The organism is Arhodomonas aquaeolei DSM 8974 (genome assembly GCF_000374645.1).
GTDB lineage: Bacteria > Pseudomonadota > Gammaproteobacteria > Nitrococcales > Nitrococcaceae > Arhodomonas > Arhodomonas aquaeolei.
In genome coordinates, this window is sequence record NZ_KB894803.1 from 1 (window position 1) to 228,364 (window position 228,364).

Below are 228,364 nucleotides of genomic sequence, written 5' to 3' on the forward strand. Positions count from 1 at the left end.
CGAAACCACACACAACAAGGAAAGGTGTGGCCGTGGAATGCTGACGGGGGGCATAGCACTGCCTTTGATCGGTCTCAACATACTTATGATCTATGCCTTTTTCTTGCTAATTTCCCACCTTATTTCCGACCCGCAAAGGCTGTCTCTGTTTTTCCCGCTCGGGGTCATCGTGATCCTGGGAGGAGGAGTGGATCTTTTCGCTCTATATTCCCCCCTGATGTACGACTGGTTCAACTACCGCCACGCCCCCATCCGCTTCAACCGCCGCACCCGACAGGTGCACGTGTTCTACACCCCCCGCTTCGGCGGGCCCCGCAGCTACGACTGGGACGAAATAGCAGCACTGATCATCGAGGGTCGGGACAAGGGCCGTCAGGGGGGTCGGCCCGACTACCACGTGCTCACCCTGATCGCCGTCACCCCGGACCAGAAGCACTATTACGACAGCGTCGAGATCGGCGATCAGATCGTGCTCTATGAATACTGTCTCGCCTGGTGGGAGTACATCCGCCGCTTCATGGAGGAGGGGTCCGAGAGCATCCCCGAACCCGACTGGACCCTCTCCGAGCGGCTCTCGCTCAGGGAATCCTTCCTCCGCTGGTTCCCCCTACGCGAGATGCGCCGTGATCACGCCAGCGGCCTGAACATCCGCCCGGCAATCGTCCGCATGGTCCTGATGTCGCCTTTCCTCACCCTTTTCTCCATCGGCCACTTCATCTCCATGCTCACCAGCCGCCACGTGCAATGGCCACAGGAGATCCGCCAGGCCTGCGGCGAGGCGTGAGTTTCGAACAGCTCACGCCCGCGGCGGTAGTACCTTGCCCGGGTTCATCAGCCCGAGGGGGTCGAGGGCGTCCTTGACCGCCTGCATCACGGACACGCCCTCGCCGTGCTCGCGGCGCAGGTACGCGATCTTGCCCTGGCCGATGCCATGTTCGCCGGTGCAGGTGCCCTCCATGTCCTGGGCGCGGTAGACGATCCCCTCGTTGACGGCCTTGGCGCGGGCGAGCTCGTCCTCGCTGTCCGGGTCGCAGAGGATGATCACGTGGAAGTTGCCGTCGCCGACGTGGCCCAGGATGGTCGAGGGCATCGGCAGTGCCTCCAGGTCCCGCCGGGTCTCGCGGATGCACTCGGCGAGCCGCGAGATCGGCACGCACACGTCCGTGGTCAGCGGCCGGCAGCCGGGCCGCAGCTGCAGCGCCGCGGGGTAGGCGTCGTGACGCGCCTGCCACAGCCGGGAACGGTCCTCCTCGTAGACCGCCCAGGCGAAGTCGGCACCGCCGTTCTCCGCGGCGAGGGCCTGGACCAGCTCGGCCTGCTCGCGCACCCCGGACTCGCTGCCGTGGAACTCCAGGAAAAGGTGCGGGCGCTCGGGGTAGTCCAGGCCGCTGTAGGCGTTGGTCGCGCGCATCTGGAGCGCATCCATGAGCTCCATGCGCGCCATGTGCACGCCGCACTGGATGGTCTCGATCACGGTGCGCACCGCCGCGTCCTCGTCGGGGAAGGCGCAGATCGCCGCGGACGTGGCCTCGGGGAGCCCGTGCAGTCGCAGGGTGATCTCGGTGACCAGCCCGAGGGTGCCCTCGGCGCCGGTGAACAGGTGCGTGAGGTCGTAGCCGGCGGAGGACTTGCGCGCCCGCCCGCCGGTGCGCACGACCCGGCCGTCGACCAGCACCACGGTGAGCGAGAGCAGGTTGTCCGCCATGGTGCCGTAGCGCACGGCATTGGTGCCCGAGGCACGGGTGGAGACCATGCCGCCGATGGAGGCGTCCGCCCCCGGGTCCACGGGAAAGAACAGCCCGGTGTCGCGCAGCTCCGCGTTGAGCTGCTTGCGGGTCACGCCGGCCTCCACGGTGGCGTCCATGTCGTCCGTGGACACGCGCCGGACCCGGTTCATGCCGGAGAGGTCGACGGCGACGCCGCCGTGCAGGGCCTGCACATGGCCCTCCACCGCCGTGCCGGTGCCGTAGGGGATGATCGGCACACGGTGGGCGTGGCAGATGCGGGCCACCTCGGCGACCTCCTCGGTGCTCTGCGGAAAGGCCACGGCGTCCGGGGGCATCACCGGCCAGCCGGACTCGTCGTGACCGTGGTGCTCGCGCACGGCGGTGGCGGTGGACAGGCGCTCGCCGAGCAGCTCGCGCAGCGCGTCGACGGCGGGCTCGACCGGCCCGAAGCTCAGGGGTTCTACAGCGCTCATGACGGGGACACTCTCGTTGTCTCGGATCGTTTATTCCCCGCCAGCATAGCCGAGTTGGCGCCACGCCTCGAAGACCGTGACCGCCACGGCGTTGGACAGGTTGAGGCTGCGGTTGCCCGGCACCATGGGCAGGCGCAGGCGCTGCGACGGCGGCAGCCCGGCGAGGACGTCGTCGGGCAGACCGCGGGTCTCCGGGCCGAACAGCAGCGCGTCGCCGGCGGCGAACGCCGGGGTGTCGAAGCGCGTCCCGGCCCGGCTGGACAGGGCGTAGACGCGGGGCGAGCCCAGCGCCTCGAGGCAGGCGCCGAGATCGGCATGGACGCGCACGCTCGCCCACTCGCGGTAGTCCAGGCCCGCACGGCGGAGCTTGGCGTCCTCCAGGGTGAAGCCCAGGGGCTCGATCAGGTGGAGCCGGGCCCCGGTGTTGGCGCACAGCCGGATGACATTGCCGGTGTTGGGCGGGATCTCCGGCTGGTAGAGGATCACGTGGATCATCGGGGTTCCGTAACGGCGAAGGTCGGGTGAGGCGGGTGCCCCACGCGGATCAGGGCAATAGCGGCACTCAGAAGAAGCGCCGCGCGAATACCACCCGCACGCCGTTCCAGGGGCCGGTAACCGCCTCGACGCCGACCCGGCCGCCCCCGCCGGTGTCCAGCGATATCCCGGCGTAGGCGCCGGCGGCGTGGTCGGTATCGAAGCCCTGGGTGTCGACGTCCTCGATCTCGCGCTCGCCATCGGTGAGCGTGTAGAGGAGGCCGCCAGAGAGGGTGCCGGCATCGAGGTCCGCGGCGAGCCCGGCACGCAGATCGCCCTCGTGACGGCTGAGGGTGATGTCGCCGGTATCACGGCTCGCGCTCGCGCGGTAGTAGCGCCAGCCCGCCTCGCCGGTAACCGCCAGCGTCCGCGTCAGCGGCCACTCGCCACGGACCGCCAGGCCGCCGTAGCCGCCGGTGAGGTCCTCGCCCTCGGTGGCCGGATCGCCGTCCTGGGTGACCAGGTTCACGCCCAGGATCAGGCCACCGTCCACGTGGGCGCTCAGCGGCTCCCACAGGGAGACGCCGACGCGGGTCTCGCGGGTCTCTATCTCGCGGCCGTCATCGTAGTCGAGGTCGCTGCGCTGGTGGGCCACGTCCATGGAGAAGGACAGCGGGTCCGCGGCCACCGCGGGGGTGGTGCCGAGCACCGCGGCCAGGCCCGCGGCGGCGGCCAGGTGCCGGCGGGCGCGCACGGCCGTCATGCCTCCTCCCCGGTGGCGACCGGCCGGTTCGGATCGCGGATCCACTCGCTCCAGGAGCCCGGATTGAGGGCGGCCTCCGCGAGGCCCGCGTGAGCTAGGGCGAGCACGTGATGGCAGGCGCTGACACCGGAGCCGCAGATCGCCACCACCGGCCGGCCGCTCGCCCGGTCGAGGATCTGGCTCCACTGACCGCGCAGCTCGGAGACCGGCAGGAACCGGCCGTCGTCGCCGAGATTGGCGCTGACCGGACGGGACAGGGCCCCGGGCACGTGCCCGGCCACCGGGTCGATGGGCTCGGCGTCACCGCGATAACGCTCGCGGCTGCGCGCGTCGACCACGCAGAACCCGTCCAGGGTGCCGGCCAGCGTCTCGGTACCGACCACGGGCATGGAGCCCGGGTGCGCGCGGTAGCGGCTGCGGTGGGACGGCTCTGGGGTCTCGTCGGTAAGCGCGCCGCCGGCGTCGCGCCAGGCGGCGAGGCCGCCGTCGAGCACGGCTACCGCCTCGTGGCCGAGCCAGCGCATCAGCCACCAGAACCGGGCCGCCATGGCGCCGGGACCGTCGTCATAGACGACGATCTGGGTCTCGTTGCCGATACCGTGACGCTCGAGCCAGGCGACCAGCGCATCCGGGTCCGGCAGCGGATGACGCCCGGTACTCCCGGTCACGGGCCCCGAGAGGTCGTGGTCGAGGTCGGCGTGGAAGGCACCGGGAATGTGCGCCCGCTGCCAGGCCCGCCGTCCGGCCTCCGGATCGGCGAGATCGAAGCGGCAGTCCACCACGGCCCAGTCGCCCCGCGCCGGGGCGGCGAGGAGTTCGTCAGTGTCGATGAGGGTCGTCCAGCGCATGGCACCTTCCCGCAAAAAGCCCGGATTCAGCGATCCATTCAGGATATGCGCCCCCCGCCACGGTGCAAGAGGGCGTCGTCTTGACTTATGACAATTGTTTGCCAAGCTTCCAGTCAACGGTGCGATGCCCAACGGCGGGCAGCAATGCACCGAAGACACAGCATCCGGAGCAATGCAGCTCCTCGTCTGCTACGGCCGTTCACTGCGACGGTCGATGACGGGGAGCTTTTTTTTTGGGAGGCACCACGAGGGAATGAGCAGGGATATCCAGTCCGGGAAGCCCTGGCGGCTCGGGGTCCTGTTTTCGCAGACAGGCACGACTGCCGTCATTGAGCGAACCCAGCTCCGGGCGACGTTACTGGCGATCGAAGAGGTCAACGAGGCCGGCGGTGTCGACGGCCGCGAAATCGAGCCGGTCGTCTACGATCCGGGCTCCGTGATGGAGCGCTACGGCGAGCTGGCCGAGCGCCTGTTCACCGAGGACGACGTCGAGGTGATCATCGGCTGCTACACCTCGTCATCGCGCAAGGAGGTCCTGCCGGTCGTCGAGCGCCGCAACGCCCTGTTCTTCTACCCGACGCTCTACGAGGGATTCGAGTACTCCCCCAACGTCATCTACGGAGGCGCCGCCCCCAACCAGAACAGCGTGCCCCTGGCCCGCTATCTGATGGAGAATTTCGGTGAGCGTTTCTGCTTCGTGGGCTCGGACTACATCTACCCCAGGGAGTCCAACCGGGTGATGCGCAACATCGTCCGGCAGGCCGGGGGGGAGGTGGTCGGCGAGTTCTACACCGAGCTCGACGCGGGCGCGGACGACTTCCAGCCGATCCTCGCCGAGATCGAACGCCTCCGCCCCGACGTGATCTTCTCCACGGTGGTCGGCGACGCCACGGTACGCTTCTACCAGTCCTATCTCGCCTACGCGGGCGACGGGACCAGCGTGCCTATCGGCAGCCTGACCACCAGCGAGTCCGAGGTCGCGGCGATGGGGGCGGAGGCGGCGGCGGGCCACATTACCGCAGCACCGTACTTCCAGAACCTGGAAACCGAGGCCAACCGTGCCTTCCTCAAGCGCTTCCGCGCACGCTACGGCGACGACACGGTCGTGACCAGCTGCGGTGAGGCGAGCTACTTCCAGGTCCACATGTTCGCCAATGCGCTGCGCATGGCCGGGAGTACCGATACCGACCGGCTCCGCGACGTGCTGCGGGGCTCGGAATTCGAGGCGCCGCAGGGCCGCGTGAAGATCGATCCCGACAACAACCACACCTACCTGCACTCCCGCATCGCCCGCGTGGACCGGACGGGCCAGTACGTCGTCGAGCGGGAGCTCCCGCGCGCGATCAAGCCAGACCCTTACCTCGTGGTCCCCGCGCTCAACGACTGGAGCGTGGACATCACCCATCCGGGCCGTCGCCGACGCTCATGACAGCAACGAAGATGCGGAGTTGATGGCAACGAGCAACATCATAAAGAGCATCCGTAATCTGCGCGTACTCGTACTCCACCCACGGGACAGTCACGCGGAGCAGCTGCTGCAGCAGGTACGGCGGATCGGGTGCCAGGCCGAGGCGATATGGCCGTTGCCCGAGCGGTTGCCGGAGCACGCGGATCTCGTGTTCATCGAGGTGACCGAATCCCCGTCACGGGCCCTGCGCCAGCTGGTGGACAAGGATGTTGAACACCGCCCCACCGTGATCGGGGTGGTGAGCTACGAGAACCCCTCGGTCCTCGAGGCCCTGCTGGAGATGCGCGCTGACGCGGTACTGACAAAGCCATTACGGCCCTCGGGCGTGCTTAGCAGCATGGTGCTCGCGCGCCGGATCTGGGACGACTTCCGGCGCTCACAACGCGCGCTGAGCAAGCTCAAGGCGAAGGTCAAGAACACCCAAACCGTGAGCCAGGCAAAATTCATCCTGATGCGGCTTCACCAGATCCCGGAGGACGAGGCGTACTCGATCATCCGGAGCCAGGCGATGGCCAAGCGTGCGACCACGGTGGAGATCGCCCAGGCGATCATCAACGCGGACGGCATCCTGGGCAATATCAGCGCCAAGACGGTGGACCTGGACAAGACCCGCTGACCGCTTACCGGCGGCACCGGAACAAAATGGTCACCGGAAAACGGATATGGAATGCGTATGAAACGGTCACGGTTTCCATGAACGTCACGGCCATTCGCCGGGGAGGGTCGATTATTGCGGAAATTCGCAATACACGATCTAAAAACTGATTAAACGATATATCCCTGTACGGCCTGGGGAGCGGACCACCGGGCAATGACATCGAACCGCGGGTGATCAATTCGCAAGTCTTGATCATGCGGGGACGGCAACGGCGCCGTCCAGATGTCGGCCAGAGAAGGCCTTTTTCATGGAATCGGGAATCGGTTGATTTTTTCACGGGGCGAAATCCCCGGCGGTATCCTATTGCCATAATTTCTCCAAAAAAGAAATTTAATTCATACACAACAAGGGGTTGCGAAACCACACTCCTTGTGCTTTAAGTAACTGTAACCGACCCATCAATGCAGATGGGACGGCCTCCAGACGGGCAACGCGGCCCCTTGATACCGGCATTCGTTAATTGCCGATCAAGGGGCTTTTTTTGTGCCCGCCATTCCCGCTGGATCGGGATACGCGCAGGACGAAAAACCGGGAGTACCGAAATGAAACGACGAAATTTCCTAAAGGGCGTGGCCGCCGCCGGTGCGGCCGGCGCCGCCGGCTTCCCCGGGATCTGGATCAAGGGCGAAGGCATGGCACACGCGGCCAACGGTGAGATCCCCGTAGGCGTGCTCTTCTCCCTGACCGGTCCGGTCGCCGTGGTCGAGAGCACGCTGCACGACGCGTGCATGCTCGCGATCGAGGAGATCAACGCCAACGGCGGCGTCAACGGCATGAAACTGCGGCCCTACGTGGAGGATCCCGCCTCCGACCCGGCCACATTCGCCGACCGCGTACGGCGCCTGGTGATACGGGACAAGTGCGTGAGTGTGTTCGGCTCCTACACCTCGGCGAGCCGCCAGGCGGTACTCCCGGTGGTCGAGCAACGCAACAACCTCTACTGGTACCCGACCCTCTACGAGGGCCGAGAATGCTCGCGCAACGTCATGTACGGCGGCGCCGTGCCCAACCAGCAGCAGCAGGAATTCGTGCCCTGGCTCGCCGAGAAATTCGGCAAGCGCTTCTATCTCATCGGTAACAACTACGTCTATCCCCGGGAGGAGAACAACGTCTGCAAGATCCTCCTGGACCGCCTCGGCGGCGAGGTCGCCAACGAGGAGTACGTGCCGCTGGGCCATTCGGACTTCGGATCCGCGATCAACCGGATCCGGCGCGAAGAGCCGGACGTGATCTTCTGCACCCTGGTCGGCGATTCCGACGTGGCCTTCCAGCGCCAGCTCCACGCCGCGGGCTTCGACCCGGGGGAGATGCCGGTGGCGAGCCTCACGCGCTCGGAGATCGAGGTCAAGGCGATGGGCGGCGAGGCGGCCGCAGGGAATTTCTCCTCGGCACCGTACTTCATGGCCCACCAGTCCGCCGCGAACGAGCGTTTCGTCGAGGCCTATCTCAAACGCTACGGCAGCGACCAGGTCACGCACTTCGTCAGCGAGGCCGCCTACTTCCAGGTCTACCAGTTCAAGGCGGCGGTCGAGCAGCTCGCCAGGAGCGACATCGACCCGATCAGTATCCGCGACGCGGCGGTGGGCCTGCGAACCACGGCCCCCCAGGGCGAGATCGAGATTGATCCCAATCTCCACACCCACCTGTGGCCGAAGATCGGGCAGTGGCAGAGCGACGGTCAGGCCCGGGTCCTGGTCGAATCGGACAAGCGTGTGGCCCCGGAGCCGTACTGGGCCTACGACGGCCAGTCGTGCACCGCGGAGGGCCTCGTCAAGGGCTAATGGCCGGACGGGCGGGCGCCGGTGGCGCCCGCCTCCCGACCGGGGAATCGGACTATGGACGTATTCTTCAATCAGGCCTTCACCGGTTTGAGCACCGCCTCCATTCTGCTGCTGGTCGCCCTGGGCCTGGCGATCATCTACGGCGCGATGGGGGTCATCAATCTCGCCCACGGCGAGTTCGTGATGCTCGGCGCCTATGCCGCCTGGTTCCTGCAGAGCTTTCTGGGTATTGGGCTGTTTCTCGGGCTGCCCCTGGTATTCGTATTCGTCGCACTGCTGGGGCTGGCCATCGAACGCGGCCTGGTCCGCTGGCTGTATCACCGGCCGCTGGACACCATCCTCGCCACCTGGGGCGTCGGTATCGTGCTCCAGCAGCTCGTGCGCATGATCGCGGGTCCCGACTCCCGCTACGTCGAGCGCCCCGCGATGCTGGACGGCAATCTGCGGATCGCCGACGTATACATGTCCAACTACCGGATTTTTCTTCTTTTCTTCTCGGTAGCCGTGCTCGTTGCCACCTGGTATCTGATGACGCGCACCGAGTTCGGGACCAAGCTGCGCGCGGTCATCCAGAACCGCGAGATCTCCGAGTGCTACGGCATACGGACCGAGCGCGTGTATGCGCTGACGTTCGCATACGGCGCCGGACTCGCGGGCATCGCCGGCGCCCTCATCACACCGCTCGCCAGTGTCACCCCCGGCATGGGCACCAATCTCGTGGTGGACGCCTTCCTGGTGGTGATCGTCGGCGGGGTGGGCAGCCTGCTGGGCACGGCGGCGGCCTCCGGGCTCGTGGGCGAGGCGACCGCGCTGTTCTCGTTCCTGCTCAACGACACCATCGGCCGGGTCGCCGTGCTGATGGCCATCATCGTTCTTATCCGGTTCTGGCCCCAGGGCCTGTTCGCCGACCGGATCCGGCGATAGGGGAGCCACGCTATGAACCAGAATTTCCGCTTCGACTGCGTCGGATACGCACTGTTCGCCGCACTGGTGCTGCTCGCCGTGCCCTGGTACCTGTCCTTCGACGGATTCGAGCTCAACACCTTTGCGCGCTACCTCGCTCTCGGCATGGTGGCCATGGCGCTGGCGCTGTCCTGGGGCTACGCGGGGATCCTCAACCTCGGGCAGGCGGCGACCTTCGGCATCGGCGCCTACATCATGGCGATGCATCTCAAGCTCGGGGCGAGCGCGGCGAACCCGGGCGGCCTTCCCGACTTCATGGGCTGGACCAACGTCGAGACACTGCCGTGGTTCTGGGTCCCCTTCCACTCCCTGACGGTAACGTTGCTCGCCGGCGTTCTGCTCCCGGCGGCGGTCGCGGGCGTGATCGGCACGTTCATGTTCCGCGGCCGCATCACCGGGGTGTTCGTGGCGATCATCACCCTCGCACTGCTGGTCGCCATCCAGCTCGTGTTCGTCGAGTACCAGATGTACACGGGCGGCCAGAACGGCCTGACGGGGCTGGCGCCGCTGGTGCTCGCGGGCTGGACCGCGGACCCCTACAGCACCGCCTTCTACTACTTCGTGGCCGGGTGCCTGCTCGTCGCGACGGCGGCGTGTGTGGCACTGACGCGCAGCAAGGTCGGACTCATCCTGCGCGCGATCAAAGAGAACCCGGACCGGGTGCGGTTCTTCGGCTACCACGTCTCGAGCTTCGAGACGGTGGTGTTCTGCATTTCCGCGATGATCGCCGGCTGGGCGGGAATGCTCTACGTCCTGGTGCTGGAGTTCGCCTCACCAACCTACATGGGGGTGCCGTTCAGCCTCGCGATCGTCATCTGGTGTGCGGTCGGCGGCCGTAACTCCCTGGTCGCGGCGGCGCTCGGCGGGATAGTGGTCAACATCCTCGAGGGACGGCTCTCGGACCTCTTCGTCGAGGGCTGGACGCTGTTCCTCGGCGTCACGTTCATTCTCGTCGTGCTGTTCATGCCCGACGGCCTGTTCGGCGTATTCCGCAGAATTGCCACCAGGCTCCACGAGCGGCTGCGCCGTCACCGCAACAGCACGGGCAAGGCGCTCCCGACAGGCGCCGGCGCCGTGCCGGCCCGGGCCGGCGAGCAGGGGGGGCAGTAGTCATGGCGCATCTCGAACTTAAGGAACTGGGCGTGCATTTCGGCGGGCTTCGCGCCGTGGACGGCCTGAACCTGTCCCTGAAGTTCGGCGAGCTGCGCTGCCTGCTCGGCCCGAACGGCGCGGGGAAGTCGACCACGCTCGATCTGATCTGCGGCAAGACACTGCCAACCGCGGGCCGGGTAGTCTTCGATGACCGCGACATCACCGGCCTGAAGGAATACCAGCGTGCCCGCTGCGGCATCGGCCGCAAGTTCCAGACACCGGCAGTCTTCAGGGATCTAACGGTCTGCGAAAACCTCGAGGTGGCCCGGTCCCAGCACCCCGGCGTACTCAGCGCACTGGGTGTGTTCCGCTCACGGGTGCGCGGCCGCATGGCGGAGGTCCTCGAACTCGTGGAGCTGACCGGCGAGCTGCACACGCGCGCCGGCAACCTATCCCACGGCCAGACCCAGTGGCTAGAGATCGCCATGCTGCTGATGCAGGACAGCCGGCTGATCCTCTTCGACGAGCCCACTGCCGGGATGACCATACAGGAGACCCACAAGACCGCGGGCATATTCAACGCCCTGAAGGGCAGTCACACGATGATCGTCGTCGAGCACGACATGGGGTTCGTGCGCGAGATCGCCGAGACGGTGACGGTCATGGACATGGGGACGCTGCTCGCCGAGGGCAGCATCGCCGATGTGGAGAACGACCCCGCCGTGCGCGAGGCGTACCTGGCAAACGGAGGCGACGATGCTTGAGGCGCAGGCCCTGTATTCCTATTACGGCAAGAGTCCGATCGTCCAGGACGTGAGCTTCACGGTTCCCGAGGGGAGCTTCGTGAGCGTGCTCGGCCGCAACGGCGTGGGCAAGACCACGCTGTTGCGCACCGTCATGGGGCTGACCGACGGCATCTCCGGGCGGCTGTCGTTCCGCGGCGAGGACCTTGGCCGGCTGCCCACTCACGAACGGGCGCGCCGCGGCATCGGCTATATCCCCCAGGGCCGCGAGGTGATCCCGCGCTTCAGCGTGCGCGAGAACATCGTCATGGGGACCTACACCCGCAGGGACGGGCGCCGGGACCTCCCCGGACACATCCTGGAGCTGTTCCCCGTGCTCCGCGAATTCCTCGACCGCCGCGGCGGCGACCTGTCCGGCGGGCAGCAACAGCAGCTCGCGATCGCGCGGGCACTGGCCATGGACCCCAGGGTCCTCCTCCTCGACGAGCCCACCGAGGGTATCCAGCCGAACATCGTCCATGAGATCGAGCAGGTACTGCTGCGGCTCAACCGGGAGTTCGGCATCACCGTCGTGCTGGTCGATCAGAACATCCCCTTCGCACGCAGGGCCTCGGACCACTTCATCGTCCTCGACAAGGGCCGTGTGGCCGTGGCGGGCCACGGCGAGGAGCTCACCGACGAGGTCGCGGAACGGTATCTCACCTTCTGAACCGCCCGGACACGGCGGAAAACGAACGGGCCGACGTGCCCAATCGCCTCCAAGCGCACCAAGAGAGAGGAGTGACAACATGCGTCACGGTGACATTTCCAGCAGCAAGGACACGGTCGGGGTCGCGGTCGTCAACTACAAGATGCCGCGGCTGCACACCCGGGCCGAGGTCCTGGAGAACGCCGAGAAGATCGCCGATATGGTCGTCGGCATGAAGCAGGGCCTGCCCGGCATGGACCTGGTGATCTTCCCGGAATACAGCACCCACGGGATCATGTACGACCCGAAGGAGATGATGGACACGGCGAGCAGCGTCCCCGGCGAGGAGACCGAGATCTTCGCCAGGGCCTGCCGCAAGGCCAATACCTGGGGGGTGTTCTCGCTCACCGGCGAGCGCCATGAGGAGCATCCGAAGAAGAACCCGTACAACACCCTGATCCTCATGGACAACAAGGGCGAGATTGTCCAGAAGTACCGCAAGGTCATCCCCTGGTGCCCGATCGAGGGCTGGTACCCCGGCGGCCAGACCTTCGTCAGCGAGGGTCCCAAGGGCCTGAAGGTCAGCCTGATCATCTGCGACGACGGCAACTACCCGGAGATCTGGCGCGACTGCGCCATGAAGGGCGCCGAGCTCATCGTCCGCTGCCAGGGCTACATGTACCCGGCGAAGGAGCAGCAGGTGATGATGTCCAAGACCATGGCCTGGGCCAACAACTCCTACGTCGCGGTGTCCAACGCCAGCGGCTTCGACGGGGTCTACAGCTACTTCGGCCATTCCGCGATCATCGGTTTCGACGGCCGTTCACTCGGCGAATGCGGCGAGGAGGAGATGGGCATCCAGTACGCCCAGCTCTCGGTGTCCGAGATCCGCGATGCGCGCGCGAACGACCAGTCCCAGAACCACCTGTTCAAGATCCTGCACCGCGGCTACACCGGGATGCACGCCTCGGGTGACGGGGACAGGGGCGTCGCGGACTGTCCCTTCGAGTTCTACCGGACCTGGGTTAAGGACGCCGAGAAGGCCCGCGAGGACGTCGAGGCGATCACCCGGCGCAAGGCCGGCGTCGCCCAGTGCCCGGTCGGCAGTATCCCCTACGACGCCGAGGAAAAGGAGGCCTGACGAGGCCACCCCCGCGTGTTCCCGGCCTGCGGGCCGGGAACCGTAATCCCGCAGGCACCAGGAGCCCCGCGCATGCCGTTCATCAATGACATGCTGGAGAACAGCCACCGGGAACAGGCCCAGCGCAGCGCGCTGAAAGCGGAGAACGCCGCCGGCGAGGACGTCGTACAGGCGCACCTGGCGAGTCAGTCCACGCTGGAGAGCCGCTTCCGTTTCGACGTCGACACGGTCATGGGCACCCTCCGGAACGAGATCATCGGCCAGGACGACGCCCTGCGCGCGGTGGAGGACATCCTAAAGGTGGTACGCGCCGACATAACCGACCCCCGCCGGCCGCTGTTCACCGCGCTGTTCCTCGGCCCGACCGGGGTGGGCAAGACGGAGGTGGTCCGGTCGCTGGCGCGCTCCCTGCACGGCGATGCCGACGCGTTCTGCCGGGTCGACATGAACACGCTCTCCCAGGAGCACTACGCGGCGGCCCTCACCGGCGCCCCTCCCGGTTACGTCGGGGCCAAGGAGGGCAACACGCTGCTGGATCAGGACCGTCTCGAGGGCGACCACGGCCGCCCGGGGATCGTGCTTTTCGACGAGCTGGAGAAGGCCAGCCCCGAGGTGCTCCAGGCGTTGCTCAACGTATTCGACAACGGCCTGCTCACGGTCGCCTCCGGCGAGCGGACCTACAGCTTCCGTAACGCCCTGGTATTCATGACCAGCAACCTGGGGGCCCGGGAGATACAGCGCGACGAGCAGCGCCGGCAGAGTGGATTGCGGCGCTGGCTGCCTTCGAGCACACGGCGCCGGCATCGTCGGGTGGAGGAGATCGTCCGCGACAAGCTCCTGCGGGCCTTCACCCCGGAGTTCGTCAACCGGATCGACAACATCACGGTGTTCAACTGGATCGAACCGGAGCTGGTGGAACGGCTGGTGGCACTCGAGGTCGAGCGACTCAACCGCCGGCTGCTCAAGCATCGCTGCCGTCTGGAGGCACGGCCGGCAGTACTGAGCCATGTCGCCCGCGCGGGATTCGACCGCCAGTTCGGCGCCCGTTCCCTGCGGCGGGCTGTCCGCCATCAGATCGAGGTGCCCTTCGCGGAATACCTGCTCAATCATCACCGGCCGGACGAGGACGCCCGGACACTGACCACCTACGTGGCCGAGCACGGCGACGGGGGCGTGCGTTTCCGGATGCCGTAGGCCCCGTTGGCGAAACGCCGCGCAGACGCCGGGACCCGGCCGCGGGAAGGGGCTCAGCGTTTCCCTAGAGTTCCAGGCCGTGCTCCTTGATCTTGCGGGTCAGGGTATTGCGGCCCCAGCCCAGCAGCCGTGCGGCCTCCTGGCGGTGGCCGGCGGTGTGCTCCAGCGCGGCGCGGATCATGACCTGCTCGAAGCGGTCGTGGGCCTGGGCGAGCGCCTCCGGCTCGGGGCCGGTGGCCACCGTCCGGGCCCAGGCGGTGAGCGCCTCCTCCCAGCTGCCGTACTGGCCGCCGGCGGTCTCGGCCACGCTCTCCTCGTTGAGGTCGCGGGGCAGGTCCTCTTCATGGATCTCGCGGCCGCTGGCCATCACGGTCAGCCAGCGGCAGGTGTTCTCCAGCTCGCGCACGTTGCCGGGCCAGGGCAGAGCGGCGAGCCGCCGCTCGACGGCGGGGGTCAGGACCTTGGGCTCGACGTTGAGCTCGCGCGCGCTGCGGGCGAGGAAATGACGCGCGAGAGAGGGGACGTCGGCGGCGCGCTCGCGCAGCGCCGGCACGTGCAGCCGGATCACGTTGAGGCGATGGAAGAGGTCTTCGCGGAATCGCCCCTGTTCGACCAGGCGCTCCAGGTTCTGGTGGGTCGCGGCGATGATGCGCACGTCCACGTGCATGGGGGTGTGGGCACCCACACGGTAGAACTCGCCGTCGGCGAGGACCCGCAGCAGCCGCGTCTGCAGCTCGGCGGGCATGTCGCCGATCTCGTCGAGGAACAGCGTGCCCCCGTCCGCCTGCTCGAAGCGCCCGCGGCGCTGCTGGTGGGCACCGGTGAAGGCGCCGCGCTCGTGACCGAAGAGCTCGGACTCCATGAGGTCGCGGGGGATGGCGGCCATGTTCAGGGCGATAAAGGGCTTGTCCGCGCGCGGGCTGTGCCGGTGCAGGGCGCGGGCGACCAGCTCCTTGCCGGTCCCGGACTCGCCGTTGATGAGGACCGTGATATGCGAGCGCGACAGCCGGCCGATGGCGCGAAAGACCTCCTGCATCGCCGGCGCCTCGCCGATGATCTCCGGCACCGGCCCGGCGTCGTCCGCCCTCGGGGCACGTTCGCGGGCGGCGGCGAGGGCGCGGCGGACGAGCTCCACCGCCTCCTCGACGTCGAAGGGCTTGGGCAGGTACTCGAAGGCCCCGCCCTCGTACGAGGAGACCGCGGCGTCCAGGTCGCTGTGCGCGGTGATCACGATCACGGGCACCTCGGGGGCGACGCCGCGCAGGCGCTCCAGCAGTGCCAGGCCATCCATGCCGGGCATCCGGATGTCGGTGACGATCACGTCCGGGCGACGGTGCTCGAGCGCGGCGAGGACCTCCTCGGCGCTGGCATAGCCCTCCGCCGCGAGGCCGTCGGCCTCCAGCGCGCGGGCGAGGACCCAGCGGATGGAGCGATCGTCGTCGGCGATCCAGATGCGTTCGGCGGCACTCATTCGGCGTCCTCCAGGGGCAGCCACACGGTGAACTCGGTGCGCCCGGGCACGCTGGAGCACTCGATGAGCCCGCCGTGCTGGGCCACCAGGTTCTGGGCGATGGGCAGACCGATCCCGGTCCCCTCGGGCCGGGAGGTGATCATGGGGTAGAAGATGCGCTCGATGAGGTCCGGGGGGATGCCCGGGCCGTTATCGATAATGTCCACACGTACCACCAGCCGATGGGGGACATCACCGATGGTGAAGCGCCGCTGGGTGCGGGTGCGCAGGGTGATCTGGCCGTGGTCGCCGACCGCCTGGAGCGCGTTGCGCACGAGGTTGAGCAGCGCCTGCAGGAGCTGGTCGCGGGCGGCGTCCAGCGGCGGGATCGACGGGTCGTAGTCGCGCACGAAGGTCACGCCCTCCGGCGCCTCGGCACTGGCGAGGTGACGCACGCGCTCGAGGATCTCGTGGATGTTCACCGGGCTGCGCTGGGCCTGGGTATTGGGTCCGAGCAGGCCGTCGACCAGGCCGCGCAGGCGATCGGCCTCACTGATGATGACGTCCGTGTACTCGCGCAGTGCGTCGTCGTCGAGCTGGCGCCGGAGCAGCTGGGCGGCGCCGCGCAGGCCGCCGAGCGGGTTCTTGATCTCGTGGGCGAGACCGCGGATCAGCTCGCGGATCGCCCGGTTCTGGGAGATCAGCTGATGCTCGCGGCTGATGCGCAGGTGGCGGTCGAGCTGGGCGAGCTCCAGCAGCAGGCCGCCGTCGGGCAGCGGGGTCACGGAACAGTCCAGGGTCACCAGCTCACCGGCAAGCGCGATCTGGTGCTCGCGGTCGGTGAAGCTGGTGCCGCGCTCACGGGCCCGGGAGAGGGCCTCGGCGATGCCGTTCAGTCCCGGCAGCGCCTCGTCCACCCCCATCCCGCGGATCTGGCGTGCACTGATACGCAGCAGGCTTTCAGCCGCCGGGTTGATGTCGACGATGCGGTTACCGGCATCGAGCACCACGATGGCCGTGGTGAGGTACTCGACGATGGGCTCCTGCGCCACTTTGGTCTCCATGCATGTCCCTGTCTGCCCCGATACGGGTCCATCAAAGGGGGTAGCAAAAAACGCGCCGACCGGCGCAATCCCTTGCACGGCGGGGATTGGGCACCTGCGCGGCAGGCATATGCACCATAATTGTGCACACCGATGCGGGATTCAAGGGCCGTGCCCCCGAATAAGGCGTGCGGGTCAGGTCAGCGGTTACGGAACAGCCGGGACGCCTGGTGCAGGTAGACGGTCACCGTCGAGCTGCGTGCGAGCACGCGCCCGTCGTCGTTCCGGAGCAGGACCTGGAGCTCGTGGGCGCCCCGATCGAGGTCGGTGAGGGTGATGTCGCTGGCGGTGAACGGCCCCTGCTTGGAGGGGCTGCCGTCGACCAGGACCAGTACGTGCTGATCGTCGGCCAGGCGGGGACGCACGTCCAGCACGAGCTGGATCCGGCCCCGGTTGTCCCGCACGGTGGCCTCGTCCGACGGCGCAGCGATGGCGATGTGCCACTGCGTCTGCGCCGCCGCGTCGCCGTCGCCGCCCGCATCGTCGTCATCGCCGGCATCCGCGCCGTCCTCCGAGGTCGCCGCCCCTTTGGGCGTCGGCAGCGACTCCACCACCGTGGGCTCGCCGACATCGACCGGATCGGCCCCCTCGTGGGGCTCGTCGCTGAAGTGGACCTGGCCCTGATCATCCACCCAGCGGTAGACGTCGGCTGCGGCGGGCGCCGCGACCGCCGCCATCAGGATGGCGGACAGGCAGAGAACGGACAGGCGGGAGACGGTTGGTACGCTCATGGCGCCAATGTAGCGGCTTTGAACCCCGATGCGCCACCCGGGGGCACCCGGCGTAACGGCGACGGGCCGCCGGAGCGGCCCGTCGCACAGGCAGACGCGGTTTACACGCTGTAGTAGAGATCGAACTCCACCGGGTGCGTGGTCATGCGCAGCTGCTGGACCTCCTCGCCCTTGAGCTCGAGGTAGCCGTCGATGGCGTCGTCGGTGAACACGCCGCCCTTGGTGAGGAACGCGCGGTCCTTGTCGAGCGCCTCCAGCGCCTCCTCGAAGGAGAACGCCACCTTCGGGATCTCGGCCTCCTCCTCGGGGGGCAGGTCGTAGAGGTCCTTGTCCATGGCGTCGCCGGGGTGGATCTTGTTCTCGATCCCGTCCAGGCCGGCCATGAGCATCGCCGCGAAGGCGAGGTACGGATTCGCGGTGCTGTCCGGGAAACGGACCTCGATGCGCCGCGCCTTCGGGTTGGACACCCAGGGGATACGCACGGACGCCGAGCGGTTACGCGCGGAGTAGGCCAGCAGCACCGGCGCCTCGAAGCCCGGGACCAGACGCTTGTAGCTGTTGGTCGAGGCGTTGGCGAAGGCGTTGATCGCCTTGGCGTGCTTGATGATGCCGCCGATGTAGTACAGCGCGGTCTCGGAGAGGCCGCCGTACTGGTCGCCGGCGAACAGCGCGTCACCGGTCTTGCCGATGGACTGGTGGACGTGCATGCCGTTGCCGTTGTCACCGACCAGCGGCTTGGGCATGAAGGTCGCGGTCTTGCCGAAGGCGTGGGCGACGTTGTGCACCACGTACTTCAGGGTCTGGACCTCGTCGGCCTTCTTCACCAGGGTGTTGAACTTGCTGCCGATCTCGCACTGGCCGGCGGTCGCCACCTCGTGGTGGTGAACCTCGGTGGTCTGGCCCATCTCCTCGAGGGCGAGACACATGGCCGAGCGCATGTCATGAAGGCTGTCCACCGGCGGCACCGGGAAGTAGCCGCCCTTCACGCCCGGACGATGGCCCATGTTGCCATCGGTGTAGACGCGCTCGGAGTTCCACTGGGCCTCCATGGAGTCGACCTTGTAGAAGTTGCCGCTCATGTCGGCGCCCCAGCGCACGTCGTCGAAGACGAAGAACTCGTTCTCCGGGCCGAACATCGCCACGTCGCCGACGCCGGTGGACTGGAGGTAGGCCTCGGCGCGGCGGGCGATGGAGCGCGGGTCGCGCTCGTAGCCCTGCATGGTGCTGGGCTCGATAATGTCGCAGACCAGGTTGACGGTCGGCTCCTCGTAGAAGGGGTCGATGACCGCGGTCTCCGGGTCCGGCAGCATGATCATGTCGGACTCGTTGATGCCCTTCCAGCCGGAGATGGACGAACCGTCGAACATCTTGCCGGACTCGAAGGTATCCTCCTCGATGGTGTGCGCGGGCACGGTGACGTGCTGCTGCTTGCCCTTCGAGTCGGTGAAGCGGAAGTCAACGAACTTGATGTCGTTGTCTTCGATCAGCTTGAGGACGTCCTCGGCGGTGCGGGACATAGTCTTGCCTCCATGGTGCATACGTTTACCCGCGGTGAAGTTAGCAGAAATCGTGCCAGAGGGCTTCACCACGGTGTCAGGGCATTCCAGCGCGGTTCACGGGCCGGTAGCGTGCATCACCACCAACCCGATTGCACCAAAACGATACACGCACCTATGAGGTGCGCCCAATAACAGTGCATAACCGGTCACGGGGCGCCCGTCCCGGCAATCGTACGCCACTGTCCCGCCCGTCGCAGCCCGCGGTATACTCTGCGATTTTCTCCCGGCCCCCGCCGGGGCCATCCACGGTACGGAGTCGGACGGCAACGCAATGATCACCTTTCAGCAGCTCATCCTGGAACTCCAGCGCTACTGGGCCGAGCGCGGCTGCGTCGTGCTCCAGCCGCTGGACATGGAGGTGGGCGCGGGTACCTTCCACCCGGCGACCTTCCTGCGCTCGATCGGCCCCGAGCCCTGGAACGCCGCCTATGTCCAGCCCTCCCGCCGGCCGACCGACGGACGCTACGGCGAGAACCCGAACCGGCTGCAGCACTACTACCAGTTCCAGGTGGTGCTCAAGCCCTCGCCGGCGGACATCCAGGAGCAGTACCTGGGTTCGCTGAAGGCCCTCGGCGTCGATCCGCTGGTGCACGACATCCGCTTCGTCGAGGACAACTGGGAGTCGCCGACTCTCGGCGCCTGGGGTCTGGGCTGGGAGGTCTGGCTCAACGGCATGGAGATCACCCAGTTCACCTACTTCCAGCAGGCAGGGGGACTGGACTGCCGGCCGGTGACCGGGGAGATCACCTACGGACTGGAGCGCATTGCCATGTACCTCCAGGACAAGGCGAGCGTCTACGACCTGATCTGGACCGAGGGCCCGGCGGGCACGGTGACCTACGGTGACGTGTTCCTGCAGAACGAGCGCGAGCAGTCGACTTACAACTTCGAGCACGCGGACGTCGCGAGCCTGTTCCGCTGGTTCGACACCTGCGAGCACGAGAGCCAGCGCCTGGCCGAGGCGGGGCTGCCGCTGCCGGCCTACGAGCAGGCACTGAAGGCGTCGCACACCTTCAACCTGCTGGACGCACGCCATGCCATCTCGGTGACCGAGCGCCAGGCCTACATCCTGCGCGTACGCGCACTTGCCCGCGCCGTTGCCGAGGGCTACTACGCCACCCGGGAGGCGCTGGGCTTCCCGCTGTCGAACACCGCAGAGGATCGTTCCGCATGACTGACGCGCGAGAGGACCTGCTCGTCGAGCTCGGCACCGAGGAGCTCCCGCCGGCGGCACTGCACGAGCTGATGACCCGCTTCGCCGACGAGGTCGCGGCGGGACTGGACCAGGCCGGCGTCGAGCGCGGCGCCCACCGCGCCTACGGCACCCCGCGCCGGCTCGCGGTGACGATCGCCTCGGTGGCGGCCCGCCAGCCGGACCGCGCCATTGAGCGCGCCGGGCCCGCGATCGCCGCGGCCTTCGATGCCGAGGGCAATCCCACGAAGGCCGCGGAAGGGTTCGCACGCTCCTGCGGCGTGGCGGTGGAGGCACTCGAACGCATGGATACCGACAAGGGTGAGCGCCTGGGCTACCGCGGTGTCGAACCCGGCCGCGAGACCGCGGCGCTGCTGCCGGGGATCATCGATCAGGCCCTCGTGCGGCTGCCCATCCCCAAGCGCATGCGCTGGGGCGACAGCGACGCGGCCTTCGTGCGGCCGGTGCACTGGCTGGTGGTCCGGCTCGGCGACGCGGTGGTGCCGATGGAGGTGCTGGAGCTCGCCAGCGGCGGTGAGAGCCGTGGCCACCGCTTCCACCACCCGGACACGATACCGGTGACGGCGGCGGACTACGCCGAGCGCCTGCGCGATCCGGGCTACGTGATCGCGGACTTCGAGGCGCGGCGAGACTACATCCGCGAGCAGGTGGAGGCCGCGGCTCGGGCGATCGGGGGCAGCGCGGAGGTGCGCGAGGACCTGCTCGAGGAGGTCGCAGCCCTCGTGGAGTGGCCGGTCGCCCTGGCGGGCAGCTTCGACGAGGCGTTCCTGCGGGTGCCCGAGGAGGCCCTGGTCTCCAGCATGGAGGGGCATCAGAAGTACTTCCCGGTCCGCGGCGAGAATGGCCGGCTGCTGCCGCGCTTCATCGCCGTGGCGAACATCGAAAGCCGCGATCCGTCGGCGGTGGTGGCGGGCAACGAGCGCGTGATCCGGCCGCGGCTCGCCGATGCGGCGTTCTTCTGGGACCAGGACCGGCGCACGCCGCTGGCGGACCGGGTGGACGACCTCGGCGCGGTGGTCTTCCAGAAGGCACTGGGCACGCTCTACGACAAGAGCGCCCGGGTCGCCGCCCTGGCACGGCGTTTCGCCCCGGCCTTCGGTGCCGACGCGGCGCAGGCGGAGCGCGCCGCCTGGCTGGCGAAGACGGATCTGCTCACGGAGATGGTCGATGAGTTCCCGGAGCTCCAGGGCGTCATGGGCCGCTACTACGCCCGGGAGGACGGTGAAGCGGCGGCGGTCGCGGAGGCCCTGGACGAGGTCTATCAGCCCCGCGCGGCCGGCGACACGGTGGCCGCCTCCGCGCTGGGGCGACTGCTCGCGGTGTGCGAACGCGCGGACACGCTGGTCGGGATCTTCGCGGTGGGCAAGGCGCCCACCGGCGCCAAGGACCCGTTCGGGCTGCGCCGCGCGGCCCTGGGCCTGGTGCGCTCGCTGCTGGAGGGCGGACACGACGTTCCCCTGCACGCGCTCTTCGAGGCCGCCGCGGACAACCTCCCCGGGGGGCTCGACGGTGACGCCCAGGTCGCCCCGGTGGTCGATTTCTGTCTGGAACGCCTGCGGGCGCATTACCTCGACGACGGCGTGCCCGCGGAGGTCTTCGCCGCCGTGCGCACGGTCACCGGAGGCGCGGAGGCGACCGCCGGGATACCGGACTTCGACCGCCGGCTGCGCGCGTGCCAGGCGTTCCTGGCCCGGCCGGAGGCCGCGAGCCTGGCCGAGGCGAACAAGCGGATCCGCAATATCCTGCGCAAGTCCGGCGAGGCGGCGGGTGCCCTGCCGGCACCGGATCCGGCGCGTTTCGAGCAGGCGGAGGAACGGGCACTCGACGAGGCGGTGGCCGAGGCGGAGACCGTCGTGGCCGGCCAGGTGGCGGCGGGGGACTATGCCGCCGCCCTGGCGCACCTGGCGGGGCTGAACGAGCCGGTCAACCGGTTCTTCGAGCACGTCATGGTGATGGCGGACGACGAGGCGGTACGCCGCAACCGCCTTGCGCTGCTGGACCGGCTGTCCGGTTCGTTCCTCCGCGTCGCCGACGTCTCGCAGCTGCCGGGGAGCGCCTGACGGTGACCAACCTCGTGATCCTCGACCGGGACGGCGTGATCAACGCCGACTCCGAGGCCTTCATCCGCACGGCGGCGCAGTGGCGGCCGCTCCCCGGCAGCCTGGAGGCGATCGCCCGGCTCAACCGCTGTGGCTTCGATGTGGTGGTCTGCACGAACCAGTCCGGGGTGGCGCGGGGACTGATCACGCCGGCGGACCTGGACGCGATACACGCGCGCATGCTGGAGGCGATCCGTGCCGCCGGCGGGGACCTTCGCGGCATCTTCGTCTGCCCCCACGGCCCGGATGACGGCTGCGACTGCCGCAAGCCCGCCCCGGGGCTGCTCCACCAGGTTGCACGCCGCCTCGGCCGGCCGGTGGCGGGTGCCCACCTCGTCGGCGACAGCGCGCGCGATCTGGACGCGGCGCGCGCGGCGGACGCCCGGCCGATACTGGTCCGTACCGGCAAGGGTGAGACGACGGTCGCCGCGGGCGCGGCCGGTGACGCCCCGGTGTTCGACGACCTGGCATCGGCTGCGGAGGCGATCATCGCCTCGGGTGACGGCACATGACGGATAAAACGGCCACTCCCAAGCTCCTGCGGGGGATCATCTTCCGCAGTGGCGTGGTGATCTCGGTGGTGCTCTGGGGTCTGCTCAGCCTGTTCACGGCGGTGCTCCCGTTCCGCTGGCGCTACTGGTTCATCAGCCGGTGGTGCTGGTGGGTGCGCGTGTGGCTGCGCGTCAGCGCGGGTATTACCGAGGAGATCGAAGGGCGGGAAAACATCCCGTCGGAGCCCGGCGTGGTCATGGCCAAGCATCAGAGCGCCTGGGAGACGGTAGCGCTGGTACGGCTATTCTATCCGCAAACCTGGGTGGTCAAGCGCGAGCTCCTGTGGCTGCCGGTGTTCGGCTGGGCCTTCGGCCTGCTGCGGCCCATCGGTATAGACCGCGGGGCCGGGCGTGACGCCGTACGCCAGGTGGTCCGCAAGGGCAGTGCACGCCTCGCCGACGGCCAGTGGGTCATCGTCTATCCGGAGGGGACACGGGTGCCCGCCGGACACAAGGCACGCTACCGCGCGGGCGGCGCCATCCTCGCCTGCGAGACCGGCAGCACGATCACACCGGTGGCCCACAACGCCGGCGAACACTGGCCCCGGGACGGCTGGCACATCCGTCCGGGCACGGTGCGCGTGCGTATCGGCCCGCCGATCGAGAGCGCGGGGCGAAAGCCGGACGAGGTCATGACGGAGGTGGAGGCGTGGATCGAGCGGGAGACCGCCGCGCTGTCCGCGCTGGGGTATCCCGGCACGCCCTACGAACGGCGCACGAAGGGCGCGACTGACACGGGTAAACAGAGTAAATAATTGATTTAAAACGAAAACCCCGGCGCCAGCGCCGGGGTTTTTTGATGTCTCCCGATCCGCGATAGGCGGACGGGACAGACGATGGCCGCGACGGCCGGGGGAAGGCCGCCCCCATTAACGCCGGTATCAGATATCCAGGTTGCTCACCTGAAGGGCATTGCGCTCGATGAAGTCGCGCCGCGGCTCGACATGGTCCCCCATCAGGGTGGTGAAAATGCCGTCCGCGCCCACGACATCCTCGATACGCACCTGCAGCAGCCGGCGGGTATGGGGATCCATGGTGGTCTCCCAGAGCTGATCCGGGTTCATCTCGCCCAGACCCTTGTAGCGCTGGACGGACAGGCCGCGTTTGGCCTCGTCCAGCAGCCACTGGACCGCCTGCTGGAAGCTCGCGACGCCGCTCTGGCGTTCGCCCCGATGCACCGTGGCGTCGGCCTGCAGCAGGCCCTGCAGGGCGTCACTGAGGTTGCGCAGCGTCTCGTACTCCTGGGACAGGAAGAACTGCGCCGGGAACGTGTACGGGTAGAAGATCCCGTGCATGCGCTTGGTCACGACCGCGTCCTGGAAGCCGCCCTCGGTGCCCGTGCGTACCTGCACACGGTAGTCCGTGCCGGTCGGCTGGTCCTGATTGAGACGCTCCACGAGCTGATCGAACCAGGCCGCCATCGACTGTCCCGCGGTCAGGTCGTCCTCCCACAGCGGCGGCAACGCCGTCATCGCGCGGAGGATCGCCGGATCGCTGCGCCGGCCGAGATGATCGATCATCTCCATCGTGCGCAGGTACTGGCGGATGAGACGACCCAGCGGCTCGCCGGTGATCGCCGCGGCATCGGCCCCCGGTGAGAGGCTCGCCTTGTCCAGGGCCAGGGTCAGGAGGTATTCCGTAAGTTCTTGATCATCCTTGACGTAATGCTCCTGCTTGCCGCGCTTGACCTTGTACAGAGGCGGCTGCGCGATGTAGATGTGACCGCGCTCCACCAGCTCCGGCATCTGCCGGTAGAAGAACGTCAGCAGCAGGGTCCGGATGTGAGAGCCGTCCACGTCCGCATCGGTCATGATGATGATGCGGTGATAGCGGAGCTTGTCCGGGTCGAACTCGTCCTTGCCGATACCGCAGCCGAGCGCCGTGATCAGCGTGCCCACCTCGGCGGAGGACAGCATCTTGTCGAAGCGGGCCTTCTCGACGTTGAGGATCTTGCCCTTGAGCGGGAGGATCGCCTGGGTCCGGCGATCACGCCCCTGTTTCGCCGACCCGCCGGCGGAGTCGCCCTCCACGAGGTAGATCTCCGAGTTGGCCGGATCCCGCTCCTGACAGTCGGCGAGCTTGCCGGGCAGACCCGCGATGTCCAGGGCGCCCTTGCGCCGGGTCATCTCCCGGGCGCGGCGCGCGGCATCCCGCGCCCGGGCGGCATCGATGACCTTCTCGATGATGGCCTTGGCGTCCTGCGGATGCTCGTAGAGGAAATCGTGCAGGGCCTCGGCGAGCGCGCTCTCGACCGGCCCCTTCACCTCGGAGGAGACCAGCTTGTCCTTGGTCTGCGAGGAAAACTTGGGATCCGGCACCTTGACGGAGACAACGGCCGTCAGACCCTCGCGGATGTCGTCGCCGGAGGGGTTCACCTTGAGCTTCTTGGTGTAGCCCTCGGCCTCCATATAGGCGTTGAGCGTGCGCGTCAGCGCCGCGCGGAACCCCGCCATGTGGGTGCCGCCGTCCCGCTGGGGGATGTTGTTGGTGAAGCAGAATATGGACTCCTGGTAGGAGTCGTTCCACTGCATCGCCACCTCCACCTGGACCTCTTCGCGCTGCGTCGACAGGTGAAAGACCGCGGGATGGAGGGGGCGCTTGTTCTTGTTGAGGTGCTCGACGAACGCCCGGATACCGCCGGCGTACTCGAACACGTCTTCCTTGTCGCTGCGCTCGTCCTTGAGCACGATCCTCACCCCGGGGTTGAGGAACGATAGCTCACGGAAACGCTTGGCGAGGATATCGTAATTGAAGTCGATGTTCGTGAAGGTCTCGGAGCTCGGGTGGAACGTGATCTGCGTCCCCTGCTCGTCCGTCTCGCCGACGACCTTCAGCGGGGATACCGGCTCGCCATCGCGGTATTCCTGGACGTGAATCTGACCGTGTTTCTTGATAACCAGCCGCAGGCGCTCGGACAGGGCATTCACGACGGAGACGCCCACGCCGTGAAGGCCGCCGGAGACCTTGTAGGAGTTGTTGTCGAACTTCCCCCCGGCGTGCAGGACCGTCATGATCACCTCGGCGGCGGACCGGCCCTCCTCGGTGTGGATATCCACCGGGATACCGCGCCCGTTGTCCGTGACCGTTACGGAGTTATCACCGTGGATGACGATGGCGACCTCGGTACAGTAACCGGCGAGGGCCTCGTCGATGGAGTTATCGGCCACCTCGAAGACCATGTGATGAAGGCCGGTGCCATCGTCGGTATCGCCGATGTACATCCCGGGCCGTTTCCGCACGGCGTCGAGGCCACGCAACACCTTGATCTGATTCGAGTCGTATTCGGTCTGAGTCGTCATAGGGCGTTTCCTGCGGTTAACTGGGATATTGTACCACTTCGGTCACATTGCCCTGTTCCACGTGGAACATGCGCGTGTCGGAGCTGTCGCCGGCCACTGTCGCCGGCAATGACGCGGGGTCGATCGCCGTTAATACGGCCTGGATATCCATCGCCGCTAGACGTTCCAGCACCGCACCTCGGTGTCTGGCGTCCAGCTCGGCGACGAGGTCGTCGACCAGCACCAGTGGGCGTTGTGGGCCTTCGCCGCCCTGCAGCTGAAGCTGCGCAAGCTTGAGCGCAATGACGGCAAGCTTCTGCTGCCCGCGCGATAGGACGTATTGGGCGTCATGCCCTTCGGCGCGGAGACGGAAGTCGGCGCGGTGGGGGCCGGCCAGCGTATAGCCGAGCCGCTCTTCCTGTTCAGACTGGCGTGTCAGGCTCCCGGCTAGCGTCTCGTCACGACGCCAGCCGGGATGGTAGCGCCATTCGAGGCGAATGTCCGGGAGGAACTCCGTGGCGATCGCGTCCCAGTAAGGGAGGAGCCGTTCAAGATACGTCTGATGATGTTCGCGGACCTGCTGGCCGAGGTCGGTGAGACTGGGCGCCCACGCACGAACCGTGCGGCCGTCACCGCGGCGAAGCGCGAGATTCCGCTGGCGGAGCACGCGCCGGTACTGTTGCCAGAGCCCGGCGAACCGATGTTCCACGTGGAACACGCCCCAGTTCACCAGCGCGCGTCGCCCGCCAGGGCCATCCGTCAGCAGCCTCTGCCCTTCGGTAGTGATTACCAGGACCGGAAGGTGGCGGGCGAATGTCGCGATCGAGCGTTCATCCTCCCCATTCACCCGTAACCGCAATCCTGAACGGCCCCGAACAATCGCGAGCCGTCCCACCACGGTATCGTCGCTTGCGATGACGCCACGGACGAGGAAATTCGCTTCTCCGTGGCGAACGAGTTGGGTGACGTTTCCGGGACGAAAGCCCTCACCGCGGGACAGGCAGTAAATTGCCTCCAGCAACGCGGACTTGCCGGCGCCGTTGTCACCGGAGATGATCGTCCAGCGACTGCCAAGACGCAGATCCGCCTCAACGAGGTTACGAAACTTTTCGACATGGACATCGCGCAGGCGGCGTTCCGCCGTGCGCTGCGCGGTCACGCCGGCATCAGGCATTGGCCTCAATCGCCCAGTCTACAGACGCATGGGCATGACGACGTAGCGGACCTGCGATTCACCCTCACCGCGAATCAACGCACTCGCGTTCGCATCGGTGACGAACATCTCGATGCTCGGCTGCTCGATTGCCCCGACGGCGTCGAGCATATAGCCAGCGTTGAAACCGATTTCGAGGTCGTCCCCGCCGTATTCGGCACTCAACTCTTCCTCGGCCTGCTCCTGCTCCGGGTTTTCCGACCGGATGGTGACCGAATCCCCGCTGAGTACGACGCGGACGCCGCGGTATTTCTCGTTCGACAGGATCGATGCACGGACCAGGCCCTGGCGCAGTGACTCCCTGTCGATATGTACGCAGTTGCCGTCCGCCTCCGGGATAACCCGCTGATAGTCCGGGAAACGTCCATCGATAAGCTTCGACGTGAACCGCAGGTGCGGGAGCCGTGCCCGGATGTGGTTGTTACCGAGCTCGACACGTACCGGCTCATCGGAGTGCTCGAGCAGCCGGAGGATCTCCTGGATACCCTTGCGCGGCACTATGACCTGGCGCGGCTGTTCGAGGGCGATCTGCGCATTGAATTCGGCGAGGGCCAATCGGTGACCATCGGTCGCCACTGCCCGTAGGTGATCGGGTTCCAGTTCGAGGAGCAGGCCATTGAGGTAGTAGCGCACGTCCTGCAGGGCCATCGCAAAGTGGGTCTTGTCGATCAGCCAGCGGAGGTTGGCCTGACTCAGTTCGATCTCCTCGACATCCCCGATGTCCTCCACGCTGGGGAAGTCCCCGGCGGGAAGCGTCATAAGCCGGAACTGGCTGCGTCCGGACTGGATGATTGCGCGGTCCTGTTCCACCCGAACGGTAAGACGGCTCTCATCCGGCAGGTTGCGCACGATGTCCAGGAGCTTGCGGGCCGGTACCGTGATCTGCCCGGGTTCCTCCACGGGCAGTGACAGATGCGCCTGTAGCTCGACCTCCAGGTCCGTACTCGTCAGGGACAGGCTGTTGCTGTCCGCTACGATCAGGATGTTGCTCAGAATCGGCAGTGTCTGCCGTCGCTCGACGACGCCGATAATCGACTGGAGGGGCTTGAGGAACGTTTCGCGGTCGATCTCGAAGTGCATGGTCCCGGCGACTCCCAATAGGATTCTGTGTATAAACCTTAAAGCCTGTTGTTGTTACTGCGGCCCGGCAATACCGTGGAAAACCCTGTTTTTCCTTTTTAAGTCAGTAGCCTGCTTCCAGGAAAATCTGTGGATAGAGCTTTCCCTGCGTGTGTCCACCGCTGTGTGGAAATTGTGGATAACTTTCGCCGCCGAGTTACCCCGTGCTTCCACACAGGTTATCCACATCATGTCGTCAGTGTTCTCAACAGGTTGCCATAGTCCTCTTCCAGACGGTGGTCGCCTTCCCGCAGCTCAACGACCTTCCGGCAGGCATGGAGCACCGTGGTGTGGTCGCGCCCCCCGAAGGCGTCGCCGATCTCCGGTAGCGAGTGGCTGGTGAGCTCCTTCGCCAGCGCCATCGCGACCTGACGCGGCCGGGTGATCGAGCGGCTCCGGCGCTTGGAGAGCAGGTCAGCGACGCGGATCTTGTAATAGTCCGCCACCGTTTTCTGTATGTTCTCTATAGTGACCAGCTTGTCCTGGAGTGCGAGCAGGTCCCGCAGCGCGCCCTTGGTGAAGTCCACGGTGATTGGCTGGCCGGTGAACTGGGCGTTTGCCAGCACGCGCCGCAGCGCCCCCTCGAGCTCGCGGATGTTCGAGCGGATACGCTTGGCGATGAAGAAGGCGACCTCGTCCGGCAGCTCGACGCCCTCCTGGGCGGCCTTGCTCATGAGGATCGCCACCCGCGTCTCGAGCTCTGGTGGCTCGATGGCGATGGTCAGGCCCCAGCCGAAGCGGGACTTCAGTCGCTCTTCGAGACCGTTAACCTCTTTCGGGTAGCGGTCGCAGGTCATTACGATCTGCTGCTGGCCCTCAAGCAACGCGTTGAAGGTGTGGAAGAACTCCTCCTGGGAGCGTTCCTTGCCGGCGAAGAACTGGATGTCGTCGATGAGCAGGGCGTCGACGCTGCGGTAGTGGCGCTTGAACTCGTTGATCGCATTGTGCTGCAGCGCCTTGACCATGTCCGCGACGAAGCGCTCGGAGTGCAGGTACAGCACCTCGCCGCCGCTGCCGTTGGCGAGCAGGCGATTGCCGATGGCGTGCATCAGGTGGGTCTTGCCGAGGCCTACGCCCCCGTAGATGAACAGCGGGTTGTAGGCACCGCCGGGGTTCTCGACCACCTGCACGCTCGCGGCACGGGCGAGCTGATTGGACTTGCCTTCAACGAAGGTGTCGAAGGTGAAATTAGGGTTGAGGCTGGACGCCGAGGGCTTCACCCCGCCACTCGCGGCCGGCGCCTGTGCCGGGGGGGCCTCGTTCTCCGCCGCCTCCGCTACCGCGGACGCCGCGGCGGCATTGGTCCCGATCTCCAGGCGCAGCGCCGGCGGTGCCTCCGGCTGTTGGCTGGCGAGCAGTTCCTCGATCCGCCCGGCGAAGTGTTCGCGGACCCAGTCGAGCACGAAGCGGTTGGGGGCATACAGCCAGAGCTGGTTCTCGTGCTCCCGGGCCTGAAGCGGCCTGATCCAGGTGTTGAGCTGCTGATCGGGGATCTCCCGCTCCAGCCGCCGCAGGCACCCCTTCCATAGCGATTCGGCCACGGACGTCCTACCTCTCGTGCATCGGGGATGGCGTGTAATGGTGACCGGGAAGTCTAATGGCTCATCCCCAGGTTATCCACAGCGCGCCGGCATTGACATGCCGGGGGGTTGCGGTTAACTTCGCCGGCTCAGCAAATCCGCGGTGGACCCTGTCCGCCGTCATCCCGGACATCAGGACAAGAGTGGGATCACGTCATGAAGCGGACGTTCCAACCCAGTGTCATTCGCCGCAAGCGCACCCACGGTTTCCGGGCGCGCATGGCGACCCGTAACGGCCGCAAGGTGCTGGCCCGCCGCCGTGCCAAGGGGCGCGCGCGCCTGACGCCGTAAATTGCGCCGGGACGCAGGGGCCGGGCGGGCAGCGTTTCCGCGTCACGCCCGGCTCACCGACTCCCGGGCGTTCTCCCGTGTTTTCGCCGATGCGACCCGGGTCGCGGACGCGCATTTCACCGTCCTCTTCCGGACGCAGCCGGAACCCGGCGAGGCCCGAGTCGGGCTGGCCGTCTCCCGGCGGGCCGCTCCCCGGGCGGTGGACCGAAACCGCATCAAGCGTATCGTCCGTGAATGTTTTCGCCGCGAACGTCACCACCTGCCCAATGTGGATATCGTGGTCATCGCCCGACCGAAGGCGCGCCACGTGAGCCGGGCCGTGCTGCACCGCTCGGTCTCGGCGCTGTTCGCGCGGGTTCAGCGGCGATGCGCCGGGTCCTGATCCTCTGTCTGCGCGGCTACCAGTACCTGGTGAGCCCGGTACTCGGGCCGCGCTGCCGTTTCCTGCCCAGCTGCTCCAGCTACGCCGTCGAGGCGATCGAGCGCCACGGCCCCTGGCGGGGCACCATGCTCGCGCTGCGCCGGCTCGGCCGCTGCCACCCGGGTTGTCCCGGTGGGCTCGACCCGGTACCCGAACCCCAGGATAACCGCCCATGGAAAACGTAAGGCTGTTTCTATTCGCCGCGCTCGGTGCGCTGCTGCTGCTGCTCTGGAACGCCTGGCAGCAGGAAAACGCACCACAGCAGCCCCAGCCGACCGCCACCGCGAGTGGTGAGCAGCAGGCATCGTCACCGTCGGGCGCCAGGCCTGCCGGCGCGGCCGGTTCGGAGCAGGCATCCACGGGCGGCGGCACCGGTGACGAGGTGCCCGCGGACTCGCCGCGGACGGCAGACTCCGGGGACGGCGCGGACACCGCCGGACAGACGGTCCGTGTGCTTACCGACCTGCTTGACGTGCGCATCGACACCGCCGGCGGCCGCGTCGTGTCCGCAGCGCTGCGCAAGCACTCGGTCACCCAGGGGGGCGACCAGCCCTTTCCGGTACTGAAGCCGGAGGATCCGTACTTCGTTGCCGAGGCGGGACTGATCGGCGACGACGCCCCGGCACCGGGTCGTGACGCCCGCTGGCAGGTGGGGCGTACGGAGTACCGCCTCGCCGAGGGGGACGACCGTATCGTTGTGCCCATGACCTGGACCGGGCCCAACGGGGTGAGCGTTACCCGCCGGTTCGTGTTCAGCCGCGACAGCTACGTCGTCGACGTCGAGCAGGCCGTCGACAACGGTGGCGACGCCCCCTACCGCGCCTATCAGTACGTTCAGCTGCGCCGCGACCGGCCCGAGAACGGCAGCTCATTCCTCGGTGGCCGCAGCTATACTGGTGCGGCGTTCTTCACGCCGGAGAACCGCTACCAGAAGTACGGTTTCGACGACATGGACGAGAAGCCGTTGTCCCAGGAGGTCACCAACGGCTGGGTGTCCTTCGTCCAGCACTACTTCCTCGCCGCCTGGGTGCCGAGTCGGGACGTCACCGAGCGCTTCTATTCGCGGGTCCACAATAACCGTTACGCCATCGGCATGAGCTCGCCGTGGCAGACGGTGGCGCCGGGCGAGTCGACCACCTTCAGCAGCCGGCTGTTCGTCGGCCCGAAGGACCAGGACCGTCTCGCCGCGGTGGCCGACGGCCTGGAGCTCACCGTCGATTACGGCTGGCTGACCATCCTCTCCAAGCCGCTTTTCATCGCCCTGAGCTGGATCCACGGCGTGATCGGCAACTGGGGCTGGGCGATCATCATCCTGACCCTCGGCATCAAGGCCGCGTTCTACAAGCTCTCGGAGACGAGCTACCGCTCGATGGCGCGCATGCGCAAGCTCCAGCCCCGCATGCAGCAGCTCAAGGAGCGTTTCGGCGATGATCGCCAGGGCATGAACCAGGAGCTGATGAAGCTCTACAAGGAGGAGAAGGTCAATCCGCTGGGCGGCTGCCTGCCCATCGTGATCCAGATCCCCGTGTTCATCGCGCTCTACTGGGTCCTGCTCGGCAGCGTCGAGCTGCGTCACGCGCCATGGATCCTGTGGATCCACGACCTCTCCGCGCCGGATCCGTACTACATCATGCCGCTGATCATGGGGGCGACCATGCTCCTGCAGCAACGGCTGAACCCGGCGCCCATGGACCCGGTGCAGAAGCGCGTCATGAGCTTCCTGCCGGTGGTGTTCACGGTCTTCTTCGTGTTCTTCCCGGCGGGCCTGGTGCTTTACTGGGTGACTAACAACAGCCTCTCGATCCTGCAGCAGTGGCTGATCACCCGGCGCATCGAGGCGGCCGACGGGCAGTCCCGCGGCGGCTGACGGTGCACACACCGTGACCGCGGCGACGGAGACGATCTGCGCGGTGGCGACACCGCCGGGACACGGTGGTATCGGCATCGTGCGCGTCTCCGGGCCCGCGGTACCGCACCTCGCCGAGGCGGTGCTCGGGCGCCTGCCGGCGCCCCGCCATGCCCGCCTCGGTGTCTTCCGCGACGCCGCCGGCGAGGTGCTCGACGAGGGCATCGCGCTGTACTTCCCCGCCCCGAACTCGTTCACCGGCGAGGACGTCCTCGAGCTCCAGGGCCATGGCGGTCCAGTGGTGCTCGAGCGGGTGGTGCGCGCCCTCTGCGCCCTCGGCGCCCGCCGCGCCGAGCCTGGCGAGTTCTCCCGGCGCGCCTATCTCAACGACCGCATGGACCTCACCCGTGCCGAGGCCATCGCCGATCTCATCAACGCCCGCACCGAGGCCGGCGCGGGCGCCGCCATGCGCTCGCTCTCCGGCGCGTTCGCCGGACGCGTCGACGAGCTGGTGGAGGGCGTCACCGGCCTGCGTGCTTACGTGGAGGCGGCGATCGACTTCGCCGACGAGGAGATCGACTTCCTCGACGATCCAGCACTCTCCCGGCGGCTCGCCGCGCTGCGCGACACCCTCGCGGCGACCCTGACCGAGGCCCGCCGCGGGCGCACCCTCAACGAGGGCCTGGCGGTGGCCATCGTCGGCCGCCCGAACGCGGGCAAGTCGAGCCTCCTGAACCGCCTCGCCGGAAGCGACGCCGCTATCGTCACCGATATCCCCGGGACCACCCGCGATGTCCTCCGCGAGCGGGTCGCGATCGACGGGCTGCCGTTGCAGATCATGGACACGGCGGGCCTGCGCGACAGTGACGACCCGGTGGAGCAGGAGGGGGTGCGCCGTGCCCGCCGCGCCGTGAGCGAGGCAGAGCACGTGCTGCTAGTGGTCGACGATCGCGAGGGCATCACCGAGGCCGAACGCGCGCTCGCCGGCGAGCTGACCGCCGGCACCGCGCTCACCATCATCCGCAACAAGATCGACCTGAGCGGTGCGGTGCCGGGCGTCGAGCCCGCCGGCGAGCTGGGTCCCGAGGTGCGGCTGTCCGCGCGTACCGGTGCGGGCATGGACGTGCTCGCCACGCACCTCCATGCCGCAGCGGGCCACGACGCGGCGCCCGCCTCCGCCTTTGCCGCCCGGGCCCGTCACGTGGACGCGCTGGAACGGGCAGACGCCGCCCTGGCCGCCGCCGCGGAACAGCTCGATGCCCACGCCGCCGGCGAGCTGGTGGCGGAGGAGCTGCGCGCGGTGCAGGAGGCCCTGGGCGGGATTACCGGCCGGGTGAGCAGCGAGGCGCTGCTCGGGCGAATCTTCGCGACCTTCTGCATCGGCAAGTAGGCCCGGGGCCGTCCGGGACCGTGGGATTTTCACCTTGAGCGCACGACGCGGCGCGGACTATTGTGTACGGTTACGCATCCGGTCGATCACGCCCGCATCATCATCGAGGTAGCAGCCGCCGTGGAATACGACCAGGCCTATGACGTCATCGTCGTCGGTGGCGGTCACGCCGGCACCGAGGCCGCCGCGGCCGCCGCCCGCGGCGGCGCGCGCACGTTGCTTCTGACCCACAATGTCGAGACCGTCGGCCAGATGAGCTGCAACCCGGCCATCGGCGGTATCGGCAAGGGCCACCTGGTGCGCGAGATCGACGCCCTCGGCGGGATCATGGCGCAGGCCATTGACCGCGGCGGCATCCAGTTCCGCACCCTGAACAGCCGCAAGGGCCCGGCGGTGCGCGCGACCCGCGCGCAGGCGGACCGCACGCTCTACCGCCGCGCCGTGCGTGGGGCGCTGGAGGCGGTGCCGGGACTCGAGCTGTTCCAGCAGGGGGTCGACGACCTCCTCGTCGAGGGTGACCGCGTCGCCGGTGTGGTCACCCAGATGGGGCTCACGATCCGCGCCCCGCGGGTGGTGCTGACCGTGGGCACCTTCCTCGGCGGGCGCATCCACGTGGGCGAGCGCAGCCACGAGGGCGGCCGTGCGGGCGATCCGCCGGCGAACGCCCTGGCCCGGCGGCTGCGCGCGCTGCCGACCACCGTGGAGCGCCTGAAGACCGGCACGCCGCCGCGCCTCGACGGCCGCTCCATCGACTTCGATCGCCTCGCCGAGCAGCCCGGCGACAGCCCGGCGCCTTACTTCTCGCTGTGGAGCCGCGGCGACGAGCACCCGCGCCAGGTGCCGTGCCACATCACCCACACCAGCGCGGACACCCACGAGCTGATTCGCGGCGCGCTGGACCGATCGCCCATGTTCTCCGGCGAGATCGAGGGGGTCGGGCCGCGCTACTGCCCGTCCATCGAGGACAAGGTCGTGCGCTTCCCGGACCGGGACGGCCACCAGATCTTCCTGGAGCCGGAGGGGCTGGACACCCACGAGGTCTATCCCAACGGCATCTCCACGAGCCTGCCCTTCGACGTGCAGGTCGCCCTGGTGCGCACCATCCCCGGGCTCGAGCGCGCCCACGTGACCCGTCCGGGCTATGCGATCGAGTACGACTTCCTCGACCCGCGGGACCTGCTGCCGCACCTGGAGACGCGCTACCTGCCGGGGCTCTACCTCGCCGGCCAGATCAACGGCACCACCGGCTACGAGGAGGCCGCCGCCCAGGGGCTGGTCGCCGGGATGAACGCCGCCGCGGACGCCGCCGGGCGCGAGCCCTGGTGCCCGCGCCGCGAGGAGGCCTACATCGGGGTGCTGATAGACGACCTGGTCACCCGCGGCACCCGGGAGCCCTATCGCATGTTCACCTCCCGCGCGGAGTACCGGCTGCACCTGCGCGAGGACAACGCGGACCTCCGCCTCGCCGGCATCGCCCGTGCCCACGGCCTCATCGACGAGGCCCGCTGGGCGGCCGTGGAACGCCATCGCGAGGCGGTGGAGCGCGAGCTCGAGCGCCTGCGCACGACCGTGCTCACCCCGGCGCGGGTGCCCGCGGCAACGGCCGGGCGCGTGCTCGGCGGCGAGCTCCGCCGGGATCAGACCCTGCTCGACCTGCTGCGCCGCCCGGAGGTGGATTACGACGCCCTGCGCGCGCTCCCGGGCATGGAGGAGGCCCTGCCCGCCGGGCGCAGCGCCGCCCAGGTGGCGGTGCAGGCCAAGTACGCCGGCTACCTCGAACGCCAGCGCCGCCAGATCGACCGCGCCGCCGACCACGAGTCCGTCGCCCTGCCGGCGGACATGGACTATGCGGCGGTCGTCGGCCTGTCCAGCGAGGTCCGGGAGAAGCTCCAGCGCCACCGTCCGGCGACGCTCGGTCAGGCCGGACGCATCGAGGGCATCACCCCGGCGGCGGTGTCGCTGCTGCTGGTCCACCTCAAGCGCCAGGGGGCGTTGCGGCGCAGTGCCTGAGCCGGACAGCCGCGATCTCCGGCGCCGTCTCGATGCCGGCCTCGAGGGCCTCGACCTCGATCTGCCCGAGTCCGCGCGCGACGGACTGATCGGCTACCTCGTGCTGCTGGCGCGCTGGAACCGGGCGTTCAACCTCTCCGCCGTGCGCGAGCCGCGGGAAATGGTTGTGCGCCACCTCCTCGACAGCCTTGCCGTATTACCCCGGGTCGAGGGCGAGCGGCTGCTCGACCTCGGCACCGGCGCGGGGCTGCCGGGCATCCCGCTCGCCGTCGCGCGGCCGTCGCTGGCGGTGACGCTGCTGGACAGCAACGGCAAGAAGGCCCGCTTCCTGCGCCAGGCGGTGATGACCCTCGGCCTGGACAACTGCGAGGTGGTCCACGGCCGGGGCGAGCAGGCGGGGGGTACGTTCGACGCGGTGACCGCGCGGGCGTTCACCAGCACCGCCGCCTTCTGGCGGCTTGCCGCACCCCGCCTCGCCGCCGGCGGGCACGCCTACGCCATGAAGGGCCGCTATCCCGCGGACGAGTTGTCGGAACTCGCGGCGTTGGGGGTATCATGGGCCGTCCGCGCGCTACGGGTGCCCGGCCTGGACGCCGAGCGCCACCTCATCGAGCTCACCGCCACCCCGGCGCAGGCGTCACAACGCGACAGGGCTGAGACATGACACGCATCATCGCCGTCACCAACCAGAAGGGCGGGGTGGGCAAGACGACCACCTGCGTCAATCTCGCGGCCTCGCTGGCCGCCAACCGCAAGCGGGTCCTGCTCGTCGACCTCGACCCGCAGGGCAACGCCACCGTCGGCGCCGGCATCGACAAGGATGCGCTGACGAGCACGAACTACGAGCTGCTGATGGGCGAGGCCGAGGCACCGGAGGTGCGTGTCACCCTCGAGGACGGCGGCTTCGACGTCCTGCCCGCCAACGGCGACCTCACCGCCGCAGAGGTGGCGCTGCTGGACAGCGAGGCCCGCGAGCGTCGGCTCGCCGCCGCGCTGGAGGGCGTGAGCGCGGATTACGATCACATCATCATCGACTGCCCGCCGTCGCTGAACATCCTCACGGTGAACGCGCTGGTGGCCGCGAGCTGCGTGCTCATCCCCATCCAGTGCGAGTACTACGCCCTGGAGGGGTTGACCGCCCTGCTCAACACCATCCGCCGGGTACAGCAGACCGCCAACCCGGCACTCGAGATCGAGGGACTGCTGCGGACCATGTTCGACCCGCGCAACAACCTGGCCAACCAGGTGGGCGCCCAGCTGATCACCCACTTCAACGAACAGGTCTACCGGACCCAGATCCCGCGCAATGTCCGCCTCGCCGAGGCCCCCAGCCATGGCCGACCCGCGCTACAGTACGATCGCGCCTCCCGCGGTGCGATCGCCTATATGGCCCTGGCCTCCGAGCTGCTGCGCCGCGAACGCCGCGCCGCAGCGAGTGCCTGATGTCGGAGGACGAGCCCATGAGCCAGAAACGTCGGGGACTGGGACGGGGGCTGGACGCCCTGCTCGGCGGCATGCCGGAGAACGCCGCCGAGGCGCAGGCCGCCCGCGGCGAACTGCGCCAGCTGCCCGTCGACCTGATCCAGCGCGGGCGCTACCAGCCGCGTACCGAGTTCGACCCCGCCGCGCTGCAGGAGCTCGCCGACTCCATCCGCGCCCAGGGCGTGGTCCAGCCGGTGGTGGTGCGTCCGTTGCCGGAGGAGCGCTTCGAGCTGATCGCCGGCGAGCGCCGCTGGCGCGCCGCCCAGCTTGCCGGCCTCACCGAGATCCCGGCGCTGGTGCGCGATGTCCCCGACGACACCGCCATCGCGGTGGCGCTGATCGAGAACATCCAGCGCGAGGACCTCAATCCGCTGGAGGAGGCCTCCGCGCTCAAGCGCCTGACCGAGGAGTTCGGCATGACCCACCAGGGCGTCGCCGATGCCGTCGGACGCTCCCGGGCCAGCGTCTCCAACCTGCTGCGCCTGCTCGAGCTCGCCCCGGAGGTGAAGGCGCTGATCGGCGACCGGCGCCTGGAGATGGGCCATGCCCGGGCCCTGCTCGGCCTGCCCATGGCGGACCAGGCACGGATCGCGCAGCAGGTCGCGGAGAAGGGGCTCAGCGTGCGCGAGACCGAGGCAATGGTGCGGCGCTACACCGAGGGGACGCCCCGGCGGGAGACACCGGCTCCGGACCCGGACATCCGCCGCCTCCAGGACGACCTAAGCGGCCGCCTGGGCGCGAGCGTGGCGATCCGCCACGCTCGCAGCGGCAAGGGTCGCGTGGTCATCGAGTACAACAGCCTCGACGAGCTGGACGGCATTCTCGAGCACATCCGGTAGGTGTGCGTCGGCGAGCGGGAACCGGCGTTGAACCCTGTCGATCAGTTCTTTATACTTCGCACGCCTTGCCACGGTCGGGGGCATGAAGGGAGCTGCGTGCTTTAAATGCGGGTCGCCATGAGAGTCGTCCTGATGCAGCTCGCCATCACCCTGGCCGCGGCATCGGTCTGGCTGTTTGCAGCAGGCGCCCGCGCCGGGCTCGCGGCAGCGGCGGGTGGAGGCATAAGCACTGTGCTGAGCCTGTACGTGGCCGTGAAGGTCTTCTTGCGCGAGCCGAGGGACAACCCCGGCGCAGCGCTGGCGGCCTTCTATCGCGCCCAGGCGATGAAGCTGCTGCTCGCGGTCGTGCTGATCTCACTGGCGATCCTGGGGTTCCGGGACCACCCGATTCCCCTGGTCACGACGCTGGCGGCCACGCTGGGTGCGTACTGGCTGGCCCTGCTCGGCGACACGGACAAAACGACGTAACGACGGGAAGATCAAGGTATGGCCGAATCTGCGACGGGATACGTCCAGCACCATCTGCAGCATCTGCAGATCGGCGACGGCTTCTGGACCCTCAACGTGGACACCCTCATCTTCTCCTGGATCACGGGGCTGATCTACCTCGGTCTGTTCTATGCCGTCGCACGCCGAGTGACGAGCGGCCCGCCGGGCAAGCTGCAGAACGCGATCGAGATCGTCGTCGAGTTCGTCGACAAGACCGTCAAGGAGAGCTTCCACGGGCCGCGTGAGTTCGTCACCCCGCTGGCGCTCACGATCTTCGTGTGGGTGCTGTTCTGGAACCTCCTCGACCTCATCCCCGTCGACCTCCTGCCGGACCTGGCGGCGGCGATGGGCGTGCCGTACTTGCGCATCGTGCCCTCGGCGGACATGAACGCCACCTTCGGCCTGTCACTGACGGTGTTCGTGCTGATCATCGTCTACGGCATGAAGGGCAAGGGCGTTGGCGGCTTCGGTAAGGAGATGCTGACGCACCCGTTCGGCAGCTTCCCGCTGCTGGTGCCCGCAAACCTGATCCTGAATATCGTCGAGATGGTCGCCAAGCCCGTCTCGCTGGCCCTTCGACTGTTCGGCAATCTGTATGCCGCGGAGCTGATCTTCATCCTCATCGCGCTGCTGCCGGCCTGGATCCAGTGGATCCCCGGCACCGCCTGGGCGATCTTCCATATTCTGGTGATCCCGCTCCAGGCCTTCATCTTTATGGTGCTGACCATAGTCTATCTGAGTCTCGCCTACGAAAAGCACTGACTCCGTAACGCCACACTTCTAACGCCTCATCATCTAGTCGGGAGGAACCCATGGAAGAAATCATCGCTCAGGTTCAGGCTTACACCGCCATCGGCGTCGGCCTGATCTTCGCTTTCGCCGCCCTCGGTACCGGCATCGGCTTCGGCCTGCTCGGCGGCAAGTTCCTCGAGGGCGCTGCGCGCCAGCCCGAGCTCACCGGAGACCTCCAGGTCCGGATGTTCATCGTCGCTGGCCTCCTCGACGCCCTCGCGATCATCGGTGTTGCCTTCGCGGCCCTGCTGATGTTCGCCAACCCGCTGCTTGGCGCGCTCGGCGGCTGACCCGGGAAGCGCTCTTCGAACGCTAAACCAAGCAGCAACCGGGAGTTTCAGCCGTGGGCATCAATGCAACCCTGATCGGACAGATGATCACGTTCCTCGTGTTCATCCTGTTCACGATGAAGTTCGTCTGGCCGCCGATCCGGCAGGCCATGCATGACCGTGAAAAACGGATTGCCGACGGGTTGGCTTCCGCGGAGCGCGGCCAGCACGAGCTCGAGCTGGCGCAGAAGCGGGCGGCCGAGCAGATTCGTGAGGCCAAGCAGCAGGCCAGCGACATCATCGAGCAGGCCAACCGGCGTGCCAGCGAGATCGTCGACGAATCCCGCGAGGAAGCGCGGGAGGCGGCCCGGCGTGAGCACGCTGCAGCCGAGGCACGCATCGAGCAGGAGGTCGCCCAGGCCCGCTCGGAGCTGCGCAAGCAGGTGTCCGACCTGGCGATCCGGGGCGCCTCCCGCATCCTCGAGCGCGAGGTGGACGCCAAGGCTCACAACGCCATGCTCGAAGAGCTGGCCGACCAACTCTGAGGCAAAGCCAACATGGCGGAGAGCACTACCGTCGCCCGGCCGTACGCCAAGGGCCTGTTCGACCTTGCCCGCGAGCAGGATGCGCTCGCGGCCTGGTCGGAGCAGCTTGAGCTGCTTGCCGGCGTCGTGGGCCATCCCGAGATGGCCCAGCTGCTCGGCAGTCCCAAACTGACCATCGAGCAGCGCGCCGACCTGGTCATCGGGGTGTGCGGCGAGGGGCTTACCGAACAGGGGCGCAACCTCGTCCATCTGCTCATCGACAACTCGCGCCTGCAGGTGCTGCCCGAGATCGCGGCACAGTATCGCGACCTGCGCGCCGACGCGGAGCGAACCGTCGAGGCACGGCTGGTTGCGGCACAGGCGGTGGACGAGGATGTCCGGGCCCGGCTCGAGTCGGCCCTGTCCAAGCGTCTCGACCGTACGGTGACGCTGACCGCCGAGATCGACGAGTCGCTTCTCGGCGGCGCGGTGATCCGCGCGGGCGATCTGGTCATCGACGGTTCCGTGCAGGGCAGGCTCAAGCGTCTCGCCGGCGCAGTGAGCCGCTAAGGGGAAGATTCAACGATGCAACTCAATCCGAGCGAAATTAGCGACCTCATCAAGCAGCGTATCGAGAACTTCGAGGCGGTTGCCGAGGCGCGCAACGAGGGTACCGTGGTCGGCGTGACCGACGGTATCGTGCGCATCCATGGCCTCGCCGATGCGATGCAGGGCGAGATGCTCGAGTTCCCTAACGACACCTTCGGCATGGCGCTCAACCTCGAGCGCGACTCCGTCGGTGCCGTCATCCTGGGTGACTACTCGCATCTCAGCGAGGGCGATTCGGTGCGTGCCACCGGGCGCATCCTCGAGGTGCCGGTGGGCGAGGGCCTGCTCGGCCGCGTGGTCGACCCGCTGGGCAGCCCCGTCGACGGCAAGGGCGCGATCGACGCCGCCGGCTCCGAGCCGGTGGAGAAGGTGGCTCCCGGCGTCATCACCCGCCAGGGCGTGGACCAGCCGGTGCAGACCGGCCTCAAGTCCATCGACTCGATGGTCCCGGTCGGCCGCGGTCAGCGCGAGCTGATCATCGGCGACCGCCAGACCGGCAAGACCGCGATCGCCATCGACACGATCATCAACCAGAAGGGCTCCGGCATTAAGTGCATCTACGTGGCGGTGGGCCAGAAGGCCTCTTCCATCGCCAACGTGGTGCGCAAGCTCGAGGAGCACGGCGCGATGGATCACACCATCGTCGTGTCCGCCTCGGCCGCCGAGTCCGCCGCGCTGCAGTACATCGCGCCCTACGCCGGCTGTGCCATGGGCGAGTACTTCCGCGACCGCGGCGAGGATGCCCTGATCATCTACGACGACCTCACCAAGCAGGCGTGGGCGTACCGCCAGGTCTCGCTGCTGCTGCGCCGCCCACCGGGCCGTGAGGCCTACCCGGGTGACGTGTTCTACCTCCACTCCCGGCTGCTGGAGCGCGCCGCGCGCATCAACGCCGAGGAGGTCGAGCGCCGCACCAACGGCGAGGTCAAGGGCAAGACCGGCTCGCTCACCGCGCTGCCGATCATCGAGACCCAGGCGGGCGACGTCTCCGCGTTCGTGCCGACCAACGTGATCTCGATCACCGACGGTCAGATCTACCTGGAGTCGGACCTGTTCAACGCGGGTGTCCGCCCGGCGATCAACGCCGGCCTGTCGGTCTCCCGTGTCGGCGGCTCCGCGCAGACGAAGATCATCAAGAAGCTCGGCAGCGGCATCCGCCTGGCACTGGCGCAGTACCGCGAGCTCGCGGCCTTCGCGCAGTTCGCCTCGGATCTCGACGAGGCCACGCGCAAGCAGCTCGAGCGCGGCCAGCGCGCCATGGAGCTGCTCAAGCAGCCGCAGTACTCGCCGCTGTCCGTGGCACACATGGCCGTGTCCCTCTACGCGCTCGACCAGGGCTATCTCGACGAGCTGGAGCTCGATCAGATCGGCGCCTTCGAGCACGAGCTGCACCGGCACTTCGATTCCAGCTACGCCGACCTGCTCAAGCAGATCGACGAGTCGGGTGATTACGGCGACGAGGTCGCCGAGTCGATCCGCAAGGGCATCGAAGACTTCAAGGCCCACGGCACCTGGTAAACCGACGGCGGGGATCGTATGTCCGGCGCTAAAGAGATCCGCACAAAGATCAAGAGCGTCCAGAACACGCAGAAGATCACGACCGCCATGGAGATGGTGGCGGCCTCGAAGATGCGCAATGCCCAGCATCGCATGCAGGCCGCCCGCCCCTATGCGGACAAGATCCGGCGCGTGATCCGGCACCTCGCACAGGCCAACCCGGAGTACACCCACCCGTTCCTTCAGGAGCGGGAGGTGAACCGGGTCGGCTACATCATCGTCTCCAGCGACCGCGGGCTGTGCGGCGGGTTGAACAACAACCTGTTCCGCTCCGTGGTGCGCTCGATGAAGGCGAGCGAGGACGCCGGCCGCGAGGTCTCGGTGGTGACCATCGGCTCGAAGGCCATCCAGTTCTTCGGCCGCCTGGGCGCCAACGTCGTCGCGGAGACGTCCCAGATCGGCGACCGGCCGCACCTCGACGACCTCGTGGGCGCGGTCAAGGTCATGCTCGACCGCTACGAGGCGGGCGAGATCGACGAGCTCCACCTCTGCTACAACGAGTTCGTCAACACCATGACCCAGCGGCCCACCATCGAGCGCGTGCTGCCGCTGCCGGCCGCCGAGGAGGACGAGGAGCCGCGCCACAACTGGGACTACATCTACGAGCCCAATGCGGTCGAGGCGCTGGACCTGCTGTTGACGCGCTACGCCGAGGCGCTTGTCTACCAGTCGGTGGTTGAGAACATTGCCTGCGAGCAGGCGGCACGGATGGTGGCGATGAAGGCGGCGTCGGACAACGCCGGCAACCTCATCGATGACCTCCAGCTCGCCTACAACAAGGCGCGCCAGGCCGCGATCACCAAGGAGCTCTCCGAGATCGTCTCCGGGGCGGAGGCGGTCTAGCGCCGGCGCGTCGGCCGGGCAGCCGGATCGAAAGAATTCGCGAAGAGGAACTGGGTTATGAGTTCAGGAAAGATCGTCCAGATCATCGGTGCCGTCGTGGAGGTGGAGTTCCCCCGCGACCAGGTGCCGAAGGTCTATGATGCCCTGTACGTGGCGGACTACGACCTCACCCTCGAGGTCCAGCAGCAGATCGGCGACGGTGTCGTGCGCTGCATCGCCATGGGCACCACCGACGGCGTCAAGCGCAACGTCGAGGTCACCAACACCGGCGCGGCCATCTCCGTGCCCGTTGGCCAGAAGACGCTTGGGCGCATCATGGACGTCCTCGGCCGGCCCGTGGACCAGGCCGGCGACATCGGCGAGGAGCAGCGCTGGGAGATCCACCGCAAGGCGCCCTCCTACGAGGAGCAGGCCGCGAGTCAGGAGCTGCTGGAGACGGGCATCAAGGTCATCGACCTGCTCTGCCCCTTCGCCAAGGGCGGCAAGGTCGGCCTGTTCGGCGGTGCCGGCGTGGGCAAGACCGTCAACATGATGGAGCTCATCCGCAACATCGCCATCGAGCACAGCGGCTACTCCGTGTTCGCCGGCGTGGGCGAGCGCACCCGTGAGGGCAACGACTTCTACCACGAGATGAAGGAGTCGGACGTCCTCGACAAGGTCGCGCTGGTCTACGGCCAGATGAACGAGCCGCCGGGCAACCGCCTGCGCGTGGCGCTCACCGGCCTGACCATGGCGGAGTTCTTCCGCGACGAGGGCCGTGACGTGCTGATGTTCATCGACAACATCTACCGTTACACCCTCGCGGGCCAGGAGGTCTCGGCGCTGCTCGGCCGCATGCCCTCCGCGGTGGGCTACCAGCCGACCCTGGCCGAGGAGATGGGTGTGCTCCAGGAGCGCATCACTTCCACCAACACCGGCTCCATCACCTCGGTGCAGGCCGTGTACGTCCCTGCCGACGACCTCACGGACCCGTCCCCGGCGACCACGTTTGCCCATCTGGACGCGACCGTCGTGCTGGCGCGCTCCATCGCGGAGCTCGGCATCTACCCGGCCGTGGACCCGCTGGATTCCACCTCCCGCCAGCTCGACCCGCTGGTGATCGGCGAGGAGCACTACAACACCGCCCGTGCGGTGCAGACCGTGCTCCAGCGCTACAAGGAGCTCAAGGACATCATCGCCATCCTCGGCATGGACGAGCTCTCCGAGGACGACAAGCTCACGGTGTCTCGGGCGCGCAAGATCCAGCGCTTCCTCTCGCAGCCGTTCTTCGTCGCGGAGGTGTTCACCAACACCCCCGGCAAGTTCGTGTCGCTCAAGGAGACCATCCGCGGCTTCCGTGCCATTGTCGACGGCGAGTGCGACGACCTGCCGGAGCAGGCCTTCTACATGGTGGGCACCATCGACGAGGCCCGCGAGAAGGCGCAGTCTCTCTAAACAAAGGTTGCAGGTGAGCATATGGCCATGACCATGCACGTGGACATCGTAAGCGCGGAGGAATCGATCTTCTCGGGTACGGCGACCTTCGTGCTTGCCCGCGCCACGGATGGCGAGGTAGGCATCATGCCGCGGCACGTGCCGATGCTGGCCCAGCTCAAGCCGGGCGAGGTCATGGTGCGGGCCCAGGGCGGCGAGGAGACGCTGTACTACTGCTCCGGCGGGATGCTGGAGGTGCAGCCCCACGTGGTCACCGTGCTTGCCGACACGGCGGTACGGGCCCGCGACCTCGACGAGGCCGCCGCCAAGGAGGCCAAGCGCCGTGCCGAGGAGGCGATCTCCGAGCGCAGTGCCGAGATGGACTACGCCCGAGCCCAGGCTGAGCTTGCCGAGGCGGTGGCGAAGCTGCGGACCCTCGACAAGATTCGGCGGGGCCGCGGCAGCAACGCCTGACCGGTTGCCCGGACGGGCCATGGCGCGCGGTCACCCGCTCCGGGTGCCGCGCGTTTTTCGTTGTGCGGGAGGGACGAGACGATGACCGCGCCGCTGTCGATTGTGATCCTCGCCGCGGGGGCTGGCACCCGCATGCGTTCCGCATTGCCCAAGGTGCTCCATCCGGTCGCCGGCCGGCCGATGCTGGCCCGGGTGATCGATGCCGCCGTCGCGCTGGGCCCGGACGATATCCATGTCATCTACGGACACGGCGGCGAGCGCGTGCGTAACGCCCTCGCGAACGCCGACGTGCACTGGGTGGAGCAGGCGCAACGCCTCGGCACCGGGCACGCCGTGGGCCAGGCGATGCCGGATATCGACGACCGTCACCGCGTCCTGGTGCTGTGCGGCGACACGCCGCTGATCACCACGACCACCCTGCAGCGGCTCTGCGAGGCCGCGGGCGATGGTGCCGCGCTGCTCACCGCCCACCCGGCCGACCCGACCGGTTACGGGCGCATCCTCCGCGATGCGGACGGTGCCGTCGCCGGCATCGTCGAGGAGAAGGACGCGGACGCCGCCCAGCGGGCCATCGCCGAGGTGAATACCGGCGTCATGTGCCTGCCTGCCGGGCATCTGCGCGGCTGGCTCGACCGTCTCACCGCTGACAATGCCCAGGGCGAGTACTACCTCACCGACGTGATCGCCCTCGCCCGCGCCGACGGTGTGCCCGTCGCGGGGACCGCAACTGCCGACGACGGCGAGGTCCTGGGCGTGAACAGCCGCGCCCAGCTCGCCACGGTGGAGCGGCTGTGGCAGCGCCGCGAGGCCGACCGCCTGATGGCCGCGGGCGTGACCCTCCTCGACCCGGCACGCTTCGACGTGCGCGGCGAGCTGCGGTGCGGGCAGGACGTCACCATCGACGTGAACTGCCAGTTCATCGGCGAGGTGAGCCTCGGCAACGGCACGGTCATAGGCCCCAACTGCACCATCACCGACAGCCAAATCGGCGAGGGCGTGGAGATCGCGGCGAACAGCGTGATCGAGGGCGCCGTGATCGCCGGTTCCGCCCATGTCGGCCCGTTCGCCCGCCTTCGCCCGGGCACGGTGCTGGCACGGGGGGCGAAGGTCGGCAACTTCGTCGAGACGAAGAACGCCGGGGTCGGCGAGGGCGCCAAGATCAATCACCTGTCGTATGTTGGCGACGCCGAGGTCGGCGCCGACGCCAACATCGGCGCCGGCACTATCACGTGCAACTACGACGGCGCCAACAAGCACCGCACGGTCATCGGCGAGGATGCCTTCATCGGCTCGAACACGGCGCTGGTCGCCCCGGTGCGCATCGGTCGCGGCGCGACTATTGGCGCCGGCTCCGTGATCCGCGACGATGCACCCGAGGACAGCCTCACGCTCACCGGGATTCCCCAGAAGAGCGTGCCGGGCTGGCGCCGGCCGCGGCGGGACGACGACTAGCGCCGCGCCGGCCACTGTGCCACTTCACCGCGGGAGCCCGCGGCCACGGTCGAGGATCAGCAGCGCATGTGTGGAATCGTAGGAGCGGTCGCCGAGCGTGACGTCACCCCCATCCTGATCGAGGGCCTGCGGCGGCTGGAGTACCGCGGCTACGATTCCGCCGGGCTTGCCGTGGTCGACGCCGGCGGGACGCTCCTGCGTCACCGGGTGGTGGGCAAGGTCGCGGCGCTGGATCAGCGCCAGGCGGCCGAGCCCATCAACGGCACACTGGGCATCGCCCACACCCGGTGGGCCACCCACGGCGCGCCTACCGAGGCCAACGCCCATCCCCACGCCTCCTGCGGCCGAATCGCCCTGGTGCACAACGGCATCATCGAGAACCACGAGTCCATGCGCCGGTCGCTGACCGAGCAGGGCTACACGTTCGGTTCCGAGACGGACACCGAGGTGGTGGTCAACGCCGTGCACGCCGCCACCGCCCGCGGCGAGGACCTCCTCGGCGCGGTGCGCACCGCCGTGCGCACCCTGGACGGCGCCTACGCCCTGGGCGTGATCGACGCCGACGAGCCGGACCGCCTGATCGCCGCGCGCCAGGGCAGCCCGCTGGTGATCGGCGTCGGCATCGGCGAGCACTTCATCGCCTCGGACGTGGCTGCGCTGCTGCCCGTCACCCAGCAGTTCATCTTCCTCGAGGAGGGCGACGTCGCCGTGCTCACCCGTGAGGCGGTGACCGTCTACGACCGCGACGGCCGCGAGGTCCAGCGCCCGGTGCGCACCTCCGAGCTCTCCGCGGAGGCCGTGGAGCGCGGCAACTACCGCCACTTCATGGCCAAGGAGATCCACGAGCAGCCCCGTGCCATCGGCGACACCCTGGAGGGCCGGCTGACCGCCGAGCGGCTGCTGGTCGAGTCCCTGGGGCCGGAGGCCGGGCCGGTGCTCGCCGACGTCGAGCGCGTGCAGATCGTCGCCTGCGGCACGAGCTACCATGCCGGTCTGGTGGCACGGTACTGGTTCGAGAGCATTGCCGGCATCCCCTGCGAGGTGGAGGTCGCCAGCGAGTTCCGCTACCGCCGCCACGTGGTCGCGCCGGGGACGCTGTTCCTCACCATCTCCCAGTCCGGCGAGACCGCCGACACGCTTGCCGCCCTGCGCGAGGCGCGCAACCTCGGCTACATGGCGTCGCTGGCGATCTGCAACGTCCCCGAGAGCTCGCTGGTGCGCGAGTCCGACCTCGTGCTCATGACCCACGCGGGCCCGGAGATTGGTGTCGCCTCCACCAAGGCCTTCACCACCCAGCTCACCGCCCTCGCGCTGACCGTCATCGCCGCCGGCCGCCGCCATGGCCTCGACGCGGCGGCGGAGGCGGAGATGGTCGCCTCGCTGCGCCGGCTACCGGGGCAGGTGGAGTCCGCCCTGGCACTGGAGCCCGAGATCCGGCGCATCGCCGAGCAGTTCATCGACAAGCGCCACAGCCTCTTCCTTGGCCGCGGCGAGCACTACCCGATCGCCCTCGAAGGCGCGCTCAAGCTCAAGGAGATCTCCTACATCCACGCCGAGGCGTACCCGGCCGGCGAGCTCAAGCACGGGCCGCTGGCCCTGGTGGACGGCGAGATGCCGGTGGTCACCATCGCCCCCAACGACAGCCTGGTGGAGAAGCTGAAGTCCAACCTCCAGGAGGTTCGCGCCCGCGGCGGGCGGCTGTTCGTGTTCGCCGACGCCGCCGCCGCGCCGGAGCGTAGCGACGGCTGCGAGGTCATCACCCTGCCGGCCACCGACACCATCACCGCGCCGGTGGTCTACACCGTGCCGCTGCAGCTCCTCGCCTACCACGTCGCCGTGCTCAAGGGCACGGACGTCGACCAGCCCCGCAACCTGGCGAAGTCGGTGACCGTCGAGTAGGTACCGGGTCCGGCACGATTCGATGGAGTAACGCCGCCTGGCTATGAAGCCGGTCCGGAAATGGGCGCCCCGGATAGCCGGGGCGCAACCTGGCCACGCGCCACGCCGGATTAAATGGGCGGGCGCCGCGACATGGGCGAAATCGACGTGGCGGCACGATCGGGATCGGTTTTGGCTTCCCTGTCCCGGGCCTCACCCCTGACCGATCATCAGTCCCGCCCCGACGACCACCAGTGCCACGCCGGTCAGCCGCCCGGCGAGCCGCCCGTGGCGGGCCAGCTTTTCGATGAATACGAAGGCGGCGATCAGGGCTACCCAGAGCAGGTTCATGACCCCCGCCGTGAAAAGCAACAGCATCAGCGCCCAGCAGCAGCCCAGGCAGATCACCCCGTGCTCTGCGCCCATGCGGAATGCGCCGGCGACGCCGGGATGCCAGTGGAAGAGGAAGAACTGCAGGGGCGAACGGCAATTGCGAAGGCATGCCTCCTTAACCGGGAGCCACTGGTAAACACCGGCGACTATCAGCAGGCTGCCGCTCATGACCGCGCTGGCCGATGCCATGACCGGTGTCAGCAGTCGGAGGGCCTCCAGCAGACCATGGAGGATGGTGGCTGCCAGGCTGAACGCCGTCCACACCGCCAGATACCCGGTAGCGAACACCCAGGTCACGGGTACCACCGAGCCGTCCGCCCCGTCCTTTCGGGCCATGGACGCGTAAAGAAGTATCGCCGGCGTGGCGCTGGGCAGCATCATGCCCACCATCATCACCGACCACATGACGAAGGTGAGCAGGAAAGTGCCGACCGACCAAGGGGGCGGAGTCGCCATGCCGGCCATGGCCATGCCGCCGTCGGACATGGACACCATCCGGCCTGCGTCGATCCAGAGATAGATCCACGCCAGCAGACTGACGCCGACGAGACCCGCCGCAGCGGCGAACCGCCCGTGACGCGGGTTAACGGGATCGACGCCGCCGGTCATCCGACCGCCCCGCCCTCCGCCGTCAGGCCGCCCAGCTAAACGGTGCGAAGTGGCCGTTCCGTGTGCCGCTGGTGTCGTCCCAATCCACGCCGAAGGCATGGAAATGGCTCACCTGGGCATTGGCGAGGGCCAGGCGCGGGGTCACGGGGTGAGCGGTGTTTTCCAGGTAGATCGGCTCGCCCTCCTTCGAGGCGCTCGGTACGCCGACCGCGGACTGCTCGACGAGCTCACCGGCGGAGACCTTCCACGCCATGCCCTCGTTCTCGAAGCTGATCGGGCGCCGCTCGATGCCCGCGTTCTCGCTGATCAGTGGTGTGATCGCCGCCAGGGGCCCGCCAAACCTGCCGGATGTGATGTCCGCGATGGCCCGGGCCTGGCGCTCGTCGGCCCGCTCGTCCACGATCAGGCCCACCTTGATGCCGCCGTCGGCCATCGGCCCCGGGGAGTGCATCAAGATGATGAAGCTCAGTCCGTCGAGAGACACGCCGTCCTTCTCCCCGTTGCCGATCCGCATGGCAACGGCCGCCTTGCAATCGCCTTCGGTAGGCCTCGCGGTGAGATTGGAGCCGATGCAGGGACAAATGAAGTCGCAGTTGCAGGTCTCCATGTACTGCCCGTCGATATGCCAGCCCGCCATGTTCGCTACCTCCAAGAGGCAGAGCGCGCGATCAAGTCGATCGCCCGGCCACCCCTGGTCCGTCCATCCACACGAAAAATGCGCTGCGTCGGGAATACGCCGCGTTTGGCGAGAACCGCATCGAGCGCCCACGGAACAGGCCTTATCCAATGCCCCGATTATAGTCGACGGTGGCAGAACGTCCGGGCAGCCGGTAAAGCAAATGAATGAACGGTCCAGCGCGGTCGCGCCAGCGGAGATTCAGGAGATGAACGCGCTGGGTGACGTGCCGCGGGCGGAGAACCTGTAAGGCAATGACCTGGGGGTGAAATACGCCCCAAGGGGTGCCTTGCGATGTCAGATGGCCGGGACGGCCGCTTTCCGCCCGAATTCGCGTTTCCGGGAAGGAGCAGAGACCCTCGTGACCATGTTTGACATTCCGGCATTGCCGGTCGAAGGGGTTCACTGATCCTGGCGGGGCCAGGTCTTCAGCCGTCTTCCACGTTCCGATCGCCCTCCTCCAGCCAGGCGCCCGCCAGCGCGCGGGCGAGCAGTCCGGAGATGACGGCCAGGGCGACGCTCGGGTGTTCATCCTCCTGCACGGCGAGCCGACGGCGCGGGTCCTCGGGCAGCTCGACGTGGCCGCGGGCGTGCGGAGTGAGGAAGAACTGCTGCTCGGTGCGGCGGGTGCGCTCGATCTGGCGGGCGACCTCGCCGGCCAGGCGGTCGATGCGGGCGCCGTTCTCCGGATCGGCGGCGTCGCTCCGTGACACCCCGCGGGCGAGCGCCCTCGCCCAGTGGGTGCAGCCGGCGAGCAGGAGCAGCTTCTCGCGAACCTCGCCGAACCGGCGCACCACGGTCCAGGGACCGCTGAGCGGGCGGGCGGCGCCGGCGAGGTCGGCGTAGAGGCGGTCCAGTGTGCGCGAGAGCGCGAGCAGGTCCGCCTCCCGCTGGCGGCCGTGGGCGCGTTCCCGCGCGACCCCGACCAGCTCGTCGAGGGCGTTCAGGTAGGCGTCCAGCGCCGACGCCACCTGCGTTCGCGCCCGCCGCGGGAAGATCAGGAACGCCGCGAACACCCCGGATGCCGCGCCGATGACGGTCTCCTCCAGCCGCACGACCAGCAGGTGCGGGCTGAACATGCCCATCAGCCCGTAGAGCAGGGCGATCGCGATGGTGATGAAGAAGATCATCAGCCCGTAGGAGGTCTGCAGGAAGTAGAAGGCGAGGAAGAACAGCACCAGGATGCCGCCGATCGAGGCGGCGACGTTGCCGTGCACGAGTGTCGCGACCACGGTGCCGGCGATGATGCCGCCGAACGTCCCCGCAGAGCGGCTGAACGCGCGCATGGCGGTGTCGGCGCGGGACTGGGTGTTGTTGAAGACGATGAACGCCGCGATCGCCGCCCAGTACCAGCGCGAGGAGGACAGCAGCAGCCCGCCGTAGATGGCGAGCCCGGAGGCGACGGTGACCTGGATCGGCACGTGCAGCGATGCCGGCACGAGCCCGCCCGCGGGCGGCGCGTCCGTCGACCCGCCGGTACTGTCGGCCTCCTCCGGCAGCGGCGTGGTGAAGGCCGGATGCGGCCGCTGCTCGAGGGTGGCCGCCAGCCGCTCCCGCGCCCGGTGGGCCCGTACGAGGACCTGCTGGACGGCGGTCTCGTTGTCCTCCGGGGCGTCACGCAACGCGCTGACCGCGCGCCGGATAGCCGGTTCGTCGGCATACAGCACCGCGCGGACCAGCGATACCGGCGGCAGGGCACGGAAGCTCGCGGCGACCAGCCGCTCCACCGCGAGCTGCAGGTCGAATACCGCCAGGGCGAGGTCCGACGCCGGCCCGCTGCCCGCGAGCGCACCGCCCCGGCCCTGGGGGATGAAGCCCTCTGCCATGAGTACGATGTCCCGCAGCCGGGCGAGATGGCGCTGCAGCTCCCGGCGCCGCGCGTCCGTGGGCGCGTCGTCACGGGCGGCATCGCGCAGCTCGCGCAGGATGAGGTTCATCCGGCGGTCGATGGTGACGGCGGCCCGGCGAAAGTCCTGCTCGGGGTCGCCGGGGAGGACGACGGTGCACACGATCTGCGTCACCACCAGGGCCACCGTGGCCGCCAGCGCCACGCCGCCGCCATCGGCCAGCGTGGGGTGGAGGTAGTCGCCGATGAAGTAGGCCATGAAGGCCACCATCCCCACCATGAACCAGCGAGGGCCGAAGCGCCGGATATAGACGGCGGCGAATATCACCGCGAGGAAGACGAGCTCGGCCACCGGTGTCGGCGACAGCGCGCCCGCCCCCAGGATCACGCCCACCGCGGTCACGCCCGCCGCGGCTCGGCTCCGCGCCTGGGCGGCGGGCGAGCGCTCGCGCACCGCGAGGGTGCCGAGGAAGGTGAGGATCATGGCGATGCCGTAGGCGGCGAACGGCAGTGGCACCAGCGCGGCGGTCACGGCGGCCAGCACGGCGCCGGTGATCATCATCGACAGGATAGCCCGGGAGGCCAGCCGCAGCCGGGAGAACGCCGGGTCCGAGGCGGCGACGCGGTCGCGCACGCGGGCGAGTAACCGGCGCCGCCGGTCCGAGGCGGGCGGTGCTGTCGGGGTCCCGTCGAGTTCACTCATCCGGTGGCCTGCATGGGCGTATGCACCTCCCGCCGTTGGCATCCCCGCCGGCTATCCCGCGATCCGCACCACCCCGGCACTCTACCCCCGGGATGGCGGGACCGTGTAGGGGGGCTCGCGCGAGCGCCGGGGCGGCGCGGCAAACGGGAAAGGCGCCCCGCCGGCCAGCGCCGGCGGGCCACGGGAGCACCGGCGCTCAGTCCGCCGAGTAGTTAATGGGGTACCACTCGTAGCCGGGGTCATCCGCGCGGATGTGACCGATGCCCGGGAATGGCAGGTGTGCCCCTGCCACCAGTACGCCGGACTCCGCCGCCTCCTCGTAGGCCGCCTCGCGGCTCGCGATGGCCTGCTCCGGGTCGGAATCGAAGTCGATCGCCACGTCCGGGTGATCGAACTGCACGGCGGCCGCGTGCATCAGGTCCCCCCACAGCACCATCGTCTCGCCGTCGCTCTCCAGGCGGTAGGTGGTGTGGCCCGGCGTGTGGCCGGGGGCGGGCTGGGCGCGGATGCCGGGGGCGAGCTCGGTGCCGTCGTCGAACGGCTCGAAGGCGTCCGCTTCGCGGTACGGCTTGAGCGAGGCCATGGCGCCCTTGAACATGCCCTTCTTGCCCTCCGGGGCCTTTTCCATGTTCGCCGGGTCGAGCCAGTACGCGCTGTCGTCCCGGTCGGCGTGCACCACGGCGTTCGGGAACACACGCTCGCCGTCCCGGGTGAGGCCGCCGAGATGGTCCGGGTGCATGTGCGTCAGGTAGACCTCGTCCACCTGTGCCGGGCGATAGCCCGCGGCCTCCAGGCTGTCCACCAGGTTCCCGAGGGTCGGTCCGAACAGGCTGCCGGCCCCGGTGTCGACCAGCACCAGCTCATCGCCGGTGTTGATCAGGTAGCCGTTCACCGAGGTCTCCGTCGGTGCGCTGAGGAAATGCGCCTTCAGGGCCGCGCGGACCTCGTCCTCCGGGGCGTGGAGCAGCTTGTCCATCGGCAGCTCGACGGTGCCATCGGACAGGGCGGTGACCTGGAAGGCGCCCACCTGCACGTGATAGTACCCCGGGTTGCGCGTGTCCGGTGTCGGTGTCGCGGCGGGCGCCGCCTGGGCGAAGGCCAGCGGAATGATGGCGGCCAGGGCGAATGCCGTGGTCCGCAACAGATAGCCATGTCTCATGACAGCCCTCCTGATCGTCCAGAATGGTCGTGTTGTGCCGGGGCGGAGGCTAGTGTGCCCGGGGCGCCCCGGGAAAGCGGCCCCCCGAAATTCTGTGTTTCGTGCGCGGCCACTTGGCCGCGCTGGGCATCGCTGCAAGTGTAGACGGTGGGGCGCTACAGCCAGCCGAGCAGCGACCACCACAGGTAGGTCAGCGGTAGCAGCACCACCACCGTGATCGCAGCCATCGTCAGCGTCAGGCGGGTCGCCTTGCCAACGGGTTCGCCCGCGAGCAGGCAGCCCGCCATCAGCGGCGGGACCTGGTAGGGCAGCAGCATGGTCGAGAAACCGACCACCTGGGTCATCAGCACGGTCTCCAGCGGCAACCCGGAGGCGTGGGCGATGTCCCCCGCCAGCGGCGTGATCACCGCCACGAGGCCCGCCGCCGTGGTGAACGGGGCGATGGCGATGAAGCCCAGGGCGAGGACGACGAAGCTCTGCAGCGGGTTGCCGGGGTCCAGGGGCAGCAGCGGCAGGAGCGATTCGGCGGCGATGCGTCCGGCGCCGGAGTGGGCGAGCACCCCGCCGAGGCCGAGGACACCGGCGAGGTAGAAGAGGATCTCGTAGTTCACCCGGCCGTTGAGGGTGTCCTTCGGCGTGAGCCCGGCCCCCGGTATCAGGCAGACCAGCCCCGCGGTGAGGGCCACCCACGCCGCCGATATGCCGTGCAGCCAGTCCGTCGCCCAGAGTGCCACCGCCGCGGCCAGGATTACGCCGACGGCCCGTTCCGGCCGGGACAGTGGTGCCTCGGCCACGGCGTCCCTGACGGACTCGCTGCGCGGCCGAGGCCGGTCCGGGAAGAGCAGCAGGATCACCGCCACCAGCAGCGCAGCGCGCCCCAGCCCGAGCACGGGGAAGTGCAGCAGCAGGTACTCGCCGTAGGTGAACGCCACGCCGTGGACGTGCTCGGCGAGGCCCATGAGGACGACGTTCGGCACGTTCGCGGTGAGGATCGAGAAGGCGGGCTGGTTGCTGCCGAGGATCACCGCTAGGATCATGCCGGTGCGCCCGCGCGTGCCCGGGGCGAATCCGAAGCGCGCCGCGATCTCGGTGGTGAGCGGCACCAGCAGCATGACCCGGGCCATGGACGACGGGATCACGAACGACAGCGCCACGGCGATCCCCACCAGCCCGCCGATGATGAGCCCGTAGCCGCCGTGCAGGCGCTCACCCACCCGCCGTGCCAGGCGGGTCCCGAGGCCGGTGTGGTGCACGGCGATGCCGAGGATCAGTCCGCCGAAGACCAGCCAGAACGCCCTGGCCTCGAAGCCGCTGAACACGACGGAGGCGGGCGCGGCGTCGAGCAGCATCGCCAGGGCGAAGAATGCCAGGCTCGCCAGTCCGGCGGGCACCGCCGAGCTCGCCCACAGCCCGATGGCGAAGAGCGCCAGTCCCGCCGCCAGCGCCGCCTCGCGGGGCAGCCACAGCGGCCCTGCGACCACCAGTCCGGCGGCCAGTGCGGTGGTGGCGAGCGCGGCGATCGTCGGTGGTCTCGGCGAAAACGTTGTCATGAGCCCTTCCAGGTTCGGACGTGTCGTGGGGCGTTGCCGCGCCCGGAACGCGTGATGGTACCGCGATCGCACCCCGGCGCCGGGGATGCCATTGCGCCGCCGCGCCGGAACGGCCGGGCGTCATCCCGGACAACGGGGTCATCGCACCTCGCCCGGAAAGGATCGCGGACGGTGAGCAGGGACGGTCGTGGCGCCGTCAGCCATGGACTGGTTCAGGGCCGCGATCACACCGGCATCGGGGGAATGTTGCACGCCTGCGGCGCACAACCTACGCGAGGCCCGGCGAGTCTGCGGTAGGTCGGGCACGGCCGTCAGGCCGTGTGCGACAGCCGTGGGGGCCGTCGCATCCAGTGCGGGCGTCGCTCCCACTGCTGTGTGAAAAATGCAGGGAAAGACCCTCGGGGGAGGGGTTTTGCGTTCGGCACCCGGGCCGGGACCGGCCCGGGTGCCCTTACCGTTACCGCACCCGGGGCGTCAGCCCTTGTGCCAGTAGTGGTCGACGATGACCGCGAAGACCAGCAGGGCGCCGGTGATGATCATCTGCAGGTAGGAGCTCACGCCCACCAGGTCCAGGCCGTTCTGCAGCAGTACGAGGAAGATCGCACCGAGGATGGCACCCCACAGCGAGCCCTGGCCGCCGCGCAGGGATATGCCACCCAGCACCGCCGCGGCGATGGACTGCAGCGCGAACGTCCCGCCCAGGTTGGGTTCGCCGGAGCCCACGCGGGCGGTGAGCATGACGCCGGCGATGCCCACCAGCACGCCTGCCGAGAGGTAGGCCAGAAACAGCGCGCGTTTCACCGGTACCCCGGCGATGTGGGCCGAGACGGGGTTGCCGCCGACGGCGTACCAGTTGCGCCCGAGACGGTGCCAGTACAGGGCGATATAGGCGATACCGACCACCAGCAGAACCACCAGCCACGGCACCGGGACGCCGGCGAGATCCCCGGTGTAGAGGGTCTCCTTGAACAGCTGCGGCAGGTTGAAGATCGGCACACCGCCGGTGATGATCAGCGCCAGGCCGCTGACCACCGAGGCCATGCCCAGGGTGACGATCAGCGGTGAGACCCGGAACTGGGATATCAGCAGGCCGTTGGCGGCGCCCACCGAGGCCCCGGTAAGCATGCCGGCACCGGTGGCCAGCACGATCCCGCCCGCGCCGGGCACGGCGACGATCACCGAGCTGGTGGTGATACTGGTCAGTGCCAGCGCGGCCCCCACCGACAGGTCGAAGCCGCCGGTGATCATGACGATGGCCTGGGCGATGACGACCAGGGTGAAGTACACCGACTGGGTGGCGATGGTCGACATGTTGCGGCCGCTGAGGAAGTGTTCGGAGGCCACCGAGAAGTAGATGGCCATGATCACGAACAGCGGCAGCAGCGCCCCGGTCTTGGTGAAGATGATCCGTGCGGCGTCGAGCACGGCATTGCCGCCCCCGTCGCCGGTCTCGCGCCCGCGTGTCTCTGCCATGGTGTTCATACTGCCTCTCTGCTGTCCTGGGATCCGAAGTAGGCGCTGACCAGCTGCTCTTCGTCCGCCTCGCCCTGGGTGAACTCCCGGGACATCCGCCCCTGGCTTATGGCGATGATGCGGTGGCACACGGTCAGCAGCTCGCGTGTGTCGGTGGAGATGACGATCACCGCCGCGCCGGCCTCGGCGAGCTCGCGGGTGACGGCGTAGATGTCCGCCTTGGAGCCGACGTCGACGCCCTGGGTGGGCTCCTCGAGGATGAACAGCTGCGGCTCGGTGAGCATGCCGCGGGCGAACAGCACCTTCTGCTGGTTGCCCCCCGAGAGCAGCTTGATGGGCTGGGCCGCGGAGGGTGTGCTCACGCGCAGGCGCTGCACGTAGTCCGCCACGGTGCGGCGTTCGTTGAGGCGGTGGAGGAAGCCCATCCGGCCGAGTGCGTCCAGTGAGGACAGGGTCGCGTTCTCCGAGACCGGGCGCACGTCGACGATGCCCTCGGACTGGCGGTCGCCGGGCAGGTAGAAGATGCCCTGGCGTGCGAGGCGGTGCGGACGCAGGTCCCGGGGCCGGAACGGGCGGCCGAGCAGCTCGATCTCGCCGCGGGTGACCGGGTGCAGGCCGTAGAGCGCCCGGCCGATCTCCTCGACCCCGGAACCGGCGAGCCCGCCGAGGCCGACCACCTCACCGGCGCGCACGGCCATGGACAGGCCCTTGAGGCCGCCGGCGGTGTGCAGGTCGCTGATGACCAGGCGGTTCTCGCTGCCGATGTGTGCCGGGTCCGGGGCCTCGGAATCCGCGATCTGGCGGCCGGTCATCAGCCGGATGATCTCGTCACGCTCCAGCGACGCGGTCGGCCGGCTCTCCACGAAACGCCCGTCGCGCATCACCGTGACCTGGTCGGTGATCTGGTAGAGCTCCTCCAGCCGGTGGGTGATCCAGATCACCCCGCTGCCGGCGTCCTTCAGCGAGGCCACCAGGTCGAAGAGCACCGAGGTCTCGGCGGCGTTCAGTGCCGCAGTGGGCTCGTCGAGGATGATCAGCTTCGGGCGCTCCAGCATCGCCTTGGCGACCTCGACGAGGTACTTCTGGGAGGTGCTGAGCGTGTCCACCCGGGCCGAGGCCGGGATGTGCGCGAAGCCGAGCTCCTCGAGCAGGGTGCGGGCGCGCACGCCCATGTCCCGCCGGCGGATGAAGCCGAGGGCGCCGGCCATCTCGCGGCCGAGGAAGAGGTTGTCCGTGACCGACAGGTTGGGGATCAGGCTGAGGTGCTGGAAGACCACGCGGATGCCGCTCTGGTATGCCTCCTGGGGCGAGCGCGGGTGGTAGTCCTCGCCGAGGAAGCGCATCCGCCCGGTATCCGGCTGCACGGCCCCGCAGATGACGCCGACCAGCGTGGATTTGCCGGCACCGTTCTCGCCCACGAGGGCGTGAACCTCGCCGGCGCGGACCATCAGGTGGGCGTCCGCCAGCGCGGTCACGCCGGGGAAGCGCTTGCGCACGCCGGAAACGTCGAGAATCGTGTCCATGAGCTGCTGCCGTCTGCGCCCGCTCTCGGGCATGTCGGGGTGGGTGACGGCGGTGAGGGCGGGGACCGGCGGCCCCCGCCCGACCGCGTTACTCCTTCGGCTCGACGGAGAACACCGGGCGCCAGTCGCGGGCGCCCAGCATGTCCTCGTAGTCGTACTGGTCGATGGTCTCCGGGGTCAGCGGCTGGATCTTCGGGCCGGCGCGGAAGGGGAAGTCCTCGCCGGGTTTCTCGCCGTTGAGGATGCGCACCATCGCGTCCACCGCCATGCGGCCCTGCAGCGCGGTGAAGTCCGTCGGCGCCACCGCGACCTCGCCGTTCTTGATCTTCTCGTAGAGCGGCGGGATCAGGAACGTGGAGACGATCTTGGGCTTGTTGTCGCGGTCGCGGAGCACGTCCGGGGCGGCGTCCGCGGCGACGGCGTTGCCGGCGAGGTAGTCGAGGTCCGGGTTGGCGTTCATGACGTTCTCGATGATCGAGGTCTGAACGCTCTTGCCGGTGTCACCCCACTTCACGGTGATGATGTCCACGCGCTCCTCGGCGTCGTGGTCGGCCAGCGCCTGCTTGAAGCCGTCCAGGGTGTCGGGCGCCCAGCCGGATCCCGCCGGGCCCGGCAGGAAGGCGACGCTGACCCGGTCCTTGCCCTCGGAGTCCTTGGCCACGTACTCGCCGGCGACGTAGCCCATGGTGTAGAACGACACCAGGGTCTTGGCCGCGATGGCCGGGGCCTGGATGTCGTTGATCACCTCGATCACCGGGATGTCGGCGCTCAGCGACTTCACCAGCCCGTCCTGGGCGGTGTAGCTGATCGCCGCCAGGATCAGGCCGTCGACGCCGCGGTTGCGCAGGTTCTCGACCTGGGAGATCTGGCCGGTGATGTCCTCGTAGCCCTGGGCGGCGACCAGGTCGATGCCGACGCCGAGCTTGCGGGCCTCGTCGATGATGCCGTAGTTCACGGCGAGCCAGTACGGGTCCTTGAGGTGGGGGAAGGACACGCCGATGCGGTACGGCTTGTCCGGGGTCGGGGCCTTCCACTCCTCGCTCCGGGCCTCGCCGAGCGAGGTGGCGGGCCGGCCCGCCTTCTTGCCGGAGACGTCGTAGTTGCCGTAGTAGGCCTCCACGTCGAAGGCCTGCGCCGTGCTGGCGGCGAGCAGCAGGCCGCCGAACACGGCGGCGGAGCCGGCGCGCATGATCTGTCGTGCGTTCATCGTTGGGTACTCCTGGGCAGTGGCGTCAGTTGGACTCGATGACGACGAGACCCTGGCCCGGGTCCACGTCGCCCTCGTTGTCCACCAGAAAGGACTTCACCGTGCCGGCCACGCCGGCCTTGATCTCGTGGTAGGACTTCATCAGCTCGATGAGCCCCACCGTGTCGTCGGCGGTGACGGTGTCCCCTTCGGCGACGAAGGGCTCGGCCTCCGGGCTGGGGCGGCGGTAGAAGACGCCCGGCAGCTGGGCTTCGACGGTGTGTTCGGCCATTCCTGTCCTCCTTGCGGGACGTGTCGTTCGGGTTGCGGTCGGCGCCGGTCAGGCCGGGCGCAGGGATTCTCTGGAGCAGATACGGGTCATCTCGCGGGCCAGGCGCTGGGCCTCGTCCACGGAGATTGCGCGGAAGCGGATCACCTCGCCGGGCCGGACCTGGCCCAGCTTCCAGAAGCCGCTGGTGGGCACGGTGAAGGGGTTGATGAAACCCCCCATGCTCGGGCCGTCCTTGACCAGGATGATGGGCGTCAGCCCCGCCAGGTTGATGGCCCCGTTGGGGTAGCCCTGATCGATGATGTTGGACGGCTCGGAGCCGTGCTCCGGGCGCTTGTTGATCGCCTTGTCGGCGAAGGTGAGCCGGTCGCCGGGGCCCTCCAGGCGGTAGCCGGTACGGTCCGACTTGGCGGAGAGCTTCCAGTCCGCCTCCAGGAAGGTGCGGACCCCGGCTTCGTCGAGCCAGTCGTCGTTGGGGCCGGCGACGACCTCGATCTCCCAGCGCTTGTCGGAGGGGAGCTCGGGCCGTGCCTCGGGGATCACCACCATGTCCGGCGTGCCGCCGGAGGCGTCGCCGGTGGGGATCTGCTGGCCGGCCTGGATCGCGCGGCCCTCGAAGCCGCCGACCCCGGCCTTGTGGAAGGTCGCGCGGGAGCCGAGCCAGGGCTCGGTGCGGATGGCCCCGGCGACGGCGATGTAGCCGCGGGCGCCGGTCTTCGCGTAGCTCAGCTTCAGCGTCTGGCCGGCCTTTACCGCGTAGCTGCGCCACAGCTCGATGGGCTCGCCGTCGATGTGCGGCTGCATGTCGCCGCCGGTGACCGCGACCACGGTGTCCTCGTGGAAACGCAGCTCCGGGCCGGTGAACTGGCACTCGAGCGCGGCGTCTCCGGGCTCGTTGCCCACCAGCACGTTGGCCAGGCGGAACGACCAGTGGTCCATCGGCCCGGAGGGCGGGAAGCCCTGGTTCCAGTAGCCGACGCGGCCGGGGTAGTCCTGGATGGCCGTCTCCAGCCCGGCGTTCATGACTTCGAACATGTCCTCACCCCCTTCAGAACCGCTGGGTCTCGTCGATACCCGCCACCCACTCCTTGTACTGGGCGACCGAGAACTTCTGGTATTCGACGAGGTTGTACTGGTAGCTGCCGTCGGCGACCTGGGCCTCGACGTGCTCGAACTCCTCGATGGAGCAGGGCACGAAGCGGATGCGGTCGCCGGGGCGGAACAGGCAGATGCTGTTCTCGAACACGGGGAAGCGCTTCTCCGTGTCCCAGATCGGCACGGGGGTGCGGCCGAAGACCTGGTAGCCGCCCGGCAGGTGCTCGGGGTAGATGGCGGTGGACATGCCGCCCATGCCCACCGAGCCCTTGGGCGTCCAGGTGCGCGGCGGGTTGTACTTCGGCGCCACCAGCCGGCAGCGCGGGTCCAGCGGCATGGTGAACGGCAGGCCGGGCCAGAATCCCAGGGAGGCCACCCAGTACTCCGTGCCCGAGTGCACGCGCACGAGCTGGTCCACGCCGGAGAGGCCGTTGAGCTCGGCGACATACTCCGGGTCCGGCGTCTTCTTCGCGATCTTGGCGATGTAGTCCTCGACGCACTCCTTCGTCCACGGGTCCAGGTAGACCGTGGGGAAGTAGAACAGCCGGCTCGGCAGCTCGATGTCGTCGGCGGGCCGCAGGCCCTCGATCAGCGAGGCCATCTCCTTTTTCAGATCGGCGAAGCTGATCAGCTCCGGGTCGTAGTGGATCAGCGTGGACGCGAAGCAGGGTGCGGTCTCCAACACCCCCTTTGTCTTCTGCTCGGCGACGACGTTGGCCAGGTCCTGCCCCCGGAAGTTCAGCTCGAGATTCATCTCGTCGCCGAACTCGATGAGCATGTAGCGGTCGCCGCCCGGCAGGAAGCGGGGTTCCTCATAGATCATTGCGTTCCTCCCCAGCGCTGGTTACTCGGTGTTGAGCAGCTCGGACTCGTAGTCCGCGATGAAAGACGTCAGGGTCTCGCCCCGCCGGAAGGCGTCGGTGCGCAGGACGTTGACCAGGAAAGGCAGGTTCGTTCGGATGCCCTCGATGCGGCTGTTGCGCAGCACCTCCAGTGCCCGCTCGCGGGTCTCGTCGCGGTCCGCACCGCGGACGATGACCTTCGCGATCAGCGGGTCGTAGTAGGGGTGAACCCGGCTGCCGTCGTCGTAGCCGGTGTCCACGCGCACGTGCTCGCCCGCGGGCACGTGCAACGTCTCGATCACGCCGGGCTGGGGCAGGAAGTTGTTGAATGGGTCCTCGGCGTAGAGTCGGAACTCCATGGCGTGGCCCCGGCTCTCGATCCCGGCCTGGCTGAGCCCGGACTCCTTGCCCGCGGCGATGCGGATCTGGTGGGCGACGATGTCCTCGCCGGTGATCATCTCCGTGACCGGGTGCTCCACCTGCACGCGGGTGTTCATCTCCAGGAAGTAGAACTCCCCGGTTTCGTCGTCGAGCACGAACTCCACCGTCCCGGCGCCGTGATAATCCTGGGCCTCGGCGAGGGACACCGCGGCGTGGGTCATGCGCTCCCGTACGGCCGCGTCCACCGCCGGCGAAGGGGCCTCCTCGATGATCTTCTGATAGCGCCGCTGGATGGAGCACTCGCGCTCGAACAGGTGCGCCGCCCGGCCGCCGCCGAGCCCGAGCACCTGCACCTCCACGTGGCGGGCACGCGGGACGAACTTCTCCAGGAACACCGCCTCGTCGCCGAAGTTGGACTTCGCGAGCCCCTGGGTGGACTGCACCACCTTGCGCAGGGCGGCGAGATCGTCGACCCGCTGCATGCCGATGCCGCCGCCGCCGGCGGAGGCCTTCACGAGCACGGGCAGGCCGATCCGGCGTGCCTCCGTCTCCAGGTCGTCGAGGTCGTCGCTGGTGAAGCGCCGGCTGCCGGGCAGCACGGGCACGCCGGCCCGCTCGGCGATGTGGCGGGCCCGTGCCTTGTCCCCCATGTCGCGGATGCTGTCCGTGCGCGGGCCGATCCAGGTCATGCCGGCGCCGGTGACCGCATCGGCGAGCCGGGTGCTCTCCGCGAGGAAGCCGTAGCCCGGGTGGACCGCGTCCGCCCCGGTCTCCGACGCCGCCTGCATCAGCCGCTCGATGTTGAGGTAGCTGTGCTGGGCGCGGGCGGGGCCGACCACGCGGTGCTCGTCGGCGAGGCGCACGTGCAGGGCGTCCTCGTCCGCCTCGGAGCAGACCGCGACGCTGGCGATGCCCAGCGAGCGGCAGCTGCGCGCGATGCGGCAGGCGATCTCGCCACGGTTGGCGATCAGGACCTTGCTGATATCTCCCATCGTCACTCCCCGGCTCAGGCGGCGGTGGCGCCGAGGGCGTCGCGTACGGCGCGGGCCACGTCGAGCGCGTTGGGCGTGTCGGAGTGCACGCAGACGGTGTCGGCGCGGACCTTCAGGGTGTGGCCGTTCACCGACTCGGTCTCGCCCTGCTCCACCGCGCGGACGACCCGCTCGGCCGCCCTGGCCGGATCCACCGCGGCGTGCTCGCGGGTGATGATCAGCTTGCCGTCGTCGTCGTAGTCGAGGTCGGCGAAGTACTCCGCGAGGAAGGTGTGGCCGCGCCGGGTGTAGACCGTCTCGTGGCAGGTCCCGGACAGGCCCATGAGCGGTACGCCGAAGACATCGGCGGCATCGCAGACGGCGTCGGCCACCGCCTCGTCACGGGCGGCCATGCCGTAGAGCGCGCCGTGGGGCTTGATGTGGTTCAGTGCCATGCCGGCGCCGTCCAGGAAGCCCTTCAGCGCGCCCACCTGGTAGATGAGGATGTTGGCCAGCTCCTCGCGGGGGATCTTCATCTCGCGCCGGCCGAAGCCCTGGAGGTCCGGCAGCGAGGGGTGGGCGCCGACACGCACGCCGTGGGACCGGGCGAGCTCCACGGTCTTGCGCATGTGGTTGGGATCGGAGCCGTGAAAGCCGCAGGCCACGTTCGCGGCCGAGATGAAAGGCATCATCCCGGCGTCGTCACCCATGCGATACAGGGAGAAGCTCTCCCCCATGTCGCAGTTGATCGTCGTTTGCATTGCGCTACTCCACTTGGTTCTGGAAGGCGGACAGCATCAAGCGTGCCAACGGCGAGTCGGCGGTCCGCACGGTGGGTTGGCGTGAGGGCCGGAAAGCGGGCTGCGCAGCGCTGGAAGGGGAGATCGACAACGGTTTCCTCTCCTCGGCGGTACCGCCCCGGCGGCCTCCATGCTGCGTTTTCCGGCGGGCTAGGTGGTTATTTTATTAACCACTAGTCCACGGGGGTTTCCGTGTCAAGGCGGCCTGGCAGGGGCGCACGCAAAGGGGGCCGCGGGCGGTTCAGGCTGGAGCGCGCAACCTTAAACATGCACCAAAAAGTCGCTATTTGCCCTTTTTGTGCACCATTTTGTTCCGTTTCAGCAGGTTGGCATCAGCCTGAAAACGTGATCGGCGTCACGTGCGCCGGTCGGGGGGTAGCTGGACTTTCCTACAGGGTGTGTTTAATTGATAGATACAAACGACAGGGATGCAGGGGTGCCGTGGACACCGTCAATGGTGGTCGCCCAGGGGAGGGGCTTTTGCGGTGTCCGGCTGAAAGCAGTAATTTGCGGCGCCACCAGGCACCTAAGGAACGGGAGGTATGTCGAGTCGTGAACACATCGACAGGGCAGTCACAGGAGCGGTCACCGGAAGAGGCCGACCCCGTATTCGATCTCGGTGAGCGTCTGCGCCAGGTTCGCCTGGACCGCGGCCTGTCCCAGCGCGAGCTCGCCCGCCGCGCGGGTGTGACCAACGGGACCATCTCACTCATCGAGCAGAACAAGAACAGCCCCTCCGTGGCCTCCCTGAAGAAGGTCCTGGACGGCGTGCCGATGTCGCTGGCGGAGTTCTTCGCCGTGGGTGCGCAGGCGGCGGACCGGGTGTTCTTCCGCCGCGACGAGCTCTCGCTCATCACCAGCGGGCCGCTGGAGTTCCGCCAGGTCGGCAACGTCCAGGGCAAGAGCCTGCAGGTGCTGCGCGAGTACTACCCGCCGGGCGGCGACACCGGCCGCGCGATGCTGCGCCACGACTCCGAGGAGGCGGGTATCGTCATCTCGGGGCGCGTGGAGCTCACGGTGGGCAGCCGGCGGCGGGTGCTCGGGCCGGGGGACGCGTACCACTTCGATAGCCGTATCCCCCACCGTTTCCGCAACCTCGACGACGAGGACTGCGAGCTCATCAGCGCGTGCACGCCGCCCTATCTCTGATCCATCCCGGCAGGAGGTGCCATGAACGACGAACGGCCCATGGCCACGGCCACGGTGCAGGAGGACAACGAGCGCGTCATCGTGACCGAGTGGTGCTTCGCCCCCGGGGCACAGACGGGCTGGCACCGCCATGAGCATGACTACGTCGTCGTGCCCCTCACCGCCGGGCGGCTGCTGCTGGAGTCCGAGTCCGGTACCGCCAGCAGCGAGCTGACCCCCGGGGTCTCGTATTTCCGCACCGCCGGGGCGGAGCACAACGTGGTCAACGACGGTGACGCCGAGCTCGCGTTCGTCGAGGTGGAGCTCAAGGGGACCACCGCGGGCGGGGGCTGACCCGCCCCGGCCCGTCATCGCGGACCGGGGCGGGCGGCACGCCCGCGGCCGGCGGTCAGCCGGCCGCACGCTGCGGGGCACTGCCCGCGGCCTCGCGGATGGCGGCGCCGAGCCGTTCCACCGCGCCTTCCACGTCCGCGTCCGTGGCCGTGAGCGGGGGCAGGAGCCGGACCACGTTGCCGTGGATACCGCAGGTGAGCACCAGCAGGCCGTGGGCGCGGGCCCGGGCCATGACGTCCGCGGCCATCGCGGGCGAGGGCTGGTCGCCGTCGAAGAACTCCACCGCGACCATCGCGCCGAGGCCGCGAACGTCGCGCACCGCGCCGACCTCACTGGCGATCTCGCCGATACCCGTGGTCAGGCGCTCGCCGATGATCGCCGCACGCTGGATCAGGCCCTCGTCGTCGATCACCTCCTGCACCGCCAGGGCCGCCGCGGCGGACAGCGGGTTGCCGCCGTAGGTGCCGCCGAGGCCGCCCGCCGGACCGGCGTCCATGATCTCCGCGCGACCGGTGACCGCGGCCAGCGGCATGCCGCCGGCCAGGCCCTTGGCCATGGTGATGATGTCCGGGGTGACGCCGCTGTGCTCGACGGCGAAGCGCCGGCCGGTGCGGGCGAAGCCGGTCTGGACCTCGTCGACGATCAGGCAGATGCCGTGCTCGTCGGCGATCCGGCGCAGCGCCTGCATGAATGCCGGCGGCGCGGCGTAGAAGCCACCCTCGCCGAGCACCGGCTCGATGATCAGGGCGGCGACGCGCTGCGGGTCGACGTCGAAGCGCAGCAGCTCCTCGAGCGAGCGGACCGCGTCGTCGACACTGACGCCGTGCACCTCGTTGGGGAAGCGGGCATGGAAGATGTCCGCAGGCATCGGCCCGAAGCCGGCCTTGTACGGGCGGACCTTGCCGGTCAGGCCCATGGTCAGCAGGGTGCGGCCGTGGAAGCCGCCGCCGAAGCCGATCACCGCCGAGCGGCCGGTGTAGGCCTTGGCGATCTTCACGGCGTTCTCCACCGCCTCCGCGCCGGAGTTCACCAACACGGTCTTCTTGGCGAAGTCGCCGGGGGTGATGGCGTTGAGCCGTTCGGCCAGGGCGACGTAGGGCTCGTAGGCGGAGACATTGAAGTTGGTGTGGGTGAAGCGCCCGAGCTGCTCCTCCACCGCCGCCATCACCCGCGGGTGGCGGTGGCCGGTGTTGAGCACCGCGATGCCGGCGGCGAAGTCGATGTACTCGTTGCCCTCGACGTCCCACAGGCGGGCGTTCTCCGCGCGCTCGGTGGCAATGGGGTGGATGATGCCGACACCGGCGGCGACGGCGTCGCTGCGGCGCTCGAAGAGTTCGCGATTGGTGGTCATCGTCCCGATCCTCGTTCCGGGTGGATGTGTGGCCTCAGGCGATGCCGCCGAGGCAGAGGTACTTGGTCTCCAGGTACTCCTCCAGGCCCTGGCGGGCGCCCTCGCGCCCGAGGCCGGAGGCCTTCATGCCGCCGAACGGCGCCTCGGCCGCGGACAGCAGGCCGGTGTTGATGCCGACCATGCCGTATTCCAGGGCCTCGGAGACGCGCCAGGTGCGGGCCGCGTCGCGGCTGTAGAAGTAGGCGGCGAGGCCGTACTCGGTGTCGTTCGCCATCGCCACCGCCTGGTCCTCGGTGGTGAAGCGGAATACCGGGGCCACGGGTCCGAAGATCTCCTCGCGGGCGAGGCGCATGCCGGTGTTCACGTCGGCGAGCAGGGTCGGCTGGAAGAAGCGGCCGCCGCCGGCGTGGCGCGCGCCCCCGGTGAGCGTCCGTGCACCCTGGGCGGTGGCGTCGGCCACCAGGGCGGTCACCTTCTCCACCGCGGCGTCGTTGATCAGCGGCCCCTGGTTGATGCCGTCGGTGAGGCCGTTGCCCACGCTCAGCTCCGATTCCATCACCTCGGCGAGGCGCTCGACGAAGGCGTCGTGGATGCCGGACTGCACCAGTATGCGGTTCGCGCACACGCAGGTCTGGCCGGCGTTGCGGAACTTGGAGTCCATCGCGCCGCGGACCGCGGCCTCCAGGTCGGCGTCGTCGAAGACGATGAAGGGTGCATTGCCGCCGAGCTCCAGCGAGACCTTCTTCACGGTGTCCGCGCACTGGGCCATGAGGTGGCGGCCGACGGCGGTGGAGCCCGTAAACGAGAGCTTGCGTACGGTGGGGTTGGCGCAGAGCTCGCCGCCGATCGCCTGGGGCTCGCCGGTGACCACATTGAACACCCCGGCCGGGATGCCCGCGCGGTCGGCCAGCTCTGCCAGCGCCAGCGCGGTGAACGGCGTGACCTCGGCGGGCTTGACCACCGCTGGGCAGCCCGCGGCCAGTGCCGGCGCGACCTTGCGCGTGATCATCGCCGCCGGGAAGTTCCAGGGCGTGATCGCCGCGGAGACACCCACCGGCTCCCGGGTCGCGGCGATGCGCCGGTCTGCGGCGGGGGATGGGATCAGCTCGCCGTAGGCGCGGCGGCCCTCCTCGGCGAACCATTCGATGAACGACGCGGCGTAGGCGACCTCGCCGCGGGCCTCGCCCAGCGGCTTGCCGCACTCGCGGGTCATGATCCGGGCGAGATCGTCGCGGTGGGCGAGCACCAGACGGTGCCACTCCCGCAGGCGCGCCGCGCGCTCGCTGGCGGTGAGCGCCCGCCAGGCGGGCCATGCCCGGTCCGCCGCCTCGATGGCCCGGCGGGTTTCGGCGGCGCCCATGAGCGGCACGTTCCCCAGGGTCTCGCCGGTGGCAGGGTCGTCCACCGCCAGGGTCGCGGCGGCATCGGCGTCCACCCAGACGCCGTCGATGTAGGCCTGCTCCCGGAACAGCGCCGGGTCGCCGAGCTCTCGCATGGTCCTTGGTCCTCCGTGTGCGTGGACCGTCAGGGCCCACGTCTGCCTGTATCCCCACGATTAGAACCGATTTTTGGTCCCCGTATAGGAGCCAATCGGGTACGATGCAGGGAGCCAATCTGCGACGGCGGTGCCCATGCTCCTCAGCGACCTCCTCCTGCAGTACATGCAGCAGCGCACCGAGTGGACCCGGCTGCCGGTGCGCCGGCGGGTCTACGCCGCCCTGCGCCAGGCGATCCTGGAGGAACGTCTGGCCCCCGGCGCCAAGCTGCCGGCGACCCGGACGCTCGCCCGGGAACTCGGGCTGGCGCGCAATACCGTGATGCGGGCCTACGAGCAGCTGGAGGCGGAAGGCTATGTGCGTGGACACACCGGGGCGGGCACCTTCGTCACCGATACCCTGCCGCGGGATGCGCCCAGCGTGCCGGCCCCGCCACGCCGCGAGGCGGGGCATGCCCCGGGGTTATCCCGGCGGGGTGCCGATATCGCCGCGCATCCGGCGAGCAGCACACTCCAGTCCGGGGCCTTCGTGCCCGGCATCCCCGATGTCGCCGCGTTCCCTTTCCGGGTCTGGCGGCGGCTGCTCGGCCGCTACATGAACAGTGATCACTCCCGGCTGATGCAGTACGCCTCCGGTGGCTACGGGCCGCTCAAGGCGGTGCTCGCCGAGCACCTGAAGGTCTCGCGGATGATCAGCTGCGACCCGCGCCAGATCCTCATCGTCGGCGGTGCCCACCAGGGGCTCGACCTGTGCGCGCGCATGCTCGCCGACCCCGGCGACGAGGCGTGGATGGAGGACCCGGGCTACTGGGGCGCGCGCAACGTGCTGCGCGCCGCCGGCCTGCGCCTGCGGGCGATCCCGGTGGACGCGGACGGCATCGCCCCGCAGCCATCGGACTGGCGGCGTCCGCCGCGGCTGATCTTCACCTCACCGTCCTACCAGCTCCCCACCGGCGCGGTGCTGAGCCTCGGTCGTCGCCGGCTGCTGCTGGAGCAGGCCTCGGCGGCGGACGCCTGGATCATCGAGGACGACTACGATAACGAGCTGCGCTACCACCGCGAGCCCATCGCCTCGCTGTACGGGCTCTCCTCGACGAACCGGGTGATCTATGTCGGGACCTTCAGCAAGGTGATGTATCCGGGGCTGCGGCTGGCGTACCTGGTGGTGCCGCCGGCGCTGGTGGAGCCGTTGTCCACGGCCAATGCGGAGCTCTTCCGCGAGGGCAGGCTGGTGGAGCAGGCGGCGCTCGCCGAGTTCATCGACAGCGGCCGCTTCTCCGCACATATACGGCGCATGCGCCAGGTCTACGCCGAGCGCCAGGAGGCGCTGCGGACGTCGCTGGAGACGCGCCTCGGTGACGCGGTGAGCGTGAGCGGTGGCCAGGGCGGCATCCACCTGACCTATCACTTCCGCGAGGCGCTCGACGATGAACGGGTTTCCCGGGACGCCCTCTCCGAGGGCATCGTCGCGCGGCCGCTGTCGCTGTACTACCACGATCCGGCCGCGGCGCGGCCCGGGCTCGTGCTCGGCTATGCCACCGTTACGCCGGAGCGTATCGCCGATGCCTCGGCGGCGCTGGCCCGGGTAGTGGAGCGCCGGCTGGAGGCGAAGGGGCGGTAGACGCGCTCAGGTGCGGATCTCGCTGACCCGGCCGGTGGCGTCGACCACCGATTCCGCGTAGCGGTTGACCTCCGCCATGGTCTCGCCGGTCTCCCGGGTCAGCGCGACCCCCTGGCGGACGTGCTCGAGCAGGCCCTCCATCTGCGCGACGAAGTCGCGGGTGCGCCGTTGCACGTCCGCGACCATCCCGGAGATCTCCGTGGTCTCGCTCGCCGTGCGCTCGGCGAGCTTGCGCACCTCGTCGGCGACCACGGAGAAGCCGCGACCGGCGTCGCCCGCGCGCGCCGCCTCGATGGCGGCATTCAGCGCCAGCAGGTTGGTCTGGTCGGCCACACCGCGCACCGCGGCCACGATCGCCGAGATGCGCTCGGCGTTATCGTCGAGCCCCTCGGCCTCCGTGGTGGCCTGCTCGATGCGCTCCGACATCCGCTGGATCTCCTCCAGCGAGCGGTTCACCGTGTCCACCCCGGCCCGGGAGCGTTCCGCGCTCTGGCGGGAGACGTCCAGGGCGTAGGCCGCGCTCTCGCGCTCGGTTTCCTGGCGATGGACCTCGTCGGTGATGTCGGTGGCGAACTTGATGACCCCGACCACGCGGCCGTCGTCGTCGAAGACCGGGTTGTAGCTCGCCTGCAGCCAGCGTGCACTGCCGTCACGGGCGCGCCGCTGCACCCGGTCGGCATAGTATTCACCGGCGCGGAGCCGCTTCCAGAACGCTGCATAGTCGTCACTGCCGGCGAACTCCGGGGGGCAGAACTCGCGGTGATGGACGCCCTCGATGCTGCCGGCGTCATACCCCATGAGCCGGCGGAAGTTCTCGTTGGCCTTGCGCAGGGTGCCGTCGACGGTGAACTCCGCGACCGCCATCACCCGGTCCAGGGCGCCGATGATCGCGCGGTCCCGAATGCCCTTGTTGACCCGTTCGGTGATGTCGCTGGCGATCTTGATCACGCTCGCCGTCTGTCCGTCGTCGTCCATCACCGGGTTGTACGACGCCTCCAGCCATACCGTCCGGCCTTGCGCATCGAGGCGTCGTACCCGCCCCTGCTGGGGATCGCCGCGGCGCAGGGCCGCCCAGAATGCCTCGTAGTCGGCGCTCGCCGCGTACTGCGCGTCGCAGAAACGCTGGTGGGGCACGCCCTGGAGCGAATCCGGGTCGGCATAGCCGAGGATTTCCGCAAAGCGCTGGTTGGCGTGGGTGATCCGGCCGCGGAGGTCGAAGTGCACGACACCCATGGCGGTCTCCATCGCCCGGCGTTCTGCACGCAGGCGCCGGGATTCTTCCTCGAGGCTCGCGACGTATTCACGATACGCGGCGGTGGTGATACCGGGGAGGCGGGCGCTGATAGGCATAGACGCATTTCCACGGTGACCGGGGCCGCAACGCTGCCGAAAGCGGGTGCGCCACCGGACGGCCGGTGTTCTCTTACTGTGGTTGTAAAATTCTTGTACAGCATTATGAGTTATTTGTACATTTAGTTCAATCCCGGACTATTCGGGTGGGCCGACGGGGTGGGGCCATCGGGCGCCGCCCGGGAGACCGCGTCGGCCCGGCGGACGAGGCCCGTCACGCCAGGGCCGCAGGGCGATCCGGCGGGTCATTGCATCCGTGGACCGGAGGGCGGATGTGTCGGTGCGCCGGGGCGGGCGGTGGTCGCGTTTACCGCGCCGCGGCCGGAAGACGCTGGCAGCCGGTGCGCGGGGCCCGTCCTTTCAAGCGCTACCGTCGGCGAAACGGTAGGTGTTGCCGCCGCTGCCCTTGGCGGCGTACATCGCCTGGTCCGCCTGCTGCATCAGCGCCTCGGGCGAGGCGTCGATCTCGGGAAAGATCGCGATGCCGATGCTGCAGCCCACGGCGTGAGTGACCTCGTCGACGGTCACCGGGTGCGCGGCGAGCTCGATGACCCGCTCGGCGAGCACCTCCCCGGCGTGACGCCACTGGCGATGGGTGTTCACCCGGGCGACCACGACGAACTCGTCGCCGCCGACCCGGCCCACGGAGTCGGATCCGCGCAGGGTCCCGGCGAGGCGTTCGGCCAGGATCTTCAGCACCTCGTCGCCGACGCCGTGGCCGTAGGCGTCGTTCACCGGCTTGAAGCCGTCCAGATCGATGAACAGGCACAGCACCGCGGTGCCGTCGCGTTGCGCCTCGTCGGTGGCCTTGTGCAGCCGGTCCATCACCAGCGTGCGGTTGGGCAGTTCGGTGAGGTCGTCGTGGGTAGCCATGCGTCGCAGGGTGCGCTCGCGGATGCGCGCGGCGCGGTATTCGCTGGCGAGCTGCATGCGCAGCAGCTCGCGGAGGCGGTACGCGGCCCGCCGCTGGGGGATGCGCCAGGTCTCGCTGGTGCCCCGCACCTCCTCCAGCCACAGCTCGAAGGAGCCGCGGGGGGTCAGGCGTGTGGCCCCGTCCGTGTCGTCCGCGCCGGGTTTCTCGGGGTTGCCGGCCCACGGGATGGAGAAGGGGTTCTCGCCGCGCAGCCACAGGCAGTAGTCCTCGCCGTCCCGGGAGATCGGCAGGTACATGTAGCCGGCGATCCAGGCGTCCGCCCTGTCTTCCGGGCGGATATCCGCGGCGAGGCGGTCGCTGTGGACGAGCCGGTCGTTGGCCGGCGTCGCGGCGTGGGCCACGATCCGATCCTCGGTCGTCGTGGCGATCCGCTCGCCCAGCACGGTCCGGTTGTCCGCGATGTGGAGGACCAGCGAACGGCTGCGGAAGGCCCCGAGCAGCCGTTCGCTGTGCGAATGCATGGCCTCGGCGAGTTCGTTCCCGGACTGCAGCAGGCCGCGCAGGCTGTCGATCTCCTCGACCGCGGCGGCGGTCTCAGCGTCGATCTCGCGGCGCAGGTGCGACTCGATCTGCAGCCCGAGCATGCGCGCGACGGTGTCGCAGAACTGGCGCAGCGGCTGTGGCATGGCCTTGGGCGTGTCGGACTGGCACACGATCATGCCCCAGAGCTCGCCCTCCACCAGCAGCGACATCACCAGCGTTGCCGTCACGCCCATGTTGCGCAGGTACTCCAGGTGCACCGGGGAGACCGAGCGCAGCAGACAGTCGCTCATGTCCAGCGGCCGATCCGTGCCGGAGATCAGGGCGGTGGGCGTGTACTCGATGTCCGGGATCACGCGGATGCGGTTGCGCCGGTAGAGGGCCCGGGCCTGGGCCGGGATATCCGTGTGGGGGAAGTGATGGCCCTCGAAGCGCGGCGGCACACCGTTGGTGGTCTCGGCCACCACGTCGCCGTTCCAGGCATCGTCGAAACGGTAGGCGAGCACGCGCATGTAGCCGGTGGCCGCGGCGATCTCCTCCACCGCCAGGGTCAGGAGCTCCTCCGAGCCCGTTGCCTTGCCGGTGCGTGAGATGGCCGAGACCTGGTGCTGCAGCAGCGTCCGGGAGAGCTCGATGGGGCTGTCCGGCTCCAGCTCGGCGACCAGCTCGCTGCCGACCCGGTGGACGGTCACCGAGACCGCCCGTTCCCCTGCTCTTCCCGCCTTCAGCGTGCCGCTGGTCACGCGGTGACCGTTGTCGAGGCCCCTTGCCGCCTCGCGGATGACGCTGGCCAGCCCGTCGCCGGTGAGTCCGGCCAGCGGGCGGTTCAGGCAGGCCTCCGGCGGGGTGTCGGCCGCTGTCGCCGTCACTGACGAGCATCAGGCCGAACGGCTGGATCTGTCCGGGTACGTGGATGGGTTCGCGGTCGCAGTGGCTGAGGTCGATATCGGTGATTCCGCCCTCCTGGCTCATGCCGGGGTGTCGGTGATGTCGGCGTCGTCGGTGTCGAGTATGTGGCGCTTCGGCCAGCCCTCGCGCATCAGCGCCTCGGCCTGCGCCGCTTCCACCGGCCGGGCGATGTAGAAGCCCTGGGCGGCGTCGCAGTCGAGGCGGCGCAGCTGTATCAGGGTCCTGGCGTCCTCCACGCCCTCGCCCACCACCTCCAGTCCGAGGTCGTGGGCCATCTGGATGATGCGGCGCACGAGCGCGAAGTCGTAGGGCTGGTTGGGCATGCCCGTGATGAACGAGCGGTCCAGCTTGAGGGTGGTGATGGGCAGAGAGCGGAGGTAGGCCAGCGAGGCATAGCCGGTGCCGAAGTCGTCCACCGCGATGCCGACGCCGGCCTCGCGCAGCGCTTCCAGCTGCCTGAGGCGGGAGCCCTTCACGTTGAGCAGCGAGCGCTCGGTGATCTCCAGCTCCAGGCCGCACGGGTCGATCCCCAGGCCCACGAGGCGGTCGTTGATGAAACGCAGCAGGTGGTCGCTGTTGAGGTTGCGCGCCGAGAGGTTCACCGCCACCGAGGCACTCGTGCCGTTGGCGTGCCACTCCGCGAGCTGGGTGAGTGCCTGCTCGACGGTCCAGCGCGTGAAGGTGTCCACCATCCGGGTCTGCTCGATCATCGGGATGAAGGTCCCCGGGCTCACGAGTCCGCGTTCCGGGTGCTGCCAGCGTGCCAGGGCCTCCGCGCCGCGCAGTCGCCGGGTGCGCAGGTCGAGGCTCGGCTGGAAGACCAGCCGGAACTCGTTGTCCGCGATCGCCCGCTCGACTTCGCCGAGGAGCTTGAGGCTGTGCTGGAAGTCCGATTCCTTGCGGTAATTGTAGACCGCGACCTCGGAGCCTTCCGCCACCGCGCGATTGGCGGCGACATCCGCCTTGGAGACCAGCTCGGCCGGGTCGGTCTCCTCGGCGCGCTCCCGGGCGATGCCCGTGGCGATGTCGAGGAATACCGGTACCCCGTCGAGCTCCACCGGCGAGCCCGCGAGGCGGTCGATCTCCGCCATCAGCTCGCGGCGGGTCACGCCGCCGGCGCCGTCGTGGACGATCGTCATCCGGTCCGGGCCGCTGCGTCCCACGAACAGTCCCGCGCCGAAACGCTTGCGCAGCGAGTCCGCGAAGGTCCGGAACACCAGTGCCGTGTTGCGGTGGCCGAAGGTCTCCACCAGCTTGTCGTGGTTCTGGACCCGCAGCGCGATCACGGTCACGCGGTCGCGTTCGCCCGCGTCGCGGCGGCGGCTCAGGCGGTTGAGGTGGCGGCGTATCGCGGTGAGGTTGGGCAGCGACGAGAGCGGGTCGCGGAAGCGCAGGTCCGTGAGCCGCTCCGCCTGGACCCGGCTCTGGTGCACGGCATAGCCGACCAGCCCGCCGACGGCGGCAAACCACAGCGTGCGCACGCCCCAGTGGAGTGCCAGCTCCCCGGCGGAGCGCTGGATTTCACCGGTCCCGACCCCGAGCACCGGCCCGACCAGGATGCCCGCTGCCATTCCCGTGAGCAGGCCCGCGCGGGCGCCGTGGGCGTAGGCCGCCAGCAGGATGGGGGCGTACATGAAGTGGGTCACCACGCTTGGCGGGCCGCCGTCCAGGACGATGAACAGCGACGCACAGGCGGCCAGCAGCACGATGGCGAGGGTGGTACGGGTACCCCTGCGGGGAAGCGCGCGCAGGAGGTGGGGCAGCGAGTCCGTGGACGCGGCTGGTGAGGTCTGCGACATGTCCCGGTGGTTCCCCGCGGTGTCCTGGGTGGCATTCAGCCGGATCGTGGTACGTCCGCGAACCCGTTCCCGGGGCTCCGGCGGACGCTGCGCCGGGCGATTGCCCGGGGGCCGGTCACCATGTGCGCCCTCCTGCGATCGTGACAGGTTTCATTCTATAGAAGGTGGGGGGAGGTTCAAGGAATCTTCCGACAGGAAGGCTACAAAAACGACGTTAACAGTATTATCGCGACAAAAACGCACACGATCGCGCGCTTTTCCCGCACGGAGCAGGTCTGTCGCCATAGCGCCATTGCGGCCATCCCGTATTGGCCGCCCCGGGGGCGCTGACTAGACTTCGGGGATGACCCTGCATCGCATGCCACTGCCGGACGTCGCTCCCGTCTCCGCACGGGCGCTGCTGCGCGGCGCCGCGGCCGTGCTGATGCCGGCCCTGGCCTACTGGCTGGCCGCCCGCGTGGGCATGGTCTTCCTCATCGAACGGGCCGGCGTGAGCCTGCTCTGGCCCGCCGCCGGGGTCGCACTCGCCCTCGCCTGCCGGTTCGGTCCCCTCGCCGCCGCCGGTGCCGCGCTGGGGGCGCTGGGGGCCCACCTGGAGTCCGGCCACGACCTCCCGGCGTCGGTGGCCGTGGCCATCGGCATGGGGCTGGCCCCGTGGCTCGGCGCGGAGCTGATCGCCCGGGCACGGGTCCGTTTCGCCCTCGACCGGCCCTCGGACGTACTGGGCTTCCTGCTCGCCGGCGCACTGCCCTCCAGCGTCGCGAGCTCGCTGTTCGGGGCCGGTGTGCTCTGGCTCGCGGGCATCGCACGCTGGCCGGGCTTTCCGTCCCTGTGGTGGCTCTGCTGGATTGCGGACCTAATGGGAATCCTCCTGCTCGCACCGGCGCTGCTGGTCTCGCGGCCGCGGGGGCTCGGCCGGCGGGGCTGGCTGGAGGCGGGGGTGATCGCCGTGCTGACGCTGCTTGCGGCGGTGGTGGTCTACGGCGAGTGGCTGCCGCCGGACGCCATGCTCGGGCGGCCGCTGTCCTACCTGATCTTCCCGCTGGTGATCTGGGCGGCGATGCGCCTGGGGCCGGCGCTCACGGTGTGGCTGCTGCTGTTCCACGCCGCCATCGCCGCGGGTTTCACCGCCATGGATTCGGGGCCCTTCGCCCACGGGGCACTGAGCCAGGAGCTGCTGGCCCTGCACGCCCATCTCGCCATGGTCAGCCTCACCGGGCTGCTGCTCGCCGCCTCCATCGCCGGACGCCGCCAGGCCGAGGAGCGCGCCCGCGCCTATCTCGACGAGCTCGCCCACGCCGGGCGGGTCAGCGCGATGGGGGAGATGGCGGCGGGGCTGGCCCACGAGCTCAACCAGCCGCTGTGCGCCATCGCCACCTACGCCCAGGCCGCCCGCCGGCTGGCCGGTGACGACACCGATCCGACCCTGGTCCGGGCGCTGGAGCGGCTGGACGACAACGCCCGCCGTGCCGGCGGGATCATCCGCCAGATGCGCAATTTCGTGCGCGGCGGCGAGCCCGAGAGCGAGCGCGTCGCCACCAACACGCTGGTCCGCGAGGGCCTGGCGCTCACCGCGGCGGCCGTGCGCCAGGGCGGCGTGGCCCTGCGTCTGCACCTCGATCCGGACGTGCCCGACGTGCGCGTGGCGACGGTCCAGATCCACCAGGTGCTGGTGAACCTCGTGCGCAATGCCGTGGAGGCCCTCGCCGCCGTGCCGGAGGCGCGGCGGCGCCTGGAGGTGATCACCGCGCGGCGCGCGGACGCACGGGTGGAGGTCACGGTGACGGATACCGGCCCGGGGATCCCGGCCCGCCTGCGCGATGCCCTGTTCGAGCCCTTCGTCAGCGGCGGCGGCGAGGGCATGGGCCTGGGGCTGTCGGTCTCGCGCTCGATCATCCGGCATCATGGCGGCGAGCTTCGCTTCGAGGATCGGCCCGGCGGCGGCTGCCGCTTCAGTTTCGACCTGCCGGCGGCAGGGGGGAGGGAGTCGGATGGCTGAGGAAAACGCGGTGCCGACGGTGTTCGTGGTCGACGACGACCCGGACGTGCGCGATGCGCTGGCGATGCTGCTTACCGCCGCCGGGCGGCCGGTGGAGACGTGGCCCAGCGCCGACGACTTCCTCGCCGGCTGCGCCCCGGAGCGGCGGGGCTGCCTCATCCTGGATGTCCGCCTGCCCGGGATGAACGGCCTCACCGCCCAGCAGGCGCTCGCCAGCCGTGGCTATACGCTGCCGGTGATCTTCATCTCCGGCCACGGCGACATCCCCATGGCCGTGCGCGCGGTCAGCGCCGGGGCGCTGGACTTCCTGGAGAAGCCGTTCAGCGATACGGCGGTGCTCGACTGCGTCGACCGGGCCCTCGCCGAGGACGAGCACCGGCGCGGCGAGCGCGAGCGCATCCTCGGCATCGAGCGCCGGCTGGCCCGGCTCACCCCGCGGGAGCGCGAGGTCATGGACCGGCTCGTCGAGGGCAAGGTCAACAAGATCGTCGCCCGCGAGCTCGACTGCTCCACCCGCACGGTGGAGATCCATCGCGCCCGGGTGCTGCACAAGATGGGTGTGGCCAATGTCTCCCAGCTCGTGCGCTACGTCCTCGGTCACCCGGACTATCCCGGTGCCGCCGCCCCGGCGGAGGAAGAGGAGAGCGGCGGCTAGCCGGGGCGTTCGGGTAACGTTTCCGCGGCCGTCATGGGCGTCTCCCGGCCCGTCCGGCGGCGCGGGCGACAGGCGGGGATGCGCCATTGCACGTATGCCTAGGCAGCCCCGTCTCCAGGGGGTATAATTGCTTCTGTCAATTGTATAAATGGGTTTTGATTGACGGGAGTGAGATGGTCCATATCAATTTCCGCGACCTGCGCTACCTGGTGGCCGTTGCCGACCATCGACACTTCGGCCGGGCCGCCGCCGCCTGCTACGTGAGTCAGCCGACGCTGAGTACCCAGATCAAGAAGCTGGAGCAGTACCTCGGCGTCCAGCTCGTGGAGCGGACCAACAAGCAGGTCATGCTCACCCCGATCGGCAAGATGATCGCCGAGCGGGCCCGTCACGTGCTCAACGAGGTCTCGGACATCGTCGACAGTGCCCGCGCCGCTGGTGATCCGATGGTCGGGGACCTGCGCCTGGGACTGATACCGACCATCGGTCCGTACCTGCTGCCCCACCTCATCCCGGCCCTGCGCAGTACCTATCCGAACCTGCGCCCGCTGCTCTACGAGCAGCAGACGGCGGATCTGCTGGAGCGCCTGCGTCGCGGCGAGCTCGACGCGGCGGTGATGGCGGTGCCGGTCCCCGGCGAGGGGCTCCTGCACGCGAGCCTGTTCCACGAGCCGTTCTATCTGGCGATGCCCCACGATCATCCACTGGCGCGCAAGCCGGAGGTCTCGCTGGGTGACATCGAGTCCGAGCACATCCTCCTGCTGGAGGAGGGGCACTGCCTGCGCGACCAGGCGCTGGATGTCTGCAACATGGTCGGCGCCCGCGAGGACGCCGGGTTCCGCGCCACGAGCATGGAGACCCTGCGGCAGATGGTCGCCGCCGGTGCCGGCATCACCCTGCTCCCGGCCCTGGCGGCCAAGGCCGCCGTCGGCCAGCCGGACAGCAACGCGGTGGTGCTGCGCTCGTTCGTCGACGCCCGCCCGACGCGGGAGATGGCGCTGTACTGGCGCAAGGGCTCGGCCCGCGAGCCCACCATCCGCGCCATCGCCGAGGTGATCCACGGCCTGGAGGCGGTCCACGAGCTTTCCGGGGAAGCGGTTGAGCTTGCCGGGTGAGCCGACGCGGGTCCCCGCTCTGATACAATCCGCGGGCATGGACGCCCTCGACGACGACATCTCGGATCTGCTCGCCCCCCTCAACGACGCCCAGCGCGAGGCGGTGGGTGCCCCCCTCGGCCACGCCCTGGTGCTCGCCGGCGCCGGCAGCGGCAAGACCCGCGTGCTCACCCACCGCGCGGCGTGGCTGGTGCGGGTCCACGGGGCTTCGCCCTGGTCCATCCTGGCGGTGACCTTCACCAACAAGGCGGCCGCGGAGATGCGCGGGCGCATCGAGTCGCTGCTCGGCATCAGCGGCGGTGGCATGTGGGTAGGCACCTTCCATGGCATCGCTCACCGGCTGCTGCGGCTGCACGCCGAGGAGGCCGGCCTGCCCAAGGGCTTCCAGATCCTCGACAGCGAGGACCAGCGCCGGCTGGTCAAGCGCGTGATGCGCGACGCCGGCGTCGACGACAAGCGCTATCCGGTGCGCCAGGTCCAGGGCTACATCAACGCCCGCAAGGACGAGGGCCGGCGTGCCGGTGAGCTCGACACCGACGACGCCTACACCGCGACCCTGGTCGAGCTTTATGGCGCCTACGACTCGGCCTGCCGGTCCGCCGGCGTGGTGGACTTTCCGGAGCTGCTGCTGCGCTGCTGCGAGATGTGGCGTGCCCACCCGGAGCTGCTCGATCACTACCGGCGCCGCTTCCGCCATGTGCTCATCGATGAGTTCCAGGACACCAACGGCATCCAGTACGACTGGCTGCGCCTGATCGCCGCCGAGGACGCGGACGTGTTCGTCGTCGGCGACGACGACCAGTCCATCTACGGCTGGCGCGGCGCGCGGGTGGAGAACCTGCAGCGCTACCAGCGCGACTACCCGGACACGCAGGTGCTGCGCCTGGAGCAGAACTACCGCTCCACGCGCACGATCCTGGACGCCGCCAACCACCTCATCGCCCACAACAGCGACCGCCTGGGCAAGTCGCTGTGGACGGACGGCGGCCAGGGCCATCCGATCAGCGTGTATGCCGCGTTCAACGAGCAGGACGAGGCGCGCTTCGTGGTCGAGCGCATCCGCGCTATGACCGAGGAAGAGGGCTACTCACGCAGCGACTTCGCCATCCTCTACCGCTCCAACGCCCAGTCCCGCACCTTCGAGGAGGCGCTGATCGGCAACCGCGTGACCTACCGCGTCTATGGCGGGCTGCGGTTCTTCGAGCGCGCCGAGATCAAGGATGCGCTGGCCTACCTGCGGCTGGTGGACAACCGCCACGACGACGCCTCGCTGGAGCGGGTGATCAACACCCCGGCGCGGGGCATCGGCGCGCGCACCGTCGAGGCCATCCGCACGGCCGCACGCACCCAGGGGATCAGCCTGTGGGAGGCGGCCCGCGGGGTCACCGGGCCCGGTGGGCTGTCGGCCCGCGCGGCACGGTCCGTGTCCTCGTTCATCGAGCTGGTGGACGATCTCGCTGCGCGCACCGCCGGGCAGTCCCTGCCGGACCAGGTGGAGACGGTGCTCGAGGTCAGCGGCCTGCGCGGCGCGCTGGAGAAGGAGGGCTCCGAGCGCGCCCGGGACCGGCTGGAGAACCTGGACGAGCTGATCAGCGCGGCGCGCACCTTCGAGCAGGAGGGCGAGATCGCCGAGGACATGCCGCCGATCACCGCGTTCCTGGCCCACGCCGCCCTCGAGGCCGGCGAGGGGCAGGGCGACGACGGCGAGGCCTGCGTCCAGCTCATGACCCTGCACTCCGCCAAGGGCCTGGAGTTCCGGGTGGTCTTCCTCGCCGGCATGGAGGAGGGGCTGTTCCCCCACCGCATGTCCATGGACGAGCCCGGGCGGCTGGAGGAGGAACGGCGCCTCGCCTACGTGGGCGTGACCCGCGCCCGCGAGCGGCTGTTCCTCAGCCACGCCGAACGCCGCCGCCTGCACGGGCGCGACGAGTACACCCTGCCGTCGCGTTTCGTCGGCGAGCTGCCCCCGGAACTCACCGAGATGGTCCGCGCGCGTTTCTCCGTGACCGGCCCCGGTGCCGTGCAGCGCCCGGTTGCCGCCTCGGCCGACGACGACGCGGATGGGGGGTTCGACCTCGGCCAGCGCGTGAGTCACCGCAAGTTCGGCGAGGGCACCGTGCTCAGCTACGAGGGCAGCGGCCCCGGCGCGCGGGTGCAGGTGCACTTCGACACCGCCGGCACCAAGTGGCTGGTGGCCTCCTTCGCCAACCTCCAGGCCTGCTGAGCGCGGCGGGCGGCTTTTCCCGGCGGTGGGCTACTGCCCTTGTCCCGACCGGATTTCCGATGAGGGATTGCCTGGAGCCTGGGCCTGACCTTCTCAAGGCGGTGCCGTGCCCGGTCGCCGGATGCGGGGGCACGGCGGGTACGGAAGGGACAGCGGGGACGGGGGTAGACCCCGTCCCCGTGGGGGCTACTTCTTGGGCAGCTTGGAGGCGACGCCCTCGACGTAGTAGTCCATCTTCAGCAGTGCCTCGTCGGAGAGGGTTTCGCCCTCCTTCGCCTTGACGCTGCCGTCCTTCGCGACCACCGGGCCGCCGAAGGGCTGGAGCTCGCCGTTGACGATCGCCTCCCGGGCCTTCATCACCTCCTGGCGTACGTCATCCGGGACGTCGCTGCTGAGCTCGGCGAGGTCGACCATGCCCGAGGCGATGCCGCCCCAGACGTCGCGGGAGGTCCAGGTGCCGTTGAGCACCTCGCGGGCGCGCTTGGTGTAGAAATCGCCCCACTGGTGGACCACCGCGGTGAGCTGGCTGTCGCCGCCGTACTTGGACATGTCCGAGTGGTAGGCGATGGCGTACTTGTCCCGCTCCGCGGCGGCCTGCACCACCGCATGGGAGTCGGTGTGGTGGGTCACCACGTCCGCGCCCTGATCCATCAGGGTCTCCGCCGCCTGGCGGGCCTTGGCCGGGTCGTACCAGGCGTTGATCCAGATGACGTTGACCGTCGCGTCCGGGTTCACCGAACGGGCGCCGCGGGTGAAGGCGTTGATCGCGCGGACGACCTCCGGGATCGGGAAGGCGGCGACGAAGCCGAGTTTGTTCGTCTCGGTCATCTCGCCGGCGATCATGCCCGCGAGGTAGCGGCCCTCGTAGAGCCGGGGCATGTAGGTGCCGACGTTCTTGGCCCGCTTGTAGCCGGTGGCGTGCTCGAAGACCGTGTTCGGGAACCGCTTGGCGACCTTGATCGTCGGGTTCATGTAGCCGAACGAGGTGGTGAAGATGAGGTCCGCGCCGCCGGAGGCGAGCTGGCGGATCACGCGCTCGGCGTCCGCGCCCTCGGGCACGTTCTCCACGAACTGGGTGGTGACCTTGTCGCCCAGCCGCTCCTCCATGGCCTTGCGGCCCTGGTCGTGCTGGTACGACCAGCCCGCGTCACCGATGGGGCTGACGTAGACGAAGCCCACCTTGATGTGGTCCTTGGGTTTCAGGTCGATGCCGTCCGAGGCGGCCAGCGTGGCTGTGGAGAATGCCGCCGCGGTCAGCCCGGTGGTGAGCGCGAGCAGCGCCCGTTTGAGTCTGCCGTGTCGCATGGATTGCCCTCCTGATGATGCGTCGTCGGCCGCGGCACCGCCGTCAGCCGGTGGCGAAGAACGGTTTGGTGAGCGAGGCCGGGCGGTTGAGCCGCAGCTTCGTCCGGTCCCGCGAGAGTATGACCAGTACCACGATGGTCGCGATATAGGGCAGGCTGGAGAGCGCCTGCGAGGGGATGGGCACGCCCAGCCCCTGCAGCTCGAAGCCCAGCCGCGTGATGCCGCCGAACAGGTAGGCCCCCGCCATCACGCGCCCCGGGCGCCAGGAGGCGAAGACCACCAGCGCCACCGCGATCCAGCCGCGCCCGGCGACCAGCCCCTCCACCCAGAGGTGGGGCTCGACCAGCGACATGTACGCCCCGCCGAGCCCGGCCAGGGCACCGCCGGAGAGCACCGCCAGGTAGCGGATGCCGATCACCCGGTAGCCCATCGCGTGTGCCGATTCCGGTGACTCGCCCACCGCGCGCATCACCAGCCCTGCCCGGGTATGGTAGGTGAAATAGATCACCGCCGCGCCGATCGCGATGCTGAGGTAGACCATCGGGTCCTGCTGAAAGAGGATCGGCCCGAGCACCGGGATGTCGGAGAGCAGCGGGATGTGCAGCTTGGCCAGGCCCTGGATGCCTTCGCCCTCGTAGGGCCGGCCCATGAACGCCGACAGGCCGACGCCGAAGATGGTCAGCGCGAGTCCGGAGGCGACCTGGTTGGCGCGGAAGGTCTGGGTGAGCAGCGCGAACAGCGATGCCATCGCCGCCCCGGCGAGCATGGACACGGCGAAGCCGGCAATCTGGCTGTCGGTCTCGACGAAGGCGATGAAGCCGCTCACCGCCCCCACCAGCATCATGCCCTCGGTGCCGAGGTTGAGCACCCCGGTCTTCTCGGCGAGGAACTCGCCGAGGCCGGCGAGCACCAGCGGCGTGCCCATGACCAGCGTCGCCGCAAGCCAGGTGACGATGTTGAAGCCCGCGATCTCCATCAGTTCGTCCCCTCCTGACTGCGCCGGGCCATGCGTAGGCGGAAATTCACGAAAAAGTCCACGGCGAGGATGAAGAACAGCAGCATCCCCTGGAACACACCGGTAACGGAATCCGGCACCTGCAGTGCGATCTGCGCACTCTCGCCGCCGAGGTAGATCAGTGCCATGAGCAGCCCGGCGAACAGGATGCCCACCGGGTGCAGCCGCCCGAGGTAGGCGACGATGATGGCGGCGAAGCCGTACTCCGGCGAGATGTCCGGCAGCAGCTGGCCGATAGGGCCGGCGACCTCGTTGACGCCGGCGAGCCCGGCGGCGCCGCCACCGATGAGCAGGCTCAGCCAGGTCATGCGCGAGGCGTTGATGCCGGCGTAGTGGGCGGCGTCCGGCGCCAGCCCGGCGGTGCGGATCTGGAAGCCCAGATACAGCCGCGAGAGCAGGAAGTACAGGCCCACAAGCGCACCCAGGGCGATCAGGAACGAGGGGTTCATGCGGATGCCCTCGATCAGTGGCGACCAGGTGGCGGACTCGCTGAACAGCCGGGACTCGGGGAAGCCGAAGCCCTCCGGGTTCTGAAGCGGCCCGTTGACCAGGTAGACCAGCAGCAGCTCGGCGACGTAGACCAGCATCAGGCTGACCAGGATCTCGCTGGTGTTGAAGCGCGTGCGCAGCAGCGCGGGGATCGCCGCCCAGGCCATGCCGCCGAGGGTGCCGGCGAGGAGCATCAGCGGCAGCACCCACCAGGCGTCGACGCCGTGGAAGACCAGCGCCACGGTACCGCCGCAGATGCCGCCGAGCACCAGCTGGCCCTCGGCGCCGATATTCCACACACCGGCGCGGAAGCCCACGGTCAGGCCCGCGGCGATCAGGATCAGCGGTGCGGCCTTGATGGTGAGCTCACCGAGCCCGTAGAGGCTGTTCACGGGCTGGATGAAGAACACGTAGAAGGCGTTGAGCGGGGCCTTGCCGAGGGCGGCGAAGATCACCAGCCCGAAGGCGAGGGTCAGCGCGCCGGCGATCAGCGGCGCCGCGTAGAGCATGGCCCGGGAGGGCTCGGGGCGTTTCTCGAACTTAAGCGACATCATGCGCGCCCTCCCGCGTCGAGCCGCCGTCCGCGCCCGGGAACAGTCCGCCCATCCAGCGGCCGACCTCCTCGTAGGACGTCTCCGCCACCGGTTTCGCCGGCGACAGGTGGCCGTTGAAGATCACCGCCACCCGGTCGCTGATCTCGAAGAGCTCGTCCAGGTCCTCGGAGAAGACCAGCAGGGCGCAGCCCTGCGCGCGCAGGTCCACCAGCGCCTGGTGGATGGCCGCGGCGGCGCCCACGTCCACGCCCCAGGTGGGCTGGCCCGCGATCAGTACCCGCGGGTGCTGCTCGATCTCGCGGCCGACGATGAACTTCTGCAGGTTGCCGCCGGAGAGGCTGCGCGCCTGGGCATCCACGCTCGGCGTGCGCACGTCGAAGCGCTCGCGGATGCGTTCGGCCAGCTGCCGGGCACGGGCGAAACGGATGAAGCCTCGTCCCACAAGACCCTGGTAGGCGCCGGTGAGCAGGGTGTTCTCCACCAGGTCCATGTCCGGCACGGAGCCTCGGCCGAGACGTTCCTCCGGCACGAAGGCGATACCGCGGCGGCGGCGCTCGGCGGGGTCGAGGCCGCCCACGGCCTCGTCGCCGAGGCGGATGCGGGTGGGATCCCCGCTGGTGTCCTCGCCGGAGAGCAGCCGCATCAGCTCCGCCTGGCCGTTGCCGGACACCCCGGCGATACCCATGACCTCGCCGCCGTGCACGTCCAGGTTCATGTCCACCAGGCTCACGCCGAAGGGGTCGTCGGTGGGTCGTGAGAGCCCGTCGAGGCGGAGCACCGGCGCCGGTGTGGGGGTACTCGCCGGACGCTCGGCGCGGGGGATTTCGCTGCCGATCATCATCTCCGCGAGTGAGTGCGGCGTCTCCTCGCGGGGGTCGCAGTGGGCGGAGACGCGCCCGTGGCGGAGTACCGTCGCCGACTCGCAGAGCTGCTGGATCTCGGCGAGCTTGTGACTGATGTAGAGGATGCTGATGCCCTCGTCACGGAGCTGGCGCAGGGTCGTGAACAGCCGCTCGATCTCGGTCGGCGTGAGCACCGAGGTGGGCTCGTCCATGATCAGCAGTCCGGGGTGCTGGAGCAGGCAGCGCACGATCTCCACGCGCTGGCGCTCGCCCACGGAGAGCTTGAGCACGGTGCGTCGCGGGTCCAGCGGCAGGCCATACAGCTCGGAGACCTCTACGATGCGGTCGTCGAGGTTGCGCGGATCATCGTTCACGTCCTCGAGGCCCAGGGCGATGTTCTCGGCGATGGTCAGGGTCTCGAACAGCGAGAAGTGCTGGAAGACCATGCCGATGCCCAGGTGGCGCGCCTGCGCCGGGGTGGCGATGGTAACCGGGTCGCCCTCCCAGTGGATGCGGCCTTCGTCGGGCTGGTGAACGCCGTACATGCACTTCACCAGCGTGCTCTTGCCGGCGCCGTTCTCGCCCAGCAGTGCGTGGATCTCCCCGGGCATCACCCGGAGGTCGACGTCCTCGTTGGCCACCACGCCCGGGAAGCGCTTGGTCACGCCCTCCAGCTCCAGACGCGGTATCACGGGCCGGTCCGCGGCGTCATGCGCCGTTGCATTCATGATCGAGTGTGCTCCCCGTTTCGTGCCCCGTTATGCCCCGCACTGGTGATACGGGTGCCCACGGCTGGTGCAGCCATCCGTTAGTGTGCCCGTTTCAGTGCGTTCGTCCAGTTGTCTACGAGGTCTGCCCGTAAAAGTAAGCATGATGCATGCCATGTTGTCCCCAGTTGTGGTCCGGGAATGGTTCGGAACATGGCGAACAGGGAGTGGTAATCCCGTTGCGGGGTACGCGGGCGTTCATGGCTCTCCTCCGGTGGCCGCGGGTGCGGCGCACAATTGTTGTCTCTCTGGGTGACAGGTTGTCTCTATTATTCTTTCAATCTGGTCGACAATTAGTCGCCGTGATTGGTTACACATAAAACTGGCCGCGTGTGCAGCCAAAGTCAACCATCAATGGGAGGGGGTGCCGGAGTGAGGGGCGGGAAGGCAGGCGGCGGGGCCCGCAAGGGGCCCCGCCGGGGGCGTGGCTCAGGAGTCGTCGGTCTCCAGGCCGAGCTTGGAGGTGTCGACACGGCGCAGTGCGAAGTCCGTGTAGGCGAGCTCGTTGGTGCCGTGCCAGGCGTACTGGCTGTCGCGGAAGTCCTTCCAGTGCTTGTAGACCTTGGCCCAGGTCTTGTTCTCCGCGGCCATGCCCTCGTACATCTCGAAGGCGTTCTTCTGCGCCGCCGCCATGATCTCGTCGCTGAACTTGCGCAGCTTCACGCCCCGCTCGACGAGCTTGTTGAGCGCGATGGGGTTGAGATAGTCGTAGTGGGCGACCATGCGCACGTTGGAGTCGGCCGCCGCGATCCGGATCGCCTCCTTGTAGGAGTCCGGGAGCTTGTCGTAGGCGTCCTTGTTCACGTAGATCGAGAACATGGCGCTCGGCTCCCACCAGGACGGATAGTAGTAGTTCTTGGCGACCTGCCAGAAGCCCAGACGCTCGTCGTCGTAGGGGCCGACGAACTCGGTGGCGTCGATCACGCCGCGCTCCAGCGCCGGATAGATCTCCGCGGCCGCGAGGGTCTGCACGTTGACCCCGAGGCTGGACATGATCTTGCCGCCGAAGCCGGGGATGCGCATCTTCAGGCCCTTGAGGTCGGCCAGGCCGTCGACACGCTTGCGGAACCAGCCGCCCATCTGCGTGGTGGTGTTGCCGCCGGGGAAGGCCTTGATGTTGAAGTTCGAGAAGACCTCGTTGTTCAGCAGCTCGCTGCCGCCGCCGTAGTACATCCACGCGTTCTGCATGCGGGTGGTCATGCCGAAGGGAATGGCGGTGTCCAGCGCCAGGGTCGGCTCCTTGCCTACGTAGTAGTAGGACGCCGTGTGGCCCATCTCCGCGGTGCCGGACTGGCAGGCGTCGAGGACCTGGAGGCCGCCGACGAGCTCGCCCGCGGCGTAGGTGCGTACGTCGAAGCGGCCCTCGGTGAGCATGGACAGGCGCTTGCAGAAGTCCTCGGCGCCGCCGTAGAGGGTCTCGAGGCTGGTCGGCCAGCTCGTGGCCATGCGCCAGCGGATGCGCGGGCCCTGGGCGTGGACGTACGGGGCGCCGACGGCGGCGGCGCCGGCCACCGCGCCGGCACCGGCGGACTTGACGAAGTCACGACGTTTCATGAGAGCTCTCCTCGTCGGGTTGTTGTGCGGCCACCCCCCTCGGATGGCCGCGTCAGTAGCCTGAGTACGGCACCAGCCACGTCACCAGTGACGGGAACACGATGACCAGCGTCAGGGCGATGATCTGTATCGCGATAAACGGCACCACGCCGCGGTAGATCTCGGTGGTGCGCACGTTCGCCGGGGTGACGCCGCGCAGGTAGAACAGCGAGAACCCGAACGGCGGCGTGAGGAACGAGGTCTGCAGGTTCATGGCGATGATCACGCCGAACCAGACCAGATTGATGTCCAGCCGGGCGGCTGCCGGCACCAGCAGCGGCAGCACGATGAAAGCGATCTCGAAGAAGTCGATGAAGAAGCCCAGGCCGAAGACCACCAGGTTGGCGATGATCAGGAAGCCGATCTCGCCGCCGGGCAGGTTGGTGAGCAGGTCCTCGATCCACATGTCGCCGTAGAAGCCCCGGAACACCAGGCTGAACGCCCGCGAGCCCACCAGGATGAAGATCACCATGGAGGTGAGCTTGGCCGTGGACTGCATGGTGCCGTTGAGCGCGGTCAGGGTCAGGCGGCGGTTGAGCGCGGCCAGCACCATCGCGCCGACCGCACCGAACGCGCCCGCCTCGGTGGGCGTGGCGATGCCCGCGAAGATGGTCCCGAGCACCACCACGATCAGCACCAGCGGCGGGATCATCACGAACCCGACCCGCAGCAGCAGCGCGGGGATATTGTCGGGGCGGTCCTCCGGCGGCAGCGCCGGCGCCGCCGCCGGCCGCAGGGTGGCGACCGCGCCGGCGTAGATCGCGTACATGCACGCCAGTGCCACGCCGGGCAGCAGCGAGCCGCGGAACATGTCGCCCACGGACACGCCGATCTGGTCGGCGAGCACGATCAGCACGATGCTCGGCGGGATCACCTGCCCGAGTGTGCCCGACGCGGCGATCACGCCGGTGGAGAGGCTGCGCGAGTAGCCGTAGCGCAGCATCACCGGCAGCGAGATCAGGCCCATGGCGACTACCGTCGCGCCGACCACGCCGGTGGCCGCGGCGAGCAGCGTGCCTACGACGATCACCGACAGTGCGAGTCCGCCGCGAACCGGGCCGAAAAGCTGACCCATGGTCTTGAGCAGGTCCTCGGCCAGGCCGGAGCGCTCCAGCATGGTGCCCATGAAGATGAAGTACGGCACCGCCAGCAGGGTGTAGTTCTCCATGATGGAGAAGATCCCCTGGGGCAGGGCGGTGAGCAGGTTGGGTCCGAAGGCGTCGGCCCAGAAACCGACGGGGACGAAGGCCATGGCCGCGCCGGCCAGCGCGAAGGCCACCGGGTAGCCGGAGAAGATGAACACCAGCGCGACGAGGAACAGGAACCCGGCGTAATACTCAATGATCATGGCACGTCCGTCCCGTGGGTCGCCTCGTCCTCACCCTCGGCCGCTTCGCTGTCGTCGAACAGCCGTTTGCGGTGGCCGGTGAGCACTGCCCCCGACTTGACCGCCTGCGAGAACCCCTGGAGGAGGAGGAGCACGAAGGCCACGGGTACCACCGTCTTGATCGGGTAGCGGGCCAGTCCGCCGGGGTTGCCCGAGCTCTCCCAGGTCTGCCAGGACAGTGCCGCCCACTTGGTGGACAGCCAGATCACGAGCATGCAGAAGGGGATCAGGAAGAGCACGCTGCCGAGGAAGTCCACCCATGCCTTGCCGCGCTCGGAGAGCCGGCCGTAGAGGACGTCCACGCGGACGTGGCCGTCGCTGGAGAGCGTGTGCCCGGCGCCGAGGAGGAAGACGATCCCGAACAGGTACCACTGCGCCTCGAGGTAGGCGTTCGAGGCGAGGTTCTCGCCGATGTAAGAACCGAGGTAGCGTACCGAGGCGTTGTATACGCCGATGAGGATCATCGCCAGGGCGAGCCAGTAGACCGCACGGCCTATCCAGCGGTTGAGGCAGTCGATCCCCCCGGCGATTCTGAGCAGAAACCGCATTCAGGCTCCCTTGCTGGCGGGTGGACCGGGTGGGTACGCCCCGCCGATTGTCGTTATCCCGCTGCCAGCAGCCGTGCCCGTCGTGGATCGGCACGCGGGCGCACGCGCGCTGGTCGGACCAATCGAGCGGCCAACGCTAGCGAGCGGTCCGCAAGGCGTCAAGCTGCAACGCAGCAGTCTACCAGCGCAGCAGCTCCCAGCGGTGGATGTCCGGGGCGTCCAGGTTTTCCGGCGGGCGGTCGTTGAGGCGGCCGTCGCCGTTGCTGTCGTAGAGGTAGTAGGCGGGGCCCGTGCGCGGATCGATACGCACCGCGTAGACGCGCCCGTTGACGCTGTACTCGCGGATCTCCGCCCAGGGGCGGGAGATGATCTGCACGCCCGGTTCGATTTCCTCGCCCTTGGTCAGCGCCTCCGGCGGCGGCGGGGCGACGATGTTCGGCTTGGATTTGCCCTGCTCGTCAGCGGCGTGGGCCGCGCCGGCGAACACGGCGGCGGCGATCAGCAGGGCGGGCCAGAATGCACGCATGCGCGCTCCTTGTTTACAGGTCGAGGAGGATGTCCGTCTCCGCCTGGGACGGCTCGAAGCCGCGATTCTCGTAGTGGTCGAAGATGGCGTCCACCACGGCCTGCGGCTCGTCGATGATCTGGAACAGATCCATGTCGTCCGGGTTGATGGTGCCCTCGGCGATCAGGCTGTCCCGGAACCAGTCCACCAGGCCGCGCCAGTAATCGGCACAGACCAGGATGATCGGGATCCGCCGGGTCTTGCCGGTCTGCACCAGCGTGAGGATCTCGGCGAGCTCGTCCAGGGTGCCAAAGCCGCCGGGCAGGACCACGTACGCAGAGGCGTACTTGACGAACATCACCTTCCGCGAGAAGAAGTGGCGGAAGTTCAGCGCGATGTCCTGGTAGGGGTTGCCTACCTGCTCCTGCGGCAGCTGGATGTTGAGGCCGATGCTCGGTGACTTGCCGGCGAACGCCCCCTTGTTGGCGGCCTCCATGATCCCGGGGCCGCCGCCGCTGACCACCGAGAAGCCGGCGTCCGAGAGGGCGCGGGCGATGTCCTCGGCGAGGCGGTAACGCGGGTTGTCCGGCGGGGTGCGCGCCGAGCCGAACATGCTCACCGACGGCTTGATGCGGGCCAGCCGCTCGAAGCCCTCCACGAACTCCGCCATGATCTGGAAGATCTTCCACGACTCCCGGGTCATCACGGAGTCGTTGACCTGGGAGCGTTCACGCTGCTCGAGGGATTCCCATCGCTTGTGCGTCAAGATCGCCTCTCCCCGCATCCGGGCCCATGGGTGTCCGGCCATCGGCGGCCGGCAGCGGCGCCGGCCGGCGCCGCGCCTTCACTGTAACCCCGGGTGCGCTCTTGTACCATATGGCCTCCATGATACGACCGCCGAACGGGAACGCGCATGAGTGACCACCCTCCCCTCATCCTGGTGGACGGCTCGTCCTACCTCTACCGCGCCTACCATGCGCTGCCGCCCCTCTCCACCGCGGACGGCACCCCGACCGGGGCCATCTACGGCGTGGTGAACATGCTGCGCAAGCTCCTCGCGGAGTATCCGGACAGCCCGGTGGGGGTGGTCTTCGACGCGCCGGGGCGGACCTTCCGCGACGAGCTCTTCGAGGAATACAAGGCCAACCGCCCGCCCATGCCCGACGACCTGCGCAGCCAGCGCCAGCCCCTCGCGGAGATCGTCGAGGCCATGGGGCTGCCGCACATCGAGATCGCCGGCGTGGAGGCGGACGACGTCATCGGCACGCTGGCGGCCCAGGCCCACGCGGCGGGCCGGGGCCTGCTGGTCTCCACCGGCGACAAGGACATGGCGCAGCTGGTCAGCGAGCACGTGACCCTGCTCAACACCATGTCCGGCACGGTGCTGGACGTCGCCGGCGTGGAGGAGAAGTTCGGCGTCACCCCCGGGCAGATCATCGACTACCTCGCCCTGGTCGGCGATACCTCGGACAACATCCCCGGTGTCCCCGGCGTGGGCCCGAAGACCGCGGTGGCCCTGCTCGCCCACTTCGGCGACCTGGACGCCCTTTACGCCCGCCTCGACGAGGTCGCCGAGGTGAAGGTCCGCGGGGCCAAGGGCCTCGGCGCCAAGCTGGAGGCCAACCGTGAGCAGGCGTTCCTCTCACGGGATCTCGCGACCATCCGCTGTGACCTGACGCTGGATGTCCGCCCGGAGACCATCGGCCGCGGCGAGCCGGACACCGCCCGGCTTGCCGAGCTGTACCGCCGCTACGAGTTCGGCCGCTGGCTCGACGAGCTGCTCGCCGACGCCCCGGAGGCGGAGGACGGGGATGCGCGCGGCGCGGACAAGGCCGATTACCAGTGCGTGCGCGACGAGCCCGCGCTTGACGCGTGGCTGCGGCGGCTGGAGGCGGCGGAGTGCTTCGCCTTCGACCTGGAGACCGACAGCCTCGCCTACATGGATGCCGCCATCGTCGGCCTGTCCTTCGCCGTTACCCCGGGGGGGGCCGCCTACGTGCCGGTGGCCCACAGCACGGACGACGCCGACGGCCAGCTCGCCCGCGAGACGGTGCTGGAGCGCCTGCGCCCGCTGCTCGAGGACGACAGCCACGCCAAGGTGGGCCAGAACCTCAAGTACGACATGTCCGTGCTCGCCCGCTACGGCATCACCCTGCGGGGCGTGCGCTTCGACACCATGCTGGAGTCCTATTGCCTCGACTCCACGGCGACCCGCCACGACATGGACTCGCTGGCGCAGAAATACCTCGGCCACCGGACCATCAAGTTCGAGGAGGTCGCCGGCAAGGGCGCCAAGCAGCTGACCTTCGACCAGGTCGAGGTGGCCACCGCCACCGACTACGCCGCCGAGGATGCGGACATCACCCTGCGCCTGCACGAGACCCTGTGGCCGCGCCTGGAGGCGCTGCCCGGTCCGGCCGCGGTGTTCCGCGACATCGAGATGCCGTTGCTACCGGTGCTCTCGCGCATGGAGCGCACCGGCGTGCGCGTCGACCGCGAGCTGCTCGCGCGCCAGAGCGGCGAGCTCGCCGAGCAGATGGCCACCATCGAGGGCCAGGCCTTCGATGCCGCGGACGGCGAGTTCAACCTCTCCTCGCCGAAGCAGATCCAGGAGATCCTCTTCGAGCGCCAGGGCCTGCCGGTGCTGCAGAAGACCCCCAAGGGCCAGCCCTCCACCGCGGAGTCGGTGCTCGAGGAGCTCGCCGCCCGCGGCCACGAGCTCCCGCGGCTGATCCTCGAGCACCGGGGCCTGGCCAAGCTCAAGTCGACCTACACCGACAAGCTGCCGCGACTGATCCACCCGCGCACCGGCCGGGTGCACACCTCCTTCCACCAGGCGGTGGCCGCCACCGGGCGGCTGTCCTCCTCGGACCCGAACCTCCAGAACATCCCGGTGCGCACGCCGGAGGGCCGGCGCATCCGCCGGGCGTTCATACCCCGGGAGGGCTGCCGGCTGATGGCCGCGGACTACTCCCAGGTGGAGCTGCGCATCATGGCCCACCTCTCCGGCGACGAGGGGCTCACCCGGGCGTTCGCCGAGGGCGCGGACATCCACCGCGCCACCGCCGCCGAGGTCTTCGGTGCCGAGCCCGCGGCGGTGACCGACGAGCAGCGCCGCGCCGCCAAAGCGATCAACTTCGGGCTGATCTACGGGATGTCCGCCTTTGGCCTGGCCCGCCAGCTCGGCATCGAGCGCGCCGACGCCCAGACCTACGTGGACCGCTACTTCGAGCGCTACCCCGGTGTGCGCGCGTTCATGGAGCGCACCCGGGAGCAGGCCCGGGAGCAGGGCTACGTCGAGACCGTCTTCGGCCGGCGGCTCTACCTCCCGGAGATCAACAGCCGCAACGGCCAGCGCCGCCAGTACGCCGAGCGCACCGCCATCAACGCGCCCATGCAGGGCACCGCCGCGGACATCATCAAACGCGCCATGATCGTGGTGGACGACTGGCTCGGCCGCGAGCACGACGACGTGTACATGGTCATGCAGGTGCACGACGAGCTGGTCTTCGAGGTGCCCGAGGCCAAGACCGACGCGGTGGCGGAGCGGGTCAGCGAGGCGATGCGCCAGGCGGCGGCGCTGAACGTGCCCCTGGAGGTGGATGTCGGCGTGGGCGAGAGCTGGGAGGCGGCGCACTGACGGCATCCGCTCCGGGCGGTCGCGCGATTCCGACAAGTGGCGTGAAAAACCGTCGCGGCGCGCTGGAACCCCGGCGTGGATGTGCTGTCATTACAAGTGCGCCAGTGCCCGGCGCGGCTCACGTCTCACCCATTCCCACGGGTGCGTGAGCCTCTACCGGCCCGGTCCTGCCCCCAAGCCCGGGTCGCTTGCCCCGAGCCGCCATCCCCCATGGTGCTCGGGGTCTTTTATTTTCGGGCATTTATGTACGGGGCCGGGGAGCTCCTCCATGCCGCCGGCGTCGCCGGACAACCCCGATCCCGGATCGGTCGACTACGCGCGGCAACCGACGGTCGCGGTGGTGTGTCGCCCCGCATGCCGGGGCCCGTCGCTGGGGCGGGGGTGTCGCGCGCCTGTGGCGTCCGGTCCGCACGAACGCTCGACCGCTCTCCCCTTCCGTGGGCCGGCGGGTTCCCCTGTAACCGCTATTTTTGTACCCGTGATTGTCGATTGCCTTCGAGCAACCGGTCGATGGCAGATTCGGCGCGACGTCGGCTGCCGGGAGCAGCCGACCCAAGGGAGGGGCCGAACCGCCGCGATCCCGGGTACGTCGGTCGTTCCCGGCAACCGACAGCCACGGCGGTGTCGCCCGGCATGCACGGGCAGGGGGCGCCGGGTGCCCGTCGGTAGGCCCCCGCGTAGGTTGTGCGCCGCAGGCGTGCAACGTCCCGCACGGATGTCGGGCACCACCTGCGGCCATGCGGAACGTGCCGGATGCCGGTGTCATCGCGGCCATGAACAGGCCTGTGGTCGATGGAGGCCGGCGACAGTGCCTGCTTCCCGCTCACCACCGGCGAGCTCTTCCCGGCAAAGTGCGGTGACCCCTTTATCCGGGTTCCGGCACTTCCGCGTCACCGGCGTCCGTGAGCCATTCGTCCAGTCGGGCGTGCAGCTCGTCCACGCCGGTGGCCTTCGCCGCCGAGAACAGCTGTGCGCTGGTCTCGGGGTAGTCGCGGTCGAGCGCGGCGCGCACCCGTTGCAGGGTGTTCATCGCCGGGCCGCGCTTGAGCTTGTCCGCCTTGGTGAGCAGCACGTGCGCCGGCAGTCCCGCCTGGATGCACCACTCGAGCATCTGCCGGTCGTAGTCGGTCAGCGGGTGGCGCACATCCATGATCACCACCAGCCCGCGCAGGCTCACGCGCTCGGCAAAGTAGCGCGGCAGTGCCTCCTGCCAGTGCACGCGCACGCGCTGGGGAACCTTGGCGTAGCCGTAGCCGGGGAGGTCTATGAGCCGCAGTGTGCCCTCGTCGTTCAGCGGGAAGACATTGATCGCCTGGGTCCGCCCCGGCGTCTTGCTGGTGCGTGCCAGTGACTTCTGCCCGGTGAGGGTGTTGATGGCGCTGGACTTGCCGGCGTTGGAGCGTCCGGCGAAGGCGACCTCGGCCCCGGAGTCCGGTGGCAGGTGCGTGACGTCCGGCGCGCTCAGCAGGAAGCGGGCCTTGCGGTAGAGCGGATTCATGCCAGGTTCCACGGTTGCCGGCGACGGCGTGACGGGGCGGGATTGTCGCAGATGCGCAGCACGGGCGCCACGGCGCCAAATTGACCCCTCGGGGGGCGGCTGGTATAACGTCCCGTGCCTTTTCCCGGGGGCCCGGAGCGCCATATCGTGCAGGTGAACCGGTCGACTACCCGCACCCCCGGACGAGTCCAGCCGGTATAGGAGAAAGCTGCATCATGATCAACAGCCGGTTGCTAGCCGTGTTCGCCTCGCTCCTACTGCTCGCGGGCGGCCTCGCGCACGCGGAGGGCGATCCCCAGGCGGGCAAGTCCAAGGCCGGGGCCTGTGCGGCCTGCCACGGTCCGGACGGTAACAGCAACAGCCCGCAGTTCCCGAACCTGGCGGGTCAGCATGCCGATTACGTCTACGCCCAGCTCAAGCACTTCAAGAGCGGCGAGCGGCAGAACGCCATCATGGCCGGGCAGGTGGCGAACCTCTCCGATCAGGACATGCAGGATCTCGCGGCGTACTTCTCCTCCCTCTCCATGGAGGTCAACGCCGCCGACAAGTCCCTGGCCGATCAGGGCGAGCACATCTGGCGTGGTGGCGTGCCGGAGCGTAACGTGCCGGCCTGCAGCGGCTGCCACGGGCCCACCGGCGCCGGCATGGAGGGCGCGGGCTATCCCAAGATCGGCGGTCAGAAGGCGACCTACCTGGTGACCCAGCTTCAGGCATACAGTGCCGGCAAGCGCAGTGGCTACCCCAAGGCGGAGATCATGACCGCCGTTGCCTCGCGTCTTAGTGACGACCAGATCAAGGCCGTGGCGTCGTTCGCCTCGGGGCTGTACCGCAAGACGGACGGTGAGTCCGCCTCCGGCGAGTGATCCGGAGGCCGCGTTCGGTGAACGTGACGAAAGGGGGCGGTCCGGTGGCCGCCCCCTTTTGCGTCCGAGGCTCCCGTCGCGGCTGGACGGGAACTGTCGGCGGATGACACGGTCTCCTGCATGAACCGCGCTTGTGAGACGACAACAAGGGGGACGCTCTTGATGGCACGGTGGATGATGACGATGCTTGCGGCGCTGGTGCTGGGCACCGGCAGCGCGATGGCCGCGCCCCAGGCGGGCAATGAGTACCGGGTGCTGGATCAGCCACAGCCCGTCGAGACCGAGGGCGGTGTGCAGGTCCGCGAGTTCTTCTCCTATGGCTGCCCGCACTGCAACGACTTCCATCCGCTGCTCGCCGACTGGCAGGAGCGCATGGGTGACAGGATCGCGCTGGAGCACGTGCCGGTGAGCTTCGGCCGCGACTCCTGGAAGCTGCTCGCCAAGGCGTTTTACGTGGCCCAGGTGCTCGGCGTGCTCGACACGACCCACGACGCCGTGTTCAAGGCCATCCACGAGGACGGCCGGCGCTTCTCCAGCCCGGAGGACATCGCTGACTTCTACGGCGAGCTCGGTGTGGACCGGGACAAGGCGCTGGACGCGTTCGACTCCTTCGCGGTGACCATGAAGATGCGCCGCGCCGAGCGCCTGGCCCGAGAGTACCGGATCCAGGGCACTCCGACGCTGACCGTGGCCGGGCAGTACGTGATCGACGTGCGCGCCGCCGGCGGCCAGGCGGGTATGCTCGACGTCGCCAGCTACCTCGTGGAGCGCGAGCGCTCCGGCGATTGAGCGTGGATGCCGCAGAGCCTGCAGCACGCGTCCCCCCGCCCGCCGGGACGGCCGGGGGGAGCGTGTTGCGGCTGATGAGTTACAACATCCAGACCGGCATCGAGACGCGTTTCTACCATCACTACCTCACCCGCGGGTGGCGCCACGTGCTGCCCCACGATTCCCGCGCCGGGAATCTCGAGCGCATCGGCGAGATCGTGCGCGGCTTCGACATCGTCGGCCTCCAGGAGATTGACGCCGGCAGCCTGCGCAGTGGTTTCGTCAACCAGACCGGTTTCCTCGCCGAAGCCGCGGGCTTTCCCTACTGGCATTTCCAGACCAACCGCCGCATCGGCCGCATCGCCAGGCACAGCAACGGGGTGCTCTCGCGTTTCCGGCCCCTGGAGGTGCGCGCACACAAGCTCCCGGGCATGATCCCGGGCCGGGGGGCGCTGATCCTGCGCTTCGGCGGTCCGGGAGAAAGCCTGGACGTGGTGCTGCTGCACCTGGCCCTGGGTCGGCGTGCGCGGCTGCGTCAGCTCGCCTACATCGCCGAGCTGGTCAACCGCAACCGGCACACCATCGTCATGGGCGATCTCAACTGCCTGTCGGACAGCCCGGAGCTGCAGTTGCTATGCGGGCACACGGACCTGCGCGAGCCGCTTCACGACCTGCCCACCTACCCGAGCTGGCGCCCGCGGCGCAATATCGACCACATCCTCGTGTCCTCCTCGTTGAAGGTCCGTTCGGCGGAGGTGCTGGACTATCCGCTGTCAGACCACCTCCCCATCACCATGGAAGTGGTGCTGCCGCCGGAGATCGTGCTGGTGGGCTGAGTCGCGGGAGACGGGCAAAAAAAAGCCGACCTGTAGAAGGTCGGCCAAGAGGAGGAGAGACAGATGTAACGGCCGCGCCGTTACGATGGGATGCATCATAATCGTCCCCACCCGGACTGAAAACCGGGGTTGAAGGCATAGGTATTGTGCCTCTCGGTTGAAAATCTCCGTCTTTGCCGACCAGAGGGAACCTCGCGGCCCTCCGGGTGGTCCCTCCGTAAGACGGGCGGGTGTTCATCGACACACCCGGCGAGGCGATGCAAAATAGCGGGCTTGACAGCGCGCGGCGCAGGGTGGGGCATTTCCCGGGCCGCGCCGGCCGTACGGACAGTGAACTACCCGACTGTGACAATGACGCGGCGGCTCGCCGAATCTCCGGAGGAATAAACCATGTGGACGTGGTTCCATCGCTTGGGATCGCCGCCGTATTTCTACGAGTGGGCTGGGCGATGGGCGCCGCGTATCGGCGTGCTTGCCGCGTTGCTGTTTGCCTGGGGGCTTTACGACGGGCTCGTGCTCGCGCCGACGGACTACAAGCAGGGCGAGAGCTACCGGATCATCTTCATCCACGTCCCGGCGGCGTGGATGTCCATGATGGTTTACGTGACCATGGCGGTAAGCGCGGCCATCGGGCTCATCTGGCGGATGAAGGTCGCGGAGGTCATGGCGCGGGCCGCGGCGCCTCTGGGGGCATGGTTCACCGTCCTCGCGCTGGTCACTGGTTCCCTGTGGGGCAAGCCCATGTGGGGGACCTGGTGGGTCTGGGACGCGCGTCTGACCTCCGAGCTGCTGCTGCTCTTCCTCTATCTCGGCTATATCGCGCTCAACGCCGCCATCGAGGAGCCGCGTCAGGCGGCCCGGGCCTCGGCAGTGCTGGCGGTGGTCGGCGTGGTGAACATCCCGATCATCCATTTTTCGGTGGAGTGGTGGAACACCCTGCATCAGGGGCCGACGGTCACCCGTCTCGACGCCCCGGCCATAAATATCGCCATGTTCTTGCCCTTGATCACCATGGCGCTGGCCTTCATGGCGTATTTTGCCGCGGTCTGGTTGATGCGCGCCCGGGGTGAGCTGCTCGAACGCGAGCGGCGCAGCCGCTGGGTGCAGCGTGTCGTCGCGGAGGAGTCCGGATGAACGAGTTCCTGGAAATGGGCGGCTACGCCGCCTACGTCTGGCCGTCCTACGGCCTGGCGCTGGTGGTCCTGGTGGGCAACTGGCTGGTGGCGCTGCGCCGCCGCCGGGCGGTGGTCCGCCGGCTGGCGAGGAGGCAGCAGCGATGAAACCGGCACGCCGCAATCGCCTGATCCTCGTGCTGCTGCTGGTAGGCGGCGTGGGCGTGGCCGTCGCGCTCATGCTCTCGGCGTTCCGCGAGAACATGCTCTATTTCTATCCGCCGAGCCAGGTGGTCTCCGGCGAGGCACCCACGGGCTACCCCTTCCGCATGGGCGGCATGGTGGCCGATGGCAGCGTGCGCCACGGGGAGGGCGTCAACGTCCACTTCCAGGTCACCGACGGCGGCGCCTCGGTGCCGGTGCGCTACGAAGGCGTGCTGCCCGACCTCTTCGGCGAAGGCCAGGGCGTGGTCGTGCGCGGCCGGCTCTCCGCCGACGGCACGTTCACTGCCGAGGAGGTGCTCGCCAAGCACGACGAGAACTACATGCCGCCGGAGGTGGCCGACGCCATGAAGGACGGCAAGGCCGCGCAGACCGTCAGCGAGGGGGGTGAATGATTCCCGAGTTCGGACAGTTCGCGCTCGCACTGGCGCTGGCGCTGGCGCTGGTGCAGGCGGTCGTGCCCATGGCCGGTGCCGCCCGCGGCCGCGTTGCCTGGATGGCGGCGTCGCGCTCCATCGCCGCCGGTCAGTTCGTGTTTCTCCTCGCCGCCTTCGTCTGCCTGGCGTGGTCGTTCTATGCCAACGACTTCTCCGTGCTCTACGTGGCGAACAATTCCAACACCGCCCTGCCGTGGTACTACCGCCTGTCCGCGGTATGGGGCTCCCACGAGGGCTCGCTGCTGCTGTGGGCGCTGATCCTGGCCGCATGGACCCTGGCGGTGGCCGCGTTCAGCCGCGAGCTGCCGCTGGCGTTCACGGCACGGGTGATCGGCGTGCTCGGGGCGGTGAGCTTCGGCTTCCTGCTGTTCACCATCCTCACCTCCAACCCCTTCACCCGGCTGGCACCGGCGGCTGCCGAGGGGCGGGACCTCAATCCGCTGCTCCAGGATCCGGGACTGATTTTCCACCCGCCGATGCTCTACATGGGATACGTCGGGTTCTCCGTCGCGTTTGCCTTCGCCATCGCGGCGCTGATCGGCGGTCGCCTGGATGCCGCGTGGGCGCGCTGGGCCCGGCCGTGGACCACCACCGCGTGGATCTTCCTGACCCTGGGCATCACCCTCGGGAGCTGGTGGGCGTACTACGAGCTCGGCTGGGGCGGCTGGTGGTTCTGGGACCCGGTGGAGAATGCCTCGTTCATGCCCTGGCTGGTGGGCACGGCGCTGATCCACTCCCTGGCGGTTACCGAGAAGCGCGGGGCGTTCCGGAGCTGGACGGTGCTGCTCGCGATCTTCGCGTTCTCGCTGTCACTGCTGGGCACGTTCCTGGTGCGTTCCGGGGTGCTCAACTCCGTGCACGCCTTCGCCACCGATCCGCAGCGGGGCATGTTCATCCTCGCGCTGCTGGTGATCGTGGTCGGCACCTCGCTGGCGATCTATGCGTGGCGGGCGCCGCGGCTCGCCGGCGGCGGGCGCTTCGAGCTGCTCTCCCGGGAGACGCTGCTGCTGCTCAACAACGCGGTGCTCACCGTGGCCGCGGCCACGGTGCTCGCCGGCACGCTCTACCCCATGGCGACGGACGCCCTCGGGCTTGGCAAGATCTCGGTGGGTCCGCCGTACTTCAACACCGTGTTCATCCCCCTGATGCTCCCGCTGCTGGCGCTGCTCGGGGTCGGCGTGCTGGTCCGCTGGAAGCGCCACGATGCCCGCGGGCTGCTGCACACCCTGCGCTGGGCGGCGCTGGCCGCGGTGATCGCGGCGGTGGTGACCGCGTGGTGGTTCACGGGCATGCATCCGATGGGCGTGCTGGGCGTGGCGCTCGCGATCTGGATGCTGTGGGCCAGCGTGCAGGCGGTGATCGAGCGCGTGCGTGGCCGCCGGGACCGGGTGCGCGCCCTGCGCGGGATCCCCCGCGGGTTCTGGGGCATGACCCTGGCGCATACCGGCCTTGCGGTGTTCGTCCTCGGTGTCAGCGCGGTGGGCAACTTCGACTGGCACAGCACGCTCCGCCTCGCCCCCGGGGAGTCCTACCAGGCCGCGGGCTACACCTGGCGGCTGGAGGACGTCTCCACGGTGGAGGGGCCGAACTATACGGCCAAGCAGGGTACGGTGGTGATCTCGCGTGACGGTGAGGTGGTTACCACCCTGTACCCGCAGAAGCGTCGCTACCCGTCCTCCGGGATGCGCGTGATGACCGAGGCGGGGATCGACGGCGGCCTTGTCCGGGATCTCTTCGTCGCCCTCGGCAAGCCCCGCGAGGACGGCAGCTGGACACTGCGCGTGCAGTACAAGCCCATGCTCCGCTGGGTCTGGTACGGGGCGCTGATCATGGCCGTCGGTGGTCTTCTCGGTGCCACCGATCCGCGTTACCGCCGTCTGCTCGATCGCGAGCGCCGGGCGGCGCTGGCCCGCGGCGAGGTGGCGGCATGAAGCGATACCTCCTGCCGCTGGCGATCTTCGTCGCGCTCGCCGCGGTGCTTGCGGTCGCTTTGCACCTCAACGACCGCGAGATCGTGCCCTCGCCCCTCGTGGGCAAGGCGGCGCCTGAGCTGGGCGCCTCCCGGCTGCTGGCGCCGGACGAGCGGCTGACCCTCGCGGACATTCGCGGCGAGGTGGCGCTGGTGAACGTCTGGGCGAGCTGGTGCGTGGCCTGCCGCGAGGAGCATGCCTACATTTCCGCGCTCGCCGAGCAGGGGGTGCCCATCTACGGCCTCAACTACAAGGATACGCGGGCCGAGGCGCGGCAGTGGCTGTCCGAGTTCGGCAATCCCTACGACGCGATCGTGTTCGACAAGGAGGGCGACATCGGCATGGACTGGGGTGTCTACGGTGTGCCGGAGACCTTCCTCCTCGATGCCGACGGGCGGATCCGGTACAAGCACATCGGCGCCATTACCCGGGAGTCGATGGAGGAGGAGATCCTTCCGCGGGTGCAGCGGCTGCGTGAGGAGGCGGACGCATGAGGGGGGCCGTTCTCGCCATCGTCCTGATACTGGTCACCGGCGCGGCGTCAGCCGCCGGCACCGTCTACGAATTCGATACCCCCGCCCAGCGCGAGCGCTACACGGAAATCATCGGCCAGCTGCGCTGCCTGGTCTGTCAGGGCCAGAGTATCGCCGAGTCTAACGCTGATCTCGCCCAGGACATGCGCGACAAGGTCCACGAGCTCATCCTCGAGGGCCGCGACCGGGGGGCCATCATCGGCTACATGACCGACCGCTACGGCGACTTCGTCCTCTACCGTCCGCCGGTGGATCCACGGACCTGGCTGCTGTGGTTCGGGCCGCTGGGGCTGCTGGTGATCGCGGTGGCCGTGCTGGCCGTCGCCGTGCGCCGGCACCGCGCCGCCGCCGGGTCGCCGGCCCTGTCTGCCGGCGACCACGAGCGGGCACGGCGACTGCTCAGCGAAGGCCTTGACGACGATGACGACGACACCCAGGGAGGGCGCCCGTGACCCCGGTGATCTACACGCTGGTGCTGCTTGCCGGCGCCCTGGCCGGCGTCGCCTTCGTCGTCGTGCCGCTGCTGCGCCGTCGCCGTGCGGAGGCCGTCAGTGAGCGCCAGGCCCTCCTGTCCGCGCATCGTGAGCGTTTCGTCGAGCTCGACGCCGAACGCGAGGCGGGCAACCTCTCCGAAGACGAGTACCGCGAGGCCTACGAGGAGCTGGAGCGTCAGCTGCTCGAGGGCGTGAGCGGTCCCGCCGAGCAGGGCAGCGGTGGCGGACGCTGGATGTCGGTTGCCGCCGGCCTGGCCGTACCGGTGGTTGCCCTGGGTGTCTACCTCGTGGTCGGCTCGCCGCAGACCGTGCTGCCGACGACGGGGACGCAGGCCGAGCGTATCGCCCAGAGCGGCAGCCTCGAGGAGCAGCGAAAGTTCATCCGTGACAACCTCGGCGAGCTCCAGCAGCGCTTCGAGGACGACCCCGGCGACGTTGAGTCCGGGCGCATGCTCGCCCGGGCCTACCTCGCCGTGGACCGCCCCGCCGACGCCGCCCGGGTGCTCGCCCGGCTGATGGAGACCGCCGGGCGCCAGCCCGACCTCCTCGTCGACCGGGCCCGGGCGCTTGCCATGGCGAACGGTGAGACGGGGCTTACCGGTGAGCCCCGCAAGCTCCTGGAGCAGGCCCTGAAGCAGGCCCCGGCCCATCCGGACGCCCTCTGGTTCGCCGGGCTCGCCGCGGTCCAGGCCGGGGAGGCCGGCCGGGCGCGTTCGCTGTGGCAGCGCCTGCTGAGCGAGCTGCCGCCGGGTAGCGACTCGGCCAAGCGCCTGACCGCCGCGATCGAGCGTCTGGGCGGCGGAAGCGCCGGCGGTGATGCCGCCGCCTCCTCGGGCGCCGGCGTTACCGTGCGGATCCGGGTCGCCGACGATCTCGCCGCGGACCTGCCCGCCGGGACCACGGTGTTCGTCTACGCCCGCTCCCCCGAAGGGCCGGAGATACCACTGGCCGCGCGCCGCCTGACCCTGGGGGATCTCCCTGCGGAGGTCCGGCTGGATAGCTCCATGGCGATGGCGGGGCGTTCCATGGCGGAGGGTGACCGTGTCGAGCTGATCGCCCGCGTCTCCCGCAGCGGCCGTCCGATGGCCAGTGCCGGCGACCTCCAGGGTAGCGCCGGGCCGGTCCCGGTCTCCGGCGAGGATGGCGGCGATCCGGTGGCCGTGGTGATCGACCGCCGCGTGGAGGGCGGCGACGCCGCCGGCGGCTAGCTGAGACCTCCCGGTAGGCCGTTCACTCGGCGTGTGCCGGACGACTCCGCCAGGAGGCCCGGGTGAGCAACCGTGTCTGTTGATCCTGCCCCCGGGGTAGCGGATGGGAGTTCCGGTAGGTCGTGCGCCACAGGCGTGCGACATTCCGTATGGTCCCGGCAGTGCGTCGCACACGGCCTGCGGCCGTGCACGACCTACCCGCCTGTACCGGCGGGCAGGGCGGCATTCGGCGGTGCGCCGGTCACCGCGGCCGCCTGAATCCGCTCGCCGACCGTCTGCACCGCCGCCGCGTTGGTGCCCAACCCGGGCGGCCCCTCGACGAGGCAGGCAAAGCAGGCCGGCAGTGCCGGTAGCCCTTCGCCGGGACCGGCCTCCCGCATGCCGCTATGGCCGTTCTCGACCCGCGCCCGGTCGAGCACGCTGATCGCCAGTCCGGCGGCGACCGCCGACTCCACTGCCGTGACGCTCGCGCTCGAGAACACCGTCTCCCAGTCACGTCCCGCCGCCTCCAGCGCCGTCAGGGCGATGGCGCGATAGGGGCATTCGGCGGGATGCAACGCCAGCGGCACGAGCGCCGGTATCGCCTCCCGTTCACCGGCCGCCATGGCCCAGACCGGCCGCGTCCGCCACAGTCGATGCCGCGACGGCGCCTGCGCCTCCGGCACCACGACGAGGGCCAGGTCCAGCGTGCCGGTGTCCACCAGATGCCGCAGGGTGCCGCTGGTGTCCGTGCGCACATGCAGGTGGAGGTCCGGATGGGACCGCGCCAGGTCCGGCAGGACGCTGCCCAGCAGGGCGGGGACGTATTCCTCTGGCACGCCGAGCCGGACCACGCCGGCGGCGGGCCGGTCGATGAGGCGGTGGATCAGGGTGTCGTGCTCGTCGAGCAGGGTCGCGGACTGGGCCCGCAGCCGGGCGCCCTCGGCGGTAAGCGATACCCCGCTGCGCGAGCGCACCAGCAGCGTGCGGCCAAGCTGGTGCTCCAGGCGCTTGATCTGCTGGCTGACCGCCCCGAGCGTGAAATGCCGCCGCTCGGCGACCGCCCGCAGCGTGCCCAGTGCGCAGGCCAGATGAAACGTGCGCAGCAGGTCGATATCGAGGGTACGGTCATGGGTTAGGTTTATGGTCATTAAACTGTCGGTTAATACAATATAGATTTTATAGTGTATCAGGACCGGGCAGCATGACGGACCTCATCCGAAACGAGGGGGCTGTCATGGGAATGACGCTCGCACCGGTGCTGATCGCCGTCGGCCTGGTGGTGTGCTGGAGTTCGGGGTTCATCGGTACACGGATGGCGACGGTGGTCGACCTGCCGCCGACCGCCATCTTCTTCTGGCGTTTCGTGATCGCGGTCGCCCTGTGTGCGCTGATCCTGCTCGCCCGCCGCATGGCCACTGCCCGGCGCGCGGCGCTGACGCCCCGGGCGGTGGCGGCCGAGCTCGTGGCCGGCAGCTTCAGCGTCGGCGGCTTCCTGCTCGGCGTCGTGTTCGCGACGGCGCTCGGGGTCAGCCCCGGGGTAGTCGCGCTGATTACCGCGTTGCAGCCCCTGATGACCGCGCTCGTTACCAGCCTGCGCGTCGGCGAGCGCATCGGCGCCGCCGGGTGGGCGGGGGTCCTGGTCGCCGTGGCCGGCGTGGCGATCAGTGTCGGCGGGGACATGCATGGGGTCGGAAGTGCCCCGGTCTGGGCCTACAGCCTGCCGTTTGGCTCCGCGGTATGCCTGACCGCCGGCGGGCTGCTGTCCGCGTACCGCCCGGCGGTGGGATTCGGTCTCGTCGACCGGCTGCTATGGCAGCTCGCTGCGGCGGCGGCGCTGTTCCTGCTGGCACACCTCGTCTGTCAGGGTGGCCTGCCGGCACTGCCCGGAGCGGAAGCGGGCGACTGGCGCGCCATCGTCTGGCTGGTGGTGCTGTCCAGCTTCGGCGGCTACGGTTTCTTTATCGCCAGCCTTCGGTGCCACGGGGCCAGCCTCACGGCGGTGCTGTTCTATCTCACTCCGCCGGTGACCATGGTCTGGACGGTCCTGCAGTTCGGTGACCCGGTCCGGCCGCGGGAGTGGCTCGGTGGTGTGCTCGCGGTGGCGGGGGTCGGCGTGTCCCTGTGGGGGATGCGGCGTATGCGCACCGTTGTGCCCCGGCCGTCCGGGGTGGCAGCGTGACGGGCGTCTGCGCTCAGTCCAGGCTGATCCGCAGGCCCGCGGCCGCGGCCAGCGGTGCCAGGGTCAGGGCGAGGGCGGCCATCGCGCCGAGCAGCTCGAGCTGGCCGGTCACGCCGAGCCCGGAGGCCGCGGCGTCCGCTGAGCCCGCGCCGAAGATCAGCACCGGCACGTACAGCGGCAGCACCAGCAGCGCCAGCAGCAGCCCGCCACGGCGCACCCCCACGGTCAGCGACAGGCCGACGGCACCCAGGGCGCCGAGCACCGGTGTGCCCAGGGCGAGCCCCGCCATCAGCTGCGGCAGTGCCTGCCAGGGGTAGTGCATGAACAGCGCCAGCAGCGGCGAGACGATCACCAGCGGCAGGCCGGTGATCAGCCAGTGGGCGCAGAGCTTGGCGAGCACGAGTACGGCGAGGGGCTGGGGCGCGAGGGCGAACTGCTCCAGGGTGCCGTCCTCGAAGTCCCCGCGGAAGAGCTGCTCCATGGAGATCAGCGACGCCAGCAGCGCCGCGACCCAGATCACCCCGGGGGAGATCTGGCGCAGGGTCTCCGAGGCCGCGCTCACCGCGAGGGGGAAGAGGCTCGCGATCATCACGAAGAAGATCACCGGATTGGCGAGCTCCCCGGGGGCGCGCAGGGCCAGGGAGAGGTCCCGGCGCAGTACCGCCAGGAAGGCCGGCACGAGGCGGATCTCATCCATGGCCGAGCTCCAGGTGGCGCAGGTTCACGCCCTCGAGCATGACCGGCTGGTGGGAGGTCATCACGGTGATGCCCCCCGCGGCGGCGTGCTCGGCGAGCCGCGCCTCGAGCGCCTCCACCGCGTGGCGGTCGAGGGCGGTGTAGGGCTCGTCCAGGATCCAGGCGCTGGCCGGCTCGATGAGCAGCCGTGCCAGCATGACCCGGCGGCGCTGGCCGGCGGAGAGGTGGCGGCAGGGCGTGTCCAGGCGCTCGCCAAGACCCATGCGGGTGAGCGCGGCATCGCGGTCACCCTCGCCGCCGTGGAGGCTGGCGAACACCCGCAGGTTCTCCCGAGGGGTGAGCTCCAGCTTGATTCCGGGCTGGTGGCCGATCCAGATCAGTGCCTGACGGTAAGTGCCGCCGTCGCGGCGGACGTTCCCGCCGGCCCAGTGCACGCTGCCCTCCTCGGGCAGGGTGAGACCGGCGAGGGTGCGCAGCAACGTGGTCTTGCCGCTGCCGTTGGGGCCGGCGACCAGCAGCACCTCCCCCGGCGCCACCGTGAGGTCGAGTCCGTCGATGAGCACGGTCTCCCCGCGGGAGACCACGAGTTCCCTGGCTTCCAGCACCGTTTCCGCCTGTGCCCCTGATCCGGTCGCAAGGTTACCACCTGGTGTCCGGATTCATAAGTCCTCGCCCGTCCGGCGAGGGCGTGGTGGCCTCGCGACGAGCCGGGTCGATGCGCCGGGGCGTCGTCGTGTGACGGGTCATTCCGGGGCCCGTCCCCCCGTCGCGGTCGCCGATCACGGGAACGGGCACGCTGCTACCAGAGCAGGGTCAGACCGCCCTGGACACGCCCGGCGACGGCATCGCCGCTGGCGGCGACACGTGAGCCGAAATAGGCGGTCAGGTTCTCGCCGAGCTGCAGCCGGGCCTGCAGTGCCGCGCTGCCGGTGTGCTCACCGGCATCGGGGGCGCGTACGCTCCAGCTGGCACCGTGGAGCGTGTTGGTCATCGGCGCGAGCCGGTCGTCGTCCGGCGTGTAGTGCCAGTCCGCGCTGGCGCGCAGGGCCATGGGGTGGCCGAAGGCCTGGACGTCGGCCTCCGCGGCCATGCCGACGCGCAGCTGTGTGACCACCTCGCTGTAGCCGTCCTGGCTGACCGTCACCGCGGGATCGCCGTCCTCGGTGAAGCCGTCGCGTCGGGCGCGTTCCGCCGAGAATCCCACCCGGGGGGTGAGGGTGACGCTGTCCAGGTGCACGCTGTGGCCGGCCTCGAGGTCGAGGGACAGGGTATGGCCGTCCACGTCCGAGCGCGCTTTCGCGCGGCCGGCGGCGAGGTCCACGTGGCGGCTGGTCTCGTATCGGTCGTCCGAGCCGCCGGCGGTGAAGGCCAGGTAGTTGTTGTCGGCGGCGATGCGGCCGTAGGCGAGCAGCTGGTAGGAGCGCAGATCGGCGCTGCCGGTGTCGTCCCGCCAGACGTCGGTATCGGCGACGCCGACGCCGATGCCGAATCGGGCGGTGTCGCTGCGGTGCAGATCGAGGCCGCCGTAGATCGCGCCCGTGCGGCTGCCGTAGCCCTCGGTGGCGTTATCGTCGTCCACGTGGGTCCACTCTCCGGCCACGTCGACCCACAGGCCTGACGGCGAGACCAGTCCCTCCGGCGTGGTGGCGGCGTCTTCCGTGCCGTGGGTGAGGGCCCCGGTCGCCCCTCGCGTGGCGCTCGTGGCATGGGCGATCATGCCGTCGCGCACCAGCTCGCGGGCCCTGCGGGACGCGGTCATCGCGACGGGATGGATGTCGGCGGCGGTCTGCTCGAAGGCCTGCGTGATCCCTTCCGAGGACAGCCCGGCGAGCCGTGTGAACAGCGCCCCGGTGACGCCGTCGTCCGCGTTGGCGCCGTCCACGGGACGGATCCCGTCGAGCGCGCGTGCCGCGGCGACCGCGTTGTTCCGCCCGTTGGTGGCCACGGTGTCGGCGTAGCGCTGGGGGGTCACCGCCAGGGTCACGTCGTTCGGGTTGTAGAGCACCACGAAGCGGGTGTCGGCGGGCAGGCCGGCCGCGGGCTGGACCAGGGTGTCGTAGGTCCCGGTCACGCCGCCCTCGGCCTCCACGACCCGGAACAGGTCGCCGACCGCCGGGGAGAAGGTGTTGTCGGCGTCGCCGGGGATGCCGCGGAGCTGTGCGGTGATGGTGCCGTCCGCGGTGTAGACGCTGTTCGCACCGGTGAGCAGCACGCGGTCGTAGTTGCCGGCGCCCGTGCCGGTCCCGTAGCCGTCGATCTCGACGACGTAGTTGCTGCCGTCCATCTGGGTGACGCTGCCCGTGACCGTGAGGGTGCCGGGGGAGTTGCCCGGGGCGAGCGTGCCCGTCACCGAGATGTCGCCGCGCACGTGGCCGGAGCCGCCCATCGTGCCGTCGCCGTCCACCCACACGTTGCCATCGAAGCCGGCGTTGAACGCCAGCTCGCCCTCGTGCACGCAGGCCCCGACGTCGTTGGCGCCGTCGCTGCGCAGGTCGAGCCGGCCGCTGCCGTTCTTGGTCAGGCAGCTGGACCCGCCGACCGCGCCGGAGAGGGTGACGTCGTTGGCGCCGGTGTCGAACACGGATGTCCCGTCGGTGGCCGCGAATCGGATGTCGTGGGTCAGTGTCCCGCCGCCGAGCGCCTCCGCCGTGGCATCGCCGATGACGAGGGAGGCCGAGGCGCCGCCGAGGGCGTCGTCGCCCGAAAAGGCAAGGGTTCCGGCGTGCACCACGGTATCGCCGGTCAGGCCCGAGTTGTCTCCCGTAAGGGTGAGCGTGCCGTTGCCGCGCTTGTTGAGGGTGCCGTTGCCGCTCATGGCCCCGGAGAATGTCGAGTCGTGGCCATTGGTGTCGATGGTGCCGCCGTTGCCGGTGACGGTGAAGTCGTTGGTCACGCCGGCATCGGTGGTCACCTGCAGGGTGCCGCCGTCGAACGTCGGGTTGACCGCGTCGTTGGAGAGCTCGTCGGTGGTGTAGCTACCCTGCGAGGTATCGATGTCCGGCGTGGCGCCCCCGACGCTGACCAATCCGCCGTCGGCCCCGATCGCGAACGAGCCGTTGTTGATTGCCGGGTCCGAGGGTTCCCAGTCCTGGGAGAGACTGGAGCTCGCGTCGTAGCCGAAGGTGTAGGCGCCGGCGAGGATGTCCGAGAAGAGCACCGACTGGAACGCAAAGATGCCGTCGCCCTGGCAGCTCGCATCACCGCTGAGATCGCCTGTTTCGGGGGTGCACTCGTCGGGCCAGAAGTAGTTCTCGCCGGCCACCAGTCCATCGGGTACGGTGCCGTCGGCTACGCCGTTGAAGCCGGGGACCAGGGTGAACGCCTGGTTGTCGACGAGGTTGCTGTCCGCGTCGTAGAGGTCCAGCGAGCCTTCCGCCTGGCCCACCGTCGGATGCCAGCTACCGTAGTAAACGGTGACGTCGAACCGGTCCGCGCCGGATCCGTCCGATATGATGAACCCCAGTGAATCGGTGTGTGCGAGGCCGTAGCCCGGTGTCAGCAACGTGCCCGCGAACAGGGCATACGTGGCCAGTCTTGTCCTGTGCAGTCGGAATGCCATCCCCTTGGCCCCCCCTCCGTCTCGTAGTAATCAATTGGCGTTCGCCGGCGAGTGCCCGCGGCAAACGCGCAATTATTGCCGGCCCCGGGGGAGGGGGGTATCAGGGATTCCCTGAAATAGAATCAATTAATGGAGGTCCGGGGTGCCGGGGGCTACAGCCCCCGGACCATGCCGCCGTCGACGAGCATCGACTGGCTGGTGACGTAGCTGTTCCCAGGCGAGGCGAGGTAGGTGACCGTGCGGGCGAACTCCGCGGGCTCGGCGTAGCGGCCCAGGGGGATGCGCCCGGCGCTCTCGGCGCGGATCTCGGCCTCGTCGCGGCCCTGCTTGCGGGCCTGGGCCGCGTCCAGGGTGCGCACGCGCTCCGTGTCCACCCGGCCGGGGCCGACGATGTTGACCAGCACGCCGTCACCGGCGAGCTCTGCGGCGAGGCTCTTGGCGAGCCCGAGCAGCCCGGCACGGAAGACGTTGGAGAGCAGCAGGCCGTCGATGGGCTCGTGGATCGAGGAGCTGGCGATGAATACCACCCGCGGGGCGTCGCTCGCGCGCAGGTGGGGCAGTGCGGCGCGGATGGTGCGCACGGCGCTCAGCAGGTTGAGCTCGAAGGCGCCCTGCCAGTCCGCGTCGGTGAAGTCGTCGAACCGTCCCGGCGGCGGCCCGCCGGCATTGGTGACCAGGCTGTCGATGGCGCCGAAGCGCGCCACGGCGGCGTCGATCAGCGCCTCGATGTCGCCGCTGCGGGTGATGTCGGCGGCGACGCCCAGGGTCTCGGCGCCGGTCTCGGCCTCGATGCGTTCGGCGGCCTCGCGCACGGCCTCGGCGTCGCGGCTGGCGAGGACCACGCGGGCACCCTCGCTGGCGAGCGCGTGGGCGGTGGCGTAGCCCAGGCCGCGGCTGGCGGCGAGGACGACGGCGGTGCGTCCGGTGAGCTGAAGGTCCATCGGTATCTCCTCGTGGGGTGGGTGTTCCTACTCCGCGTAGATCATCCGCCGGGTCATGCCGCCGTCGACGATCATCTCCTGTGCGGTGACGAAGCCCGCCTCCGCGGAGAGGAGGTACGCCACCATCGCGGCGACGTCCTCCGGGCGGCCGACGTGGCCCGCCGGGTGCTGGGCGTGGTCCTCCGCGGTGAGGTCCTCGTGTTCCGCCGCCGCGGCGATCCAGCCCGGGCTTACCGCGTTGACCCGCACGTCCGGGCCCAGGCTCACGGCGAGGGCATGGGTCAGGGCGAGGATCCCGCCCTTGCTTGCTGCATAGGCCTCGGTGTGCGGCTCGGACTGGCGGGCGCGGGTGGAGGCGATATTGACGATGGCGCCGCTGCCCGCGCGGAGCAGGGGTGCGGCGGCGCGGCTGCACAGGTAGGTGCCGGTGAGGTTGGTGGCGATGACCCGGTGCCAGTCCGCCACCGCCTGTGCCTCGAGGGGCCGGGCGGGGGCGCCGTGGCCGGCGTTGTTCACCAGGGCGTCGAGCCGGCCGTGGCGTGCCGAGACCGCCTCGATCAGGGCCGTGACCGCCGCCTCGTCGCCGACGTCGACGGTGATGCCGTGCGCCGCGCCGCCGAGGGCGTCCGCGGTCTCCGCCGCGCCGTCACGGTCGGCGACGATCACCGCCATGCCGTCGGCGAGCAGCCGCGCGGCGATGGCCCGGCCGATGCCGCGGGCGGCGCCGGTGACGAGGGCGACGCGCCGATCCTGCCCGCTCATGCCTGCCTCCCGGATGATCCGTGTGCGGTGTCAGCCGAAACCGTACAGCCTTGCCGGGTTGTCCACCAGTATCGCCCGCCGCCCGGCCTCGTCCGGGACCAGGCGCAGGAACTCGTCGACCAGGTCGCCGTCGTTGGGCATGGGCCCGGGGAGCTGCACGTGGGGCCAGTCCGTGCCGAACACGCAGCGCGACGGGCCGGCCTCGCGCAGGGCATGGAAGAACGGCTCGACGTCCGTGAACGGCGCGCGCTCCTGCGCGCTGATGCGGTTCGGCCCGGTGAGCTTGGCCCAGGTATTGCCGTCGGCGACCAGGTCCACCAGTGCCCGGAAGCCCGGATCGCCGGTGCCGCGGCCGGCGGGGACGTGACCCATGTGGTCCACCACGCTCGGCACGGGCAGGGCGCTCAGCCGCTCCGCCAGGCGCTCGAAGCGCGAGACGTCGACGAGGAACTGGATGTGCCAGCCCAGCCCGGCGATGCGCCCGGCCAGCGTCTGGACGTCGTCGAAGGTGATCCCGCCGGGGAAGACCAGGTTGATGCGGATGCCGCGGACCCCGAGCGTGTGCATGCGCTCCAGGCTCGCATCGTCCACGTCCCGGTCGACCACCGCGATGCCGCGCCACTCGATGGGGTCGCCGGCGCCACCGGCCGCCGCCAGGGTGTCGAGCATGCGGCGGTTGTCGGTGCCATAGACACTCGGCTGCACGAGCACCGCCCGCTGGAAGCCGAGGGTGGTCAGCAGCCGGCGGTAGGCGGTCTCGTCCGCGTCCGGCGGGGTGTAGCCCCGCGGGGTCTGGTAGGGGTAGTCCGCCTGGGGCCCGAAGAGGTGCGCGTGGGTGTCGCAGGCCCCCGCCGGCAGCGGCGTGGCCGGTGCATGCGGGGCCGGGTCCGGTCCGGGGATGTCGGGGGGTGTGGTCATATCTGCGTCTCCCTGGCGTCGGTGCGGGCGAGGCCCAGCCGGCGCATGGCGTTGGTCAGGTGTACGCGCATCGCCGCCCGTGCCTCCTCCGGTTCGCGGGCGAGAATGGCGTCGAGGATCGCACGGTGCTCGGCCTGCACCGCCTGGGCCCGGCCGGAGATACGGGCGGTGTTGGAGCGGGCGGCGGTGATGGACTCCATCACCCGCGGGTAAAAGAACGAGAGGAACTCGGGGAAAAAGCGGTTGCCCGTGGCCTCCGCGATGGCCCGGTGAAAGGCCAGGTCGTGACGGGCGCCGGGGCGGTCCTCGTGCACCGAGCGCTCCAGTGCCGCGAACGCCTCGCGCATGGCGGCGATGGCCGCCTCGTCAGCGTTGCCCGCCGCCAAAGCCGCCGCGCCGGCCTCCACCTCGCGGCGGATCTCATAGACGTGGCGCAGCTCCACCGGGTCGAGGCTGTCGCTGGACAGCGAGAATACCGGTTTCTCCGGCAGGGTCTCGGCGACGAAGGTCCCGCGGCCCTGGTGGGTCTTCACCAGCCGGGCGCGGCGAAGCTCCGCGATGGCCTCGCGCACGGCCGCGCGGCTCACCTCGAAGCGCGTCGCCAGCGCCGCCTCCGTGGGCATCCGCCCGCCGGGCTGGTGGCGGCCGTCGCGGATCTCGCGCTCGAGCACGCTGGCCACCTCGCCGGGAAGCCGGCGGTTCGCTCGGGTCATGTCTCCCTCCTGGATATCCGTACCGGGTCCCGGCGCGTTCGGGCGCCGGGACCCGGGCATCCTAGCCGAGCAGGCCCGGCAGCCACAGGGTGACCGCCGGGACGTAGGCGATCAGGCCCACGACGGTGATGAGCACCAGCAGGAACGGCCAGAGGTAGCGTGCCACCGTCTCGATGCGCAGGCCGCTGATGCTGGAGGCGACGAAGATCGAGTAGCCCACCGGCGGGGTGACCATGCCGACGGCGAAGTTGATCACCACCATCGCGCCCAGCTGAATCGGGTCGAGCCCGATCTGCTGGCCCACCCCGATGAGCACGCCGCTGAGGATCACCATCGCGGAGACGTTGTCCATCACCGCGCCGAGCACCAGCAGCATGACGTTGAGCATCAGCAGCAGTAGGATCGGGTTGGAGGTGATCGCCAGCAGCCCCTCGGTGACATGGGCCGGGATCTGCTCGCTGGCCACGACCCAGGCGAAGCCATAGGCGACGGCGATGATGAACATGATCACCGCGGTGGTGCGCATGGAGCGCATCAGGATCGCCGGGACGCTGCGCCAGTGGAGGTCGCGGTAGAGGAACAGGCCCACCACCGCGCTGTAGAGCGCCCCCACCATGGCGGCCTCGGTGGGCGTGAACACGCCGCCGTAGATGCCGCCGAGGATGACCACCGGCGCCATCAGTGCCCAGAAGCCCTCGCGCAGCGCGGTGAGGATCTCCCGGCCGGTGGCGCGCCGCTCCAGGGTGATGCCGCGGCGGCGGGCGTAGATCACGCTCACCAGGCAGAAGCCCCCGGCGGCGAGGAGCCCGGGGATGACGCCCGCGAGGAAGAGCTTGGCGATGGACTCCTCGGCGAGTACGCCCCAGATCACCATGGGGATGGAGGGCGGAATCATCTGCCCGAGGGGACCGACGGCGGTGGCGAGCGCCGCGGCGTAGCCGCGCTGGTAGCCGCGCTCCTCCAGCTCGTCGACCATGATCGAGCCCACCGCGGCGGTGGTCGCCGGCGCCGAGCCGGAGATCGCGCCGAAGAAGGTGCCGGCCGCCACCGTGGACATCGACAGCCCGCCGGGGAGGTGGCCGAACAGCGTCGCCGCGACCCGTACGAGCCGCCGCGAGAGCCCGCCGGCGCTCATCAGCTCGCCGGCGAGGATGAATCCGGGAATGGCCAGGAGACTGGTGACGGTGCTCCCGGCGATGAGCCGCTGGGCGAGGATCAGCGGATTGAGGTCCGCCATCCAGATGCCCACCGCGGTGAGCAGCCCGAGCGTGAATGCGATGGGGACGCCGAGCAGCAGCAGTACGAACAGCCCGACGATCAGTACCATACCGATCTCACCCATTGCCGTTACCCTCCATGCTGCGAATGGGTGTCGGGCGCAGCAGCAGTACCGCCGCGTGGAAGGCGATCAGCGCCCCGCCGACGGGCATCGCCGCGTTGCGCAGCCACAGCGGGTAGCGCATGGCCGGCGAGACCTGGTTCGCGGTGAAAAGCGCGAAGTTCCATCCCGTCCAGAGCATGATCAGCCCGAAGGTGAGCACGAGCAGCACGATCAGCCGCTCCAGCACCTCCGAGGCGGGCCCGGGCAGGGACTCGACCAGCAGGGTCACGCGCACGTGGGCCATGTCGCGGACCAGTGCGCTTGCGAACAGGAACACCGTCCAGGTGAACGCCAGCAGCGCGACCTCGCCGCTCCAGACCAGCGAGTCGCCGAGCACGTAGCGGTAGAAGACGCCGAGCAGGAGGCTGCCGATCATCACCAGCGCCGTCGCCGCCCCCAGTGCGGAGGAGGCGGCGGCCAGCCACCGGCCCAGGCCATCCAGATAACGGTACATGGGGATGCCTTTCCGGACAGGGCGGCCCCGGCGCGCGGCCGGGGCCGTCGTGGACTACTCCGAGACCTGATCCAGCGCCTTGTCGAGCAGCGCCGGGCCGATCTTCTCGCGGTACTCGTCGTACACGCCAGTGACCTTCTCGCGGAAGGCGGCGACGTCGTCGACCTCGTTCACCTTCATGCCCGCCTCGCGGATCTTGGCCAGGATCTCGTCGTTGTTGGAGGCCACGGTCTCGCGCTGGCGCTCGATGGCGCGCCGGGCGGCCTTGCGCACCGTCTTCTGCTGCGTCGCGGAGAGGCTGTCGAAGGTCTGCTTGGACATCAGCAGCGCCAGGGCGTTGTAGGTGTGACGGGTCAGCGACAGGTACTCGGTGACTTCCGGGTACTTGTTGGCGTAGATCACCGCCAGCGGGATCTCGAGACCGTCGACGGTGCCCTGCTGTACCGCGGTGAACACGTCGCTCCAGGCCATCGGCACCGGGTTGGCCCCGATCGCGCGGAAGCTCGCGATGAACAGGTCGCTGGGCTGCACGCGCAGCTTCACGCCCTTGAAGTCCGAGGGCTTGCGGATCGGGCGCACGTTGTTGATCGCGTTACGGAAGCCCGCCTCCGGGAAGCCCAGACCGACGATGCCCTGGGATTCGAGGCGCGAGAGCATCTCCTGGCCGACCTCGCCGTCGAGCACCTTGTGGGCCTGGCCGGCGTTGGCGTAGAGGAAGGGCAGGTCGTTGAGCTGGAAGGCCGGCTCCAGCGTGCCCACCTGGGTGCCGGTGATCACGCCGGCGTCCAGGGTGCCGAGCTGCATGCCCTGGAGCATTTCGGTGTCGTTGCCGAGCTGGTGGTTGGGGAAGAACTTGACGTCGAACTCGCCCGGTGCCGCGGACTCCAGCTCCTCGGCGAAGTAGTGGGCGGCGATGGCGTAGGGGTCGACCTCGCTGTCCGCGGTGGTCCAGCCCAGGCGGATGGTGGTAGCGGCGTGACCGATGCCGGAGACGCCGATCACGGCGGCGGCGACGAGGCCGCTCAGCAGGCGGCGGGTGCGTTGGGATCGGGTAGTCATGGAGGCTCTCCTCTTCGCTGGTTAACCGCGGCCCGGTCTAGGATAACCGGGCCGCCATGATCTCCACCGGGTGGGGCGGGCGGGTGCCGGCGAGCCGCTGCGTCTGACAGCGGCAGGAATAGCCCGTGGCGAGCAGCGCCCGCGGGTCGTCCGCCGCCAGGTGGGGCCGCCAGCTTTCCTCGAACAGCCACCGGCTGGTGTCCGCGTGCTCGGCGAGGTGGCCGTAGGTCCCGGCCATGCCGCAGCAGCCGGTGGCCACCGGTTCCACCGCGATGCCCATGGCCTCGAAGGCCTGGCGCCAGTGGCCCGCACTCGCCGGCTCCGCGGTCTGCTCGGTGCAGTGCAGGGCCAGGCGGTAGCCTGGCTCGCTGCTGGCGCCGCCCGGCGGCGCGTGCCCGGCGAGCCAGGCCGCGAGCTGGTGTACGCGGGGGCCGCCGGCGGGGTAGTCCTCGTTCACCGCCACGACCACGCTCGGCTCGATGCCGACGAGGGTCGCGCCGGTCTCCGCCGCCCGGGCCAGGAGCTGCTGATTGTGCCGGGCGCGGTCCCGGAAGCGCTTCATGAAGCCCTGCACGTGCAGGGCCTTGCCCGACGGCACGTAGGGCAGGACGACGACGCGGTGGCCGCTTGCCGCGATGACCCGGACCGCCGCTTCCAGCACCCGGGGGTCCAGGTAGCGCGAGAAGGCGTCCGCCAGCAGCGCCACCGCGGGCCCGCCGGCGGCGAGCGCAGCCAGCGCCTCGCCCTGGCGCCGCGGCCAGTGGACGCCCTCGATCCGCGGCCGGGACCGGCGCCCGGGCAGGCGGGGCAGTGCCTGCAGGCCGAGGCGGCCGGCCAGGGCGCGGCCGGCGGCGCCGTGGAGCACGCCGTTGGTAAGTCGCGGCACGGCGGCCATCAACGGCATCAGGTGCTCCATGGCGCCGAGGAGGTAATCCCGCGCCGGGCGGCGGTGATCCCGGTGATACGCCTCCAGGAAGCGTGAGCGCATCTCGGGGATGTTCACGTGGATGGGGCACTGGGTGGCGCAGGCGCGGCAGCCGAGGCACCCGTTCATGGCCTCGTAGGTGGCCTCGGCGATCTCGTCGGTACCGCCGTCGCCGGTCTCGCGGCGGCGCAGCCATTCCCGCAGCAGCGTCGCCCGGCCCTTGGGCGAGTGCACGCGCTCGCGCGTGGCCTTGTAGCTGGGGCAGATGACCTGGGCGACGTCCCAGTCGAAGCACACGCCGTTGCCGTTGCACTCGAACGCCTTGGTCCACTCGTCGCGGACCGCGGTCGGGACGCTGCGCTCGTGTTCGCCGCGCATGGGCACGCCGTCGATGCGCCACACGCCCTCCGGGGCCGCGTCGGGGGCGACGATCTTGCCTGGATTCATGCGGTTGTCCGGGTCGAAGAAGCGCTTCACGGCGGCGAGCACGCCGTAGAGCTCGTCGCCGAAGAAGGTGCGGGTGTACTCGCCGCGCACGCCCTTGCCGTGCTCGCCCCAGAGCAGACCGTGGTAGCGGCCCACCAGCTCGACGACCTCGTCGCTGATCGCGCGCAGGCGCTTCGCGTCCTCCGGGTCGGTCATGTCCAGCGCCGGGCGCACGTGCAGGCAGCCGACGTCGACGTGGCCGAACATGCCGTAGTCCACGCCGTGACGGTCGAGCAACGCGCGGAACTCGCGGATGTAGTCCGCCAGGTGCTCCGGCGGGACCACGGTGTCCTCGACGAAGGGCACCGGCTTGCGCCGGCCCGGCGTGCGCCCGAGCAGCCCGACGCCCTTGGCGCGGACCCCCCAGAGCCGGGCGATCAGGCCGCCGTCGTCGGTGACGTGGAAGCCCGCGTGGTCGTCGCGCCGTTGCAGCGCCGTGCGCAGACGCTCGACCGCGGCCTCCACCCCGGCCGGGTCGCTGTCGCGGAACTCGATGAAATTGGTCACCAGCGGCGGCGCGTCGTCGGCGCGGTCACCGGCGAGCGCCTCCCGCACCGCCGGCCAGTCGCCGTCCGCGCGGGCCAGCTCGAAGATGCGCTGGTCCAGGGTCTCCACCGCCGAGGGCTCGGCCTCGAGCAGCCGGTGGGCGTCGGCGAGGGCGTCGTCGAAATCGTGGTAGCGCACCACCACCAGCGCCTGGTGCCGGGGTGCGGGGATCACCCGCAGGCTCAGCTCGGTCACCAGCCCGAGGGTGCCCTCCGCGCCGGCGATCAGCCGGGCCGGGTCCACCGTACCGTCCTCCGGGAAGGCGTCGCGGAGGTTGTAGCCGGTGAGCGAGCGGCTCATCGCCGGGAACCGGTCGCGGATCGCCTCCCGGTGCGGGCAGACAATGGCGCGCAGCGCGCTCGCCGCGCGGGTGCCGGCGTTCTCGGCAGCGCTGGCCTCGGCGGCGGTGTAGCGCTGGAACTCGTAGCGCCGGCCGTCGGGCAGCGCCAGCGAGGCGCCGAGGACGTAGTCCCCGGTACGGCCGTAGCGCCGCGAGCCCTTGCCGCAGGCGTCGGTACCAACCATGCCGCCGACCGTGGCGCGGCTGGCGGTCGAGGTGTGCGGGGGGAAGAACAGCCCGTAGGGCGCGAGGGCGCGGTTGAGCTGGCCGAGGACCACGCCGGGCTCGACGCGCACGCGCCCGGCCTCCGGGTCGATCTCCAGGATCCGGTTCATGTACCGGCTGGTGTCCACGAGCACCTGGTCGCTCAGGGACTGGCCGTTGGTCCCCGTGCCGCCGCCGCGGGGGGCGAAGCGCACCGTGGCGAAGCGTTCCTCCGCGGCCAGCGCCATCAGGCGTTCGCAGTCGCCCCGGTGACGTGGCGCGATCACCAGCGACGGCATCACCTGGTAGACGCTGTTGTCCGTCGACAGTGCGATCCGGTCGGCGATGTCGTCGCTGACATCCCCTTCGAAGCCGCCGTCGGTAAGCGCCGATGCAAATGCCTTGAGGGTCGGGGGAATCACGGCCCGCTCTCGCTCCACGGAGATAGTTGTCAGATTATTGATGGCGTAAAGCCTATTTAAATTGATGTTGTCTGACAAGTTATCAGGCTACCGCCCATCGCGTGCGCCGTGCACCCGCGCCCTTCCGCATCGCCGCACGCAGCGGCTGACGCACGGCATCACCTCTGAGAAGATGAGTGGACCGCCCAAACGCGGGAAACGGGGCCGGCCGCGCCGGCGGGCGATATCGTGCGAGCAGGAGAAGCACAGTGCACGTACTGGTTATCGGTGGCGGTTTGATGGGGGTGTCCACGGCGTATTACCTGGTCGAGGCCGGGCACCGGGTGACGCTGGTGGAGCGCCAGCCCGAGCTGGCGGCCGAGGGCAGCCATTCCAACGGCGGCATGCTCCACGCCAGCCACACGGAGCCCTGGAACACCCCGGAGGCCATCCGCCAGTTCCTGCAGTGGATCGGCCGCGAGGAGTCCCCGCTGCTGCTGCGCCCCGGCCAGATACCCAACCTCATCGGCTGGGGCCTCGGCTTCCTGCGCTACAGCCGTACCCATCACCACGAGCGCAACACCCGGGTGAACACGCGGCTCGCCGTCTACAGCCAGCGGCTCATGGCCGGCATCCGCGAGGCCACGGGGCTGGAGTACGACGCCGACCACCGCGGGATCCTCAAGATCTTCCGCGACCGGCGCGAGTACGAGCACGCCCTGGCCGGTTCCGCGCTCACCGAGTCGCTGGGCGTGCGCTTCGAGCGTCTCGGCACCGACGAGGTGATCGGTGTGGAGCCGACGCTGGCCGACGTGGCCGGCGATATCGTCGGCGGCATCCACTATCCCGACGACGAGTCCGGCGACGCCCGGCGCTTCGTCGAGGGCCTCGGCGAGTGGCTGCGAGGGCAGGGCGCGGAGCTGCGCCTCGGTGAATCGGTGCAGCGCATCGACGGCGGTGCCGACGGTATCGCCGGGGTGGTTACCGACCGGGACACCCTTACCGCGGATGCCTACGTCCTCGCCTCCGGCGTGGACGCGCCGGCACACGTCCGGCCGCTGGGCGTCAACCTGCCCATCCGCCCGGTCAAGGGCTACTCCGCCACCCTGCCGGTGGACGGCGACGCCGGCGCGCCGCGGGTACCGATCATCGACGAGGGCAACAAGGTGGTGATCACCCGCCTCGGCGAGCGCCTGCGCGTGGCCGGCACCGCGGAGTTCGCGGGCATGGACCGCTCGGTGCGCGAGCGCCGGGTGGAGATCGTGGTGCGCCAGGCGCTGTCGAACTTCCCCGCCTACGCCTCGCGGGTCGAGCGCAGCGCCGCCGAGCCGTGGGCGTGCCTGCGCCCGATGACCAAGGACGGCCCGCCGATCCTCGGTGACAGCGGCGTGCCGGGGCTGTTCCTCAACGTCGGTCCGGGGCATCTCGGCTGGACCTTCGCCGCCGGCGCCGGCCGGGTGGTGGCGGACTGCGTCATCGGCCGGGACCCGGAGATCGACATGCAGGGGCTGACCCTGGCGCGTTACCGACGCCAGCCGAGGGGCTAACGTCCGCGGCGGGCGGTGCCGGCGTCGCCGTCAGCGGTTCATGCGGTAATAGGCGGTGACGACGGTGACCTGGTCCTCGTCCTCCGCAGTCGCGGTGCTGTCGCCGTAGGCCATGCGGTCATCGACGCTCCACGCCACGCCCGTTGTGCCCGTCGAGTCCGCCTCGCTGTCCTCGCGGAACCGGCCGAAGCGGGCATCCGCCTTGCCGTCGATCCCGGCGTCGAGATGCCGCGCGAGGGAGGGGGTGAGGTCGCGGATCACCATCACGTTGCGCTCCCGGGTCACGTAGTTGTCCACGGAGGAGCCGGGCACGGCCCACTCCACCGTCCGGAAGCAGACCTGCACCTCCTGGGGATTGCCGTTGCTGTCCTGGTAGACGTAGCGGTCGTTCTGTCCCTCCGCACGGCCTTCCGGCAGCTCCACGCCGGCGGCGAGGAAGGTGTTGAGCAGGGCATCGTCCGTGCCGTTGCACAGTGCCGAGCCGTCGCCGTTGATCTCGCCGCCGGGGTCGGAGGGGGCGTCGCCCGGGACCACGCCGGTATTGGCCGTGTAGGTGTCGTAGGCGATCTGCCAGCCCTGCACGAACGTGCTGGAGATGCGCTGGTACTGCGCGTTGCGATACAGATCGCGACCCACGGTCACCGCGCTGATGATCAGCCCGATCACCGCGAGCACGATCGCGAGCTCGAGCAGCGTGAAGCCGGCGGCGGTACCGCCAGGGGCGGCTGCGCCGGGCGTCCGGGTCCGGTGGTTGGCTGTGTTCACGGTGCTTGCCTCGGTGCCTGGGTAAGAGGGCATGACGGTGGCCATCGCTCAGAAGCCGCGCGCGTCGGCGTCAAGGGCGTTGTCGCGGATGGACTCGGCCAGGTCGACGGCGTCCGGGACCAGCTTCTCCGCGCGCTCGACCCGCCTCTCGGCCTCGACGACACCGGCAATCGCCGCGCCGAGCCCGGCGGCGGCGGTAACGGTCGCCGACGTGTTGGTGACCACCGACGCCACACCCGCCGCGATGATCGGCGACAGGGTGCCGTATGACCCGATCGTCTGGGCGATGGCCAGCGCGGTGTCCGCGGTGCCGCTCGCGAGCCCCCCGGCCGCGGCCGCGACCCCGGCGGAGGCGGAGACCGTGGAGGCCTCGGCCTGGCGCAGCTGCAGGCGCAGCAGCTCGAGGTATTCGGCGGAGGTGATTGCCATCATCCGGGCGCTGTTGGCCGCGTTGAAATGCGTGTGCCCGATGGCTGCGAGGGCCTCGGCGCAGTCGAAGTAACCGGCGAGACCGTCGAACGACGCGGTGGCCACGCGGTCGTCGTTGACCGCCGAGGCGCCGCGACTCGGCGCGTCGAAGACCGGCTCGCCGCTCGCCTGACGGCCGTCGAAGCGGCTGCCGTCGCCGTCGTCGTCGGACAGCCCGGGAGCGGCGATGGCGTAGGCGGCATTGGTGTCCGTCCCCCCGGTGCTGGTGTGCAGCAGCGCGGGGTCCGTGTCGCCGGCGGCGGCGCGGTCGAGGGCGAAGCACAGATCGAGCATGTTCGCGTTGCCGAGGGGCGGCTCGCTGGGGGTGCCTTCCGCGTCCGTGAGCAGCGGATTGAACCGGTCGGCGGCGCGCGCCAGATCCAGGTCCTGGTCGGGGTTGCGGTAGACCCCGTAGCGCAGCTCGCCGGCGGCGCGCGTCGGCAGGCCCAGGGTCCGCCACGGCAGCAGGCCCTTCTGGGCCGGGTCGCCACAGGCCTCGCGGCCGTCATGGTCCGGGGCGGGGCACGGCAGCCGCCCGGTCTCGTAGATGAAGCCCACCAGGGCCCGCTCGGCGCGGACCATGAGCTGTTGCTGGGCCCGGGCCACCGAGGCGCGCTCAGCTGACGCCCAGTATGCGGTGAAGCCCACCGCGAGAAGACCGAGCACGGCCAGGACCACGCTGACCTCGAGCAGCGAGAAGCCGGCGATTCGGCGTCGTGCGCTCATGGCAGCAGACCTCCGCTGTCCTCGTTGACTGCGGATTCGAAGCGGTGCCGGGCGTCACCGGCATCGTCGAAGCCGATCCCGTTGCAGCTGGCCACGCCGCCGAGGCCGATCCGCGCGATCAGCTCCCGGCCCCGGCGCGGGTCGTCCGGGTCGGCCGCGGCGTCCTCGAACTTGACCTGCTCGGCGAAGCGGATGGCGTTGCAGATGTTCTCCTCCGCGGTGGCCACCTTGTCCACGGCTAGGCCCACCTGGACGGAGGCGGCCGCGACCTGGGCGGCGGCCGCACCGATGCCGACCACCGCGGCGGCGATGGGTGCCGACAGCGAGCCCTTGCTGGTGGCGGCCAGGGCGATGGCGCTGGCGGAGGTGCCGATGGCGTTGGCGAGACTGACGCCGGCGATGGCGACCCGCACACCGGCCATGATCTCGTTGCCCCGGCGTACGTGCAGGGCGAGGTCGCGGAAACGCAGGTACATGCCGGCGTCGATGCGTACCGGCGCGCTGCCGGCCTTGTTGTGTCCCTCGTATCCCGCCACCCGGTCGAGATCGTAGGCGGCAAAGGCCGCCCGGGCGGCGATGTTCGAGCGCGCGAGCCGCCGCGTGCAGCCGAGCTTTCCGGCCAGCTCCGCGGGTCCCACGGCGATCACACGGTCGTCGTTGTCGCCGTCGCGGCGCTGTCCGGGCAGCTCGAAGCCGGCGGCGGCGTTGAGTCCCTGGTACCGGCCGTCGTCCCCCGGGTGTGCGAGGGCATAGGCGGCGACCGTGTCGTGGGCGCCGATGGTCAGGCCGCTGTCCGGGGCCCGGTCGAGCAGGTTGCGGCAGAAGTCGAGCCCGTTGACCGGGTCATCGTGGGTGCGGGGCAGCTCCGGGGTGTAAGCGGTGGCGGCGGGCAGCGCCGTGAGGTCGCTGCCCCCGGTGTCGGCGCCGTAGCGCACCGGTGCGTCCGGTGGGTCGACGCCCAGGCTCTGCCACGGGACGCGGCCGATGGCGTCCCCGCCGCAGTCCTCGGCGCCGTCGCCGTCGCTGTCCGGGCACGGCAGGCGGTGACGGCGCAGGACGAACCCTTCCACGGCGCTCTGCAGCCCCGCGAGCCGGGAGGCGGCGCGGTCGCCGCCGGTGCTGGCCTCGAGCGCCAGCGGCACCAGCCGCCAGGCGGCGACGGCGATCGTGCCGAGCACTACCAGCACGACCGCGAGCTCGATCAGGGAGAAGCCGCGCGCCGGTGTCACGCGTGTCATAGGCTGCCCCCCTTCTCGTCGGAGCGCTCGAGGATCTCCCCGGTCCGGTCCCAGAGTACCGGCGGCTCGCCGGACGGCTCCTCGGTCGAGGGGTCGCTGAACTCGTCCAGTGCGCGCTGGGCCTGGTCCCGCGATTCGCGGGCGTTCTCCACGCCGTCGCGGGCGAGGCGCCATTCGCGGTCGGCGATGAAGCACGCCTCGAAATCGGAGTCGGCATCGTCCGGCTGGTCTCCGGGTCGCTCGGCCTTGGCCTGGAAATAGTCGTCGATCGCGTCCTCCATCTCGTCAGTCCTGTCGACGGTGCGCGTCTTCGTCTCCGTGTGGCATTCCTGCTCGCCGTCCGCGTTGGTCTCGCAGACCTCGACCTCTTCCTCGTAGGTGCCCTGTGCCGCGTCGATCACCTCCTGGCGCTGGTCCTCGAACGCCTCCTTCGTGCGCTCGGTTTCGGACTCCGCCTGGTCGATGCGCGCCTCGAGCTCGTCGATGTCCGGGTCGATCCTTATCTTCTGCTCGAACAGCGAGCGCCGGCTCTCCTCGAGCTCGTCGAGGCGGTTGTTGAGCTGCTGGCGCCGGTCCGGGTCGTCGACCGTTTCCCCGTTCGTGCAGCTTGCGTCGTCGCGCTCGCCGAGCAGGCACTCGACATTCGCGATCTCGGCGTCGATGTCGTCGATGGAGCTCTCTATGCTCTCCAGCTGCTCGTCGCTGGACTGCCCGGAGGTGGTGCTGCCGAGGTCGTCGAGGGTCTCCTGCAGCGTCTGCCGCTCCTCGAGCAGGCGCTGGCCCTCCTCGGTGTCCGCCGGGTCCCCGGGGAGCCCGTCGATCCGCTCGTTGACCTCGTCGATGCGGCTCTCCAGCTCGGCTTCGACCTCGTCGCGCGCCGAGCCGAGGGCGTCGTCGGCCCCGCCGGCGTCGTCGCCGAAGTCCTCGTCGCGTTCGGCACGGTCGCGGTCGTCGATCGCCTGCTCGAGTGCCTGCTGCGCCTCGAGGTTGTCCGCGGCATCGCCGCGCAGCTCGTCGACCAGGTCGACGTCCGCATCGGTGTCGTCGGCCTTGTTGCTGACCTCGTTCATGATCGAGCGCATCTCGTCGTCGAGGAACGCGTCCAGGCCCCAGCCCCAGTTGTCGTAGTAATTGCGGCACTGCCCGGCGTCGCCGCAGCGGCAGGCGTCCTGGCGCTCGTCGAAGGCCTCGTCGAGCTCCTCCTCGCGTTCGTCGAGCTCGTCCTGGGCCTGGTCACGGGCCTCGATCAGCTGGTCGTTCACCTCGTCCAGGCCGACCAGGCTGTCAATGTCGATGCCGCCACCGTTGCCGAGACCGGTGTCCACTTCGTCGAGTTCCACGCCCATCTGCACGGCGACGGTCAGGTTCGTGATCAGAGCCCCGAGGTTGAGGCCGTAGGCGGCGACGTTGGCGATGATCGCCGCCGAGCTCGCGCCCACCGCCACCCCGGCCGCAGCGGTCCACGCCGCCGCGTGCGGTATCTCGGCGCAGCCGACGATGACCACGCAGGTGCTGATGGCGGCGCTCAGCGCGGCCGATGCCGCGGACAGCTCGGTGATGGATGTGCCGAGGGTGCCGCCGGCGATCACCGCCTTGGTCCCGGCGATGGCCATCTTCACCGCGTTCACTGCGGCGGCGACGCTGGAGCTCCCGATGAGCCATTCCTGTTGGGAATGGACCTCGTCCACGGCGGAGACGCCCAGCGACAGCCCCTCTAGGGAGAGGATCAGGCTGCTGCAGTTCAGCGCCTCCGAGAGGCGGCCGTGGCTGCGCTGCACGACCCGGTCGTCGTAGCCGCTGCCGGCGGCGCGCCCGGGGTCGGCCATGACCGGGCCGGCGGCGGCGTTCTCCCCGTCGAACAGCCCGCCGCTGCCGTCCATGTCCCGGCTGCCAGGGTGGGCGATGGCATAGGCCACGGGCGAGCCGCCGGCGCCGCCGACCGTCGGTGCGGACGCGTTGGCGGCCCGGCTGATCCCCAGGCAGAGGTCCGGGGTGCCGACGTTGTCGAACACGCGGAACTCGTTGTCGCCGCCGTCGTGGCCGACGAGGCCGTCGTCGTCCACGGTCCGGAACTCCGCGGTCCCGACGGAGCCGGGATCGAAACGGTTCGCGGCGCTGGCCAGGTCCGCGCCGGTGCGGTCGACCATGTACGCCAGCTGGCGGATGCGCGCGCGCAGGGCCGGATCCTCGACCCCGAGGTCGCGCCAGGGCAGCGCACCCTTGATGGCGCCGCCGCTGCAGTCCTCGAGGCCGTCGCCGTCGGTGTCGGGACAGGGCAGGCGGTAGTGGGCCGTGGCGAAGCCGAGCAGCGCCCGGTCGGCCTGCCGGAGGATATCGGCCTGCTCCCGGGCCTGCCCGCTCGCGGTGTGGATCTGCAGCCACAGCGTGCCGGCCACGAGGGCGCCGCCCACCAGCAGGGTGATGAGCAGGGTCTCGACGAGCCCGAGCCCGTGCTGGCGTTTCATGTCGGGGAGCGCACGGGGGAACACGGTCACACGCCTCCCGCGGAGATCTGCATGGCCTGGCGGATGAGGTCGTAGATCGGGATGAGCAGCGCCAGCACCAGTACGAAGAACAGCGCGCCGGCGACCAGGATGATCGCGGGCTTGATGATCTCGGAGAGCGAGGCGATGACCACGTCCAGGCGCTTGCGGTACTCCGCCGAGAGGTGGTCGAGCTGCTCGTCGATCGAGCCGCTGTCCTCGCCGACGGCGATCATGCGGACCGCCATCGCGGGGAAGCCGCCCACCGCGCGCATGGAGGACGCCACGCCCTCGCCGCGGGTGACCGCCTCACGCACCCGGGCGAGTCGCCGGCGGTAGTAGAGGTCGCCGGTCGCGCGGGTGAGCACGTCCAGGCTGGTGACGATGTCCAGCCCCGAGCGCACCAGGATCGCCAGGTGCTCGCTGATCGCCGCCATCCCGGAGGAGGTCGCCAGCACGCGGGTCACCGGCAGCCGGTGCGCGAGGGTGTGCATCGCATGGCGTGTGGGCTCGTGGTTGCGCACCGCCCAGGTGATGCCCGCTATCAGCGCCGCCAGTACCAGGATCACCGCGAGGGCGTTACCGGCGACCAGGTCCGAGAAGGCGATGAGGTTTCTGGTGATCGCCGGCATCTCGGCGTTCAGCTGCTCGAAGAGGTCGCCCATGGTGGGGACGACGTAGGTGATCCAGAACGCCGCGACGGCGATGATCGAGGCGAATACGAAGATCGGGTAGATGAGCGCGGTGCGGACGTCGCGCCGGATGTTCACCATCCGCTCGGTGTGTTCCGCGCCCTCGATGAGCATGCGGTCGAGGTTGCCCGACTGGTCGCCGATGGCGACGAGGTTCCGGACGGTCTCCGGGAAGACGTCCGGGCGCCGGGCGAACGCCTCGCTGACCGACACGCCCGCGTCCAGGTCGTCGTGCATCTGCCGCGCGATGCGGGTGATCCCCCTGGTGCCGGTGGTCTCGCCCTCGCCGATGATGGTGCGCAGGGCGTCCAGCGCCGGCACGCCGGCGCGGAGCATGATGCCCATGTCGCGGAGGAAGCCGGCGAGGTCCTCGGCGCGGATCCCGCGGTGGATCATGCGCCGGAGACCGTCACAGGCGGCGGTGACGGGGCGGGGCAGCGGCCACAGGCTGACCACCGTGCCGTCGAACTCCTGCTCGAGGCGCAACCGTGCGGAGAAGTCCTGCTCCACCGCGATCCGGTAGAAGCCCGTCCGGAGCGCCCCGTGGGGCATGAGCACGCGATAGTAATAGGTCCTGAGCGCCGTCAAGACAGGTTCCTCCCGATGGCGCGGTTGATCTCGTCGACGGTGGTCTCGCCGTCGGTGACCCGCTGGCGCGCGAGCACGCCGATGGGCCGCATGCCGCTGGCCTGGGAGATGTGCCGGAGCTCGCCGCGGGAGCTGTCCACGGCGATGGCGTCGGCGACGTCCCGGTCCGGGAGCAGCATCTCGTAGACCGGTACCCGCCCGAGGTAGCCGGTCCCGCGGCAGTGACGGCAGCCGGCGCCCTCGTACACGGGCTGGTCCGTCTCCAGCCCGAGCCACTCGCGCTGGGCCGTCGTGGGTCCGATCGCGACCCGGCACATGGGGCAGATCCGGCGCACGAGGCGCTGGTTGATCACGCCGACCAGGTTCTCGGCGATGGTCTCCACGTCGACCCCGAGGAGCTTCAGGCGCGGGACGACGCCGAAGATGCTGCCGACGTGCAGCGTGGAGAGCACCAGGTGTCCGGTGGAGGAGGCGTCGATGGCGGCGCGCGCGGTCTCGTCGTCGCGGATCTCGCCCACCAGGATCACGTCGGGGTCGTGACGGAGGAAGTAGCGCAGTGCGTTGGAGAAGCCGTAGCCGGAGCGCTGGTTGACCTCCGTCTGGCACACGGCGGGGACGCGGTATTCCACCGGGTCCTCCACGGTGAGGACGTTGCGCTCGATCAGTGGCTGCATGCGCAGGGCCGCGTGCAGCGTGGTGCTCTTGCCCGAGCCCGTGGGCCCGGTGAGCAGCACCAGGCCGTGGGGCCGGGAGAACAGCTCGGAGAGCTCGTCCACGTCCTCGCCGATGAAGCCCAGGTCCTGGAGCTTGTCGAGGTCGCTGCGCTCCGGGAGCAGGCGCAGCACCATGCGCTCGCCGTGTTCGGTGATGAGCGTGGACACGCGCAGGGTGAAGGGCTGGTCCAGCACCACGCGGTTGAAGCTGCCGTCCTGCGGCAGGCGCTGTTCGGCGACGTCCATCTCCGCGCACAGCTTGATGTAGCTGTTCAGCCGGTCGAGCACCACCGACAGGCCGAACATGGGCCGCAGGACGCCGTCCACGCGAAAAAGGACGTGGCGGCTGTTCTCCGCGGGGGTGATGTGCACGTCGGTGGCACGCTCCCGCACCGCCAGGGTGAGGATGTATTCGAGCAGGCGCTCCGGGCTGTAGACCCGGTCCACATCGCGCTCGAGCATCCGGATCTCGCGCTGGATCACGTGCTCGGGCGGATTGTCGGCAAAGTAGAAGTGCTGCCGCACCGCGCGGGCCACCCGGGCGAACTCCCCCTGGAGGAAGCGTACCCGCCAGCCGGTACGCCGGCGTACGAGATCGGCGATCTCTTCGGGGCTGCCGTCGCCGAGCACCACCGTCAGCGTCTCGCCCTCCAGGGCCAGCGGCAGGAACCCCCGGGAGAGGCACAGCGCCTGGTTGAAGGGCTGGGTTGCCTCCGGGTGGGGCTCCGGCAGCGTGTCCATGTCGGCGAACTCCGCCGGATGGCTCTGCTGTTCGGCGAGCACGCGCGCGATGTCCTTCTGGGTCGCGAGCCCGTGGGCGACCAGGAGGTTGCCGAGGCGCCCGTTCTCGACGCCCTGCTTCTGCAGCACGAATTCGAGCTCGGCTTCGGTGATCAGGCCCTTGCGGACCACCAGCTCGCCGAGCCGGACCGGGGCAGTGCCCTCCGGGGGCCCGTCGGTGTCGGGCTGCTGACTCTCCTGCGGATCGTGGTCGAGCATGATGAAGCGGTCCTCAATCGCTCCGGGTGAGTCGCTGGCGGCGGTCACCGCCGAGCACCCGCAGCGCAAGAATGGTCAACGAGTCGATCTCCCCGGTGCCGGGGATGCCGGTGGTGCGCTGAAACCGCTGCAGCGCGTCCTGGGTGACCGGGCCCATGAGGCCATCCACCCCGTCCGGCTCGAGCAGGCCCCGGTCGACGAGCTGCTTCTGCACGTGGCGGACCAGTGCGCCCTCACGCAACGGCGGCATCACGGGCATCGCGATCCAGCGCCGGTCGTGCACGCTCAGCGTGCACAGCTGGCGCGAGGCGTCGCCCGCGATGGCCCGACCCAGCCGGCGCGGCAGCGGCCGCAGGCTTACGCCGTCCGGGCCGTGGCGGGCGCGCAGCGTGTCCATGCACGTCGCCCCGGCGGTACCGCGGGTGGCCGGGCGCCGCTCACGCACAGCGGTGGCCAGGTCGTCGATACCGCCGCCGGCCGCGTGCGCCGGCTGCGGTGAGGGAACGGGGAGGAGCCGGATCTTTCCGTCCCCGGGGCCGCCCGGTGGTGGTCCGCTGTCATCGAAGGGGGTGTGCACCGCCGCGAGGACCGGGGATATCCAGTCGCCCGCCGCCCCCGGTCCGTCGATGGACTGGTGTACGCCAAGCGAGGTGAGGGCCGCGGCGACGGCGAACGTGGCTGCCGCCGCGGCCGCGAACCGCAGGGGTCTGCGGCGAGCGGGGCGGTAACCCAGCTCGCGGGCCGCCTCGCGCACGAGGCCGGCGTCGATGGCGGTGCCCTGCCGGCCGACGAGGCCGTACAGGCAACGGTCGAGGATCAGGTGCAGGCTGCGGAGATTCCCCCCGGTGGCCTGGAACAGGGCGCGGGCGGCGCCGGGTCCGAGACCCAGGCGGCCGCCGTCACCGGCGGCATTGACGCGGAATTCCACGTACCGGGGGATCTCCGCGGCGGTGAGCGGGGCCAGCCGCAGGCGCTTGACGATGCGGCTGCGGAGCTGGCGCAGCGAGTCCGCCTCCAGGGTCTGCTCAAGCTCCGGCTGGCCGCACAGGATGATCTGCAGGAGCTTGTCCTGCCCGGTCTCGAGATTGCTCAGCAGGCGCACCAGCTCGAGGCTGGTGATGCTCAGGTTCTGGGCGTCGTCGACGAGCAGTACACAGTTGCGTCCCGCCCGCCGTTCGGCGATGAGGAAGTCGTTGAGCCGCTGCAGGTTCACGGAGACGCTGTCGGCGGGTTCCAGGCCGAAATCCGCACAGATCGCCGCCAGCAGTTCCGGCCCCTGCAGGAAGGTGTTGAACACCAGTGCGAAGGCCATGTCGCCGCCGGAGTGCGCGTCGAGGAGCCGCCGCAGGAGCGTGCTCTTGCCCAGGCCCACCTCGCCGGTGACCAGCATGATGCCCTTGCGGGTGTCGATACAGTGCGCCAGTTCGGCGAGCTCCTGCTCCATGCCGTGCGTGTAGTAGTACGCTGCCGGATCCGGTGTCGGTGGAAACGGATGCCGGCTGAGTCCCAGATATGCGTGTGCGGTGAACGCCTGTGCCATCGCGTCACATCCCAAGCCGGCGTACGGCCCGCTCCAGGGCGTCCGAGTCGGGTGAGTGCCGGCGCGCCGATTTCAGTACCTCGCGGGCGCGCTCCCTGTCGCCCTCGCGCAGGTGGATGTAGGCGAGGTTGATGCCCGCCTCCTCGTCCCCGGGGAAGCGCTCGAGGATCTGCCGGTACCGGTCCCGGGCCCGGTCGTAGTCCTCGTGCCTGAACGCGAACCAGCCCTCCATGCGCAGGCGCAGCACGTGTCCGGCCGGCAGCAGCGTGGCCACCTCGTCGAGGGTGTCCCCGGCGGCCGTCCAGTCACCCGCGGCGATCTGGCGCATCATCCGGGCATACAGTTCACGGGCGTGCTCGAGCGCCCCGCCCGTGAGCGTGCTGCTCGCCCGGTTCGCGGTGGTGCCGTCCGGTGTACGCGTCTCCCGGGCCCCGGCTGCCGGGGAGGGCGGTGAGGCGGTCCGGCCGGTGTCGCCGGTGTCAGGGGAAACCGGCTCCGTGCCGTGTTTTTGCCCGCCCGTCGCCGGCGTGTCATTCGCTGCCGCGGCGACGCCGGACGGTGTGTCGTCGCCGTCATTCGATGCCCTGTCCGTACCCTCGTCCCGGGCGCCGTTGTCCGCCGGCGGCGGGCCACTGTCGGCGTTGGCCGCGGTGCCCGCCGTGTCTGCCGGCGCCCCGTGCCGGTCCGTCTCCTGCACCTCTCCGCGATCCGCGTCCGGATCGGTGCGCCCGTGTTCCGCCGGCTCGCGCGTGTCCGCCACCGTGATGGCCGCCGGGGCGTCCCCCGGCCGCTCCGGTGCCGCCGTTACGGGGGACGGGGCTGGATCCCGGACGTCCGCCGCCGATGACGCCGCTCCCGTGGCCCCCTCGTTCACGCCCGTCTCCGGGGCGGACGGTATGACGACCGCCTCGGCGGCGGCCGGCCGCGGGGGTTCAGGCGCCGGGGCCAGCAGCCGCATCGCCAGCAGCGGGCTCACTGCACCGAGAACGGCGACGGTCGCCAGCCCCGCGAGCCGGCGCGGCCAGCGCCGCGGCCCGGCCGTCGAACCCGCCGGGGGCAGGGGGCCGCGGGCCGTCTCCCCCTCGACCTCCTTGAGCGCGCGGTGGATCAGGCTCATAGCACGTGCACGCGGAGGGCGACCACCAGCTCGCGGGTCTCCGTCAGGCGCTCGCGGGTGCCGAAGAGCCGGCCCACGAGGGGCACTGACGACACGCCGGGCACGCCCTCGTCGCTCTTGCTGCTGGTCTGGTCGATGAGTCCGCCGATCAGGGCGACGTCGCCGTCGTTCAGCCGCAGCGTGGTGGTCAGGCCCTTGAGGTTGACCTCCGGCAGGGAGACCCGGGTCTCGCCGCCGACGTCGACCAGCTGCAGGCTCTGCTCGTCCACCTCCGTCTGCATCGGGCGGACCAGCAGCTCGACGGAGCCGTTATCCCGGACGTAGGGGACCACGCCCACCATGACGCCGGAGAACACCGAATCGGTCTCAACGTCCGAGGTGGTGGTGGTGGCGCCGCCGCCCGGTGCGGTCTCGGTCACCGAGCTGCTGGAGACGAAACGCGAGGTGGTGCCCACGCTCAGCATCGCCGGCGTGCCGTTGCGGGCGAGGATATTCGGGTTCGAGAGCACGGAGACGCTGCCGAAGGAGTCGAGCGCCTGGAGGATCGCGCCGAAATTGCCGTCCCGGTAGGCGACGCCCAGGGACTTGCCGTTACCGTCGGTCACGTTCCGCTGCGGGATGGTCAGCGAGGTCCCCGGCAGGGCCCCGCCGGCGTTGGGGAGGTTGGCCGTGGTGCCGCCGAGCTGAGTCGCGGCGCCGGTGATCACGCCCCCGAAGTTGTCCCGCAGCACGGTCCAGTCGATGCCGAACTTGAAGCCGTCGCTGAGGCGCACGTCGATGAGCTGGGCCTCGATGAAGACCTGCCGCCCTACCGTGTCCTTGAGCTGTGTGATGTAGCGGTCGACGGCGTGGATCTTCTCTGGGCGTCCCTTGACGTAGAGGGACCCGGAGACCTCGTCCACCGAGACTGTCGAGCGCTGGCTACCGGTACGCTGACGCTGCTCCTCGTCGTCGCCGCCGCTGCCCTGTTCGTTGCCGAGGATGTTGCGCACGCTGCCCTCGACCACCTGGTAGGGGCTCTCCGTCACGCCGCCGCTCGCCTTCAGCGTGAGGTGCCCCTGTAGCGCCCCGGAGCCGCCTCCGCCGTCGCCGGTGGCACTGGCCCCGGCGCCGAAGACATTACCGCCGTCGCTCATCTGCAGGCTGCTCGCGGTGTCGAGGAAGTCGAGCGAGTAGAGCTTCTCCTGCATCAGCGATACGCGCAGGGTCTTGCCCTGGACCTCGCCGTGCACGTTGTAGATATCGAGGATGTTCTCGATGGCCTCGCGGACGCTGACCTCGCGCAGGGAGAGCGTGGCGCGCTGGTCGAGCTCGACGACCCGGGGGTCGATGATCAGGTTCAGCGACGAGTTCGCGCTCAGTGCCCGCAGTGCCTCGCCGATGCGGGCGCCCGACAGGCTCAGGGAGACGGTCTCCGCCTCCAGCGGGTCGAACTTGGGCTCCACCGGCTCGATCGCCGGCTCTTCGGAGCGTTTTTCGACCTTCTCCCGCAGCCGGTCCATCGCTTCCTGGAGCTTGCGGGACTGCTTGGCGGTGCGCGAGGCGACCTTCCTGGTGGTCTTGGTATCCACCTTGTCCATGTTCTGCAGGCTGCGTGTGGGCTGCTGGGCACACCCGGCCAGCAACACGGCGGCCGCGGCCGCTAGCAGGACACTCCTCGTTGCGCTTTTGCCGGCGATGCTCATCCCATTGACTCTCACTTTTCGGGGAAAGGAATTTTCGGGCCCGTGCCGGGGCCGTTACCGTGCGTTCAACCAGCCGGCGAGCGACGCGAACCCCTCCGCGGCGACGACGTCGTCCCGGTTACGGGTGGCGCCGGTGCCCGGTGCATAGGCGCACGGCCCGGTATGGACGGAGTCGAAGCGCCCGCCGTCACCGTCGCGGTCCGTCAGCGGCACGACCAGGAAGAACGCCACGTTGCGCACGGCGTTGCCGGCGCAGTCGATCGTCCCCTGGGTGCCGTCGTCGCCCGTCAGAAAGATCTCGTCGGTGCTCACCGGCGTGTCGGCCGCGTTGCCCAGGCCGATGATCAGGTCCGTCGTGTCGAGGCGCCCGTTCCCGCTGCGGTCCCCGGCAACTGCCAGATCGGCGTCCGCATCGCCGTTGCGGTAGACCCCGTAGAACGCGCGGCGGGCGTCTTCGGGTACCCCCATGTGCAGCGTCTCGTAGGGGACGCGACCGGTCTGCGTCCGGTTGCCGGAGCAGTCTCCCGCCCGGCCGTCGCCGGAGGTGTCCGGGCATGGCAGACGGGCGTTCGCCAGCGCGAAGGCCCGTATCGCGTCGCGAACCTCGGCCCCGTGGCGCACCGCCGCCTGGCGGTCGCGGACGCTGCCGAGATTCAGGTAGCTGCTGCTCACGGTCCACACCAGCAGGCCCACCACCGCCAGCACCACGGCCAGCTCGATGAGCGTGAAGCCCGCCACCGTTGCCAAGGGCCGCTTCCCCATGGCTATTCGCCACCCTTCAGCTCCCGGGCTTCCTCGGGAAGCTGTCCCTGGAGCCGGCGCATTTCGGCGAGGATTCCCCGGATGCGTTGCCGGTCCTGCTTGCCGGGGTCGTCGGCAATGGACTTCATTTCGTTGGCGAGCGACTGGATTCGCCCCGCGTTCTTTACCGTCTCCTCCAGCCGCCTCAGGTCGACGCCGGCCACCTCGCTGGTGCCCAGCGTGCTGCGGAGCTGGCCCAGCAGCTCCCCGACCCGCTGGGGCGATCCCTGTCCCGGGGACTGGGCGATGCTGGCGAGCTCCCGCTGAATGCGGCGGACCCTGCCTCCCTCTCCGAGGGCCGACCCGTTGGTGTGTTGGTTGCCGTCCTGCCCGGATGGGGCCGGCTTGCGCTCCTGCTGGAACAGGGGAGGCGCCTCGTCGGTAGCCACTTCGGGCCGGGGTTCGGCCGTCTCCGCCGGCTCGCGGTCCCGGGGCTCCGGCGCCGCGGCGCGCTCCGTTGTGTCCTGCGTGCTCGGCAGGTTCGCGGCGGGCGGCTCGGGTACGCCACCCGGCATTACGAAGGCGTAGAACCAGATCACCACCGCCGCGAGGGTGGCGATGCCGATGAGGAAACCGTAGAGCGCTTGGCGATTCACCTGGACACCCAATTCCGTCAGTCTGCGGTCAGTTCACGTTGCCGTCGCCGGCGCCGGGGCGGAGCGTCCCCAGCTGCAGCTGCTCCGGGGGCAGCGTGAGCTTCTGCCGCCGCCCGCGACGTTCCCGTACCACGACGCTGCGTGTCCCGATCCGGGTCACCGTGCCGCCCCCGGGGAGCGCATCGCCGGTCTGGACGAGCCTGCCGTCCACCATGGCCATCCGCCGCTGGCCGTCGAGCAGCAGTGTCAGGTTGCGCTCGGGCAGCGGTGCCCGGGCGACACGCTCGGTGCCGTCCTCCGGCGGTGCCGGCTCCGGTTCGGGCTCGGGGCGGCGCGCGGTGGCGAGCAGCGTGTCCGTTTCCACGCGGCGGCGCTGGGCCATGAGGCGTGCCAGCGAGTCCAGCGAGCGCTCGGTGGCGGTAAGGCGCTCGCGACGGGTTTCGTCGACCCGGGAGATCTGCGGAAGGCCGGCCTCCGGGCGCGCAAGACCGCGGTCCCCGCCGTCGCGCACCTGTGGCAGGTCGGCGACGACCCACCCGACGATGATCACGGCGGCGGCGTTGAACACGACGAACAGGTATTTCATGTGTCCTGGCTCCCGGGGGCCAACCGGTAGGAGAAGCTGCCGGGGGCATCCGATGCGGGCTTCAGGGGGACGGGGTGCCAGCCGTCCCGGCGTAGCGTTGCCAGGAATCGCCGTATGGCGCCGCCGTCCTCGTTGCCGGCGGTGCCGTCCACACGCAGCCGGTAGCCGTCGCGCGGGCTGGACTCCAGCCGGACGCGGTAGACGGTCAGTCCCGGCCCCGCGGCCTCGCGGATGCTGGCGAGCACCTGGACCGGGGTATAGGGGGCGCCCCGGTCGAGGCGGCCGACGAAGGCCGAGAGTTCCGCGACGGTGCCGGAGCGGTCGGGGAAGTCTGCCTCCCGGATCCTCGCGCTTCTGTCCTGCACCGCTGCCTTCAGCGTCCGCGCGCTTTCGCGTTCCTGTGCCGCGAGACCGTGGGTGTACTGCCCGGCGGCGCCGAGACCGACGGCGAGCGCGCCGACCGCGGTGAGCACCGCCGGGGCCATTGACTCGGACCACCACGCCGTCTTTTCGCGGACGGGGTTGCTGCTGGCAGCGGCACCGAGGCGGTTGACGGCCCGGGGCAGGGCGCTGAGGACCTCTCCGTCCCCGTCGCGGAAGCGCTGCGAGCGTGTGCGGCGGACCGGTACGCCCGCGGCATCCTGGACGCGCTCGATCAACGAGGTCTCCAGCTCGTCGTCCGGGGCCGCCAGGGCGGTGAGCCACTCCGGGCGCAGCGGCCCGGCGTGGCCGGACTGAGCGGCGAACGCGGCGATGTTGGCCCCGAGGGTCCGTGCCGCGAGCTGTTGGTCCTCGGCCTCGCCGGTGGCGCTGTAGACGTCCTCGAACGACAGGTCATCCCGTCCCCGCGCGAACACCAGCAGACGCCGGTCCAGGTGCAGGATCCGGCCCTCGCCCTCGCGGACGTCGGCGAGCAGGGCGCCCGCCGGGTAGACGAGGCAGTGGTCGTTCTCGCCGCGGATCCACTGGAGCAGGCGTTGCCATGCCTCGAGGGGGACGGCGGTGTAGAACGCCTGGCCGCCGTCGCGTGCCCTGGAAAGGTGATGTATGACGATGTGGTTCGGGCCGTCGACCCAGCCCTCCCGCCGGACCTCCCGGTCGATCAGGGCGCGGGCGAACTGCGTCTTGCCCTCGAACCGGAGCACGCCCGTGAACGCGCCGGAGAAGTTGACCAGCACCCTCGCGGGGCGGTGCAGGCGGGGGTAGGGATCCACCACCGCGGTCTCGCCGCGGTGGCCGAACCACCGCCACCGCTCGCCGTCGACCAGGATCACGTCGGTCTTCATCGGGGCGATTCCTCCAGCAGCAGATGCAGCGTGCCCGAGAGCGCCAGGTTCACCTCCCGGTCGTCCCACGCCGGGCGCCGGAACAGGCCCTGCCCGGCCTCGAGGACGCTGAACTCGAAGGCATCGGGGATGAAGATCGAGCGACTGCCGCTGACCGTGGTCCCGAGGAGGTCCAGGGCCCGGTCACGGGGAACCTGGTCACGGGTGAAGCGTATCCGGCGCTCGCTCCAGCGCCCGCCGTCCAGCTCGAGCCGGTCCGCACGGGCGAGGAGCGCGTCCACGCGCTTTGCGTAGGCGCGCCGGTCCTCGAGCGCGGCGAGCCGCTGGTCCAGCACCTGGAGACGGCGCTGGGCGGTCGCCGTGGACTGGCGGGCATCGGCGAGCGCCTTCACCCCCGAACGGGCGTGATAGGCAGCGGCGGCGAGCGCCGTCAGCAGCACGACGAACAGCACCACTCGAAGACCGCGCACCATGGCCTACTGCCCCATCGTCCAGTGGGCGGTCAGCAGCGCGACGCGGTCCTCGTCGAGGGCATCGTCGGTCTCGTCGGCGGTCTCGCCGGTGAAGCTCTGCGAGTCGGGACCGCCGCCGCCGACCGTGGGGTTGTTCGCCTGGGAGTAGGTATTGTTGGCCTCCCACTCGTAGCCCGGGGCGTTCGCGCCGCCGGCGTCGTCCGCCTGGTCGGCGGCCTGGATGCGGAACCGCCCCTCGCGGGCGTCGGCGCTGCCGTCGATCAGCTGGTCGATGAAGCGCGCCAGGTCGGGGGTGAGCCCGCGCACGACCATGACGTTGCCCGCCCCCGAGGGGGTGCCTTCCGGGTTCCACTGGAAGCAGACCTGGACCTCCGCGGAGTTGCCGTTGGTGTCCTCGTAGAGGTAACGGTCCTCGAAGCCCTCGCCCCGGCCGGGGGGCATCCCGATACCGGCGCGCAGCATCAGATCACGCAGATTCTGCTCGGCGAGACCGGCGCCACCGGTGTTGTCGCTGCCCGCGCCGCTGCCGTAGCCGGCGCCGTTGCACACGCGCAGCCCGGTATTGTCGAAGTTGGCCGGGATGCCCGCGGCACCGCTGCCGCCGGCCCAGGCGCTCTGGCGCTCGCAGACGTCGCCGTCGCTGCCGGTGAACGTGGTCTCGGCGCCGTTGACCATGTACGTGGGCGCCTGCTGGCAGTCCCCGAGGACCACGCCGGTGCGCTGGTAGTACTGGTCGTAGGCCTCCTTCCACTGATAGAGGAACTTGTTCGCGATCTTGGTGTACTCGGCGTTGCGCTGCACGTCCTCGGCGATGGCGATCGCGCCCAGGATCAGGCCGATGACCGCGAGCACGATCGCCATCTCCACGAGGGTGAAGCCGGCCGCCCGGGACGGGCGCTGCTTGAGGTTCTGCATGACGGCTCTCCGAATCACTGGTTCATCTTGTAGTGGGCGGTGACGGTAACGACCTGGTCCTCGTCCCGGCTGCGCCCCTCGCCATCGGCGGTAACGTCGTCGGCGCCCGTCCGGAAGGTGTTATTGGCCGTCCACTGCGCGCCGGGCTCGTTGTCGGTGCCGTCGCCGATGCCCTCCTGGCGGAACACGCCCTCCCTGGCGTCGGCCTGGCCGTCGGTGGCCTGATCGAGGTAGCGCGCGAGGTCGGGGGTCAGCCCGGAGATGGTCATGACGTTGCCCGAGCCGGAATCCGTGCCCGGCGGGTTCCACTGGAAGCAGACCTGGATTTCCTGGGGATTGCCGTTGCTGTCGAGATAGACGTAACGATCCTCGAAGCCCTCGCCGCGTCCCGGGGGCAGCTCCACGCCGGCCTGCAGCATCAGGTCGCGGAGGCCCGCGGTGTCGCCGTTGCCGACGCACAGCGCCCCGGGGCCGGTCTCGTCGGACATGTCGCCGTCGGCGCCCGAGCGGTTGTCGTCGTCCACGAAGACCTGGCCGTTGACCATCAGCTGCGGCTCGGTCTGGCTGTCCCCCACGGGCACGCCCATGCGCTGGTAGTACGCGTTATAGGCAACGGCCCACTGGTCGATGAACGTCCGCTTGATCTTGGTGTACTCGGCATTGCGCTGTACGTCCTGGCCGATCATCACCGCGCCCAGGATCAAGCCGATTACCGCGAGCACGATGGCCATCTCGACCAGCGTGAAACCGCCGTTACGACGCGACCCGACAGCTGTGTTCGCCTTCATCCGTTCGGTCTCCGTCACCACGTTGTGCGGCGTGGCCTCGGCGGCCACGAGCGATTGGGGATTGACGTTGTCCGCCGGCATCCCGGTGTGCCACGCGTCACTGACGGGGTGCCCGGCGACGGTTCATGCAATCTGGGTTGCGGTTTATAACGCCCGCCGCGTTAGGGCCGCGTTATACCGGCCCGCCATGGCCGTGAGACGGATCGCTCAGGGGCCCTGACGAGGGGGCGTCGCGGCGCAATCCCCCGTTTTCATGCGCCGCCCGCGGTTCCGGTTGCCGCGGTGACGGCGTCGCCGGGTTTCTGGCCAGGCCGTGATCCGTGCGTTAGTTTGTTTACGGACAAAACCAATGATCGAACCGATAACGCCGGCATAACGGGGCGCGCGCCGGCGTACCGGCCCGTGGCCACGGGCGCAGGGATCAGGCCGGAAAGGGGGTGGCGCGGATGCGCGCGAATGGGGCAAGTCAGGCCGGCAGCGTTCATGCAGCGCCGCCGTCGGAAACCGTGTCCGACGGGGTGGTGGTCCGTTGCCTCGGCCCCATGGAAGTATCGATCCGTGGTGTGCCGGTCGATGGGCTCGACGACACCAAGACCGGCGCGCTGCTCGCCTATCTGGTGCAGGAGGCGCGGGAGCCGTTGTCCCGAACCCGCCTGGCGGGCCTGTTCTGGCCTGAGGTGGGCGAGAGGACCGCGCGTAACAATCTCCGGCAGACGCTCCACCACCTGCGCCAGCGTCTGCCCGCGGACCCCGGTGGCGAGGGGCCGTTGCTGGTCAGCCGTGAAGCGGTCGGGTTGGACAGCCGCCTGCCGTGCTGGCTGGACACGGGCGTTATCGGCGCCGGCCCGGAATGCTGCGGCGGACACGTGAGGACCGCCGGATGCCGCGCTGCCCTGGACCTCATGCAGCAGTCGGTGTCGGTGTACCGCGGTCCTTTCCTGCAGGGGTTCACCGCGAGCGAGCTGCCGCAGCCGGTGATGGAGTGGCTGCTCCAGCGGCGCACGACGCTCCGGGACCGGGCCCGGAGCATCCTCGAGCAGGTCGCGCACTGCCTCGCCCGCGCCGAGGCCCCGGACCGGGCCCTCGACCCCCTGCGCCGGTTCCTGCAGGTCGAGCCCCTCGACGAGACGGTACACCGGCTGCTGCTGTGGACGCTGTATAACGCCGACCGGTGTGACGAGGCCGTCGAGCATTACGAACGCCTGGCGCGAACCCTCGCCAGCGAGCTTGACGTGGCGCCGGATGCGGCGACCGCCGCCCTCCGGGATCGGGCGGTCGCCCGGCGCCGGGAGATCCGGCAGTCGATGCAGGCGGCCGGGGAGCCGGAGCTCCAGCGGCGTCTGGTCACGGTGGTGGCCGTGTGCCTGCAGCTGCCCGCGGACTGGGACAGCGAGGAGCGCGTGCGCGGGATCGCGGAGATGACCCGGCAGGCCGGGGTCATCGCCGACGAGCACGGCGGTCTCGCCGGCCGCTCTCACGGCGGCCGCCTGGTCCTGTACTTCGGTTATCCGGTGGCGAGCGGTTCGGCCACGATCCAGGCGGTGCGTGCCGGCCTGCGGATCACCCGGGAGACCCTGTCGGGATCGCCGGGCAGCGCCCGCGTTGCCGTGCACTCCGGGCGGATGCTCACCGCCGGCAGCACGGCGCTGCCGGACCCCAGCGGCGAGCTATCGGATGCCGCGCTCCGTCTCGCCGAGGCGGCACCCGCGGGTGAGTGCGTGGTCACCGATACCGTGCACGAGCGGGTACGTGTGTACTTCGATACGGTGCGTGTGGGCAACGGCGAGCAGACCATCGGGCTCCACCGGGTCACCGGCGACCGGGGGATCGAGGACCGTGTCGCGCTCTCGGGCCGCGAGGGCGGCATGTCACCGCTGATCGGCCGTGAAGACGAGCTCCGGCGTCTGCGGCAAGCCTGGGAGGGCGTGCGCGGGGGACGGTTCGCCCTGGTGGCGATGGAGGGCGAGCCCGGCATCGGCAAGTCGCGCCTGGTGCAGAGGCTGGTCTCGGAGGTTCGTGCCCGCGAGGAGGGCCTGGCCGTGGTGATGCGCTGCAACGCGGAAACGCTGCGACAGCCGCTCCTGCCGGTGATCCGCGCGCTCCGGGAGCACCTGCCCGGCACGGACGCCGACGGGAGCGATGACCAGTGGGTCGCCCGGGTGAATGCCTTCGTCGAGGCGTTTCCGGGCATGCCGCCGGGCAGTGCCGGGGTGCTGGGGCGGCTTATCGAGGCCGATGGGGCGTGGCCGAACGCACTGATCAGCGAGTACGCCGATCCCGCCCAGGGTCGTGACAGCGTGCTCGGGCTGCTGGTCGGGGTGGCTGCAGCCATGGCCGCCCGGATGCCGTTGCTGCTGGTCGTGGAGGACCTGCACTGGAGCGACTCGACCACGGCGATGCTCCTGCGCCGTTTCGTCCAGGAGCTCGCGGACTGCCCGGTGATGGTGCTGGTCACCGCGCGGTCCGGTACCACCTATCCCTGGCGCGTCGACGACCCGGTGGAGCGGCTCCTGCTCCGGCGCCTCGATGCCCGCGAGAGCGCGGAACTGTTCGCGGTGCTGGAGGGCAGCGACCGCCTGTCCGCGGCGGTACGCGAGCGTATCCTCTATCACGGTGACGGCATACCGCTGTTCATCGAGGAGCTGGTCCGTCACTACCGGCTCAGGGCGCCGTCGGAGAACGTGCCCGCCACGCTCCAGGACCTGCTCGCCGGGCGGATGGAGGCCCTGGCCGAGGCCCGGGGGCTCGCCCAGCTCGCGGCGACCCTCGGCCGCGAGTTCGACGGCGAGCGCCTCGCCGCCATCTCGACCCTCGACGGTGACGACCTCGAGCGGGGCATCGCTCACCTGATCGGAATCGGTTTCCTGGAGCGGCTCAACGCCACGGCCCGGACCCCCGGCCGGTACCGTTTCCGTCACTCGCTCATCCGCGAGGCGGTGTACGAGAGCCAGGTCGACAGCGAGCGGCGCAGGGCGCATGCCCGGATTGCCGAGGTGCTGCGGGAGCGGTACCCGGACAGCGGGCGGGAGTCCCCGGAGGTGCTGGCACGGCACCTCGCGGCGGCGGGGAACGCGGAGGAGGCGTTGCCGTATTTCGTGCGTGCCGGCTACCGGATGCTCGCCCGCGCGGCGCACATGGAGGCGTTGAGCCAGTTCAGCGAGGCGCATGACATCGTGGACGGCCTGCCCGAGAACGGGACGCGCCGGGAGTGGATGGTCGACGTGCTCCTGGGGCTCGGCCTCTCGCGCATGGCCTGTTCCGGCTACGGGGCCGCCGAGGTCTACGCCACGTTCCGGCGCGCCGCCGAGCTCCACGACGGGGCATCGGACCCGCAGCGCCATTTCCTGATTCTCTGGGCGCAGTGGGAATCGTCCAGCTCCCACGACGGTTTCGCCGAGTCCCAGCGTCTCGCCGACGAGATGGAGCGTATCGCAACCGCCTCCGGGGGTCGGCACATGCGCATCGCCTCGGACTACGCGCAGGTGAACACGCGGTTCTACCGTGGCGATCTGCCGGCGTCGCGGGCGTACCTGGAGAGCGTGCTGGCGGCCTACGACAACACGGACCACCTCGAGCTCGTCAGCCGCTTCGGGGACAACCCGGCGTTTACCGCGCGTTCACTCGGTGCCATGACCCTGTGGAACGTGGGGGCGCCGGGGCGTGCCCGGTGCCTGATCGACGAGACCGTCGCCCTGGTCGACATCACCGGGCATCCGCCGAGCCGGGCGTTCTGCTATACCTTCCGGGCGCTGCTGGCGCAGTGTCGCGACGATCCGGCCATGGTCCGCCAGGACGCGGAGCACGTGCTGGCCATCGCCCAGGCCCGTGACTATGCCCTGTGGCAGCGGGCCGGGCAGGGGCTGCTCGGCTGGGCCATGGCGCGGGACGGCGACCACGAGGGCGTGGAGCTCTGCGAGCGGGCGGCGGCCGATGTGCGACACGTGATGTACGGGGCGAGCACCAGCCTGCTGCGGCTGCACATCGCCGGGCTGATGCAGCTGTCGCGTTACCGCCGGGCCCGCGAGGTGCTCGGCGGGGCCCTGAGCGATGTCGCCCGTATCGGGAACCGCTGCTTTCTCCCGGAGCTCTATCGCTGGCGCGCCGAGCTCGCGATGCATCTCTCCGGCGACCGCGGTGCGGCGGCGCGCGACCTCGAAGACGCCGAGGCAGTTGCCGAACGTCAGGGCGCCGCGCTCGAGCAGCTGCGTGTTCACATCGCGCAACGCGACCTGGGCGTGGTTCCGCACCGCACGGCGGACCGGGATCATGCCCTGGAGGCGGTGCTCGCCCGCTTCGAGGACGGACAGGATCTCGCGGATGTCCGCCGTGCCCGCGAGATGCTCGGGCGCGCCGGCGCCTAGTCTCCGGCCCGTTGTCCGTGAGCGCCATCCGGCGTCAGCCGGTGTGCGTGCTCAGCGCCCGGCCGTCTCGCGCCGGAGGAAATCGAGCAGCCGCTCGTCCGCGGCGTGGGCGACGTTGATGCGCAGTGCCGGCGGCCGGTGCTCCTCCGACTGGTGGAAGATCGATGACGGTGCCAGGAAGATCCCCTCCGCCGAGGCCCGTCGGGCGACCGCGACATCGTCCAGCCCCTCCGGCAGCGGGCACCAGAGGTAATAGCCGCCGGTGGGCGGCTCGATCCCGGTGATGCCGATGGACTCCAGCGCCGTGACCCCGGCGGCGCTGGCGCGGGCGACGCGGTCGCGCAGCCGGGTGAGATGGCGGCGGTAGCGCCCACGCACGATCATGTCGTGGATGAGCCGCTCGATGGCCCCCGAGCTGGTCACCACGGTGAGCATCTTGATGTCGGTGAGCGAGGCGATCAGCCGCGGGTCCGCGGCGATGAAGCCGCTGCGCAGCGCCGCCGACAGGGTCTTGGAGAAGGTGCCCAGGTAGATCACCCGTTGCAGCGCATCCAGTGCCGCCAGTCGCGGGGTGCTGCGGGGCAGGATGTCGGCGAAGGCGTCGTCCTCGATGAGGATCAGGTCGTGGCGTTCGGCGATCTGCAGCAGCCGGTGCATGGCCGCCAGCGACATGTCCGTGCCGGTGGGGTTGTGGGCCATGGGCTGGACGAACATCAGCCGTGGGCGGTACTCGCGGATACGCTGCTCCAGCTCGGCGAGGTCGGGCCCGTCCGGGCCGCGGCGCACACCGGCGATACGGGCCTTGTTCAGCCGGAGCTTGCCGAACAGCGGATAATAGCCCGGCGTCTCCACCAGCACGGTGTCGCCGGGCTCGACGAAGTGGCGGACCAGCAGGTCCAGGGCGTGGTTCGCGCCGAAGGTGAGCAGCACCTGCTCCGGGCCGGCGGAGATCCCGCGCTCGCCCAGGGTGCGCGCGACGGTCTCGCGCAGGGGCGGGAAGCCCTGGGGATGACCGTACTCGAAGTCGTCCTCCGCCTCGCCCTGGCGGCCGGTGCGTTTGAGGTAGCGGCCGAGCTCCGAGGTCTCCATCCAGCTCGTGGGCGGGCGGCCGTCGCCGGCGCGCACGGTATAGTGGCGGTTGAGCTGCTCGCGCAGCAGCGAGACCAGGTCGATGGCCTCGGTGAAGTGTTCCGGCGGTGCGCTCGGCTCGCTGCGCCGGCGGTAGGCGACGTAGAAGCCGGAGCCGCGCCGCGGCGAGAGATAGCCGGTGGCGACGAGGCGGTCGTAGGCCTCCACCACCGTGTTCTTGGATACGCCGTATTCCCGTGCCGCCGCCCGGATGGAGGGCAGCCGCGCACCGGTGTTGAGCTGGCCCTCGTCGATGCTGCGGGCGATGCGGTCCGCGATCCGCCCCGCCCGGGAGTCCGCCTCGGTCATGGTGTCTCCCCTGCAAGGTGTTCCGGGGATCCGCTGCCGCCGCGTCCCCGGAATCCCGGTACGGTGCCCGCCGGATAGGCCGTCGCCGGCCCTGCCGTGCGAATTGTACCTCTGTTTTCGTGGGTACAGTACAGGGTACAAAGGCGGGAACTGTACCTTGTTCAATCCATGTCAGTGTCCGAGTCTAGCGCAAAAACGTGAACACCCAATCCGCGCGGTCCCCGCGCGAACCGGAGGAGAGAGAAAAATGACCGATCGCAAGTTCAACCGCCGTTCCTTCCTCAAGGCGGGCGTCGCCACCGGCGCCGCCGCGTCCACCCTCGGGCTGCCCGCGCTGAGCGTGGCCCAGGACGAGCCGAAGGTGTCGTGGCGCATGCAGGCGCTGTGGGATGCCGGCACCACGCCCTACGAGTTCGAGAAGCGGTTCGTCGAGCGTGTCTCCGAGCTCACCGGCGGGCGGTTCTCCATCAAGCTGTACTCCGGCGGCCAGCTCGTGCCCTCCGCCCAGGCCTTCGAGGCCGTGCGCGGCGGCGCCTTCGAGATGATGAAGACCTTCGACGGCTACGAGGCGGGCTCCATCCCCGCGTTCGCGTTCACCAGCACCATCCCGTTCGGCTTCGAGCAGCCGGACCAGTACGAGGCCTGGTTCTACGAGCGCGGCGGCCTGGACATGGCCCGCGAGGCTTACGCCCAGGCGGGGCTGCACTACATCGCGCCCACGGTCTACGGCCAGGAGCCGATCCACTCGAAGTTCCCGCTGCACGAACTCGACGACATGAAGGGCAAGAAGGGCCGGTTCGTCGGCCTCGCCAGCGCGGTGATGGGGGCGTTCGACGTCGCGGTCACGCCGATGCCCACCGCCGAGGTGTACCAGGCGCTGGAGAAGGGCGTCATCGACTTCGCCGACCGCGGCGACCTCACCGCCAACCTGGAGGCGGGCCTCGACGAGGTGGCGAAGTACGTGATCGTGCCCGGCTTCCACCAGCCGACCACCGCGACCAGCTACGTCGCCAACAAGTCCGCCCACGACAAGCTCCCGGAGCGCTACCGGGTCGCGCTCGCCGTGGCCGCCCGGGAGACCTCGGCGGCGCTGCGCCAGCACATCCTCGCCCAGGACGTGATCGCCCTGCGCAAGTTCGAGGAGCGCGGCTGCGAGATCATCCGTCTCGGCCCGGACGTCGTGAAGCAGGGCCGGCCCACGGCGATGGAGGTCTGGCGCGACACCGCCGGCGACGACGAGCTCGCCACGCGCATCCTCGACAGCCAGGTCGAGTTCATGAAGCAGCTCGGCCTGATCGGCTGAGCGATCGCCCATGCCCCGGGCCGCCGCCCGGGGCGTCCAGTCCCCCATAGGTGCAACCGGAACGCTCGGGTATGCCTGTCCTCGACGGTTTCTGCACGCTGGTGACGACGGTCAACCGCTGGCTGGCCGGCCTCGTCTCCGTGCTCGTGTTCGTGATGGTGGCGGTGATCTCCTACGAGGTGGTCATGCGCTACTTCTTCGACAGCCCCACGGTGTGGGCGCTGGAGCTCTCGACGCTGCTGCTCGGCCCCTACTTCATGCTCGCCGGGCCGTACCTGCTCCACGTCGGCGGCCACGTCAACGTGGACGTGCTCTACACGCGGCTGCCGCGCCGGGTGGCGGCGGCGCTCGACTGCCTGACCTTCCCGGTGATCATCGCGCTGTGCGTGATCGTGGTCCACGAGAGCTGGCCGGTGGCGACGGACGCCTACGCCAACGGCGAGACCTCCTTCTCCGCGTGGAACCCGCCGGTGTGGCCGATCAAGCTGCTGGTGCCGGTGGCGTTCTCGCTGCTGCTCGCGCAGGCGCTCGTCGAGACCGTGCACGCCGGCCAGCGTGCCCTGGGGTATCGCGTCGACGATGACGCCGGGCGCGGCGGGGAGGTGGGCCCATGAGCTCCAGCCTCGTGCTCGGCATGATGTTCCTCGGCCTGCTGGTGCTGCTGCTCTCCGGCATGCCCCTGGCCTTCGTGCTCGCCTCGCTGGCGGTGTTCTTCACCCTGGCGCTGTGGGGTACCCAGGCGCTGGTCATCACGGTGCTCCAGACCGTGGACGTGATGACCTCGGAGATACTGCTCGCGATCCCGCTGTACGTGCTCATGGCGAGCGTGCTCCAGCGATCCGGGCTGATCGACGACCTCTACCGCGCCATGGAGCTGTGGTTCCGGCGCCTGCCCGGCGGGCTCGCCGTGGGCACGGTGGCGATCTGCACGCTGATGGCGGCGATGACCGGCATCGTCGGCGCCGCGGTCGCGGCGATGGGCATCCTCGCGCTGCCCTCCATGCTCCGGCGCGGCTACGACGAGCGCCTGGCGCTCGGCACCATCTGTGCCGGCGGCACCCTGGGCATCCTGATCCCGCCGTCGGTGATCACCATCGTCTACGCCGCCACCGCCCAGGTGTCGGTGGGCAAGATGTTCGCCGCCGGCATCGTCCCGGGGCTGATCCTGGCCGCGCTGTACATGGGTTACGCGGTGCTGCGCGCGACCCTGCGCCCGGACATGGCCCCGCGCCCGGACGAGGACCCGCCGAGCATGCGCGAGCGGGTGCTGTCGCTGCGCTCGCTGGTGCTGCCGACGGTGATCGTGATCGGCGTGCTGGGCAGCATCTACGGCGGCATCGCCACGCCCACGGAGGCGGCGGCGGTGGGCGTGGTCGGTGCCCTGATCTCGGCGGCGCTGCAGCGCGAGCTCAACCTCGCCAATCTCCGCGGCGCGGCCTGGGACACCCTGCGCGTCACCGCGATGATCATGTGGATCACCATCGGCGCGAAGGCGTTCGTGTCCATCTTCACCGGCACCGGCGGTGCCGACTTCCTGCTGACCTTCATCCAGGATCTCGAGGTCAATCGCTGGCTGGTGCTGCTGGCGATGATTGGCGTGCTGGTCTTCCTGGGACTGTTTCTCGACGAGATCGGCATCATCCTGCTGTGCGTGCCGGTGTTCCTGCCGGTGATCAACGCCATGGACTTCGATGCGCTGTGGTTCGGCGTGCTGTTCCTGATCACCGCGCAGATGGCCTACATCACGCCGCCGTTCGGCTACACGCTGTTCTACCTCAAGGGCGTGCTGCCGCCGGGCATCGGCATGGAGACGGTCTACCGCGCGATCATCCCGTTCCTGCTCCTGCAGGCGGCCGCGCTGGTCCTGTTCATGATCTTCCCCGACATCGTGACGTGGCTGCCCGACCATCTCGCGCAGTCCATGCGCTCCTGAACCACGAGGAGAGACGGCAATGGCCGAGAAGACTTCCCGCATCCCCGGTTTCTTCAAGCTTCCGCCGCAGGAGCGGCTCAAGCGCGTGGCTGAGATCGCCGGCCTCGACGAGGCCGCGGTCAGCCACATGTCCAACACCGGCAATCTCTCCGCCGAGTCGGCGGACGCGATGATTGAGAACGTCATCGGCACCATGAACGTGCCGGTGGGTGTGGCCACCAACCTGATCGTCGACGGCGAGGAGACCCTGGTGCCCATGGCCACCGAGGAGTCCTCCGTGGTCGCGGCGGTGAGCAACGCGGCCCGCCAGTGCCGCGACAGCGGCGGCTTCCACACCGCCATGTCCGGTGCGCTGATGATCGCCCAGGTGCAGCTCGTCGACGTGCCCAACCCGGAGTTCGCGCGGCTGCAGATCCTCGAGCACCGCGATGACATCCGCGCGATCTGCGACGAGACCGACCCGGTGCTGAGCCAGCACGGCGGCGGCTTCCGCGACGTGGAGGTGCGCGTGCTGGAGGGTCGCAGCGGGGCGATGGTGGTCACCCACCTGATCGTCGACACCCGCGACGCGATGGGCGCGAACGCCGTGAACTCCATGGCCGAGGCCGTCGCCCCGGCGATCGCGCAGTGGACCGGCGGGCGCACCTACCTGCGCATCCTCTCCAACCTGGCGGACCGCCGCCTCGCCCGGGCCCGCGCGACGTGGACGCCGGAGGCCATCGGCGGCGCGTCGGTGCGCGACGGCATGATCGCCGCCTATGACTTCGCCGAGGTGGATCCCTACCGCGCCGCCACCCACAACAAGGGCATCATGAACGGCGTCAGCGCCGTGGTGCTCGCCACCGGCAACGACACCCGCGCGGTGGAGGCGGGTGCCCATGCCTACGCGGCGCAGACCGGCAGCTACCGCTCGCTCACCCGCTGGGAGGTGGACGCCGAGGGCAACCTCACCGGTACCCTGGAGATGCCGCTGGCGGTTGGCCTTATCGGTGGCGCGACCCGCTCGCACCCCACCGCGCGCGTCTGCCTGGACATCATGGGGGTGACCACCGCGGAGCGTCTCGCCCGGAACATCGCCGCCGTGGGTCTCGCCCAGAACTTCGCCGCACTCAAGGCGCTGGCGACCACCGGCATCCAGAAGGGGCACATGGCCCTGCACGCCAAGAACATCGCGGTGATGGCCGGGGCCACCGGTGACGAGGTCGACGCCGTGGCCCAGGAGCTGGTCGCCGGCGGCACCGTGCGGGTGGACATCGCCGAGGCGGTCCTCGCCCGGCTGCGCGGCCAGGGCTAGCCCGCCCCGTGCCGCGATAGACAAGAAATGCACCGCCGGTGACCCGGGGCGGATCCGCCCCGGGGCCGGCAGGGCATCGCCGGCCATCCCGGCCGGCACCAACGAGGAGGAAAGAGCAATGATCGGCACGTTCCCGAGAGCGGCAGCAGCCGCTGCGGTGGCCCTTGCCGCCGCGCTCACGGCGACACCGGCGGTATCGTCCGCCGCGGACGACGGCGTGCAGGCCCTCGCCTATACCGCGGATATCCGTTCCCCGATCCCGATACCGCCGGCGGAGCAGGACCTGCAGACCATCGTCGCCAAGCGCTGGTTCAAGGTCTCCGACGAGCCGCTGCAGCTGGAGGGGCCGGTCTTCGACGCCGACGGCAACCTCCTGTTCGTGGAGGTCTTCGGCGGTCGCGTCTTCCGCCTGAGCCCCGACCGCGAGCTGGAGACGCTGGTCGGGAAGAACGACCTCGGCTCCGCCGGACTCGCCGTGGGCGATGACGGGCGTATCTACATCGCGGGCCTGGGTAACTTCAAGGACACCGGGCGCATCGTCTCTGTCGCCCCGGACGGCAGCGACATGCAGACCGTGGTGCCCGCCTCCGCCGGCTACCTGCCGGACGACCTGGTCTTCGACGACGACGGTGGCTTCTACTTCACCGACTTCCAGGGCACTTCGACCGAGCCCGTGGGCGGTGTCTACTACGTCTCCCCGGACGGCGGCGATATCACCCCGGTGCTGCCGAACATGGCCATTGCCAACGGTGTCGCCCTCGGGCCGGACGGCGAGAAGCTCTGGGCCACCGAGTTCAGCGCCGGCCGGCTGCACCGCCTGGAGATGAAGGGGCCGACCACCGTGGCGCCGTTCGGCACCGCCGTGCCCTACCACTTCACCGGCTGCTGTCCGGATTCCATGCGCACCGACACGGACGGCAACGTCTACGTCTCCATGTACGGACAGGCGCGGGTGCTGGTGTTCAACGACGTCGGTATCCCGATCGGCCAGATCCTGCTCCCGGGGCACGACGAGGGCCGGTTCCTGCACTCCACCAGCCTCGCGATCAGCCCGGACGGCAGGGACGTCTACATCGTCTCCAACGACCGCGGCGGCGAGGGCGGTGCCTGGATCTTCAAGGCCCGCGGATTCGCCAGTGGCACCCGCCAGCCCGGCGGCGGCTGAGCGGCGACGCCCCCCGGTGCCGGCCCCCGGGCCGGCACTGTTACCCGCGCGATATCTCCCCTGTCCCTCCGCGGGACCACCCAGCGGCGGCAGCCGCGTCCGGGTCCACCGTCGCGACCGCATCGTGGGCATGCAGGCTCTCCAGGTGGCGCACCTTGATCGCCACTCCGGGATACCGGGGCGAGAGTGTCCGGGCGAGAAGGCGGCCGGCGTCCTCCACGTACATCGGCTGATCGCCATTGCGACGGGCGAACGCCTGTTCGTCCCGGCGTTTCACCATGGTCTGCACAGGGGTGTGAAGTGTTCGTTCCACGGCGTCGATCAGTGCCACGAGGCCCAGGGCGTGTGCCGCCGGGTCGGGGTGCACGGTGACACACGCGAGGCTGCGCTGGCTGTGGGGGACCGCCAGGGTACCGTGCTTCTCCAGCCATTTCGTTACCGTGTCGACCGATACCGCATCCGTACTGCGGAATCCGTCGGCGAATGCCTCGGCCAGGGCGCGGCGTGACAGCGCGGCCGAGCAGGGGCATGTCGACGAGTAGGTCACCTCCACGGCCAGTGTCAGCTCGGTGTGGCCGGCCCCGGCGGCCCGCCGGGCCCGGATCCGGACCGGGTAGCTGTGCCAGCCCCCCGGGCCTTCGCTGACCAGGGCCGGGCGTCGCAGCATGAACGGAAACCGGAGCGTACATTCCGCCGAACGGGTCTCGCAGTCCCGGTGACTCGCCACGGCCTCCGTCAGCACGGCGGTCAGCGAGTCCGGCGTCAGCGGCGAGGCGCTGAACCGCTCGAGCATCCGGTAGAGACGCGACATGTGGATGCCCTTGACCGCGCCCTCGCCGCCCGGGAGGTCCACGCCGATATCGACACGGCAGGGGCTGGTGGCGAGGCCGTCGGGCTCCTGCAGGGTGATCGGTAGGGCGATATTCTCCATGCCGACCCAGTCCAGGGGCTGGGCGTGCTCGTCGGCGGCTTGTGTGGCGACGTCCGGAAGGTTGCCCGTCATTGGTTGCTCTCGTCCCTCGTCAGGTTACTGCCCACACCCGGTTCCGGGGCGGACATGCTTGCGGAATTTTAGTTAGTATATAACATAACAATTGTGTCATTCACTCTCCTGCGGCGGCAGCCCCGCACCCGCCGTGCCGGGGCCGGCCACCGCGGGCCGGGAACGGAAGAAAATCATGACAGCCATCGATCCCCCCGCTGACGGCCGCCTGCCGGTTACCGTGCTCTCGGGGTTCCTGGGAGCGGGCAAGACCACACTGCTCAGCCACCTCCTGCACAACCGCGACGGCCGGCGTGTGGCCGTGATCGTCAACGACATGTCCGAGATCAACATCGACGCCGCGCTCACCAGCCGGGAGGTCCAGCTCAACCGCACGGATGCGCGCATGGTCGAGATGACGAACGGGTGCATCTGCTGCACGTTGCGCGAGGATCTGCTCGTCGAGGTCGGCCGGTTTGCCCGGGCCGGGCATTTCGACTATCTCGTCATCGAGTCGACCGGCATCTCCGAGCCGATGCCGGTGGCCGAGACCTTCACCTTCGCGGATGAGCACGGCGCGAGCCTCTCGGACGTCGCCCGTCTCGACACCATGGTGACGGTGGTGGATGCGGCGGCCTTCCCCGTGGACCTGGAACGGGCCCAGGGCCTGGAGGAGCGCGGCGAGTCGATGGGCGAAGGGGACGATCGCACGGTCTCCGACCTGCTCATCGACCAGGTCGAGTTCGCCGATGTGCTGGTGATCAACAAGGTCGACCTGATAGCCACGGAGGAGAGGCGCCGGCTGGAGCACGTACTGGGACAGCTCAACCGCCACGCCGAGATCGTCCACGCCGTCCATGGCCGTGTCCCCGTCGACCGGGTCCTGGGAACCGGGCGTTTCGATTTCGAGCGTGCGGCCACGGCCCCAGGCTGGCTTGCGGAGATGCGCGGCGAGCACGTTCCGGAGACGGAGGAATACGGCATCGCCAGCTTCACCTACCGCCGCCGCCGGCCCTTCCATCCACACCGCCTGGCGCAGGTACTGAGCGACGGCTGGCCGGGTGACGTGTTGCGGGTGAAAGGGTTCTTCTGGCTCGGCTCGCGTTGGGACATGGCCGGCCTGTGGTCCCAGGCCGGCGGCATCATGCGCCACGGTCCTGCCGGGTACTGGTGGTCCGCGACGCCGCAGGCGTACTGGCCCCGGGACCCGGAGTCCCGGCTCGCGATCCACGAGGGCTTCGCCGGGGACTACGGCGACCGCCGTCAGGAGCTGGTGTTCATCGGCCAGAACCTCGACCCCGCGGCGATCGAGTCCCGCCTCGACGAGGCGCTTATGAGCGACCGTGAGATCGGTGACCTCGACCGGCGGGCCCCGGACCTGTACGACCCTTTTCCGGAGTGGTTCGCCGGCCTTTCCCCGGCGGATGGGGAGGACGGCGAAACGGCGGACTCCGCGCCATGAGCGGGCCGGGCGATACCCGCATCCCCGTGACGATACTGAGCGGGTTCCTCGGCAGCGGCAAGACGACGGTGTTGAACCACCTCGTCCGCCAGGCGGCGATGCAGCGCGCACTCGTCCTCATCAACGAGTTCGGGGAGATCGGTATCGACCACCAGCTGGTGGCGTACAGCGACACGGGCGTGACCGTGGAGATGTCGAGTGGCTGCCTGTGCTGCACCATACGGGGCGATCTCGTCAGGACACTGCGTGAGGCGGTTTGGCGTTACGCCCGGGCCGGGCGGACCTGGTTCGATCGTGTCGTGATCGAGACCACCGGCCTCGCCGACCCCGCCCCCATCATCCATACACTGCTCAACGACGGCGGCCTGGCACGGCTGTTCTATCCCGCCGGGGTCGTTACCGCGGTGGACGCCGTCAACGGCGATGCCACGCTGGACCGACAGGACGAGGCGCTGAACCAGGTCGCGGTCGCCGATCGTGTTCTCCTCACCAAGCGGGACATCGCCGATGGGGGCGTCGTGGGGCGCCTGGAGGCACGTGTGCGCCGGTTGAACCCGACCGCGCGGCTGTTACCGGTGGAACACGGCGAGGTGGCCGCGGAAAGGCTGCTTCCGAACGCACCCGGCGCCCCGGGTCGTGACGGCGCCGATATCCGGGCGTGGCTGGGGAACGCCTGTGACGACGGACTCGGACACGAGAATCATCACCACGACGTCAACCGCCATGACCACGCCATCAGGGCCGCCTGCCTGACCCTGGACGAGCCGGTACGGCGGGAGGTGCTGTTCTCCTGGCTCGGGGCGCTGGTCTCCTTCCGGGGAACGGATCTGCTGCGCCTCAAGGGTGTCGTCAACGTCACCGGCGAGGATGGACCGCTGGTGGTGCACACGGTCCAGCACACCTTTCACCCGGTCGTATCGCTCCCGGCCTGGCCGGATGATGACCGGCGCAGCCGGTTCGTCGTGATCGCACGCCACATGGACGAAGGCATGCTGCGCGACAGCCTCGATACGTTTATCGCGAGCATGCCGTAGGCTATCCGGACGTGCCGGATCGGCGCCGTTCGGCGCGGTGGCCGGCGGCGAGGAGCGCCATGCTCACGGTCACCGACGCGGCGAATGCCAGCGCGAAGGCGCCCATGCCGCCGGCCACTGGCGCCGTTGCGGCCTCCACCGAGGCGAAGGCGACCAGGCTGAGCATCCCGCCCTGGGCGGTGGCGAGGGTCGCGCGCGCGACCGCCGGGCCGAAACGCTGGTGCAGGGTCAGCGAGATCATCGTGAACCCCACCGGGAAGCCGGTGAGCGTGCCGGCCACCCGCGGCCCGGCCTCCGCCGCCACCGTCGTGACCACGCCCACCAGAACGCCGCCGGCGAGCCCGCGTACCAGGAGGTCGAGCCGTCGCGTGGGTGCGCGGACCCGGGGGCGCGGCAGATCCAGGCGCCGGCGGATGGCCGCGGCGAGGGCGAACAGCGCGGCGTACGCCGCCAGCCCCACGACCCAGCCCCCGGGGATCGTCGCGAACGCCGCCGCGGCGGCCACCCAGGCCGCCACCGCCGTCGCCAGGCTGGCCACCGGGCCGAGCCGGGCGGCGGCGAGGACGTAGGCGACCAGGAACACCAGCGTGGCGGTGAGCGCGTGCAGGGTCGCGACGGCGGCGTCGGCGAGGAAGGACGGCGGCCGTTCCAGGCCGAGGAAGAAGAACGCCGGGCCGAGCACGATGGGGGTGCCGGCGATCACCCCGCCGAGGCGCGGCCCCAGCCGGGCGACGGACAGCGTCACGGCGATGATCACCACCGCGGTGGTGATCATCTTCACCAGTCCGGTCAGCAGCATTGCGGTGCCTCGCCGGCGGTGTCGCGTCCACCCGGCGCCACTCCCGGTACCCTGGTGCTCATCGGCGGACGTCGTCCAGCACCGCCTCCACGCCGGCGGCCCGGGCGAGCAGGCGGCGGTCGTCGCCGTTGCGCCCGAGCAGCATCAGCCCCACCGGCAGCTCGCCGGCCGCGTGGCACGGCAGGCTGATCCCGCAGAGGTCCAGCAGGTTGCCCACCGTGGGGTTGCGCAGCACGAGCAGGTTGGTGCGGGCGTAGGCGTCGTCGTCCTCCAGCGCGTCGAAGCGTGGCGGCACCACCGGCACCGTGGGCGCGAGCACCGCGTCGAAGGCGGCGATGCGGGCGTCCATGCGCGCGACCTGGCGCCGGCGGGCGGTGAGGAGGTCGAGGTAGTCCGCCGCGGAGATGTCGGCACCCCGCCGGATGCGGCTGCTCACGCGGGGGTCGTAGGCGTCGCCGGCCTCCGCGAGCAGGTCGCGGTGGAACCAGTAACTCTCCGCCGCGGTGAAGCCGCCGCCGGCGAGGAGCTCGCCGAGCTCGTCGAGCTCCGGCATGGCGACGGTGGTCACCCGGGCGCCGGCCCCTTCCAGCGCCGCCACGGCGCGCTCGAACGCCGCGGTCACGGTGGCGTCCATGTCTGCGGTGAGGTAGCGGTCCGGCACCGCCAGGCGCAGGCCCGCGACCGCCTCCGGGGTGAAGGCCGTCTCCGTCTCTCCGGCGAGCACCGCGTCCAGGAGCGCGCAGTCCGCGACCCGGGGCGCGATCGGGCCGACCGAGTCGAGGCTGTGGGACAGCGGCAGCGCCCCGGTCAGGGGCACGCGGTGCTGAGAGGGCTTGAACCCCGTGAGCCCGCAGAACGCCGCGGGGATGCGCACCGAGCCGCCGGTGTCCGAGCCCAGCGCCGCGGCGGCCATGCCACGGGCGACGGAGACCGCGCCGCCGGAGCTGGAGCCGCCGGGGATACGCGCCGGGTCCGCCGGGTTGGCCGGGGTCTCGTAGTGCGGGCTGAGGCCGAGCCCGGAATAGGCGAACTCGGTCATGTTGGTGTGGCCGGTGAGCACCGCGCCCGCGGCCCGCAGCCGGGCCACGGCGGTGGCGTCCGCGGTGGCCGGGACGGCGTCGGCGAGCACCCGCGAGCCGGCATGGGTGACGGCGCCGGCGACGTCGAACAGCGCCTTCACCGACACCGGCAGACCGGCCAGGGTGCCGGCGGGCAGGCCGGCGTCGAGCAGGCAGTCGCAGGCGGCGGCCTGGGCGCGCGCGGTCTCGGTGAACACCGTGGTGTAGGCGCGTGCGTCGTCGCCGACGCGCTCCAGGCAGCTCTCCAGCAGGGTTCCGGCGCGGGTCTCGCGGCGCCGCAGCGCGGCGAGGGTCTCTTCCACGGGGCGGGTCTGGTCGCTCACGGCGTCATCTCCTCAGGCCATAACCGGCAGGGTGTGGATGCTGTAGGCGTGCTCGATGCGCCGGCCGAGCACCGGGTCGATCAGCGCCATCTCGAAGCGTGCGGCCGGCCGCGGGCCGCCCGCCACCGGCAGGGTACCGCAGAGCATGGCCGTGCCCACCGGCAGGCTGGCCTCCGGCCGGCCGAAGCGCTCCAGCAGCGCCGAGGGCGTGAGCAGCCCGGCCACCGGGCCCTCCTGGTAACTCACGCGGTCGCCGTCCATCACCGCGTGGGAGGCCAGCCGCAGCTGGTCCCAGTGGGGCAGGACGTCGCTCAGGCGCCACAGCCGCGGGGCCACCGGCTTGGGGCAGACCTGCTTGGAATGGGCCACCGACCAGGTCTCGGCCTCGCGGTCAGTGTGGTCCGAGCCGACACCCACGCAGGTGCCCTCGGGGGTGCCGATGAGCAGCACCTCGATCTCGCCGCTGGTGTGCTCGCCGAGCATCTGCACCTCGGTGTCGGTGGTGGCGAGGTTGGCCCCGACCCGGTAGAACAGCGGCGTGCTCGACGGCGGCGTGACGCCGATGGCGCGGAGCTCTTCGATGTGCTCCTGGATGGCGTCGGCGTCGCGGCCGGCCCAGCCGGCGATGACGAACTGGTTGATCCCGACGTCGACGGCGCTGCCGTCGTCGAGGGTGAAGCTCAGCATGGTGGTCTCCGTTGTCAGTTGAGCACAGCGGGGAGGAAGAGGGCGAGCTGCGGCACGAGGATGAGCACCGCGGCCATGATCAGCATGAACGCCACGTAGGGGATGGCCCCGAGCATGACCTCGTTGAGCGAGCCGCGCCCGCGCACGCCCTGCACGACGTAGAGGTTCAGGCCCACCGGCGGCGTGATCAGCGCCATCTCGATGAGCAGGATCAGCAGCACGCCGAACCACACCGGGTCGAAGCCCTGGGCGACGATGATCGGCGCGACGATGGGGATGGTGATCACCATCAGCGACAGCGTCTCGACGAAGAAGCCGAGCACCAGGTACAGCCCGATCACCAGCAGCAGCGTGCCGTAGGGGCCCAGGCCGGCGGTGGCGATCAGTGACTTGATATCGTCGGTGACGCCCGCAGAGGCGAGCACGAAGTTGAGGAAGTACGACGAGATGATGATCAGCATGATCATGCCGGTCGTCCGCATGGTCCCGTCGATGGCCTCGACGATCACGCCCACGCTCAGCCGCCGCATCAGTGCGGCGATGACCAGCGCGCCGACCACACCCAGCGCGGCCGCCTCGGTGGGCGTCGCCCAGCCGGCGTAGATCGAGCCCACCACCAGCGCGAACAGCGTGAGCACCGGCACCAGGTGGCGCAGGCCGGTGAAGCGCTGGCGCCAGCTGTGATGGCGCCTCGGCCCGCCGAGGCCCGGGCGCAGCGTGCACAGGATCGCGGTGCCAGCGATGAACAGGGTCGCCAGCGCGAGACCGGGCAGCAGGCCCGCGGCGAACAGCCGCGGAATGGAGGTCTCGGTGAGGAAGCCGTAGACGATGAGGTTGATCGACGGCGGGATCATGATCCCGAGGGTCCCGCCGGCGGCGATGGAGCCGGCGAACAGCCGCTCGTCGTAGCCGAGCCGCGGGGCCTGGGGCATGGCCACGGTGCCGATGGTCGCGGCGGTGGCGACGCTGGAGCCGGAGGTCGCCGAGAACAGCGTGGCGGTGCCGATATTGGCGTGCAGCAGCCCGCCGGGCAGCCACGACAGCCACGCCTCCAGCGCCTCGTAGGTCTTGCGTGCCACGCCGGTGCGCACCAGCACCTCGCCGAGGAGGATGAACAGCGGGATGGCGATGAGCAGGAAGCTGTCCGACGCCGACCACAGCACCTCGCCCATGGCGCGGTGCAGCGGGAAGGCCGAGAAGAATTCGTCCAGGAACAGCGCCAGCGCGATCAGCGTCGCCGCGACCGGGATGCTGAGCACCAGCAGCGTGAGCAGCACGAGCAGGGCGATACCGATCATGCCTCACCTCCCTCGGCCTCGATCTGCTCGTCCAGAGTCGCGCTGCCGGCCACGCGCTGGGCGCCGGCCGGGTCGCGGGCGATCAGGGCGACGAGCACGCGCAGCAGCAGCACTGCCACCACCAGGCTGAACCAGATAAGTCCGCCGGCCCACAGGCCCTGGGGGACCCACAGCGGGGTCTGCAGCGGGGTGTTGGCCAGCGCGTTGTCCGCGAAGGAATTGCCGGCGACGCCGGTGACCGCCCCGACGACGAACACGCAGAACAGCGCCAGCATCGCCAGCGCCAGCAGGTCGAGCACGGCGCGCACCGGGCGCGGCATGAGCACGTAGAGCACGTCGATGCGGATGTGCGCCTTGCGCAGCAGCGAGTGCGCGAACGACCAGCTCGCCGAGATGGCGAGCACGTAGCCGGACAGCTCGGTGGAGGCGCCGAGCGACTCGCCGAGCAGCCCGCGTGAGAGGATCTCGAGGGTCACCATCGCCACCGTGGCGAGGATCAGCAACCCGCCGAGCCGCGCCAGCCACAGCGACACGACGTCCATGCCGGTGATCAGGCAGTCCAGGGTTCGGGCAATGCGCTCCATCGGGGCGGCCTCTGTCCGGCCGGGCCGCGCGTCGGCGGCCCGGCCTGCGGGGGTGGGTTACTCGGCCTTGGCGGTCAGCCCGGTGACCTTGCCGATGGTCTCGTTCCAGCGCTTCACTGCCTCGGCGTCCACGCTGCCGGCCCACGCGGGGAGGACATCCTCCTCGAGCTTGCGGCGGGCGAAGTCGAAGTCCTCCTGGGTGGCCTCGACCAGCACCATGTCCCCGGGCTCGCCGCGGCTGCACTCGCCGTGTCCGGTCAGGCAGGCGACGCCCTCCTTGGTCTCGTCCACGGCGGAGTCCCACACCGGCTGCTCGTAGTTCCGGTGCACCTCGTCCATCAGCCAGTCCTGCACCTCGGGGGAGAGGCTGTCCCACTTGTCGCCGTTCATGGCGGTGATCACGTAGTCCCAGCCGCCCACGGGCAGGGGATAGAGGTGGGTGGCGACCTCGTACCAGCCGGCGCTGTAGCCGGACAGCGAGCCGGTGACGGCGCAGTCGATCACGCCGCGCTCCAGCGCCCCGGGCACCTCGCTGAAGGCCAGGGTCACGCCCTCGGCGCCGATGGCGTCGAGGAACTGCGCGGTGGTCCGGCCGCTGGCCCGGATCTTCTTGCCCTTGAGGTCCGCGAGGCCGCTGATGTCGGCATTACAGAACACGACCTGGGAGGGATAGGGCACCGCCGCGATGAGCTTGGCGCCGCCGAAGCTGTCCGAGAGGATGTCGTCGAGCACCGGCTTGTAGGCGTCGACGATCTTCTTCGCGGTAGCCACGTCCGGGGCCATCATGGGGATGTCCATGCCGGCGAGCTCCGGGGCATTGGAGACGGTGTAATCGCCCACCGTCGAGCCCACGTCGAACACGCCCTGGGAGAGCAGCTTGAAGACCTCGCCGCCCTTGAGCCCCATCTGGTCGAAGGTCGTGACCTCGGCGGTCACCTGGCCGTCGGAGGCCTCGGAGAGGTGTTCGCCCCAGAACGGCTTCTCGAAGTTCTGGTACAGCGACAGGCTCGACCAGCTGCCGACGTAGGCGAACTCGGTGGCGGGCAGGTCCTGGGCCTGGGCAGCGCCGGCGAGCAGCGCGGCGGCCGCGGCCGTGCCGATGAGTCGTTTCTTCATGTCGTTGCTCCTCGTCATGGCTCGTTATTCCCGGCCTACATGAGGGCCAGTTCGTGATCCCGGATGTCGGTGACCAGCATGTGGCCGGGGCTGTGGGTGATCGCGAAGGGCAGTCCGGCGCGCTCGAGGGCGCGTTGCGGGGTGACGCCGCAGGCCCAGAACACCGGCAGCTCGCCGTCGGCGACGGTGACCGCCTCGCCGTAGTCGGGGCGGGCCAGGTCGTCGATGCCGATGGCCGCCGGGTCGCCGAGGTGCAGCGGCGCGCCGTGGACCTGGGGGTAGCGGGTGCAGATCTGTACCGCACGGATCGCGTGCGCCGGGGCGAGCGGCCGCATGGACACCACCATGGCGCCGCCGAACGGGCCGGCCGGGGCGAGCTCGATGCTGCTGCGGTACATGGCCACGTTACGGCCCTCGGCCACGTGGCGCAGCGGGATGCCGTCAGCGAGCAGGGCGTGCTCGAAGGTGAACGAGCAGCCCAGGGCGAAGGTGACCAGGTCGTCGCGCCAGAGCCCGGCCACGTCGGTGGGCTCGTCGCTCAGTGCGCCGTCGCGGAAGACCCGGTAGCGCGGGACGTCCCGGGCGATGTCCAGGTCCGCACCGAGGCGGGCACAGCCGCGCTCGCCGGGCTCGGAGACGGCGAGCAGCGGACACGGGCGCGGGTTAGCGGTGCAGAAGCGCAGGAACGCCGCCGCATCCGCCTCCGGGAGGATCACCAGGTTCACCTGCACGAAGCCCGGGGCGAGGCCGGCGGTCTGCCCGGCCAGGGTGCCTGCCCGTGCCGCCTGGCGCACCGCAAGGGCGCTCCCGCCGGCGGGGGTGCCGTGTTCGTTCATGTCGTCGCCGATGTGTCGCGGGTGTTACCCAATACAGTTAGGTGACATCGGCTATCAGGTCCAATCGATATTTCGGATCAAGATTGATCAGGATTCTCGATCAGGGGCGGGATCCGCGGCGATCCGCACCGCCAGATCGGCCACCGCACGGGCCACGGTGAACTCCGGCGTGTTGGCATGGCAGACGTGGAAGAGCAGCGGCGGGGGTTGGACCTCGGCCCGGAAGCGGCGCAGGGCACCGCGCTCGATCTCCGCGGCGATGATCTCCGGGGGCAGGGCGCTCACTCCGATACCGTCCACGGTCATGCGGATGATCGTCGCCAGCGACGAGCTCGCGTGGATGCGCATGCGTGCGCCGGCCTGGCCGAGGAGACGCTGCAGCGCCAGGTGGGGCTGGCTCAGACGGGGGTAGGTGATGATCGGCCAGCGGGCCAGCTCCTCCAGCGAGACCGGCTCGTCCGGCAGCGCCAGCGCCGGGCTCGCGACCCACTCCAGGGGGTAGCGCGAGAGCGTGCGGCTGGTGATATCCGGCTGGTTCACCGGGCCCATGAGGAAGGCGATGTCCAGGTCGTGGGCGGTGAGCTTCTCGGCCAGGTTCACCGAGGTGTCCACGTCCAGCTCCAGGCTGAGGGCGGGATAGGCCTCGTTGACGCGCTCGATGAGCCGCGGCAGCCAGGTGTAGACGATGGTCTCCACCACCCCGAGGCGGATGCTGCCCTGGATCGCGCTGGGGTCGGCGACGGCGTTGAGCATCTCGCTGCGCAGCGCGAGCAGCTGCTCGGCATAGGCGAGCATGTCCCGCCCGCGGGCGGTCAGCGTGACCCGGCGGCCGGCACGGTCGAACAGGCTCACGCCGAGGGTGCGCTCCAGGTTGGCGATCCGCGAGGAGACCGAGGGCTGGGAGGCGTAGAGTCGCTGGGCCGCGGCCCGGAAGCTGCCCAGCCGGGCGATCCAAACGAAGGTCTCGAGCGTGCGGAAGTCCATGCCATCCCCGTCGCAGGTCGCGGGCGCCCAGAATAGCGCACCGCGGCGGGCGTGCGCGCGGCGTTGCCTCTGCTAGGATAAACGGTTGATCCGTCACGGGGCCCGGAACGGGCAGCGTGCGGCAAAGGGGGCAGATGCGGCAGTGACAGGGGGCGAGGCGGGCACCGGCCCATGGCCGGTACGCAATGGGCACTGACATGCCAGAAGAACGTAAGAACAATGCCATGACCGGGCTGTCGCTGCGGCTGCTCGGGCCGATGGAGGTGCGCGTCGCCGACACCGTCGTGACCGGGCTCGAGGGCACCAAGGCCGGCGCGCTGCTCGCCTATCTGGCGATGGCGGGTGACGAGGCGGTGCCGCGTGGCCGGCTGGCCGCCCTGTTCTGGCCGGATCTGGGCGATACCGCCGCTCGCAACAACCTGCGCCAGACACTCTATCAGCTGCGCCGCCGCCTCGCCGTTCCGGCGCTCGGCGACGCCCACGTGCTGCACCTCGGCCGTGACGCGGTGCGGATCGACTCCGATACGGCGTTGCAGGTGGACGCCCTGGCGCTGCATCCGCCGCCGTCATGTTGCGGGGTAACGCCCCGCAGTCACGCCTGCCGTGCCGCGCTGGGTGCCATGCAGGCGGCGGTGACGGGCTATCGCGGTCCGTTCCTGGCCGGATTCTCCGCGGAGGCGCTGCCCGCGCCGGTGCTGGACTGGCTGGTCGGCTGGCGGGAGGCGGCGAGGGAGACCGCCGCGGCCACCCTCGACCGGCTGGTGGCCTGCCTTACCGGCGCCGGCGCGCCGGAGCGGGCCGCCGAGCCGGTGCGCGCCTACCTGGCCGCCGAGCCCCTCGACGAGCGGGCCCACCGCCTGCTCATGGGCATACTCCTGCGCGCCGAGCGTTTCGATGAGGCGATCGCGCAGTACGATCACCTCGCCGGGCTGCTGCGCCGGGAGCTGGACGTGGACCCGGCCGCGGAGACCGTGGCGCTGTGCGAGCGCGCCCGGGCCCGGCGCGAGCAGCACCGTCTCGCCGCCGAGGACGCCCCCGAGAACACGCTGGAGCGCCGCCCGGTGACCGCAGTGGGCGTGCATTTCCGCCCCGGCGGGGACGGTGACCCGGAGGCCCGGGCGGCTCATGTCGCCGCGGCGAGCCGTGCGGTCAAGGCCATCGCCGGCCACTACGGTGGCCTGGCGGTGCATACCCACGGCGGGCGGATGATGATCTACTTCGGCGTTCCCGCAGCGAAGGACGCCACCACCCTGCAGGCCGTACGCGCTGCCTGGCGCGTCGCCGGCGAGTCATTCGAGGGCGGCGGCGTCCGCGTCGCCGTCGATGCCCGGCAGCTGATCACGGACGCCAGCCCGGAGCTGCCCGACCCCTGCGGCGAGCTCTCCGACGCCGTGCTCGACCTCGCCAGCCGCGCCCCGGAGGGGGGATGCCTGGTCACCGACGACGTGCGCACCCGCATCGAGCCGTACTTCGACCTCAGCGTCGTGGAGTCGGCGCCGGATGCCTCCGGCCTGCACCGGCTGGTCCGCGACCGCCAGCTCATGGACCGGGTCTCGGTGGACCGCTGGTTCGGCCGTCTCTCGCCCCTGGTCGGCCGCGAGGAGGAGCTGGAGGCCCTGCGCGGGGCCTGGAGCAGCGCGTGCGAGGGCGGGGGCGGCAGCGTTGCCGTCGAGGCGGAGCCCGGACTTGGCAAGACCCGCCTGGCCGGGGCGCTGGCGGGTGAGGTCCACGCCGGCGGCGGTGTCGTGCTGTGGCTCCGCAGCCATCCCGAGACCCGGCGCCAGCCGCTGGCGCCGGTGACGGCGGCCCTGCGCGGCCAGCTCGCGGCACACGCCGAGGGCGAGCCCGAGCCGGACTGGCGCGAGGAGATGCGCGCGTTCCTCGCCGAGAGCCCCGGACTGTATGCCGACAGCGAGGCCGCCCCCGCGGGCGCGGCCGGCGTGGCCAGCGCGACCCGCCGCCGCGACCGGCTGATCGGGCGGTTCATGGCGGTGATCCGCGGCATCGCCGCCCGCACCCCGGTGCTGGTCGTGCTGGAGGACCTCCACTGGAGCGACGCGACCACCGTGATCCTGATCCGGCGCCTGCGCCGGGAGTTCGCGCAGGGCCGGGTGATGCTGCTGATCACCGCGCGGCCGGGCACGGTCTATCCGTGGCGGCAGGAGGACCCGGTGGCGCGCGTGGAGCTCGGGCACCTGTCGCCGGCGGCGGGGGAGCGACTGATCGAGAGCCTGGCACCGCCGCAGATGCCCGGCGGCGTGCGCCGGCGCATCCGCCAGCTCGGCAACGGGGTGCCGCTGTTCATCGAGGAGCTCGTACGCCACTACGTGGCGACCGGTGAGGACGGCGCCGTGCCCGCCACGCTACAGGACCTGCTCGCCGCCCGCCTGGAGGCGCTGGGCCCGGCCCGCGGCCTCGCCCGGCTGGCGGCCACCCTCGGCCGGGTGTTCGAGCGCGAGGTGCTGGCCGCCGTGTCCACCCTGGACGGCGACGAGCTCGACGACGGACTGCTTCATCTCAGCGAGTGCGGCCTGATCGAGCCGGATGTGGACGAGGTGGCGGGGCGCCACCGCTTCCGCCATCCGCTGATCCGCGAGGCGGTGTACGCCAGCCAGCCGGACGGCGAGCGCCGCGCCGCGCACGCCGCCATCGCCGAGGTTCTGGCGGAGCGCTTCCCCGGGGTCGGCGAGACCGACCCGGGCGTCATGGCGCACCACCTCGCGGAGTCCGGGCAGGCCGGGGCATCGCTGCCCTGGCGCATCGACGCGGGCTACCGCATGCTCGCCCGCGCGGCCCATCGCGAGGCGGAGGACCACTTCAACGACGCCCTCGCCGTGGCCGAGGCGCTGCCGGAGGGCGAGGAGCGGCGCGACCGTCTGGTCAACATCCTCCTCGGCCTGGGACTGGCGCGGCTGGCACGGGAGGGCAACGGCTCCCGGGACGTCCACGCGATCCTCCAGCGCGCCCGCGGGCTGCACGGCTCCGGCAGCGATCCGCGGCGGCATTTCCTCGTCCTCTGGGCCGAGTGGCAGACCAGCGGCTCCCAGAGTGGTTTCAGCGAGGCCCAGTACCTCGCCGGCGAGATGCTGCGCCTCGCCGACGCCTGCGACGATCGCTGCATGCGCATCGCAGGCTATAACGCACTAATCAGCGGTCACTTTTCCCTGGGCGAGCTGGAGACGGCGCTGGAGTGCATCGAGCATATCCGCGCCCTGTACCGCGACGAGGACCATCCCCGGCTGATGGAGATGCTGGGCGATAATCCGGCCTTCTCCGGGCTGTCCTTCGGGCCGGTGATCCTCTGGCATCTGGGTGAGCCCGATCGGGGCCTGGCACTGGCCGACGAGATGGTCGGCCTCGCCGAGCGGGCGGACCACCTGCCCGGGCAGGCCTACGCGCTGACGGCCCGCGCCCTGCTGGCGCAGTGCCGCGACGACCCGGAGGCAGTACAGGCGGATGCCGAGCGTATCCTCGCCATCGCGAACGCCCAGGAGTACGCGCTGTGGCAGCGGGCGGGCTGGGCGCTCTCGGGCTGGGTGCAGGCGCGCACCGGCGATGCCGCGGGCATCGACCTGATCGAGCGCACCGCCGGGGAGATCCGCCAGGTGGCCTACTCGGTGAGCACCACTGTCTACCGGCTGCTGCTCGACGCCCTGCGGCGCTGTGACCGCCTGGAGCGGGCGGGCGAGGTACTGGAGCAGGCGCTGGCGGATGTCGAGTATCTGGGCAACGTGCGTTTCCTGCCCGAGCTCTATGCCCAGCGTGCCGAGATCGCCTACCGCCGTGACGGCGACCGCCACGCCCTGGCGGAGGACCTCGCCCTGAGCGAGGCCACCGCGGAGACCCAGGGCGCGATCATGGCGGTGCTCGCCGTGCACGTGCGGCGGGTGGAGCTCGACCTGCCGGTGGTGCCGGGCACGGACCCGCGCGCCGGCCTTGCCGCGGTGCTGGAGCGCGTCCCCGGCCGCGGCGACTACGGCCTGCTGCACCGCGCCGAGGCGCTGGCGCAGGGTGTGGAGCCCGCCCGCGGCTACGGGGCCGGGCGCTGAGCGTCGTACCGTCCGGTGCGGCCCGTGGACGTGGGTCCGCTCACGCCGGCCGCGGTGGGGCGTGTCCGGGCCTTTGCCGGCGGGGCCGGTCAGGCCCCGCCGGCATGCAGTAGCGGGTGAGGGCGCTCAGGCCCAGGGGCCGACGCCGGCGTCCGCCTGCAACCCGGTGTCGCTGATGCGCCCGGCGCCCCAGCTCCGCTGGATGTAGCCGATCACCGCGTCCAGCTCCGAGGGCGGGACGTCCGCGGGGGCGCCGCCCTCCAGCGGGTCGTAGTGGAAGATGTAGACCCGGGAGGCGAATTGGTCGAAGGGCAGGGACGCCTCGCCGAAGAACTCGCCGTTGCCCGAGGTGCTGACCCGCACGCCGTCGCCCCAGTCCTGGCCGCTGTCGTTGTTGGGGTTGAAGAAGTACATGCGCATGACCCCGCCCGGGTCGAGGGCGGCGCGCAGCAGCGAGATGGCGTGCCAGCCGATGAAGCGCGCCGCGCTGTCGGTCACGGCGATGCCCGCGGGCTGCGGGTGGATGATCGGCTGGTTGCCGTTGTAGTAGGGGTGGTAGCAGGCGTAGAAGTAGCGCAGGAACTCCTCCAGCCCCACCAGACCGCCGGTGGCGACGTCCACGTTGATACGGAAGCCGCGCCCGGCCCACCAGCCGTGGAACTCCGGGTTCACCCAGCGGTGCGGATCCCCCTCGCGTCCGGCGCAGCGCCGGCCCATCTCGGCGTAGATGTGATCGAGGTGCGGCACCACCAGCAGCGAGACCGGATCCAGGTCCATGGGCAGGGCGGTGGCGACGCCGGAGGCGCTTTCCCGCGAGGAGATCGGCTGGCCCTCGAAGTGCATGACGATCTCGTCGTCCCGCGCCGCCCAGGCCACCATCTGCAGGAGGTAGTCCGGGTCATTGTAGGCCCACATGGACAGCGCCCGCGCCGACTGGCAGGTGGGGTTGTTGCCCTGGCCCACACCCAGCGGCAGCCCCAGCACGCACAGCACGCCCTCCAGCAGCCGCGCCTCGGGTGTCACGGCCTCGCCGAACGACAGGTTCAGCCGCTCGCGGGACCACGGCGACAGCGGCAGCGCGAGCTGGCGCCACAGCGCCGGGGCCACCGGCGGCTGGTAGAAGATGCCGCGCTCCAGTGCCAGGGCCAGGCCGTAGACCGCCTGGGGCGTGGCCGGGTGCACCGCCGCGTCGATCAGGTCGTGGACCAGCTCGCGGTAGCACAGCAGGCAGTCCCGTCCGGTGGCGGACAGCCCCAGGGCCTCGGCGATGATGTAGTCGCCCTCGCCGACGATCTGGCGCAGCAGCACCGCGTGATACGGCGAGACCAGCCCGGTGTCGTGCATGGCCCGGGCGCAGGCCGTGGCCTCGACCTGCAGGGACTTCGGGTCCATGGCCGCGAGGCGCTCGCGGTAGACCTCGACGCCCGGGTCCTCGCGGCAGGCCTGGGTCGGCCCGAAGAGGCTGCTCACCAGCCGGTCCGCGCCCTGACCGCTGGCGCCGAGCTCGATGTTGGGGTCGACCTGGCAGATGGCGATCTGGGTGATCATCTGCTTGGCGGCGTCCACCTGGATGGGCCGCTGCTGGAGGATGCGCCAGATCTCCTCGATGAGCCGGTCGACGATGTGCTCGTAGCCGATGCCGGCGGCGAGGTGCTGGAGCAGGTTGCGCGGCAGCTGTGCGAGCCGCCCCTGGGTGGTGCGCTCGGCCTCGCTCGGCGGGGTGAACAGCATCTCCAGGTTGAGCGCGAGCACCTGGGTGAGGTAGTGATGCGCCTGCTCCGCGGAGACCAGCGGATGGAGGTATTCGCCGCGGGCGACGGCGAGCAGGCGCAGCTCGCTCAGTGATTCGACCACCACCGCATTGGCGTCCGCGCTCTTGAGCGAGTGCGCGGCGAGTGACGGCACGAGGATCTGCGGGTCCGCCCAGTCGGAGCCGGCGAACACGCCGGCCTCCTCCAGCGCCTGCGCCCGTGCCTGGATGGCGGCGCAGCCGCCGGGCTGGAGCATCACGCGCCGGGCGGTATCGAACACCCGCGGGAGCTTCCCGGGCCGGGCGAACGAGCGGGCCCCGGCGAGGCGCTCTATGGCCTCGTCGAGGTCCGCGAGCAGCGCGGCGAGCCGGTCGTCGTCGGCCGGCGTGTCACCGGAGCCGTTCGTCACTCGTCCTCCTTGCCATGCGCGTGCATGGTCGTCCTGTAGTGATGCGCACGCGTTGTCAGACGTAGAAGTCCAGCTCTTCCTGGTGCTTGAGCAGGTCGCGCATGACGTAGGGGTCGTCGCCCTTGAAGTACACGAGCCCCCAGTGCGTGCCGAACGCGGTGCGCTTGGTCACCGTCTCCTCGAGCGGCGGCGTGAGCTCGTGGGACTCGAAGTACGGATGGTTCTCCGTCTCCTCGGGGATCTCCAGGCGCGAGACCACGCGCCGGCGCGGGTACACGCCGAAGCAGCCGGCGTAGCACTTGGCGTCCACCACCTCCTTCGGGAAGAACGCCTTGACCTCCTCGTCGGTGGTCTTGGGGTCGAACACCAGGATCGAGGCCTGGTAGGCGTTGAAGCCGTAGGCCCGCTCCAGCAGCTCGAAGACCTTGAAGCCCGGCGGCCGGTAGGCCACCTCGCCGAAGTACATGGTGCCGTCGGAGGTGACGAAGTATTCCGGGTGGATCTGACCGAACTCGATGTCGAAGGTCTTGATCAGCTTCTCGATCTCCTTGGTGATCAGCGCCCGCCAGCTCTCCAGCTCCGGGGTGGCGGGCACGAACACCGAGTAACCCAGGGTCACGTACTCGGAGATGTTGAGGAAGGCGATCTTGCCGTTGTGGATCCACGCCTCGACGGCGAACTCCCAGCCGTCCAGGTGGGACTCCATCAGCACCGGGAATTCCTCTTCCGGGATGGTGTCGACCTCGTCCGGCGTGCGGATCACGCGGTGGCCGAGGCAGCCCGCCTTGTCGAAGGCCTTGAGGTGGATCGGGTCGTTGGGGTCGCCGTCCAGCTTGAGCAGGGTCTGGTTGACCCGGCGCAGGAAGCGGATGACGTCCTCCTTGTCGTGGGCCTCCTCGAAGATGCCCACGCGAATGCCGCCGAGCTGCGCGCGGCGCTTCATCAGCGCCTTGTCGCGCATGAGCACGGCCTGGCCGTGCAGCCGGGGGCTGTCCATGAGCACGGCATTGATCGCGCCGGCCCACTCCACCGTCTCCTCGAACAGCGGGATCGCCACGTCCACGCCCATCTCCTGGAGCGTCTGGGCGATCTCCATGGAGCGGTCGTTGAGGCGCTCGAAGTTCCACGGCACGTAGGGGATCCCGTGTTCCTCGCAGTAGTCCGTGGCCCAGTCGGGGGCGACCACGACGTAACGGCGGTCGAAATCCTCCGCAGCCTCGATGGCGTTGAGGCTCCAGCCGAGGAGCGCGACATAGCCCTTGTCCGGATTCTTTTCCATAAGTAACTACCGTAGGTTTCGGCGGGAAGGGTGTGAGGACTTTTCCGGCAGTATAGCAGGGGGCATCGGTGGGCCGGTCCACCGTGTCCGGCCTCGATTGCCCGCAGTCCGTGCCCCGGTTTGGGGCATTAACGCGACGTCGGCACTGTCGTGGTGCGGTGTGCGCGGCATTTTCGGTGCGGCCGTCTATAAGTCTCTGATTAACAATGCGCACACAATTGGTGCGACCCTTGCATCCCTAGGGCGCCAAATTGGTTCAGAGAGGAAACCCCGTGGAACAATCCGCCGCCAACGACGTGTTCTTTGTCCTGATCGGCGCCGTGATGGTGCTCGCCATGCACGCTGGCTTTGCCTTTCTGGAGGTGGGCACGGTGCGCCGCAAGAACCAGGTCAACGCCCTGGTGAAGATCATCGCCGACTTCGCCGTCTCCACCGTGGCCTACTTTTTCATTGGCTATAGCGTGGCCTACGGCGTCGGCTTCTTCCAGGGGGCCGAGGCGCTGACCGCGATGGACGGCTACGCGCTGGTGAAGTTCTTCTTCCTGCTCACCTTCGCCGCGGCCATCCCGGCGATCGTCTCCGGCGGCATCGCCGAGCGCGCGAAGTTCAACCCGCAGCTCGCCGCGACCTTCGTGCTCGTGGCCCTGGTCTATCCGTTCTTCGAGGGCATCGTCTGGAACGGGCGCTTCGGCATCCAGGACGCGCTCGCCTCCGGCTTCGGTTTCGCCTTCCACGACTTCGCCGGCTCCGTGGTGGTGCACGCCGTCGGCGGCTGGATCGCCCTGGGCGCGGTGCTGCTGCTCGGCCACCGGCGCGGGCGCTACGGCAGGAACGGCGCGATATACGCCCATCCGCCCTCCAGCATCCCCTTCCTCGCCCTCGGCGCGTGGGTGCTGACCGTGGGCTGGTTCGGTTTCAACGTCATGTCCGCGCAGACCCTGGACGCCGTCAGCGGACTGGTGGCGGTGAACTCGCTCATGGCCATGGTCGGCGGCGTGCTCGCCGCACTCGCCTTCGGCCGCTACGACCCGGGCTTCATCCACAACGGCCCCCTCGCCGGGCTCGTGGCCGTGTGCGCCGGCTCCGACCTCATGCACCCGCTGGGCGCGCTGGTCACCGGCATCATCGCCGGCGGCCTGTTCATCTGGACCTTCACCCAGGCGCAGAACCGCTGGCGCATCGACGACGTCCTCGGCGTCTGGCCCCTGCACGGCCTGTGCGGCGCCTGGGGCGGCATCGCGGCCGGCATCTTCGGCCAGCAGCTCCTCGGCGGGCTGGGCGGCGTGAGCCTTGTCTCCCAGATCATCGGTACCGTCCTCGGCGTGGCCATCGCCGCCGCCGGCGGCTTCATCGTCTACGGCACGCTCAAGGCGACCGTCGGCATCCGCCTGGACCCCGAGGCCGAGTTCGAGGGCGCCGACCTCGCCATCCACCGGATCTCGGCGGAGCCGGAGTCGGAGTAGTGGCCGACTCGGAACGGGCTGGCCGCAACTCTGCCGCGTATTATGCCGGGACTGTACCGGCCTGCGGTATCGCAGGCCGGGGCGGCTCGTCATCCTGCCTTCCGCAGGCAAATCACCGCCATGGTCGCCTATCGAACTCTCTCCTTGTACATAGGCGGTCTGACACTTGCGGCCGGAGCGGCCGCTATCGCAGCGGGCAATAAGGAGAAGGGAGAAATGAAGCGAGCGTTGCGAGTATTGGTCCGCGCGTTGCAGTTGCTGTTCGCGGTGTTCGGGCTAGGCCAGATTGGGCTTTTGCTGCCCGAACTGTATTGGCTGGCGGTACCACCAATTGCTCCTATAGGGTCTTGGTTCCTACTTGGGATCAAGGCGGTTGCGGCGGCGGTTGCACTGCTCATGGCGTGGAGCCTTGGCCGGCTTCATTACAGCCTCGGCGGCGGATCGGTCAGCGGCGTCCAGGTGCGGAGCTAGTCCATCCCACGCCGGCCACGCGGTAGCCGAGCGCCTGCATTAGCACTGAGCTCGTTGAGGCGGCGAATGGCGTCACGCTTATCCTGACGTAGCGTTTCCACCTCAGCCTGGGTAAGGTCGCGGACCTCGTGTCCGCCACGGCGTTCTGCCGCCATCCGACGGAACACCTTTGTCGCTTCATTCATATCGCGCCGCAAGTCATCAATCTCGGCCTGACTGAGGTCACGCACGTCAGGGTCGTGTCCGTCCCGCTTGGTCATCCTCTAGACCTCAGGCTAATTCCGTTCGGGAGAACTACTGCCGCAACCGCGAGGACTTTCCGTGTCTGCGGTGCATCGGCGCCTTGATTGGTGGCTTGGGGCAGGAACGCCTTCCGTAGGTAGTACGCCACGTCCCTCTCCCCCGGGCCTCAGGCGTGGCCTCCAGTAACTCGCGCGTCCGAGTGCCGGACGCTTCAGCCGTTCTTGGATGAGTTAAGCCATCGATCAATCCAGCGTTCGACGTCGGGTATGTCGAGCTTTCGGCCCAGTAGGATTAGTAGGAGAACCTCCAGTATCAAAATCGCTATCGGTCCGCCCCACGTTGGCATTGAGGAAAAAACGTGGATATCAATTAGTATGATGGCAACGAGAACCGTTGCGAACCGTTCTTGCCTACGCGCGGCCTTTTCCCCTTCCAAGGCTTCCTCAAGTTGAGCGACTTGATTGTCCTCGGCGTCGGCTGCGGCGGATTGTTCGACCCAATCAAACTCGTTACCCATTCCACTCGGTTTCGTACTCAGTCCGGATGGCGTCATTGGGAATGGTGTTACTGGGTAACCCAGGTTGGTAATACCGGGCCCACGCCCCACCATCGCGATGCGTCGCAGCAACGAGTGTTCCTGGCGAGAGGTCACCGAGTTTCCTAACAGCCTCGTTGATGATATCTGCTTCCTCTGTGTTTTCGATATCCGTTACCGAATGGAACACGTTCTGTATCGGTCCACTGCCGAATGCCTTCGCTCGCCGGTAGACTTGGGGTAGTACCGGGCCGTAGTCCCATGCTTCGAACCGATCACTGATCAATGGGCTGCCGTGGCGCCCCAGATAGATCATATGGGCGAGATAGAGGATCTTCTGTAGGGCCAAGTTGGATAGCGTCCAGCCCGAGGCTTCGCAGGCTCTTTTGGCAGCCTCCATCCCTGATACGGTCATGGCCCCCTCCCTACAGCGCAGTCGCTTCTGCGCCAACGATTGATGTTGAACAGTAACAAGATGGGAGGTGGATAGGAAGGTTCAAGTTGGTGACACCGCCGTGACCGCCTGACTTCCCTGTCCGGTGCATCGGCGCCTTAAAGGTAACAGGGATCGTTCAACGGTGGTGATGCCGAGGCAGAGCCTCAATACTTTGAGAAATGGGTTGGGTGACCCTGAGAGGGCTTTCTTTGAAGCTGATCGTCGCAAACAAGGTTGTAGGACGCTGATTTTTATGGTGGGCCCGGCTGGATTCGAACCAGCGACCAAGGGATTATGAGTCCCCTGCTCTAACCACTGAGCTACAGGCCCTTCGGCGCGGGATTATAGCCGTTCGGGTGTGTCGGGGGACAGGGGCGGACCGCACACTATGTGTCACTGGAATGTGGTGGGAAGCGCCTGTCAGGTCTGATTCCGGGTGGGGGCCGGCGACCGGCGCCTGCCGGTGTGGGTTGAACCCGGGTGGTGGCGGCGTCAGATCGGGGGTATCCACCATTCCCGTCCGGTCTGTGCCGGGCGTTGTCGCGGAGGCGTTGCCATGACCTATCAGCTCTATTACTGGCCGACGATCCAGGGGCGCGGGGAGTTCGTGCGCCTGGCGCTGGAGGAGGCCGGGGCGGCCTACGAGGACGTCGGCCGGCGTGGTGACGGGGCGGATTTCGGTGCCGTCGCCGAGGTGCTGGAGCGTGCGGGGGTGGCGGAGGTGCCGTTCGCGCCGCCAGTGCTGGAGGCGGACGGGCGGCTGATCTCGCAGACGGCGAATATCCTGCTGTATCTCGGCCGGCGGCATGGGCTGGCGCCCTCGGACGAGGCGGGGGAGCTGTGGGCGAACCAGCTCCAGCTCTGTGTGACGGACTGGGTGGTGGAGATCCACGACACCCACCATCCCCTGGGGCCGTCGCTCTACTACGAGGAGCAGACGGCGGAGGCCGCGCGGCGGGCGGCGGTGTTCCGGCAGGACCGGCTGCCCAAGTGGCTGGGCTATTTCGAGCAGGTGCTGGCGGCGAACCCGGCGGGGGATGCGTACCTGGTGGGTGACGCCCTGAGCCACGTGGATCTCTCGGTGTTCCAGGTGGTGGCCGGGCTGCGCTATGCCTTCCCCCGGGCGATGGTGGCGCTGGAGCCGGACTACCCGCGGGTGGTCGCGCTGCACGACCGGGTGGCGGCGCGGCCGGCGATCGCGGCCTACCTGGACTCGTCGCGGCGGATCCCGTTCACGGAGGAGGGCATCTTCCGGCACTACCCGGCGCTGGACGGCGAGCCCTGAGCGCCGTCCGGTGGAGGCGGTCGTTGGCCTGCGTGAAATGGTCGGGACGTCGCACGCCTGCGGCGCACGACCTACCCGTGCTGAGCGCCGTCCGGTGGAGGCGGTCGTTGGCCTGCGTGAAATGGTCGGGACGTCGCACGCCTGCGGCGCACGACCTACCCGTGCTGAGCGCCGTCCGGTGGAGCCGGTCGTTGGCCTGCGTGAAATGGCCGGGACGTCGCACGCCTGCGGCGCACGACCTACCCGTGCTGAGCGCCGTCCGGTGGAGCCGGTCATTGGCCTGCGTGAAATGGCCGGGACGTCGCACGCCTGCGGCGCACGACCTACCCGCGCTGAGCGCCGTCCGGTGCAGGCGGTCGCTGGCCCGCGTGAAATGGCCGGGACGTCGCACGCCTGCGCCGCACGACCTACCTGCGCTGAGCGCCGTCCGGTGGAGGCGGTCGTGGGCCTGCGTGGAATGGTCGGGACGTCGCACGCCTTTGGCGCACGACCTACCTGCGCTGAGCGCCGTCCGGTGGACGCGGTCGTTGGCCTGCGTGGAATGGCCGGGACGTCGCACGCCTTTGGCGCACGACCTACGCGCGTGCGGCCGGAGGTAGGTCGTGCACGGCCGTGAGGCCGTGTGCGACATCGCTGCTGGTGCGCGCGGTGAAAGGTGGCGTACCGGTGACCGCCTTAGTACGATCCGGTGCCGGTACAGCCTTCGGGGGCGCTCATGACGGTCCGCATCACCACGGCCAATCTCAACGGCATCCGCGCGGCGGCGCGCAAGGGCTTCTTCGACTGGTTCACGGAGGAGGCGCCGGACGTGCTCTGCGTGCAGGAGACCAAGGCGCAGTACGACCAGCTCGCCGGCGATGCCACGTACTTCCCCGAGGGCTGGCACGCCTACTTCGAAGACGCGGAGAAGAAGGGCTACAGCGGCGTGGCGCTCTACAGCCGGGTGGAGCCGGATGACGTGATCCGCGGCGTGGGCTTCCCGGAGATCGACCGCGAGGGCCGCTGGATCGAGGCGCGCTACGGCAACCTCTCGGTGGTGTCGTTCTACATGCCCTCGGGCACGTCCGGCGACCACCGCCAGGGCTTCAAGTACGCCTTCATGGACCCGTTCATGGCGTACCTCGCCGAGCTGCGCAAGGGCCCGCGCAGCTACATCATCTGCGGCGACTGGAACATCGCGCACACGAAGCTCGACCTGCGCAACTGGCGCTCGAACCAGAAGAACTCCGGCTTCCTGCCCGAGGAGCGCGCCTGGCTGGACCGGCTGTTCGACGAGGTGGGGCTGGTGGACGCCTTCCGCGTGGTGGAGCCGGAGACGGAGCAGTACACCTGGTGGTCGTACCGCGGGCAGGCCTGGGCGAACAACACGGGCTGGCGCATCGACTACGAGGTGATCACCCCGGACCTTCGCGAGGCGGTGCGCTCGGCGAGCATCTACGAGGGCGCGCGGTTCTCCGACCACGCGCCCATGACCCTCGCCTACGACCTCACGCTGGGCTGAGCCCCGGGCTCAGCCGCGGGCGGCCTCGCCGGCCTTGCCGAAGCGCTCCACGAGGTAGGCGATGATGTCCGAGGACTCGTAGAGCCAGGTCTGCGTGCCGTCCGGGCTGGTGATGAGCAGGCACGGCACCATCCCCCGGCCCCCGCCCTCGATCAGGGCCTGGCGGTGCCCGGGCTCGCGGCGGATGTCGCGCATCTCCATGGTCAGGCCGAGGCGCTCCATCACCGAGCGCACGCGCATGCAGAAGCCGCAGAGCTCGTGGTGATAGAGCGCCAGGTCGTCGGCGTGGACCGTCATGCCAGGGACTCCGAGGCCGCGTCCGCGTCGGAGGCCGCGCTCGCCGGGTCGCCGCGCTCGAGTTCCAGCGCGTCCAGGTACTTCTCGGCGTCCAGCGCCGCCATGCAGCCGGTGCCCGCGGAGGTCACCGCCTGGCGGTAGACGTGGTCCATGACGTCGCCGGCCGCGAACACGCCGGCCACGCTGGTCGCCGTGGCGTTGCCGTCGAGGCCGCTCTTCACCCGGATGTAGCCGTTCTCCATGGTGAGCTGGCCCTCGAAGATGTCGGTGTTCGGCTTGTGGCCGATGGCGATGAACACGCCGGTGACGTCGAGTTCGTCGGTGCTGCCGTCGGTCGTGCTCTTCAGCCGCGCCCCGGTGACGCCGGTCTGGTCGCCCAGGACCTCGTCCAGGGTCGCGTTCCAGCGGATCTCGATGCGGCCTTCCTCCACCTTCTTCGCGACCTGCTCCTGCAGGATCTTCTCGCCGCGGAACCGGTCGCGCCGGTGCACGATGGTGACCTTGCGCGCGATGTTGGAGAGGTACAGCGCCTCTTCCATCGCGGTGTTGCCGCCGCCGATCACGGCGACATCCTGCTGCTTGTAGAAGAAGCCGTCGCAGGTGGCGCAGGCGGACACGCCCTTGCCCATGAAGGCGGACTCGCTCTCCAGGCCGAGGTACTTGGCCGTCGCGCCGGTGGCGATGATCACCGCGTCCGCGGTGTACTCGCCGTTGTCGCCGGTCAGGCGGACCGGGCGCTGGCGGAAGTCGACCTCATTGATGTGGTCGAAGACGATCTCGGTGCCGAAGCGCTCGGCGTGCGCCTTCATCCGTTCCATGAGCTGCGGGCCCTGGAGCCCTTCCACGTCGCCCGGCCAGTTGTCCACGTCGGTGGTGGTGGTGAGCTGGCCGCCCATCTCCATGCCGGTGACCATCACCGGGTCGAGGTTGGCCCGGGCGGCATAGACCGCGGCAGTGTAGCCGGCGGGGCCGGAGCCCAGGATCAGAAGCTTGCAGTGCTTAGCGTCGCTCATAGTCACGCGCCTCGTAGAACGGATTCGGTTCGGGCCGCCGCGGCCCCGTGGGGTGCCGCGGCGGGTCACGCCCGCGGCCTTACAGGCGGCTGGCGTTGTCCTTGAGGTACTCGGCCACGCCCTCGGCGTCGGGCTTCATGCCGGACTGGCCCTTCTGCCAGCCGGCGGGGCAGACCTCGCCGTGCTCCTCGGTGAACTGCAGCGCGTCGACCAGGCGCAGCATCTCGTCCACGGAGCGACCGAGGGGCAGGTTGTTCACGATCTGGTGCTGGACCACGCCGTCCCGGTCGATGAGGAACGACGCGCGCAGCGCGACGCCCGCCTCCGGGTGCTCGATGCCGTAGGCCCGGCAGATCTCGTGGGTCTTGTCCGAGACGATCGGGAACCGCACCTCGCCGATGCCGCCCTTGTCCACCGGGGTGTTCCGCCACGCGAAGTGGGAGAACTCGCTGTCGATGGAAACGCCGACGAGCTGGACGTCGCGCTCGGCGAACTGCTCCTGGCGATTGTCGTGGGCGATGATCTCCGAGGGACACACGAACGTGAAGTCCAGCGGCCAGAAGAACAGCACCGTGTACTTGCCGCGCAGATCGGAGAGCTTGAACGAGTCGTTGATCGTGCCGTCGCCCATCACGGCCGGTGCGGTGAAATCGGGGGCCTCACGGGATACCAGAACGCTCATCGGTGTGTCTTCTCCTCGGGTGGTTTGGGTGTCCACATCGGCCAATGGTTGGCCATCGTAGGCAGCGCCCGGCGATCGGTAAAATTCATTTTCGCCATGCACGGGATAGACGCGCGCTATCGTCCGGGCGCCCGTGTATCCACCGACGACGTCGGGGCGCCGCCGGCGGGTTTCAAGCCTCTACCAGCCGCCGTGGCCGCTCATGCCGCCCATGCCGGCCCCGAACATCATGCCGCCGATGCCGAAGAGCATGCCGAGCAGCCAGAAGGCGAGCACGATCAGCGTGAGCACGCCGCTGATGGTGAAGAACGTGCGTAGCCGCTGCTGGGAGCGGATCAGCGCCTCCTCGTCGCCGTGGTGATGGGCCTGGTCGATCGCGCCGGCGGTCTGGAACAGCAGGATGCCCATCCAGATCGGCAGCCAGGCGACGATCAGGCCCACGATGGTGAGCGCGGTGAGCACGCCGTTGGCGATCAGCAGCACCGCCACCATCTTGAGCCAGAAGCGGCCCTCGGCCAGCGGTGCCGACAGCCGCCGGATCAGGGGAGCGGTTTCGTTTTCCATTGGTTATGACTCCTTGTTGGTCAGTGGGTCGGGGCGCGTGGCCGGTGTCCGGCGCATCAGCCACAGGGTGAGCAGCACCGCCGGCAGCCCCAGGGCGGCGGTGACCAGGAAGAAGGTAACGTAGCCGTCGGCGTCCACCACCATCCCGCCGAAGCCGCTCAGGAACTTCCCGGGCAGCGTCATCAGCGAGCTGAACAGGGCGTACTGCGTCGCCGTGTACTGCTCCGAGGTCAGGCTCGACATCCAGGCGATGAAGGCGGTGCCGGCGAGCCCGCTGGCGAGGTTCTCCGCGCCGATGACGGCGACGAAGAGCTCCGGGGCGTGGCCGGTGGTGGCGAGCAGCGCGAATAGCAGGTTGGTCACGGCGGCGAGGATGGCGCCGGCGAGCAGCGGCTTCAGCAGCCCGTAACGGCGCACCGCGATTCCGCCGATCACGGTGCCTATGGCCGTTACCGTCGTGCCGAAGATGCCGCTGATGGCACTGATCTCCACCTTGGTGAAGTTCAGGTCGAGATACAGCGGGTTCGCCATGCTCGCCATCGCCAGATCGGTGATCCGGAACGTCGCCACCAGCGCGAGGATGCCGATGGCCGCCGGTCCGAAGCGCCGGACGAAGTCGCCGATCGGTGCGAGCACGGCGCCGGCCACGTGCGTGACCGCGTGGGCGAACCATCGCGGCAGCGAGGGGTGGCGCTGGCTGAAGGTCTCCACCACGTGCTCCTCGACGCTGGTCGTGCGCGCCCGGTGCGCTGGCTCGACGGCGAGCAGCGTGGTGAGCATGCCGATCCCGGTGAGGCCCGCCATGACCAGGTACGTCGTGTGCCAGTCGGTACGCGCGGCGAGGTAGAGTGCCCCCGAGTAGGAGGCGATGATCGCCGCGCGGTAGCCGAGCTGGTAGGTAGCCGCCATCGCCCCCTGCACCGATGGCGGCGCCGACTCGATGCGGAAGGCGTCGATGGCGATGTCCTGGGAGGCGGAGGAGAAGGCCACCAGCACCCCCAGCAGCGCCACCGTGCTGAGCGCCTGGGTGGGGTCGGTGCCCGACATCAGCGCGAGCCCGGTGGCGATGCCGATCTGTCCGGCGAGCATCCAGCCGCGGCGGCGCCCGAGCCGGGTGGTCAGCCCCGGCAGGGGCAGGCGGTCGACCACCGGCGCCCACAGGATCTTGATGGAGTAGGTGATCCCGATCCAGCTGAAGAAGCCGATGGCGGTGCGCGTCACCCCGGCCTCGGTGAGCCAGGCGGTCAGCGTGGAGAACACCAGCATGAACGGCAGCCCGGCAGAGAAGCCGAGGAACAGCATGGTGATCACCGGCCGCTGTAGGTACACGGCCAGCGCGTCGCGCCAGGCTGATCGGAGGGGGTGCACGGGCATGGGGGCTCCTGCTCGATCGGTCTGCGGCATGTTCCGTGATGGCGCCAGCGGCGGCAAGCCCTGGCCACTACCCGTGCCCCGTATCCCGACAGGTCTGTCCCTCCCCGCCGGCATGGCCGTCGCCCGTTCAGGGCAGCGCGACGACGCGGAGGGCGGGGCGCCGGCTCGCCGAAGGGCGCCCCTCGACTTGCGGATGAGGGGCAGGGCGGGGCCGGGTGTCGCATTGAGTCACCCGCGTGTTCCCGCGGGCGCCGCAATGTGTCACTTCCGTGACCGCGGGGTGATGCCCTCTGGCGCGTCAGGCCCGGCTGCCCGGGGTTTGCGCGGCTTCGTGATTTGGTGGCACGCTTTCTGCCTCTCTAGGGGTGCTCGGACCGGAATATGAGGGGGTTGTTCGGGTATGGCCACACCGATGGATAAGGCCTGGAACGATTACATGGTCGGTAACCGGCTGGAAATGGGCGAGGACACCGGTGTGGACCTCAGCGGTGCGGCGCGGCTCTATCGCCGCGCCGCATTGCGCGGGCTGGCGCAGGCTCAGCATGCGCTGGCCTTTCTTTATGCCACCGGCCAGGGCGTGGCGCGCGATGACGCGCTCGCCGCTGGCTGGTTCCAGGTCGCTGCAGAGCAGGGCCACGTCGCCGCGCAGCACAACCTTGGCGTCATGTACGCCGAGGGGCGCGGCGTCGAGCTCGACGAGCAGGCGGCGGTGCGCTGGTTCTATCGCGCCGCGCTTGGCGGCAGCGACGAGAGCCGCCGCTGGCTCGACGACCACTACGATCACTGCAGCGGCATGGAGTGATCGCCGCGGCGCTGCCGTTGCCACACTCCCGTCACCGCTTCCCCGCCGCCTGACGGCCGCCGTCAGGCGGCGTTTTTGTGCGCCGTTTCCCGTTATCGCCCCGTCGGGGCTGGTCCATTCGTTTGCTGCTTTGATAATAATGATTGTCACGGGGCACTCGATAGCTTAGCCGCCGGTCCGCCCAGGGTGGGCAGTGACCGGCGACCGGCCTGGGGGAACATCAATGACCGCACAGATCCGGACGGCTCTGGTCGTCGACGACTCGCGACTGGCGCGCGTGGCCCTGACCAAGCTGCTGCGCCGCCGCGACATCACCGCCGACGAGGCCGCCACCGGCGCCGAGGCGGTCGCCCAGGTCCGGGAGCGCGTGCCGGACGTCATCTTCATGGACTACATGATGCCGGACATGGACGGCTTCGAGGCGACGCGCCAGCTACAGGCGCACCCCGGTGCCGCCGCCGTCCCGGTGGTCATGTATACCTCCCAGGACTCCGAGGACGACCGCGCCCGCGCGGAGGCGCTGGGCGTGGTGGACTTCCTGATCAAGCCGAGCGGCGAGGACGGGCTGGACCGCGCCCTTGCCGCGGCGCGCGAGGCGCTGGAGGGCGCCCCTGCCGCCGAGCCGGCGGAGGCCGCCACGGTGGAGGCGGCGGGGCCGATGGCTGACCTGGAGGACAATACCCTGGACGTGCCTGACTTCGGGGAGGCCGCCGCCGCACCCGCGGAACCGGAGGACAGTGCCGTCGACTTCGGCGGGATCGCCATCGACGAAGGCGAGCACGGGCCCGGGCCCGATACCGGCATGGGCTCCGAAGCGGCGCCGCCCGCTGCATCGCCCGCCCCTGTCGACGAGGCCGCCCTGCGCGAGGCGGCTGCCGCGGAGGCCGAACGGGCCGCGCGTGCGGTGATCGCCGAGCGCCTCGGTGACGACCTGGAGTCGACCATCCGGGAGGCGGTCGAGCCCGCGCTCGCGCCTATTAACGAGCGCCTGGATGCTGCGGCCGCGGAGCGCGCCGAGCTGCGCGAGTCCGTGGACCTGGAGGCGCTGTCGGCGCGGCTGGTCGAGCAGGTTCGCCCGCGGGTGGTGGAGGCCATCGGGCCGGAGGCCGCGGAGCGCATCGTCGAGGACGCCGTGCCGTCGCTGGAGCGCCAGCTAGCCGACCGTCTGGGCAGCGACGAATGGCTCTCGCGGCTGGTGCCGGAGGTGGTCGAGCGGGCCATGCCGGCGCTGCAGGACCGCCTGCTCGAGGGGCTCCAGGACCCGCTGCGCCGGGCCCTGTCCGATTCCGTGGAGAGTGCCGCGCACCAGGCCGCCGTGGAGGCGGCGGATGCGCGGGCGGCGGCCCAGGCCCAGGCCGCGGACACGCTGGTGGGCGAACGCGTGGCCCGGGAGGCGGCGGCGCTGCGGCGGCTCGTCTACACCGTCGCCGGTGTCGGCGTAGTCGGCCTCGCCGCGGTGGCCGCGCTCACCCTTCTCTGAACGCCCCGCGCCGCGAGGCGAGGTGGTCCGCCTGACGGGTCGGCTCCGGCAGGCGGTAGCCCCGGCAACAGGCGAGCACCCAGTCCACCGCGCCGTCGATGTCGCAGCGGTGCCCGGGTGAGACGTACAGCGGCCGCACGCCGGTGCGCGTGCGCACCACCGTGCCGATGCGCTCGTCGCCGTCCATCAGTGCGGTGCAGGCGCCGCGCTCCCGCCCGGGTTCTTCGTGGCTGCCCACGAGCCGTGATTTCCCCACACCGATGGTGGCCAGTCCCGTGATCACGCCGAGATGGGCGGCGATGCCCAGCCGCCGCGGGTGGGCGATGCCCTGGCCGTCGCAGAACACGAGTTCCGGCGTGGTGTCGAGCCCCTCCAATGCGGCGAGAACCACCGGCAGCTCGCGGAACGACAGCAGCCCCGGTACGTAGGGCATGCGGGTGGGCTCGCGGGCGATGTGGTGGCCGACAGGTTCGAGATCCGGCCAGCCCATCAGCACCGCGGCGGCACGGGCCGTCCGACCGCCGTCCTCGAACCCGGTGTCCACGCCGGCGATGGTGCGCACCTCCGCGGGCGGTGGCGTCAGGCGCACCTCGCGGGCGAGCCGGGTCTGCAGGGCGCGGGCCTCGGTGGGGGTGAGGTCCCAGGGATGGTCGATGAGGCGCTCCATGGCAGGAGTCTGCCACGGATGCTGGACGGTGGGCACGGGCCCGCACCGCGCCACCATAAAGGCGGTTCATCGCAAGGCAGGGGAAAGCGCCGGTCTTGGACCGGCGCTTGCGTCCGGTGCGTCAGGCATGCGCCCGATTTGCCCGGGGGCGGCCATCCTGGCTTTGCCCTGCCTGCGCAGACGCGGGCAGAACGCGCGCTCATCGGGGTTGCGAGGTCGGCCGCTCACGGTAGTCGACGTTGCCGGCACTGCAGGACGGGATGTTGGCTGCCAGGAGGCGCCAACCTACGGGAACCCGCGTAGGTCGTGCGCCGCAGGCGTGCGACATTCCGGCGCGGTCATTGAAGATGTCGCACACGGCCCGCGGCCGTGCACGACCTACCGGTCTGCCAGGAGCGGCCAACCCGCGCGGCCTGTCACCGCCCGGGAGCAGCCGACCTACAACTTGGACCGGCGCTTGCGTCCAGTGCGTCAGGCATGCGCCCGATTTGCCCGGGGGCGGCCATTCTGGCTTTGCCCTGCCTGCGCAGACGCGGGCAGAACGCGCGCTCATCGGGGTTGCGAGGTCGGCCGCTCACGGTAGTCGACGTTGCCGGCACCGCAGGACGGGATGTTGGCTGCCAGGAGGCGCCAACCTACGGGAACTCGCGTAGGTCGTGCGCCGCAGGCGTGCGACATTCCGGCGCGGTCATTGAAGATGTCGCACACGGCCCGCGGCCGTGCACGACCTACCGGTCTGCCTGGAGCGGCTGAGCCACGGTAGAGGCCGAGCCGCCGCGATTCCGGGTAGGTCCGGCTGCGCCTGGCAACCGACAGACAGCCGCGGTGGTGTCGCCCGGCCTGTCGGGTCGGTGCTCATGTGCAGGGGCGATGAACCAAAAAAAGCCCCGCGCGGGGCGGGGCTTTCGTACGGCTCGGGTGTGTGAGCCGGACGGCGGGCTTACATCATGCCCATACCGCCCATGCCACCCATGCCGCCCATGTCGCCGGCACCGCCGTCGTCCTTCTCCTCAGGGTGCTCGGCCACCATGCACTCGGTGGTGATCATGAGGCCGGCCACGGAGGCGGCGTTCTGCAGCGCGGTGCGGGTGACCTTGGTCGGGTCGAGGATGCCGAACTCGACCATGTCACCGTACTCCCCGGTCTGGGCGTTGTAGCCGTAGTTGCCCTCGCCCGCGAGGATGGCGTTGACCACGACCGCCGCGTCCTGACCCGCGTTGGTCACGATCTGGCGCAGCGGCTCCTCGATGGCACGGCGCACGAGTGCGACGCCCATGTCCTGGTCGTGGTTGTCGCCCTTGACGCTCTCCAGGGCCTTGAGGGTGCGCAGCAGCGCGACGCCGCCGCCGGGCACGATGCCCTCCTCGACGGCCGCACGGGTCGCGTGCAGGGCGTCCTCGACGCGGGCCTTCTTCTCCTTCATCTCGACCTCGGTGGCGGCACCCACCTTGATCACGGCAACGCCGCCGGCGAGCTTGGCCACGCGCTCCTGGAGCTTCTCGCGGTCGTAGTCGGAGGAGGCGTCCTCGATCTGGGTGCGGATCTGGTCCACACGGGCCTTGATGTCGTCGGCACGGCCACCGCCGCTGACGATGGTGGTCTCTTCCTTGGTGATGTTCGCCTTCTTGGCGGTGCCCAGCTCCTCGAGGGTCGCCTTCTCGAGGGTCAGGCCGACCTCCTCGGAGATCACGGTGCCGCCGGTGAGCACGGCGATGTCCTGGAGCATGGCCTTGCGGCGGTCACCGAAGCCGGGCGCCTTGACGGCGGCGACCTTGACGATGCCGCGCATGCTGTTGACCACCAGGGTCGCCAGCGCCTCGCCCTCGATGTCCTCGGCGACGATCAGCAGCGGGCGGTTGGACTTGGCGACGTTCTCCAGCAGCGGCAGAAGCTCGCGGATGTTGGAGATCTTCTTGTCGCAGAGGAGGATGTAGGGGTCCTCGAGCTCCGCGGACATGCTCTGCTGGTTGTTGATGAAGTAGGGGCTGAGGTAGCCGCGGTCGAACTGCATGCCCTCGACCACGTCCAGCTCGTTGTCGAGCCCGGAGCCCTCTTCGACGGTGATGACGCCTTCCTTGCCGACCTTGTTCATCGCGTCGGCGATGATCTTGCCGATCTCGTCATCGGAGTTCGCGGAGATCGTGCCGACCTGGGCGATCGCCTTGTCGGTGTCGCAGGGCTTGGAGAGATCGCGCAGGGCCTCGGTGGCCGCACCGGTGGCCTTGTCGATGCCGCGCTTGAGGTCCATCGGGTTCATGCCCGCGGTCACGCCCTTGAAGCCCTCGCGGAGGATGGCGTTGGCGAGCACGGTCGCGGTGGTGGTGCCGTCACCGGCGCTGTCGGAGGTCTGGGAGGCGACCTCCTTGACCATCTGCGCGCCCATGTTCTCGAACTTGTCCTTGAGCTCGATCTCCTTGGCGACGGAGACGCCGTCCTTGGTGACGGTCGGCGCGCCGAAGCTCTTCTCGAGGACCACGTTGCGGCCCTTCGGGCCGAGGGTGACCTTCACCGCGTTCGCGAGGGTGTTGACCCCCTTGGCCATGCGCTGACGGGCGTCGTCGGCGAAGCGTACGTCTTTAGCTGCCATTGTGCTCTCTACCTCTTATCCGGTTATCCGATCGGGGATGTTTCGCTGCCGGGACCGTTCAGTCCTCGATGACGGCCATGACGTCGTCCTCGCGCATGACGAGGACATCCTCGTCACCGAGCTTGACCTCGGTGCCGGAGAACTTGCCGAACAGGACCTTGTCGCCGACCTTGATGTCCAGCGGACGAACCTCGCCGTTGTCCAGGCGCTTGCCGGTGCCCACGGCGACGACCTCGCCACGGATCGGCTTCTCGGCCGCGGTGTCGGGGATGACGATGCCGCCGGGGGAGGTGCGCTCTTCCTCCTGGCGCTTGACCACTACGCGATCGTGAAGAGGACGCAGATTCATCGCTCGTCTCCTTTAAAGGCTTGTTCCACGATGTGTTTGTCTGATGCCCGGCAAGTCCGTTGTTAGCACTCGCCACAGGTGAGTGCTAATGATAGTCAGCTCATCGGGTCAGTCAATAGCCGTGCGCCCGTGTCAGCGGCGGCGCCCCGGCGTGCCGCTGTGGGTTGGGGTGGCGATGGTACAATTCAACCGCCGCGCCGCCGCCGGGCGGCATCCGTTCCCGCAAAACCGGCCAGTGGAGGTCCCCGTGTCCGAGCCGCATCTCGTCGCGCTGTCCACCTGTCCCGACCGCGAGACCGCCGAGCGCATCGCCGACGCCCTGGTCGGCGGTCATCACGCCGCCTGCGTGAACATCATCCCTGGACTGACCTCCGTGTACCGCTGGGCCGGGGAGGTGCACCACGACCCGGAGCTGCTGCTGGTGGCGAAGACTACCCGCGAGGCCTTTCCGCGCCTGGAGGCGGCGATCCGCGAGAACCATCCGGATGAACTTCCGGAGATCATCGCGGTCCCCATAGCCGCGGGCCTGGCGGGTTATCTGCAGTGGGTCACGGAGCAGACCGCCGGGGCCGCCGCGGACTGAGGTCCGCGCAAGCACCGAATCCGGCGATGGCGGAGGCCATGCAAGACACCCGCGACGACATATCCCCGGGCGGCCCGGCGCCGCGCCTGTGCTGCCGGCTCGCCCTGCTGCTGGCGCTGCTCTTCACGCTCGTCGCCCCCGCGCAGGCGGGCGTGCTTTCCGACACGGTCGGCGGCCAGCGCGACCTGCTGCCCGTGGAGCAGGCCTTTCCGCTGTCCGTTGAGCGCGTCTCCGAGGACCGCATCGTGGCGACCTGGTCCGTCCAGGACGGCTACTATCTCTACCGGGACAAGATCGCGTTCCGCACCACCGGTGGTGACGATGCCGTGGTCCGCGTGGAGCGTCCGCCGGCGGAGATCGAGGAGGACCCCTATTTCGGCGAGGTGGGGATCTACCGCGAGCCGGTGTCGATGTCCATCTACGTCGACCGCGCCGGGCCGCTGACCCTGGAGGCGGACTACCAGGGCTGCTCCGAGACCGGTGTGTGCTATCCGCCGGCGACTACCACCGTTTCCGTGCCCGCCGCGGGCGCGGGGGGCGGCGGCCCGGCTGCCGCTGCCGGGGTGTTCGGTGGCACGCTGGGCAATACGCTCGCGAGTGGCCGGGTGCTCCCGGTGCTCGGCGGCTTCTTCGTCGCCGGTCTGCTGCTCGCGTTCACCGCCTGTCTCTACCCGATGGTGCCCATCCTTTCCGGGCTGATCGCTGGCGACAGCCGCCGCACCGGCTGGCGGGCGTTCTGGCTGTCACTGGTCTACATCGAGGCCACCGCCGTGACCTACGCCCTCGCCGGCGTGCTCGCCGGGCTGTCCGGGGCGGCGGTGCAGGCGCAGATGCAGGGGCCGTGGGTGCTCGGCGGCTTCATTGCGCTGCTGGTGGTGATGGCGCTGGCCATGTTCGGCGTCATCAACTTCCAGCTCCCGAGTGGCTGGCAGACCCGGCTGACCGCGCTCTCCCACCGCCAGCGCGGCGGCACGGTCGTCGGCGTACTGGTGATGGGAGTGCTCTCGGCGCTGATCGTCGGTGCCTGCTCGGGGCCGGCGCTGATCGCCGCGCTCGCCTACATCGGCACCACCGGCAATGCCTGGCTCGGCGGGCTGGCGCTGTTCGTCCTCGCCAACGGCATGGGCGTGCCGCTGCTGGTGGTGGGGACCGCCGCCGGACGCTGGCTGCCGAAGGCGGGCCCGTGGATGCAGGCCGTGCGTGCCGGCGGGGGCGTGCTCCTCCTTGCCGTGGCCATCTACCTGCTGGACCGGCTCGTCCCCGGTGCGCTGACGCTCGGCCTCTGGGGTGTGCTGCTGATCGGCTGTGGCGTGTTCATCGGCGCCTTTGACCGCCTCGGGCCCGGTGCGTCGGCGTCCCGGCGCCTGCGCAAGGCCGGCGGCCTGGTCCTCGCGCTGTGGGGAACGGTCGCGCTGGTCGGGGCGTCCGCGGGGGGCGACGACCTCTGGCGGCCGTTGGCGTCGCTGGAGGCGGACGCCGGTACGCCGGCCGTGGTGGCGGCGCAGGAGGGCGGTGATGCGGGCGCGGCGCGTTCGTCCGCCGGTGGCTTCCGCGAGGTGGCCGATCTCGCCGGTCTGCGTGATGCGCTCGCCGACGCCCGTGCCGCGGGCGAGCCCGCCCTGGTGGACTTCTATGCCGACTGGTGCGTTTACTGCATCAAGCTCGACGAGGAGACGTTCTCCAGTGCGCGGGTGCGCGAGCGCCTCGCCGACGCCCGGCTGCTGCGGGTGGACGTCACCGAGATGGACGCCACGGACAAGCGGTTGCTGGAGCGCTACGACGTCTACCTGCCGCCAGCGGTGATGCTCTTCGGGGCCGACGGCGAGGAGCGTCGCGAGCTCCGGGTGGTGGGCTTCGTGGGCCCGGACGAGTTCCTGGGCCGGCTGGCCCGGGCCTGGGATGACGACGGGGCCGCGGGATGATGCGACACATGCGCCGGACCATCTATATCGCGCTCGCCGTCCTCCTCGGCGTCGCCATCGGCGCCGGCGGGCTGGTCTGGTACCAGCAGCGCCAGCCGGAGATGCGCCCGGTGTTCTCGCTGCCGGGGCTCGACGGCGAGCGTCACGCCATCACCGAGTGGGACGGGCAGGTGATCGTGCTCAACTTCTGGGCGAGCTGGTGTCCACCGTGCCGCGAGGAGATCCCGCTGTTCAACGAGCTGCAGTCGCGCTTCGGCGACGTGCGCTTCCTCGGCGTGGCGGTGGACCGGCTGGACGCGGTGAGGCGGTTCATGGACGAGCAGCCGCTGAAATACCCCACCCTTCACGGCCTCGGCATGGCCATGGATGTGCAGGCCCGTTACGGCAACGATGCGGGTACGCTGCCCTACACCGTGGTCATTGACCGCGAGGGGCGCATACGCCACATCTTCGCCCGCCAGGTTCACCGCGGCGAGCTTGCGCCGATCCTGGAAGAGCTCTCCGGCGGGGGTTGATCGCGCCTTTCCGCTGCCGCGAAATGGCTGCCAAAAGCGGCGAAAAGGCGGGGAAATCCGGACAATTGGACAAACCCGTTTCAGGCGTTCAGAATACGCGGCTGACGACAGCCATCGGGTATGGCTGTCGCCATTCGAGGAAGGGCAATGGCGACGCTACTGCTGATCAACGGTCCCAATCTCAACCTGCTCGGCCGGCGGGAGCCGGCGCACTACGGGCAGGCGAGCCTCGAGTCCATCGAGAAGGGCCTTGTTGGGCGGGCGCGGGCGGCCGGCAGCGAGCTGGCGTGCTTCCAGAGCAACGCCGAGCACGAGATCGTCGAGCGCATCCACCGCGCCGCGGACGATGCCGTGGATTTTATCATCATCAATCCGGCGGCGTTCACCCACACCAGCGTGGCCATCCGTGATGCACTCCTCGGAGTGGCGATCCCGTTCATCGAGGTCCACCTCTCCAACGTGCATGCGCGTGAGCCCTTCCGCCGGCATTCCTATCTCTCCGATCGTGCCGTGGGGGTGATCGCCGGCCTCGGCGCGGACGGCTATGAATACGCCTTGGACGCAGCGCTTCGGCGTGCGGGACAGGACTGATAACTCATGGATATTCGCAAGATCAAGCGCCTCATCGAGCTGCTCGAGGAATCGGGCATCAACGAAATCGAGATCTGCGAGGGCGAGGAGTCGGTGCGCATCAGCCGCGGCGCTCCGGACGCCCCGGCGGCGCCGGTACACTACCAGATGCCGCCCCAGGCGGCGGCCCCGCCCGCAGCCGCCCCCGCCGCGCCGGCGGCGGACGGGCCTTCCGGCGAGGCGGCGCCCGCCGAGCCCACCGGCCACACGGTGCGCTCGCCCATGGTGGGGACCTTCTACCGTTCCCCGTCGCCGGGCTCGACGGCGTTCGTCGAGGAGGGGCAGCAGGTCGAGGTCGGCGATACGCTGTGCATCATCGAGGCCATGAAGATGCTCAACCAGATCGAGGCCGACAAGGCCGGCACGGTGCGCAGTATCCTCGTCGAGAACGGCCAGCCCGTGGAGTTCGACCAGGCGCTGTTCGTCATCGACTGAGCGTGCGCCCCCACTCGCTAACGGATAGTCAACATGCTGGATAAAGTCGTCATCGCGAACCGCGGCGAGATCGCCCTGCGTATCCTGCGCGCCTGCCGCGAGCTCGGCGTGCGAACCGTGGCCGTGCACTCCAGTGCCGACCGCGAGCTCAAGCACGTGCGCCTTGCCGACGAGTCGGTGTGCATCGGCCCGCCCCCGTCCGGGGAGAGCTATCTCAACATCCCCGCGATCATCTCCGCGGCGGAGGTCACCGACGCGGTCGCCATCCATCCCGGCTACGGCTTCCTCTCGGAGAACGCCGACTTCGCCGAGCGTGTGGAGAACTCCGGGTTCGTGTTCATCGGCCCGCGCGCGGAGACCATCCGCATGATGGGCGACAAGGTCTCGGCGATCGAGGCCATGAAGGAGGCGGGGATCCCCTGTGTGCCGGGCTCGGGCGGCCCCCTCGGCGAGGACAGCGAGGAGAACCTGGCCACCGCCGCGCGTATCGGCTATCCGGTGATCATCAAGGCGGCCGCCGGTGGCGGCGGGCGCGGCATGCGCGTGGTGCGCAGCGAGGCGAACCTCCTGCACGCGATCTCCGTGACCCGGGCCGAGGCGCAGAACTCCTTCGGCAGCGACGTCGTCTACATGGAGAAGTACCTGGACGACCCGCGCCACGTGGAGATCCAGGTGCTCGCCGACCAGCACGGCAACGCCATCCACCTCGGCGAGCGCGACTGCTCCATGCAGCGCCGCCACCAGAAGGTGATCGAGGAGAGCCCCGCGCCGGGGCTCACGCCGGAGCAGCGTCGCGACATCGGCGAGCGCTGCGCCGAGGCCTGCCGGCAGCTCGGCTACCGTGGTGCCGGCACCTTCGAGTTCCTCTACCAGGACGGGCGCTTCTACTTCATCGAGATGAATACCCGCATCCAGGTGGAGCACCCGATCACCGAGCAGGTCACCGGCGTGGACCTGGTCGCCGAGCAGCTGCGCGTCGCCGCCGGCGAGCCGCTGCGCTACCGCCAGGAGGACATCACCTGGCGTGGCCACGCCATCGAGTGCCGGATCAACGCCGAGGACCCGCGTTCGTTCATCCCGTCACCGGGCAAGATCACCCAGTTCCACGCCCCGGGCGGTCCGGGCGTGCGGGTGGACTCGCACATCTACTCCAGCTACGTGGTGCCGCCCCACTACGACTCCATGATCGGCAAGATCATCACCTGGGCGGACGACCGCGACAGCGCCATCGCGCGTATGCGCACCGCGCTTACCGAGCTGGTGGTCGACGGCGTGAAGACCAATGCCGAGCTCCACCTGGACCTGCTCAGCGATTCCGCCTTCCGTGCCGGCGGGACCAATATCCACTACCTGGAGAAGAAGCTGGGCCTGGGCTGAGGTTGCCCCTCAGCCCCAGAGCAGGCGCACGCCGACCACCACCAGCAGCAGCGCGAAGGCGCGCTTGAGCGTGCGCTGGGGCAGGCGGCTGGCGAGTCGGGCCCCCACCGGCGCGAGCAGCACGCTGGCCGCGGCGAGGCCGGCCACTGCCGGCCAGTACACGAAGCCCGTCGCGCCGCTCGGCAGCTCGCTGGTGGCGTGCATGCCGCCGGCGATGACGAAGCCCAGCGAGCCCGCCAGGGCGATGGGCAGGCCCGCCGCCGCGGAGGTCCCCACGGCGTAGCGCATGGGCACACCGCACCAGGCCAGGAAGGGCACCGTGAGGCTGCCGCCACCGATGCCCACGATGCTCGAGATCGCCCCGAATCCCAGGCCGGTGGAGGCGAGCCCGGTGTGCCCCGGTACCTGCCGGTGGGCCGGCGGCTGGCCACCGAGGGCCATGCGCAGCGCCATCACCACCGCGAAGATGCCGAATACGCTCTTCAGCATCTCCCCGGGCATCATGCCCGCGATCTGGGCGCCGCCGATCGCGCCGACGGCGAGCCCCGCGGCCAGCGGCCGCCAGATGGCCCAGCGGATGTTGCCGAGCCGCGCGTGGGCGCGCAGCGAGGACAGCGAGGTGACGATGATGGTGGCCAGCGAGCTGCCGACCGCGAGGTGGGTGGCGATGTCCGTGCTCAGGCCCTGTAGCGCGAACACGCCGAGCAGGGTGGGGACGATGATCAGCCCGCCGCCGATGCCGAACAGGCCGGAGGCGAAGCCGGCGGCAGCGCCGGTCAGCAGGTAGGCGATCAGGGTTTCCAAGGGACCTCCCGGTTTGCCGCGTCGGGTGGCGCCGGGCCGGCGCCGCCGGCCCAGTATCGCAGATCATGGCTGGCGGCGGGTGGGCCCGGACATGTGGCTTTCCGCGGCGGAAGGTCCTGTCCGGCGGTTTCCCTCGGGGCCCGCACGTGCCCGGGGGGCAACGCGCGGACCGGCCGGGGCATGACAATACCGCTGGAAAGATTAGTACAATAGGCGCCAGCTATATCATCGATAGGGGGCTTGAACCCATGCGCGTGGACTCCGTCTGCATCCTCGGCGGCTCCGGCTTCGTCGGCCGGCACATCGCCAACCGCCTCGCGAACACCCCGGTGCGTATCCGGGTGATCACCACCAATCGCGAGCGCAGCCGGCACCTGCTGCCCATCCCCAACCTGGAGCTGGTGGAGGCGGACATCCACGATGCGGACACCCTGCGCCGGGAGATCTCCGGTTTCGATGCCGTGATCAACCTGGTCGGCGTGCTCAACGACGAGCCGGGCCGGGGGCGCGGCTTCGACGAGGTCCATGTACGCCTGGTGCGCAACCTGGTCGAGGGGGCCCGTGCCGCCGGCGTGAAGCGGCTGCTGCACATGAGCGCCCTGGGTGCCGCCCCCGAGGCGCCGAGCCGTTACCAGCAGACCAAGGCCGAGGGCGAGCGTATCGCCATGGAGGCCAATCGTGCGGGCTTCGGGGTCACGGTCTTCCGCCCGTCGGTGATCTTCGGGCCGGAGGACAACTTCCTCAATCAGTTCGCCACCATGCTGCGCATGGCGCCGTTCCTGCCGCTGCCCACCCCCGAGGCGCGGTTCAAGCCGGTGTACGTGGGTGACGTGGCCCAGGCGTTCGTGAACTGCCTCAACGATGCGGACACCTTCGGCGAGCGCTACGAGCTGTGCGGGCCGTCGGTCTATACCCTGCGCGAGCTGGTGAGCTACTGCGCCGAGCTGATCGGCACGAACAAGCCCATCATCGGTCTCTCCGACCGGCTCTCGCGGCTGCAGGCGCGGGTGATGGAGCGCGTGCCCGGCAAGCCCTACTCCATGGACAACTACCTCTCCAGCCAGGTGGACAACGTCTGCAGCGACGACGGCCTGGCCCGGCTGGGGATCCATCCCACCGCCGTGGAGGCGGTGGTGCCGATGTACGTCGGCCGGCGACGCCAGCGACAGTACTACAACCGCTTCCGCCGCAGCGCCCGCCGGGTCTGAGGCGGGCGCCGTGCGCGCGTATCTCGTCGGCGGTGCGGTGCGCGACCGGCTCCTCGGGCTGGCGGTGCACGAGCGCGACTGGGTGGTGGTCGGCGCCACCCCCGAGGAGATGCGCGAGGCCGGCTATGAGCCGGTGGGCCGGGAGTTCCCGGTCTTCCTGCACCCGCGGACCCGCGAGGAGTACGCGCTGGCGCGCACCGAGCGCAAGACCGCGCGGGGCTATCACGGCTTCGAGTTCCACGCCGCGCCGGACGTGACCCTGGAGCAGGACCTCGCCCGGCGCGATCTCACCGTCAACGCGATGGCGCAGGACGGGGACGGCACCGTCGTCGATCCCTACGGCGGTCGCGCCGACCTCGACGCACGGCTGCTGCGTCACGTCTCCCCCGCCTTCCGCGAGGACCCGGTACGGATCCTGCGCCTGGCGCGCTTCGCCGCGCGCTTCGCGCCGCTCGGTTTTCGCGTGGCGGAGGAGACCCTGGCCCTGTGCCGGGAGATGGTCGAGGCCGGCGAGGTGGACGCGCTGGTCCCCGAGCGGGTCTGGCAGGAGTTCAGCCGGGCGCTGGTCAGCGACGCGCCCAGCGCCTTCGTGCGCGTGCTGCGCGAGTGTGGTGCCCTGGCCGTGCTGCTGCCCGAGGTCGACCGCCTCTTCGGTGTGCCCCAGCGCGCGGACTACCACCCGGAGATCGATACCGGCGAGCACGTCCTGATGTCGCTGGACGCCTGCGTGGGGCTCAGCGACGAGCTCGCCACCCGTTTCGCCGTGCTGGTCCACGACCTGGGCAAGGGCGAGACCCCGGGCGACGAGCTGCCCCGTCACCGCGGCCACGAGGCGCGCGGGGTACCATTGGTCGATGCCGTGTGCGAGCGACTGCGGGTGCCCAACGCCTGCCGGGACACCGCCCGGGGCGTGACCCGTCACCACCTGCTCGCCCACCAGGCCCTGACGCTGCGGCCAGCGCGGGTGGTGAAGCTGTTCTCGGAGCTGGACGCCTTCCGCAAGCCGGAGCGCCTGACACGCTTCATCGACGCCTGCACCGCGGATGCACGGGGGCGCACCGGTTTCGCCGACAGCGAGTATCCTCAGGGACGCTATCTGCGGGACGCCTTCGGGGCCGCCTGCGGGGTCACCGCCCGGCCCTTCGTCGAGCAGGGCCTGAAGGGGCCGGCCATCGCCGAGGCCATGGCCGACGCCCGTGCGCGGGCCGTGGCGGCGGTCCGCGAGGACTGGCGGGCCGCGTGAACGCCGCTGCCCCGCGGGGCGGCCACATCCAGGAGTCAGCGATGCCTCACACGCCGGCGGAGACCGCCCGCGAGACCTATAATGTCGCCCACTGGGGCGAGGGCTACTTCGACGTCACCGACAGCGGCCGCGTCGTGGCCCGGCCCCGGCGTGGCGCCGGTCCGGCGGTGGACCTCTACGAGGTGGTTGAGGCCGCCCGCCGCCAGGGCCTGGACCTGCCCGTGCTGGTCCGCTTCGTGGACATTCTCCACGACCGCGTTCAGCGCCTGTGCACCGCATTCGCCGCGGCGATGGCGGCGGAGGGCTACGGCGGCCGCCACACCGCCGTGTATCCGATCAAGGTGAACCAGCAGCGCCGGGTGGTGGAGGAGATCGTCGCCGCCCATGAGCGCGTAGGCCTGGAGGCGGGCAGCAAGCCCGAGCTCATGGCGGTGCTCGCCGTCGCCCCGGCAGGGGCGCGGGTGATCTGCAACGGCTACAAGGACCGCGAGTACGTGCGTCTGGCGCTGCGCGCCCGGCAGCTCGGCCTGGACGTCCATGTGGTGGTGGAGAAGCTCTCGGAGCTGACGCTGCTGCTGGAGGAGGCCGACCGCCTCGGCGTCGCCCCGGCGCTGGGCGTGCGCATCCGCCTCGCCTCCATCGGCGAGGGCATGTGGCAGAACACCGGCGGGGAACGCTCCAAGTTCGGGCTCACTGCCGCCCAGGCGCTGGCGGTGGTGGACCGCCTCGCCGAAGCCGGCCATCTCGATGCCCTCGGTCTGGTGCATTTTCACCTGGGCTCGCAGATCCCGAACATCGGCGATATCCAGCGCGGCATGCGCGAGGCGGCGCGTCACTATGCCGCGCTGCGGGGCCTGGGCGCGCCGGTTCACTGCGTGGACGTCGGCGGCGGCCTGGGCGTGGACTACGAGGGTACGCGATCGCGCAGCTTCTGCTCGATGAACTACTCGCTGGAGGAGTACGCGGCCAACATCGTGCGCACCCTGCGCGAGGTCTGTGACGAGCAGGCGCTGCCGCACCCGGACGTGGTCACGGAATCCGGCCGTGCCATGACCGCGCATCACGCGGTGCTGGTCACGGACGTGATCGACGTGGACGGCTTCGACGGCGACGCCGGACCGGATGCCCCGGAGGCGGATGCCCCCGCGGTGATCCGTGACCTCTGGCAGGGCTACCGGCAAGGCGCCTCGCGCTCGCCGCTGGAGGTCTATCACGATGCCTGCAATGCCCTGGAGGAGGCCCAGGGCATGTACAACCACGGCCTGCTCGGGCTGGCCGGGCGGGCCCAGGCGGAGCGCTACTACCAGGCGACCTGCCGCAGCGTGCTGGCGCGGCTGGACCCGTCAGTGCGCGCTCACCGAGAGGTGCTCGACACCCTGCGCGAGCGCCAGGCCGGCAAGCTCTTCGCCAATCTGTCGCTGTTCCAGTCGATGCCGGACATCTGGGCCATCGACCAGATCTTCCCGATCCTGCCCGTGCACCGGCTGGACGAGCCGCTCTCGGCCCGCGCCGTGCTCCAGGATCTCACCTGCGATTCCGACGGGGCGGTGCACCTCTACGTCGATCGCGACGGCGTGGAGAGCACCCTGCGCGTGCCGCCCTGGCGGCCGGGCACGCCGCTGGTGCTCGGGGTCTTCCTCGTCGGGGCCTATCAGGAGATCCTCGGCGACATGCACAATCTTTTCGGCGACACGGACGCGGTGAACGTCGTCCTCGAGAACGGCGGGTGGCGGCTGTCCGAGCCCGCGGGGGGCGAGAGCGTGGCCGCCGTGCTGCGCCACGTCCACTTCGAGGCGGAGGCGATGCTGCAGGCCTACCGCCGCCGGGTCGACGGTTCGGGCCTGGACGAGGCCACCCGCGCCGCGTGTCTCCGGGAGCTCGGGGCGGGCCTTCAGGGCTCGACCTACCTACGCGATAGAGGAGGACTGCCATGAAGGTGGGCATGATCGGCCTCGGCGCCATGGGCGTCGGCATGGCCCGGAACCTGGCCCGTCACGACCTGCTGGGTGCCGTGTGGAACCGCACCGCCGCCAAGGCGGACGCCCTGGCGCAGGAGCTCGGCGTGATGGCGGCACCGGACCCGGCGGCGGTAGCCGCGGAATGCGAGGTGGTGCTGACCTGCGTGTCTGCCGACGCGGACGTGCTGGAGATGGTGGATGCACTGCGCGAGGGGCTGCAGCCCGGCGGGGTGGTGGTGGACACCTCCACCATCAGCGTCGCCACGGTGAAGACCGCCGCGGAGCGGATCGCCGACGCCGGCGGGCGTTTCCTGGACGCGCCGGTGTCCGGCGGGCGCGAGGGTGCGGAGAACGGTCAGCTCGTGGTCATGGCCGGCGGCGACGCCGAGGCCCTGGTGCAGGCGATGCCGGCACTGGAGGCCATCGGCAAGTCGGTCACGCACATGGGCGAGTCCGGCAGCGGCCAGGCCACCAAGGCGGTGAACCAGATCATGGTTGCCGGCATCAACCAGGCGGTGACCGAGGCCCTCGCCTTCGGCCAGGCCAGCGGCCTGGACATGGACCGTGTCATCGAGGTGGTCGGCGGCGGTGCCGCCGGCAACTGGTTCCTCAGCCACCGCGGCCCGACCATGGTGCGCGGCACCTTCGAGCCCGGCTTCAAGGCGGCGCTGCACCACAAGGACCTGGGCATCTGCCGGGAGATGCTCGAGCGCATGGGCGTGTCCCTGCCGGTGGTGGAGATGACGCTCAAGCACTACGAGCGGCTCATGGAGCAGGGCCACGGCGAGGAGGATATCTCCACGCTCTACCGCCTCAAGCAGGCGTTGTTCGAGGAGGGCAACCGCCGCTCTCTTTAGTGTGCAGGCTCGCGGACAGGCCTCCCCGACACGGTACGGGGCCTGTCCGCGGGCGCGCCGCTGGGGTAGGCTGTCGCCTTCACGATTTCCCCATATTCCCCGTGAAAAACGGCAGGCCATGCAACTGACAGCGATCCCGGGCCGCCGGCCCGCGAGCGACATCCGGGAGGCGGCGTGAGACGGCACTGGGTCATCGCGCTGATGGTGAGTGTGCTCGTCTCCGCGGCGATCCCCCTGTGGCTCGGCGGCGGCAGCCAACTGCTCCATGCCCTGGCGCGGTTCCCGCTGTGGGGGCTGGTGCCGCTGCTCACCATGGTCGCGCTGGGCTGGCTGTGCAACGCTTTCCGGCTGCGTATCCTCGCCGGCGCCTTCGGCCTGCACCTGCCCGTCGCGGAGGCGTTCAGCAAGGTCCTGAGCATCGAGTTCGCCGGCACCGCCACGCCGGCCTACACCGGTGGACCGGCCACCAACGTCTATCTGTTCACCCGCCGCGGCCTGGGGGTGCCCGAGGCCAGTGCGCTGGTGGTGCTCGACCAGATCGCGGATCTCGCGTTCTTCGCCACCTTCCTGCCGCTGGCGGCGTTGTTCGTAATCGGCGACGTGGCCATGGGCTGGGTGATTACCGCTGGCATCGTCGCCCCTGTCGGCTTCGCGCTGCTGCTGTGGCTGCCCCGGCACTACCGGGTGCTGGCGCTGGCGCTGGGGCGGATCTTCCGCCGCGTGCCCATGCTGCACCGCTATCGCTGGCGGCTGGGGCGGGCGCTGCTGCGCTTCCGCGCGGCGGTGCGGCTGATGCTGGGGCTGGGCCGGATGCGGCTGGCGGCGCTGTACGGCTTCTGCACGCTGCACTGGCTGCTGCGCTACGCGCTGGTGCCGACGATCTTCATGCTGCTGGACAACCCGCTGCCCTGGGCGTGGCTGTTCATCACCCAGGCGCTGTCGCTGATGGTCGGCCACCTGAGCCTGCTGCCCGGCGGCTCCGTGGGCGTGGAGGTGGGCTTCGGGATGATGCTCTCGGCCTGGGTGGATGCCTCGGTGCTGGCGGTGGCGCTGCTGGTGTGGCGCTTCTGCACCTTCCACTGGTATCTCATCGCGGGCGCGCCGGCGTTCCTGCTCACCGTCGGCCGCGGGGTGCTCGGGCGCCGGATGGCCTACTGAGCGCGGCGGCGGGTTCAGCCGCTGCGCTTGAGCAGGACGGTCTCGATGCCGTTCTCCTTGAGCCGCCGGCGCACGGTGTTCACGCGGTCGAGGTCGTTGAACGGCCCCACGCGCACCCGGTGCCAGAGCTCGCCGCCGGAGAGCTCCACGCGCTGGATGTTCGCCTCGATGCCGAGCAGTGCCAGCCGCGCCTTGAGCCGGTCCGCATCGTCGTGGCCGCGGAACGATCCGGCCTGAAGCAGGTAGCGCCGGTTGCTGTCGGCGCTCTTGCTTGCAGTGCTCTCGCCCGTGTCCGCGCTGGCGGAGCGCTGCCGGGTCGTCTCGCCGGTGTCACCGGGCTCTGCCGTGCGGTCGGCGGCCTGCTGTTGCCGTTCCTGGTCACCGCCGGGTACCTCCACCTTCTGTTCGGGCAGCAGGCGGTAGAACTCGAAGCGCGGCTTGTCCTGCTTCGCCGTGGTGTCGCCGCCGCCCTGCGGCGGCGTCCCGCTGTCACCGGTGATGTCCCGGCCGGCACCCTGCTGCTGCGGTGACGGCGGGGCCATGAGCTCGCTGAGCTGCTGCGGGCCGCCGCCGGTGTAGTGCCAGTGCACGAGCAGCGCCACCCCGAGCCCGATCCCGAGCCCGCCGACCCCCCAGAGCCAGCCCGGCAGCGAGCGCCCGGTGCTGCCCTTGCGGGAGGTGCTGCGGCGCTGCTGGCGGCCGCTTGCCTGTCCGGTCTTGCGGCGGGCCATGGTTACATCCGCTCCGGTGCGTTTACCGCGAGCACGCGCAGGCCGTTGCGCAGGACCTGGCGCGTCGCGAGCACGAGGTTGAGCCGCGCGTTGCGCAGCCCGGCGTCGTCGACGAGGAATTGGTGCGCGTTGTAGTAGGTGTGGAAGGCACCGGCGAGCTCGCGCAGGTAGTGCGCGAGCTGGTGGGGTTCGTGGGCCAGCGCGGCGGTCTCGATGACCTCGGGGAAGCGCCCGAGCTGGCTGATCAGGGCCTGCTCGTGGTCCTCGGTGAGGCGCGCGAGGGCCTGGAAGCCGGCGTCCGGGTCATGGTCCAGGCCCTGCTCGTCGAGCTGGCGGAGCACGCTGCAGATCCGCGCGTGGGCGTACTGGAGGTAGTACACCGGATTGTCCGCGGACTCGGACTTGGCGAGCTCCAGGTCGAAGTCCAGGTGCTGCTCCGGGCGGCGCATGACGTAGAAGAACCGGGCGGCGTCGTTGCCCACCTCCTCGCGCAGCTCGCGCAGGGTGACGAACTCGCCGGAGCGGGTGGACATCGGCAGGCGCTCGGCGCCGCGGTAGAGGATGGCGAACTGCACCAGGCGGAACTCCAGCCGGTCCGCCGGGTAGCCGAAGGCCTCCAGGCTGGCGCGCACGCGGGCCATGTAGCCATGGTGGTCGGCGCCGAAGACGTCGATCAGCTGGTCGAAGCCGCGCTCGAACTTGTCCAGGTGGTAGGCGATGTCCGAGGCGAAGTAGGTGGTCAGCCCGTCGGCGCGGCGGACCACACGGTCCTTGTCGTCGCCGAAGTCGGTGGCGCGGAACCACAGCGCGCCGTCGGCCTCGTAGCAGTGCCCGGCCTCGACCAGGCGCTCGATGGTGCGGCCGACGGCGCCGTTCTCGGTGAGGCTGCGCTCGGAGAACCAGCGGTCGAAGTGCACGCCGAACTCGCCGAGGTCGTCGCGGATGTCGGCGAGGATGGCCTCCAGCGCCGCGTCCAGCACCGCGCGGTAGCGCGCCTCGCCGAGCAGCTCGCGGCTGCGGCGCACGAGCGCGTCGACATGGGCCTCCTTGTCGCCGCCGTCGCTGGCGTCCGCCGGGAGCTTCGCGGTGAGCGCGGCGGTGTCGATCCGGTAGGCGTCGCCGTCGCGTTCGGCGAGCCCGGAGGCGATGTCGCGGATGTAGTCGCCGCGGTAACCGTTGTCCGGGAAGGGCACCGCCCCGCCGCGCTGCTCCAGGTAGCGCAGCAGCACGGACACCGCGAGGATGTCCATCTGCCGGCCGGCGTCGTTGACGTAGTACTCCCGCTGGACGTCGAAGCCGGCGGTGGCGAGCAGGCTCGCCAGCGCGCTCCCGAACGCCGCGCCCCGGCCGTGGCCCACGTGCAGCGGCCCGGTGGGATTGGCGGAGACGAACTCCACCAGGATGCGCCGGCCCTCGCCCGCGCGGCTGCGCCCGAAGGCCTCGCCCTGCTCCCAGACGTCGCGGATCACCGCGAAGGCGGCGTCGGCGGTGAGGAAGAAATTGATGAACCCGGGGCCCGCGATCTCCACGCGCTCGACATAGCGGTGCGGCGGCAGGGCGTCGACCAGCGCCTGGGCGAGCTCCCGCGGCGGCCGTCGTGCCGGCTTGGCCAGGCGCATCGCGGTGTTGGTGGCGAAGTCGCCATGGCCCTCGCCGCGGCCGCGCTCGACCTGCACGTCGATGTCGAGCCCGGCGGGAAGGGTGCCGTCGGCCTGCAGCGTGCCGATGGCCTGCTCGACGAGCTGCGCGAGTAGATTCTTCATAGGGTCCGGGTGGTATCCGTCTGCGGGGTGTCGAAGCGCCCTATTATCGCCTGTGTACCCGCTCATGCAAGGCAGCCGGGGCCCCGCCCGGGCAACGCCCGTCGGGGGCGGCGCGGGCGGGGGCGACGGCAGGCGCGCACGAGGCGTTCCCGGCTGCGTCTGCGCCCGCGCGCATTGCGGTTACAGCATGTCCGCCGGGTCGACGTCGATGCTCCAGCGCACCCGCCGCGCCTGCGGGAGGGCGGCGACGCCGGGCAGCCAGCGTTTCAGGCCGGCCTGGAGGTGGCGGCGGGAGGGCGCGCGCACGAGGAGCTGGGCGCGGACCCGCCCCGCCCGGCGCTCCATGGGCGCCGGTACCGGCCCGAGGAGCTCCAGTCGCGTGCCCTCCGGGCCGGCGGCGCGGGCGGCGTCGAGGAATTCCCGGGGTGCGGCCTCGTCGACGGCCTCGGCGCGGAGCAGGGCCATGGCCGTGTAGGGTGGCAGGCCGGCGGCCTCGCGTTCCAGCAGCGCGTCCTCGGCGAAGCGGCGGTAGCCGGCGTGGACGAGGAGCTGCAGCAGCGGGTGTTCCGGGTGGTGGGTCTGGATCGCGACCTCGCCGGGGCGCTCCGCCCGCCCGGCGCGTCCGGCCACCTGGATGATGAGCTGTGCGAGCCGTTCCGGGGCGCGGAAGTCGGCGCTGAACAGGCCCTGGTCGGCATCCACCACCGCTACCAGGGTGACCGCCGGCAGGTGGTGCCCCTTGGCGAGCATCTGGGTGCCCAGGAGGATGCGTGCCTCGCCGCGCTGCGCCGCCGCCATCTGCCGCTCGAAGGCACCTTTGCGCCGGGTACTGTCGCGGTCGATGCGGACCATGGCGGTGTCAGGGAAGGCGGCCTCTATGGCCTCGGCCAGGCGCTCGGTGCCCTGGCCCACGGGGCGCAGGTCGACGCTGCCGCAGTCCGGGCAGGCCCGTGGGACCGGGCGCTCGTGGTCGCAGTGATGGCAGTGCAGGCGGCGGTCGTGACGGTGGTAGGTCAGCCGTGCGTCGCAGCGCTCGCATTCCGAGACCCAGCCGCATTCGTGGCAGAGCAGCACCGGGGCGAAGCCGCGCCGGTTGAGAAACACCAGCACCTGCCCGTCGTCGTCCAGGTGGGCGCGCATCTGCTCGATCAGCGGCGCCGAGAGGCCGTCCCGCAGGGGGCGGCCGCGGACGTCCAGGAGCCGGAAGCGGGGCATGGCCGCGCCGCCGGCCCGCTGGGGCAGGCGCAGCTCCCGGTAACGGCCGAGGCGCATGTTGTGCAGGGTCTCCAGTGAGGGGGTCGCGCTGCCGAGGATCACGGTCAGCCCCAGGCGCTGGGCGCGGACCACGGCGAGGTCCCGGGCGGAGTAGCGGAAGCCGTCCTGCTGCTTGAGCGAGGCGTCATGCTCCTCGTCCACCAGGATGAGGCCGGGGCGGGCGAGGGGCGTGAACACCGCCGAGCGCGTGCCGATGATCACGTCCGCCACGCCGTCCCGGGCGGCGAGCCAGCCGTCCAGGCGCTCGCCGGCGGCGAGGCCGGAGTGGAGCACGGCGATGCGGGCGGCGAGCCGGCGGGCGAAGCGGTCGACGAGCTGCGGGGTCAGGCCGATCTCGGGGACGATCACCAGGGCCTGGCGCCCCGCGGCGAGCACCGCCTCGATGGCGTGGAGGTAGACCTCGGTCTTGCCGCTGCCGGTCACGCCCTCGACCACCAGCGGGGCGAAGCCCTCGGCGCCGCGAACGGCGTCCACCGCGTCGCGCTGGGCGTTGTTGAGCGTCGGGCGGTCGCCGCCGTCGTCGTGGCCCTCGATGAGCCCGGGGGTGTCCACCTGTTCGGCCCGGGCGAGGCCGCGCTCGACCAGCCGCTGGAGGCCGCCGCGCCAGTCACCCTCCGCCTCGGGGAAGTGGGCGGCGGCGAGGCTGCCGAGGGACTGCAGGCGCGCGAGCAGCGCCGCCTGCCGCGGGGCGCGGGCGGCGAGGGTGTCCGGCGGCGTGTCGCGCCCGGTGTCGGTGAGTCGCCAGACGGTCTCGCGGGTGTACTGTGCCGGGTATCCGTGGCGCAGGCGCACGGGCAGCGCGCTCGTCAGTGCCTCGCCCACCGGGTGGTGGTAGTAGCCGGCCGCCCAGAGCGTGAGATCGAGCAGCTCCCCGGGCAGCACCGCGGTGTCGTCGAGGAGCTCGCCGAGCGGGCGCAGGCGCCGCGTGGGGAGCTCGCTGTGCGTGGCCGTGGCGACGACCACGCCGATCACCTGGCGGCGGCCGAGGGGCACGCGCACCCGCGCCCCCGGCTCCGGCACGGCGGCGGTGATGCGGTAGTCCAGCGGCTCCGGCAGCGGGCCGGGCACGGCGACGCGGGCGATCTGCGGCGGTTCGGGCATGCGTCTCGGGCGGCGTTCGTTTGCCGCCCAGTGTAACCGGCGACCGGGCGGTTGCGGCGGCGGGTTTTCCCCACATGCTGTGGATAACTGTGTGGAAGAATTCTGGGAATATCCCCTAAGTGCCTGTCGGGCAAGCGGGTTAGCGAATATGCCGAAAATTTAACCGCTATAAAATTGCTTTTTAAAACAGAAGGTTATTATATTGCCCCCCAGCTATCGACGATACCGGCCCGACCTGCAGTCTGGTTGCCGGCAGGGGACGAACACGGTGGATAACTGCGAGACGGCGCCGCCCGCCGGTGCCTGGGATCACCACCTCGGGCGGATCGAGGCGATGCTGCGCGAGGCGCCGGAGGGGCTCGCGGAGTTCGAGCTGATCCGCGGGCTACAGGCCAGGGATGATGTCCCGGAGATCGCGCCGGGCTGCCTGGCGCGACCGCTGGCGATGTATCGGACCCACTTCCTGCTCTTCCACACCCTCTACCGCCTGGGCGAGCGTCTGGCCGTGCACGGCGAGGACGTGCAGGTGGACTGCCTGTGCATCCGCATCCTGCCGCGGACGACGGCGTCAGCGCTGGGGGCGCCGGACGGCGTGCGCGCGTTCTACACGGACATGGGCAACCTCGACGGGATCACCGAGGCGGAGGTGGAACGGCTGCTCGGCTCGTTCTGGCAGCGTCTGGCGCGGGACGACGGCCGCGCGGACGCACTGGCGGAGCTGGGGCTGTCGGACCCGGTGGACGACGCGGCGATCCGCGCCGCCTACCGGCGGCTGGCGATGCGCCACCACCCGGACCGCGGCGGCGACGGCGGGCGGCTGCGCGAGATCAACCGCGCGATGCGCACGCTCGGGCTGCAGTGATCCGACTCAGGCCCCGCCGCTGCCCTCGCAGCCGCCGCCGACCTGCCACACCGCCGCCGCCTCGCGCTTGATCGCCTCGCCGTCGACGTCCGGGAACGCCGCGCCGAGGATCCGCGCGAGCGCGTCCAGGGCCTGGGGCTCCGGGCGGGGACAGCTCTTGCGCGTGTACAGAGCCGCGTTGGCCGTGGCATCGCGCCAGCGCTCCGCCTCCGCGGAGACCGGGCACTGCCCGCGGGGGAAGTCCTCGAGCAGGAGCTGCTGCTCGATGCGTTCCGCCTCCAGCTCCTGGCGCAGCACCTCGTGGCGCAGGGCCTCGGTACGCGTCTCCAGCCCCGGGGGCGGCTGCTGGCGCAGGCGGCGGCGCAGTGCGCGCATGGGCTCGATGACCTCGCGGTGCCACTCCGTCGCGCGGCGCACGGTGGTCTCCAGCTGGGTCGCGCCCATACGGCCGTAGCCGTGGGCGCCGGTCCAGATCGCCCCGAGCAGGGTGGAGATGCTCAGCCCGTAGCGCGCCTGCACGGCGAGGCAGGTGTCCTTGATGCCCTGCATGCCGTAGACGCGCACGGCGAAGTCCCAGAGCGCGGCCGCCTCGTCGGCGACGGACGCCGGCTGATCGTTCATGCCCGCCTCAGCGCAGCTGGAAGCCGCCGCCCTGGCCGCCTCCGCCGCCGGGCATGCCGCCACCGCCCTGGCCGCCCATCTGGTCGGGGGTGACGATGCGGGAGGCGGACTCGCGCTGCATCTCCTTGAGCTCATCCATGGTCTGCTCAAGGGCCTGCTGCGCGGCCTCCGGGAAGGCCTCCATGGCGCCGTCGAGGCTGTCCGCATCCAGCTCGAAGGACAGCGGCAGCGCGCCCGCGGGGGTCATCACCTGGGTCTGGCCGAGGTAGAGCACGTCGCGGTCGGGGTCGTCGCTGCCGTCGCTGCGCACGGGGGTGAGGCGCTGGATGGTGCCGATGCGCCGATCGGTGAAGACCTCCTCACGGAAGAGCCCGTTCGGGTCCATCTTCATCTCGGAGAGACCGGATTCGTCTGCCATTTCGATTCCTCTACGGGTTGTGCGTTCCAACGGACGCTAGCCTACCAGAGGCGGTGTTGGTGGTGCGTCCCTCCCGGGTATGAGGGCGATCGTGTCGGGGTCAAGGTGGCCGCCGCCCGCGGCGGGTGCCGCGGGCGGGGTCGAACGCCTCAGCCGGGGCAGCCGAGGGCGTCGGCGTGGTGGCGGAGATGGTCGTCGATGAAGCTGGCGATAAAGAAGTAGCTGTGGTCGTACCCCGGGCGGCGGCGCAGGGTCAGGGGGTGCCCGGCCGCCGCGCAGGCGCTCTCCAGGGCCTCGGGATGGAGCTGTTCGGCGAGGAAGCCGTCGGCCTCGCCCTGGTCTACCAGCAGCGGCAGGCGCTCGGAGGCGGTGGCGACGAGGTGGCTGGCGTCGTAGGCCGCCCATTCCGTCTCGTCGTCGCCGAGATAGCGGGAGAACGCCTTGTGCCCCCATGGCACGGCGACGGGATTGCAGATCGGTGCGAACGCGGAGACCGAGCGGTAGCGGCCCGGGTTGCGCAGGGCGCAGACCAGCGCCCCGTGCCCGCCCATGGAGTGGCCGCTGATCGCGCGTCGGTCGGTGACCGGCAGCTCGGCCTCCACCAGCGCCGGCAGCTCCTCGACGACGTAGTCGTACATCCGGTAGTGGGCGTCCCACGGTGCGCGGGTCGCGTTGACGTAGAAACCCGCACCGGAGCCGAAGTCGTACTCGTCGTGTTCGCCGGGCAGATCGGTACCCCGCGGGCTGGTGTCGGGGCAGATGATGGCCATGCCCAGCTCGGCGGCGAGGCGCTGGGCGCCCGCCTTCTGCATGAAGTTCTCGTCGGTGCAGGTCAGCCCCGAGAGCCAGTAGAGCACCGGCACCGGCTGGCGCTCGGCCTGCGGCGGCAGGTAGACGCCGAAGATCATCTGGCAGTCGAGGCTGCGTGCGTGGTGGCGGTAGCGCAGCACGCGGCCGTCGAAGCAGCGGTTCTCGGCGACGGTTTCCAGTGTCGGCTGTTCCGGCATCATCCCCTCCGCTTCAGAAGTACACCACCGAGCGGATGCTCTCGCCGGCGTGCATCAGCTCGAAGGCGCGGTTGATCTCCTCCAGCCCCATGGTGTGGGTGACGAACTCGTCGATGTTGATATCGCCGTCCATGTACCGGGTGACGTAGCCCGGCAGCTCGGTGCGGCCCTTCACGCCGCCGAACGCGGACCCGCGCCAGACCCGCCCGGTGACGAGCTGGAACGGCCGGGTGGAGATCTCCTCGCCGGCACCGGCGACGCCGATGATCGTCGACTCGCCCCAGCCCTTGTGGCAGCACTCCAGCGCGGCACGCATGGTGTTCACGTTGCCGATGCACTCGAACGAGTAGTCGACGCCGCCGTCGGTCATCTCCGTGAGGACCTGCTGGATCGGCGCGTCGTAGTCCTTCGGGTTGACGAAGTCCGTGGCGCCGAGCTGGCCGGCGAACTCGAACTTGCCGGGCTCGATGTCCACGGCGATGATGCGCTCCGCCTTCGCCAGCACCGCCCCCTGGATCACGCTCAGGCCGACGGCGCCGAGGCCGAACACCGCCACCGTCGAGCCGGGCTCCACCCTGGCGGTGTTGTGCACCGCGCCGATGCCGGTGGTGATGCCGCAGCCGAGCAGGCAGACCTTGTCCAGCGGGGCGTCGGTGCTGACCTTTACCAGCGCGATCTCCGGCAGCACGGTGTACTCGGAGAACGTCGACGTGCCCATGTAGTGGTGGATCTTCTCGCCCTTGTAGGAGAAACGGCTGGTGCCGTCGGGCATCACCCCCTGGCCCTGGGTGGCGCGGATGGCGGAGCACAGGTTGGTCTTGCCGGAGCGGCAGAACTTGCACTCGCCGCACTCCGGCGTATAGAGCGGGATGACGTGGTCGCCGGGGGCCAGGCTGGTGACGCCCGGGCCGACCTCCTCGACCACCGCACCGCCCTCGTGACCGAGGATGACCGGGAAGTTCCCCTCCGGGTCGGCGCCGGAGAGGGTGAACGCGTCGGTGTGGCACACACCGGTGGCGACGTTGCGCACGAGCACCTCGCCCTCGCGCGGCGGGGCGACATCGACCTCGACGATCTCCAGCGGATCTCCTGCCTTGAAGGCGACGGCGGCACGGGACTTCATGGTTATCCTCCTGCGCGGGGCGCGGGTGAGCGGTTCTGAATGTATCGCCGCAGTTTAGGAAGCCCCGAATACACGATAAAGTGCAAAAGTATCATTAGTCTTTTGCAGAATTGCATCAATGAGTCGATGGGATGATGTCGAGGCCTTCGTGGCCGTGGTCGAGGAGGGCGGTTTCTCCGCCGGTGCCCGGGCGCTGGGGACCTCGCCCTCGTTCGCCAGCCGGGCGATCCAGCGCCTGGAGCGGCGCCTCGCCGTACAGCTGCTCCACCGCACCACCCGCCAGCTGCGCCTGACCGACAGCGGCCGGCGCTACTTCGAGGAATGCCGCTCGCTGGTGACCGCGCTGGACGCGGCGGAGCGCTCGGTGCAGGCCATGGAGGCCGCCCCCCGGGGGCTGATCCGAATGAGCTGCGCCACCTACTTCGGTGAGCACTACCTCGCCCCGGCGGTGAACGACTTCATGCTCCAGTACCCGGAGATCAGCGTGGAGCTGGAGCTGACCAACCGCGTGGTCGACCTGGTGCAGGAGGGCTTCGACCTCGCCGTGCGCCTCGGCAGCCTCAAGGATTCCAGCCTCGTGGCCCGCCGCCTCGCCCCGCGGCGGCTGCACGTGTGTGCCTCGCCGGGGTATCTCGCGCGCCACGGCCACCCCGCGTCGCCGGAGGCGCTGGCCCGCCATCAGTGCCTGGTGGGCTCCACCGATTACTGGACCTTCTCCATCAACGGCCGCCGGGAGGATCGCCGTGTCCGTGGCCGGCTGCGCTGCAACAACGGCCTGGCGCTGCTGGATGCCGCCCTCAAGGGCCTGGGGATCGCCCAGCTCCCCGCCCACTATGTGGCCGGCCCGCTGGCCCGCGGCGAGCTGGTGGAGGTCCTGCCGGACTACCGGTTCACCGACGCCGGCGTGTACGCGGTGTATCCGTGGAGCCGCTACCCGGCGCCCAAGGTCCGGGCGATGGTCGATTTCCTGCTGGCGCATTTCCAGACCCCGGCATCGGCAGAGCGTGCCGGATCCGATGCAAGTGCCGCTAGCGCAGATGCGGGGCGATGATGCCGAAGCGCTGCATCCGGCGGTAGACCGTGGGCCGGGAGACGCCGAGCTGGCGGGCGACGGCGCTGACGTTCCAGCGCGAGTGGCGCAGGGCCTCGTGCAGGGCCTGGCCGTCCGGTGGCAGCGCCGCCGCCTCCGGGGGCGGTGCCTCGCGGTTGCCGGCCCCGGTGCGGCACTCCTCGGGCAGGTCGGTGACGGCGATCTCCGTGCCCTCGCCGGTGGCCAGCGCGTAGGCCAGGGCGTTGCGGAGCTGGCGTATATTCCCCGGCCAGGGGTAGGCGAGCAGGGCGCTGATGGTGTCCGCGCGCAGTCGCACGTGGCTGTCCCGTTCGCGGCTGAGCGCGGCGAACAGCCGCTCGATGATGTACTGCCGGTCGGCGCGTTCGCGTAGCGGCGGCAGCCGCAGCGTGGCACCGTTGAGGCGGTAGTAGAGGTCCTCGCGGAAGCCGCCCTCGGTGACCATTTCGTTGATGTCCCGGTGGGTGGCGGCGATCACCCGCAGGTCCACGCCCACCGGCCGGTCCGCCCCCAGCGGGGTGACCTCGCGCTCGGCGAGCACCCGCAGCAGCCGGGTCTGAAGGTGCAGCGGCATGTCCCCGATCTCGTCGAGAAACAGGGTGCCGCCGTCGGCCTGCTGGAGTAATCCCTGCATGCCCCGGCTGCGTCCCCCGGTGAACGCGCCGGCTCGGTAGCCGAACAGCTCGCTCTCGATCAGCGCTTCCGGTATGGCGGCACAGTTGACGGCAACGAACGCGCCACGGGCGCGGTGACTGGAGTCGTGGATGGCCCGGGCGAGGCGCTCCTTGCCGGTGCCGGTCTCCCCGGTGATCACGATGTTCACCGTTTCGTTGCGCAGCCGCCGGGCGATGGACAGGGTCTTGCGCATGGACGGATCGTCCGCGGCGAGGGCGTCGAGGGCCGGTACCGCTTCCCCGTCGGCCGGGGGGATGCCGGTCCCGCTGCCGGACCGGCGCCGGGGTTCCAGCACCGTGCCGAAGAGGATCTCGCCGTCGCCGCGGGTGCGGAAGGCACGGACCTGGTCATCGGAGGCGAGCGGGATGCTCCAGATGTCGGTGAGCTCGCAGTCGAGCAGGTGGTGGATGGGCGGGTGGGGCCGGCTGCCGTCCGCCCTCGTTGCCGGCCACGGGTGGCGTGCGATCAGGGCGCGGCCGGCGGTGTTGGCGGCGATCACGGTGCCGTCCCCGTCCAGCGCGAACATCCGCTCGCCGTTGACGTGCACGAACTCGCGCGAGCTGCCGCAGCGGAAGATGTGATGGTCGCGGTAGCGGCGCAGGAAGTAGGCGTCCTCGATCATGCGCGCGTGAAGCAGGACCAGCTGCAGCGCGAAGCTCTGGCTGGCGGCGTCGCCCGGGGAGTCCAGCGCCGATATGTCGAGCACCGCCATGACGTCGCCGGCGGGATCGGTGATCGGAGCTGCAGTACAGGTGAGCCCGATGTGTGTGGCGTCGAAGTGATCGTCGCGGTGGCAGGTGAGGGAAACCCCCTCCTCGATGCAGGTGCCCACGCCGCAGGTGCCGGCGTGATGCTCGCGCCAGTCCGCACCGAGATAGAGCCCGGCGCGGCGCAGCCGGCGGTCGTCGGCACGCTCGCCGAGGAACTGCACGGTGATGCCGCGGCGGTCGGTGAGCAGGAGGACGTAGCCGAGCTGCGCGACCTGCCGGTAGAGCTGCTCGACCCCGGCGCGGGCGACGTTGAGCAGCTCGTCGGCGCGATCCTGGTGCTCACGCAGGGTCTCGCTGGTAACGATACGTGCCGCCCGGGGGCGGCTCGGGTCGAGACCGTGCTCGAGCACGCAGCGTTTCCAGGAGCGCTCGATCAGCGAGGCCTTGCCCGGGATCGGTAGATCACTTCCCGCGCAACGGATGATCGCATCGATGTGCGAGCGCTGCTCGCCCCTGAGCGCCATCGTCTCTCCTCCACGGGCGGGCGGTGGTGCTGCCGGCCGTCCCTCGCCGTACGATGCCGGTCCGCCTCTGTTGTCCGCGCCGTCTCGTGCGGGCGTAGATTCTCCAGCTTACCCCCGCCCCATGTGCTGTCAACCCGACATGTTTTTATTAAAAACAGCACGTTACATGTGTAAAGCATACCCGGCCATGGCGTTACACCTGTAACGCCATGGCCGGGTATGCAGTCCCTTCAAGACTGCCCCGCGGCACTCTGGGGAATCCAGGAAAAGACGTTCAATCAGTGGCTTGTGTCATCCGCCGGCCGCGGCGGCGGGGCTGGCACGAACACTGCTCCGTCACCCCCGGTGGGCCATCGCGCCCGCTGCACGATAAACCAGCACCATGGAGGAGAGACCATGAACGCAGTCGTGGATGACGCGACCACCCGGGTGAACGCGTGGCTCCGGGACTTCGGCGCCGCTCTGGAGCGTCACGACGTCGAGGCCGCCGTGTCGATGTTCGCCGACGAGTGCTACTGGCGGGACCTCGTCACGTTCACCTGGAACATCAAGACCGTGGAGGGCCGGGATGCCGTACGGGACATGCTGGCCGCCACACTCGAGCATACCCGCCCGTCGCAGTGGCGGCTGGATGGGGAGGCCGGCGAGGCCGACGGTGTCAGTGAAGGGTGGCTGACGTTCTCGACGGCGACGGCGCACGGTGAGGGCCATATCCGGCTGGACCGCGACGGCCGCTGCTGGACGCTGCTTACGGCTATGACGGCGCTGAGGGATTTTCCGGAGCCCGCCGGAAAGCGGCGGCCGATGGGGGCCGAGCACGGCATCGTGCGCAACCGCCAGACCTGGCTGGAGGCCCGGGAGGAGGAGCAGCGGCGCCTGGGCTACGAGGAGCAGCCTTACTGCGTGATCGTCGGCGGCGGCCAGGGCGGGATCGGCCTGGGGGCGCGCCTGCGGCGCATGGGCGTGCCGACCATCATCGTCGAGCGTAATGCCCGCCCCGGGGACTCCTGGCGCAAGCGCTACCGCTCGCTGTGCCTGCACGACCCGGTCTGGTACGACCACCTGCCGTACCTGCCCTTTCCCGATCACTGGCCGGTGTTCTCGCCCAAGGACAAGATCGGCGACTGGCTGGAGATGTACACCCGCGTCATGGAGCTGAACTACTGGCACTCCACCGAGTGCCGCAGCGCGGCCTACGACGAGGACGCCGGGGAATGGGTCGTCCACGTCGAGCGCGAGGGCCGGCCGGTGACGCTGCGCCCCCGCCAGCTGGTGCTCGCCACCGGCATGTCCGGCATGCCCAACGTGCCCGATTTCCCGGGAGCGGCGGATTTCCGGGGCGAGCAGTGCCACTCCAGCCGGTTCACCAGTGGCGAGGCGTACGCGGACCGGCAGTGCGTCGTTGTGGGCGCGAACAACTCCGCCCACGACATCAGCGCGGATCTCTGGGAGAACGGTGCCCGCGTCACCATGGTCCAGCGCTCCTCCACCCACGTGGTCAAGTCCGAGTCGCTGATGACCCACGCCCTGGGGCCGCTGTACTCCCAGGAAGCGGTGGATGCGGGCATCACCACCCACCGGGCGGATATGACCTTCGCCTCCATTCCCTTCCGGATCATGCCGGACTTCCACATCCCGGTGTACGAGCGCATCGCCGAGGAGGACGCGGCGTTCTACCGGCGCCTCGAGGAGGCCGGTTTCACTCTCGACTTCGGCGAGGACGGCTCGGGGCTGTTCATGAAGTACCTCCGCCGGGCCTCGGGCTACTACATCGACGTCGGTGCCTCGGAGCTCATCGCCCAGGGGGAGATCGGGATACGCAGCGGCGTGACCATCGAGCGCATCAACGAGCGCTCGGTGACGCTGACCGACGGCAGCGAGCTGCCGGCGGACCTGATCGTCTACGCCACCGGCTACGGCTCCATGAACGGCTGGGCCGCCGAGATCATCTCCCAGGAGGTCGCCGACCGGGTCGGCAAGTGCTGGGGCATGGGCTCGGACACCAAGCGCGACCCCGGCCCGTGGGAAGGCGAGCTGCGCAACATGTGGAAGCCCACGCAGCAGCCGGCGCTGTGGTTCCACGGCGGCAACCTGCACCAGTCGCGCCACTACTCCCACTACCTGGCGCTGCAGCTCAAGGCGCGGATGGAGGGCATCGACACCCCGGTGTACGGCATGCCCGAGGTCCACCACCTGAGCTGAGCCGCGGGCGTAAACAGATCGCCACGAAGCAGGGCAGTCGCCCCACGACGGAGACGGCCCCGCGTAGGTCGTGCACGGCCTCTGGCCGTGTGCGATGTTTCGCTGCAACGCCCGGGACGTCGCGCACCTCACGGTGCACGACCTACGTGTCTATTAGTCCCGGCCGTCGCGAACACAAGGTCGGTTACTCGTGGCAACGGACGGCGGTGGTGGTGTTGCCGGACACCTCTGCGGTCGTGCCTGGTGTCGGTGTGATCGCGGCCATGAACGGGCCTGTGGTCGAGGAGGGCACGACGGCCCCGGCTCCCTGGTCATCGCCTGTGGCCACTTCCCGGCAAGGCGCGCTCAACCAAAAAAAGGCCGCCCCGGGGGGCGGCCTTTTCGTGTTGCCGGAGTGTCTTGCCGGCGGTTAGAACTGCTTGACCACCTGAACCAGCTCGCCGGCGACCTTCTGGCCGTCGCCGAAGAGCATGCGGGTGTTGTCCGCGAAGAACAGGTGGTTCTCCACCCCGGAGAAGCCCGTGCCGCGTCCGCGCTTGATCACGATGACGTTCTCGGCGTCGGACACGTTGAGGATGGGCATGCCGTAGATGGGGCTGGACTCGTCGGTCTTCGCCGCCGGATTGACCACGTCGTTGGCGCCGATAACCAGGGCCACGTCGGTGGTCGCGAACTCGGCGTTGATGTCCTCCATGTCATAGATCATGTCATAGGGGACACCCGCCTCGGCGAGCAGGACGTTCATGTGCCCGGGCATGCGGCCCGCCACCGGGTGGATGGCGAACTTCACGGTCACGCCCTTGTCCTGCAGCAGCTCGACCATCTCCCAGATCTTGTGCTGCGCCTGGGCGACGGCCATGCCGTAGCCGGGGACGATGATCACCTGGCTGGCGTAGGCCATCATGATGCCGGCGTCCTCGGCCTGAACTTCCTTCATCTCGCCCTCGGGGCCCTCGGACTCGGCGGACTCGGTGGTGCCGAAGCCGCTGAACAGCACGTTGGTCAGCGGGCGGTTCATCGCCTTGGCCATGAGCTGGGTGAGCAGCGAGCCCGCCGCGCCGACCACGGTACCGGCGATGATCATCGCCGGGTTGCCGAGCACGTAGCCCTCGAAGCCGACGGCGAGGCCGGTGAGTGCGTTGAACAGCGAGATCACCACCGGCATGTCGGCGCCGCCGATCGGCACGGCCATGAACACGCCGAAGAGCAGGCCGAGGGCGAAGAAGATCACCAGCACTGCGAGGCTGTCGCTGTAGAAGCTCCAGATGCCGAAGATGATCGCCGCGGCGAAGACCACGATGTTCACCAGCTGCTGTGCCGGGATGAGGCGGTTGCGCTTGAGCCGGCCGTCGAGCTTGGCCCAGGCCACCAGCGAGCCGGTGAACGCCACCGTGCCGATGAGCGCGCCGACCAGGCCGAGGATGGCGACGTCGGCGCCCAGGGCGTGGCCCACGGTGGAGTTGCCGCCGATCAGCACCTGCGCCTGCTCGATGGTCAGGTCCTTGGCCGCGGCGAACTCGCGCACCCGCACCATCGCCTCGGCGCCGACGCTGTCCACCGCCTTGATCAGCTCCACGGCGGCGATGGCCGCGGCCGCGCCGCCGCCCATGCCGTTGTAGAGCGCGACCATCTGCGGCATGTCGGTCATGGCGACCTTGCGTGCCGAATACCAGGCGAGAACGCCGGCTACGCCGATGGCGATGACGATGAGCGTGTAGTTGGTCGCGCCGTGGAGATCCGGCTTGAAGAAAGTGGCCACGGTGGCGATGACCATGCCCACGCCCGCCCAGACGATGCCTTTGCGGGCCGTCTTCGGCGAGCTCATTCCCTTGAGGCCGAGGATGAAGAGCACGGCCGCCAGGAAGTAGGAAAGCTGTACCACGTTATTCATTATCGACAGGCCCCCTGCTTACTGCTCGTCCTTGCTCTTGAACATCTCGAGCATACGTTCGGTCACCACGTAGCCGCCGACCGCGTTGCCGGCGGCCAGCAGCACGGCGAAGAAGCCGATGAGCTGCTCAACGCCGGTCTCGGCGTGGCCGAGCGCGACCATCGCGCCGACGACGACGATGCCGTGGACGAAGTTCGACCCCGACATCAGCGGGGTATGCAGGATCACCGGCACGCGTGCGATCACCTCGTAGCCGGTGAACGCGGCGAGCATGAAGATGTACAGGGCGACAAAACCTTCGATGACCATTACTTGTTCCCTCCTTCCAGGCGCTCGCGCGTGGGCTCGTGCCGGACCTCGCCGTCGTGGGTGAGGCAGCTGTCGGCGATGACCTGGTCGTCCCAGTCGAGCGTGAGCTCGCCTTCCTTGACCAGCAGCGTCAGCAGATTGTAGAGGTTGCGCGAGTACATCTCGCTGGCGTGGGTGGCCGCGGAGCTGGCGATGTTGCGCGGGCCGACGATGATCACACCGTTGTGGTCGACGTCATCGCCGGCCTTGGTGAGCTCGCAGTTACCCCCGGTTTCCGCGGCCATGTCCACGATCACGGCGCCGCGCTTCATGCGCTCCACCGTGGCCTTGTCGATGATCTTGGGTGCTGGCCTGCCGGGGATGGCGGCGGTGGTGATCACCGCGTCCGCCGCGGCGACATGGTCCGCGAGGACCTCCTGCTGCTGACGGCGTTCGTCGTCGGTGAGTTCGCGGGCGTAGCCGCCCTCACCCTCGGCCTTCACGCCGGTGTCGATGAACTTGCCGCCGAGGGACTCCACCTGCTCCTTGGTCGCCGAGCGCACGTCATAGGCCTCGACGATCGCACCCAGGCGCTTGGCCGTCGCGATCGCCTGCAGGCCGGCCACGCCAGCGCCGATGACCAGCGCCTTGGCCGGGCGGATGGTGCCCGCGGCGGTGGTGAGCATCGGGAACAGCCGCGGGCTGCGCGAGGCGGCTAACAGGGCGCACTTGTAGCCGGCCAGACTCGCCTGCGAGGACAGGGCGTCGATGGACTGTGCGCGGGTGATGCGCGGCACCAGCTCCATGGAGAAGCTCGTGACACGGCGCTTGAGCAGGTTCTTGATCCGGCTGTCGCCCTCGTGGGGGGCCATGAAGCCGAGCAGGCAGCTGCCTTCGCGGAGCTTGCCTGCATCCTCCACCGTCGGCGGCTGGACCCGCAGGACCACGTCGGCGGCGGCGTAGAGCTCGTCGGCGCTGTCGACGACGGTCACGCCCTCGTAGTCCGCGTCGTTGAAGCCGCTGGACTCGCCGGCGCCCGCCTGCAGCAGGACCTCCACGCCGAGCTTGTCGAGCTGCTTGACGACGCTGGGTACCAGTGCCACCCGGCGTTCGCCGGGCGCCGTTTCCCTGGGCACGGCAACTTTGATCGTCATTAAACTGTCTCCCGTATTGTCGTGCTGTTGTATCCGGTGCCGTTCCCCGTCGTGGCGGGTCGGGGGTTCCCCCCGCCGGGGCCGGCCGGATCGGTCCGGACGCGCTGGTGGTGCCGCGCCGGCGCAGCATGCCCGCGGGCGTGCCTCGGCAGCGCTGGGGCAGGCCCACGCGTACCAGTGTAGTGCCCGGCCCGCCGCACCATGGCCGCCGGCGGGCGGCGTAGCGCGGGCGGGACCACACGGGTCGACCGATCGACCAGTATATGGGGGTTCGGTGCTAGGGTCTAACCTATGGAAAGTATATTTTAGATAGCTTGCCTCTATCCTAATGCCATGATCCCGCCCTCTGCGGGCGCCGGAGCCGCTGTCAGGCGCGTGTAACGGTTGCGCGGCAGAGTGTGGGTATGGAATAAAGGATTCATCCAAGACCCGTCGCAGGGCGGCGGGAAGGCGGGGTGTATCGATGAGGGGCCTTGAGCACCACATACTCCGCACCGATGTCTCCGGCATGCCGCTGGAGTGGATCACCTACCAGGACGCGGTGCGGCTCTATTATCTCGAGCAGGTGGCTTTCGCCTGCGGCCAGCGGCTCTATCGCATACGGGGCGGATACAACGCGGTGACGGGCAGGCGCAGCGTTATCGACGTCAACTCGATCATCGCCACCGAAGGCACCGCCCAGGCGGCACTCAAGGGCCGCGCCGGTTACATTCCCCCCCTCAACAACGCCACCCTCTTCCGTCGCGACGACCACATCTGCCTCTACTGCGGCGAGCGCCTGCGCGTGAGTCTCCTCTCCCGGGATCACGTCAAACCGGTGAGCCGCGGTGGCCTGGACGTGTGGAACAACGTGGTCACCGCCTGCAAGCGCTGCAACAACCACAAGGGGCATCACGCCCCGGAAGAGGTGGGCATGCAGTTGCTCGCGGTGCCGTTCACGCCGACCCACGCCGAGTACGTCTACCTCCAGGGCCGGCGCATCCTCGCCGACCAGATGGCGTTCCTGCGCGCGCATTTCCCGCGGCGCAGTCCGCTGCGCGAGCGCCGGGGCATGCTGCCGCACGCGTGAGCCGCGCCGGCTGGCCAAGGCGCGGGCGCTTGCCTACACTGCCTGCGGTACCCGACAGCCCCATGGGAGAGCCGTGTACCGGCCGTTGTACCTGATCGACGCCAGCCTCTACATCTTCCGTGCGTGGTTCGCCGTGCCCGAGGCGGTCCGCGACGATAGCGGCGCCTGCGCCAATGCCGTCCACGGCTTCGGGAGCTTCCTCTGCGATCTCATCGAGTACGAGGGGCCGAGCCACGTGGTCTGCGCCTTCGACGAGAGCCTGACCACCTCGTTCCGCAACGAACTCTATCCCGACTACAAGGCCAACCGCCCGCCGCCACCGCCGGAGCTCGAGCGCCAGTTCGGCGTCTGCCGCGAGCTCGCCGAGGCGCTCGGCGTGGCCACCCTGGCGAGTCCGCGCTACGAGGCGGACGACCTCGTCGGCAGCGCGGCGCGGCACTGGCGCGAGGCGGGCTACCACATGGTGTTCGTCACCGCGGACAAGGACTATGCCCAGCTCCTGGAGCCGGGCGACTGGTGGTGGGACGCCGCGCGCGACCGCTGGCTGGATCCGGCCGGGGTCGAGGAGACGCTGGGTGTGCCGCCCGGGCGGGTCGCGGACCTGCTCGCGCTCGCCGGCGATGCCGTGGACAACATCCCCGGGGTGCCCGGCATCGGCACCAAGACCGCCGCCGCGCTGCTGGCCCGTGCCGGCAGCCTCGACGACCTGTATGCGGACCTGGACCAGGTCGCCGAGAGCGGCGTGCGCGGGGCGCGACGGGTGCGGGGGCTGCTGGAGACCCACCGCGAGCAGGCGTTCCTCTCGCGCCGGCTCACGCGCATCCGCTGCGACCTGCCCATCGCCCATGCTCACGAGCAGGCGGGCTGGAGTGGGGCGGACCCGTCGGCGCTGGACGCCATGGCGCTGCCGGTGCAGTTGCGCAATCGAACCCGGCGCCTGCCGGTGGCCGATGCGATGGTGGCGCCGTGACCGCCGTCCCGGGCGAGGTTCTCGACGCGATCGAGGCCGCCACCGGAGAGCGCCCGGCCGGCGCCGGGATGCCCGTGGCAGGTGGCGACATCAATCACGCCGTGCGTCTCGGTGAATGCTTCGTCAAGCTCAACGATCCCGGGTACGCGGCGATGTTCGAAGCCGAGGCGGAGGGGCTCGCCGAGCTGGCGGCCGCCCGCGGCGGGCCGCGCGTGCCGGCGGTCGTCGCCCGGGGCGTGGCCGGGGGCCGGGCCTATCTCGTGCTGGAGTGGATCGATTTCGGCCAGCCCCGGCGGAACGGCTGGCACCGCATGGGCGAGGCCGTGGCCGCCATGCACGCCACCACCGCCGAACGCTTCGGCTGGCACCGGGACAACACCATCGGTACCACCTCCCAGCCCAATGCCTGGATGACCGACTGGGTCGCCTTCTTTGCCGAGCGGCGGCTCGGCCACCAGCTCGCCCTGGCGGCCGAGCAGGGCGCCCCCACGGGCCTGATCCGCGACGGCGAGCGCCTGCGCGACGGCCTTGGCGGGCTGTTCAGCGGCTACCAACCCGTGCCGTCACTACTCCACGGCGACCTCTGGGGCGGCAACGCCGCCTTCGACGGAGATGGGGCCCCCGTCATCTACGACCCCGCCGTGCACTACGGCGACCGCGAGTGCGACCTGGCGATGACCGAGCTGTTCGGCGGATTCCCCGCCGATTTTCACGCTGCCTACGACGCCGTTTGGCCGCGGGACGCCGGCTATCCGGTCCGGCGCACCCTCTATCAGCTCTACCACCTGCTCAACCACTTCAATCTCTTCGGCGGCGGCTTTGCCCGCAGCGCCCATGATGCGGTGCGGCGTCTGCTATCGGAGATCGGTTGATGCTGCATTGCGCGGTCGCGGGTGCGACGGCGCCGTCAATGACCGGCCGGAGTCAGCGATAACTGCCGTCGGGCTGGCGTTTCAGTCCGTAGTAGCTGGGGCGTACGCTGTTGTGCTCCTCCTGCCAGCGGCGGGAGCGGGCGATGGCCTCCTGGACCTGCTCGTCGGTCATCTTCTCGGCTAGCGCCTCTTTCTTCTCGATGTCGCCGGTACCGCCGAGGTCGTACATCATGTACGCCTTGACCAGGTCCTTTTCGGTGCCGATGCCCTGGGCGTAGTAGTCACCCAGCCATCCCTGTGCGGTTAGGTCGTCCATTTCCGCTGCCTTTTTCATTAACTGGAACGCCTTTTTCTCGTCCTTGGCAACGATATGGCCGTGTTCATACTTGCCCGCCAGCTCCGACATGCCATCGGAGGCACCGCTCTGGGCATACTTCCTGAGCCAGTACAGGTATTTCTCGTCATCCGGCTCAATGTTGTTCCTCTCATCGCCGTCCCTGAACGCATAAAACAGTTCTTTCTGCGCTTTGGGAAAGCCCTGCTCGCCGGCCTCGGCGGTGAGCTCGAGCCATTTCTCCGGGCTCTTCTCCACGGTGTAGCCGGCGGCGTACATGCCCCCCAGGGCATAGAGACCTTCGGCGAGATCCTGGGCGGCGGCCTTCTTGATCCACTTGGCGGCCTTGGGGAAATCGATGGGCACGTCCTGGCGATCGAGTCCGATCGTATATGCCACCCCGACGAGGATCTGTGCTCTGGCATCACCGTTGCGGGCGGCCTCGAGGTTGGCCGGGAAGTCCTGGCGGTAGAGGGCGTGCATGAACCCCCCGGGCTCGGGGAAGGCGACCTCGGCCCGGGCGTTCAGGGCTATGGCGAGTACCAGGGCCACGAGGCCAAGTACGCGTGTGGGGATCGTCATCTTTAGCTCCTCGTGAGGCGCTGGCCCGCCTCAGCGATAGCTGCCGTCGGGCTGGTGCTTCAGCCCGTAATAGCTGGGGCGTACGCTGTTGTGCTCTTCCTGCCAGCGTCGGGAGCGGGCGATGGCCTCCTGGACCTGCTCGTCGGTCATGTTCTCGGCCAGCGCCTCTTTCTTCTCGATGTCGCCGGTACCGCCGAGGTCGTACATCATGTACGCCTTGACCAGGTCCTTTTCGGTGCCGATGCCTTTCGCGTAGTAATCGCCCAAGTATCCCTGTGCGATCAAATCGTCCTTCTCCGCGGCCTTTTGAACTAATTGGAAGGCCCGTTTTTCATCCTTGGCGACCAGTTTGCCCTGCAGGTAGACGCCCGCCAGTTCCCGCATGGCGATCGTCGCACCGCTCTGGGCATACTTCCTGAGCCAGTACAGGTATTTCTCGTCATCCGGCTCAATGTTGTTCCTTTCATCACCGTCCCTGAAAGTGAGCCAGAGTTCACTCTGCGCCTTGGGAAAGCCCTGCTCGCCGGCCTCGGCGGTGAGCTCGAGCCATTTCTCCGGGCTCTTCTCCACGGTGTAGCCGGCGGCGTACATGCCGGCCAGCCAGTAGAGGCCCTCGGCGAGATCCTGGGCGGCGGCCTTCTTGATCCACTTGGCCGCCTTCCGGCCATCGACGGGGACGTCCTGTCGTTTTACGCCAATGGCGTACGCGGCCCCGACCAGGGCCTGTGCTCTGGCATCACCATTGCGGGCGGCCTCGAGGTTGGCCGGGAAGTCCTGGTCATAGACGGCATCCATGAATCCCCCGGGCTCGGGGAAGGCGACCTCGGCCCGGGCGTTCAGGGCTATGGCGAGTACCAGGGCCAGGAGGCAGAACACGCGTAAGGGGGATGTCATCATTAACTCCTCGTGAGGCGCAGCGGGAACCTGTCGTTGGCCACGGGCCAGGCGCGGCGGAGACTGAAGTACTGCACCTCGGCGACGATGCGCGTGGCCCCGGCACTGACCTCGACCCTGCCGCTGATGCTCGTCTGCCCGTCCCGGGTCTCGATCTCCAGCGGTACCTTCGTCTTCTCGGACAGGGGTTTTCCGTGTGCCAGCGCCTCGAATCGGTCCTGGGCATCATGGTTTTTGTCGTCCGTGTCGCCCTGCTGGTGCTCGAATTTGGCGATCGGATTAGCCTTTTGACCGGGAGAGGATTCTTCGATCCTCACCCGGACCACCCCGTGGAGCGCCTCGGGGACCGTCAGCGTGAAGGTCAGCTCGGGGGTTCGGACCGCCTCCTCGGTCCACGCGATCGTCCCGGCGACACCGCTCTGGTAGGCGTCGGCGAGCATGAGCGTGCCCCCGACGCTCCCCTGCAGGTCGGTGACCGTCATGTCGAAGACGATGCCGCGCAGCACCATCGCCAGCGCCTCCTGCTCCTCCCCGGCACTGTGGAAGGGCTCGTAGCGGTAGTCCTCCTGCTGGACGCCGTAGAGGCTGCGGCGCAGCCAGATGCGGATGTTCAGCGGCACGAGCTGGCGTAGCAGGCTCACGGTCACGAGGGTGATCAGCGTGAACACGGCGGGGACGAGCACCGCCGAGGAGCAGGCCAGCGCGATCAGGCCACCGGCGAGCCCGATGCCACCGAGGAAGGCATGGCCGTAGACCTGGCGGGCCACGGCGCCGCGCCGTGACAGCGCGGCGGCCTCGGCGAACTCACGGAAGCCGTCGATGATGGCGATGACCGTGGTGGCCACGCCAAGGTGCTTCGCCGCCCGGGTCAGGGCCGTCTTCGGGGGCCCGGAGAGCAGCCGCCCCGTGGTGGCGGGGCCGGCGGCGGCGATGCCGCGGCGCGCCTGCTGGAGTTCGGCGGCGCCGTTGACGACGAACTCGGCGGTGCCGGCGACGGCGCCGATGAGCTGCCAGCAGTTCTCGAGGCTGTCGGGCTCGTCGTGGACGGCCCGGGCGGCCTGGAAGAGGCCGGCGACGCTGAACACCGCGTCGAGGAAGCGGAAGGGGTTGTCGGTGCTGCGCAGCCGCTTGCTGATGCGCCGCTGCTGCTCGAAGACGGCGTCGTCGTCGAGGCGCAGCACGGGGGGCGGGCCGCCGTCGGTGAAGCGCCGCTCGTCGTCGAGATAGGGCAGCAGCGCGGCGCGCTCGTCGTGGGGGATGAGCCAGGGGACGCGCACGCGGTTCTCGTCGGTGATGGCGACGCCGGCGACGTTGCCGCCCACGCGCCGGCCGTCCCCGGTGGCCTCGGCATGATGATACGTCTGCGGGTCACCGGCGTCGGCGAGGTCATAGGTGATGGCGTTCACCATGCCGTGATAGGCGCCGACGCTGATGTCGAGCTCGCCGAGGAAGCTGGCCCGGGTGTGGAACGCCGCCTCCGGGTCCAGGCCCAGGGCGGTGATCTGCAGCAGCCGGGCGAAGCGCATCGTCACGGGCATGTCGATCGCCGGCGGCCCGCCGCCACGCACCGGTGCGCTGGCCTGGTGGCCGAGCACGGCGGTGAGTGCGCTCACCGCGATACCGTTGAGCCGCTCGATGCTGCGGCGGAAGGCGGCGAGCTCGGGCAGCGCCCAGCCCTGCGCGTGCACGGCGTGCAGCGCCTTGAGCTGCTGGTACCAGCTCTTGAGCGTCTCGAGCTCGAGGGTGGCATCGCCGGCCTCCTCCAGCGCGGCGCTGTCGGCGACGAAACGCCCGGTGCTGGCGCGGTGGTTGTGGAAGTAGGCGCGCAGCAGCAGCCCGTCGGCCTGCCCGAGGCCGTCGAGGAGCTGCTCCCAGGCCCAGCGGCTGTTGGCGGAGAGTATGCCGCCCTGGAGCACGTCCGCGAGGATCTCGGTGACGCGCAGGCCGCTGTGGACGTCGTCCGGCTCGTAGCGGGCCAGCGCCTCGCCGAGGCCGTGGACCAGCCACTGGGCGTAGTCAGCGTCCAGCCGCGGGGTGTCGGTCTCGATGGCGGCCTGGTAGTCGGCGAGCTCGGCGACGACGTCGCCGGGCCGCTCGTCGTCGTAGTACTCGGAGAACTCCTGGATGGTGTCGTCGAGGGTGCGCTCGAGGGTGTGCAGCTTTCGGTGCCGCTCGGATTTGAGTCGCAGGTACTCCGGGGTCACCTCGCAGCGCGGATAACCGTTCACCCACAGGTCGCGCTTTCTGCGCTGCAGCTCGCGGATGGTGCGCCTTTCCGCCTCGCCGTCGGCCTCGGCGAGTTCCCTGGCGAACTGCCGCTCCGCCGCCCGGCGCTCGGCCTCCAGGCGCTCGTAGACCGCCGACATCCGCGCCTGGTAGGTCTCGTCCACCTCGCTCATGCGGTTATCGGCGGCGGCGTCCAGCGCCGCGACGAGGCGCCGGACCGAGGCCAGCCACAGCGAGCGCCGGGCGTTGTCGCCCTCGGCCTGGAACAGCCGCATGCGCTCCAGCGGCTGCTGGCGGTAGGCGTTGAGCTCCTCGAGGATGCCGACCTCGTCGTGCACGGCGAGCATCACCGCCTGGCCGTGCTTGCCCTGCAGGCCGGCGTCGTGGCGGGCCTGGGTGGTCATCGCCTCGATCAGCGCCTCGGCGTCGTCCACGCCCGCGGCGAGCGGGAAGCGGTGCCAGCGCAGCGCCTCGCGGGCCGGCCCGGTGCAGCACTCCGGCACCTGCTCGCCGATGAGCGAGGGCGCGAAGGCGTGCTCGGCGACGCCGTCGTTCAGCCAGGCCTCGACGTCGAAGCACTGCATGTGGCGCTTGCGCCAGTCCTCGTCGCCGGCCACGCGCTCGAGCTGCGCCAGCGACCACGGGCGCTCGAGGTAGGCGAACCACACACGGCCGGCCTCCAGGGGGTACGGCAGCCCGATGAACGAGGCCGCGGCGTGGCTGCCCGGCCGGTGGCAGGCGAACGGCTCATCATCGATCTGCGCCGGCGGCTCGCCCGGCGGGAACTGCCAGAACTCACCGCCATCGGTGACCTGGTAGGCGAGCCAGCACTCGTGGCCTTCGTCGTAGAGGTAGAGATAGCCCCCGCGCAGGCGGCGCAGGATGTAGCCGCATCGCGGCGGCTGACCCGTGTGCCACTCGCCCTCGTCGTCGAGCACGGTGTCGAGCCCGAGCGGCACCGGATCCCCCTCGGCGTCCCGGGGATAGAGCGCCCCGACACGCGCGTGCGGCAGCACCGGGACCTCCGGGGTCTCGTCGATACGGGTGATCGCGTAGCGTACCGGCAGGATCGGCAGGCCGCGGCGCGTGCACCAGCGGCAGTCGTTGAGGCCGAGACCGGCACAGGTGGCCTGCTTGATCCAGGCGTCGAGCTGCGGGACATCCATTGTCTGCGTCCCTCACGTTCCATGAAGAGGGCGAATCAGCGCTAACGGGCGCGCCTGACGGCAGCAGGCGTGTGATCGCGCCCGCTAGCGGGGACTGCGGTGCAGGCAGGGCCCCACGGCGGGGCGCGGCAGGTATCGCTCATGTCTGGCCACCTTCCCTGGTTGGCTGTCGGGGATCACGCTTGTCCGTGCGCCGGGTGCCGTTGCCGTCTCCTTGCCCCGGACTCCGCTACATGCTGCCCCATTTCCCGTCGCAATCCAAGATGGTATGCGCGGGGGCGGAGCGGCTATGTGCGTTGTCTGCCGTTCACTCTTTGCCGCCGGTCCCGTCCCCGGTGGCCGGCTGATCCAGCTCGTCGAAGAGGTCGCCGTACGGGTCTTCCTTCTCCGGCGGGTTGCCGTCGTAGACCAGGTTGCGGCGGTACTGGAGGTAGCTCGAGCGCGTGAAGGCGTAGGGGTCCAGTGCGGCCTCGTTGCGCAGGCGCACGGTGCCCTCGAGCTGGGCACGGGTGTTGACGAAGTTGAGCGCCGTCAGCCCGCCCAGGGTGACGGTGTTGAGCGCGGTGTAGGTCAGCACGTTGGTGTAGTAGGCCACCGGATAGCGGGTGACGTCGCGGGTGCTCGACGGTCCCAGCGCCGGCACGACGAGGTAGGCGCCGCTGTCGACACCGTAGGTGCCCAGCGTCTGGCCGAAGTCCTCGGTGCGGTCCGGCAGGCCCATGCGGCTCGCCGGATCGAGGAAGCCCGCGAGCCCGAGGGTGGTATTGAACATGAACCGCGCGGTGTCGGCAAAGGCGTAGCCGATCTTGCCCTGGAGCAGGTCATTGAGCAGTACGCCCGGATAGGCGAGGTTGTCGAAGAAATTGTCCACGCCCGTGCGTACCGGCTCGTTGGTGACGGCCGTCCATCCCCGGGCGGCGGGGGCGAGCACGTAGCGGTCCAGCCCCTCGTTGAAGTCGTAGACCTCGCGGTTGGCGCCCTCCAGCGGGTCGTAGGCCTGATCCGGTGTCGTCTGCGGCGTGCTCGCGCAGCCGGCCAGCACCGACACCAGGACGGCAGGGGCGAGGGCCCGGAGTGCATTGTGGGCGGTGGCGGTCACGGCTCACTCCTGCTCACGGATGAATGTCAGTACGCTGCGGTTGAACTCCCGCGCCCGCTCCAGCATGAGCATGTGACCCGTTTCAGGGAAGAGCTGGAGCCGGGCCTCCGGGATGGCCTCGGCGAGATACTCGCCGTTTTCCATGGGCCAGACGATGTCGTCCTCGCCGTGCAGGACGAGCACCGGGATGCCGATGTCGGCGAGCCTGTCACCCTGGCCCGGCTGGCTGTAGACCGCCTCGAGCTGGCGGGTCGGGCCTTTGGGGTCGACGTCGAGCTCGCGCTCGAAGCGCAGCAGCCGCTCCGCGAGGTCGGGCACCCGTTCGCGGTAGGTGGGATGGTAGAACACCTCGGTGAGCCGTTGCACGGCGTTGGCGTGGCCCACGGCCTCGCGGTCGATATGCAGGATCTCCTCCACCGCCCGGGCGGGGCGGGCGAAGGCCGGGTCGTTCACGCCCGGGCCGGTGCAGCCGAGTATCAGGCTGCACAGCCGCTTTGGCGCCATGTGGTAGAGGGCCTGGGCAATGAGTCCGCCCATGGAGACCCCGACCACGTGGGCCTCCGCGATACCGGCGGCGTCCATGGCCGCGAGCACGTCGGCGGCCATGTCGTTGATGGTCCAGCTCTCGGTATGGCTCTGGGTGCGGCCCGTGCCGCGGTTGTCCATTACCAGCACGCGGCATTCCCGGCTCAGCGCCGGGATCTGCATGCCCCAGGCCTCGACGGTGCCCCCCAGCCCCATGATCAGGACGACGGCGGGGCCGCTGTTGCCGTGGGTCTCGAAGTAGAGCCGGGCGTCGCCCGTATCTACGTAAGGCATGTGGGTCTCTGCTGCACTGAACAAACAGCGCTCGAGTATAGACTTTCGCCTGTCCGATTGCATCGGCGTGACCGCTCAGGCCGGATCGTCTTCCGGGTCGACGGCGAAGTCGAACGAGTCGAAGTAGAGATGTCCGGGGTCCAGCCCGTGGATGGCGAATGCCGTCTTCGCGGCCTCGATCATCGGCGGCGGCCCGCTCATGTAGACGTCGTATCCGCTGAGGTCCGGGTAGTCCTCGATCACGGCCTCGTGGACGAAGCCGGTGCGCCCGTTCCACCGGTCGCCGGCCCGGGGCTCGGAGAGTACCGGGGTGTAACGGAAGCTCGCGTGCTCCCGCGCCCAGCGCTCCGGCAGGTCCGCGAGGTAGAGGTCGTGCCGGGCGCGCACGCCCCAGTAGAAGTGGATGGGCCGGTCGATGCCGTGGTGGAAGGCGTGCTCGAGCATGGACTTGATGGGCGCGAAGCCCGTGCCGCCCCCGATCATGAGGATGGGGCGGGGCGAGTCCTCGCGCAGGAAGAATGTCCCGAACGGGCCCTCGAAGCGCAGCAGCGCGCGCTCCTTGAGCTCCTCGAAGATGTAGCCGGTGAAGCGCCCGTCCGGCACCTGGCGGACGTGCAGCTCCAGCAGCTCGTCGTCATGGGGCGGGTTCGCCAGCGAGAAGCTGCGCCGGCGGTTGCCCCGCAGCAGGAAGTCGATGTACTGGCCCGGCAGGAACTGCAGCCGTTCGTTGCCCGGCGTGCGCAGCCACAGCCGGCGCACGTCGTGGGCAAGGGTGTCCATGCGTTCGACCCGGCAGGGGAGCTTGCGTGGCCGGATATCGTCGGCCGAGCGGACCTCGCGCACCTCGATGGCGAGGTCCGTGTCGGCTCGTGCCTGGCAGAACAGGGCCTGGCCGACGGCCTCCTCCGCCTCCGAGAGCGCCGGCGGGCGTCCGTCGGGATAGCTCACCCGGCCCTCGACGACCTTGCCCATGCAGGTGCCGCAGGTGCCGCCGCGGCAGCTGTAGGGCAGGATCAGGCCGTGACGGAGCGCGGCGCTCAGCACCGCCTCGCCCTCCTCCACGGTGAACTCGTGCTGTGTGTTCTCGATCCGGACTCGGTAGCTCATCGTGCCTGCCGCTTTCCGCGTGCCTCTGCGCCATTCTCGCCCAACGTCGCCGTCGGGCCTAGGGCCGGTCGATATCACCCGCTCGGATTGCCCCCGCCCGGATTGCCGATGGCACGGCCCCCGGCGGGGTGGGGTCTCAGTTGATACCCAGTTCGTCCCAGTAGGCGTCGACGCGCTCGCGCACGGCCTCGTCCATGCGGATGGGCGTGCCCCATTCCCGCGTCGTCTCGCCGGGCCACTTGGAGGTGGCGTCGAGGCCCATCTTGGAGCCGAGCCCCGAGACCGGCGAGGCGAAGTCCAGGTAGTCGATGGGTGTGTTCTCCACCAGCGTCGTATCCCTTGCCGGGTCCATGCGGGTGGTCAACGCCCAGATCACGTCCCGCCAGTCGCGAGGGTCGACGTCGTTGTCCACGACCACCACGAACTTGGTGTACATGAACTGGCGCAGGAACGACCAGACCCCGAACATCACCCGCTTGGCGTGACCGGGGTACTGTTTCTTCATGCTCACCACCGCCATGCGGTAGCTGCAGCCCTCCGGCGGCAGGTAGAAGTCCACGATCTCGGGGAACTGCTTCTGCAGAATCGGGACGAATACCTCGTTGAGCGCGACCCCGAGTACGGCGGGTTCGTCCGGGGGGCGGCCGGTGTAAGTGCTGTGGTAGACGGGGTCGCGCCGGTGGGTGATGCGCTCGACGGTGAATACCGGGAAGTGCTCGACCTCGTTGTAGTAGCCGGTATGGTCGCCGAACGGGCCCTCGGGCGCGACATCGTCCGGGTAGATGTGGCCCTCGAGGAGGATCTCCGCGCTCGCCGGCACCTGCAGCTCCGAGCCCAGGCAGCCCACGAGTTCCGTGCGCCGGCCGCGGAGCAGCCCGGCGAAGGCGTACTCGGAGAGGGTGTCGGGGACCGGTGTCACCGCCGCGAGGATGGTCGCCGGGTCCGCGCCGAGGGCTACCGCCACCGGGAAGGGTTCCCCGGGGTGGGCCTGCTGCCAGTCGCGGAAGTCCAGCGCGCCGCCGCGGTGGGCGAGCCAGCGCATGATTACACGGTTGCGCCCGATGACCTGCTGGCGGTAGATCCCGAGATTCTGCCGGCTCTTCTCCGGCCCCCGGGTGGTGACCAGCGCCCAGGTGATCAGCGGGCCGGCGTCGCCGGGCCAGCAGGTCTGCACCGGGATGCGCGAGAGGTCCACGTCGTCGCCCTCGATCACCACCTCCTGGCAGGGCGCGCGGCGGACCTTCTTCGGCGCCATGTCCAGCACCTTTTTGTACACCGGCAGGCTCCGCCAGGCATCGCGCATGCCCTTGGGCGGATCAGGCTCCTTGAGGAAGGCGAGGAGCCGGCCGATCTCGCGCAGCGCCTCGGTGTCGTCCGCGCCCATGCCGAGGGCCACGCGACGGGGCGTTCCGAAGAGGTTGGCGAGCACCGGCATGTCGTGGCCGACCGGGTTCTCGAACAGCAGGGCGGGGCCGCCGCGGCGCAGCGTGCGGTCGCAGACCTCGGTCATCTCCAGCACCGGGTCCACCGGATGGCTGATGCGCTTGAGCTCGCCGGCCGCCTCCAGCTTCTCGATGAACTCCCGAAGGTCGTGATACTGCAACGTCGTCGTCCCCTGCCGTGCGCGAGAGTCACGATACTGCCTGCTCGCGCTATTGCCTGTCACCGTTGC

195 protein-coding genes, 1 tRNA gene and 1 pseudogene are annotated in these 228,364 nt (G+C 69.8%); 86 read left to right on the top strand and 111 right to left on the bottom strand.

Annotated features, from left to right (window positions below):
* Positions 1-187 precede the first annotated feature (187 nt).
* Entirely contained in the window at positions 188-784 is a 597-nt protein-coding gene (locus C516_RS0105840; protein ID WP_156831145.1) for a DUF6708 domain-containing protein, read from the top strand.
* A 12-nt stretch (positions 785-796) separates the two neighbouring features.
* Here the strand turns inward: C516_RS0105840 and C516_RS0105845 are convergent, their stop codons facing one another.
* From C516_RS0105845 to C516_RS0105860, 4 genes are all read right to left on the bottom strand, one after another.
* Positions 797-2,200 carry an FAD-binding oxidoreductase gene (locus tag C516_RS0105845; protein ID WP_018717425.1) on the bottom strand — a complete coding sequence of 468 codons (1,404 nt, stop codon included), beginning with the start codon at positions 2,198-2,200 and terminating at the stop codon, positions 797-799.
* 30 nt (positions 2,201-2,230) lie between these two features.
* Complete coding sequence (locus tag C516_RS0105850) at positions 2,231-2,695, bottom strand: tRNA (cytidine(34)-2'-O)-methyltransferase (RefSeq protein ID WP_018717426.1); 465 nt, start codon at positions 2,693-2,695, stop codon at positions 2,231-2,233.
* Positions 2,696-2,762: 67 nt separating this feature from the next.
* A complete protein-coding gene (locus C516_RS0105855; protein ID WP_018717427.1) occupies positions 2,763-3,437 on the bottom strand; it encodes a hypothetical protein in 675 nt (224 codons plus the stop codon).
* Positions 3,434-4,285, bottom strand: coding sequence for a sulfurtransferase (locus C516_RS0105860; protein WP_018717428.1), 852 nt, complete (start codon positions 4,283-4,285; stop codon positions 3,434-3,436). Before C516_RS0105860 ends, C516_RS0105855 begins: the two co-directional genes overlap by 4 nt.
* 253 nt (positions 4,286-4,538) lie before the next feature.
* Between C516_RS0105860 and C516_RS0105865 the strand changes: the two genes are divergently transcribed.
* From C516_RS0105865 to C516_RS0105905, 9 genes are all read left to right on the top strand, one after another.
* Entirely contained in the window at positions 4,539-5,714 is a 1,176-nt protein-coding gene (locus tag C516_RS0105865) for a transporter substrate-binding domain-containing protein (RefSeq protein WP_018717429.1), read from the top strand.
* A gap of 22 nt (positions 5,715-5,736) precedes the next feature.
* The gene (locus tag C516_RS18760) at positions 5,737-6,369 is read left to right on the top strand and encodes an ANTAR domain-containing response regulator (RefSeq protein WP_018717430.1); all 633 of its coding nucleotides are present in this window, start codon (positions 5,737-5,739) and stop codon (positions 6,367-6,369) included.
* A gap of 584 nt (positions 6,370-6,953) precedes the next feature.
* Entirely contained in the window at positions 6,954-8,192 is a 1,239-nt protein-coding gene (locus tag C516_RS0105875; RefSeq protein ID WP_040409289.1) for a transporter substrate-binding domain-containing protein, read from the top strand.
* Between the two features lie 54 nt (positions 8,193-8,246).
* A complete protein-coding gene (gene urtB / locus C516_RS0105880; RefSeq protein WP_018717432.1) occupies positions 8,247-9,116 on the top strand; it encodes an urea ABC transporter permease subunit UrtB in 870 nt (289 codons plus the stop codon).
* Between the two features lie 12 nt (positions 9,117-9,128).
* The gene (urtC, locus tag C516_RS0105885) at positions 9,129-10,265 is read left to right on the top strand and encodes an urea ABC transporter permease subunit UrtC (RefSeq protein WP_018717433.1); all 1,137 of its coding nucleotides are present in this window, start codon (positions 9,129-9,131) and stop codon (positions 10,263-10,265) included.
* Positions 10,266-10,267: 2 nt separating this feature from the next.
* Positions 10,268-11,011 (top strand): urea ABC transporter ATP-binding protein UrtD, encoded by a 744-nt coding sequence (gene urtD / locus C516_RS0105890; RefSeq protein ID WP_026320976.1) that lies wholly within the window; start codon positions 10,268-10,270, stop codon positions 11,009-11,011.
* Positions 11,004-11,699, top strand: coding sequence for an urea ABC transporter ATP-binding subunit UrtE (gene urtE / locus C516_RS0105895; protein WP_018717435.1), 696 nt, complete (start codon positions 11,004-11,006; stop codon positions 11,697-11,699). Before urtD ends, urtE begins: the two co-directional genes overlap by 8 nt.
* 79 nt (positions 11,700-11,778) lie before the next feature.
* Entirely contained in the window at positions 11,779-12,819 is a 1,041-nt protein-coding gene (locus C516_RS0105900) for an aliphatic amidase (protein WP_018717436.1), read from the top strand.
* A 72-nt stretch (positions 12,820-12,891) separates the two neighbouring features.
* On the top strand, positions 12,892-14,013 hold the full coding sequence (locus tag C516_RS0105905; RefSeq protein WP_018717437.1) for an AAA family ATPase: 1,122 nt from the start codon (positions 12,892-12,894) through the stop codon (positions 14,011-14,013).
* A 64-nt stretch (positions 14,014-14,077) separates the two neighbouring features.
* Here the strand turns inward: C516_RS0105905 and ntrC are convergent, their stop codons facing one another.
* From ntrC to glnA, 4 genes are all read right to left on the bottom strand, one after another.
* On the bottom strand, positions 14,078-15,484 hold the full coding sequence (gene ntrC, locus C516_RS0105910; protein ID WP_018717438.1) for a nitrogen regulation protein NR(I): 1,407 nt from the start codon (positions 15,482-15,484) through the stop codon (positions 14,078-14,080).
* A complete protein-coding gene (gene glnL / locus C516_RS0105915) occupies positions 15,481-16,527 on the bottom strand; it encodes a nitrogen regulation protein NR(II) (protein ID WP_018717439.1) in 1,047 nt (348 codons plus the stop codon). The genes ntrC and glnL overlap by 4 nt, the downstream gene beginning before the upstream one ends.
* A gap of 179 nt (positions 16,528-16,706) precedes the next feature.
* Positions 16,707-17,297 (bottom strand): DUF4124 domain-containing protein, encoded by a 591-nt coding sequence (locus tag C516_RS0105920; protein WP_018717440.1) that lies wholly within the window; start codon positions 17,295-17,297, stop codon positions 16,707-16,709.
* Positions 17,298-17,398: 101 nt separating this feature from the next.
* Positions 17,399-18,814: a glutamate--ammonia ligase gene (gene glnA / locus C516_RS0105925; RefSeq protein WP_018717441.1), complete on the bottom strand. Its 1,416-nt coding sequence runs from the start codon at positions 18,812-18,814 to the stop codon at positions 17,399-17,401.
* Between the two features lie 313 nt (positions 18,815-19,127).
* On the opposite strand from glnA, the gene glyQ reads away from it, so the two are divergent.
* The 4 genes from glyQ to C516_RS0105945 are packed head-to-tail and all read left to right on the top strand — an operon-like array spanning position 19,128 to position 23,474.
* A complete protein-coding gene (gene glyQ / locus C516_RS0105930; RefSeq protein WP_018717442.1) occupies positions 19,128-20,030 on the top strand; it encodes a glycine--tRNA ligase subunit alpha in 903 nt (300 codons plus the stop codon).
* On the top strand, positions 20,027-22,129 hold the full coding sequence (glyS, locus tag C516_RS0105935) for a glycine--tRNA ligase subunit beta (protein ID WP_018717443.1): 2,103 nt from the start codon (positions 20,027-20,029) through the stop codon (positions 22,127-22,129). The genes glyQ and glyS overlap by 4 nt, the downstream gene beginning before the upstream one ends.
* A gap of 2 nt (positions 22,130-22,131) precedes the next feature.
* On the top strand, positions 22,132-22,680 hold the full coding sequence (gene gmhB, locus C516_RS0105940) for a D-glycero-beta-D-manno-heptose 1,7-bisphosphate 7-phosphatase (RefSeq protein WP_018717444.1): 549 nt from the start codon (positions 22,132-22,134) through the stop codon (positions 22,678-22,680).
* Positions 22,677-23,474: a lysophospholipid acyltransferase family protein gene (locus C516_RS0105945; RefSeq protein ID WP_018717445.1), complete on the top strand. Its 798-nt coding sequence runs from the start codon at positions 22,677-22,679 to the stop codon at positions 23,472-23,474. Before gmhB ends, C516_RS0105945 begins: the two co-directional genes overlap by 4 nt.
* Before the next feature lie 126 nt (positions 23,475-23,600).
* Here C516_RS0105945 and gyrB read toward each other — a convergent pair whose 3' ends face one another.
* The 4 genes from gyrB to dnaA form a co-directional block, all read right to left on the bottom strand.
* The gene (gyrB, locus tag C516_RS0105950; RefSeq protein ID WP_018717446.1) at positions 23,601-26,018 is read right to left on the bottom strand and encodes a DNA topoisomerase (ATP-hydrolyzing) subunit B; all 2,418 of its coding nucleotides are present in this window, start codon (positions 26,016-26,018) and stop codon (positions 23,601-23,603) included.
* Positions 26,019-26,034: 16 nt separating this feature from the next.
* Positions 26,035-27,171 carry a DNA replication/repair protein RecF gene (recF, locus tag C516_RS0105955; protein ID WP_018717447.1) on the bottom strand — a complete coding sequence of 379 codons (1,137 nt, stop codon included), beginning with the start codon at positions 27,169-27,171 and terminating at the stop codon, positions 26,035-26,037.
* 18 nt (positions 27,172-27,189) lie between these two features.
* Positions 27,190-28,290, bottom strand: a complete 1,101-nt coding sequence (dnaN, locus tag C516_RS0105960) for a DNA polymerase III subunit beta (protein ID WP_018717448.1) — start codon at positions 28,288-28,290, stop codon at positions 27,190-27,192.
* A 227-nt stretch (positions 28,291-28,517) separates the two neighbouring features.
* Complete coding sequence (gene dnaA / locus C516_RS0105965; RefSeq protein WP_018717449.1) at positions 28,518-29,870, bottom strand: chromosomal replication initiator protein DnaA; 1,353 nt, start codon at positions 29,868-29,870, stop codon at positions 28,518-28,520.
* 195 nt (positions 29,871-30,065) lie between these two features.
* On the opposite strand from dnaA, the gene rpmH reads away from it, so the two are divergent.
* The 20 genes from rpmH to glmS all read left to right on the top strand — a co-directional run bounded on the left by rpmH (position 30,066) and on the right by glmS (position 48,509).
* Positions 30,066-30,200: a 50S ribosomal protein L34 gene (rpmH, locus tag C516_RS0105970; protein WP_018717450.1), complete on the top strand. Its 135-nt coding sequence runs from the start codon at positions 30,066-30,068 to the stop codon at positions 30,198-30,200.
* A gap of 1 nt (position 30,201) precedes the next feature.
* On the top strand, positions 30,202-30,582 hold the full coding sequence (gene rnpA, locus C516_RS0105975) for a ribonuclease P protein component (RefSeq protein ID WP_018717451.1): 381 nt from the start codon (positions 30,202-30,204) through the stop codon (positions 30,580-30,582).
* Positions 30,567-30,806 carry a membrane protein insertion efficiency factor YidD gene (yidD, locus tag C516_RS0105980; RefSeq protein WP_018717452.1) on the top strand — a complete coding sequence of 80 codons (240 nt, stop codon included), beginning with the start codon at positions 30,567-30,569 and terminating at the stop codon, positions 30,804-30,806. The genes rnpA and yidD overlap by 16 nt, the downstream gene beginning before the upstream one ends.
* Positions 30,794-32,488: a membrane protein insertase YidC gene (gene yidC, locus C516_RS0105985; RefSeq protein ID WP_018717453.1), complete on the top strand. Its 1,695-nt coding sequence runs from the start codon at positions 30,794-30,796 to the stop codon at positions 32,486-32,488. Before yidD ends, yidC begins: the two co-directional genes overlap by 13 nt.
* A 13-nt stretch (positions 32,489-32,501) precedes the next feature.
* The gene (mnmE, locus tag C516_RS0105990) at positions 32,502-33,857 is read left to right on the top strand and encodes a tRNA uridine-5-carboxymethylaminomethyl(34) synthesis GTPase MnmE (protein ID WP_018717454.1); all 1,356 of its coding nucleotides are present in this window, start codon (positions 32,502-32,504) and stop codon (positions 33,855-33,857) included.
* A 120-nt stretch (positions 33,858-33,977) separates the two neighbouring features.
* On the top strand, positions 33,978-35,867 hold the full coding sequence (mnmG, locus tag C516_RS0105995) for a tRNA uridine-5-carboxymethylaminomethyl(34) synthesis enzyme MnmG (protein WP_026320977.1): 1,890 nt from the start codon (positions 33,978-33,980) through the stop codon (positions 35,865-35,867).
* A complete protein-coding gene (rsmG, locus tag C516_RS0106000; protein WP_018717456.1) occupies positions 35,860-36,531 on the top strand; it encodes a 16S rRNA (guanine(527)-N(7))-methyltransferase RsmG in 672 nt (223 codons plus the stop codon). Before mnmG ends, rsmG begins: the two co-directional genes overlap by 8 nt.
* Complete coding sequence (locus C516_RS0106005; RefSeq protein WP_018717457.1) at positions 36,528-37,310, top strand: ParA family protein; 783 nt, start codon at positions 36,528-36,530, stop codon at positions 37,308-37,310. Before rsmG ends, C516_RS0106005 begins: the two co-directional genes overlap by 4 nt.
* Positions 37,311-37,327: 17 nt before the next feature.
* The gene (locus C516_RS0106010; protein WP_026320978.1) at positions 37,328-38,188 is read left to right on the top strand and encodes a ParB/RepB/Spo0J family partition protein; all 861 of its coding nucleotides are present in this window, start codon (positions 37,328-37,330) and stop codon (positions 38,186-38,188) included.
* Between the two features lie 117 nt (positions 38,189-38,305).
* On the top strand, positions 38,306-38,656 hold the full coding sequence (locus tag C516_RS18765; RefSeq protein ID WP_169509129.1) for an ATP synthase subunit I: 351 nt from the start codon (positions 38,306-38,308) through the stop codon (positions 38,654-38,656).
* A gap of 18 nt (positions 38,657-38,674) precedes the next feature.
* Positions 38,675-39,439, top strand: a complete 765-nt coding sequence (gene atpB / locus C516_RS0106020) for a F0F1 ATP synthase subunit A (RefSeq protein ID WP_018717460.1) — start codon at positions 38,675-38,677, stop codon at positions 39,437-39,439.
* Between the two features lie 50 nt (positions 39,440-39,489).
* Positions 39,490-39,759, top strand: a complete 270-nt coding sequence (gene atpE, locus C516_RS0106025; protein WP_018717461.1) for a F0F1 ATP synthase subunit C — start codon at positions 39,490-39,492, stop codon at positions 39,757-39,759.
* Positions 39,760-39,812: 53 nt separating this feature from the next.
* Complete coding sequence (locus tag C516_RS0106030) at positions 39,813-40,283, top strand: F0F1 ATP synthase subunit B (protein ID WP_018717462.1); 471 nt, start codon at positions 39,813-39,815, stop codon at positions 40,281-40,283.
* A gap of 12 nt (positions 40,284-40,295) precedes the next feature.
* Entirely contained in the window at positions 40,296-40,832 is a 537-nt protein-coding gene (locus C516_RS0106035) for a F0F1 ATP synthase subunit delta (protein WP_018717463.1), read from the top strand.
* A gap of 15 nt (positions 40,833-40,847) precedes the next feature.
* A complete protein-coding gene (gene atpA / locus C516_RS0106040) occupies positions 40,848-42,389 on the top strand; it encodes a F0F1 ATP synthase subunit alpha (RefSeq protein WP_018717464.1) in 1,542 nt (513 codons plus the stop codon).
* Between the two features lie 18 nt (positions 42,390-42,407).
* Positions 42,408-43,271 carry a F0F1 ATP synthase subunit gamma gene (atpG, locus tag C516_RS0106045; protein WP_018717465.1) on the top strand — a complete coding sequence of 288 codons (864 nt, stop codon included), beginning with the start codon at positions 42,408-42,410 and terminating at the stop codon, positions 43,269-43,271.
* A gap of 57 nt (positions 43,272-43,328) precedes the next feature.
* The gene (gene atpD, locus C516_RS0106050) at positions 43,329-44,705 is read left to right on the top strand and encodes a F0F1 ATP synthase subunit beta (RefSeq protein ID WP_018717466.1); all 1,377 of its coding nucleotides are present in this window, start codon (positions 43,329-43,331) and stop codon (positions 44,703-44,705) included.
* A 21-nt stretch (positions 44,706-44,726) separates the two neighbouring features.
* Entirely contained in the window at positions 44,727-45,158 is a 432-nt protein-coding gene (locus tag C516_RS0106055; protein ID WP_018717467.1) for a F0F1 ATP synthase subunit epsilon, read from the top strand.
* Between the two features lie 81 nt (positions 45,159-45,239).
* A complete protein-coding gene (glmU, locus tag C516_RS0106060; RefSeq protein WP_018717468.1) occupies positions 45,240-46,610 on the top strand; it encodes a bifunctional UDP-N-acetylglucosamine diphosphorylase/glucosamine-1-phosphate N-acetyltransferase GlmU in 1,371 nt (456 codons plus the stop codon).
* Positions 46,611-46,676: 66 nt separating this feature from the next.
* Complete coding sequence (gene glmS, locus C516_RS0106065) at positions 46,677-48,509, top strand: glutamine--fructose-6-phosphate transaminase (isomerizing) (protein ID WP_018717469.1); 1,833 nt, start codon at positions 46,677-46,679, stop codon at positions 48,507-48,509.
* 192 nt (positions 48,510-48,701) lie between these two features.
* Here the strand turns inward: glmS and C516_RS0106070 are convergent, their stop codons facing one another.
* From C516_RS0106070 to pxpA, 13 genes are all read right to left on the bottom strand, one after another.
* Complete coding sequence (locus C516_RS0106070) at positions 48,702-49,490, bottom strand: DUF2182 domain-containing protein (protein WP_018717470.1); 789 nt, start codon at positions 49,488-49,490, stop codon at positions 48,702-48,704.
* Positions 49,491-49,512: 22 nt separating this feature from the next.
* Positions 49,513-50,127 carry a DUF1326 domain-containing protein gene (locus C516_RS0106075; protein ID WP_018717471.1) on the bottom strand — a complete coding sequence of 205 codons (615 nt, stop codon included), beginning with the start codon at positions 50,125-50,127 and terminating at the stop codon, positions 49,513-49,515.
* Positions 50,128-50,594: 467 nt separating this feature from the next.
* Positions 50,595-52,715: an FUSC family protein gene (locus C516_RS18770; RefSeq protein WP_018717472.1), complete on the bottom strand. Its 2,121-nt coding sequence runs from the start codon at positions 52,713-52,715 to the stop codon at positions 50,595-50,597.
* A 196-nt stretch (positions 52,716-52,911) separates the two neighbouring features.
* Positions 52,912-53,874 carry an MBL fold metallo-hydrolase gene (locus C516_RS0106090; RefSeq protein WP_018717473.1) on the bottom strand — a complete coding sequence of 321 codons (963 nt, stop codon included), beginning with the start codon at positions 53,872-53,874 and terminating at the stop codon, positions 52,912-52,914.
* Between the two features lie 155 nt (positions 53,875-54,029).
* On the bottom strand, positions 54,030-55,424 hold the full coding sequence (locus C516_RS0106095; protein ID WP_018717474.1) for an SLC13 family permease: 1,395 nt from the start codon (positions 55,422-55,424) through the stop codon (positions 54,030-54,032).
* Positions 55,425-55,898: 474 nt separating this feature from the next.
* Positions 55,899-56,897: an ABC transporter permease gene (locus C516_RS0106100; RefSeq protein ID WP_156831146.1), complete on the bottom strand. Its 999-nt coding sequence runs from the start codon at positions 56,895-56,897 to the stop codon at positions 55,899-55,901.
* Positions 56,898-56,902: 5 nt separating this feature from the next.
* Complete coding sequence (locus C516_RS0106105; protein ID WP_018717476.1) at positions 56,903-58,420, bottom strand: sugar ABC transporter ATP-binding protein; 1,518 nt, start codon at positions 58,418-58,420, stop codon at positions 56,903-56,905.
* Between the two features lie 88 nt (positions 58,421-58,508).
* Complete coding sequence (torT, locus tag C516_RS0106110) at positions 58,509-59,627, bottom strand: TMAO reductase system periplasmic protein TorT (protein ID WP_018717477.1); 1,119 nt, start codon at positions 59,625-59,627, stop codon at positions 58,509-58,511.
* A gap of 25 nt (positions 59,628-59,652) precedes the next feature.
* Positions 59,653-59,898 carry an acetyl-CoA carboxylase gene (locus tag C516_RS0106115; protein WP_018717478.1) on the bottom strand — a complete coding sequence of 82 codons (246 nt, stop codon included), beginning with the start codon at positions 59,896-59,898 and terminating at the stop codon, positions 59,653-59,655.
* Positions 59,899-59,946: 48 nt separating this feature from the next.
* On the bottom strand, positions 59,947-60,930 hold the full coding sequence (locus C516_RS0106120) for a 5-oxoprolinase subunit C family protein (RefSeq protein ID WP_018717479.1): 984 nt from the start codon (positions 60,928-60,930) through the stop codon (positions 59,947-59,949).
* Positions 60,931-60,943: 13 nt separating this feature from the next.
* Positions 60,944-61,813, bottom strand: coding sequence for a 5-oxoprolinase subunit B family protein (locus C516_RS0106125; protein ID WP_018717480.1), 870 nt, complete (start codon positions 61,811-61,813; stop codon positions 60,944-60,946).
* Positions 61,814-61,834: 21 nt separating this feature from the next.
* Positions 61,835-63,205, bottom strand: coding sequence for an acetyl-CoA carboxylase biotin carboxylase subunit (locus C516_RS0106130; protein WP_018717481.1), 1,371 nt, complete (start codon positions 63,203-63,205; stop codon positions 61,835-61,837).
* 14 nt (positions 63,206-63,219) lie between these two features.
* Positions 63,220-63,945 carry a 5-oxoprolinase subunit PxpA gene (pxpA, locus tag C516_RS0106135; protein WP_018717482.1) on the bottom strand — a complete coding sequence of 242 codons (726 nt, stop codon included), beginning with the start codon at positions 63,943-63,945 and terminating at the stop codon, positions 63,220-63,222.
* Positions 63,946-64,536: 591 nt separating this feature from the next.
* Between pxpA and C516_RS0106140 the strand changes: the two genes are divergently transcribed.
* Both C516_RS0106140 and C516_RS0106145 read left to right on the top strand, forming a co-directional pair.
* On the top strand, positions 64,537-65,133 hold the full coding sequence (locus C516_RS0106140) for a cupin domain-containing protein (protein WP_018717483.1): 597 nt from the start codon (positions 64,537-64,539) through the stop codon (positions 65,131-65,133).
* Between the two features lie 21 nt (positions 65,134-65,154).
* Positions 65,155-65,466: a cupin domain-containing protein gene (locus C516_RS0106145; RefSeq protein WP_018717484.1), complete on the top strand. Its 312-nt coding sequence runs from the start codon at positions 65,155-65,157 to the stop codon at positions 65,464-65,466.
* 55 nt (positions 65,467-65,521) lie between these two features.
* On the opposite strand, the gene gabT is transcribed toward C516_RS0106145, so the two are convergent.
* Together gabT and C516_RS0106155 are read right to left on the bottom strand one after the other, a co-directional pair.
* Positions 65,522-66,817 (bottom strand): 4-aminobutyrate--2-oxoglutarate transaminase, encoded by a 1,296-nt coding sequence (gene gabT / locus C516_RS0106150; protein ID WP_018717485.1) that lies wholly within the window; start codon positions 66,815-66,817, stop codon positions 65,522-65,524.
* 34 nt (positions 66,818-66,851) lie between these two features.
* A complete protein-coding gene (locus tag C516_RS0106155) occupies positions 66,852-68,312 on the bottom strand; it encodes an NAD-dependent succinate-semialdehyde dehydrogenase (RefSeq protein WP_018717486.1) in 1,461 nt (486 codons plus the stop codon).
* A gap of 136 nt (positions 68,313-68,448) precedes the next feature.
* Between C516_RS0106155 and pdxR the strand changes: the two genes are divergently transcribed.
* On the top strand, positions 68,449-69,933 hold the full coding sequence (pdxR, locus tag C516_RS0106160; RefSeq protein ID WP_018717487.1) for a MocR-like pyridoxine biosynthesis transcription factor PdxR: 1,485 nt from the start codon (positions 68,449-68,451) through the stop codon (positions 69,931-69,933).
* Positions 69,934-69,939: 6 nt separating this feature from the next.
* On the opposite strand, the gene C516_RS0106165 is transcribed toward pdxR, so the two are convergent.
* The 4 genes and pseudogenes from C516_RS0106165 to C516_RS0106175 all read right to left on the bottom strand — a co-directional run bounded on the left by C516_RS0106165 (position 69,940) and on the right by C516_RS0106175 (position 75,405).
* Positions 69,940-71,283: a methyl-accepting chemotaxis protein gene (locus C516_RS0106165; RefSeq protein WP_018717488.1), complete on the bottom strand. Its 1,344-nt coding sequence runs from the start codon at positions 71,281-71,283 to the stop codon at positions 69,940-69,942.
* Positions 71,284-71,643: 360 nt separating this feature from the next.
* On the bottom strand, positions 71,644-73,566 hold the full coding sequence (locus C516_RS0106170) for a sensor domain-containing protein (protein ID WP_018717489.1): 1,923 nt from the start codon (positions 73,564-73,566) through the stop codon (positions 71,644-71,646).
* A gap of 19 nt (positions 73,567-73,585) precedes the next feature.
* A pseudogene (locus C516_RS21670) lies at positions 73,586-73,669 on the bottom strand (hypothetical protein); the annotation flags it as partial.
* Complete coding sequence (locus tag C516_RS0106175) at positions 73,666-75,405, bottom strand: putative bifunctional diguanylate cyclase/phosphodiesterase (protein ID WP_018717490.1); 1,740 nt, start codon at positions 75,403-75,405, stop codon at positions 73,666-73,668. The pseudogene C516_RS21670 and the gene C516_RS0106175, both read right to left, overlap by 4 nt.
* A gap of 358 nt (positions 75,406-75,763) precedes the next feature.
* Between C516_RS0106175 and C516_RS20425 the strand changes: the two genes are divergently transcribed.
* The 4 genes from C516_RS20425 to uvrD all read left to right on the top strand — a co-directional run bounded on the left by C516_RS20425 (position 75,764) and on the right by uvrD (position 81,398).
* Positions 75,764-77,404: an ATP-binding protein gene (locus C516_RS20425; RefSeq protein ID WP_018717491.1), complete on the top strand. Its 1,641-nt coding sequence runs from the start codon at positions 75,764-75,766 to the stop codon at positions 77,402-77,404.
* Positions 77,397-78,059, top strand: coding sequence for a response regulator transcription factor (locus C516_RS18780; RefSeq protein WP_018717492.1), 663 nt, complete (start codon positions 77,397-77,399; stop codon positions 78,057-78,059). The genes C516_RS20425 and C516_RS18780 overlap by 8 nt, the downstream gene beginning before the upstream one ends.
* A 173-nt stretch (positions 78,060-78,232) precedes the next feature.
* Positions 78,233-79,174, top strand: coding sequence for a LysR substrate-binding domain-containing protein (locus C516_RS0106190; protein WP_018717493.1), 942 nt, complete (start codon positions 78,233-78,235; stop codon positions 79,172-79,174).
* 37 nt (positions 79,175-79,211) lie between these two features.
* Entirely contained in the window at positions 79,212-81,398 is a 2,187-nt protein-coding gene (uvrD, locus tag C516_RS0106195) for a DNA helicase II (protein ID WP_018717494.1), read from the top strand.
* Between the two features lie 186 nt (positions 81,399-81,584).
* Here uvrD and C516_RS0106200 read toward each other — a convergent pair whose 3' ends face one another.
* The 9 genes from C516_RS0106200 to C516_RS0106240 all read right to left on the bottom strand — a co-directional run bounded on the left by C516_RS0106200 (position 81,585) and on the right by C516_RS0106240 (position 91,106).
* On the bottom strand, positions 81,585-82,703 hold the full coding sequence (locus C516_RS0106200; RefSeq protein WP_018717495.1) for a BMP family ABC transporter substrate-binding protein: 1,119 nt from the start codon (positions 82,701-82,703) through the stop codon (positions 81,585-81,587).
* Positions 82,704-82,746: 43 nt separating this feature from the next.
* Complete coding sequence (locus C516_RS0106205; RefSeq protein ID WP_018717496.1) at positions 82,747-83,679, bottom strand: ABC transporter permease; 933 nt, start codon at positions 83,677-83,679, stop codon at positions 82,747-82,749.
* A complete protein-coding gene (locus tag C516_RS0106210) occupies positions 83,679-84,761 on the bottom strand; it encodes an ABC transporter permease (protein WP_018717497.1) in 1,083 nt (360 codons plus the stop codon). The genes C516_RS0106205 and C516_RS0106210 overlap by 1 nt, the downstream gene beginning before the upstream one ends.
* On the bottom strand, positions 84,748-86,331 hold the full coding sequence (locus C516_RS0106215; protein WP_018717498.1) for an ABC transporter ATP-binding protein: 1,584 nt from the start codon (positions 86,329-86,331) through the stop codon (positions 84,748-84,750). The genes C516_RS0106210 and C516_RS0106215 overlap by 14 nt, the downstream gene beginning before the upstream one ends.
* A gap of 468 nt (positions 86,332-86,799) precedes the next feature.
* Positions 86,800-87,924 carry a TRAP transporter substrate-binding protein gene (locus C516_RS0106220; protein ID WP_018717499.1) on the bottom strand — a complete coding sequence of 375 codons (1,125 nt, stop codon included), beginning with the start codon at positions 87,922-87,924 and terminating at the stop codon, positions 86,800-86,802.
* A gap of 52 nt (positions 87,925-87,976) precedes the next feature.
* A complete protein-coding gene (locus C516_RS0106225) occupies positions 87,977-89,311 on the bottom strand; it encodes a TRAP transporter large permease (RefSeq protein ID WP_018717500.1) in 1,335 nt (444 codons plus the stop codon).
* Entirely contained in the window at positions 89,308-89,898 is a 591-nt protein-coding gene (locus tag C516_RS0106230; RefSeq protein ID WP_018717501.1) for a TRAP transporter small permease subunit, read from the bottom strand. Before C516_RS0106230 ends, C516_RS0106225 begins: the two co-directional genes overlap by 4 nt.
* 178 nt (positions 89,899-90,076) lie before the next feature.
* Positions 90,077-90,424: a DUF2782 domain-containing protein gene (locus tag C516_RS18785; RefSeq protein WP_018717502.1), complete on the bottom strand. Its 348-nt coding sequence runs from the start codon at positions 90,422-90,424 to the stop codon at positions 90,077-90,079.
* Positions 90,425-90,437: 13 nt separating this feature from the next.
* Entirely contained in the window at positions 90,438-91,106 is a 669-nt protein-coding gene (locus C516_RS0106240; RefSeq protein WP_051088200.1) for an LOG family protein, read from the bottom strand.
* A 210-nt stretch (positions 91,107-91,316) separates the two neighbouring features.
* Between C516_RS0106240 and polA the strand changes: the two genes are divergently transcribed.
* Positions 91,317-94,043, top strand: coding sequence for a DNA polymerase I (gene polA, locus C516_RS0106245; protein ID WP_018717504.1), 2,727 nt, complete (start codon positions 91,317-91,319; stop codon positions 94,041-94,043).
* A gap of 865 nt (positions 94,044-94,908) precedes the next feature.
* Here polA and yihA read toward each other — a convergent pair.
* A complete protein-coding gene (gene yihA / locus C516_RS0106250) occupies positions 94,909-95,541 on the bottom strand; it encodes a ribosome biogenesis GTP-binding protein YihA/YsxC (protein WP_018717505.1) in 633 nt (210 codons plus the stop codon).
* Positions 95,542-95,756: 215 nt separating this feature from the next.
* Here yihA and C516_RS0106255 point away from each other — a divergent pair, with 215 nt between their 5' ends.
* The 10 genes from C516_RS0106255 (at position 95,757) to ccmI (ending at position 103,984) form a co-directional block, all read left to right on the top strand.
* Positions 95,757-96,404, top strand: a complete 648-nt coding sequence (locus C516_RS0106255) for a c-type cytochrome (protein ID WP_018717506.1) — start codon at positions 95,757-95,759, stop codon at positions 96,402-96,404.
* Between the two features lie 162 nt (positions 96,405-96,566).
* A complete protein-coding gene (locus C516_RS0106260) occupies positions 96,567-97,193 on the top strand; it encodes a thiol:disulfide interchange protein DsbA/DsbL (protein ID WP_018717507.1) in 627 nt (208 codons plus the stop codon).
* A 74-nt stretch (positions 97,194-97,267) separates the two neighbouring features.
* Positions 97,268-98,008 (top strand): endonuclease/exonuclease/phosphatase family protein, encoded by a 741-nt coding sequence (locus C516_RS18790; RefSeq protein WP_018717508.1) that lies wholly within the window; start codon positions 97,268-97,270, stop codon positions 98,006-98,008.
* Between the two features lie 390 nt (positions 98,009-98,398).
* On the top strand, positions 98,399-99,142 hold the full coding sequence (locus tag C516_RS0106270) for a heme ABC transporter permease (RefSeq protein ID WP_018717509.1): 744 nt from the start codon (positions 98,399-98,401) through the stop codon (positions 99,140-99,142).
* Positions 99,139-99,288, top strand: a complete 150-nt coding sequence (gene ccmD / locus C516_RS0106275; protein ID WP_018717510.1) for a heme exporter protein CcmD — start codon at positions 99,139-99,141, stop codon at positions 99,286-99,288. Before C516_RS0106270 ends, ccmD begins: the two co-directional genes overlap by 4 nt.
* Positions 99,285-99,737, top strand: coding sequence for a cytochrome c maturation protein CcmE (gene ccmE / locus C516_RS0106280; RefSeq protein WP_018717511.1), 453 nt, complete (start codon positions 99,285-99,287; stop codon positions 99,735-99,737). The genes ccmD and ccmE overlap by 4 nt, the downstream gene beginning before the upstream one ends.
* Positions 99,734-101,710: a heme lyase CcmF/NrfE family subunit gene (locus C516_RS0106285; RefSeq protein WP_018717512.1), complete on the top strand. Its 1,977-nt coding sequence runs from the start codon at positions 99,734-99,736 to the stop codon at positions 101,708-101,710. The genes ccmE and C516_RS0106285 overlap by 4 nt, the downstream gene beginning before the upstream one ends.
* Positions 101,707-102,243 (top strand): DsbE family thiol:disulfide interchange protein, encoded by a 537-nt coding sequence (locus tag C516_RS0106290; RefSeq protein WP_018717513.1) that lies wholly within the window; start codon positions 101,707-101,709, stop codon positions 102,241-102,243. The genes C516_RS0106285 and C516_RS0106290 overlap by 4 nt, the downstream gene beginning before the upstream one ends.
* Positions 102,240-102,734, top strand: coding sequence for a cytochrome c-type biogenesis protein (locus tag C516_RS0106295; protein ID WP_018717514.1), 495 nt, complete (start codon positions 102,240-102,242; stop codon positions 102,732-102,734). The genes C516_RS0106290 and C516_RS0106295 overlap by 4 nt, the downstream gene beginning before the upstream one ends.
* Positions 102,731-103,984 carry a c-type cytochrome biogenesis protein CcmI gene (gene ccmI, locus C516_RS18795; RefSeq protein ID WP_018717515.1) on the top strand — a complete coding sequence of 418 codons (1,254 nt, stop codon included), beginning with the start codon at positions 102,731-102,733 and terminating at the stop codon, positions 103,982-103,984. The genes C516_RS0106295 and ccmI overlap by 4 nt, the downstream gene beginning before the upstream one ends.
* 194 nt (positions 103,985-104,178) lie before the next feature.
* On the opposite strand, the gene C516_RS18800 is transcribed toward ccmI, so the two are convergent.
* Positions 104,179-105,114 (bottom strand): LysR family transcriptional regulator, encoded by a 936-nt coding sequence (locus C516_RS18800; protein ID WP_018717516.1) that lies wholly within the window; start codon positions 105,112-105,114, stop codon positions 104,179-104,181.
* 53 nt (positions 105,115-105,167) lie between these two features.
* Between C516_RS18800 and C516_RS18805 the strand changes: the two genes are divergently transcribed.
* A complete protein-coding gene (locus C516_RS18805) occupies positions 105,168-106,145 on the top strand; it encodes a DMT family transporter (protein WP_084594108.1) in 978 nt (325 codons plus the stop codon).
* A gap of 13 nt (positions 106,146-106,158) precedes the next feature.
* On the opposite strand, the gene ccmB is transcribed toward C516_RS18805, so the two are convergent.
* The 11 genes from ccmB to C516_RS18810 all read right to left on the bottom strand — a co-directional run bounded on the left by ccmB (position 106,159) and on the right by C516_RS18810 (position 119,551).
* Positions 106,159-106,842 carry a heme exporter protein CcmB gene (ccmB, locus tag C516_RS0106315; protein ID WP_018717518.1) on the bottom strand — a complete coding sequence of 228 codons (684 nt, stop codon included), beginning with the start codon at positions 106,840-106,842 and terminating at the stop codon, positions 106,159-106,161.
* Positions 106,835-107,446, bottom strand: a complete 612-nt coding sequence (gene ccmA, locus C516_RS0106320; protein ID WP_018717519.1) for a cytochrome c biogenesis heme-transporting ATPase CcmA — start codon at positions 107,444-107,446, stop codon at positions 106,835-106,837. The genes ccmB and ccmA overlap by 8 nt, the downstream gene beginning before the upstream one ends.
* A gap of 194 nt (positions 107,447-107,640) precedes the next feature.
* Positions 107,641-110,400 (bottom strand): autotransporter family protein, encoded by a 2,760-nt coding sequence (locus C516_RS0106325; RefSeq protein WP_026320984.1) that lies wholly within the window; start codon positions 110,398-110,400, stop codon positions 107,641-107,643.
* Between the two features lie 152 nt (positions 110,401-110,552).
* Positions 110,553-111,341: an SDR family oxidoreductase gene (locus C516_RS0106330; RefSeq protein ID WP_018717521.1), complete on the bottom strand. Its 789-nt coding sequence runs from the start codon at positions 111,339-111,341 to the stop codon at positions 110,553-110,555.
* A 27-nt stretch (positions 111,342-111,368) separates the two neighbouring features.
* Positions 111,369-112,103 (bottom strand): SDR family oxidoreductase, encoded by a 735-nt coding sequence (locus C516_RS0106335; RefSeq protein ID WP_018717522.1) that lies wholly within the window; start codon positions 112,101-112,103, stop codon positions 111,369-111,371.
* A 30-nt stretch (positions 112,104-112,133) separates the two neighbouring features.
* The gene (locus C516_RS0106340; protein ID WP_018717523.1) at positions 112,134-113,021 is read right to left on the bottom strand and encodes an amidohydrolase family protein; all 888 of its coding nucleotides are present in this window, start codon (positions 113,019-113,021) and stop codon (positions 112,134-112,136) included.
* Entirely contained in the window at positions 113,018-113,734 is a 717-nt protein-coding gene (locus tag C516_RS0106345) for a FadR/GntR family transcriptional regulator (protein WP_018717524.1), read from the bottom strand. The genes C516_RS0106340 and C516_RS0106345 overlap by 4 nt, the downstream gene beginning before the upstream one ends.
* 61 nt (positions 113,735-113,795) lie before the next feature.
* Entirely contained in the window at positions 113,796-115,076 is a 1,281-nt protein-coding gene (locus C516_RS0106350; protein WP_018717525.1) for a TRAP transporter large permease, read from the bottom strand.
* Positions 115,069-115,569: a TRAP transporter small permease gene (locus C516_RS0106355; RefSeq protein ID WP_018717526.1), complete on the bottom strand. Its 501-nt coding sequence runs from the start codon at positions 115,567-115,569 to the stop codon at positions 115,069-115,071. The genes C516_RS0106350 and C516_RS0106355 overlap by 8 nt, the downstream gene beginning before the upstream one ends.
* Positions 115,570-115,623: 54 nt before the next feature.
* Entirely contained in the window at positions 115,624-116,628 is a 1,005-nt protein-coding gene (locus C516_RS0106360; protein WP_018717527.1) for a TRAP transporter substrate-binding protein, read from the bottom strand.
* Positions 116,629-116,665: 37 nt separating this feature from the next.
* On the bottom strand, positions 116,666-119,551 hold the full coding sequence (locus C516_RS18810) for an FAD-binding and (Fe-S)-binding domain-containing protein (protein ID WP_018717528.1): 2,886 nt from the start codon (positions 119,549-119,551) through the stop codon (positions 116,666-116,668).
* Positions 119,552-119,799: 248 nt separating this feature from the next.
* Here C516_RS18810 and C516_RS0106370 point away from each other — a divergent pair, with 248 nt between their 5' ends.
* Positions 119,800-121,077, top strand: a complete 1,278-nt coding sequence (locus C516_RS0106370; RefSeq protein WP_018717529.1) for a D-amino acid dehydrogenase — start codon at positions 119,800-119,802, stop codon at positions 121,075-121,077.
* Positions 121,078-121,107: 30 nt separating this feature from the next.
* Here C516_RS0106370 and C516_RS0106375 read toward each other — a convergent pair whose 3' ends face one another.
* The 16 genes from C516_RS0106375 to C516_RS0106450 all read right to left on the bottom strand — a co-directional run bounded on the left by C516_RS0106375 (position 121,108) and on the right by C516_RS0106450 (position 139,536).
* A complete protein-coding gene (locus C516_RS0106375) occupies positions 121,108-121,842 on the bottom strand; it encodes a type II secretion system protein (protein ID WP_018717530.1) in 735 nt (244 codons plus the stop codon).
* Positions 121,843-121,890: 48 nt separating this feature from the next.
* Positions 121,891-123,036: a type II secretion system protein gene (locus C516_RS0106380; RefSeq protein WP_018717531.1), complete on the bottom strand. Its 1,146-nt coding sequence runs from the start codon at positions 123,034-123,036 to the stop codon at positions 121,891-121,893.
* Complete coding sequence (locus tag C516_RS20430) at positions 123,033-124,274, bottom strand: type II secretion system protein (protein WP_018717532.1); 1,242 nt, start codon at positions 124,272-124,274, stop codon at positions 123,033-123,035. Before C516_RS20430 ends, C516_RS0106380 begins: the two co-directional genes overlap by 4 nt.
* Positions 124,271-126,763, bottom strand: coding sequence for a hypothetical protein (locus C516_RS21305; protein WP_169509130.1), 2,493 nt, complete (start codon positions 126,761-126,763; stop codon positions 124,271-124,273). The genes C516_RS20430 and C516_RS21305 overlap by 4 nt, the downstream gene beginning before the upstream one ends.
* A 2-nt stretch (positions 126,764-126,765) precedes the next feature.
* Positions 126,766-128,037: a type II secretion system F family protein gene (locus C516_RS0106395; RefSeq protein WP_018717534.1), complete on the bottom strand. Its 1,272-nt coding sequence runs from the start codon at positions 128,035-128,037 to the stop codon at positions 126,766-126,768.
* Positions 128,034-129,749 carry a GspE/PulE family protein gene (locus C516_RS0106400; RefSeq protein WP_156831148.1) on the bottom strand — a complete coding sequence of 572 codons (1,716 nt, stop codon included), beginning with the start codon at positions 129,747-129,749 and terminating at the stop codon, positions 128,034-128,036. The genes C516_RS0106395 and C516_RS0106400 overlap by 4 nt, the downstream gene beginning before the upstream one ends.
* Positions 129,750-129,762: 13 nt before the next feature.
* A complete protein-coding gene (locus C516_RS20435) occupies positions 129,763-131,289 on the bottom strand; it encodes an ExeA family protein (protein WP_018717536.1) in 1,527 nt (508 codons plus the stop codon).
* A 4-nt stretch (positions 131,290-131,293) separates the two neighbouring features.
* Positions 131,294-132,406: a tetratricopeptide repeat protein gene (locus C516_RS20990; protein WP_026320987.1), complete on the bottom strand. Its 1,113-nt coding sequence runs from the start codon at positions 132,404-132,406 to the stop codon at positions 131,294-131,296.
* Positions 132,403-133,986, bottom strand: coding sequence for a pilus (MSHA type) biogenesis protein MshL (mshL, locus tag C516_RS0106415; RefSeq protein WP_169509131.1), 1,584 nt, complete (start codon positions 133,984-133,986; stop codon positions 132,403-132,405). Before mshL ends, C516_RS20990 begins: the two co-directional genes overlap by 4 nt.
* Before the next feature lie 159 nt (positions 133,987-134,145).
* Positions 134,146-134,829, bottom strand: a complete 684-nt coding sequence (locus C516_RS0106420) for a prepilin-type N-terminal cleavage/methylation domain-containing protein (RefSeq protein WP_425386806.1) — start codon at positions 134,827-134,829, stop codon at positions 134,146-134,148.
* A gap of 26 nt (positions 134,830-134,855) precedes the next feature.
* On the bottom strand, positions 134,856-135,488 hold the full coding sequence (locus C516_RS0106425; RefSeq protein ID WP_018717539.1) for a hypothetical protein: 633 nt from the start codon (positions 135,486-135,488) through the stop codon (positions 134,856-134,858).
* A gap of 28 nt (positions 135,489-135,516) precedes the next feature.
* Positions 135,517-136,074 (bottom strand): hypothetical protein, encoded by a 558-nt coding sequence (locus C516_RS0106430; RefSeq protein WP_018717540.1) that lies wholly within the window; start codon positions 136,072-136,074, stop codon positions 135,517-135,519.
* The gene (locus tag C516_RS0106435) at positions 136,071-137,360 is read right to left on the bottom strand and encodes a hypothetical protein (RefSeq protein WP_018717541.1); all 1,290 of its coding nucleotides are present in this window, start codon (positions 137,358-137,360) and stop codon (positions 136,071-136,073) included. Before C516_RS0106435 ends, C516_RS0106430 begins: the two co-directional genes overlap by 4 nt.
* Positions 137,357-137,830 (bottom strand): hypothetical protein, encoded by a 474-nt coding sequence (locus tag C516_RS0106440; RefSeq protein ID WP_156831149.1) that lies wholly within the window; start codon positions 137,828-137,830, stop codon positions 137,357-137,359. Before C516_RS0106440 ends, C516_RS0106435 begins: the two co-directional genes overlap by 4 nt.
* A gap of 6 nt (positions 137,831-137,836) precedes the next feature.
* On the bottom strand, positions 137,837-138,748 hold the full coding sequence (locus C516_RS0106445; protein WP_018717543.1) for a type II secretion system protein: 912 nt from the start codon (positions 138,746-138,748) through the stop codon (positions 137,837-137,839).
* Between the two features lie 14 nt (positions 138,749-138,762).
* Positions 138,763-139,536: a type II secretion system protein gene (locus C516_RS0106450; RefSeq protein ID WP_026320990.1), complete on the bottom strand. Its 774-nt coding sequence runs from the start codon at positions 139,534-139,536 to the stop codon at positions 138,763-138,765.
* Between the two features lie 542 nt (positions 139,537-140,078).
* On the opposite strand from C516_RS0106450, the gene C516_RS0106455 reads away from it, so the two are divergent.
* A complete protein-coding gene (locus tag C516_RS0106455; RefSeq protein ID WP_169509132.1) occupies positions 140,079-143,897 on the top strand; it encodes an AfsR/SARP family transcriptional regulator in 3,819 nt (1,272 codons plus the stop codon).
* Between the two features lie 51 nt (positions 143,898-143,948).
* Here the strand turns inward: C516_RS0106455 and C516_RS0106460 are convergent, their stop codons facing one another.
* The gene (locus C516_RS0106460; RefSeq protein WP_018717546.1) at positions 143,949-145,334 is read right to left on the bottom strand and encodes an aminotransferase-like domain-containing protein; all 1,386 of its coding nucleotides are present in this window, start codon (positions 145,332-145,334) and stop codon (positions 143,949-143,951) included.
* A 247-nt stretch (positions 145,335-145,581) separates the two neighbouring features.
* Between C516_RS0106460 and C516_RS0106465 the strand changes: the two genes are divergently transcribed.
* From C516_RS0106465 to C516_RS0106485, 5 genes are all read left to right on the top strand, one after another.
* The gene (locus C516_RS0106465; RefSeq protein ID WP_018717547.1) at positions 145,582-146,637 is read left to right on the top strand and encodes a substrate-binding domain-containing protein; all 1,056 of its coding nucleotides are present in this window, start codon (positions 145,582-145,584) and stop codon (positions 146,635-146,637) included.
* 71 nt (positions 146,638-146,708) lie between these two features.
* A complete protein-coding gene (locus C516_RS18825) occupies positions 146,709-147,251 on the top strand; it encodes a TRAP transporter small permease subunit (RefSeq protein ID WP_018717548.1) in 543 nt (180 codons plus the stop codon).
* Positions 147,248-148,570, top strand: a complete 1,323-nt coding sequence (locus tag C516_RS0106475) for a TRAP transporter large permease (RefSeq protein ID WP_018717549.1) — start codon at positions 147,248-147,250, stop codon at positions 148,568-148,570. Before C516_RS18825 ends, C516_RS0106475 begins: the two co-directional genes overlap by 4 nt.
* Before the next feature lie 19 nt (positions 148,571-148,589).
* A complete protein-coding gene (locus C516_RS0106480) occupies positions 148,590-149,864 on the top strand; it encodes a hydroxymethylglutaryl-CoA reductase, degradative (RefSeq protein ID WP_018717550.1) in 1,275 nt (424 codons plus the stop codon).
* Between the two features lie 118 nt (positions 149,865-149,982).
* Positions 149,983-151,029 carry an SMP-30/gluconolactonase/LRE family protein gene (locus C516_RS0106485; protein WP_018717551.1) on the top strand — a complete coding sequence of 349 codons (1,047 nt, stop codon included), beginning with the start codon at positions 149,983-149,985 and terminating at the stop codon, positions 151,027-151,029.
* A 40-nt stretch (positions 151,030-151,069) separates the two neighbouring features.
* Here the strand turns inward: C516_RS0106485 and folE2 are convergent, their stop codons facing one another.
* Positions 151,070-152,032: a GTP cyclohydrolase FolE2 gene (folE2, locus tag C516_RS18830; RefSeq protein WP_018717552.1), complete on the bottom strand. Its 963-nt coding sequence runs from the start codon at positions 152,030-152,032 to the stop codon at positions 151,070-151,072.
* A 175-nt stretch (positions 152,033-152,207) separates the two neighbouring features.
* On the opposite strand from folE2, the gene zigA reads away from it, so the two are divergent.
* A complete protein-coding gene (gene zigA, locus C516_RS0106495; protein WP_018717553.1) occupies positions 152,208-153,473 on the top strand; it encodes a zinc metallochaperone GTPase ZigA in 1,266 nt (421 codons plus the stop codon).
* The gene (locus tag C516_RS0106500) at positions 153,470-154,507 is read left to right on the top strand and encodes a CobW family GTP-binding protein (protein ID WP_018717554.1); all 1,038 of its coding nucleotides are present in this window, start codon (positions 153,470-153,472) and stop codon (positions 154,505-154,507) included. The genes zigA and C516_RS0106500 overlap by 4 nt, the downstream gene beginning before the upstream one ends.
* 1 nt (position 154,508) lies before the next feature.
* Here the strand turns inward: C516_RS0106500 and C516_RS0106505 are convergent, their stop codons facing one another.
* From C516_RS0106505 to C516_RS0106540, 8 genes are all read right to left on the bottom strand, one after another.
* Positions 154,509-155,306, bottom strand: a complete 798-nt coding sequence (locus C516_RS0106505; protein WP_018717555.1) for a hypothetical protein — start codon at positions 155,304-155,306, stop codon at positions 154,509-154,511.
* 58 nt (positions 155,307-155,364) lie between these two features.
* A complete protein-coding gene (locus C516_RS0106510; RefSeq protein ID WP_018717556.1) occupies positions 155,365-156,708 on the bottom strand; it encodes an amidase in 1,344 nt (447 codons plus the stop codon).
* Positions 156,709-156,720: 12 nt separating this feature from the next.
* Complete coding sequence (locus C516_RS0106515; RefSeq protein WP_018717557.1) at positions 156,721-157,395, bottom strand: DUF2848 domain-containing protein; 675 nt, start codon at positions 157,393-157,395, stop codon at positions 156,721-156,723.
* A 14-nt stretch (positions 157,396-157,409) separates the two neighbouring features.
* A complete protein-coding gene (locus tag C516_RS0106520) occupies positions 157,410-158,693 on the bottom strand; it encodes a TRAP transporter large permease (RefSeq protein WP_018717558.1) in 1,284 nt (427 codons plus the stop codon).
* Positions 158,690-159,277 carry a TRAP transporter small permease subunit gene (locus tag C516_RS0106525; protein ID WP_018717559.1) on the bottom strand — a complete coding sequence of 196 codons (588 nt, stop codon included), beginning with the start codon at positions 159,275-159,277 and terminating at the stop codon, positions 158,690-158,692. Before C516_RS0106525 ends, C516_RS0106520 begins: the two co-directional genes overlap by 4 nt.
* 57 nt (positions 159,278-159,334) lie before the next feature.
* Positions 159,335-160,393, bottom strand: a complete 1,059-nt coding sequence (locus tag C516_RS0106530; RefSeq protein ID WP_018717560.1) for a TRAP transporter substrate-binding protein — start codon at positions 160,391-160,393, stop codon at positions 159,335-159,337.
* Between the two features lie 35 nt (positions 160,394-160,428).
* Positions 160,429-161,229, bottom strand: a complete 801-nt coding sequence (locus tag C516_RS0106535) for a putative hydro-lyase (protein WP_018717561.1) — start codon at positions 161,227-161,229, stop codon at positions 160,429-160,431.
* Between the two features lie 87 nt (positions 161,230-161,316).
* Positions 161,317-162,213 (bottom strand): LysR family transcriptional regulator, encoded by an 897-nt coding sequence (locus tag C516_RS0106540; protein ID WP_018717562.1) that lies wholly within the window; start codon positions 162,211-162,213, stop codon positions 161,317-161,319.
* Between the two features lie 197 nt (positions 162,214-162,410).
* On the opposite strand from C516_RS0106540, the gene C516_RS0106545 reads away from it, so the two are divergent.
* Positions 162,411-166,262, top strand: a complete 3,852-nt coding sequence (locus C516_RS0106545) for an AfsR/SARP family transcriptional regulator (protein WP_169509133.1) — start codon at positions 162,411-162,413, stop codon at positions 166,260-166,262.
* A gap of 126 nt (positions 166,263-166,388) precedes the next feature.
* On the opposite strand, the gene C516_RS0106550 is transcribed toward C516_RS0106545, so the two are convergent.
* Together C516_RS0106550 and C516_RS0106555 are read right to left on the bottom strand one after the other, a co-directional pair.
* On the bottom strand, positions 166,389-168,422 hold the full coding sequence (locus C516_RS0106550; protein WP_018717564.1) for a hypothetical protein: 2,034 nt from the start codon (positions 168,420-168,422) through the stop codon (positions 166,389-166,391).
* Positions 168,423-168,477: 55 nt separating this feature from the next.
* The gene (locus tag C516_RS0106555) at positions 168,478-169,701 is read right to left on the bottom strand and encodes an ATP-grasp domain-containing protein (RefSeq protein ID WP_018717565.1); all 1,224 of its coding nucleotides are present in this window, start codon (positions 169,699-169,701) and stop codon (positions 168,478-168,480) included.
* A gap of 272 nt (positions 169,702-169,973) precedes the next feature.
* Here C516_RS0106555 and C516_RS0106560 point away from each other — a divergent pair, with 272 nt between their 5' ends.
* Positions 169,974-171,164, top strand: coding sequence for an ammonium transporter (locus C516_RS0106560; RefSeq protein WP_018717566.1), 1,191 nt, complete (start codon positions 169,974-169,976; stop codon positions 171,162-171,164).
* A gap of 216 nt (positions 171,165-171,380) precedes the next feature.
* Complete coding sequence (locus C516_RS0106565; RefSeq protein ID WP_018717567.1) at positions 171,381-171,635, top strand: hypothetical protein; 255 nt, start codon at positions 171,381-171,383, stop codon at positions 171,633-171,635.
* 454 nt (positions 171,636-172,089) lie between these two features.
* Here the strand turns inward: C516_RS0106565 and C516_RS20995 are convergent, their stop codons facing one another.
* From C516_RS20995 to C516_RS0106570, 3 genes are all read right to left on the bottom strand, one after another.
* On the bottom strand, positions 172,090-172,395 hold the full coding sequence (locus C516_RS20995; protein WP_156831150.1) for a hypothetical protein: 306 nt from the start codon (positions 172,393-172,395) through the stop codon (positions 172,090-172,092).
* Positions 172,388-172,828 carry a Panacea domain-containing protein gene (locus tag C516_RS20775; protein WP_084594115.1) on the bottom strand — a complete coding sequence of 147 codons (441 nt, stop codon included), beginning with the start codon at positions 172,826-172,828 and terminating at the stop codon, positions 172,388-172,390. Before C516_RS20775 ends, C516_RS20995 begins: the two co-directional genes overlap by 8 nt.
* 275 nt (positions 172,829-173,103) lie before the next feature.
* A tRNA-Ile gene (locus C516_RS0106570) sits at positions 173,104-173,179 on the bottom strand.
* A 226-nt stretch (positions 173,180-173,405) separates the two neighbouring features.
* Between C516_RS0106570 and C516_RS0106575 the strand changes: the two genes are divergently transcribed.
* Entirely contained in the window at positions 173,406-174,134 is a 729-nt protein-coding gene (locus tag C516_RS0106575; RefSeq protein WP_018717568.1) for a glutathione S-transferase, read from the top strand.
* 715 nt (positions 174,135-174,849) lie between these two features.
* A complete protein-coding gene (locus C516_RS0106580) occupies positions 174,850-175,635 on the top strand; it encodes an exodeoxyribonuclease III (RefSeq protein WP_018717569.1) in 786 nt (261 codons plus the stop codon).
* Between the two features lie 9 nt (positions 175,636-175,644).
* Here the strand turns inward: C516_RS0106580 and C516_RS18840 are convergent, their stop codons facing one another.
* The 5 genes from C516_RS18840 to C516_RS0106605 all read right to left on the bottom strand — a co-directional run bounded on the left by C516_RS18840 (position 175,645) and on the right by C516_RS0106605 (position 179,565).
* Positions 175,645-175,932: a glutaredoxin family protein gene (locus tag C516_RS18840; protein ID WP_018717570.1), complete on the bottom strand. Its 288-nt coding sequence runs from the start codon at positions 175,930-175,932 to the stop codon at positions 175,645-175,647.
* Positions 175,929-176,945, bottom strand: a complete 1,017-nt coding sequence (gene trxB / locus C516_RS0106590) for a thioredoxin-disulfide reductase (protein WP_018717571.1) — start codon at positions 176,943-176,945, stop codon at positions 175,929-175,931. The genes C516_RS18840 and trxB overlap by 4 nt, the downstream gene beginning before the upstream one ends.
* A 79-nt stretch (positions 176,946-177,024) precedes the next feature.
* Positions 177,025-177,627: a peroxiredoxin gene (locus tag C516_RS0106595; RefSeq protein ID WP_018717572.1), complete on the bottom strand. Its 603-nt coding sequence runs from the start codon at positions 177,625-177,627 to the stop codon at positions 177,025-177,027.
* Positions 177,628-177,807: 180 nt separating this feature from the next.
* Positions 177,808-178,191, bottom strand: a complete 384-nt coding sequence (locus C516_RS0106600; RefSeq protein WP_018717573.1) for a DUF5362 family protein — start codon at positions 178,189-178,191, stop codon at positions 177,808-177,810.
* Between the two features lie 3 nt (positions 178,192-178,194).
* Positions 178,195-179,565: an AmpG family muropeptide MFS transporter gene (locus C516_RS0106605; RefSeq protein ID WP_018717574.1), complete on the bottom strand. Its 1,371-nt coding sequence runs from the start codon at positions 179,563-179,565 to the stop codon at positions 178,195-178,197.
* 400 nt (positions 179,566-179,965) lie between these two features.
* Between C516_RS0106605 and C516_RS18845 the strand changes: the two genes are divergently transcribed.
* Positions 179,966-180,367: a tetratricopeptide repeat protein gene (locus C516_RS18845; protein ID WP_156831151.1), complete on the top strand. Its 402-nt coding sequence runs from the start codon at positions 179,966-179,968 to the stop codon at positions 180,365-180,367.
* A gap of 223 nt (positions 180,368-180,590) precedes the next feature.
* On the top strand, positions 180,591-181,847 hold the full coding sequence (locus C516_RS20440) for a response regulator (RefSeq protein WP_018717576.1): 1,257 nt from the start codon (positions 180,591-180,593) through the stop codon (positions 181,845-181,847).
* On the opposite strand, the gene nfi is transcribed toward C516_RS20440, so the two are convergent.
* The 3 genes from nfi to C516_RS0106630 all read right to left on the bottom strand — a co-directional run bounded on the left by nfi (position 181,834) and on the right by C516_RS0106630 (position 185,450).
* Positions 181,834-182,514, bottom strand: a complete 681-nt coding sequence (nfi, locus tag C516_RS0106620) for a deoxyribonuclease V (RefSeq protein ID WP_018717577.1) — start codon at positions 182,512-182,514, stop codon at positions 181,834-181,836. The genes C516_RS20440 and nfi overlap by 14 nt on opposite strands.
* A gap of 940 nt (positions 182,515-183,454) precedes the next feature.
* Positions 183,455-185,101 (bottom strand): chaperonin GroEL, encoded by a 1,647-nt coding sequence (groL, locus tag C516_RS0106625; protein WP_018717578.1) that lies wholly within the window; start codon positions 185,099-185,101, stop codon positions 183,455-183,457.
* 58 nt (positions 185,102-185,159) lie between these two features.
* Positions 185,160-185,450: a co-chaperone GroES gene (locus C516_RS0106630; RefSeq protein ID WP_018717579.1), complete on the bottom strand. Its 291-nt coding sequence runs from the start codon at positions 185,448-185,450 to the stop codon at positions 185,160-185,162.
* A gap of 247 nt (positions 185,451-185,697) precedes the next feature.
* Here C516_RS0106630 and cutA point away from each other — a divergent pair, with 247 nt between their 5' ends.
* The 6 genes from cutA (at position 185,698) to accC (ending at position 190,912) form a co-directional block, all read left to right on the top strand.
* The gene (cutA, locus tag C516_RS0106635; protein WP_018717580.1) at positions 185,698-186,033 is read left to right on the top strand and encodes a divalent-cation tolerance protein CutA; all 336 of its coding nucleotides are present in this window, start codon (positions 185,698-185,700) and stop codon (positions 186,031-186,033) included.
* Positions 186,034-186,071: 38 nt separating this feature from the next.
* Positions 186,072-187,955: a protein-disulfide reductase DsbD gene (gene dsbD / locus C516_RS0106640; protein ID WP_163139298.1), complete on the top strand. Its 1,884-nt coding sequence runs from the start codon at positions 186,072-186,074 to the stop codon at positions 187,953-187,955.
* A gap of 8 nt (positions 187,956-187,963) precedes the next feature.
* Positions 187,964-188,470, top strand: a complete 507-nt coding sequence (locus C516_RS0106645; RefSeq protein ID WP_018717582.1) for a TlpA family protein disulfide reductase — start codon at positions 187,964-187,966, stop codon at positions 188,468-188,470.
* A gap of 147 nt (positions 188,471-188,617) precedes the next feature.
* Positions 188,618-189,061 carry a type II 3-dehydroquinate dehydratase gene (gene aroQ / locus C516_RS0106650; protein WP_018717583.1) on the top strand — a complete coding sequence of 148 codons (444 nt, stop codon included), beginning with the start codon at positions 188,618-188,620 and terminating at the stop codon, positions 189,059-189,061.
* A 6-nt stretch (positions 189,062-189,067) separates the two neighbouring features.
* Complete coding sequence (gene accB, locus C516_RS0106655) at positions 189,068-189,535, top strand: acetyl-CoA carboxylase biotin carboxyl carrier protein (RefSeq protein ID WP_018717584.1); 468 nt, start codon at positions 189,068-189,070, stop codon at positions 189,533-189,535.
* 33 nt (positions 189,536-189,568) lie between these two features.
* Positions 189,569-190,912, top strand: a complete 1,344-nt coding sequence (gene accC / locus C516_RS0106660) for an acetyl-CoA carboxylase biotin carboxylase subunit (RefSeq protein ID WP_018717585.1) — start codon at positions 189,569-189,571, stop codon at positions 190,910-190,912.
* Between the two features lie 9 nt (positions 190,913-190,921).
* On the opposite strand, the gene C516_RS0106665 is transcribed toward accC, so the two are convergent.
* On the bottom strand, positions 190,922-191,716 hold the full coding sequence (locus tag C516_RS0106665) for a sulfite exporter TauE/SafE family protein (RefSeq protein WP_018717586.1): 795 nt from the start codon (positions 191,714-191,716) through the stop codon (positions 190,922-190,924).
* A gap of 248 nt (positions 191,717-191,964) precedes the next feature.
* Between C516_RS0106665 and C516_RS0106670 the strand changes: the two genes are divergently transcribed.
* The 5 genes from C516_RS0106670 (at position 191,965) to C516_RS0106690 (ending at position 198,140) form a co-directional block, all read left to right on the top strand.
* Positions 191,965-192,924 carry a complex I NDUFA9 subunit family protein gene (locus C516_RS0106670; protein WP_018717587.1) on the top strand — a complete coding sequence of 320 codons (960 nt, stop codon included), beginning with the start codon at positions 191,965-191,967 and terminating at the stop codon, positions 192,922-192,924.
* A gap of 10 nt (positions 192,925-192,934) precedes the next feature.
* The gene (locus C516_RS0106675) at positions 192,935-194,167 is read left to right on the top strand and encodes a multifunctional CCA addition/repair protein (RefSeq protein WP_018717588.1); all 1,233 of its coding nucleotides are present in this window, start codon (positions 192,935-192,937) and stop codon (positions 194,165-194,167) included.
* A gap of 41 nt (positions 194,168-194,208) precedes the next feature.
* The gene (gene speA / locus C516_RS0106680; protein WP_018717589.1) at positions 194,209-196,101 is read left to right on the top strand and encodes a biosynthetic arginine decarboxylase; all 1,893 of its coding nucleotides are present in this window, start codon (positions 194,209-194,211) and stop codon (positions 196,099-196,101) included.
* A complete protein-coding gene (locus C516_RS0106685; RefSeq protein ID WP_018717590.1) occupies positions 196,098-196,982 on the top strand; it encodes an NAD(P)-dependent oxidoreductase in 885 nt (294 codons plus the stop codon). Before speA ends, C516_RS0106685 begins: the two co-directional genes overlap by 4 nt.
* Before the next feature lie 174 nt (positions 196,983-197,156).
* Positions 197,157-198,140 (top strand): lysylphosphatidylglycerol synthase transmembrane domain-containing protein, encoded by a 984-nt coding sequence (locus C516_RS0106690; protein ID WP_018717591.1) that lies wholly within the window; start codon positions 197,157-197,159, stop codon positions 198,138-198,140.
* Between the two features lie 14 nt (positions 198,141-198,154).
* Here the strand turns inward: C516_RS0106690 and C516_RS0106695 are convergent, their stop codons facing one another.
* The 3 genes from C516_RS0106695 to C516_RS0106705 all read right to left on the bottom strand — a co-directional run bounded on the left by C516_RS0106695 (position 198,155) and on the right by C516_RS0106705 (position 203,010).
* On the bottom strand, positions 198,155-198,871 hold the full coding sequence (locus C516_RS0106695) for an SPOR domain-containing protein (RefSeq protein ID WP_018717592.1): 717 nt from the start codon (positions 198,869-198,871) through the stop codon (positions 198,155-198,157).
* Between the two features lie 2 nt (positions 198,872-198,873).
* A complete protein-coding gene (gene argS, locus C516_RS0106700; RefSeq protein ID WP_018717593.1) occupies positions 198,874-200,634 on the bottom strand; it encodes an arginine--tRNA ligase in 1,761 nt (586 codons plus the stop codon).
* A gap of 180 nt (positions 200,635-200,814) precedes the next feature.
* Positions 200,815-203,010 carry a primosomal protein N' gene (locus C516_RS0106705; RefSeq protein ID WP_018717594.1) on the bottom strand — a complete coding sequence of 732 codons (2,196 nt, stop codon included), beginning with the start codon at positions 203,008-203,010 and terminating at the stop codon, positions 200,815-200,817.
* Positions 203,011-203,278: 268 nt separating this feature from the next.
* Between C516_RS0106705 and C516_RS0106710 the strand changes: the two genes are divergently transcribed.
* Entirely contained in the window at positions 203,279-203,872 is a 594-nt protein-coding gene (locus tag C516_RS0106710; protein WP_018717595.1) for a DNA-J related domain-containing protein, read from the top strand.
* Between the two features lie 6 nt (positions 203,873-203,878).
* Here C516_RS0106710 and C516_RS0106715 read toward each other — a convergent pair whose 3' ends face one another.
* The 4 genes from C516_RS0106715 to C516_RS0106730 all read right to left on the bottom strand — a co-directional run bounded on the left by C516_RS0106715 (position 203,879) and on the right by C516_RS0106730 (position 207,041).
* Positions 203,879-204,493 (bottom strand): TIGR02444 family protein, encoded by a 615-nt coding sequence (locus C516_RS0106715; protein ID WP_018717596.1) that lies wholly within the window; start codon positions 204,491-204,493, stop codon positions 203,879-203,881.
* A gap of 7 nt (positions 204,494-204,500) precedes the next feature.
* Positions 204,501-204,911: a hypothetical protein gene (locus tag C516_RS0106720; protein ID WP_018717597.1), complete on the bottom strand. Its 411-nt coding sequence runs from the start codon at positions 204,909-204,911 to the stop codon at positions 204,501-204,503.
* 149 nt (positions 204,912-205,060) lie between these two features.
* On the bottom strand, positions 205,061-205,918 hold the full coding sequence (gene fghA, locus C516_RS0106725; RefSeq protein ID WP_018717598.1) for an S-formylglutathione hydrolase: 858 nt from the start codon (positions 205,916-205,918) through the stop codon (positions 205,061-205,063).
* Between the two features lie 13 nt (positions 205,919-205,931).
* Entirely contained in the window at positions 205,932-207,041 is a 1,110-nt protein-coding gene (locus C516_RS0106730; protein ID WP_018717599.1) for an S-(hydroxymethyl)glutathione dehydrogenase/class III alcohol dehydrogenase, read from the bottom strand.
* A gap of 118 nt (positions 207,042-207,159) precedes the next feature.
* Between C516_RS0106730 and C516_RS18855 the strand changes: the two genes are divergently transcribed.
* Complete coding sequence (locus C516_RS18855; protein ID WP_040409293.1) at positions 207,160-208,092, top strand: LysR family transcriptional regulator; 933 nt, start codon at positions 207,160-207,162, stop codon at positions 208,090-208,092.
* Here the strand turns inward: C516_RS18855 and C516_RS0106740 are convergent.
* Positions 208,070-210,019, bottom strand: a complete 1,950-nt coding sequence (locus C516_RS0106740; protein ID WP_018717601.1) for a sigma-54-dependent Fis family transcriptional regulator — start codon at positions 210,017-210,019, stop codon at positions 208,070-208,072. The genes C516_RS18855 and C516_RS0106740 overlap by 23 nt on opposite strands.
* A 396-nt stretch (positions 210,020-210,415) precedes the next feature.
* Here C516_RS0106740 and C516_RS0106745 point away from each other — a divergent pair, with 396 nt between their 5' ends.
* Positions 210,416-212,221, top strand: coding sequence for an NAD(P)/FAD-dependent oxidoreductase (locus C516_RS0106745; protein WP_018717602.1), 1,806 nt, complete (start codon positions 210,416-210,418; stop codon positions 212,219-212,221).
* 409 nt (positions 212,222-212,630) lie between these two features.
* On the opposite strand, the gene C516_RS0106750 is transcribed toward C516_RS0106745, so the two are convergent.
* Genes C516_RS0106750 through C516_RS0106760 form a run of 3 tightly spaced genes read right to left on the bottom strand, consistent with a single transcriptional unit; the run spans position 212,631 to position 215,554 of the window.
* Positions 212,631-214,112 carry an NAD(P)(+) transhydrogenase (Re/Si-specific) subunit beta gene (locus tag C516_RS0106750; RefSeq protein ID WP_018717603.1) on the bottom strand — a complete coding sequence of 494 codons (1,482 nt, stop codon included), beginning with the start codon at positions 214,110-214,112 and terminating at the stop codon, positions 212,631-212,633.
* An 18-nt stretch (positions 214,113-214,130) separates the two neighbouring features.
* The gene (locus tag C516_RS0106755) at positions 214,131-214,421 is read right to left on the bottom strand and encodes an NAD(P) transhydrogenase subunit alpha part 2 (RefSeq protein ID WP_018717604.1); all 291 of its coding nucleotides are present in this window, start codon (positions 214,419-214,421) and stop codon (positions 214,131-214,133) included.
* On the bottom strand, positions 214,421-215,554 hold the full coding sequence (locus C516_RS0106760) for a Re/Si-specific NAD(P)(+) transhydrogenase subunit alpha (protein WP_018717605.1): 1,134 nt from the start codon (positions 215,552-215,554) through the stop codon (positions 214,421-214,423). The genes C516_RS0106755 and C516_RS0106760 overlap by 1 nt, the downstream gene beginning before the upstream one ends.
* Positions 215,555-216,017: 463 nt before the next feature.
* Between C516_RS0106760 and C516_RS0106765 the strand changes: the two genes are divergently transcribed.
* The 3 genes from C516_RS0106765 to C516_RS0106775 all read left to right on the top strand — a co-directional run bounded on the left by C516_RS0106765 (position 216,018) and on the right by C516_RS0106775 (position 218,465).
* Positions 216,018-216,623 carry an HNH endonuclease gene (locus C516_RS0106765; protein WP_018717606.1) on the top strand — a complete coding sequence of 202 codons (606 nt, stop codon included), beginning with the start codon at positions 216,018-216,020 and terminating at the stop codon, positions 216,621-216,623.
* A gap of 73 nt (positions 216,624-216,696) precedes the next feature.
* Entirely contained in the window at positions 216,697-217,593 is an 897-nt protein-coding gene (locus C516_RS18860; protein WP_156831152.1) for a 5'-3' exonuclease, read from the top strand.
* Complete coding sequence (locus tag C516_RS0106775) at positions 217,590-218,465, top strand: fructosamine kinase family protein (RefSeq protein ID WP_018717608.1); 876 nt, start codon at positions 217,590-217,592, stop codon at positions 218,463-218,465. The genes C516_RS18860 and C516_RS0106775 overlap by 4 nt, the downstream gene beginning before the upstream one ends.
* A gap of 52 nt (positions 218,466-218,517) precedes the next feature.
* On the opposite strand, the gene C516_RS0106780 is transcribed toward C516_RS0106775, so the two are convergent.
* From C516_RS0106780 to ubiD, 7 genes are all read right to left on the bottom strand, one after another.
* Positions 218,518-219,381 (bottom strand): tetratricopeptide repeat protein, encoded by an 864-nt coding sequence (locus tag C516_RS0106780; protein ID WP_018717609.1) that lies wholly within the window; start codon positions 219,379-219,381, stop codon positions 218,518-218,520.
* A 30-nt stretch (positions 219,382-219,411) separates the two neighbouring features.
* A complete protein-coding gene (locus C516_RS0106785) occupies positions 219,412-220,275 on the bottom strand; it encodes a tetratricopeptide repeat protein (protein WP_040409294.1) in 864 nt (287 codons plus the stop codon).
* Positions 220,276-220,277: 2 nt separating this feature from the next.
* Positions 220,278-223,667 (bottom strand): T6SS effector BTH_I2691 family protein, encoded by a 3,390-nt coding sequence (locus tag C516_RS0106790; RefSeq protein ID WP_018717611.1) that lies wholly within the window; start codon positions 223,665-223,667, stop codon positions 220,278-220,280.
* A 307-nt stretch (positions 223,668-223,974) separates the two neighbouring features.
* Positions 223,975-224,766 carry an MlaA family lipoprotein gene (locus tag C516_RS0106795; RefSeq protein ID WP_018717612.1) on the bottom strand — a complete coding sequence of 264 codons (792 nt, stop codon included), beginning with the start codon at positions 224,764-224,766 and terminating at the stop codon, positions 223,975-223,977.
* 3 nt (positions 224,767-224,769) lie between these two features.
* Positions 224,770-225,585, bottom strand: a complete 816-nt coding sequence (locus tag C516_RS0106800; protein WP_018717613.1) for an alpha/beta fold hydrolase — start codon at positions 225,583-225,585, stop codon at positions 224,770-224,772.
* A 75-nt stretch (positions 225,586-225,660) separates the two neighbouring features.
* Positions 225,661-226,692 (bottom strand): CDP-6-deoxy-delta-3,4-glucoseen reductase, encoded by a 1,032-nt coding sequence (locus C516_RS0106805; protein WP_018717614.1) that lies wholly within the window; start codon positions 226,690-226,692, stop codon positions 225,661-225,663.
* A 136-nt stretch (positions 226,693-226,828) separates the two neighbouring features.
* Positions 226,829-228,295, bottom strand: a complete 1,467-nt coding sequence (gene ubiD, locus C516_RS0106810) for a 4-hydroxy-3-polyprenylbenzoate decarboxylase (RefSeq protein WP_018717615.1) — start codon at positions 228,293-228,295, stop codon at positions 226,829-226,831.
* Positions 228,296-228,364: the final 69 nt, after the last annotated feature.

Coding starts and splice junctions, on each gene's coding strand:
- C516_RS0106225 (WP_018717500.1), bottom strand. CDS start 89,311: ATGATCATTGAGTATTACGCCGGGTTCCTGTTCCTCGTCGCGCTGGTG.
- C516_RS0106800 (WP_018717613.1), bottom strand. CDS start 225,585: ATGCCTTACGTAGATACGGGCGACGCCCGGCTCTACTTCGAGACCCAC.
- C516_RS0106230 (WP_018717501.1), bottom strand. CDS start 89,898: ATGCGGTTTCTGCTCAGAATCGCCGGGGGGATCGACTGCCTCAACCGC.
- C516_RS0106670 (WP_018717587.1), top strand. CDS start 191,965: ATGCGCGTGGACTCCGTCTGCATCCTCGGCGGCTCCGGCTTCGTCGGC.
- pxpA (WP_018717482.1), bottom strand. CDS start 63,945: ATGCAAACGACGATCAACTGCGACATGGGGGAGAGCTTCTCCCTGTAT.
- C516_RS20435 (WP_018717536.1), bottom strand. CDS start 131,289: ATGGCACAGGCGTTCACCGCACACGCATATCTGGGACTCAGCCGGCAT.
- yidC (WP_018717453.1), top strand. CDS start 30,794: ATGGAAAACGTAAGGCTGTTTCTATTCGCCGCGCTCGGTGCGCTGCTG.
- accB (WP_018717584.1), top strand. CDS start 189,068: ATGGATATTCGCAAGATCAAGCGCCTCATCGAGCTGCTCGAGGAATCG.
- glnL (WP_018717439.1), bottom strand. CDS start 16,527: ATGGAGACCAAAGTGGCGCAGGAGCCCATCGTCGAGTACCTCACCACG.
- C516_RS0106540 (WP_018717562.1), bottom strand. CDS start 162,213: ATGGACTTCCGCACGCTCGAGACCTTCGTTTGGATCGCCCGGCTGGGC.
- C516_RS18785 (WP_018717502.1), bottom strand. CDS start 90,424: ATGCGTGCATTCTGGCCCGCCCTGCTGATCGCCGCCGCCGTGTTCGCC.
- urtE (WP_018717435.1), top strand. CDS start 11,004: ATGCTTGAGGCGCAGGCCCTGTATTCCTATTACGGCAAGAGTCCGATC.
- glyQ (WP_018717442.1), top strand. CDS start 19,128: ATGATCACCTTTCAGCAGCTCATCCTGGAACTCCAGCGCTACTGGGCC.
- glyS (WP_018717443.1), top strand. CDS start 20,027: ATGACTGACGCGCGAGAGGACCTGCTCGTCGAGCTCGGCACCGAGGAG.
- C516_RS0106260 (WP_018717507.1), top strand. CDS start 96,567: ATGGCACGGTGGATGATGACGATGCTTGCGGCGCTGGTGCTGGGCACC.
- C516_RS0106790 (WP_018717611.1), bottom strand. CDS start 223,667: ATGGATGTCCCGCAGCTCGACGCCTGGATCAAGCAGGCCACCTGTGCC.
- C516_RS0106290 (WP_018717513.1), top strand. CDS start 101,707: ATGAAGCGATACCTCCTGCCGCTGGCGATCTTCGTCGCGCTCGCCGCG.
- C516_RS18760 (WP_018717430.1), top strand. CDS start 5,737: ATGGCAACGAGCAACATCATAAAGAGCATCCGTAATCTGCGCGTACTC.
- C516_RS0106740 (WP_018717601.1), bottom strand. CDS start 210,019: ATGGCGCTCAGGGGCGAGCAGCGCTCGCACATCGATGCGATCATCCGT.
- C516_RS0106145 (WP_018717484.1), top strand. CDS start 65,155: ATGAACGACGAACGGCCCATGGCCACGGCCACGGTGCAGGAGGACAAC.
- C516_RS0105845 (WP_018717425.1), bottom strand. CDS start 2,200: ATGAGCGCTGTAGAACCCCTGAGCTTCGGGCCGGTCGAGCCCGCCGTC.
- aroQ (WP_018717583.1), top strand. CDS start 188,618: ATGGCGACGCTACTGCTGATCAACGGTCCCAATCTCAACCTGCTCGGC.
- C516_RS0106130 (WP_018717481.1), bottom strand. CDS start 63,205: ATGGGAGATATCAGCAAGGTCCTGATCGCCAACCGTGGCGAGATCGCC.
- recF (WP_018717447.1), bottom strand. CDS start 27,171: ATGCCTGATGCCGGCGTGACCGCGCAGCGCACGGCGGAACGCCGCCTG.
- C516_RS18770 (WP_018717472.1), bottom strand. CDS start 52,715: ATGAGTGAACTCGACGGGACCCCGACAGCACCGCCCGCCTCGGACCGG.
- C516_RS0106175 (WP_018717490.1), bottom strand. CDS start 75,405: ATGTCGCAGACCTCACCAGCCGCGTCCACGGACTCGCTGCCCCACCTC.
- yidD (WP_018717452.1), top strand. CDS start 30,567: ATGCGCCGGGTCCTGATCCTCTGTCTGCGCGGCTACCAGTACCTGGTG.
- nfi (WP_018717577.1), bottom strand. CDS start 182,514: ATGGAGCGCCTCATCGACCATCCCTGGGACCTCACCCCCACCGAGGCC.
- C516_RS0106340 (WP_018717523.1), bottom strand. CDS start 113,021: ATGACCACACCCCCCGACATCCCCGGACCGGACCCGGCCCCGCATGCA.
- C516_RS0106095 (WP_018717474.1), bottom strand. CDS start 55,424: ATGACAACGTTTTCGCCGAGACCACCGACGATCGCCGCGCTCGCCACC.
- C516_RS0106765 (WP_018717606.1), top strand. CDS start 216,018: ATGAGGGGCCTTGAGCACCACATACTCCGCACCGATGTCTCCGGCATG.
- zigA (WP_018717553.1), top strand. CDS start 152,208: ATGACAGCCATCGATCCCCCCGCTGACGGCCGCCTGCCGGTTACCGTG.
- C516_RS0106450 (WP_026320990.1), bottom strand. CDS start 139,536: ATGAAGGCGAACACAGCTGTCGGGTCGCGTCGTAACGGCGGTTTCACG.
- C516_RS0106400 (WP_156831148.1), bottom strand. CDS start 129,749: ATGCTCGACCACGATCCGCAGGAGAGTCAGCAGCCCGACACCGACGGG.
- C516_RS0106505 (WP_018717555.1), bottom strand. CDS start 155,306: ATGCTGCTGACCGGACTGGTGAAGATGATCACCACCGCGGTGGTGATC.
- folE2 (WP_018717552.1), bottom strand. CDS start 152,032: ATGACGGGCAACCTTCCGGACGTCGCCACACAAGCCGCCGACGAGCAC.
- C516_RS0106190 (WP_018717493.1), top strand. CDS start 78,233: ATGGTCCATATCAATTTCCGCGACCTGCGCTACCTGGTGGCCGTTGCC.
- argS (WP_018717593.1), bottom strand. CDS start 200,634: ATGAAGAATCTACTCGCGCAGCTCGTCGAGCAGGCCATCGGCACGCTG.
- C516_RS0106295 (WP_018717514.1), top strand. CDS start 102,240: ATGAGGGGGGCCGTTCTCGCCATCGTCCTGATACTGGTCACCGGCGCG.
- C516_RS0106335 (WP_018717522.1), bottom strand. CDS start 112,103: ATGAGCGGGCAGGATCGGCGCGTCGCCCTCGTCACCGGCGCCGCCCGC.
- C516_RS0106350 (WP_018717525.1), bottom strand. CDS start 115,076: ATGGGTGAGATCGGTATGGTACTGATCGTCGGGCTGTTCGTACTGCTG.
- C516_RS0106465 (WP_018717547.1), top strand. CDS start 145,582: ATGACCGATCGCAAGTTCAACCGCCGTTCCTTCCTCAAGGCGGGCGTC.
- C516_RS18855 (WP_040409293.1), top strand. CDS start 207,160: ATGAGTCGATGGGATGATGTCGAGGCCTTCGTGGCCGTGGTCGAGGAG.
- C516_RS20430 (WP_018717532.1), bottom strand. CDS start 124,274: ATGACACGCGTGACACCGGCGCGCGGCTTCTCCCTGATCGAGCTCGCG.
- ccmB (WP_018717518.1), bottom strand. CDS start 106,842: ATGGATGAGATCCGCCTCGTGCCGGCCTTCCTGGCGGTACTGCGCCGG.
- groL (WP_018717578.1), bottom strand. CDS start 185,101: ATGGCAGCTAAAGACGTACGCTTCGCCGACGACGCCCGTCAGCGCATG.
- C516_RS0106805 (WP_018717614.1), bottom strand. CDS start 226,692: ATGAGCTACCGAGTCCGGATCGAGAACACACAGCACGAGTTCACCGTG.
- C516_RS0106695 (WP_018717592.1), bottom strand. CDS start 198,871: ATGGCCCGCCGCAAGACCGGACAGGCAAGCGGCCGCCAGCAGCGCCGC.
- gyrB (WP_018717446.1), bottom strand. CDS start 26,018: ATGACGACTCAGACCGAATACGACTCGAATCAGATCAAGGTGTTGCGT.
- C516_RS0106120 (WP_018717479.1), bottom strand. CDS start 60,930: ATGTTCGAAGTCATGAACGCCGGGCTGGAGACGGCCATCCAGGACTAC.
- dnaN (WP_018717448.1), bottom strand. CDS start 28,290: ATGCACTTCGAGATCGACCGCGAAACGTTCCTCAAGCCCCTCCAGTCG.
- urtB (WP_018717432.1), top strand. CDS start 8,247: ATGGACGTATTCTTCAATCAGGCCTTCACCGGTTTGAGCACCGCCTCC.
- C516_RS18840 (WP_018717570.1), bottom strand. CDS start 175,932: ATGACGGTCCACGCCGACGACCTGGCGCTCTATCACCACGAGCTCTGC.
- C516_RS0106525 (WP_018717559.1), bottom strand. CDS start 159,277: ATGGAGCGCATTGCCCGAACCCTGGACTGCCTGATCACCGGCATGGAC.
- uvrD (WP_018717494.1), top strand. CDS start 79,212: ATGGACGCCCTCGACGACGACATCTCGGATCTGCTCGCCCCCCTCAAC.
- speA (WP_018717589.1), top strand. CDS start 194,209: ATGCCTCACACGCCGGCGGAGACCGCCCGCGAGACCTATAATGTCGCC.
- C516_RS0106715 (WP_018717596.1), bottom strand. CDS start 204,493: ATGAACGATCAGCCGGCGTCCGTCGCCGACGAGGCGGCCGCGCTCTGG.
- C516_RS0106345 (WP_018717524.1), bottom strand. CDS start 113,734: ATGACCCGAGCGAACCGCCGGCTTCCCGGCGAGGTGGCCAGCGTGCTC.
- urtD (WP_026320976.1), top strand. CDS start 10,268: ATGGCGCATCTCGAACTTAAGGAACTGGGCGTGCATTTCGGCGGGCTT.
- C516_RS0106485 (WP_018717551.1), top strand. CDS start 149,983: ATGATCGGCACGTTCCCGAGAGCGGCAGCAGCCGCTGCGGTGGCCCTT.
- C516_RS0106325 (WP_026320984.1), bottom strand. CDS start 110,400: ATGGCATTCCGACTGCACAGGACAAGACTGGCCACGTATGCCCTGTTC.
- C516_RS0106475 (WP_018717549.1), top strand. CDS start 147,248: ATGAGCTCCAGCCTCGTGCTCGGCATGATGTTCCTCGGCCTGCTGGTG.
- C516_RS0105875 (WP_040409289.1), top strand. CDS start 6,954: ATGAAACGACGAAATTTCCTAAAGGGCGTGGCCGCCGCCGGTGCGGCC.
- C516_RS0106630 (WP_018717579.1), bottom strand. CDS start 185,450: ATGAATCTGCGTCCTCTTCACGATCGCGTAGTGGTCAAGCGCCAGGAG.
- ntrC (WP_018717438.1), bottom strand. CDS start 15,484: ATGAGTGCCGCCGAACGCATCTGGATCGCCGACGACGATCGCTCCATC.
- C516_RS0106705 (WP_018717594.1), bottom strand. CDS start 203,010: ATGCCCGAACCGCCGCAGATCGCCCGCGTCGCCGTGCCCGGCCCGCTG.
- rpmH (WP_018717450.1), top strand. CDS start 30,066: ATGAAGCGGACGTTCCAACCCAGTGTCATTCGCCGCAAGCGCACCCAC.
- C516_RS0106575 (WP_018717568.1), top strand. CDS start 173,406: ATGACCTATCAGCTCTATTACTGGCCGACGATCCAGGGGCGCGGGGAG.
- C516_RS0106055 (WP_018717467.1), top strand. CDS start 44,727: ATGGCCATGACCATGCACGTGGACATCGTAAGCGCGGAGGAATCGATC.
- C516_RS20990 (WP_026320987.1), bottom strand. CDS start 132,406: ATGAGCCTGATCCACCGCGCGCTCAAGGAGGTCGAGGGGGAGACGGCC.
- C516_RS0106500 (WP_018717554.1), top strand. CDS start 153,470: ATGAGCGGGCCGGGCGATACCCGCATCCCCGTGACGATACTGAGCGGG.
- C516_RS0105920 (WP_018717440.1), bottom strand. CDS start 17,297: ATGAGCGTACCAACCGTCTCCCGCCTGTCCGTTCTCTGCCTGTCCGCC.
- torT (WP_018717477.1), bottom strand. CDS start 59,627: ATGAACGCACGACAGATCATGCGCGCCGGCTCCGCCGCCGTGTTCGGC.
- C516_RS0106565 (WP_018717567.1), top strand. CDS start 171,381: ATGAAGCGAGCGTTGCGAGTATTGGTCCGCGCGTTGCAGTTGCTGTTC.
- C516_RS0106595 (WP_018717572.1), bottom strand. CDS start 177,627: ATGAGCGTTCTGGTATCCCGTGAGGCCCCCGATTTCACCGCACCGGCC.
- C516_RS18765 (WP_169509129.1), top strand. CDS start 38,306: ATGAGAGTCGTCCTGATGCAGCTCGCCATCACCCTGGCCGCGGCATCG.
- C516_RS0106155 (WP_018717486.1), bottom strand. CDS start 68,312: ATGCGAGAGCTCGGCGACCCGGCGCTGTTCCGGGAGCAGGCCTACATC.
- C516_RS0106445 (WP_018717543.1), bottom strand. CDS start 138,748: ATGCAGAACCTCAAGCAGCGCCCGTCCCGGGCGGCCGGCTTCACCCTC.
- C516_RS0106360 (WP_018717527.1), bottom strand. CDS start 116,628: ATGACTACCCGATCCCAACGCACCCGCCGCCTGCTGAGCGGCCTCGTC.
- atpA (WP_018717464.1), top strand. CDS start 40,848: ATGCAACTCAATCCGAGCGAAATTAGCGACCTCATCAAGCAGCGTATC.
- C516_RS0106430 (WP_018717540.1), bottom strand. CDS start 136,074: ATGAAATACCTGTTCGTCGTGTTCAACGCCGCCGCCGTGATCATCGTC.
- C516_RS0106165 (WP_018717488.1), bottom strand. CDS start 71,283: ATGCCTATCAGCGCCCGCCTCCCCGGTATCACCACCGCCGCGTATCGT.
- C516_RS18805 (WP_084594108.1), top strand. CDS start 105,168: ATGACGGACCTCATCCGAAACGAGGGGGCTGTCATGGGAATGACGCTC.
- atpE (WP_018717461.1), top strand. CDS start 39,490: ATGGAAGAAATCATCGCTCAGGTTCAGGCTTACACCGCCATCGGCGTC.
- C516_RS0106480 (WP_018717550.1), top strand. CDS start 148,590: ATGGCCGAGAAGACTTCCCGCATCCCCGGTTTCTTCAAGCTTCCGCCG.
- C516_RS0106125 (WP_018717480.1), bottom strand. CDS start 61,813: ATGATCTATGAGGAACCCCGCTTCCTGCCGGGCGGCGACCGCTACATG.
- C516_RS0106785 (WP_040409294.1), bottom strand. CDS start 220,275: ATGACATCCCCCTTACGCGTGTTCTGCCTCCTGGCCCTGGTACTCGCC.
- C516_RS0106530 (WP_018717560.1), bottom strand. CDS start 160,393: ATGAAGAAACGACTCATCGGCACGGCCGCGGCCGCCGCGCTGCTCGCC.
- C516_RS0105855 (WP_018717427.1), bottom strand. CDS start 3,437: ATGACGGCCGTGCGCGCCCGCCGGCACCTGGCCGCCGCCGCGGGCCTG.
- C516_RS0106355 (WP_018717526.1), bottom strand. CDS start 115,569: ATGTACCGTTATCTGGATGGCCTGGGCCGGTGGCTGGCCGCCGCCTCC.
- C516_RS0106270 (WP_018717509.1), top strand. CDS start 98,399: ATGTGGACGTGGTTCCATCGCTTGGGATCGCCGCCGTATTTCTACGAG.
- C516_RS0106035 (WP_018717463.1), top strand. CDS start 40,296: ATGGCGGAGAGCACTACCGTCGCCCGGCCGTACGCCAAGGGCCTGTTC.
- C516_RS0106435 (WP_018717541.1), bottom strand. CDS start 137,360: ATGAAGACCGACGTGATCCTGGTCGACGGCGAGCGGTGGCGGTGGTTC.
- C516_RS20775 (WP_084594115.1), bottom strand. CDS start 172,828: ATGACCGTATCAGGGATGGAGGCTGCCAAAAGAGCCTGCGAAGCCTCG.
- C516_RS18845 (WP_156831151.1), top strand. CDS start 179,966: ATGGCCACACCGATGGATAAGGCCTGGAACGATTACATGGTCGGTAAC.
- C516_RS0106780 (WP_018717609.1), bottom strand. CDS start 219,381: ATGACGATCCCCACACGCGTACTTGGCCTCGTGGCCCTGGTACTCGCC.
- C516_RS0106730 (WP_018717599.1), bottom strand. CDS start 207,041: ATGAAGTCCCGTGCCGCCGTCGCCTTCAAGGCAGGAGATCCGCTGGAG.
- C516_RS0106220 (WP_018717499.1), bottom strand. CDS start 87,924: ATGAAACGTCGTGACTTCGTCAAGTCCGCCGGTGCCGGCGCGGTGGCC.
- dsbD (WP_163139298.1), top strand. CDS start 186,072: ATGCAAGACACCCGCGACGACATATCCCCGGGCGGCCCGGCGCCGCGC.
- C516_RS0106100 (WP_156831146.1), bottom strand. CDS start 56,897: ATGGCAGAGACACGCGGGCGCGAGACCGGCGACGGGGGCGGCAATGCC.
- C516_RS0106535 (WP_018717561.1), bottom strand. CDS start 161,229: ATGAACGAACACGGCACCCCCGCCGGCGGGAGCGCCCTTGCGGTGCGC.
- C516_RS0106010 (WP_026320978.1), top strand. CDS start 37,328: ATGAGCCAGAAACGTCGGGGACTGGGACGGGGGCTGGACGCCCTGCTC.
- accC (WP_018717585.1), top strand. CDS start 189,569: ATGCTGGATAAAGTCGTCATCGCGAACCGCGGCGAGATCGCCCTGCGT.
- gabT (WP_018717485.1), bottom strand. CDS start 66,817: ATGACCACCAATCGCGAACTCTTCGAGCGCCGCAGCGACGCCGTCGCC.
- C516_RS0106090 (WP_018717473.1), bottom strand. CDS start 53,874: ATGAGACATGGCTATCTGTTGCGGACCACGGCATTCGCCCTGGCCGCC.
- C516_RS0106750 (WP_018717603.1), bottom strand. CDS start 214,112: ATGAATAACGTGGTACAGCTTTCCTACTTCCTGGCGGCCGTGCTCTTC.
- C516_RS0106240 (WP_051088200.1), bottom strand. CDS start 91,106: ATGACCCGGGAGTCGTGGAAGATCTTCCAGATCATGGCGGAGTTCGTG.
- pdxR (WP_018717487.1), top strand. CDS start 68,449: ATGCTCCTCAGCGACCTCCTCCTGCAGTACATGCAGCAGCGCACCGAG.
- C516_RS0106685 (WP_018717590.1), top strand. CDS start 196,098: ATGAAGGTGGGCATGATCGGCCTCGGCGCCATGGGCGTCGGCATGGCC.
- C516_RS0106380 (WP_018717531.1), bottom strand. CDS start 123,036: ATGAGCGCACGACGCCGAATCGCCGGCTTCTCGCTGCTCGAGGTCAGC.
- C516_RS0106460 (WP_018717546.1), bottom strand. CDS start 145,334: ATGACCGAGGCGGACTCCCGGGCGGGGCGGATCGCGGACCGCATCGCC.
- C516_RS0105900 (WP_018717436.1), top strand. CDS start 11,779: ATGCGTCACGGTGACATTTCCAGCAGCAAGGACACGGTCGGGGTCGCG.
- C516_RS0105850 (WP_018717426.1), bottom strand. CDS start 2,695: ATGATCCACGTGATCCTCTACCAGCCGGAGATCCCGCCCAACACCGGC.
- C516_RS0106215 (WP_018717498.1), bottom strand. CDS start 86,331: ATGAATGCAACGGCGCATGACGCCGCGGACCGGCCCGTGATACCGCGT.
- C516_RS20440 (WP_018717576.1), top strand. CDS start 180,591: ATGACCGCACAGATCCGGACGGCTCTGGTCGTCGACGACTCGCGACTG.
- C516_RS0105865 (WP_018717429.1), top strand. CDS start 4,539: ATGAGCAGGGATATCCAGTCCGGGAAGCCCTGGCGGCTCGGGGTCCTG.
- C516_RS0106455 (WP_169509132.1), top strand. CDS start 140,079: ATGGAAGTATCGATCCGTGGTGTGCCGGTCGATGGGCTCGACGACACC.
- C516_RS0106075 (WP_018717471.1), bottom strand. CDS start 50,127: ATGGCGGGCTGGCATATCGACGGGCAGTACATGGAGACCTGCAACTGC.
- C516_RS18790 (WP_018717508.1), top strand. CDS start 97,268: ATGAGTTACAACATCCAGACCGGCATCGAGACGCGTTTCTACCATCAC.
- C516_RS0106555 (WP_018717565.1), bottom strand. CDS start 169,701: ATGGAAAAGAATCCGGACAAGGGCTATGTCGCGCTCCTCGGCTGGAGC.
- C516_RS0106070 (WP_018717470.1), bottom strand. CDS start 49,490: ATGACCGGCGGCGTCGATCCCGTTAACCCGCGTCACGGGCGGTTCGCC.
- C516_RS0106745 (WP_018717602.1), top strand. CDS start 210,416: ATGAACGCAGTCGTGGATGACGCGACCACCCGGGTGAACGCGTGGCTC.
- C516_RS0106720 (WP_018717597.1), bottom strand. CDS start 204,911: ATGGCAGACGAATCCGGTCTCTCCGAGATGAAGATGGACCCGAACGGG.
- C516_RS0106755 (WP_018717604.1), bottom strand. CDS start 214,421: ATGGTCATCGAAGGTTTTGTCGCCCTGTACATCTTCATGCTCGCCGCG.
- C516_RS20995 (WP_156831150.1), bottom strand. CDS start 172,395: ATGGGTAACGAGTTTGATTGGGTCGAACAATCCGCCGCAGCCGACGCC.
- C516_RS0106545 (WP_169509133.1), top strand. CDS start 162,411: ATGCCAGAAGAACGTAAGAACAATGCCATGACCGGGCTGTCGCTGCGG.
- ccmD (WP_018717510.1), top strand. CDS start 99,139: ATGAACGAGTTCCTGGAAATGGGCGGCTACGCCGCCTACGTCTGGCCG.
- atpD (WP_018717466.1), top strand. CDS start 43,329: ATGAGTTCAGGAAAGATCGTCCAGATCATCGGTGCCGTCGTGGAGGTG.
- C516_RS0106210 (WP_018717497.1), bottom strand. CDS start 84,761: ATGATGTCGCTTAAGTTCGAGAAACGCCCCGAGCCCTCCCGGGCCATG.
- C516_RS0105860 (WP_018717428.1), bottom strand. CDS start 4,285: ATGCGCTGGACGACCCTCATCGACACTGACGAACTCCTCGCCGCCCCG.
- C516_RS0106760 (WP_018717605.1), bottom strand. CDS start 215,554: ATGACGATCAAAGTTGCCGTGCCCAGGGAAACGGCGCCCGGCGAACGC.
- glmU (WP_018717468.1), top strand. CDS start 45,240: ATGACCGCGCCGCTGTCGATTGTGATCCTCGCCGCGGGGGCTGGCACC.
- ccmE (WP_018717511.1), top strand. CDS start 99,285: ATGAAACCGGCACGCCGCAATCGCCTGATCCTCGTGCTGCTGCTGGTA.
- C516_RS0106285 (WP_018717512.1), top strand. CDS start 99,734: ATGATTCCCGAGTTCGGACAGTTCGCGCTCGCACTGGCGCTGGCGCTG.
- atpG (WP_018717465.1), top strand. CDS start 42,408: ATGTCCGGCGCTAAAGAGATCCGCACAAAGATCAAGAGCGTCCAGAAC.
- C516_RS0106105 (WP_018717476.1), bottom strand. CDS start 58,420: ATGGACACGATTCTCGACGTTTCCGGCGTGCGCAAGCGCTTCCCCGGC.
- C516_RS0106605 (WP_018717574.1), bottom strand. CDS start 179,565: ATGCCCGTGCACCCCCTCCGATCAGCCTGGCGCGACGCGCTGGCCGTG.
- C516_RS0106205 (WP_018717496.1), bottom strand. CDS start 83,679: ATGGAGATCGCGGGCTTCAACATCGTCACCTGGCTTGCGGCGACGCTG.
- C516_RS18800 (WP_018717516.1), bottom strand. CDS start 105,114: ATGACCATAAACCTAACCCATGACCGTACCCTCGATATCGACCTGCTG.
- C516_RS0105945 (WP_018717445.1), top strand. CDS start 22,677: ATGACGGATAAAACGGCCACTCCCAAGCTCCTGCGGGGGATCATCTTC.
- fghA (WP_018717598.1), bottom strand. CDS start 205,918: ATGCCGGAACAGCCGACACTGGAAACCGTCGCCGAGAACCGCTGCTTC.
- C516_RS0106115 (WP_018717478.1), bottom strand. CDS start 59,898: ATGGCCGAACACACCGTCGAAGCCCAGCTGCCGGGCGTCTTCTACCGC.
- atpB (WP_018717460.1), top strand. CDS start 38,675: ATGGCCGAATCTGCGACGGGATACGTCCAGCACCATCTGCAGCATCTG.
- glmS (WP_018717469.1), top strand. CDS start 46,677: ATGTGTGGAATCGTAGGAGCGGTCGCCGAGCGTGACGTCACCCCCATC.
- C516_RS0106005 (WP_018717457.1), top strand. CDS start 36,528: ATGACACGCATCATCGCCGTCACCAACCAGAAGGGCGGGGTGGGCAAG.
- C516_RS0106330 (WP_018717521.1), bottom strand. CDS start 111,341: ATGGACCTTCAGCTCACCGGACGCACCGCCGTCGTCCTCGCCGCCAGC.
- polA (WP_018717504.1), top strand. CDS start 91,317: ATGAGTGACCACCCTCCCCTCATCCTGGTGGACGGCTCGTCCTACCTC.
- C516_RS0105905 (WP_018717437.1), top strand. CDS start 12,892: ATGCCGTTCATCAATGACATGCTGGAGAACAGCCACCGGGAACAGGCC.
- C516_RS0106200 (WP_018717495.1), bottom strand. CDS start 82,703: ATGCGACACGGCAGACTCAAACGGGCGCTGCTCGCGCTCACCACCGGG.
- C516_RS0106515 (WP_018717557.1), bottom strand. CDS start 157,395: ATGCTGAGCTTCACCCTCGACGACGGCAGCGCCGTCGACGTCGGGATC.
- C516_RS18780 (WP_018717492.1), top strand. CDS start 77,397: ATGGCTGAGGAAAACGCGGTGCCGACGGTGTTCGTGGTCGACGACGAC.
- C516_RS0106255 (WP_018717506.1), top strand. CDS start 95,757: ATGATCAACAGCCGGTTGCTAGCCGTGTTCGCCTCGCTCCTACTGCTC.
- trxB (WP_018717571.1), bottom strand. CDS start 176,945: ATGAGCGACGCTAAGCACTGCAAGCTTCTGATCCTGGGCTCCGGCCCC.
- C516_RS18825 (WP_018717548.1), top strand. CDS start 146,709: ATGCCTGTCCTCGACGGTTTCTGCACGCTGGTGACGACGGTCAACCGC.
- urtC (WP_018717433.1), top strand. CDS start 9,129: ATGAACCAGAATTTCCGCTTCGACTGCGTCGGATACGCACTGTTCGCC.
- C516_RS0106520 (WP_018717558.1), bottom strand. CDS start 158,693: ATGATCGGTATCGCCCTGCTCGTGCTGCTCACGCTGCTGGTGCTCAGC.
- C516_RS20425 (WP_018717491.1), top strand. CDS start 75,764: ATGCCACTGCCGGACGTCGCTCCCGTCTCCGCACGGGCGCTGCTGCGC.
- C516_RS0106600 (WP_018717573.1), bottom strand. CDS start 178,191: ATGGAAAACGAAACCGCTCCCCTGATCCGGCGGCTGTCGGCACCGCTG.
- mshL (WP_169509131.1), bottom strand. CDS start 133,986: ATGGACAAGGTGGATACCAAGACCACCAGGAAGGTCGCCTCGCGCACC.
- C516_RS0106645 (WP_018717582.1), top strand. CDS start 187,964: ATGCGCCGGACCATCTATATCGCGCTCGCCGTCCTCCTCGGCGTCGCC.
- yihA (WP_018717505.1), bottom strand. CDS start 95,541: ATGAATCCGCTCTACCGCAAGGCCCGCTTCCTGCTGAGCGCGCCGGAC.
- glnA (WP_018717441.1), bottom strand. CDS start 18,814: ATGTCCCGCACCGCCGAGGACGTCCTCAAGCTGATCGAAGACAACGAC.
- C516_RS0106580 (WP_018717569.1), top strand. CDS start 174,850: ATGACGGTCCGCATCACCACGGCCAATCTCAACGGCATCCGCGCGGCG.